The organism is Campylobacter sp. RM10537 (genome assembly GCF_022369435.1).
Classification (GTDB): domain Bacteria; phylum Campylobacterota; class Campylobacteria; order Campylobacterales; family Campylobacteraceae; genus Campylobacter_D; species Campylobacter_D molothri.
Map to the genome: position 1 here is coordinate 460554 of NZ_CP059597.1, position 230686 is coordinate 691239.

212 protein-coding genes, 12 tRNA genes, 3 rRNA genes, 1 other RNA gene and 3 pseudogenes (2 of these 231 only partly in view) are annotated in these 230686 nt (G+C 27.9%); 123 read left to right on the top strand and 108 right to left on the bottom strand.

The genetic code is table 11. The annotated features are described in order from the left end of the window. Positions 1-2036, top strand: the 3' portion of a protein-coding gene (gene dnaE / locus CMOL_RS02350) for a DNA polymerase III subunit alpha (RefSeq protein ID WP_239820561.1). 1567 nt of this gene lie to the left of the window's left edge; 2036 of the gene's 3603 nt are visible here — the last part of the coding sequence; its start codon lies beyond the left edge, outside the window; its stop codon occupies positions 2034-2036. 2 nt (positions 2037-2038) lie between these two features. Here the strand turns inward: dnaE and CMOL_RS02355 are convergent, their stop codons facing one another. Genes CMOL_RS02355 through CMOL_RS02375 form a run of 5 tightly spaced genes read right to left on the bottom strand, consistent with a single transcriptional unit; the run spans position 2039 to position 5999 of the window. Next, positions 2039-2665 (bottom strand): YggS family pyridoxal phosphate-dependent enzyme, encoded by a 627-nt coding sequence (locus tag CMOL_RS02355; RefSeq protein ID WP_239820562.1) that lies wholly within the window; start codon positions 2663-2665, stop codon positions 2039-2041. Between the two features lie 43 nt (positions 2666-2708). Beyond that, the gene (gene flaC, locus CMOL_RS02360) at positions 2709-3458 is read right to left on the bottom strand and encodes a flagellin (protein ID WP_239820563.1); all 750 of its coding nucleotides are present in this window, start codon (positions 3456-3458) and stop codon (positions 2709-2711) included. Positions 3459-3496: 38 nt separating this feature from the next. Then, on the bottom strand, positions 3497-3967 hold the full coding sequence (locus CMOL_RS02365; RefSeq protein ID WP_239820564.1) for a DUF4149 domain-containing protein: 471 nt from the start codon (positions 3965-3967) through the stop codon (positions 3497-3499). 47 nt (positions 3968-4014) lie between these two features. Next, positions 4015-4815: a peptide chain release factor N(5)-glutamine methyltransferase gene (gene prmC / locus CMOL_RS02370; RefSeq protein WP_200282343.1), complete on the bottom strand. Its 801-nt coding sequence runs from the start codon at positions 4813-4815 to the stop codon at positions 4015-4017. Then, a complete protein-coding gene (locus CMOL_RS02375; protein WP_239820565.1) occupies positions 4812-5999 on the bottom strand; it encodes a M48 family metallopeptidase in 1188 nt (395 codons plus the stop codon). Before CMOL_RS02375 ends, prmC begins: the two co-directional genes overlap by 4 nt. A gap of 137 nt (positions 6000-6136) precedes the next feature. On the opposite strand from CMOL_RS02375, the gene CMOL_RS02380 reads away from it, so the two are divergent. Continuing rightward, positions 6137-6316 carry a molybdenum cofactor biosynthesis protein gene (locus CMOL_RS02380; RefSeq protein ID WP_239820566.1) on the top strand — a complete coding sequence of 60 codons (180 nt, stop codon included), beginning with the start codon at positions 6137-6139 and terminating at the stop codon, positions 6314-6316. 4 nt (positions 6317-6320) lie between these two features. Here CMOL_RS02380 and mog read toward each other — a convergent pair whose 3' ends face one another. Genes mog through CMOL_RS02395 form a run of 3 tightly spaced genes read right to left on the bottom strand, consistent with a single transcriptional unit; the run spans position 6321 to position 8676 of the window. Further along, on the bottom strand, positions 6321-6854 hold the full coding sequence (gene mog / locus CMOL_RS02385; RefSeq protein ID WP_200282352.1) for a molybdopterin adenylyltransferase: 534 nt from the start codon (positions 6852-6854) through the stop codon (positions 6321-6323). A 25-nt stretch (positions 6855-6879) separates the two neighbouring features. Beyond that, entirely contained in the window at positions 6880-7869 is a 990-nt protein-coding gene (gene corA, locus CMOL_RS02390; protein ID WP_200282355.1) for a magnesium/cobalt transporter CorA, read from the bottom strand. Between the two features lie 45 nt (positions 7870-7914). Next, positions 7915-8676 (bottom strand): basic amino acid ABC transporter substrate-binding protein, encoded by a 762-nt coding sequence (locus CMOL_RS02395; RefSeq protein WP_239820567.1) that lies wholly within the window; start codon positions 8674-8676, stop codon positions 7915-7917. A gap of 674 nt (positions 8677-9350) precedes the next feature. Between CMOL_RS02395 and CMOL_RS02400 the strand changes: the two genes are divergently transcribed. From CMOL_RS02400 to CMOL_RS02410, 3 genes are all read left to right on the top strand, one after another. Beyond that, positions 9351-10863: ribosomal RNA gene (locus CMOL_RS02400) — 16S ribosomal RNA — on the top strand. A gap of 94 nt (positions 10864-10957) precedes the next feature. Continuing rightward, positions 10958-11033, top strand: a tRNA-Ala gene (locus CMOL_RS02405). Between the two features lie 6 nt (positions 11034-11039). Beyond that, positions 11040-11116: transfer RNA gene (locus CMOL_RS02410), tRNA-Ile, on the top strand. Between the two features lie 22 nt (positions 11117-11138). On the opposite strand, the gene CMOL_RS02415 is transcribed toward CMOL_RS02410, so the two are convergent. Genes CMOL_RS02415 through edd form a run of 4 tightly spaced genes read right to left on the bottom strand, consistent with a single transcriptional unit; the run spans position 11139 to position 16319 of the window. Further along, positions 11139-12635: a UDP-glucose--hexose-1-phosphate uridylyltransferase gene (locus tag CMOL_RS02415; protein ID WP_239820568.1), complete on the bottom strand. Its 1497-nt coding sequence runs from the start codon at positions 12633-12635 to the stop codon at positions 11139-11141. Next, entirely contained in the window at positions 12632-13873 is a 1242-nt protein-coding gene (locus tag CMOL_RS02420; protein ID WP_239820569.1) for a galactokinase, read from the bottom strand. The genes CMOL_RS02415 and CMOL_RS02420 overlap by 4 nt, the downstream gene beginning before the upstream one ends. A gap of 10 nt (positions 13874-13883) precedes the next feature. Beyond that, entirely contained in the window at positions 13884-14507 is a 624-nt protein-coding gene (locus CMOL_RS02425; RefSeq protein ID WP_239820570.1) for a bifunctional 4-hydroxy-2-oxoglutarate aldolase/2-dehydro-3-deoxy-phosphogluconate aldolase, read from the bottom strand. Between the two features lie 9 nt (positions 14508-14516). Next, positions 14517-16319 carry a phosphogluconate dehydratase gene (edd, locus tag CMOL_RS02430; RefSeq protein WP_239820571.1) on the bottom strand — a complete coding sequence of 601 codons (1803 nt, stop codon included), beginning with the start codon at positions 16317-16319 and terminating at the stop codon, positions 14517-14519. Between the two features lie 148 nt (positions 16320-16467). Here edd and zwf point away from each other — a divergent pair, with 148 nt between their 5' ends. The 7 genes from zwf (at position 16468) to rrf (ending at position 26168) form a co-directional block, all read left to right on the top strand. Then, the gene (zwf, locus tag CMOL_RS02435; protein WP_239820572.1) at positions 16468-17868 is read left to right on the top strand and encodes a glucose-6-phosphate dehydrogenase; all 1401 of its coding nucleotides are present in this window, start codon (positions 16468-16470) and stop codon (positions 17866-17868) included. A 140-nt stretch (positions 17869-18008) separates the two neighbouring features. Next, positions 18009-18689: a 6-phosphogluconolactonase gene (pgl, locus tag CMOL_RS02440; RefSeq protein ID WP_239820573.1), complete on the top strand. Its 681-nt coding sequence runs from the start codon at positions 18009-18011 to the stop codon at positions 18687-18689. Then, entirely contained in the window at positions 18670-19683 is a 1014-nt protein-coding gene (locus tag CMOL_RS02445; RefSeq protein ID WP_239820574.1) for a glucokinase, read from the top strand. The genes pgl and CMOL_RS02445 overlap by 20 nt, the downstream gene beginning before the upstream one ends. Beyond that, positions 19680-21323 (top strand): glucose-6-phosphate isomerase, encoded by a 1644-nt coding sequence (gene pgi / locus CMOL_RS02450; protein WP_200283374.1) that lies wholly within the window; start codon positions 19680-19682, stop codon positions 21321-21323. Before CMOL_RS02445 ends, pgi begins: the two co-directional genes overlap by 4 nt. 11 nt (positions 21324-21334) lie before the next feature. Then, positions 21335-22534: a sugar MFS transporter gene (locus tag CMOL_RS02455; protein ID WP_239820575.1), complete on the top strand. Its 1200-nt coding sequence runs from the start codon at positions 21335-21337 to the stop codon at positions 22532-22534. Between the two features lie 491 nt (positions 22535-23025). Next, positions 23026-25935 (top strand): 23S ribosomal RNA (locus tag CMOL_RS02460). Between the two features lie 116 nt (positions 25936-26051). Next, positions 26052-26168: ribosomal RNA gene (gene rrf / locus CMOL_RS02465) — 5S ribosomal RNA — on the top strand. Positions 26169-27372: 1204 nt separating this feature from the next. Here the strand turns inward: rrf and CMOL_RS02470 are convergent. Next, positions 27373-27570, bottom strand: a complete 198-nt coding sequence (locus tag CMOL_RS02470; RefSeq protein ID WP_200282964.1) for a hypothetical protein — start codon at positions 27568-27570, stop codon at positions 27373-27375. 424 nt (positions 27571-27994) lie between these two features. Further along, positions 27995-28411, bottom strand: coding sequence for a PepSY-like domain-containing protein (locus tag CMOL_RS02475; RefSeq protein WP_239820576.1), 417 nt, complete (start codon positions 28409-28411; stop codon positions 27995-27997). 102 nt (positions 28412-28513) lie between these two features. Between CMOL_RS02475 and CMOL_RS02480 the strand changes: the two genes are divergently transcribed. After that, positions 28514-29032: a rhomboid family intramembrane serine protease gene (locus CMOL_RS02480; protein WP_239820577.1), complete on the top strand. Its 519-nt coding sequence runs from the start codon at positions 28514-28516 to the stop codon at positions 29030-29032. Between the two features lie 23 nt (positions 29033-29055). Here CMOL_RS02480 and rpoD read toward each other — a convergent pair whose 3' ends face one another. Then, on the bottom strand, positions 29056-30921 hold the full coding sequence (gene rpoD / locus CMOL_RS02485) for an RNA polymerase sigma factor RpoD (protein ID WP_239820578.1): 1866 nt from the start codon (positions 30919-30921) through the stop codon (positions 29056-29058). A gap of 75 nt (positions 30922-30996) precedes the next feature. Further along, positions 30997-31890 (bottom strand): LysR family transcriptional regulator, encoded by an 894-nt coding sequence (locus tag CMOL_RS02490; RefSeq protein WP_239820579.1) that lies wholly within the window; start codon positions 31888-31890, stop codon positions 30997-30999. Positions 31891-32042: 152 nt separating this feature from the next. Here CMOL_RS02490 and CMOL_RS02495 point away from each other — a divergent pair, with 152 nt between their 5' ends. Next, entirely contained in the window at positions 32043-33131 is a 1089-nt protein-coding gene (locus CMOL_RS02495; RefSeq protein WP_239820580.1) for a YeiH family protein, read from the top strand. An 89-nt stretch (positions 33132-33220) separates the two neighbouring features. Beyond that, a complete protein-coding gene (locus CMOL_RS02500; RefSeq protein ID WP_200282995.1) occupies positions 33221-33793 on the top strand; it encodes a hypothetical protein in 573 nt (190 codons plus the stop codon). 2 nt (positions 33794-33795) lie between these two features. On the opposite strand, the gene rsmG is transcribed toward CMOL_RS02500, so the two are convergent. Next, on the bottom strand, positions 33796-34386 hold the full coding sequence (gene rsmG / locus CMOL_RS02505; RefSeq protein WP_239820581.1) for a 16S rRNA (guanine(527)-N(7))-methyltransferase RsmG: 591 nt from the start codon (positions 34384-34386) through the stop codon (positions 33796-33798). Continuing rightward, positions 34383-34943: a GTP cyclohydrolase II gene (ribA, locus tag CMOL_RS02510; protein ID WP_239820582.1), complete on the bottom strand. Its 561-nt coding sequence runs from the start codon at positions 34941-34943 to the stop codon at positions 34383-34385. Before ribA ends, rsmG begins: the two co-directional genes overlap by 4 nt. A gap of 66 nt (positions 34944-35009) precedes the next feature. Here ribA and hemB point away from each other — a divergent pair, with 66 nt between their 5' ends. The 5 genes from hemB to CMOL_RS02535 all read left to right on the top strand — a co-directional run bounded on the left by hemB (position 35010) and on the right by CMOL_RS02535 (position 39893). Then, positions 35010-35993 (top strand): porphobilinogen synthase, encoded by a 984-nt coding sequence (gene hemB, locus CMOL_RS02515; RefSeq protein WP_239820583.1) that lies wholly within the window; start codon positions 35010-35012, stop codon positions 35991-35993. A 79-nt stretch (positions 35994-36072) separates the two neighbouring features. Further along, on the top strand, positions 36073-36564 hold the full coding sequence (locus CMOL_RS02520) for a DUF2603 domain-containing protein (protein ID WP_200283004.1): 492 nt from the start codon (positions 36073-36075) through the stop codon (positions 36562-36564). Then, positions 36551-37906, top strand: coding sequence for an oxygen-independent coproporphyrinogen III oxidase (gene hemN, locus CMOL_RS02525; RefSeq protein ID WP_239820584.1), 1356 nt, complete (start codon positions 36551-36553; stop codon positions 37904-37906). Before CMOL_RS02520 ends, hemN begins: the two co-directional genes overlap by 14 nt. Beyond that, positions 37903-39168 (top strand): (Fe-S)-binding protein, encoded by a 1266-nt coding sequence (locus CMOL_RS02530; RefSeq protein WP_239820585.1) that lies wholly within the window; start codon positions 37903-37905, stop codon positions 39166-39168. Before hemN ends, CMOL_RS02530 begins: the two co-directional genes overlap by 4 nt. After that, positions 39165-39893 (top strand): DUF5416 domain-containing protein, encoded by a 729-nt coding sequence (locus tag CMOL_RS02535; RefSeq protein WP_239820744.1) that lies wholly within the window; start codon positions 39165-39167, stop codon positions 39891-39893. The genes CMOL_RS02530 and CMOL_RS02535 overlap by 4 nt, the downstream gene beginning before the upstream one ends. Here the strand turns inward: CMOL_RS02535 and CMOL_RS02540 are convergent. Beyond that, positions 39890-40099, bottom strand: a complete 210-nt coding sequence (locus CMOL_RS02540; RefSeq protein WP_200283013.1) for a hypothetical protein — start codon at positions 40097-40099, stop codon at positions 39890-39892. The genes CMOL_RS02535 and CMOL_RS02540 overlap by 4 nt on opposite strands. A gap of 245 nt (positions 40100-40344) precedes the next feature. Between CMOL_RS02540 and pepT the strand changes: the two genes are divergently transcribed. The 3 genes from pepT to CMOL_RS02555 are packed head-to-tail and all read left to right on the top strand — an operon-like array spanning position 40345 to position 43963. Beyond that, a complete protein-coding gene (pepT, locus tag CMOL_RS02545) occupies positions 40345-41574 on the top strand; it encodes a peptidase T (RefSeq protein WP_239820586.1) in 1230 nt (409 codons plus the stop codon). A gap of 9 nt (positions 41575-41583) precedes the next feature. Continuing rightward, positions 41584-42810 (top strand): MFS transporter, encoded by a 1227-nt coding sequence (locus CMOL_RS02550; RefSeq protein ID WP_239820587.1) that lies wholly within the window; start codon positions 41584-41586, stop codon positions 42808-42810. Position 42811: 1 nt separating this feature from the next. Beyond that, positions 42812-43963: a M20 aminoacylase family protein gene (locus CMOL_RS02555; protein ID WP_200283023.1), complete on the top strand. Its 1152-nt coding sequence runs from the start codon at positions 42812-42814 to the stop codon at positions 43961-43963. Here CMOL_RS02555 and CMOL_RS02560 read toward each other — a convergent pair. Beyond that, entirely contained in the window at positions 43956-44702 is a 747-nt protein-coding gene (locus CMOL_RS02560; protein WP_239820588.1) for a YaaA family protein, read from the bottom strand. The two genes, CMOL_RS02555 and CMOL_RS02560, sit on opposite strands and share 8 nt — an antisense overlap. Before the next feature lie 41 nt (positions 44703-44743). Continuing rightward, a complete protein-coding gene (locus CMOL_RS02565; protein WP_239820589.1) occupies positions 44744-45814 on the bottom strand; it encodes a JlpA family lipoprotein adhesin in 1071 nt (356 codons plus the stop codon). A 147-nt stretch (positions 45815-45961) separates the two neighbouring features. Here CMOL_RS02565 and CMOL_RS02570 point away from each other — a divergent pair, with 147 nt between their 5' ends. Both CMOL_RS02570 and CMOL_RS02575 read left to right on the top strand, forming a co-directional pair. Next, the gene (locus tag CMOL_RS02570) at positions 45962-46798 is read left to right on the top strand and encodes a cysteine ABC transporter substrate-binding protein (RefSeq protein WP_239820590.1); all 837 of its coding nucleotides are present in this window, start codon (positions 45962-45964) and stop codon (positions 46796-46798) included. Between the two features lie 26 nt (positions 46799-46824). After that, positions 46825-48051 (top strand): MFS transporter, encoded by a 1227-nt coding sequence (locus tag CMOL_RS02575; protein WP_239820591.1) that lies wholly within the window; start codon positions 46825-46827, stop codon positions 48049-48051. Here CMOL_RS02575 and CMOL_RS02580 read toward each other — a convergent pair. After that, positions 48048-49316 carry a M20/M25/M40 family metallo-hydrolase gene (locus CMOL_RS02580; protein ID WP_239820592.1) on the bottom strand — a complete coding sequence of 423 codons (1269 nt, stop codon included), beginning with the start codon at positions 49314-49316 and terminating at the stop codon, positions 48048-48050. The genes CMOL_RS02575 and CMOL_RS02580 overlap by 4 nt on opposite strands. Before the next feature lie 58 nt (positions 49317-49374). Between CMOL_RS02580 and CMOL_RS02585 the strand changes: the two genes are divergently transcribed. Both CMOL_RS02585 and CMOL_RS02590 read left to right on the top strand, forming a co-directional pair. Beyond that, positions 49375-49902, top strand: a complete 528-nt coding sequence (locus tag CMOL_RS02585) for a thermonuclease family protein (RefSeq protein WP_239820593.1) — start codon at positions 49375-49377, stop codon at positions 49900-49902. Between the two features lie 8 nt (positions 49903-49910). Beyond that, entirely contained in the window at positions 49911-50084 is a 174-nt protein-coding gene (locus CMOL_RS02590) for a hypothetical protein (RefSeq protein WP_200283040.1), read from the top strand. Here the strand turns inward: CMOL_RS02590 and CMOL_RS02595 are convergent, their stop codons facing one another. The 4 genes from CMOL_RS02595 to CMOL_RS02610 form a co-directional block, all read right to left on the bottom strand. After that, positions 50085-50663, bottom strand: coding sequence for a hypothetical protein (locus tag CMOL_RS02595; protein ID WP_239820594.1), 579 nt, complete (start codon positions 50661-50663; stop codon positions 50085-50087). Between the two features lie 70 nt (positions 50664-50733). Beyond that, entirely contained in the window at positions 50734-51606 is an 873-nt protein-coding gene (gene cmoB, locus CMOL_RS02600) for a tRNA 5-methoxyuridine(34)/uridine 5-oxyacetic acid(34) synthase CmoB (protein ID WP_239820595.1), read from the bottom strand. Between the two features lie 786 nt (positions 51607-52392). Further along, positions 52393-52478 (bottom strand) — tRNA-Leu (locus tag CMOL_RS02605). Between the two features lie 27 nt (positions 52479-52505). Further along, on the bottom strand, positions 52506-52856 hold the full coding sequence (locus CMOL_RS02610; RefSeq protein WP_200279404.1) for a F0F1 ATP synthase subunit C: 351 nt from the start codon (positions 52854-52856) through the stop codon (positions 52506-52508). 237 nt (positions 52857-53093) lie between these two features. On the opposite strand from CMOL_RS02610, the gene CMOL_RS02615 reads away from it, so the two are divergent. The 3 genes from CMOL_RS02615 to pckA all read left to right on the top strand — a co-directional run bounded on the left by CMOL_RS02615 (position 53094) and on the right by pckA (position 57957). Then, a complete protein-coding gene (locus tag CMOL_RS02615) occupies positions 53094-54443 on the top strand; it encodes a sodium-dependent transporter (protein ID WP_239820596.1) in 1350 nt (449 codons plus the stop codon). A 150-nt stretch (positions 54444-54593) separates the two neighbouring features. Beyond that, positions 54594-56372 (top strand): biotin/lipoyl-containing protein, encoded by a 1779-nt coding sequence (locus CMOL_RS02620; RefSeq protein ID WP_239820597.1) that lies wholly within the window; start codon positions 54594-54596, stop codon positions 56370-56372. 10 nt (positions 56373-56382) lie between these two features. Continuing rightward, positions 56383-57957: a phosphoenolpyruvate carboxykinase (ATP) gene (gene pckA, locus CMOL_RS02625; protein WP_239820598.1), complete on the top strand. Its 1575-nt coding sequence runs from the start codon at positions 56383-56385 to the stop codon at positions 57955-57957. 15 nt (positions 57958-57972) lie between these two features. On the opposite strand, the gene ychF is transcribed toward pckA, so the two are convergent. From ychF to rpiB, 6 genes are read right to left on the bottom strand one after another with little or no spacing between them, the layout of a single operon-like run. Then, the gene (ychF, locus tag CMOL_RS02630; protein WP_239820599.1) at positions 57973-59076 is read right to left on the bottom strand and encodes a redox-regulated ATPase YchF; all 1104 of its coding nucleotides are present in this window, start codon (positions 59074-59076) and stop codon (positions 57973-57975) included. Next, positions 59073-60524 carry a leucyl aminopeptidase gene (locus CMOL_RS02635; RefSeq protein WP_239820600.1) on the bottom strand — a complete coding sequence of 484 codons (1452 nt, stop codon included), beginning with the start codon at positions 60522-60524 and terminating at the stop codon, positions 59073-59075. Before CMOL_RS02635 ends, ychF begins: the two co-directional genes overlap by 4 nt. Continuing rightward, entirely contained in the window at positions 60524-61222 is a 699-nt protein-coding gene (locus tag CMOL_RS02640; protein WP_239820601.1) for a DedA family protein, read from the bottom strand. Before CMOL_RS02640 ends, CMOL_RS02635 begins: the two co-directional genes overlap by 1 nt. Positions 61223-61230: 8 nt before the next feature. Further along, a complete protein-coding gene (gene apt, locus CMOL_RS02645; RefSeq protein ID WP_239820602.1) occupies positions 61231-61779 on the bottom strand; it encodes an adenine phosphoribosyltransferase in 549 nt (182 codons plus the stop codon). Further along, positions 61776-62108 carry a hypothetical protein gene (locus tag CMOL_RS02650; protein WP_200279381.1) on the bottom strand — a complete coding sequence of 111 codons (333 nt, stop codon included), beginning with the start codon at positions 62106-62108 and terminating at the stop codon, positions 61776-61778. Before CMOL_RS02650 ends, apt begins: the two co-directional genes overlap by 4 nt. A 2-nt stretch (positions 62109-62110) precedes the next feature. Next, positions 62111-62545 carry a ribose 5-phosphate isomerase B gene (gene rpiB, locus CMOL_RS02655; protein WP_239820603.1) on the bottom strand — a complete coding sequence of 145 codons (435 nt, stop codon included), beginning with the start codon at positions 62543-62545 and terminating at the stop codon, positions 62111-62113. 191 nt (positions 62546-62736) lie between these two features. Here rpiB and CMOL_RS02660 point away from each other — a divergent pair, with 191 nt between their 5' ends. The 5 genes from CMOL_RS02660 to kcuS all read left to right on the top strand — a co-directional run bounded on the left by CMOL_RS02660 (position 62737) and on the right by kcuS (position 67630). After that, on the top strand, positions 62737-63285 hold the full coding sequence (locus tag CMOL_RS02660) for a CheB methylesterase domain-containing protein (protein ID WP_200279375.1): 549 nt from the start codon (positions 62737-62739) through the stop codon (positions 63283-63285). Between the two features lie 15 nt (positions 63286-63300). After that, positions 63301-64086 (top strand): CheR family methyltransferase, encoded by a 786-nt coding sequence (locus CMOL_RS02665; RefSeq protein WP_200279371.1) that lies wholly within the window; start codon positions 63301-63303, stop codon positions 64084-64086. 138 nt (positions 64087-64224) lie between these two features. Next, the gene (locus tag CMOL_RS02670; RefSeq protein ID WP_200279368.1) at positions 64225-65154 is read left to right on the top strand and encodes a ribose-phosphate pyrophosphokinase; all 930 of its coding nucleotides are present in this window, start codon (positions 64225-64227) and stop codon (positions 65152-65154) included. A gap of 144 nt (positions 65155-65298) precedes the next feature. Further along, positions 65299-67452 (top strand): carbon starvation CstA family protein, encoded by a 2154-nt coding sequence (locus CMOL_RS02675; protein ID WP_239820604.1) that lies wholly within the window; start codon positions 65299-65301, stop codon positions 67450-67452. Further along, positions 67436-67630: a KCU-star family selenoprotein gene (kcuS, locus tag CMOL_RS02680; RefSeq protein WP_200279365.1), complete on the top strand. Its 195-nt coding sequence runs from the start codon at positions 67436-67438 to the stop codon at positions 67628-67630. Before CMOL_RS02675 ends, kcuS begins: the two co-directional genes overlap by 17 nt. 34 nt (positions 67631-67664) lie before the next feature. Here the strand turns inward: kcuS and CMOL_RS02685 are convergent, their stop codons facing one another. Further along, the gene (locus CMOL_RS02685) at positions 67665-68078 is read right to left on the bottom strand and encodes an acyl-CoA thioesterase (RefSeq protein WP_137624340.1); all 414 of its coding nucleotides are present in this window, start codon (positions 68076-68078) and stop codon (positions 67665-67667) included. 62 nt (positions 68079-68140) lie between these two features. Between CMOL_RS02685 and ciaB the strand changes: the two genes are divergently transcribed. Together ciaB and CMOL_RS02695 are read left to right on the top strand one after the other, a co-directional pair. Beyond that, complete coding sequence (ciaB, locus tag CMOL_RS02690; RefSeq protein WP_239820605.1) at positions 68141-69988, top strand: invasion protein CiaB; 1848 nt, start codon at positions 68141-68143, stop codon at positions 69986-69988. Positions 69989-70068: 80 nt separating this feature from the next. Next, on the top strand, positions 70069-70365 hold the full coding sequence (locus tag CMOL_RS02695) for an HU family DNA-binding protein (protein WP_200279360.1): 297 nt from the start codon (positions 70069-70071) through the stop codon (positions 70363-70365). 44 nt (positions 70366-70409) lie between these two features. On the opposite strand, the gene CMOL_RS02700 is transcribed toward CMOL_RS02695, so the two are convergent. After that, the gene (locus tag CMOL_RS02700; RefSeq protein WP_239820606.1) at positions 70410-70850 is read right to left on the bottom strand and encodes a hypothetical protein; all 441 of its coding nucleotides are present in this window, start codon (positions 70848-70850) and stop codon (positions 70410-70412) included. Positions 70851-71058: 208 nt separating this feature from the next. Here CMOL_RS02700 and pgp2 point away from each other — a divergent pair, with 208 nt between their 5' ends. The 4 genes from pgp2 to CMOL_RS02720 all read left to right on the top strand — a co-directional run bounded on the left by pgp2 (position 71059) and on the right by CMOL_RS02720 (position 75065). After that, positions 71059-72036: a cell shape-determining L,D-carboxypeptidase Pgp2 gene (gene pgp2, locus CMOL_RS02705; RefSeq protein ID WP_200279354.1), complete on the top strand. Its 978-nt coding sequence runs from the start codon at positions 71059-71061 to the stop codon at positions 72034-72036. 4 nt (positions 72037-72040) lie between these two features. Beyond that, positions 72041-73030, top strand: coding sequence for an alanine racemase (locus CMOL_RS02710; protein WP_239820607.1), 990 nt, complete (start codon positions 72041-72043; stop codon positions 73028-73030). Then, complete coding sequence (locus CMOL_RS02715; RefSeq protein ID WP_200279348.1) at positions 73030-73497, top strand: tRNA (cytidine(34)-2'-O)-methyltransferase; 468 nt, start codon at positions 73030-73032, stop codon at positions 73495-73497. Before CMOL_RS02710 ends, CMOL_RS02715 begins: the two co-directional genes overlap by 1 nt. Before the next feature lie 101 nt (positions 73498-73598). Next, positions 73599-75065, top strand: coding sequence for an alanine/glycine:cation symporter family protein (locus tag CMOL_RS02720; protein WP_200279345.1), 1467 nt, complete (start codon positions 73599-73601; stop codon positions 75063-75065). Positions 75066-75094: 29 nt separating this feature from the next. Here the strand turns inward: CMOL_RS02720 and CMOL_RS02725 are convergent, their stop codons facing one another. After that, positions 75095-75823, bottom strand: a complete 729-nt coding sequence (locus tag CMOL_RS02725) for an amino acid ABC transporter ATP-binding protein (RefSeq protein WP_239820608.1) — start codon at positions 75821-75823, stop codon at positions 75095-75097. Further along, the gene (locus CMOL_RS02730; RefSeq protein ID WP_200279339.1) at positions 75816-76559 is read right to left on the bottom strand and encodes an amino acid ABC transporter permease; all 744 of its coding nucleotides are present in this window, start codon (positions 76557-76559) and stop codon (positions 75816-75818) included. Before CMOL_RS02730 ends, CMOL_RS02725 begins: the two co-directional genes overlap by 8 nt. A gap of 114 nt (positions 76560-76673) precedes the next feature. Here CMOL_RS02730 and CMOL_RS02735 point away from each other — a divergent pair, with 114 nt between their 5' ends. Both CMOL_RS02735 and CMOL_RS02740 read left to right on the top strand, forming a co-directional pair. Beyond that, entirely contained in the window at positions 76674-76820 is a 147-nt protein-coding gene (locus CMOL_RS02735) for a hypothetical protein (protein WP_239820609.1), read from the top strand. Further along, positions 76813-77382 (top strand): DJ-1 family glyoxalase III, encoded by a 570-nt coding sequence (locus CMOL_RS02740; RefSeq protein ID WP_200279336.1) that lies wholly within the window; start codon positions 76813-76815, stop codon positions 77380-77382. Before CMOL_RS02735 ends, CMOL_RS02740 begins: the two co-directional genes overlap by 8 nt. 1 nt (position 77383) lies before the next feature. Here the strand turns inward: CMOL_RS02740 and CMOL_RS02745 are convergent, their stop codons facing one another. Continuing rightward, complete coding sequence (locus tag CMOL_RS02745; protein WP_239820610.1) at positions 77384-77719, bottom strand: histidine triad nucleotide-binding protein; 336 nt, start codon at positions 77717-77719, stop codon at positions 77384-77386. A 127-nt stretch (positions 77720-77846) separates the two neighbouring features. Between CMOL_RS02745 and pheS the strand changes: the two genes are divergently transcribed. From pheS to CMOL_RS02785, 8 genes are all read left to right on the top strand, one after another. Then, positions 77847-78839, top strand: coding sequence for a phenylalanine--tRNA ligase subunit alpha (pheS, locus tag CMOL_RS02750; RefSeq protein ID WP_239820611.1), 993 nt, complete (start codon positions 77847-77849; stop codon positions 78837-78839). Then, positions 78836-81157: a phenylalanine--tRNA ligase subunit beta gene (pheT, locus tag CMOL_RS02755; RefSeq protein ID WP_239820612.1), complete on the top strand. Its 2322-nt coding sequence runs from the start codon at positions 78836-78838 to the stop codon at positions 81155-81157. The genes pheS and pheT overlap by 4 nt, the downstream gene beginning before the upstream one ends. After that, positions 81154-82437, top strand: coding sequence for a 3-phosphoshikimate 1-carboxyvinyltransferase (gene aroA / locus CMOL_RS02760; RefSeq protein ID WP_239820613.1), 1284 nt, complete (start codon positions 81154-81156; stop codon positions 82435-82437). Before pheT ends, aroA begins: the two co-directional genes overlap by 4 nt. After that, on the top strand, positions 82427-83257 hold the full coding sequence (locus CMOL_RS02765; protein ID WP_239820614.1) for a 4-hydroxy-3-methylbut-2-enyl diphosphate reductase: 831 nt from the start codon (positions 82427-82429) through the stop codon (positions 83255-83257). Before aroA ends, CMOL_RS02765 begins: the two co-directional genes overlap by 11 nt. A 116-nt stretch (positions 83258-83373) precedes the next feature. Next, positions 83374-85047, top strand: coding sequence for a 30S ribosomal protein S1 (locus CMOL_RS02770; RefSeq protein WP_239820745.1), 1674 nt, complete (start codon positions 83374-83376; stop codon positions 85045-85047). Further along, positions 85047-85541 (top strand): hypothetical protein, encoded by a 495-nt coding sequence (locus CMOL_RS02775; protein ID WP_239820615.1) that lies wholly within the window; start codon positions 85047-85049, stop codon positions 85539-85541. Before CMOL_RS02770 ends, CMOL_RS02775 begins: the two co-directional genes overlap by 1 nt. Positions 85542-85581: 40 nt before the next feature. After that, positions 85582-87525, top strand: coding sequence for a ribosomal protection-like ABC-F family protein (abc-f, locus tag CMOL_RS02780; protein ID WP_239820616.1), 1944 nt, complete (start codon positions 85582-85584; stop codon positions 87523-87525). A gap of 766 nt (positions 87526-88291) precedes the next feature. Further along, positions 88292-88666 carry a YbgC/FadM family acyl-CoA thioesterase gene (locus CMOL_RS02785; protein WP_200279310.1) on the top strand — a complete coding sequence of 125 codons (375 nt, stop codon included), beginning with the start codon at positions 88292-88294 and terminating at the stop codon, positions 88664-88666. Here the strand turns inward: CMOL_RS02785 and CMOL_RS02790 are convergent. Next, positions 88658-89854, bottom strand: coding sequence for a hypothetical protein (locus CMOL_RS02790; RefSeq protein ID WP_239820617.1), 1197 nt, complete (start codon positions 89852-89854; stop codon positions 88658-88660). The genes CMOL_RS02785 and CMOL_RS02790 overlap by 9 nt on opposite strands. After that, a complete protein-coding gene (locus CMOL_RS02795; RefSeq protein ID WP_200279304.1) occupies positions 89851-90462 on the bottom strand; it encodes a uracil-DNA glycosylase family protein in 612 nt (203 codons plus the stop codon). Before CMOL_RS02795 ends, CMOL_RS02790 begins: the two co-directional genes overlap by 4 nt. A 164-nt stretch (positions 90463-90626) precedes the next feature. Between CMOL_RS02795 and rpmH the strand changes: the two genes are divergently transcribed. From rpmH to CMOL_RS02865, 14 genes are all read left to right on the top strand, one after another. Beyond that, a complete protein-coding gene (rpmH, locus tag CMOL_RS02800; RefSeq protein WP_087723277.1) occupies positions 90627-90761 on the top strand; it encodes a 50S ribosomal protein L34 in 135 nt (44 codons plus the stop codon). Then, positions 90758-91084 (top strand): ribonuclease P protein component, encoded by a 327-nt coding sequence (rnpA, locus tag CMOL_RS02805; RefSeq protein WP_200279301.1) that lies wholly within the window; start codon positions 90758-90760, stop codon positions 91082-91084. Before rpmH ends, rnpA begins: the two co-directional genes overlap by 4 nt. After that, positions 91072-91422, top strand: a complete 351-nt coding sequence (gene yidD / locus CMOL_RS02810; RefSeq protein ID WP_239820618.1) for a membrane protein insertion efficiency factor YidD — start codon at positions 91072-91074, stop codon at positions 91420-91422. The genes rnpA and yidD overlap by 13 nt, the downstream gene beginning before the upstream one ends. Further along, on the top strand, positions 91419-92984 hold the full coding sequence (yidC, locus tag CMOL_RS02815; protein WP_239820619.1) for a membrane protein insertase YidC: 1566 nt from the start codon (positions 91419-91421) through the stop codon (positions 92982-92984). Before yidD ends, yidC begins: the two co-directional genes overlap by 4 nt. Positions 92985-92999: 15 nt before the next feature. Next, entirely contained in the window at positions 93000-93824 is an 825-nt protein-coding gene (locus CMOL_RS02820; protein WP_200279292.1) for a Jag N-terminal domain-containing protein, read from the top strand. Further along, complete coding sequence (mnmE, locus tag CMOL_RS02825; protein WP_200279289.1) at positions 93817-95145, top strand: tRNA uridine-5-carboxymethylaminomethyl(34) synthesis GTPase MnmE; 1329 nt, start codon at positions 93817-93819, stop codon at positions 95143-95145. Before CMOL_RS02820 ends, mnmE begins: the two co-directional genes overlap by 8 nt. 14 nt (positions 95146-95159) lie before the next feature. After that, a complete protein-coding gene (purL, locus tag CMOL_RS02830; RefSeq protein WP_239820620.1) occupies positions 95160-97346 on the top strand; it encodes a phosphoribosylformylglycinamidine synthase subunit PurL in 2187 nt (728 codons plus the stop codon). Further along, positions 97343-98113, top strand: coding sequence for a DnaJ domain-containing protein (locus tag CMOL_RS02835; protein WP_200279283.1), 771 nt, complete (start codon positions 97343-97345; stop codon positions 98111-98113). Before purL ends, CMOL_RS02835 begins: the two co-directional genes overlap by 4 nt. A gap of 63 nt (positions 98114-98176) precedes the next feature. Continuing rightward, entirely contained in the window at positions 98177-99709 is a 1533-nt protein-coding gene (gene purH, locus CMOL_RS02840; protein ID WP_239820621.1) for a bifunctional phosphoribosylaminoimidazolecarboxamide formyltransferase/IMP cyclohydrolase, read from the top strand. A 93-nt stretch (positions 99710-99802) separates the two neighbouring features. Next, complete coding sequence (locus CMOL_RS02845) at positions 99803-101395, top strand: methyl-accepting chemotaxis protein (RefSeq protein ID WP_239820622.1); 1593 nt, start codon at positions 99803-99805, stop codon at positions 101393-101395. A gap of 10 nt (positions 101396-101405) precedes the next feature. After that, positions 101406-101837, top strand: a complete 432-nt coding sequence (locus CMOL_RS02850) for an META domain-containing protein (protein WP_200279267.1) — start codon at positions 101406-101408, stop codon at positions 101835-101837. 79 nt (positions 101838-101916) lie between these two features. Further along, positions 101917-102894 carry an agmatine deiminase family protein gene (locus tag CMOL_RS02855; RefSeq protein WP_239820623.1) on the top strand — a complete coding sequence of 326 codons (978 nt, stop codon included), beginning with the start codon at positions 101917-101919 and terminating at the stop codon, positions 102892-102894. Further along, positions 102891-103778 (top strand): cation diffusion facilitator family transporter, encoded by an 888-nt coding sequence (locus tag CMOL_RS02860; RefSeq protein ID WP_239820624.1) that lies wholly within the window; start codon positions 102891-102893, stop codon positions 103776-103778. Before CMOL_RS02855 ends, CMOL_RS02860 begins: the two co-directional genes overlap by 4 nt. Continuing rightward, positions 103775-104647 carry a carbon-nitrogen hydrolase gene (locus CMOL_RS02865; RefSeq protein ID WP_239820625.1) on the top strand — a complete coding sequence of 291 codons (873 nt, stop codon included), beginning with the start codon at positions 103775-103777 and terminating at the stop codon, positions 104645-104647. Before CMOL_RS02860 ends, CMOL_RS02865 begins: the two co-directional genes overlap by 4 nt. Here the strand turns inward: CMOL_RS02865 and CMOL_RS02870 are convergent. Beyond that, positions 104637-105974, bottom strand: coding sequence for an SH3 domain-containing C40 family peptidase (locus CMOL_RS02870; protein WP_239820626.1), 1338 nt, complete (start codon positions 105972-105974; stop codon positions 104637-104639). The genes CMOL_RS02865 and CMOL_RS02870 overlap by 11 nt on opposite strands. A gap of 49 nt (positions 105975-106023) precedes the next feature. Here CMOL_RS02870 and CMOL_RS02875 point away from each other — a divergent pair, with 49 nt between their 5' ends. Continuing rightward, a complete protein-coding gene (locus CMOL_RS02875) occupies positions 106024-107361 on the top strand; it encodes an ATP-dependent DNA helicase (RefSeq protein WP_239820627.1) in 1338 nt (445 codons plus the stop codon). 9 nt (positions 107362-107370) lie between these two features. Further along, positions 107371-108111, top strand: a complete 741-nt coding sequence (locus tag CMOL_RS02880) for a hypothetical protein (protein ID WP_239820628.1) — start codon at positions 107371-107373, stop codon at positions 108109-108111. 4 nt (positions 108112-108115) lie between these two features. On the opposite strand, the gene lolA is transcribed toward CMOL_RS02880, so the two are convergent. Then, positions 108116-108625, bottom strand: a complete 510-nt coding sequence (lolA, locus tag CMOL_RS02885; RefSeq protein ID WP_239820629.1) for a LolA-like outer membrane lipoprotein chaperone — start codon at positions 108623-108625, stop codon at positions 108116-108118. 92 nt (positions 108626-108717) lie between these two features. On the opposite strand from lolA, the gene secA reads away from it, so the two are divergent. Both secA and CMOL_RS02895 read left to right on the top strand, forming a co-directional pair. Next, positions 108718-111306, top strand: coding sequence for a preprotein translocase subunit SecA (secA, locus tag CMOL_RS02890; RefSeq protein WP_239820630.1), 2589 nt, complete (start codon positions 108718-108720; stop codon positions 111304-111306). Further along, positions 111303-112508, top strand: coding sequence for an ABC transporter permease (locus CMOL_RS02895; RefSeq protein WP_239820631.1), 1206 nt, complete (start codon positions 111303-111305; stop codon positions 112506-112508). Before secA ends, CMOL_RS02895 begins: the two co-directional genes overlap by 4 nt. 60 nt (positions 112509-112568) lie before the next feature. Here CMOL_RS02895 and CMOL_RS02900 read toward each other — a convergent pair whose 3' ends face one another. Next, positions 112569-115586 (bottom strand): YobI family P-loop NTPase, encoded by a 3018-nt coding sequence (locus tag CMOL_RS02900; protein WP_239820632.1) that lies wholly within the window; start codon positions 115584-115586, stop codon positions 112569-112571. A 108-nt stretch (positions 115587-115694) separates the two neighbouring features. Further along, the gene (locus CMOL_RS02905; protein ID WP_239820633.1) at positions 115695-116078 is read right to left on the bottom strand and encodes a hypothetical protein; all 384 of its coding nucleotides are present in this window, start codon (positions 116076-116078) and stop codon (positions 115695-115697) included. A gap of 110 nt (positions 116079-116188) precedes the next feature. Here CMOL_RS02905 and CMOL_RS02910 point away from each other — a divergent pair, with 110 nt between their 5' ends. The 8 genes from CMOL_RS02910 to CMOL_RS02945 all read left to right on the top strand — a co-directional run bounded on the left by CMOL_RS02910 (position 116189) and on the right by CMOL_RS02945 (position 117620). Beyond that, on the top strand, positions 116189-116968 hold the full coding sequence (locus tag CMOL_RS02910) for an amino acid ABC transporter permease (protein ID WP_239820634.1): 780 nt from the start codon (positions 116189-116191) through the stop codon (positions 116966-116968). Positions 116969-117029: 61 nt separating this feature from the next. Then, positions 117030-117105 (top strand) — tRNA-Lys (locus tag CMOL_RS02915). 4 nt (positions 117106-117109) lie between these two features. Next, a tRNA-Val gene (locus CMOL_RS02920) sits at positions 117110-117185 on the top strand. Between the two features lie 17 nt (positions 117186-117202). Next, positions 117203-117279, top strand: a tRNA-Asp gene (locus tag CMOL_RS02925). A gap of 5 nt (positions 117280-117284) precedes the next feature. Beyond that, positions 117285-117360: transfer RNA gene (locus CMOL_RS02930), tRNA-Lys, on the top strand. A 14-nt stretch (positions 117361-117374) separates the two neighbouring features. After that, a tRNA-Arg gene (locus CMOL_RS02935) sits at positions 117375-117450 on the top strand. 8 nt (positions 117451-117458) lie between these two features. Then, positions 117459-117534 (top strand) — tRNA-Val (locus tag CMOL_RS02940). A gap of 9 nt (positions 117535-117543) precedes the next feature. Continuing rightward, positions 117544-117620: transfer RNA gene (locus tag CMOL_RS02945), tRNA-Asp, on the top strand. A 15-nt stretch (positions 117621-117635) separates the two neighbouring features. On the opposite strand, the gene CMOL_RS02950 is transcribed toward CMOL_RS02945, so the two are convergent. Beyond that, positions 117636-118904 (bottom strand): aminotransferase class V-fold PLP-dependent enzyme, encoded by a 1269-nt coding sequence (locus CMOL_RS02950; RefSeq protein WP_239820635.1) that lies wholly within the window; start codon positions 118902-118904, stop codon positions 117636-117638. Positions 118905-119052: 148 nt separating this feature from the next. Here CMOL_RS02950 and CMOL_RS02955 point away from each other — a divergent pair, with 148 nt between their 5' ends. Further along, positions 119053-119826, top strand: a complete 774-nt coding sequence (locus CMOL_RS02955) for a DUF234 domain-containing protein (RefSeq protein ID WP_239820636.1) — start codon at positions 119053-119055, stop codon at positions 119824-119826. Then, complete coding sequence (locus tag CMOL_RS02960) at positions 119826-120845, top strand: fla regulon two-component system sensor histidine kinase FlgS (protein ID WP_200279212.1); 1020 nt, start codon at positions 119826-119828, stop codon at positions 120843-120845. Before CMOL_RS02955 ends, CMOL_RS02960 begins: the two co-directional genes overlap by 1 nt. A 3-nt stretch (positions 120846-120848) precedes the next feature. Here the strand turns inward: CMOL_RS02960 and CMOL_RS02965 are convergent, their stop codons facing one another. The 6 genes from CMOL_RS02965 to CMOL_RS02990 all read right to left on the bottom strand — a co-directional run bounded on the left by CMOL_RS02965 (position 120849) and on the right by CMOL_RS02990 (position 126715). Continuing rightward, entirely contained in the window at positions 120849-122270 is a 1422-nt protein-coding gene (locus tag CMOL_RS02965; RefSeq protein WP_239820637.1) for a Mur ligase family protein, read from the bottom strand. A 2-nt stretch (positions 122271-122272) separates the two neighbouring features. Then, entirely contained in the window at positions 122273-122995 is a 723-nt protein-coding gene (locus tag CMOL_RS02970; protein ID WP_239820638.1) for an alpha/beta fold hydrolase, read from the bottom strand. 1 nt (position 122996) lies between these two features. Then, the gene (locus CMOL_RS02975) at positions 122997-123212 is read right to left on the bottom strand and encodes a type II toxin-antitoxin system Phd/YefM family antitoxin (protein ID WP_200279201.1); all 216 of its coding nucleotides are present in this window, start codon (positions 123210-123212) and stop codon (positions 122997-122999) included. Positions 123213-123274: 62 nt separating this feature from the next. Beyond that, positions 123275-124315: a D-alanine--D-alanine ligase gene (locus tag CMOL_RS02980; RefSeq protein WP_239820639.1), complete on the bottom strand. Its 1041-nt coding sequence runs from the start codon at positions 124313-124315 to the stop codon at positions 123275-123277. Between the two features lie 13 nt (positions 124316-124328). Beyond that, complete coding sequence (ruvA, locus tag CMOL_RS02985) at positions 124329-124880, bottom strand: Holliday junction branch migration protein RuvA (protein ID WP_200279195.1); 552 nt, start codon at positions 124878-124880, stop codon at positions 124329-124331. Continuing rightward, positions 124853-126715 (bottom strand): flagellar assembly protein A, encoded by a 1863-nt coding sequence (locus CMOL_RS02990; protein ID WP_239820640.1) that lies wholly within the window; start codon positions 126713-126715, stop codon positions 124853-124855. Before CMOL_RS02990 ends, ruvA begins: the two co-directional genes overlap by 28 nt. 116 nt (positions 126716-126831) lie before the next feature. Between CMOL_RS02990 and murJ the strand changes: the two are divergent. The 8 genes and pseudogenes from murJ to CMOL_RS03030 all read left to right on the top strand — a co-directional run bounded on the left by murJ (position 126832) and on the right by CMOL_RS03030 (position 135975). Next, positions 126832-128299 (top strand): annotated as a pseudogene (gene murJ, locus CMOL_RS02995) (murein biosynthesis integral membrane protein MurJ). Then, entirely contained in the window at positions 128283-129665 is a 1383-nt protein-coding gene (gene cysS, locus CMOL_RS03000; protein WP_239820642.1) for a cysteine--tRNA ligase, read from the top strand. Before murJ ends, cysS begins: the two are co-directional and overlap by 17 nt. Then, positions 129658-131394 (top strand): ABC transporter ATP-binding protein, encoded by a 1737-nt coding sequence (locus CMOL_RS03005; RefSeq protein ID WP_239820643.1) that lies wholly within the window; start codon positions 129658-129660, stop codon positions 131392-131394. Before cysS ends, CMOL_RS03005 begins: the two co-directional genes overlap by 8 nt. 56 nt (positions 131395-131450) lie before the next feature. After that, entirely contained in the window at positions 131451-132500 is a 1050-nt protein-coding gene (locus tag CMOL_RS03010; protein ID WP_239820644.1) for a quinone-dependent dihydroorotate dehydrogenase, read from the top strand. Further along, the gene (locus CMOL_RS03015; RefSeq protein WP_239820645.1) at positions 132497-133738 is read left to right on the top strand and encodes a M16 family metallopeptidase; all 1242 of its coding nucleotides are present in this window, start codon (positions 132497-132499) and stop codon (positions 133736-133738) included. The genes CMOL_RS03010 and CMOL_RS03015 overlap by 4 nt, the downstream gene beginning before the upstream one ends. Then, entirely contained in the window at positions 133739-134635 is an 897-nt protein-coding gene (gene dapA, locus CMOL_RS03020; RefSeq protein ID WP_239820646.1) for a 4-hydroxy-tetrahydrodipicolinate synthase, read from the top strand. After that, entirely contained in the window at positions 134635-135414 is a 780-nt protein-coding gene (locus CMOL_RS03025; protein ID WP_200279171.1) for an enoyl-ACP reductase, read from the top strand. The genes dapA and CMOL_RS03025 overlap by 1 nt, the downstream gene beginning before the upstream one ends. 138 nt (positions 135415-135552) lie before the next feature. Further along, the gene (locus tag CMOL_RS03030) at positions 135553-135975 is read left to right on the top strand and encodes an ATP-binding protein (RefSeq protein WP_239820647.1); all 423 of its coding nucleotides are present in this window, start codon (positions 135553-135555) and stop codon (positions 135973-135975) included. Here the strand turns inward: CMOL_RS03030 and CMOL_RS03035 are convergent. Continuing rightward, positions 135961-136269: a hypothetical protein gene (locus tag CMOL_RS03035; protein ID WP_239820648.1), complete on the bottom strand. Its 309-nt coding sequence runs from the start codon at positions 136267-136269 to the stop codon at positions 135961-135963. The two genes, CMOL_RS03030 and CMOL_RS03035, sit on opposite strands and share 15 nt — an antisense overlap. A 9-nt stretch (positions 136270-136278) precedes the next feature. Next, positions 136279-136875 (bottom strand): MBL fold metallo-hydrolase, encoded by a 597-nt coding sequence (locus CMOL_RS03040; RefSeq protein ID WP_200282133.1) that lies wholly within the window; start codon positions 136873-136875, stop codon positions 136279-136281. 64 nt (positions 136876-136939) lie between these two features. Here CMOL_RS03040 and CMOL_RS03045 point away from each other — a divergent pair, with 64 nt between their 5' ends. The 5 genes from CMOL_RS03045 (at position 136940) to CMOL_RS03065 (ending at position 141579) form a co-directional block, all read left to right on the top strand. Next, positions 136940-137692, top strand: a complete 753-nt coding sequence (locus CMOL_RS03045; protein ID WP_239820649.1) for an NAD+ synthase — start codon at positions 136940-136942, stop codon at positions 137690-137692. Further along, complete coding sequence (locus CMOL_RS03050) at positions 137689-138612, top strand: tetraacyldisaccharide 4'-kinase (protein ID WP_200282137.1); 924 nt, start codon at positions 137689-137691, stop codon at positions 138610-138612. The genes CMOL_RS03045 and CMOL_RS03050 overlap by 4 nt, the downstream gene beginning before the upstream one ends. Beyond that, on the top strand, positions 138609-140018 hold the full coding sequence (thrC, locus tag CMOL_RS03055; RefSeq protein WP_239820650.1) for a threonine synthase: 1410 nt from the start codon (positions 138609-138611) through the stop codon (positions 140016-140018). Before CMOL_RS03050 ends, thrC begins: the two co-directional genes overlap by 4 nt. Then, positions 140015-140746 carry a 3-deoxy-manno-octulosonate cytidylyltransferase gene (gene kdsB / locus CMOL_RS03060; RefSeq protein WP_239820651.1) on the top strand — a complete coding sequence of 244 codons (732 nt, stop codon included), beginning with the start codon at positions 140015-140017 and terminating at the stop codon, positions 140744-140746. The genes thrC and kdsB overlap by 4 nt, the downstream gene beginning before the upstream one ends. 62 nt (positions 140747-140808) lie before the next feature. Then, positions 140809-141579, top strand: a complete 771-nt coding sequence (locus tag CMOL_RS03065) for a transporter substrate-binding domain-containing protein (protein WP_239820652.1) — start codon at positions 140809-140811, stop codon at positions 141577-141579. Between the two features lie 35 nt (positions 141580-141614). On the opposite strand, the gene fliP is transcribed toward CMOL_RS03065, so the two are convergent. Continuing rightward, positions 141615-142361 (bottom strand): flagellar type III secretion system pore protein FliP, encoded by a 747-nt coding sequence (fliP, locus tag CMOL_RS03070; RefSeq protein ID WP_200282148.1) that lies wholly within the window; start codon positions 142359-142361, stop codon positions 141615-141617. Between the two features lie 157 nt (positions 142362-142518). Between fliP and glmU the strand changes: the two genes are divergently transcribed. From glmU to truA, 7 genes are read left to right on the top strand one after another with little or no spacing between them, the layout of a single operon-like run. Next, complete coding sequence (gene glmU / locus CMOL_RS03075) at positions 142519-143808, top strand: bifunctional UDP-N-acetylglucosamine diphosphorylase/glucosamine-1-phosphate N-acetyltransferase GlmU (protein ID WP_200282150.1); 1290 nt, start codon at positions 142519-142521, stop codon at positions 143806-143808. Beyond that, positions 143805-144959, top strand: coding sequence for a bifunctional phosphopantothenoylcysteine decarboxylase/phosphopantothenate--cysteine ligase CoaBC (gene coaBC, locus CMOL_RS03080; RefSeq protein ID WP_200282153.1), 1155 nt, complete (start codon positions 143805-143807; stop codon positions 144957-144959). Before glmU ends, coaBC begins: the two co-directional genes overlap by 4 nt. Next, positions 144956-145567 carry a hypothetical protein gene (locus CMOL_RS03085; RefSeq protein WP_239820653.1) on the top strand — a complete coding sequence of 204 codons (612 nt, stop codon included), beginning with the start codon at positions 144956-144958 and terminating at the stop codon, positions 145565-145567. Before coaBC ends, CMOL_RS03085 begins: the two co-directional genes overlap by 4 nt. Before the next feature lie 3 nt (positions 145568-145570). Continuing rightward, positions 145571-146239 (top strand): polyprenyl diphosphate synthase, encoded by a 669-nt coding sequence (gene uppS, locus CMOL_RS03090; protein WP_239820654.1) that lies wholly within the window; start codon positions 145571-145573, stop codon positions 146237-146239. A gap of 16 nt (positions 146240-146255) precedes the next feature. Further along, a complete protein-coding gene (locus CMOL_RS03095; protein WP_407927666.1) occupies positions 146256-147026 on the top strand; it encodes a prepilin peptidase in 771 nt (256 codons plus the stop codon). Beyond that, the gene (locus CMOL_RS03100; RefSeq protein ID WP_200282163.1) at positions 147023-148048 is read left to right on the top strand and encodes an LptF/LptG family permease; all 1026 of its coding nucleotides are present in this window, start codon (positions 147023-147025) and stop codon (positions 148046-148048) included. The genes CMOL_RS03095 and CMOL_RS03100 overlap by 4 nt, the downstream gene beginning before the upstream one ends. Then, on the top strand, positions 148048-148770 hold the full coding sequence (gene truA, locus CMOL_RS03105) for a tRNA pseudouridine(38-40) synthase TruA (RefSeq protein WP_239820655.1): 723 nt from the start codon (positions 148048-148050) through the stop codon (positions 148768-148770). The genes CMOL_RS03100 and truA overlap by 1 nt, the downstream gene beginning before the upstream one ends. Positions 148771-149048: 278 nt before the next feature. Here the strand turns inward: truA and CMOL_RS03110 are convergent, their stop codons facing one another. Next, positions 149049-149234 carry a hypothetical protein gene (locus tag CMOL_RS03110; protein WP_239820656.1) on the bottom strand — a complete coding sequence of 62 codons (186 nt, stop codon included), beginning with the start codon at positions 149232-149234 and terminating at the stop codon, positions 149049-149051. Positions 149235-149463: 229 nt separating this feature from the next. Between CMOL_RS03110 and CMOL_RS03115 the strand changes: the two are divergent. Next, positions 149464-152141, top strand: a pseudogene (locus CMOL_RS03115) (autotransporter outer membrane beta-barrel domain-containing protein). Between the two features lie 162 nt (positions 152142-152303). Here the strand turns inward: CMOL_RS03115 and CMOL_RS03120 are convergent. Genes CMOL_RS03120 through CMOL_RS03140 form a run of 5 tightly spaced genes read right to left on the bottom strand, consistent with a single transcriptional unit; the run spans position 152304 to position 157488 of the window. Beyond that, positions 152304-152702 carry a CoA-binding protein gene (locus tag CMOL_RS03120; protein WP_200282170.1) on the bottom strand — a complete coding sequence of 133 codons (399 nt, stop codon included), beginning with the start codon at positions 152700-152702 and terminating at the stop codon, positions 152304-152306. Positions 152703-152712: 10 nt separating this feature from the next. Further along, entirely contained in the window at positions 152713-153786 is a 1074-nt protein-coding gene (gene trmA, locus CMOL_RS03125; protein WP_239820657.1) for a tRNA (uridine(54)-C5)-methyltransferase TrmA, read from the bottom strand. Continuing rightward, entirely contained in the window at positions 153783-155504 is a 1722-nt protein-coding gene (locus CMOL_RS03130; RefSeq protein WP_239820658.1) for a Na+/H+ antiporter NhaC family protein, read from the bottom strand. The genes trmA and CMOL_RS03130 overlap by 4 nt, the downstream gene beginning before the upstream one ends. Next, a complete protein-coding gene (locus tag CMOL_RS03135; RefSeq protein WP_239820659.1) occupies positions 155501-156250 on the bottom strand; it encodes an SDR family NAD(P)-dependent oxidoreductase in 750 nt (249 codons plus the stop codon). Before CMOL_RS03135 ends, CMOL_RS03130 begins: the two co-directional genes overlap by 4 nt. After that, on the bottom strand, positions 156247-157488 hold the full coding sequence (locus CMOL_RS03140) for an ankyrin repeat domain-containing protein (RefSeq protein ID WP_239820660.1): 1242 nt from the start codon (positions 157486-157488) through the stop codon (positions 156247-156249). The genes CMOL_RS03135 and CMOL_RS03140 overlap by 4 nt, the downstream gene beginning before the upstream one ends. A gap of 103 nt (positions 157489-157591) precedes the next feature. Here CMOL_RS03140 and CMOL_RS03145 point away from each other — a divergent pair, with 103 nt between their 5' ends. Further along, positions 157592-158044: a methylated-DNA--[protein]-cysteine S-methyltransferase gene (locus CMOL_RS03145; RefSeq protein WP_200282178.1), complete on the top strand. Its 453-nt coding sequence runs from the start codon at positions 157592-157594 to the stop codon at positions 158042-158044. Here the strand turns inward: CMOL_RS03145 and CMOL_RS03150 are convergent. Genes CMOL_RS03150 through mobB form a run of 5 tightly spaced genes read right to left on the bottom strand, consistent with a single transcriptional unit; the run spans position 158041 to position 162395 of the window. Next, positions 158041-158982, bottom strand: coding sequence for a hypothetical protein (locus CMOL_RS03150; protein WP_200282181.1), 942 nt, complete (start codon positions 158980-158982; stop codon positions 158041-158043). The two genes, CMOL_RS03145 and CMOL_RS03150, sit on opposite strands and share 4 nt — an antisense overlap. Further along, positions 158982-160850 carry a methionine--tRNA ligase gene (gene metG / locus CMOL_RS03155; RefSeq protein ID WP_239820661.1) on the bottom strand — a complete coding sequence of 623 codons (1869 nt, stop codon included), beginning with the start codon at positions 160848-160850 and terminating at the stop codon, positions 158982-158984. The genes CMOL_RS03150 and metG overlap by 1 nt, the downstream gene beginning before the upstream one ends. A gap of 20 nt (positions 160851-160870) precedes the next feature. Beyond that, positions 160871-161068, bottom strand: a complete 198-nt coding sequence (locus tag CMOL_RS03160) for a hypothetical protein (RefSeq protein WP_200282187.1) — start codon at positions 161066-161068, stop codon at positions 160871-160873. Next, positions 161061-161903 (bottom strand): class 1 fructose-bisphosphatase, encoded by an 843-nt coding sequence (locus CMOL_RS03165; RefSeq protein ID WP_200282190.1) that lies wholly within the window; start codon positions 161901-161903, stop codon positions 161061-161063. Before CMOL_RS03165 ends, CMOL_RS03160 begins: the two co-directional genes overlap by 8 nt. Positions 161904-161915: 12 nt before the next feature. Further along, a complete protein-coding gene (mobB, locus tag CMOL_RS03170; RefSeq protein ID WP_200282193.1) occupies positions 161916-162395 on the bottom strand; it encodes a molybdopterin-guanine dinucleotide biosynthesis protein B in 480 nt (159 codons plus the stop codon). A gap of 103 nt (positions 162396-162498) precedes the next feature. Here mobB and CMOL_RS03175 point away from each other — a divergent pair, with 103 nt between their 5' ends. Continuing rightward, the gene (locus tag CMOL_RS03175) at positions 162499-162984 is read left to right on the top strand and encodes a hypothetical protein (protein WP_200282196.1); all 486 of its coding nucleotides are present in this window, start codon (positions 162499-162501) and stop codon (positions 162982-162984) included. On the opposite strand, the gene CMOL_RS03180 is transcribed toward CMOL_RS03175, so the two are convergent. Genes CMOL_RS03180 through gltX form a run of 3 tightly spaced genes read right to left on the bottom strand, consistent with a single transcriptional unit; the run spans position 162881 to position 166086 of the window. Then, complete coding sequence (locus tag CMOL_RS03180; protein ID WP_239820662.1) at positions 162881-164509, bottom strand: lytic transglycosylase domain-containing protein; 1629 nt, start codon at positions 164507-164509, stop codon at positions 162881-162883. The genes CMOL_RS03175 and CMOL_RS03180 overlap by 104 nt on opposite strands. Next, entirely contained in the window at positions 164506-164787 is a 282-nt protein-coding gene (locus tag CMOL_RS03185) for a YggT family protein (RefSeq protein ID WP_239820663.1), read from the bottom strand. The genes CMOL_RS03180 and CMOL_RS03185 overlap by 4 nt, the downstream gene beginning before the upstream one ends. 3 nt (positions 164788-164790) lie before the next feature. Continuing rightward, positions 164791-166086 carry a glutamate--tRNA ligase gene (gene gltX / locus CMOL_RS03190; protein ID WP_239820664.1) on the bottom strand — a complete coding sequence of 432 codons (1296 nt, stop codon included), beginning with the start codon at positions 166084-166086 and terminating at the stop codon, positions 164791-164793. Positions 166087-166178: 92 nt separating this feature from the next. On the opposite strand from gltX, the gene CMOL_RS03195 reads away from it, so the two are divergent. Beyond that, entirely contained in the window at positions 166179-167303 is a 1125-nt protein-coding gene (locus tag CMOL_RS03195) for a metallophosphoesterase (RefSeq protein ID WP_239820665.1), read from the top strand. Beyond that, positions 167303-168103, top strand: coding sequence for a phosphatidylserine decarboxylase (locus tag CMOL_RS03200; RefSeq protein WP_200282209.1), 801 nt, complete (start codon positions 167303-167305; stop codon positions 168101-168103). Before CMOL_RS03195 ends, CMOL_RS03200 begins: the two co-directional genes overlap by 1 nt. Here CMOL_RS03200 and CMOL_RS03205 read toward each other — a convergent pair. From CMOL_RS03205 to CMOL_RS03230, 7 genes are read right to left on the bottom strand one after another with little or no spacing between them, the layout of a single operon-like run. After that, on the bottom strand, positions 168100-168381 hold the full coding sequence (locus tag CMOL_RS03205) for a FlhB-like flagellar biosynthesis protein (protein ID WP_200282211.1): 282 nt from the start codon (positions 168379-168381) through the stop codon (positions 168100-168102). The genes CMOL_RS03200 and CMOL_RS03205 overlap by 4 nt on opposite strands. Continuing rightward, positions 168378-170447, bottom strand: coding sequence for a flagellar hook-length control protein FliK (gene fliK, locus CMOL_RS03210; RefSeq protein ID WP_239820666.1), 2070 nt, complete (start codon positions 170445-170447; stop codon positions 168378-168380). Before fliK ends, CMOL_RS03205 begins: the two co-directional genes overlap by 4 nt. Next, complete coding sequence (locus CMOL_RS03215) at positions 170440-171627, bottom strand: MFS transporter (protein WP_200282215.1); 1188 nt, start codon at positions 171625-171627, stop codon at positions 170440-170442. Before CMOL_RS03215 ends, fliK begins: the two co-directional genes overlap by 8 nt. Next, positions 171605-172102 carry a hypothetical protein gene (locus tag CMOL_RS07830; RefSeq protein WP_337198296.1) on the bottom strand — a complete coding sequence of 166 codons (498 nt, stop codon included), beginning with the start codon at positions 172100-172102 and terminating at the stop codon, positions 171605-171607. Before CMOL_RS07830 ends, CMOL_RS03215 begins: the two co-directional genes overlap by 23 nt. Then, a complete protein-coding gene (locus CMOL_RS03220; RefSeq protein ID WP_200282217.1) occupies positions 172102-172383 on the bottom strand; it encodes an AtpZ/AtpI family protein in 282 nt (93 codons plus the stop codon). The genes CMOL_RS07830 and CMOL_RS03220 overlap by 1 nt, the downstream gene beginning before the upstream one ends. Next, complete coding sequence (gene hemL, locus CMOL_RS03225) at positions 172380-173654, bottom strand: glutamate-1-semialdehyde 2,1-aminomutase (RefSeq protein ID WP_239820667.1); 1275 nt, start codon at positions 173652-173654, stop codon at positions 172380-172382. The genes CMOL_RS03220 and hemL overlap by 4 nt, the downstream gene beginning before the upstream one ends. After that, positions 173644-174030 carry a c-type cytochrome gene (locus CMOL_RS03230; protein ID WP_239820668.1) on the bottom strand — a complete coding sequence of 129 codons (387 nt, stop codon included), beginning with the start codon at positions 174028-174030 and terminating at the stop codon, positions 173644-173646. Before CMOL_RS03230 ends, hemL begins: the two co-directional genes overlap by 11 nt. Before the next feature lie 80 nt (positions 174031-174110). Here CMOL_RS03230 and folD point away from each other — a divergent pair, with 80 nt between their 5' ends. Further along, positions 174111-174959 (top strand): bifunctional methylenetetrahydrofolate dehydrogenase/methenyltetrahydrofolate cyclohydrolase FolD, encoded by an 849-nt coding sequence (folD, locus tag CMOL_RS03235; protein ID WP_239820669.1) that lies wholly within the window; start codon positions 174111-174113, stop codon positions 174957-174959. An 8-nt stretch (positions 174960-174967) separates the two neighbouring features. After that, positions 174968-175819: a signal peptidase I gene (gene lepB / locus CMOL_RS03240; RefSeq protein ID WP_239820670.1), complete on the top strand. Its 852-nt coding sequence runs from the start codon at positions 174968-174970 to the stop codon at positions 175817-175819. 559 nt (positions 175820-176378) lie between these two features. Here lepB and CMOL_RS03245 read toward each other — a convergent pair. The 8 genes from CMOL_RS03245 to CMOL_RS03280 all read right to left on the bottom strand — a co-directional run bounded on the left by CMOL_RS03245 (position 176379) and on the right by CMOL_RS03280 (position 184421). Continuing rightward, positions 176379-176453 (bottom strand) — tRNA-Gly (locus CMOL_RS03245). A 45-nt stretch (positions 176454-176498) separates the two neighbouring features. Then, a complete protein-coding gene (locus CMOL_RS03250) occupies positions 176499-177665 on the bottom strand; it encodes a molybdopterin molybdotransferase MoeA (RefSeq protein ID WP_239820671.1) in 1167 nt (388 codons plus the stop codon). Beyond that, positions 177662-178918 carry a UDP-N-acetylglucosamine 1-carboxyvinyltransferase gene (murA, locus tag CMOL_RS03255; protein ID WP_200283608.1) on the bottom strand — a complete coding sequence of 419 codons (1257 nt, stop codon included), beginning with the start codon at positions 178916-178918 and terminating at the stop codon, positions 177662-177664. Before murA ends, CMOL_RS03250 begins: the two co-directional genes overlap by 4 nt. A 60-nt stretch (positions 178919-178978) precedes the next feature. After that, a complete protein-coding gene (gene fspA / locus CMOL_RS03260; protein ID WP_239820672.1) occupies positions 178979-179377 on the bottom strand; it encodes a flagellum-secreted nonflagellar protein FspA in 399 nt (132 codons plus the stop codon). 68 nt (positions 179378-179445) lie between these two features. After that, positions 179446-180015, bottom strand: a complete 570-nt coding sequence (locus CMOL_RS03265) for an anthranilate synthase component II (protein WP_200283611.1) — start codon at positions 180013-180015, stop codon at positions 179446-179448. Then, positions 180012-181787: a bifunctional chorismate-binding protein/class IV aminotransferase gene (locus tag CMOL_RS03270; protein WP_239820673.1), complete on the bottom strand. Its 1776-nt coding sequence runs from the start codon at positions 181785-181787 to the stop codon at positions 180012-180014. The genes CMOL_RS03265 and CMOL_RS03270 overlap by 4 nt, the downstream gene beginning before the upstream one ends. After that, complete coding sequence (locus CMOL_RS03275; protein WP_239820674.1) at positions 181777-182841, bottom strand: tyrosine-type recombinase/integrase; 1065 nt, start codon at positions 182839-182841, stop codon at positions 181777-181779. Before CMOL_RS03275 ends, CMOL_RS03270 begins: the two co-directional genes overlap by 11 nt. Positions 182842-183431: 590 nt before the next feature. Continuing rightward, positions 183432-184421 (bottom strand): c-type cytochrome, encoded by a 990-nt coding sequence (locus tag CMOL_RS03280; protein WP_239820675.1) that lies wholly within the window; start codon positions 184419-184421, stop codon positions 183432-183434. Between the two features lie 171 nt (positions 184422-184592). On the opposite strand from CMOL_RS03280, the gene CMOL_RS03285 reads away from it, so the two are divergent. After that, positions 184593-184733, top strand: coding sequence for a hypothetical protein (locus CMOL_RS03285; RefSeq protein ID WP_200283618.1), 141 nt, complete (start codon positions 184593-184595; stop codon positions 184731-184733). Here the strand turns inward: CMOL_RS03285 and CMOL_RS03290 are convergent. From CMOL_RS03290 to CMOL_RS03310, 5 genes and pseudogenes are all read right to left on the bottom strand, one after another. After that, complete coding sequence (locus tag CMOL_RS03290) at positions 184721-185353, bottom strand: hypothetical protein (protein ID WP_239820676.1); 633 nt, start codon at positions 185351-185353, stop codon at positions 184721-184723. The two genes, CMOL_RS03285 and CMOL_RS03290, sit on opposite strands and share 13 nt — an antisense overlap. Continuing rightward, entirely contained in the window at positions 185350-185586 is a 237-nt protein-coding gene (locus CMOL_RS03295; RefSeq protein WP_239820677.1) for a hypothetical protein, read from the bottom strand. The genes CMOL_RS03290 and CMOL_RS03295 overlap by 4 nt, the downstream gene beginning before the upstream one ends. Continuing rightward, positions 185561-186619, bottom strand: coding sequence for a DHH family phosphoesterase (locus CMOL_RS03300; protein WP_239820678.1), 1059 nt, complete (start codon positions 186617-186619; stop codon positions 185561-185563). Before CMOL_RS03300 ends, CMOL_RS03295 begins: the two co-directional genes overlap by 26 nt. Before the next feature lie 8 nt (positions 186620-186627). Further along, positions 186628-188802, bottom strand: coding sequence for a flagellar biosynthesis protein FlhA (flhA, locus tag CMOL_RS03305; protein ID WP_239820679.1), 2175 nt, complete (start codon positions 188800-188802; stop codon positions 186628-186630). Further along, positions 188786-189201: pseudogene (locus tag CMOL_RS03310) on the bottom strand (Rrf2 family transcriptional regulator). Before CMOL_RS03310 ends, flhA begins: the two are co-directional and overlap by 17 nt. Before the next feature lie 151 nt (positions 189202-189352). Between CMOL_RS03310 and rpsO the strand changes: the two are divergent. After that, entirely contained in the window at positions 189353-189625 is a 273-nt protein-coding gene (gene rpsO, locus CMOL_RS03315; protein ID WP_200281601.1) for a 30S ribosomal protein S15, read from the top strand. A 29-nt stretch (positions 189626-189654) separates the two neighbouring features. Here rpsO and CMOL_RS03320 read toward each other — a convergent pair whose 3' ends face one another. Together CMOL_RS03320 and flgL are read right to left on the bottom strand one after the other, a co-directional pair. Continuing rightward, positions 189655-192624, bottom strand: coding sequence for a DNA translocase FtsK (locus tag CMOL_RS03320; RefSeq protein ID WP_239820681.1), 2970 nt, complete (start codon positions 192622-192624; stop codon positions 189655-189657). Positions 192625-192732: 108 nt separating this feature from the next. Next, positions 192733-194988: a flagellar hook-associated protein FlgL gene (gene flgL / locus CMOL_RS03325; protein WP_239820682.1), complete on the bottom strand. Its 2256-nt coding sequence runs from the start codon at positions 194986-194988 to the stop codon at positions 192733-192735. A gap of 175 nt (positions 194989-195163) precedes the next feature. Here flgL and CMOL_RS03330 point away from each other — a divergent pair. Then, a tRNA-Leu gene (locus CMOL_RS03330) sits at positions 195164-195250 on the top strand. Between the two features lie 281 nt (positions 195251-195531). Here CMOL_RS03330 and CMOL_RS03335 read toward each other — a convergent pair. From CMOL_RS03335 to efp, 4 genes are all read right to left on the bottom strand, one after another. Further along, positions 195532-196902, bottom strand: a complete 1371-nt coding sequence (locus CMOL_RS03335; RefSeq protein ID WP_275583348.1) for a replicative DNA helicase — start codon at positions 196900-196902, stop codon at positions 195532-195534. Positions 196903-196961: 59 nt separating this feature from the next. Continuing rightward, entirely contained in the window at positions 196962-198287 is a 1326-nt protein-coding gene (locus CMOL_RS03340) for an MATE family efflux transporter (RefSeq protein ID WP_239820683.1), read from the bottom strand. A 186-nt stretch (positions 198288-198473) separates the two neighbouring features. Next, positions 198474-199409 (bottom strand): NAD(P)-binding domain-containing protein, encoded by a 936-nt coding sequence (locus tag CMOL_RS03345; RefSeq protein ID WP_239820684.1) that lies wholly within the window; start codon positions 199407-199409, stop codon positions 198474-198476. 633 nt (positions 199410-200042) lie between these two features. Further along, on the bottom strand, positions 200043-200612 hold the full coding sequence (gene efp / locus CMOL_RS03350) for an elongation factor P (RefSeq protein ID WP_239820685.1): 570 nt from the start codon (positions 200610-200612) through the stop codon (positions 200043-200045). Positions 200613-200707: 95 nt separating this feature from the next. On the opposite strand from efp, the gene rnpB reads away from it, so the two are divergent. Both rnpB and CMOL_RS03360 read left to right on the top strand, forming a co-directional pair. Beyond that, positions 200708-201034: RNase P RNA component class A (gene rnpB, locus CMOL_RS03355), an RNA gene on the top strand. Positions 201035-201260: 226 nt separating this feature from the next. Next, positions 201261-204770 (top strand): acyl-[ACP]--phospholipid O-acyltransferase, encoded by a 3510-nt coding sequence (locus CMOL_RS03360; protein ID WP_239820686.1) that lies wholly within the window; start codon positions 201261-201263, stop codon positions 204768-204770. A 30-nt stretch (positions 204771-204800) separates the two neighbouring features. On the opposite strand, the gene CMOL_RS03365 is transcribed toward CMOL_RS03360, so the two are convergent. The 12 genes from CMOL_RS03365 to CMOL_RS03420 form a co-directional block, all read right to left on the bottom strand. Continuing rightward, a complete protein-coding gene (locus tag CMOL_RS03365; RefSeq protein WP_200281626.1) occupies positions 204801-205919 on the bottom strand; it encodes a CCA tRNA nucleotidyltransferase in 1119 nt (372 codons plus the stop codon). Further along, complete coding sequence (ciaD, locus tag CMOL_RS03370) at positions 205888-206331, bottom strand: effector protein CiaD (protein WP_239820687.1); 444 nt, start codon at positions 206329-206331, stop codon at positions 205888-205890. Before ciaD ends, CMOL_RS03365 begins: the two co-directional genes overlap by 32 nt. Further along, the gene (locus CMOL_RS03375) at positions 206328-206573 is read right to left on the bottom strand and encodes a hypothetical protein (protein WP_200281632.1); all 246 of its coding nucleotides are present in this window, start codon (positions 206571-206573) and stop codon (positions 206328-206330) included. Before CMOL_RS03375 ends, ciaD begins: the two co-directional genes overlap by 4 nt. Before the next feature lie 56 nt (positions 206574-206629). After that, positions 206630-207208, bottom strand: coding sequence for a LysE family translocator (locus tag CMOL_RS03380; RefSeq protein WP_275583349.1), 579 nt, complete (start codon positions 207206-207208; stop codon positions 206630-206632). 1 nt (position 207209) lies between these two features. Further along, complete coding sequence (locus CMOL_RS03385) at positions 207210-207395, bottom strand: hypothetical protein (protein WP_239820689.1); 186 nt, start codon at positions 207393-207395, stop codon at positions 207210-207212. An 11-nt stretch (positions 207396-207406) separates the two neighbouring features. Continuing rightward, positions 207407-207742 carry a chaperone NapD gene (locus tag CMOL_RS03390; protein WP_200281641.1) on the bottom strand — a complete coding sequence of 112 codons (336 nt, stop codon included), beginning with the start codon at positions 207740-207742 and terminating at the stop codon, positions 207407-207409. Between the two features lie 417 nt (positions 207743-208159). Beyond that, positions 208160-208684, bottom strand: coding sequence for a nitrate reductase cytochrome c-type subunit (locus CMOL_RS03395; RefSeq protein ID WP_200281644.1), 525 nt, complete (start codon positions 208682-208684; stop codon positions 208160-208162). Continuing rightward, complete coding sequence (napH, locus tag CMOL_RS03400) at positions 208681-209463, bottom strand: quinol dehydrogenase ferredoxin subunit NapH (RefSeq protein WP_239820690.1); 783 nt, start codon at positions 209461-209463, stop codon at positions 208681-208683. The genes CMOL_RS03395 and napH overlap by 4 nt, the downstream gene beginning before the upstream one ends. After that, the gene (gene napG / locus CMOL_RS03405) at positions 209460-210203 is read right to left on the bottom strand and encodes a ferredoxin-type protein NapG (RefSeq protein ID WP_239820691.1); all 744 of its coding nucleotides are present in this window, start codon (positions 210201-210203) and stop codon (positions 209460-209462) included. Before napG ends, napH begins: the two co-directional genes overlap by 4 nt. An 18-nt stretch (positions 210204-210221) precedes the next feature. Next, positions 210222-212996, bottom strand: a complete 2775-nt coding sequence (gene napA / locus CMOL_RS03410) for a periplasmic nitrate reductase subunit alpha (RefSeq protein WP_239820692.1) — start codon at positions 212994-212996, stop codon at positions 210222-210224. Between the two features lie 267 nt (positions 212997-213263). Next, a complete protein-coding gene (gene tpx / locus CMOL_RS03415) occupies positions 213264-213788 on the bottom strand; it encodes a thiol peroxidase (protein WP_239820693.1) in 525 nt (174 codons plus the stop codon). Between the two features lie 88 nt (positions 213789-213876). Next, positions 213877-215901 (bottom strand): ATP-dependent helicase, encoded by a 2025-nt coding sequence (locus CMOL_RS03420; protein ID WP_239820694.1) that lies wholly within the window; start codon positions 215899-215901, stop codon positions 213877-213879. A 129-nt stretch (positions 215902-216030) separates the two neighbouring features. Here CMOL_RS03420 and CMOL_RS03425 point away from each other — a divergent pair, with 129 nt between their 5' ends. The 11 genes from CMOL_RS03425 to speA all read left to right on the top strand — a co-directional run bounded on the left by CMOL_RS03425 (position 216031) and on the right by speA (position 227904). After that, positions 216031-217071, top strand: a complete 1041-nt coding sequence (locus CMOL_RS03425) for a hypothetical protein (RefSeq protein WP_239820695.1) — start codon at positions 216031-216033, stop codon at positions 217069-217071. 38 nt (positions 217072-217109) lie between these two features. Continuing rightward, positions 217110-219725, top strand: a complete 2616-nt coding sequence (locus tag CMOL_RS03430) for a valine--tRNA ligase (protein WP_239820749.1) — start codon at positions 217110-217112, stop codon at positions 219723-219725. Positions 219726-219727: 2 nt separating this feature from the next. Then, on the top strand, positions 219728-220738 hold the full coding sequence (locus CMOL_RS03435) for a methionine ABC transporter ATP-binding protein (RefSeq protein WP_239820696.1): 1011 nt from the start codon (positions 219728-219730) through the stop codon (positions 220736-220738). Beyond that, positions 220735-221661, top strand: coding sequence for a methionine ABC transporter permease (locus CMOL_RS03440; protein WP_239820750.1), 927 nt, complete (start codon positions 220735-220737; stop codon positions 221659-221661). The genes CMOL_RS03435 and CMOL_RS03440 overlap by 4 nt, the downstream gene beginning before the upstream one ends. 60 nt (positions 221662-221721) lie before the next feature. After that, positions 221722-222495: a MetQ/NlpA family ABC transporter substrate-binding protein gene (locus tag CMOL_RS03445; protein ID WP_200281679.1), complete on the top strand. Its 774-nt coding sequence runs from the start codon at positions 221722-221724 to the stop codon at positions 222493-222495. Between the two features lie 10 nt (positions 222496-222505). After that, on the top strand, positions 222506-223168 hold the full coding sequence (gene flgA, locus CMOL_RS03450; RefSeq protein ID WP_200281682.1) for a flagellar basal body P-ring formation chaperone FlgA: 663 nt from the start codon (positions 222506-222508) through the stop codon (positions 223166-223168). Further along, positions 223165-223722, top strand: coding sequence for a UbiX family flavin prenyltransferase (locus tag CMOL_RS03455; RefSeq protein WP_200281685.1), 558 nt, complete (start codon positions 223165-223167; stop codon positions 223720-223722). The genes flgA and CMOL_RS03455 overlap by 4 nt, the downstream gene beginning before the upstream one ends. A 73-nt stretch (positions 223723-223795) precedes the next feature. Further along, positions 223796-224272: a pantetheine-phosphate adenylyltransferase gene (gene coaD / locus CMOL_RS03460; protein WP_239820697.1), complete on the top strand. Its 477-nt coding sequence runs from the start codon at positions 223796-223798 to the stop codon at positions 224270-224272. Then, positions 224263-224844 carry a dTMP kinase gene (tmk, locus tag CMOL_RS03465; RefSeq protein ID WP_200281693.1) on the top strand — a complete coding sequence of 194 codons (582 nt, stop codon included), beginning with the start codon at positions 224263-224265 and terminating at the stop codon, positions 224842-224844. Before coaD ends, tmk begins: the two co-directional genes overlap by 10 nt. Continuing rightward, on the top strand, positions 224837-226063 hold the full coding sequence (hisS, locus tag CMOL_RS03470; RefSeq protein WP_239820698.1) for a histidine--tRNA ligase: 1227 nt from the start codon (positions 224837-224839) through the stop codon (positions 226061-226063). The genes tmk and hisS overlap by 8 nt, the downstream gene beginning before the upstream one ends. Beyond that, the gene (gene speA / locus CMOL_RS03475) at positions 226060-227904 is read left to right on the top strand and encodes a biosynthetic arginine decarboxylase (protein WP_239820699.1); all 1845 of its coding nucleotides are present in this window, start codon (positions 226060-226062) and stop codon (positions 227902-227904) included. Before hisS ends, speA begins: the two co-directional genes overlap by 4 nt. A gap of 32 nt (positions 227905-227936) precedes the next feature. Here the strand turns inward: speA and CMOL_RS03480 are convergent, their stop codons facing one another. After that, the gene (locus tag CMOL_RS03480; protein ID WP_239820700.1) at positions 227937-228374 is read right to left on the bottom strand and encodes a hypothetical protein; all 438 of its coding nucleotides are present in this window, start codon (positions 228372-228374) and stop codon (positions 227937-227939) included. Positions 228375-228412: 38 nt separating this feature from the next. Beyond that, on the bottom strand, positions 228413-229015 hold the full coding sequence (locus tag CMOL_RS03485; protein ID WP_239820701.1) for a hypothetical protein: 603 nt from the start codon (positions 229013-229015) through the stop codon (positions 228413-228415). Between the two features lie 226 nt (positions 229016-229241). Here CMOL_RS03485 and CMOL_RS03490 point away from each other — a divergent pair, with 226 nt between their 5' ends. Then, positions 229242-230411 carry a pyridoxal phosphate-dependent aminotransferase gene (locus CMOL_RS03490; RefSeq protein WP_239820702.1) on the top strand — a complete coding sequence of 390 codons (1170 nt, stop codon included), beginning with the start codon at positions 229242-229244 and terminating at the stop codon, positions 230409-230411. 34 nt (positions 230412-230445) lie between these two features. On the opposite strand, the gene CMOL_RS03495 is transcribed toward CMOL_RS03490, so the two are convergent. Then, positions 230446-230686, bottom strand: partial view of a cupin domain-containing protein gene (locus CMOL_RS03495; RefSeq protein ID WP_200281705.1) — the 3' portion only. Its footprint extends 113 nt past the window's final position; the window shows 241 of its 354 coding nt (coding positions 114-354); its start codon lies off the right edge, out of view — the gene reads right to left on this strand; it ends in the stop codon at positions 230446-230448.

Genomic DNA, 230686 nt, shown 5'->3' on the forward strand with positions numbered 1-230686 from the left:
CAAAAGCCTTAGAAGGGCTTAATAGAAACGCAGGAATGCATGCAGCAGGCGTTGTTATTTCTAATGAAAGTTTATGGAAAAAAACTCCTCTTTTTAGGCAAAGCAAAAATGATGAAAGACATTTAGTAACACAGTATTCTAAGGATCATTTGGAAGATGTTGATTTGATTAAATTTGATTTTTTGGGTCTTAAAACTTTAACTGTTATTAATAATGCTATCAATCTTATAAAAAAGCGTTATAATAAAGAGATAATTTGGGAGAGTATTGATGTAAATGATCCAAAGGTTTATAAAACCATACAAAGTGGAAATACTTTGGGAATTTTTCAAATAGAATCAGATGGTATGCAGAGCTTAAATGCAAGACTTAAGCCAGAAAGATTTGAGGATTTAATTGCGGTGCTGGCTCTGTATCGTCCAGGACCTATGGAATCTGGAATGCTTGATGATTTTATTGATAGAAAACACGGTTTAAAAGATATAAAATATCCTTTTGATGTTTTAAAAGAAGTTCTAGAACCAACTTATGGGGTTATAGTTTATCAAGAACAAGTTATGCAAATAGTCCAAATTATCGGTGGATTTTCTCTAGGTGGAGCAGATGTTGTACGCCGTGCCATGGGTAAAAAAGATCCTGAAAAAATGAAAAAATTAAAAGACGAATTTGCAGATGGAGCTGAAAAACAAGGATATAATAGAAAAGAAGCCGAAGATCTTTGGGAACTTATTTTAAAATTTGCTGGATACGGTTTTAATAAGTCGCATTCTGCAGCTTATGCTCTCATTACATTTCAAACTGCTTATTTGAAAACTTATTATCCTAGTGAATTTATGGCTGCACTTTTAACAAGTGAAGAAAATAATGTTACTAAAATTGCTGTTTATATAGATGAGATGAAAAAAATGAATATTAAACTTTTGCCACCTTCTATTAATAAGGCTATACGTGAATTTAGCGCTATAGAACAAGAAGATGGAAAAGATGCGATTGTTTATGGTTTAGGAGCGATTAAAAGTGTAGGAATTCCAGCAGTTGAAAATTTAATTGAAGCTAGAGAAAGTGGAGAATTTAAAGATATTAATGATTTTTTAGGCAAGATAGAACCTTCGAAAATTAATAAAAGAGCATTAGAAAGTCTCATTAAAGCCGGTGCTTTTGATGAATTTGGCTATACACGTAAATGTTTATTTGATAATTTAGAAAACCTTTCAGAAGGTTCAAGGAAAATGGCTGAAGTAAGAAAAAATGCAGCAAGCTCACTTTTTGGAGAAGAAGAGCTTTCTAGTGGTTTACAAGCGAATTTCATTGTTAAAAATGATGAATTTGAAATCATGGAAAAACTTGATTTTGAAAAAGAAATTCTAGGAATTTATGTTTCAGGACATCCTTTAGATCGTTTTTATGAAGAGTTCAAGGATTTAGATTATGTAAAAAGTATAGATTTTTCATCGCTTAAGGGTAGTGGAGAAATATTGAGTATCGGAAAGATAGAAGGTTTTAAAACCATGATGAGTAAAAATAATAAACGTTATGGTAAGCTTGAAATTTTAGATTTTTATTCCGCCTTCGATGTAACTGTTTTTGAATCTAATATAGAAGAATTGGACAATATTTTAAAAGATGAGGAATTAAAAAACAGGGCTTATGGATTTTTATTGAGTTATAAATCTGATGAAGGTAAGGTTGATAGTTTCGCTTTAAGATCAATTAAAAAGATAGAGGAACTTAAAGAGGGAGATTTTAAGGCAATTAAGAAATTTTCGACTAAAAAAATAATTAAAGAAAATAAAGATTTTACCGAAGAACCTAAAGAATTTGAAAAAAATATTATTGAACTTGATATTTCTAAATTAAATCGTGAATTAATTTATGAAATTCATGATATAGCAAGAAATGCACACAATCCAAATGAAAAAGGGAATCGAAAACTTGTTTTAAAAATTATTAGTGCTGGTTCTTGTTTGCTTTATCATACTGATTTTATTATTTCTGAAAATATAAGTCAAAAGATTATTGAAAAATATGCCGGATGATTTTAATTTTTAAATAAAATACTTCCTAATCTAACCATATTTGAGCCGCATTTGATTGCGAGCTCAAAATCATTACTCATCCCCATAGAACAAATTTTTGCACCATATTTTTGTAATTTTTCATAAATTTTAAATGTAATTTCAAAGCTTTTTATTATTTGATTTTGATCTTGTTCATTAGCACCTATACTCATAACACCGCAAAGATTTAAATTTGGGCACTCTTCTTGAATTTGTAAATATTCTTCTATTGCTCTATTTAAGTCAATTCCATTTTTATTTTTTTCTTTAGCACTGTTGATTTCAAGTAAAGTATCAAGTCTATAATTAAGTCTTTGATTTACAGCTTGAGCGATTTTTAAACCATTGCAGGATTGCCAAAGAATAGGTTTTTGTTTAATTAAAAGATTAATTTTGTTACTTTGTAAATTTCCTATAAAGTGCCATTTAATATTTAAATTTTCTTTATCAAGCTCTTGTTTTTTTTGTGACAAGGCTTGAACTTGGTTTTCTCCGAAATCTACAATTCCAAGATTAAAAAATTTTTTAATTGTATTAGAGTCTGTATATTTACTTGCGGCAACTAAATGAATATTTTTTGTTTTTTCTAAAATTTGTTTTAATATCATAAGATATATTTTGTTTAAAGCCTTATAAAAAAAGGCTTTAAAATTATTGTAATAAGTTTGCAATTTTACTTTGTAATTGCATATTAGATTGAGCTGCTACAAAAGCTGCCGCATTTTCTTTTAAATAGTTAGTGTTAAAATCATTAATATTTTTAGCCATATCATTATTTAAAAGATTATTTTCAGCCGCTTTTGTATTTATACTATTTTGAACACTAGAATTAATATTTGAAGTAATTGCGTTGATACCAGAACCAATTTCGCTTCTAAGACTGCCAAGTTGATCCATAAAATTAGTAATACTATCTTGATTATCTATACTAAGACCTGCTGTAGAAAGCGAATTTAGATTAGTAGTTTCAGTACTATTTCCTACTACAAAGCTCATAGTTTGAAATACATTTTTACCATTATAAGTTGCATTATTAAAAGAATCATTAATAGAATCTTGAATTCTTGTAGCTTCTGTTCTTAGCATATTCTTTTGAGAATCATTCAAGGCAGCATTATTCATTTTAACTGAAAGCTCGTTTAGTCTATCGGCACTTTGAGAAATATTTGTTAAACTAGCATCAGCAATTTGCAATACACCGATAGCATCATAAGCATTTGCGATTCCTTGATCTATTGTGCTAAATTGAGATCTTAAAGAATCAGCAATAGCTAAATTTGCACTATCAACTCCACTAATTGCACGAACAGCAGCAATATTTTCTAGGGCTTTATCACTAGCTTTTTGAGCATTATTTAAATAATAATTTTGTTGCATCATAGTTGCATCGGAAATCATCATAGCGTGCCTCCTTGTTTATTTAAAATTTTTTGATTATATCATTTTTTGTCTATTTTAAAACTTAAAAAATATAAAAATACTTGAGATATTAGAATTATTTTTAAAGTAATTTCGCTTGCGCTATGTATGCTAGAAAATTTATTGCTAATAGTTGCTTGTTCACCTAATTTTTGCATCGAGATAATTTGTTCAGTAAAATGAAATACAAAAATTAAACTTAAAATTAAAATAATTAAACTTAAAATTAATTTTGAAAATTTAATTTTAAAATTAATTTTTTCTTTAAAATAGAAAAAAACTTCAAATAAAATATTTATACTTGAAACAATAAGTAGCAAATATCCCATTTTTATGAAAATTTGCGTCATTAAAATTCCACTTTGGTAATGATTTAAAATTCCATCTCCAAGAAAATTTTTAGGATAAAAAATAATAGGTGCGACAATCACCCCAAGTATAAGCTCTATGCCTATCATAGCAGCAAGTAAAAATAAATTAACAGCTTTCATTTTCTCCACTTTTTGTTTTAATTTTTGATTATCTTAGCATAATAATTTTAGTTTTGAGTAAATTTTGCAACAAAAACTCGATCATGTCCAGCTTCGTCTTTAAAAAATAAATTTGAAAAATGATATTTTTTTAAAATTTTATTTAAAACTTTTTTTTGATCATAGCCAAATTCACAAGCTATAAATTTTACCTTTTTTGAGTAAGCAAACTGAATAATTTTCTCTAAAATTTCATAACCTTTTTCTCCGCCAAATAAGGCTTCTTTAGGTTCGCTTTGAACCCAAATATCTATAGGATAGGAATTTTTAATATAGGGAGGATTTGAAAAAATAAAGTCATAATTATCTTTTAAAGTTGAAAAATCGCAAAGTTTGAAATCGATTTGTTTTTCTACTCCATGAATTTTTGCATTTTTTTTAGCAAGTTCTAGTGCTTTGGGATTAATATCACAAGCAGTAAGATTGATTTTGAGCTCTTTGGCCAATATAATACTTAAAATTCCACTACCAAATCCTATTTCTAAAATATTTTTAAATTGATGAGTTTTGCACAAATTTAAAATTTGATTCAATAATATTTCTGTGTCATATCTAGGTATTAATACACCTTTATTTATTTTAAAATCTAATCCCCAAAAATTTACTTTTTCAAAAATATATTCAAATGGTTCTCCCTTGTTAAATCGATCAATAAGTTGAAAATATATTTTTGGATCAAAATTTAAATCCTGATTTAAAAAAAGCCACGTTTTATCTTTATTTAAATATTCACAAAGTATAAAAGTAGCTTCATTTTCATAGCCTTTTAGTTTAGATTTTGCTTGATTTAGGGCTTCTTTTATAGTCAAGAAAGAGCCTTAATTCTATCATAAATGCTTGGATGACTAAGATAAAAAAAACTATAAATTTTACTTGTTTTAATAAAAGCTTTATTCTCTCTTGCTAAAGCCATTAAAGCATTCTTCATATCTTCTTTATTGGTGACTTTGGCTCCATGTAAATCAGCTGCAAATTCATTTTTTCTACTTAAAAAATTAATCAAAGGTGAAATAATAAAACTAAATACATTACCAAAAATTAACAAAAGAGCAAAAACTCCAGCACTAATATTGTCTAGATGTGTTTGTGTGTATAAAATTTTTGGTAAATGCGCAAAAATGAAGAAAAGCAAAAGCATCATAAAAGCACTGCTAAATAGATTTTTTATAATATCTTTGTGAACAAAGTGTCCAAGTTCATGGCCTAAAACAGCTAAAAGTTCCCTTTCATTAAGCGCTTTTAATAGGGTATCAAAAAGCACAACTCTTTTATTTTTAAAAAGTCCTCCAAAATAAGCATTTAAACGTTTGTCTCTTTTGCTTGCATCCATAACATAAATTCCATTTGCATTAAAACCACATTTTTGCATTAAGGAAGAAATTTTATTTTGTAAATTTTCATCTTCTAATTTTTGAATTTTATTAAATATGGGAGCTATGAGAGTAGGATAAATGATATTTATAAGCAAAATAACAAAAAATGAGAATATAAACGCAGCAATCCACCATAATGATTTAAAAAAATCATAACAAAAAAGCAAAGCGTAGATGATTAAAAAACCAAATATTATGGTTAAGAGTATGCTTTTTATATTATCTTGGATGAAAATTTTTAAAGTCATATTTGAAAATCCGTGAGCTTTATCTTTTACAAAATGTTCATAAAAACTAACTGGCAAATTTGCAATACTTATTATAATTAAAAATATTAATAAGAATAAAGTGTTTTCAAAACGAGAATTTTCTTGAATAATAAAATTTTTAAGAAAATAAAAACCAAAACTAAGCCAAATGGTATTGATAAAAAATGAATATAAATTGGAAAAAAATTTAAATTTTTCATTTTCTATAGCAATATTAGCTGCTTTTTTATAATCATTTTCATCTAAAATCTCTGCTTTTTTCTGCTTTTCTTGCTTTAAAAAACAAATTTGCTGATAAGAAATAAAAGATAATATAGCTGTATAAAGAAATAAAATTGCAATTAAAATCATATTTTTCCTTGAAAATAAAAATATTTTTGTTTTAAATTCTAACTTAAAATCATGAAATAAAGTTAATCATTTTAAAGAAATTATTGGTACAATATATGAAAATTATTGTTAAAATTTTAATATTTTTAGGATGAAAAATGTTCAATAAAAAAGCACCCCAAAAACAAAATTTAAAAAATAAAATTTCATTTAATGATGTTATTTTAGATGATAGGCTTTTTGATTTTACCCGTAAAATTCAAAAAATAAGTAAAGATGAAGCCAGTGCAAGTTTACTAGCTAGACAACTTAGTAAACTTATTAAGGCCAATCGATAATTATTTAACATTTCTTGGGGCGAAAAATTTTAATTATTTCATCATTATTTTCTATATATGATCCTCCGATTAAATCTATACAATATGGAATTGCTGGAAATATAGGTTTTAAGCATTCCATTATAGCTTTAGGATTTCCTGGGAGATTTACTATAAGAGTTTTATTACGAATTCCTGCAGTTTGTCTTGATAGTATTGCAGTAGGGACATATTTTAAACTTTCTAAACGCATTAATTCTCCAAAACCAGGCATCATTTTATCACATACAGCTTCAGTTGCTTCTGGGGTTACATCTCGCAATGCAGGTCCTGTTCCACCACTTGTTATAATTAAATCACATTTTTTTTCATCGCTTAAATAAAGTAATTTTTGTATGATTAAATCATAATCATCTGGAATAAGTTCTTTAAAATAATCAATTTTATTTTTTATAAAAGATGTGAGTATTTTTTCAACTTCGCTTGTTGCTTTATCTTCATATATCCCGCTACTAGCACGATCGCTTAGGGTTAAAATTCCAATTTTTATTGTATCCATAATAATATTCTCCTTAACTTAAATTTTAAAGCCAACCCTTTTTTTTAAAGATAATTACGGGTAGTATAATAGAAATAATCATGATAAAAAGCACAATAGGATAGGCATAATGCAGATCAAGTTCTGGCATAAATTTAAAATTCATCCCATAGATTGTTCCAATAAGTGTTGGTGGCATCATGGCAACTGTTGCAACTGTGAAAAGTTTGATAATTTTATTTTGTTCTATATTAACTTGACTTGCTAAAATTGTTTGTATATTATCTAAAATATTAAGCTGGGAAACGCTAAATTCAACTAAAGAATTTAAGTCTTTAAGAACTATAGTTAAATTTTGCTTGATATCTTTATCTATTTTATCGCTTTTTAATAAAGAAGTCATTGCTCTTCTTTTATCGAAAAGAGAATCTCTAACGCACATATTTGACTCTTGTAAGCTAGAGATATCTTTTAGCATTGAATCGTAACTATATTCATCTTTTTTTTCTAAGACACTTACTCTTAAGCCTCTTGCTTCTTTATCTATCCATTCTAATAGATCTGCATCTTTTTCTACACGCACTTCAAACATTTTATCAATGATATCATATCCATCTTCAAAATTTTTAGGACTCGCAAGTATTCTAGCTTGGATTTCTTCAAAAGTATTAAATTCGCTATATCTTATTGTAAATAAAATATTTTTAGCTGTAGTAAAAGTTACTACTTCTGTGCTAAGATTTCTAGGGCTAACTTTATTTTCATTATGCTTATAATCTCTGATCAAAAAATGCGCATTAATGGTAATTGTTGCATTATCTTCCCAATATTTTGCACTAAGTTCTATTTCTTGACTTTCCTCTTTAGTTGGAAATTCAAGATCAAATTTATTAGCGATAAAAGTGATTTCAGCTATACTTGGCTGAAGCAAATCTATCCATAAGATATTTTCGGGTAGTTTTTGTACATTTTCATCTAAATTAAAGCAAATTCTTTGCACTAAGGCATTTTCTGTTTTAGTATAGATATAAAGCATAATAATTCCTTAAAACACAATGTTTGTATTTTTTTTGATATTTCATTATAAATCATATTTTTTTAAAAGTTTATCATAAGTCCCATCAGTTTTTAATTCATCGATGCCTTTGTTAAATCGTGCTAATGCCTCTTTTTGTTTATCTTTATCAAAAGCAAAACTAAAGCCTTCGCTATCATCATTTTCTTGATAAAAACTTACAAGTTCCGGATTTTCAGCAAGAAAACCTTTTGCTGCATCTTGATCTATAATAATAGCATCAATTTTACTGTTTTTTAAAGCCAAAATAGCAATATTTAAATCTTTATTAGCTTGAATTTCTGCATTTTTGATTTTTTTTGCGGCATTTTCTTGTAATGTTCCAAGTTGCACACCTATTTTTTTACCTTCTAAATCATTTTTGGAGCTAATTTCATTATTAGTTTTTAATTTAATATAAAGATTTTTACTTTTGAAGTAAGGTTGTGTAAAATCAACACTTTTTCTTCTTTCATCAGTTGCGCTCATAGCAGAAGCAATCATATCAATTTTTCCAGCTTTTAAAGCAGGGATTAAACCATCAAAACTAGTTTGAATCCAAGTAATTTTTATATTTTCTTTTTTTCCTATAGCATCTACTAAATCTGTATCAAAGCCAGTAAGAATTGAATTTTCTTTGTAGTTAAAAGGCTTGTAATTAGGATCTGTTCCTACTTTTAAACTAAGAGTTGTGTTTGATTCTGTTTGATTGTCATTTTTATTTTTTTGACAAGCTGCAAAAAATAAACTCATCAAAATAATACAAAAAGCAATAAATATTTTTTTCATTAAAAAATCTCCTATATTCTGTAAATTTAATAATTTTTTGTAATTATAATATTTTTTTTGTAAATTATTTAAGATTTAATTTTATAAATTGATTAAAAATTATAATTATTTTGGCAAATAAAATGGCTAATTTAATTTTTTATTATACATTATACTTTAAATTTTCATAAAAATATAAATAAAATACTTTAAACCCCCTTTAAGCTTAATTAGTTATACTTTCATTTCCTTTTTTAGAAGGGCTTAAAATCTTAAAAGAAGTTTCACAAATATTATTAGAATAAATTATAGTTTTAATTTTTAATTAAAGCTTTGCTTTAATTTATAATTATTAAAATATTTTTTATTTTAAAGTTATTATTAAAAATAAAACTTCTAATATAATCATTATAAATGTTTTAATTTAAAAGATTAAAAAGTATTTTATTTTTTAATGATTTAAAAAGATTTTTTGTTTTTGTTCTTTTAATTTAATATTGTTATTCAAATCTTATAGTCAATCTTTGAAATCTAAATAAGTGATCGATTGAGCCAGATTAATAGATTTATTATTTTATAATCAATAATAAATCAAAATTTATATTAATTATTAGGGTTAATAAAGTTTTCTTTATTAATCTAAAATATATTAAATACTTTTTCTTTGAAGAAAAAGATTAAACTTTTCTATAATTTTTATGGAGAGTTTGATCCTGGCTCAGAGTGAACGCTGGCGGCGTGCCTAATACATGCAAGTCGAACGATGAAGCTTTTAGCTTGCTAGAAGTGGATTAGTGGCGCACGGGTGAGTAAGGTATAGTTAATCTGCCCTACACTGGGGGACAACAGTTGGAAACGACTGCTAATACCCCATACTCCTACTTAACATAAGTTGAATAGGGAAAGTTTTTCGGTGTAGGATGAGACTATATAGTATCAGCTAGTTGGTAAGGTAATGGCTTACCAAGGCTATGACGCTTAACTGGTCTGAGAGGATGATCAGTCACACTGGAACTGAGACACGGTCCAGACTCCTACGGGAGGCAGCAGTAGGGAATATTGCGCAATGGGGGAAACCCTGACGCAGCAACGCCGCGTGGAGGATGACACTTTTCGGAGCGTAAACTCCTTTTCTTAGGGAAGAATTCTGACGGTACCTAAGGAATAAGCACCGGCTAACTCCGTGCCAGCAGCCGCGGTAATACGGAGGGTGCAAGCGTTACTCGGAATCACTGGGCGTAAAGGGCGCGTAGGCGGATTATCAAGTCTCTTGTGAAATCTAATGGCTTAACCATTAAACTGCTTGGGAAACTGGTAATCTAGAGTGAGGGAGAGGCAGATGGAATTGGTGGTGTAGGGGTAAAATCCGTAGATATCACCAAGAATACCCATTGCGAAGGCGATCTGCTGGAACTTAACTGACGCTAAGGCGCGAAAGCGTGGGGAGCAAACAGGATTAGATACCCTGGTAGTCCACGCCCTAAACGATGTACACTAGTTGTTGGGGTGCTAGTCATCTCAGTAATGCAGCTAACGCATTAAGTGTACCGCCTGGGGAGTACGGTCGCAAGATTAAAACTCAAAGGAATAGACGGGGACCCGCACAAGCGGTGGAGCATGTGGTTTAATTCGAAGATACGCGAAGAACCTTACCTGGGCTTGATATCCTAAGAACCTTATAGAGATATGAGGGTGCTAGCTTGCTAGAACTTAGAGACAGGTGCTGCACGGCTGTCGTCAGCTCGTGTCGTGAGATGTTGGGTTAAGTCCCGCAACGAGCGCAACCCACGTATTTAGTTGCTAACACTTCGGGTGAGCACTCTAAATAGACTGCCTTCGTAAGGAGGAGGAAGGTGTGGACGACGTCAAGTCATCATGGCCCTTATGCCCAGGGCGACACACGTGCTACAATGGCATATACAATGAGACGCAATACCGCGAGGTGGAGCAAATCTATAAAATATGTCCCAGTTCGGATTGTTCTCTGCAACTCGAGAGCATGAAGCCGGAATCGCTAGTAATCGTAGATCAGCCATGCTACGGTGAATACGTTCCCGGGTCTTGTACTCACCGCCCGTCACACCATGGGAGTTGATTTCACTCGAAGCCGGAATACTAAACTAGTTACCGTCCACAGTGGAATCAGCGACTGGGGTGAAGTCGTAACAAGGTAACCGTAGGAGAACCTGCGGTTGGATCACCTCCTTTCTAGAGTACAAAGTAATAAGTCTCACAACTATTACTTCATATAAACTCAATCGTCCTTGTTTAGATTTCAAAGATTGATGAAAAGCTAATTTATGGGGAATTAGCTCAGCTGGGAGAGCGCCTGCTTTGCACGCAGGAGGTCAGCGGTTCGATCCCGCTATTCTCCACCATGATAAGGGCCTATAGCTCAGCTGGTTAGAGTGCACCCCTGATAAGGGTGAGGTCACAAGTTCAAGTCTTGTTAGGCCCACCATTAAATAATAATATTAAATTTTTTAACTATTTTGTAAGGTATTTATAAATTTTTCAAAAGCTCTCATTCCTTTTTGATCGCGTTTAAATACTCCGCAGTTTTTCAATACTTCTAAAAATGATTGTGATATTTCTCTTTTTAAAATTTTTTCTATATTATTGTTATTAATATTTTTGTATTTAGGTAGGAAATGTTGAACCCATTGAGCATGCTTTTTGATTTTTTCATTATGATTTATATTTTTATCATTAAGGATATAATCACTTAAAAGTTTTAATTCTTCTTTAAGCCTAGGTGGTAAAATAGCTAATCCCATAACTTCTATAAGTCCTATATTTTCTTTTTTTATATTGTGCAGATGTTCATGCGGATGAAAAATGCCAAATGGATGATTTTTATCTGTTCTGTTATTTCTTAAAACTAAGTCTAGTTCAAATTTGGAATTTTTAATTCTTGCAATAGGAGTTATGGTATTGTGATATGTATTTTGAGTTTTTGCTAAAATATTCACACTTTTGTCGCTATAATTTTTCCATTTTTTTAAAATAAAATTTGCAAGTTCTATCAATTTTTTATCATCTTTACCTGAAATTCTTATAACAGACAATGGCCATTTAACAATAGCAAAATCTATATTTTCAAAATTTTTAATTTTATACCTTTTTTCTATTTTTGCATTATTAATGGCAAAAATATGGCTACCTCCTTGAAAATGATCATGGCTTAAGATAGAACCTCCAACTATAGGTAAATCAGCATTTGATCCTATGAAGTAATGAGGAAATATTTTTAAAAAATCAAATAATCGTTTAAAAGTTTTTTTACAAATTTTCATGGGTGTATGTTTTTGATTAAGAATAATACAATGTTCTTTATAATAAATATAAGGCGAGTATTGAAAAAACCAATTTTCATTAGCAAGTTTTATAGGTATAATTCTTAAATTTTGCCTAGCAGGATGATGATAATTTCCCGAATAATATTCATTTTCTTTACATAAGAGACATTGAGGATAATTGATATTTTCATTTTCTTTAGCTTGAGCAATTGCTTTTGGATCTTTTTCTGGTTTTGAAAGATTTATTGTAATTTCCAGCTTTCCATAACTACTTTGGGTTTGCCATTTTATATTTTTTTTAATTTGATCGACATTGATATAATTACAGCTTTGGTTAAATTGATAAAAAAAATCACTAGCTTTTTTTGGACTTTTTTGATAGTATTGTTTAAATTGAGAAATTAATTCGCTAGGTTTAGGTGTTAAAAGTCCTATGATTTTAACACAAAATAAAGATCTTGATATATTATCATTTTTACAAAGTTTATTTTCGCAAGCATAATCTAGCAGAGCATTTAAAATCTCATTAAGTTTCATTTTAGGTATTTTTTTTCCTTGTTTGTATTCTTGCAATCCAAAAAGATCAATTAGACTATTTATGTGAAAAATTTTATCCTCTTGTTTGATGAGTTTTTTTTTCAAGGAATATAAAATTAGTTGATCAATAAGAGTGTAAATCATAGTTTTGTTACACCTATATTTCTTATATTTAATATATGACAAGAATCTTGGCCAAAAATATTTTTCATACTTTCTTTATATTCTTGAACAAGTTCCAAAGGTATATAAGCTTGAATTGTCCCTGCAAAACCTCCACCATGAACTCTACTTACGCCTTTATCTTTTAAAATTTTTTCACTCAAAGCTAAAGCTAAAGCTAAATTTTGTTCCAAAGGTTTAGATAAAGAAAAAATATTTTGCAAAAATTTAAATGATGAATTTCCAGAATCTCTAATAAGATTTTTAAAAGTTTCAAAATCATTATTTTTTAAAGCTTGAGCTTCTTTGAATGCATTTTGATTATCTTTAAAAAAATGTATAGCACGCAAAATGGCTCTGTCGTGAATTTTTGTTCTTAATGAGGCAATATTATTAAAAAAATCTTTTTCATTTACTTCTCTTAAAACTTTTTTATTAAAAGCTTTTGCAACAAGTTGCATTTCTTTAGTGATTGAAATATAATCAGAAGTTAAATCTATGTGATTTCCTTTAGTATTGACAATACATAAAAGATAATTACAATTCGAAAAATCAAAATTTATCTTTTCTATAATAGGTTTTTGAGGATCTTTAAAATCCATAAAAGAAAATCCTCCTATAGCACTAGCCATTTGATCCATTAAACCGCAAGATTTTCCAAAATAAACATTTTCTGCATATTGGCTTATTAACGCTATTTGAGTTGGTGGAATATTAGCATTGTTAAATTCATAATTTAAAATTGTGCCAATTAAATTTTCAAAAGCAGCTGAAGAAGAAAGACCTGAGCCTTTTACAACATCTGAAGTGATATAGGCATCAAAACCTTTTACATTATAGCCCAAATCTTTAAATTTAGAACAAATTCCTTTTATTAAAGCTTCTGAACTTCCAATTTCATTTGAATTAAAAGTAAGATTATTTAATTTGATTTCTTTTAATTTAAAACTTTCAGAATTAATACAAATTGCATCACTATTGTTGGGGGTAGCTACTGCAATAATATCTAAATTTACAGCAGCTGCTAAAACCATACCATGTTGATGATCGGTATGATTTCCTCCTATTTCTGTTCTACCAGGTGAAGAGTAAAAATTAAAATTATCATGCTTAGGATAATATTTTTTAAAAGCCTCTAAAGCTTTTAAATATCTTTGTTCTTGTTGAGCTAAAAATTCTTCTTTATATATTTTTTTAAGATTTTGATTTAGTTTTTGCATTTAAAATCATTTATAAAATTTGTCCCAAACTTTGTTTAGCGATTTGAGTGATTTGATTCCATTTTTTATCTAAAATCAATTCTTTAGGAGTAAGCCAAGACCCTCCAACACAAAGAACATTATCTAATTTTAAATAATCATTCATATTATCAAGGCTAATACCTCCTGTAGGGCAAAATTTAATTTCTTGAAAAGGAGCAGAAAATGACTTTAACATATTAATGCCTCCTGCAGCTTGAGCAGGAAAAAATTTTAAATTTTTAAAACCAAATTCAAGGGCAAGCATTAATTCACCAGCAGTTGCAATACCTGGAATTAAAGGTAAATCAATATTTCTTGCTTCTTTAGCAAATACAACATTTAATCCTGGGCTTATAGCAAATTTAGCTCCTGCATTTTTTACTTCTTCTAACATCTTGGTATTTAATACTGTTCCAGCTCCTACAACTGCTTCTGGAATTTCTTTTGATATGAGTTTTATAGCTTCAATAGCTTCTTGAGTACGTAAAGTGATTTCTAAAATTTTAATCCCTCCTTCAATTAAAGCTTTTGCTAAATCTACGCTTGTTTTTAAATCATAAATAGTTATAACTGGAATGATTTTACTTACTTCTAAAATTTCTTTTGTTTGCATTGTGTCTCCTTATTTAAAATATCCACCAAAACTCATTGCACCTGTTTCAGCACTCGAAGTTTGAGTTCTAAATCCAGCGAAAAGTTCTCTTCCGCAACCAAAAATTTCTTCTTTTTCTAACTTAGGTATTTTTCTTTCCTTCCATTCTTTTTCATCGATAAGAATTTCAAGTATTCCATTTTTTGCATCAAGTAATAACATATCCCCATCTTTAATTTTAGCAATATTACCATCAAGTAAAGCTTCTGGACTCATATGGATTGCTGCTGGAACTTTTCCAGAAGCCCCTGACATTCTTCCATCTGTAACAAGCGCAACTTTAAAACCTTGATCTTGCAAAATTCCTAAAGGTGGAGTGAGTTTGTGAAGTTCTGGCATACCGTTGGATCTTGGTCCTTGATAAGGTAAGACAGCTATAAAATCTTTTTGTAATTCTTTATTTTGAAATTTATTTAAAAATTCTTGCTGGGAATGAAATACCATAGCAGGAGCTTTAATGATTTGATGTTCTTCTTTAACAGCTGAAATTTTAATAACAGCTCTTCCTATATTTCCTTTTAAAATTCTAACACCACCATTTTTAGAAAATGGATTTTCTATATTTCTTAAAATATTTTCTTCTTTGCTTGCTTTTATCCCATCCTTATAGATGAGCTTTCCATCAATTAAGAAAGGATTTTTAGTGTAAGTTTGCATTCCTTGACCCATTACCGTATTAGCATCATCATGCAATAAACCTTCTTTTAAGAGTTCATTAATCACAAAGGCTAAACCTCCAGCAGCTTCAAATTGATTGACATCGGCTTTACCATTAGGATAAACTCTTGCTAAAAGTGGAGTAATATTTGAAATAGCGTCAAAATCATCCCAATTAATGATTATTCCTGCTGCACGAGCTATAGCAACTAAGTGAATAGTATGATTTGTAGAGCCACCAGTAGCCATAAGTCCTATCATAGCATTAATGATATTTCTTTCATCAAGTAACTCTCCTATAGGTAAAATTTTATTTTGAGCCATATGATTTGCAGCTTCTTTGACTAAAGCCTCTCTTAAAGATGTATTCGGATTTATGAAGGCAGAGTTAGGTAAGTGCAGTCCCATAAATTCCATCATCATTTGATTTGAATTGGCTGTTCCATAAAAAGTACATGTTCCTATATCATGATACGATTTCATTTCGCTTTCTAAGAGTTTATCACGTGAAATTTTTCCCTCAGCAAAAAGTTGTCTCGTTTTTGATTTTTCATCATTAGAAATTCCACTCGTCATAGGGCCAGAAGGCACAAAAATACTCGGTAAATGACCAAAACTTAAAGCTCCAATTAAAAGTCCAGGAACGATTTTATCACAAACCCCCAAATAAAACGCTCCATCAAAAACATTATGTGAAAGTGCTATAGCTACACTCATAGCTATGACATCTCTTGAAAATAGACTAAGTTCCATCCCATCATAACCTTGAGTGATTCCATCACACATAGCAGGTGTTCCGCCGGCAAATTGTCCAAATGCATGATTTTTAAAAAGTTCTTGTTTAATTATATCTGGATAATTTTTAAAGGGTTGGTGTGCTGAGAGCATATCATTATAAGCTGAAACTATGGCAAAATTTAAATCTTTGTTTTCTTTGATTCTTTCTTTAATATGTTTAGGTATACTAGCATAAGCATGAGCTAAATTTGCACATCCAAGATCTTTTCTTTGAATTTTACCTTTATGGGTTTGAATACGTTCTAAATATTGTTCTCGTGTTTTTTTACTACGTTCTTTTACTTTTTGAGTTATTTGTTTAATTTTATTTAATGCCATGTTTATCCTTTATTTAAAATTTATGTTTTTCATTGTAGCATTTTTTATGTTTAATTATGCCATAATTTTAGATAAAAATTCTAAAATATGTTTTTAGCAATTAAAAATAAAGTTTTTGATATTAATTTCATACAATTAAGGAGAAAATATGCAAAGTTTCGATTTTATTTTATTTGGAGCCACTGGAGATTTAGCTATGAGAAAGATTTTCCCTTCTCTTTATCAAGCTTATGCAGATGGTTTTTTACCTCATATTGGAAAAGTGATCGCAACTGGTAGAAGTTTGTTAAATGTTGATGAATTTAAGGATAAGATGAGTCATAAATCAAAAATTCATATAAAAAATTGTGATGATAAAAAATGGGAAGAATTTACACACAATATTGATTATTTAAGTATAAATTTAAATGAAACAAAAGACTTTGAACTTTTAAAAGAAAAAATAAATAGTGAAAGTAAGAATATAGTTATTTATTTTTCAGTGTCTCCAGAATTTTTTATTAAGGCATGTAAAAATTTAGCATCAGTAGGTTTGAATGATGAGAGAGTTAAGATTATTTTAGAAAAACCTTTAGGTATGGATTTAAAATCTTGTCAAGCTATAAATAATGAAATAGCACAATATTATAATGAAAAACAAATTTATAGAATTGATCACTACTTGGGAAAAGAAAGTATACAAAATCTTTTAATTTTAAGAAGGTTTAATCCTATTTTTACTTCTTTATGGAAAAAAGATTATATTGATTATGTTGAAATTAGCGTTTTTGAAACTTTAGGAGTGGAAAGTCGAGGAGAATTTTACGATAGCACGGGTGCTTTAAGAGATATGATTCAAAATCATATTTTGCAAATTCTTTCTTTGGTTGCTATGAAAATACCAGATACTCTTGATGCTGATTCTATAAGAAGTGCAAAATTACAACTTTTAAGAAATTTAAAACCTTTAGATGATGAAAATATAAAAACAAATGTTATTAGGGCTCAATACAGCCAATCAGGAGAATTTAAAGCCTATTTAAATGAAGATAATATTAAAGAAAATAGTCAAACAGAAACTTTTGTCGCTATAAAAGTTGAGCTTTTAGATGAAAACTGGAAAAATGTCCCATTTTATATTAGAACAGGTAAAAGAATGGCTAACTCTTTTGCCCAAATTGTTATTTATTTTAAAGATCAACAATATCAAGATATCCATCCTAATAAACTTATAATACGTTTACAGCCAGAAAATCAAATTTCTTTAAATTTAAAAGTAAAAAAAATTGGTAAAACAATGGATTATGAGGAAAATAATCTAATTTTAAATTTAAATAGCACTTTAGTTATGCAACCATATGAAAGATTAATTTTGGATGTAATAGAGGGCAATCAAGCTTCCTTTAATCATAAAGAAGAATTAGAAGCCTCTTGGGCTTGGATTGATCCTATTTTAGAAAATTGGAAAAATAATAAAACACCTTTATATTCTTATTTTGCAGGAAGCTGGGGGCCTAAGGAATCGTTTGATTTGATTCAAAAAGATCAACGTGAATGGTATAATGCTTAATATATTAAAACAAAATTTGAGTAATTATGAAACAAATTTGTTTAAATTTTTCAGTAATTTTTGTTTATTTTGATGATTATTAAGTAAAACTCTGTTACACTTTATTTAATTAAATTTATGAAGCAGCAAATGGAGGAAAAATGGCATTTAAAATGCATGAATTTTCAGATTTAGAGTCTTGTAATAAGGCTTTGGTTGAGGCTGTTGTATTATCTATTGATCAAATTTTATCAGATAAGCAAAGTGTGAATTTAGCTTTTTCTGGAGGAAAGTCTCCAGTTTTATTTTTAGAAATGCTAAGTAAAAAAGCTTGTACTTGGGATAAATGCAATATTTCTTTGGTTGATGAGAGAATAGTTGAACTTGATCATGAAGATAGTAATGCAAGGTTAATAAAAATGCATTTTTTAAAAAATTTAGCCCAAAAAGCACATTTTAAACCTTTTTTTAAAGATTGTAAACTTTCTTTAGAAGATTTGGTTAAAAATGCAAATAAATTTTACAATCAACCTGATATTGCTATTCTTGGTATGGGTGGAGATGGTCATACAGCTTCTTTATTTCCTGAAGCAAATGAAATCAACTTTGCTTTAACAACTCAAAAAAATATTATTTCAGTAACTCCTAAAAATGCCCCATATAAAAGACTTTCCATGTCTTTATCAGCATTAGAAAATTGCAATGAGTTATTTTTATCTATAGCTACAAGAGAAAAGCAACTCGTTTTCAATGAGGCTGCTAAGGATTTAAATCCTAAATTTCCTATATCTTATATACTTCATTCAAAAAAGGTAATGTGCAATGTCTACTTCTCAAAATAAAAAATCATATCCAAGACTTTTAGCTGATATTGGGGGCACTAATGCTCGATTTGCATTGGAAGTTATGCCGAGTAAAATTGATAATGTTGAAGTTTTAGCTTGTCAAGATTACAATACCGTTGTTGATGCAGCAAAAACTTATTTAAGTAAAGTTGGCAATCCAGTAGTTCGATTTGGTGCTTTTGCCATTGCTAATCCTGTTTTGGGTGATTGGGTTCAAATGACAAATCATCATTGGGCTTTTTCAATCGAGACAACAAGACAAGCTTTAAATTTGGAATCTTTAATCTTAATTAACGATTTTACAGCTCAAGCTTATGCTATAACCAAAATGCCACTTTCTGAATTGATGCAAGTTGGTGGAAGTTCTTGTGAGGTATATGCACCAAAAGCTGTTTTAGGTCCTGGAACAGGACTTGGAGTGAGTGGTTTAATACCCTGTAATGAGTGCGGATATACTGCTTTAGCCGGAGAAGGCGGGCATGTTAGTTTTGCTCCTTTTGATGATACTGAAATAATGATTTGGCAGTATGCAAAGAAAAAATATGGTCATGTATCAGCTGAGCGTTTTTTAAGTGGAGCGGGTTTGGTGCTTATATATGAAGCTTTAGCTAATAGAGAAGGTATTAAGCATTCTAAAATGACTCCAGAACTTATTAGCGAGCAAGCTTTAAGTGGTAATTCGCCTTTGTGTCGATTAACTTTAGATATATTTTGCGCTATGTTGGGTACAGTTTCTTCAAATTTAGCTTTAACTTTAGGAGCTAGAGGTGGAGTTTATCTTTGCGGAGGAATTATTCCTAGATTTATTGATTATTTCAAAACATCACCTTTTAGAATTCGTTTTGAAAATAAAGGAAGATTTGATGCTTATTTGGCTGCTATTCCTGTTTATGTGGTTTTAGCAAAATATCCGGGTATTAGTGGAGCTGCGGTTGCTTTAGAAAATCATTTAAAAGATTATTCTTTAAAAGAAGTGAAAGGTGAAAAATGAAATCTTTAACACATTTAAATTCTTATAAGGAATTGCACAATCATTTTTTAAACATAAAAGATGTGCACATGAGAGATCTATTTAGAGAAGATCAAAATAGAGGAATGAGATATTTTCTTGAGACAGATTATTTAAAACTTGATTATTCAAAAAATCGCATCAATGATGAAACCTTAAAATTATTGTTTAATCTAGCCAATGAATGTTCTTTAAAAGAAAAAATGATAGCCATGTTTAAAGGTGAAAAGATTAATACAACCGAAAATAGAGCTGTTTTACATACTGCTTTAAGAAATAAGAGTAATCATTCAATTATGATTGATGATATGGATATTATGCCCAATGTTAGAGAAGTTTTAACAAAAATGCAAAATTTTTCAGATTCTTTGCGTTCTGGTGCTTGGCTTGGATATACAAATCAAGTGATTACAGATATAGTAAATATAGGCATAGGCGGATCTGATTTGGGAGCTTTAATGGTTTGTGAAGCTTTAAAAAATTTTGGACATCCAAGATTGCATATGCATTTTGTTTCTAATGTGGATGGAGCACAATTACAAGGTGTTTTAGATCAGGTACATCCTGAAACAACTTTATTTATAGTAGCCTCTAAAACTTTCTCAACCCAAGAAACTTTAACTAATGCATTTACAGCTAGAAAATGGTTTTTAAATCATGCTTTAGATGAAAAATATATTGCAAAACATTTTGTAGCAGTTTCAACCAATAAAGAAGCAGTAAAAGAATTTGGAATTGATTCAAATAATATGTTCGAATTTTGGAATTGGGTTGGCGGACGTTATAGTTTATGGTCTGCTATAGGTTTGTCTATTATGATTTATTTAGGTAAAGAAAATTTCTCATCTTTATTAGAAGGTGCTTATATAATGGATGAACATTTTTATAACCAGCCATTTGAAAAAAATATGCCCGTCATTTTAGGTTTAATCGGTGTTTGGTATATAAATTTTTTTGATGCTGGTAGCCATATTATAGCTCCTTATGATTCTGTACTAAAATATCTCCCTAAATTTATACAGCAGTTAGATATGGAGAGTAATGGTAAGCAGGTTAGAAAAGATGGAAAAAAAGTTGATTATGACACAGGCCCAATTATTTGGGGTGATACGGGTATTAATGCTCAACATGCTTTTTTTCAGCTTCTACATCAAGGAACACATTTAAGCCCTATTGATTTAATTGCATCTTTGAGTAAAAAAGGAAGTTTGCCAGGGCACCATGAAATTTTACTTAGTAATGTTTTTGCTCAAGCTGAAGCTTTTATGAAAGGAAAAACTCTTGAAGAAGTTCAAAAAGAAATGTCTAGTAAGGGATTTAGCGAAGAGCAAATTCATAAACTTGCACCTCATAGGGTTTTTTCAGGTAATAGACCTAGTAATATTATTTTACTTAATGAAATTAATCCTAAAAGTATAGGTTCTTTGGTCGCTTTATATGAACATAAAATTTTTGTTCAAGGCGTAATTTGGGGTATTAATAGTTTTGATCAATGGGGAGTTGAGCTTGGTAAAGAACTTGTAAAAACTATTTTATCAGAGCTTCAAGGTGGAAAAATTCAAGAGCACGATAGCTCTACAAAACATCTAATACAAATTTATAAAAATTTTAATTCAATTTAGAAGGGAAAAATATGCAAACTAAGTCTAATAATTTTGCATTAGTAGCTTTAACAGCTTTATTTTTTGTTATGGGATTTATTACGGTATTAAATGATATTTTAATACCCCATCTTAAAGTAATATTTGAACTTAACCATTTTGAATCAGCTTTAGTGCAATTTTGCTTTTTTGGAGCTTATTTTGTAACTGGTGGAGTTTTTGGTAAGCTTTTAGAGAAGATTGGTTATCCAGTAGGGATCGTTTTAGGTTTTATATTAACAGCCATTGGTTGTGTTTTGTTTTATCCAGCAGCTTCTATGGCTTCATATTCTATATTTTTAGGAGCTTTTTTTATATTGGCAAGTGGAGTTGTTTTATTACAAACAGCTGGGAATCCATTTGTAACTTTGCTTGCTCCAGGAAAGGAAGCTACAGCTTTAACATTAGTTCAGGCTTTTAATTCTTTAGGGACGACCTTGGGGCCAATTTTTGGTGCTGCTTTTATACTTTCAGATACTGTAAAATATGCAAGTAAGTTAGAAGAAGCTCAATCTGTTCAGATTCCTTATTTGGCAATTGCTGGAATTTTAATTCTTTTAGCTATTGTGATATATCTTTTAAAACTTCCAGATATAAGGAAAAGAACTGAAGTGGTTAATGAGGAAAATTATGATAAAAAAGAGAGTCTTTTTGAATATCCTCATTTTGTTCTAGGGGCAGCAGCTATATTTTTTTATGTTGGAGCTGAAGTATCTATAGGTTCTTTTTTAATTTTAACTATGGAAAAATTTGCAAACATTAAAGAAATAACAGCAGCAAAGTATATAGTTTATTATTGGGGTGGAGCTATGATAGGAAGATTTATAGGAAGCTTTATCATGACTAAAATCGCTCCAAATAAATGTTTAGCATTTAATTCTATTATTAATATTTGTTTAATTATAATAGCTATTTTAATTGGTGGAAAAATTGCCATGATAGCTTTGTTAATGATAGGACTTTTTAATTCTATTATGTTTCCAACTATTTTTTCTTTAGCGACAAAAAAACTAGGTAAATTCACAAGTAGAGCCTCTGGACTTATCAGCATGGCTATTGTTGGTGGAGCTTTAATGCCACCAGTGCAAGGTTTAGTTGCTGATTATTTTAATTTGCTTATTTCCTATATAGTCCCATTATTGTGCTATTTTTATATTTTATTTTTTGCTTTTAGAGGATATAAAACCAAATAATTAAAACAAAAAGTGAGATTTTCACTTTTTGTTTCATCTTATTTTAAGCTTATTGTATATATAATTCCAGTTTTTACTTTAGAAACATTTTTTATTTTATAAAAAAAATACTAAAGTTATGTTCTTTTACTTACCAATGTTAAAAGTCACAAGCAAGTTTTAAAAACAATTTTACTGAACTTGTTAAAGAATAAAACTTCACTGTCTTTTTCTTTAAAAAACTAAAAAGAATTTAAAATTAATGTTTTTAGTGCTTTATTAATTATTTTTTATCATAAAATAAATATTTAAATAAAAAATTAAAAAATATATTTAATTTTCTTTCTTTATTTCTTTTTTTAAAGAATAAGTTTTAAACTTCACAGCTTATATTGTTGCTTAATATAAGTGTTTAAATGCTTTCCGTCTTAAGACAGATATTAAAGAAGTCTTATTATAAAAACTTTAACAAGGAAGTGATGCGTTTTAGAATCAACTAAAAAAAGGTAAAAAGGTAAGCTACTAAGAGCGAATGGTGGATGCCTTGACTGGTAAAGGCGATGAAGGACGTACTAGACTGCGATAAGCTACGGGGAGCTGTCAAGAAGCTTTGATCCGTAGATTTCCGAATGGGGCAACCCAATGTATAGAGATATACATTACCTAATATAGGAGCGAACGAGGGGAATTGAAACATCTTAGTACCCTCAGGAAAAGAAATCAATAGAGATTACGTCAGTAGCGGCGAGCGAAAGCGTAAGAGGGCAAACCCAATGCCTTGCATTGGGGGTTGTAGGACTGCAATGTGCAATAAGTGAGGTTAGCAGAACATTCTGGAAAGTATAGCCATAGAGGGTGATAGTCCCGTATGCGAAAACCAAACTTTAGCTAGCAGTATCCTGAGTAGGGCGAAACACGTGGAATTTTGTCTGAAGCTGGGTCGACCACGATCCAACCCTAAATACTAATACCAGATCGATAGTGCACAAGTACCGTGAGGGAAAGGTGAAAAGAACTGAGGTGATCAGAGTGAAATAGAACCTGAAACCATTTGCTTACAATCATTCAGAGCCCTATGGTGCAAACCAGGGTGATGGACTGCCTTTTGCATAATGAGCCTGCGAGTTGTGGTGTCTGGCAAGGTTAAGCACACGCGAAGCCGTAGCGAAAGCGAGTCTGAATAGGGCGCTTAGTCAGATGCTGCAGACCCGAAACGAAGTGATCTATCCATGAGCAAGTTGAAGCTAGTGTAAGAACTAGTGGAGGACTGAACCCATAGGCGTTGAAAAGCCCCGGGATGACTTGTGGATAGGGGTGAAAGGCCAATCAAACTTCGTGATAGCTGGTTCTCTCCGAAATATATTTAGGTATAGCGTTGTGTCGTAGTATAAGGGGGTAGAGCACTGAATGGGCTAGGGCATACACCAATGTACCAAACCCTATCAAACTCCGAATACCTTATATGTAATCACAGCAGTCAGGCGGCGAGTGATAAAATCCGTCGTCAAGAGGGAAACAACCCAGACTACCAGCTAAGGTCCCTAAATCTTACTTAAGTGGAAAACGATGTGAAGTTACTTAAACAACCAGGAGGTTGGCTTAGAAGCAGCCATCCTTTAAAGAAAGCGTAATAGCTCACTGGTCTAGTGATTTTGCGCGGAAAATATAACGGGGCTAAAGTAAGTACCGAAGCTGTAGACTTGACTTTGTCAAGTGGTAGGAGAGCGTTCTATTTGCGTCGAAGGTATACCGGTAAGGAGTGCTGGAGCGAATAGAAGTGAGCATGCAGGCATGAGTAGCGATAATTAATGTGAGAATCATTAACGCCGTAAACCCAAGGTTTCCTACGCGATGCTCGTCATCGTAGGGTTAGTCGGGTCCTAAGCCGAGTCCGAAAGGGGTAGGTGATGGCAAATTGGTTAATATTCCAATACCAACATTAGTGTGCGATGGAAGGACGCTTAGGGCTAAGCAAGCTAGCGGATGGAAGTGCTAGTCGAAGGTTGTAGGAGCTTATACAGGCAAATCCGTATAAGAATACTCCGAGAACTGACAGGCTTTTTGAAGTCTTCGGATGGATAGAAGAATTGCTGATGCCGTCGAGCCAAGAAAAGTTTCTAAGTTTAGCTAATGTTGCCCGTACCGTAAACCGACACAGGTGGGTGGGATGAGTATTCTAAGGCGCGTGGAAGAACTCTCTTTAAGGAACTCTGCAAAATAGCACCGTATCTTCGGTATAAGGTGTGGTTCGCTTCGTACTAGGATTTACTCCGAAAGCGAAGAAACTTACAACAAAGAGTCCCTCCCGACTGTTTACCAAAAACACAGCACTCTGCTAACTCGTAAGAGGATGTATAGGGTGTGACGCCTGCCCGGTGCTCGAAGGTTAATTGATAGGGTTAGCATTAGCGAAGCTCTTGATCGAAGCCCGAGTAAACGGCGGCCGTAACTATAACGGTCCTAAGGTAGCGAAATTCCTTGTCGGTTAAATACCGACCTGCATGAATGGCGTAACGAGATGGGAGCTGTCTCAAAGAGGGATCCAGTGAAATTGTAGTGGAGGTGAAAATTCCTCCTACCCGCGGCAAGACGGAAAGACCCCGTGGACCTTTACTACAGCTTGACACTGCTATTTGGATAAGAATGTGCAGGATAGGTGGGAGGCTTTGAGTATATGACGCCAGTTGTATATGAGCCATTGTTGAGATACCACTCTTTCTTATTTGGGTAGCTAACCAGCTTGAGTTATCCTCAAGTGGGACAATGTCTGGTGGGTAGTTTGACTGGGGCGGTCGCCTCCCAAATAATAACGGAGGCTTACAAAGGTTGGCTCAAAACGGTTGGAAATCGTTTGTAGAGTATAAAGGTATAAGCCAGCTTAACTGCAAGACATACAAGTCAAGCAGAGACGAAAGTCGGTCTTAGTGATCCGGTGGTTCTGTGTGGAAGGGCCATCGCTCAAAGGATAAAAGGTACCCCGGGGATAACAGGCTGATCTCCCCCAAGAGCTCACATCGACGGGGAGGTTTGGCACCTCGATGTCGGCTCATCGCATCCTGGGGCTGGAGCAGGTCCCAAGGGTATGGCTGTTCGCCATTTAAAGCGGTACGCGAGCTGGGTTCAGAACGTCGTGAGACAGTTCGGTCCCTATCTGCCGTGGGCGTAAGAAGATTGAAGAGATTTGACCCTAGTACGAGAGGACCGGGTTGAACAAACCACTGGTGTAGCTGTTGTTCTGCCAAGAGCATCGCAGCGTAGCTAAGTTTGGAAAGGATAAACGCTGAAAGCATCTAAGCGTGAAGCCAACTCTAAGATGAATCTTCTCTAAGCTCTCTAGAAGACTACTAGTTTGATAGGCTGGGTGTGTAATGGATGAAAGTCTTTTAGCTGACCAGTACTAATAGAGCGTTTGGCTTATCTTTTTAATAAGCATCACTTCCTTGTTAAGGTTTTTACCTTAAAAAGAAAGAGTAAAGTTTTTAACTTGCTTTTAACATTGTTTTTTAAGTATTTTTAATAAGAATATTTAAATAACAATGTCCGTGATTATACAGATGTGGAAACGCCTTGCTCCATCCCGAACCAAGAAGCTAAGCACATCGTGGGTGATGATACTACGCCTTACTGGCAGGGGGAAAGTAGCTCATTGCGGGCTTGTTAATTTATTCTACTTCTTAATTATAATCTTTATTTAATCTTTTATTCTTTTTAATATAATAAGTTTAGTTAATGTTAGTTTGCTTAGTTATTTATATAGATTTATTTTACTTTTTAAGTTATTAATTGGTTTAAGGTTTTATTTGTGTCTTAATTTAGATTATAGTTTTTAACTAATGTTTGATTGGTTTAGATTAATCTTTATTTTTCATATCTTTGATTTGGTTATTTAATAAAAGAATTTAGTTTAAGGTTTGTATTTGCTTGTCTTGTTTAGTTATATAGCTTTAGCTAATATTTGATTGGTTTTTGTTTTTCTTGGTTGTTATGGTTAAGTTAGTCTTGTATAGTTAAGCTTTTTAGGGTTAGTCTTATTAAAATGAGTTTTATGGATCTTGTTAAATTAGTCTTTTATTTTTTTATTTGAATGCTTTGTATGTTTTAGCTTTTGTTGTTTTAGTTTGTGAATTGATTGTATATAGGAGTTTTTAGTTTAGAGTTTGAGTTTATTCAATGATTTAATAAGATAGGTGTTTGTAAAAAATAGTTTTTAAAATTTAACCTAAACCCTAGTTTGTCCTATGAGATTATTAAGTCTATCCATTATATTATTTACAAAAGAATCTATACTTTATTTTTCATATCTTTTATTTAGGCTTTAATTTATTTAAAAGGATTTTAGTTTAGAGTTTGAGTTTATTCAATGATTTATGAGAAATGTTTTAGTGTTTTTTGGAATTTATTCTATAGTTTGTTTAAAAGTTAGTTGATTAATAGTAGTTGCTCTTAAGATTGATTGTCTAGTTAAGGTTATACTTTTTAAATAATAAAAGTTTTTGGTTTATAATATAGGTTTTTATTGTTATAGGTTAAAGTTGATTTTATGTTTTTAATTAATAGTTCTTTTTAAAGTTTTATTCTTAAAAATATTATTATATTGAGTTGTAACTATGGTTTTTAAAGTTTTATAATTAGAAAAATATTTATCTTTTTAGTTTTTATTCGTATGGGTTTTTGCTTTGATTTGGTTAGTTTTAGAATTTGTATTTATAAAGATTTATTATTATAGTTTAGTTAAGCGGAGAGGTTGATTAAATTTTTCATTGTATTGTTTTTGAAATATATACTATTTTAAATAATTAAAAAATTCGTATTTGGAATAAAACTCTATTTTTTATTAGTCAAAAAAACTTAACGAACTTCTAAACCTTAATATTCACACTCCTATGTTTAGTTTTAGAACTTAATTTATTAAGATGATTGGTATTAGAGTTGGAATTGCTATTATTAGTGTTAGGATTATTGTTATTGCTATTAGAATTGTTATTTGTATTGCCATTATCTATTTTTATATTAAAAAGAATTTCTAATTCTTTTGCTAAATCAAATTTATTTTTCAAGAAGTTTTTTATGAGTTTATTTCTTATATTGTCATCTTTGTATGTTTCTTTGTTTTTGCTTTTTAATTGGTTTTAAGGGTTTGATTTATTTTCGTTTGTTGTGTTACTTTTTATATAATCTCATATTTATAAACGTTAAATTGATCCATTCTGTTCATTAGAAGATTTTATACGAATGGAATAAGTTAAATAATTAGAATTTATAAAGGATATAAAATCTTTTTATTAATATTTTATTAAAATCCACTTTTACTAGTTTGTTCTTCGATTTATAAAGAAAGCACAATTAAGATATTTCATTTTAGATATTTTTTGATGTTTCCCTGAAGCCAAAATCTACTAATTTTATATTAATAAATTTGCAGCATTTCTTATTAAAAGTCCTATTTAATGAAGAAAAATGAAGTGTTTAAAAACATTTCATTTAGTAGTCTGAACCTTTGTGTAAAATTGTGCCATTAAAATCGATATAAATTTTTATTCCATTACTAAGTTTTATTTTGTAATAATTGATTTTCCTCTCAATTTCCCTAGCTTTAATATTTGGAAATTTATTTTTTATAATATCAATAATATTAGAAGGAAGAAAATTAAAATCAAAAGGATCTAATTTGCTTTCTATTTCTTTCCAAGTTCCATCAGATTCAAACTCAAGTTCTAAGCCATTGCTAAGATAAACTTCATAAGAATTTCTATCTTTTTGGACTATACCTATGGAAGCATTAAAATTTTTTTTAATAAAAGTCTTGATATTGTCAGGCAGATTATCTGGAGATATAATAATATCAGCGTTTAAGCGAGTAAAAGAAATACAAATAAAGATTAAAAAAAATAATTTCAAGTTAATTTCCTAAAATGTAATTCTTATTATTCTAATTAATTTTATGTGAATTTTATGTGAATTTAAAGAAAATATTACAATTTTTAAACAAAGGTTTTAAATTTGATCACTTTATTTTTAATTTTTTTAAATATTATAATATATTTTATCACACCTTATAGTATTTATGGTTTATTTGGACTAAATATTTTATTTTTTAAGGGTAATTATTGGCAAATTTTAAGCTCCATGTTTTTACACGCAGGATTAACTCATCTTATTCTTAATATGATTGTACTTTTTCAATTTGGTAGTATATTGGAAAAATATTTAGGAAAGGTATATTTTTTATTGATTTATTTTGTTGGTGGCATACTTTGTTCACTTTTAAGTGCTGTATATATTTATTTTTTTGATTCTAGTGTTAATCTTATAGGTGCTAGCGGGGCAATTTGTGTTTTAATGGGCTATTTTGCTTTTTTAGATAGAAAGAGCACTTTAGGAATTATTATTGCAATTTTACTTATGAGTTTTATTCCCTTAATGATGGGAGTAAATATAGCTTGGTATGGGCATATATTTGGTTTTATTTGTGGTTTTATTTTAGCAAAAATAATGAGTATGAAAAAAAGATGCCTTTAAATTGGAAGTAAAGTTTGAAAATTTTACTTCCAACCCTCTATATAGTTTTTTAATTTTCTACCTACTTTAGGATGTTTTAATTTTTTTATAGCCGAGCTTTCTATTTGGCGTACTCTTTCTCGTGTAACATTAAGTTCTTTTCCTATTTCTTCTAAGGTTCTGTCGCTTTCATCTTCCATTAAACCAAAGCGCATTCTAATAACGGTTTTTTCTCTTTCATTGAGTTGATCCAAAACTTCATCTATTTGTTCTTTTAAATCATCTTTGAGTATATGATCTATAGGGGAAAGAGAATTTCTATCTTCTACAAAGTCTCCAAATTTACCATCATCATCACTACCAATTGGTGCTTCTAAAGAAATAGGTTCTTTGGTGATTTTTATAACTTGCTTTACTTTATCGACATTTAAACCAACTTCTTTAGCTATAACATTTACATCAGGTTCTTTACCATCTTTTTGCAAATGTTCTCGTATAATTTTGTTGATTTGATTGATTGTTTCTATCATATGAATAGGAATTCTTATTGTTCTTGCTTGATCAGCAATTGCTCTTGAAATAGCCTGACGTATCCACCAAGTCGCATAAGTTGAAAATTTATATCCTCGTTTATATTCAAATTTATCAACAGCTTTCATAAGACCTATATTGCCTTCTTGAATAAGATCTAAAAATGGTAATCCACGATTAGTATAACGTTTTGCTATACTTACAACTAAACGTAAATTTGATTTTGCCATTCTAGTTTTTGCTTCATCTGAGATTTTTTTACCTCGTTTAATTTGTTCTACGATTTCTTTGAGACGTTCTTTTTCTAAATCAAAACTTTTTTTACTTGCTTCTTTTGTTTGAAAAAGTTTTTTAATTTCCATATAAGTACTTACCATAGTAGCTTCAAGAGCTCTTTCTGTAATTTCTTCTTTGGTAAGTTTTGTGATATCTTTAAGTATATCGGCGTGACGATTTTTTAATTCTTCTGAAAACATAGGTAAACGGTATTCAAGACGTTTGAGTTCTTTATCAAATTCTTCATCACTCTTGAGTGCTGTTTCTATTGATTTGACTATTTCGCTAATTAATTTAGAAGTTGGTCCTAAATCCATTAATTTTTCTTTCAAGATATTTTTCTTAAATGCAATTCCTAATTTATCTAAAAGTTCATCGCCGCTTTCTTTATCTTTGGAAACTTTTAACCAATCTTTTTTTGCCTTTTCAAGAGCTTTAAATTTTTCTATAACTTTTAAGGTTCTTTCGTCTTCTTTTTTATTGTTTTTTTTCGAGGTATCTTCTTCATTTTCTAATTCTTCTTCATTTTCTAATTCTTCTTCATCAATATCATCAAGTTTATCTCCGTTTTTTTCTTCATCATCAAAACTTTTAAAGAGTTCTTTAACTCTTCTTTCTCTATTAATTAAAGGTTCGCGATAATCCAAAATAAAATCTATAAGATAAGGCACAGAACAAAAGGCATCAATAATAATATCTTCACCAAGTTCAATTTTTTTTGAAATTTCAACTTCTTCATCTTTGCTTAAAAGTGCAATTTGTCCCATCTCTCTTAAATACATACGCACGGGAGAATCAGATCTACTCCATTCAAGCAAATCATTTTCATTAGCTAGATCAAATTCGTTTTCAAGGCTAGTATCTTGAAGTTTTTGTTTTTCTTCTTGTAGTCTTTTAGCATCTTCAATATTTTTCATTTGTGCAATTTCCGCAGCTGAAAATAATTGCACTTTGTGTTTTTTCATTAGAGCGGCGATTTTTTTAACAGTAGTGCTAGTAGGTTGTTTATCTAGATATTTGACTAACTTTTCATAAGTGATATAGTCTTCTTCATTTTCTTTAAATAATTCTTCAAGTTCTAAATTTTGAGTTTTAGCATTCATTTGAATTTTTCCTTAAAACTTTTGATTATAACCTTTGATTTTACCACAATAATGCTTAACTTTTTTATAATTTTTTTATTGAATTTTGTAATTTTTTAGAAAAAATTCAAACTTCTCTAAAGCTCGATTAAAATTATAATTTTTTCTTTTTAGGGTATAAAATTTACGCTCAAAATTGATATTTTTGATTTTTACTTCATATAAAATTTTACTTTCTAATTCTCTTTCTATAGTTTTTTTTGAAAAAACAGAAATTGCTCCTTTTTGTAAAACAATTTCCTTAATAGCGGTCATCCTATCGATTTCTAAAAATATTTTTAATTTTTTAGCAGTAGAGCCAATTTCATTTAAAAATTTATCTCTAAGACCAGACCCCATTTCTCTTAAGATCCATTTTTCATCCAATAATTCGTCAATAAAAAATTCCTTTTTGCTAAGTTTTTTATCACTACTTGCAACAATGAGTTCATCTTTTTTCCAAAACTGCATATCTAAATCTTCATATTCCAATAAAGTCGGATTCAATTCTGTTTCAATTAAGGCAAATTCTATATGACCATTTTTTAATAAATTAAGACATTCTTTTGAATTCTCTGTTTGAAAATGTATTTTAATTTGCGGAAAAGCTGATTTAAATTCAAATAAAATAGTACCAAGAAAATGCTCGACAATGCTTTGAGTAGCTGCAATTTTTATATCTCCTAAAAGTATATTTTCATTATGCAAATCTTTTAAGCTTTTATGGTATTCTTGAACTAATCTCATCCAAATTTTCCCTAAAAATAAAGCTTTAGGGGTAGGTAATAACTTTTTACCCAATCTTTCAAATAAAACCCCTCCTAAACTATGCTCAATATTTTTAATTATAATTGAAATGCTAGATTGTGTCACGCCAAAATTGCTAGCTGTATAAGTAGGACTTTTTGTATTTAAAAGATCTAAAAAAATTTCCATATCTTTAATTTTCATCGTCATTGATTTAGCCTTTTACTAGTTTTCATTAAAATATTTTATCATAAAAATTGAAATAATATATTTTTATTATATTATAAAAATAATTATAATTTCAATAAAATATTAATTAAAGTAATATTTTATATTTTATTAGAAAGGAAATATTAATGAATGCAAAACATCTTAAGAGTATAATTAAATCCAATATTAAAGGCTTGATTTTTACAGCATGTATCGTAGCTTGTTCTATGTATCTTTCAAATATTCAAAGTATTAAAGATGCTACCCATCTTGCTGCTACTGCATTTGCTATTATTATTGGAGTTTTACTCTCTCCTTGGTTTTTTAAGTATCAACATACCTTTCAAGCTGGAGTTCATTTTAGTGCTAAAAAGCTTTTAAGATTAGGTATAGTTTTATATGGTTTTAATATTACATTGACTGAACTTTTAAGTGTAGGTTTTAATGGATTTATTCTTTCTGCTATTGTGGTAACTTTTATTTTTATCACCTCTGTTATTGTTGGAACAAAAATATTTAGACTTGATAAAGAAACCTCTATGCTTGTAGGTGCTGGTAGCGCTATTTGTGGAGCAGCAGCTGTATTAGCCTTAGAATCAAGTTTAAAAAGTGATCCTTTTAAAGGTATTTTGGCTGTAGGAACTGTAGTTATTTTCGGACTGATTTTTATGTTCTTATGTCCTTTTGGCTTTGCTTTTGATCTTATTCCTGGTTTTGATCAAAATGCCATGGGAGTTTATATGGGAGCAATTTTGCATGAAGTAGCCAATGTTGCAGGAGCTGCAGATATGGCAAAAGATATGGCTAATTTTGATCAAAAAGCTGCAAATATTGCAATTATTATTAAAATGATGAGAGTTATTTTACTTGTTCCATTTTTACTTATAGTGACTTATTTTGTTGCAAAAAATCAACATTCAAGTCATGGAAAAACTGCTAAAACTCTTACTATCCCTTATTTTGCTTTTGCTTTTTTAGCAATGATAGTTTTTAATACTTATTTAGCTAATAAAGAAAGCTTTTTAGGGATTGAAACTAGTATTATTGTAAATGTTGGAAGAAATCTTTGCACTATTTGTATTGTTTTTGCTATGGCAGCTTTAGGTTTGCAAATAGATTTTAAAAAATTTTTAAAAAGCGGTGCTAGAGTTTTCGGTTTAGCTTTGTTTTTAGGGATAGCTTTATTAATAGGAGGATATTTTTTAACTTTATTGTTTAAAGGAATTCTTTGGTAATAAAAATATTTTTAAAAGAAAATATTTTTTATTTAAAAATATGTATTATAATGTAAAGTCATTTTAAAATTCATTATAAAGGAAACAAAATGAAAAAGATTTTACTTAGTGCGGCAGTTTCTTTATTGCTTGCTTCAAATTTAAGCGCGTTTTCTTTTAAGCAAGATAGTTTAAAAGTTGATTTTGAAGGTTACAAAACCAAAGATATGGTTGGAGTTAGTGGAGAGTTTAAGGATGTAAAATATCATTTTTCCAAAAAAGCTAAAGATTTGGTAGGATATTTAAAAGGTGCAAAGGCTGTGATTAAGCCAAGTAGTGCATTTATGGGGGAGGGAAATGATGTAATTACACATAATATTACTAAAGTATTTTTCCCAAAATTCTTAGATAAGTCAGATATTAAAGTAATGTTTGAAGATATTGTTGCTGGAAATAATAAAGGTCTTATTTCTGCTAAAATTACCATGAATAAAAAAAGTATAATAGTTCCTTTAAGTTATACTATAGATAATGATAAATTTGTTGCTAAGGGACAACTTGATTTGCATGCATTTAAAAATAGCTCAGAAGCTTTAAAAGCTCTAAGTGATGCAGCTCCTGGACATGGAGGAATTTCTTGGCCTTTAGTAGATCTTACTTTTAGCGCAGATATAGTAAAATAATTTTAAGTAGCTTTTTGGCTACTTAAAATACAATATCTTCTAAACCCGTTTTCAAAAATTTTAAATTTTTTATTTTCTAAATCTTTGAGTTCTTTATAAATTTCACTACCTTTCCATAGAATAAAAATGGTTTTTTTAGAACTTAGATCTTTGCAAATTTGCATTAAAGGTTTTACATCCATTAAGGCTCTAGACGTGATAACATCAGCCTTAATATTATTTTTATTTTCCTGAGCCTTTTCTTTGCAAATATTTAAATAAGATAAATCACACTCTATTTTTATTGTTCTTAAAAAAGCAGCTTTTTTAGGATTTGGCTCAAAAAGATAAAAATTACTTTTAAGTAAAAAAGCTAAAAAAATAGCAGGAAATCCAGCTCCACTACCTATATCAACTATATTTTTTGCCTTTGTAAAATCAAAAAAATGAAGAATTTTTATACTATCTATAATATTTTCTTCGATATTTTGAATTTGAGTTAGATTATGAACTTTATTAAATTTGATCAAATTTTTTTGATAAATTTTTATCTTTTCTTCAAAATCTTTTTGATTAAAATTTTCTAAAATAGGGTATAAAAAATCCAAATTCAAAGCAAATGTCCCATTTGAGATTGTTTGATATCTAGATAATTTTTATTAAAACGATTTGGATTAATAAGTACAGGCACTCGTATTAAAATTTTATCCTTTAGACTTTCTAATTTTTCCGGATTGTTTGTAAGTAAATTTATTTTAGAAATTTTATAATGCTTAAGTATAAAATTTACTATTTCATAAGTTCTTTCATCAGCTTTAAATCCAAGTTCATGATTAGCTTCTATAGTATTTAAACCTTTATCTTGTAAAGCATAGGCATTTACTTTATTAAAAAGTCCAATTCCTCTGCCTTCTTGTCTAAGATATATAATCATACCACCATTTTGCTCAATGTATTTTAAAGAAAATTCTAATTGTTCGCCACAATCACATTTTAAACTTCCTAAGGCATCTCCTGTTAAACACTCTGAATGAATTCTAAGATTTAATATACCTTTAGGTTCATCTTTAAAGATACATAGGTGTTCTTTATCATTTTCTTTAAAACTTTGTATTTTAAAATTTCCCCATTTACTAGGTAAATTAGCTATTTCTGAAATTTTTATAGTCATTAGTCGCTTTCGTGTATAAATTTATGTTAAAATTTTAAAACAATTCTAGCATAAAAAGGACAAAAAATGTTTAAACGCTTTCGAAGACTTAGAATGAATGAAAATTTAAGATCAATGGTGAGAGAAAATTTTTTAAGTATTAATGATTTAATATATCCTCTTTTCGTTGTTAATGGCAAGAACATAAAAAAAGAAATTCCATCTATGCCAAATGTATTTCAAATGAGTTTGGATGAAATTTTAAAAGAATGTAAAATTATTCTTGATCTTGGAATAAAAGCGATTATACTTTTTGGAGTTCTTGAAAATGATAAAAAAGATAGTTGTGGAAGCGATGCGCTTGATGATGAAGGTTTAATTGCACGAAGTATAAGAGAAATTAAAAAAGAATTTCCTAATCTTTTTATCATTAGCGATCTTTGTTTTTGTGAATATACAGATCATGGGCATTGTGGTATTATTAGCTCAAAAACTAAAAGTGTGGATAATGACGCAACTTTAAAAATTTCAGCTAAACAAGCTTTAATTCATGCTAGAGCAGGAGTTGATATGATAGCACCAAGTGGAATGATGGATGGTATAATTGAAACTTTGCGTCAAGTACTTGATCAAGAAGGTTTTGAAAATTTACCTATTATGGCATATTCTACCAAATTTGCTTCAAGCTATTATGGACCATTTCGAGATGTGGCAGAATCAGCTCCTAGTTATGGCGATAGAAAAAGCTATCAAATGGATTTTGCTAACGCCAAAGAAGCTCTAGAGGAAAGTTTAGAGGATGAAAAACAAGGGGCTGATATTTTAATGGTTAAACCAGCTCTTGCCTATCTTGATATAGTAAAAGAAATTTCACTTCATTCAAATTTGCCTTTATGTGTTTACAATGTTAGTGGTGAATATGCTATGTTAAAAGTTGCAGAAAAAGCAGGTATAATTGATTATGAAAAGGTTTTATATGAGACAATGATAGCATTTAAAAGAGCAGGCGCAAAACTTATTATTACTTATCATGCTAAAGAGTTAGCTATAATGCTAAAAAATGAAAGCTAAATTTTATAAAATTAATAAAATAAAAATATATAAAATTTAATTTTGTAAGATAAAGAAGAAAAATAAAAGGAGTTTTTTAATGAAAGAACTTGAAAAATATAGCAATTGTTTAAAACGTATTGATGAATTTAGTCAAAATTTAGGTATGAAAAAAGAAGATAGAGCTATTTTTGAAATGAAACAAACAGAAAAAGAAAATGAAGCATGTTTAGTGCTTAAAAATGGTAATTTTAATTCTCCTGAACCTTGGTTTATAGTGGATGAAAATGATGAAATTCATACCATGATTTCTTTAAGCAGTTTAAAAAATATTTTAGAAAGTTTAAAACAAACTCAAAAAGAAAATTTTGAATTAAAACTAGAAAAAGCAATTTATCAACAAATTCCTATAGATTTTAATGATGCTTGGGTAGTTGCTATGGATGAAATTAAAAAGCGTGTCAAAGAAGGTTTAATGGAATTTAATATAGATCTAGAAAAGCTTATTATAGATATAAAAAAAGAACATCCTAATTTATTTGTCGATATGGAAGCTATGGTTGAAAGGGTTAAAAACAATGAGAAATTATAAAGCTTTTGTAAAATACTCCAAAGCTGGACCTCGCTACACATCTTATCCTACGGCTGTAGAGTTTAATACTGATTTTAAATATACAGAATATTTAGAAATTTTAAAACAACAAAATAGATCTTTATCGCTTTATTTTCATTTGCCTTTTTGCAGAAGCGCCTGTTATTTTTGTGGATGCAATGTGATTTATACTGCAAAAGAAGAAAGCAAGGAGAGATATTTAAATTATATCCTTAGAGAACTTGATATTTTAAGTTCTATAGTCAATACAAAAAGAGAAGTAGTGCAAATGCATTTTGGTGGAGGAACTCCAACTTTTTTTAGTGCTAAGCAACTAGAGAAGCTTATTTTAAAAATAAAATCTATTTTTGAAAATTTTACTTTAGATGCTGAAATAAGTTGTGAGATTGATCCTCGTTTTTTAAATGAAGAACAAGCTGATGTTTTAACTAAGTATGGTTTTAATCGCATTAGTTTTGGGGTGCAAGATTTTTATGAGAAAGTGCAAAAAGAAATTCATAGAATTCAACCATTTGACTTGACTAAAAATGCTTTAAAATTAGTAAGAGATAGGGGTATAAAATCTGTTAATATGGATTTAATCTATGGTTTGCCTTATCAAACTTTAGAAAGTTTTACTCAAACTTTAGAAAAAATTTTAATTTTAAATCCGGATCGTTTAGCTATTTTTAATTATGCTCATGTTCCTTGGCTTAAGAAAAATATGAGGAAATTTGATGAAAATACCTTACCAAGTCCAGATATAAAACTTCAAATTTTAGAATTTTGTGAAAAATTTTTAAGTCAAAATGGTTATAAAATGATAGGAATGGATCATTTTGCTAAAGAAGAAGATGAACTTTTTAAAGCTTTAGAAAATGGTACTTTGCATAGAAATTTTCAAGGTTATACTACTAAAGGTGGTGCAGATTTGATCGGTATAGGACTTACTAGTATTGGCGAGGGAAAAAAGCATTATGCCCAAAATTTTAAAGATATGTTAAGCTATGAAAAGGCTATAGATGATGGAAGGCTACCTTTTGAAAGAGGTGTAAAATTAACTTTTGATGATGAGCTTAGAAAATATGTAATTATGAATTTGATGGCTAATTTTAGACTTGACATAAAAAAAGTAGAAGAAGAATTTAATATAAAATTTAAAGAATATTTTAAAGAAGATTTAAAAGCTTTAAAAGAATATGAAGATTTTTTAAATATAAGTGAGAATGATATTAAAGTTAATGAAACAGGAGTTTTATTGATACGTAATATTGCTATGTGTTTTGATGCTTATATGAAAAATATTAGTGAAGAAAAGAAAGTTTTTTCTAAAACAGTATGAATAATATTTCAGATATTTGCGTAAAATGTGGTAAATGTATACCTGGTTGTACTATTTATGATATCAATCGTGATGAAGTTACAAATCCAAGAGGCTTTTTGGATCTTATAGCAGCTTATAAAGAAGGAAAATTACAACTTAATAAAGAACTTGAAAATGTTTTTGAATCTTGTTTTTTATGCAACCATTGTGTAGAGATTTGTCCGAGTGAATTAAGCATTGATAATGCTATAGAAAAAATGCGTTTTGACATAGTAAAAGAGTTTGGTATGCCTTGGTATAAAAAAATCATACTTTCATGTTTGAAAAATCGCAAATGGCTTGATATATTGGCAAAATTAGGTTATATTTTTCAAAGTTGTGCTTTTCATATTCAAAATAAAGAATTTGAAAAAAATTTAGGTATGAGGGCTAAATTTTCAATGCCTTTTATAAAAAAAGGTCGATTTTTATCAAGTTTTCATAAAAAAAGTTTTTTAAATTTAAATCCTGATTTTATAGATAATGGTGGAAAAAAGACTATAGGATTATATGTGGGCTGCTTAACAAATTATTGTTATACACAAACAGGTTTTTCTACATTAAAAATTTTAAAAGAGTTAAATATTAATGTTGATTTGATGAAAAAACAAGCTTGTTGTGGAGTGGCGCATTTTTTTTCTGGGGATTTTAAGAGTGTTGAAATTTTAGCTAAAAAAAATATAGAATATTTTGAGAAAAAATTAGAAAAACTTAATGCGATAATTATTCCTGAAGCTACTTGTTCTGCTATGTTAAAAATTGATTATGAACGTTTTTTTATTATGCAAAATGAGAGAGATTGGGCTAATCGTGCTAAAAAAATTTCTTCTAAAATTTATATAGCAAGCCAATATTTATATCAATTTACTTCTTTGAAAGAACTTTTAAAAAATAAAAAACAAAAAAAATATAGTATTACTTATCATGATCCTTGTCATGCAAGAAAGATGCAAGGAATTTTTAAGGAACCAAGAGAATTATTAAAAACCAATTATACTTATATAGAAATGCAAGATTCTAATACTTGTTGTGGTTTTGGTGGGGTAAGTATGCAAATGAAACATTATGATAAAGCTTTAAGTGTAGGTGAAAAAAAAGTAAAAATGATTGATCAGACTATGGCTCATTTTGTAAGTGCTGAATGTTCAGCTTGCAGAATGCAAATTTCTAATAATTTGGAACAAAAATCAAGTAAAGTAGTTTTTGCACATCCTTTAGAGCTTATTGCTGAGGTTTTATAATGAAAATTGTTTTTATGGGAAAAAGTAATGAATATGAGATTGAAAAATCTAGTTTTTGCAGTGAAGCATTTTTGATTAAAGATAAAATTCCTAATAGAGATGGAATAGATTTTATTACTAAAAATGTTAGTATTTTGGAATTTAGTGATGAAAATTTTTCTTTTGATGAAATTATAAAACATTTAGAGGTTGATGTTGGCGAAGATATTATTATTGTGGAGAATTTTTTTCAACAAGAAAAAAATAAAGATGAAATTGAGTCTATATTAAAAGAAAATATAACCCAAGAATCAAGTCAAAAATTTCAGTCCTCAAAAACATTTTCTAGAATCTTTAAAAATTCCAATTTTATCATTAAAAATGAAAATAATATCCAAAGTGACATTGTGGAGATCTCTAAAAAAGATGAACTTGAAATTTTTAAAACTTTAGAATTTGAGGAAAAAGAAATTAGTTTTGTTAAACTTGAAATTATGAATTATGATAGTTACTATGATAGTTTAAATTTTAATCTCGAGGTTTTTCCAAGTGGTGCAAGTTATAAATATGGAATTTCTCAAAATACTATGTATGTGATTTTACAAGGAAAAATGTCAAGTGTTTCTTTATGTCGTTTTTTAAAGAGTTTTATTTATAAAAATAAAAACAAAAAAAGTACTTATAAAACTTTTTTCTTGACATTTAATCATAATATGATTTATAAACTAAGTGTTTCTTTTGTTTAATTGTTTGTAATATTTTCTATATTTGAGCGATTTTTTTCAATTAAAGTTCTATTTTTTTTTGCAGTTTCTTTAAGCTCTACAATATCTTCTTTGATATTTTGAATATTTTGATTTAAGAGATTGATCTTTCTTTCATAACGCATAATGATAATAAAAATTGCAAATAAAAATACAATAATTAAAAAAACAAATAATAAATGCTGCATCTTTGCTCCTTTTTTTGTGTGTAATACTATAACATTTTTCTTAAAAAAAAATGATTTTCTTTAAAAAATAAATAATTTTATTTAAAATTAAGAATTGACTATTATATAATTATTTTAATCAAAGATTAAGGATTTTTGATGAATTTTCTTTTAGAAAATATTTCTTTATTTCTTTCTTCAATAAAAAATCTTATGCAAAGATTAAAATTTATTATTGTTAAAATTTCTGTATTTAAGGATAAAATATGAATTATAAACAACTTCAAATTGATAATTTTTTTAATTATCTAGCTATACCTTCTCAAAGCAATGCAAAGGTTCAAAATTTACCTAGCTCGAAAGGACAATATGATTTAGCACTTTTATTAAAAAAAGAGCTTGAAAATTTGGGACTTAGTGATATTTTATTGCAAGATAATGCTATATTAACTGCAAGACTCAAAGGAAATTCAAAGAAAAAAAGCGTGGGTTTTTGTGCTCATTTAGATACTGTAGATGTTGGTCTTAGTGATATTATAAAACCTCAAATTTTAAAATTTGAAGGTAAGCCTTTATGTTTAAATAAAGAGAAAAATATCATATGCGATCCTAAAGATTATCCTGAACTTTTAAAATATATGGATGAAGAGATCATATTCTCAGATGGAACTAGTGTTTTAGGAGCTGATAATAAAGCGGCAATTTCAACTATCATGACTTTGCTGCATTATTTAGTCCATGAAAAGTGTGAACACGGAGACGTTTATGTAAGTTTTGTTCCTGATGAAGAAATAGGGCTTAGAGGATCTAAAATGCTTGATCTTAAATATTTTAAGCCTGATTTTGCTTTCACGATTGATTGTTGTGAGCTTGGAGAATTAGTATTTGAAACTTTTAATGCAGGATCGGCTTTTATAGAAATACAAGGAGTGAGTGCTCATCCTATGAGTGCTAAAGGAGTGCTTTTAAATCCTACTTTAATAGGAATAGATATAGCTAATTGTTTTGACAGATTACAAACTCCAGAAAATACAGAAAATGATGAAGGTTATATTTGGGTGCAAGAATTTCATTCTGATCAAATAAAAGCAAGTTTATATTTAAATATTAGAGATCATAATAAACAAAAATATGAAGAAAAAAAACAATATATTAAAGAAGTGGTTAATTTCATGCAAAAACGGTATAAAAGATCAATTATAACTTTAAAAATCGAGGATGTGTATTCTAATTTAAAAGATAGCATGAATGAATATAATAAAATAGGCTTAGAAATTTTGCATCAAGCTTTTAATGAATGTAATATAAAACCAAAAACTTTTCCTATGAGAGGAGGAACTGATGGGAGCGCTTTAGCTTTAAAAGGTTTATTTATGCCAAATTTTTTTACTGGGGCGCATAATTTTCATTCCGCGTTCGAATTTTTACCTTTAAAATCTTTTTATCAAAGTTTTGAGGTGGCAAAAAATATTATAAAAATTGCATCAACAAAATAAGGAGTATTTGTGCAAAATTCATTTTTATTTAATATGCAGCGTATAGGCGTTGCTTTTATTATATTTAGTGTTTATGCTGTTTTTAGTGCTTCTTGGGCTTCTACTGGATCTTTGATGCCTCTTATAAAAGCGGATTTGGGATTAGATAATCAAAAAGCAACTTTAATTACAAGTATTGTTGTTGTCGCAAAAATTTTTGGTGCTTCTTTTACAGCTTTTTTAATTTATAAATTCGGACTTAAGAAAGGATATTTTTTAGGTTGTCTTTTGATGAGTTCAAGTGTGTTTTTAGCTTTTATAGAAAGCTATCTGGGAATTTTAATAGTACGTTTTTTAATGGGGCTTGGTTCAGCTTGTGCATTAGTATGTTTGGTTCCTATTACTCAACAATGGTTTGAAAAGAAAAGTTTACATTTTATGATTAGTATTAATACAAATTCAAATATAGTTGGCTATATCATCGGAATTCTTTTTGCCGAAAGTATTTCAAATTATTTTGGAAATTGGCGTTATTCTTTGTCTTTTTATGCGTGGATTAATTTGGTATTAATTATTCTTTGGATTTTTATAGGAAAAGATAAAAAGATAGATGAAAAACAAGAAAAAATAGACAATAAAAAAGAGTTGTTATCAGCTATTAAATCGCCTTTAACTTGGGGTATGATTATCTTTTATATGGGGCCGATTTTATTTTTAAATTCTATTTTTACATTTTTGCCTACATTTTATGTGGAGTATGCAGGCTTTACTAAAGAATTAGCTGAAGTAGCTAAGAAAGAAATTCCTGTTTTAGCAAATGTAGCTATTATTTTTGGACCTTTTATAGGAATTTATTTTAAAAGAAAGGGCTATTCTTTTAAAAAGATGCTTCTAGTTGGAAGTTTGTGTATGCTTTTAAGTGGAATTTGTATGCTTTTTTTAAAAAAATGGATTATGGTAGAATTTTTTGCTATTTTATCAGGTTTATTTTTTTCTCTATGGTGGCCTTTTTTCTTTAATCTTCCTTCGGAATTAAAAGATACAAATCCGCACCGTAGTGCTTATATTATGAGTACTTTTTGGACAATAACTTTTATCATTTTATCGTTAAATCTTGAAATTGTATCATTTAGTGTAGATAAAACTAAAAGTTTTACTATAGGTTTTACTTATATGTTTATTTTGATTTTGGTTTCAGCTGTTGCATCGTTGTTTGTTTTTCCTAAAAAAGATCATTTTATAGAAGGAGGAAAATAAAATGAAATTAATACCAGAAATTGTAGATTTAAAAGATGAATTTGTAAAAATTCGTCATCAAATTCATGAAAATCCAGAATTAGGATTTGATGAAATCCAAACCGCAAGATTGGTGGCTAAAAAATTAAAAGATTTTGGTTATGAAGTTTATGAAGGCATTGGAAAAACAGGAGTTGTTGGAGTTCTTAAAAAAGGGAATAATGATAAAAAAATTGGACTTCGTGCGGATATGGATGCTTTACCTATGCAAGAATGTGCCCAAGTTGATTATAAAAGTAAAAAAGAAAATATAATGCATGCTTGTGGCCATGATGGGCACACAAGCTCTTTGTTGCTTGCTGCAAAATATTTAGCTAAACAAGAATTTAATGGAACTTTAAATCTTTATTTTCAGCCTGCTGAAGAAGGTTTAGGAGGTGCAAATGAAATGATAAAAGATGGCTTGTTTGAAAAATTTGATAGTGACTTTATTTTTGGATGGCATAATATGCCCTTTGGTTCATCAAAAAAATTTTATTTAAAAAAAGGTGCAATGATGGCTTCTTCTGATAGCTATACATTGGAGGTTATTGGCAAAGGAGGACATGGTAGCGCCCCAGAAAAAACTAAAGATCCTATTTATGTAGCTTCTTTATTAGTAATAGCTTTGCAAAGTATAGTATCTAGAAATGTTGCTCCGCAAAATTCAGCTGTTGTAAGTATAGGCTCCTTTAATTCGGGATATGCTTTTAATATTATTCCAGATAATGCTGTTTTAAAAGTTAGCATTAGATCGCTTGATAATGAAACTAGAAAACTAACAGAAGAAAAACTTCATAAAATTTGTCAAGGAATAGCAGATGCAAATGACGTAGAAATTAAAATTTCAAAAGAAATTATAGCCCCTATAACGATTAACAATGATGAGGCGGTGGAATTTGCATCAGAAGTTGCTAAAGAAATTTTTGGCGAAGAAAATTGTGAATTTAACCATCAACCTTTAATGGGAAGTGAAGATTTTGGATTTTTTTGCGAAATGAGAAAATGTGCTTATGCCTTTTTAGAAAATGAAAATGACATATATTTACATAATTCTCATTATATCTTTAACGATGAGCTTTTGCCTAGAGCGGCAAGTTATTATGCTAGTTTAGTTTTAAAATATCTCAAATAGAATCTGATATTTCAAGTATAATTTCTTCTTTCAAGCCTTTAATTTGAATTTCTTTGAGCTTAAGGTTTGATGGAAGATTATCTAATACTTCTTGATTTTTTTTAGCTTTTATATTTGCACACAAAGCAAGTAAAATTCCTCTATAAGCTTTTGCAAAATGACTAACTACTTTTCCATTTTTTATAAATTTATAGGTAAAAAATTTCTTTTTAGGAATGTAAAATTTATCATAAAATCCTGCTCTTAAATCAAGAATTTCTTCATTTTTTAAATACTCATCTAAAGCATTGCTAAAATACTCTTTATAAAATTTTTCTATATTAAAATTTCCAAGTTTTTTGCCTTGTTTAAATTTGTAAAAAGGAAGAGTATCGCTAGCCTTTACAACTCCAAAAAGATTGGAAAATATAAGGGTATTTTCTAAGATATAGTTTTGGCTTTCAAGATTTAAAGAATTAAATTTCAGATATTCGTAACTCACGCCATTATAAAGTGTTATGGCGCTTTGAGTGGAAGCTTTTCTTAAATCGTGTTTGAATTTGTTTATTTCACTCTCATTTTTTATCCCAAAAAGTTCTTTTAAATCCTCTAAATTGCAATCTTGAATATATTTTTCATATTTATCTAGAGCTTGCATTCTATAAGCAAATAATTCTTTAAATATGAATGAATTTTCATTAATCGGTTTTTGCGTACAATTTTCATCTTTTCCTTCACTCGGAGAAAATAAAATTTTCATAATAATCCTTTTAGAACATTAAAATGGAGTTTTTCTCCATTTTAATATGGTAATCCATAAATAGAATTATTAAACATCATTGTTAAGTCAGTAAAGTCTATTCCATTGATAGTTATTTTTTTTATAATCTTTGCTTGTTCTTGAGGATATGTGCTTAAAGGAATATCTTTAAAAAATACTTCTATATTAAGTTTATAAGTTGGATCTTGAGTAATTTTTTCGAGTGCTTGCAAAGCTTTGTCAATTATTAAAGTTTGTTTTTCATCTTTACTTTGATCTTTGGCTATTTTAAGTATAGAATTAGCCATTTCAATATAGTCTTTAAAAACTTCTTTTGTATCCAAAGACAACGTGAGTTTTGCATCGTGAATAATAATATTTTCTTGTATTTGAGGAAGTATAGATTTAAAATTATCAATACTTGTGTTATTTTCATCAATATTTTTAATTGAAAGCGAATTTGTATCGTACTTAAGCCCTAGAGAATCCAATATATCTAAGAATTTAGATTTATAATCTAGATTAATATTAAGGTTGAAATTGAGTTGATTATTACCTTGGACATTAAAACTGAAAAGATAATTATAATTTTCATCATTCTTTTTAGAATTTAAATTTTTAAATGATATTGTAAAAGGATTGGAAATTAGTTCTTTAAGATAATCATTTATTTTTTGATTTTTATTTAAATGTATTTTGTTTATTTGATCAATTATTTCATCGCTTAATTTTAAGTTTTTTAAGATAATTTCATCTTGTAATTTTTCATTTTTAGAAAGTAAAAAATTTAATAATTCTTGAAAAGAAATAAGTTCTTTTTTATCTCCTGTATAAATTTCATTGGATTTATATTCTATATTTTCAATTTCAAATATTTTTTTATGATTAGGATCAAAAACTTCTAAATTAGGGCTCATGCACTTTATAGAATTGCCATCGCTTTGGCATTTAAAATCATTGAATTTAAAAAAGTCTTTAGTTAAATTTTGTTCCTCTTTAATTTGTGTATTTAAGGTATTTTCATATTTTTTTACGATAGATTGATCTAGTGAATTATCACTACATGCCACAAATAAAGCTAAACTTGCACCAAGCATGAGATTTTTTTTCATAATTTTCCTTATTTTTATTTTTTTTAAAATAAAATTATAACAATAAACTTTTAGATTTCATGTAAAAAACAGAATAAAAAATTAAAAATTTTTAAGTATAATAATTTGTTATAATTTTTCTTAATTAAATGATTATGGAGATAATAAATGAAAAAAATATTCTTGAGTATTTTTACAGCTATAATAGCTATATTTTTAAGTGCTTGTGGAGAAAATTCAAAACAGATTAATTCTCTTGAAAAAATTAAGCAAAATGGAATTGTAAGAATAGGTGTGTTTGGAGATAAACCTCCTTTTGGTTATGTAGATGAAAAAGGTAAAAATCAAGGTTATGATGTTTATTTGGCAAAACGCATAGCAAAAGAACTTTTAGGAGATGAAAATAAAGTTCAATTTGTGCTTGTTGAAGCTGCTAATAGGGTAGAGTTTTTAAAATCAAATAAGGTTGATATTATTTTAGCTAATTTTACCCAAACCCCAGAAAGAGCAGAGCAGGTAGATTTTTGTTTACCTTATATGAAAGTAGCTTTAGGGGTTGTTGCTCCAAAAGATAGTACAATTCATAGTATAGAGGATTTAAAAGATAAAATCTTGCTTATAAATAAAGGCACAACAGCGGATGCATATTTTTCAAAAAATTATCCTAATATAAAAACCTTAAAATACGATCAAAATACTGAAACTTTTGCAGCTTTAATGGACAAAAGAGGAGATGCTTTAAGCCATGATAATACTTTACTTTTTGCTTGGGTAAAAGATCACCCTCAATTTAAAATGGCCATCAAAGAATTGGGAAATAAGGATGTTATAGCTCCTGCGGTTAAAAAAGGTGATAAAGAACTTAAGCAATTTATCGATAATTTAATTATTAAATTAGGTGGGGAACATTTCTTTCACAAAGCTTATGATGAAACATTAAAGCAGCATTTTGGAGATGATGTTCAAGCTGATGATGTGGTTATTGAAGGCGGTAAAATACAATAAAGGTTTCTCCTTTATTGTATAAAAATATGCAAAAAAAATATAAAAATATTGCTTATGCGTCTTTAGGTGGAGCATTAGAATTTTATGATTTTGTTCTTTTTGTGTTTTTTTTAGATATTTTTTCTAAGATTTTTTTTCCGCAAAATAATTTTTTTTGGACTCAAATAAATACCTATATTTCTTTTGGAATAGCTTACTTAGTTCGTCCATTTGGAGCTATAATAATGGCACATTTTGGAGATAGATACGGTCGTAAAAATATCTTTTATCTGTCTATTTTTTTTATGGTTGCACCTAGTTTTTTTTTAGCTTTTTTGCCTACTTATGAAATGATAGGATTGTATTCTACTTTTGCCTTATTTTTAATTCGTATTTTACAAGGTTTAGCTATAGGAGTTGAGGTAAGTGGAGCTTGGGTTTATATCAGTGAATTTGTAAAAGGAAATAAAATTCCTATTTTTCTTGGTTTTGCCTCTGCTGCTTTAACTTTAGGTTTATTATTGGGAAATTTTACAGTTTTAATTTTAGATAATTATTTTTCTAAGGAACAAGTGGAGCAATATGCATGGAGACTTCCCTTTATTTTGGCTGGAATATTTGGAATTTTTATTTTATCATTAAGAAAAAAAATAGATGAAACTCCAGAATTTTTAAAATTAAAGATTCGAAAACAACTTGTAAATTTTCCATTAAAACATGCCTTAAAAACGCATAAAATGAGTATGTTTATTTGTTTTTTAATGACTATAGTTTTAACAAGCGGCATTGCAACTTTAATGATTTTGCCAAAATATTTTTCATCAATATTTAATTTTGACCCATCTCAAGGTTTATGGATGCAAAATTTTGGAATTTTATCCGTGATTTTTGGATCTATAGTTCAAGGATTTTTAGCTAGTAAATGGGGAAGCTATAAAATTTGTTCTTTTTTTAGCATAAGTTTAATGTTTTTTGGAATTTTATTTAGTTTTTATAATCAGCAATTTTTATGGTATTTTCTAATCGTTTGTTTTTCGCAAGGTATTATTACCTTTGCACCTGTTTTCATGACTCAAATCTTTAAAAATGAAATTAAATTAAGTGGATTAAGTTTTGCTTATAATATTTCTTATGCTTTTTTAGCTTTTCTTATACCTTTTATAATTGATTTTTTATATAAAAAATATTTAGGATTTTATTTTGTTTTTGTAGGAATGTGTTCCTTGTTTTGTATGTTTTTATTGAAAAAACATACAAAGAAAATTAAAAATTAATTGAGATTTTGCAAAACTTCAAAAACAACTTTAGAAATTTTTTCTACAGAAGCTATTTCACAACGTTCATCGGTAGAGTGAGGATTATAAATGTTTGGGCCTATAGAGGCGCATAATAATTTTTGTTTTTTTTCTATGATCCCGCATTCAAGCCCCGCATGAATAGCTGAAATTTTAGCCTCTGGAGATACTTTTTTTAAAGCTTTAAAAACTAAGTCGCTTAGAGCATTAGGTTTGCCTTCCCAAGGTGGATAAAAATTAAAGCTTTTGCTTTGATAACCAAAAGCTTTAAAAAATTCTAAGGTTTCAAATTCAATTTGTTTTAAATCATCTAAAGTATTAGATCTTGCAAAAAGTGCAAATTCTATTTGATTGTTTTGCATTTTTAAGGTTGCAAGATTGATACTAGTTTGAACTATTCCTAAGGTTTCATTATAGGCTCTAACTCCATGAGAAAAACTATTGATAGTATCTAAAAGTTTATCACTTTGATCGCAAAATTCAAATTCTTTTTCACCTTTAAATTCACATTTTATCCATTCATTTCCCTTGACTTCATTTTCAAAACATACTAGAGCTTTGGCATGTTTTGGTATAGAATTAACTCTTTCCCCACCTTCAAAAAATATAATTTTTCCATGATTTTGTTTTATAAATTTTGCCATTTCTTTAATAGAGCTTTTTTCATTATTTATGATATTAATTCCTGAATGACCACCTTTAAAATTTTGTGCTTGCAATTCATAAATTTTGCCTTTACTTTTTATATTTTTATAATGTAAAGTCGATTCTATATCAACACCACCGGCACAACCTATCATAATCTCATTATCACTTTCGTGATCTAAATTTAAAAGCATCTTTGATTGTATAGTATGCTCTAAAGAATTAACCCCCATAAGACCAACTTCTTCATTATTAGTAAAAAGACATTCTAGATTTTCAAATTGATTCATCGCGCTCATCATGATTGCTATTCCTATGCCATTATCTGCACCTAGACTTGAATTTTTGGCTTTTAAATATCCATTTTCTTCATAAACATCCACTTTAGGCGCATCTCCCATGCATACCATATCGTAATGGCTTTGTAAACAAATTTTAGGATTACCTTTAATAGCGTGAATATTTCCGGCTTCGTCTACATTAACTATAAAATTTTTATCTTTAGAATAATTAATTAAAAATTCTTTCATTTCTTCAGTCTCATAGCTACAATGCGGAATTTTGCATAAATCTTTAAAATTATCTATAACTTTTTGCATTTTCTCTCCTTTTCTTTGTTAAAATTATGGCATATTTTTTAAAAAAATAAGGATAAAATTGAGAATAAATTACAATAAAATCTTAAATTTAAGAAGTATTTTAAGCGATCCTAAAAAACTCTTAGCAATTTTGATTTTTTCCTTTGCGATTATATTTATTCAAAATTATATGGCAAAAACACCAAGTTTTAAAGCCAAAGTTGTTAGGGTAATTGATGGCGATACTATAGAAATTCTTAATTCCAATAAAACAAGTAAAGTAAGGTTTTTTGGTATAGATGCGCCTGAAATCAAACAAAATTTCGGAAAAGAAGCTAAAAATAATTTAAATCAAATTTTAAAAAATAAAGAAGTGGAAATTTTTTATAAAAATAAAGATATTTATGGTAGAATTGTTGCTGTTGTTAAGCTTAATAATGTAGATATAAATTGTTGGATGGTAAGCAAAGGCTATGCTTGGGCTGATACTTATTATACAAATGTATATATTAAAGAGCAAAAAAAAGCTCAAAAATATAAATTAGGACTTTGGAAAGAAAAAAATCCTATTGAGCCTTATAAATGGCGCAAACAAAATAGATTTTGAGAGTAGTTATGAAAAAATATATACTGGTTATAATATCACTTTTAGGATTTTCTGGATGTTTTATTAATGAAAGAGGTGTTTCAAATCGTTTTTATGATGATTGTAAGGAATATTATGATGCAAGCGGAATGTATCATAAAGACTGTCCTAATAATTGGATTGATATTAAAATGACTCCTTAATTATTTTCCCATTGAGGCTAAAATTGTTGCCGCCATTGCATCAGGATTAACACCAGATGTGTTTGATTTTTCTTCTTGTTGTGTGTCTTTAACTGAATTAACTGGTGGACGTTTTAAATTAAAAATGTGTTCATCCGTAGTTACAATTTGTATTGTACCTTCAAACATTTTTATATCTTTTGTATATCCAATCACCCTCACATCTCTTTTTTTAGATGTTTCATCAAATAAGGCATGGGCTTCAAGCTGAAGAACGTCTCCTATTTTTAATGGAGCATAAAAAAAACATTTTGATCCTATAACGACAGAAAATTCTTTATTAATTGCAGCTTGCGCAACATAATTAGCAGCAGCAAATATAAAAGCATCAAAAATTAATCCATGTTCATCAACTACCATATCATTTGTTGTAATTAAAATAGATTTGGCAAAATTTTTATCAATTTCGATAATGGTGCCCGCTACTGAAGTATTGAGTTCTAAACAGGTTATAAGTTCAGATCTTACTTTGGATAAATTTTCCTGTGAGACATATTCTTCAAGTTGTACATAGTCTTCAAAATTGTCTTTTTTTGCCATTTGTTACCTTTTTTGATAAATATTTTATCTATAAATTCAAAAATGAAAATCGGCAAAAAATAAAAATAATTTATATCTTTATTTTTACATAAACTCTTTTTGGGGCTTCATAACCTTCTACAGTAAGATTTTTATTATTTGGATCTAAAAAATTATTTAATGAGTAAGAGTCAATCCATTCTGTTTTTCTTTGCTCATTTTCATCAGTTTTTTTTGTGCTTAAAATTTGAAAATCTTTAAAGCCTGCTCTTTCGCACCAATTTTTTAAAGCACTTATGCTTGGGATAAAATAAATATTTGGAATTTTTGAATAGGTTTTATTTGGAACAAGTGCAATTTCTCTTTCATCTTCTATATACATAGTGTCTAAAAAAACTACCCCATTTTTATTGAGTCCTGATTTTAATTCTTTTAACATTTTAATTGGATCGCTTCTATGATAAATAACTCCAAGGCAAAAAATCACATCAAACTTAAGTGGATAATTTGGAAGATCTTCGACACCTAAAAGCTCATATTTTATTGAAGTTTTAGCTAAGGCATTGATGAGTTCAAATTGTAGTCGATATTTTATAGAGGGATCAAAACCTACTAATAATGCTGGGTTAAATTCGAGCATTTTAAACATATAATAACCATTATTGCACCCAATATCCGCTACTGTTTTTCCTGAAATTTCATTCATAAAAGGTTTTAAGATATTAAATTTAATATAACTTTTCCATTCGGCGTCAATAAAAAGATCATTTATTTGGAAAGGACCTTTTCTCCATGGTTTTAACTCTTTTGCAAGTTCTAAAATTTCATCTTTTTGAATGTTATTTGTATTTAAAATTACACTGTCTTTTAAATAGAGTTTATTTTCATTATTTAATTCTTTTAATTTTTGAATTTTAAGATATAAAGGATGTTTTAATAATTGATTTTCTAAAATATTTTTCATCGGGGCCTTTTTAGAGAATATATTTTTTTTAATTATGCAAAATAAAATTATAACAAAAAGATATTTATAAAAATTCTTATGAAATTAATAAAGTTAGAAAATTAGAATAATTTTATGTTTAATTTGTGAAAAATTTAAAATTATTTAAAACTAAATCACTAAAATAAAATTCTAATAAATTAAGAATGCAGCTAGATTTAACTTTAAGTTGAGTGAATCCAAGTATTTTTATTGCAAAATTAGAAGATGTAATTATGAATTTGATAATGCTAAATGTATTCAATGTCAGTAATTATAAAATAGAACTTTTAAAAGCTTTGGTGAGCTATAGAAAAGCAGTTTGTTACTGTAGCAAAAAATAATAGGAGAGAGTAGAGTTTAATTATAATTTATCTTATAAAAATTCTGATTAAAATGTGTAATTATGGTAGAGATTGTATCTTGAAAATATATTTTTTTCTTATTTTTTAATTATAAAATATTTATATAAAACAATTCATATGAGTAAATTTTTTAAATTCATATTTTATTATAAACTTTAATCGATTGCTTTTATTTTTTTAAATTATTTAAATTATGAGATTATATCTATGAAAAATTATTAACTTTACCATTAATATAAAGTGTAAAATATTAATCAATATTTTTTAGACTTTTTAGTTTAAGAATAAAAGGTTATCAAATTTAAAAAATATAAATTTTAAGAAAAAAACTTTATTAAAAATTTTTATAAATATTTTAATTGGTTTAATAATTGAAATAATTTATAGAGTTGTATAGTATTAATGGTGCGGTTAGCGAGATTTGAACTCGCACACGCTGAGCGCACCACCCCCTCAAGATGGCGTGTCTACCAGTTCCACCATAACCGCATAAAAGTCCAAAATAGGACTTTATCTTTAAGATGCAGCAGGAATAAATTTTATAAAAGGGTTTGCATAAAGTGCTATAAGAGCAATAACAAGCGCATAAATCACTTGTGCTTCAATCATAGCTAAAGCAATGAACATTGTAGTCATTAATTTTGGTCCAAGTCCAGGATTTCTAGCTGTTCCTGCTATAGTTGCTGCAGCTGTACTTCCCATACCGATAGCACCACCGAGTGCCGCAACTCCTAATCCCAAACCAGCAGCTAATACTGAAAAAGCTTTAATCCAAGTGTTCATAGCTTCTTGTTCTACTAAATTATTTGTTTCAGCTGCAAAAGCCACTGCTGAAAAAGCTAAAAGCAGAAAAAATATTTTTTTCATAATAAAATACCTTTGTGTTAATAAAAATTTCTATCCTAAACCTTTAATATTAAATACTTTCGGCTTGCGTATCCCTACTTGATACTTAAATTAAAAGATTTAAAATTAACTCCGAAATGTTACTATGTTTTATCTTTATTTTTATTGAAATATATTGTTAATTTTGTAATCTTTCATAAAAAATTAAAACTTTTTTTGCTTTAATAAACGTTTTAAAATATATTTTAAGGTTGTATTTTGAGTTCTAAATTTTCAAAAATAGGTTTTATTTTAGCTGTTGCAGGTTCAGCTGTAGGTTTAGGAAATGCATGGAAATTTCCAACTCTCGTAGGACAAAGTGGAGGATCTGCATTTATTTTGCTTTATATTATTTTAACCTTAGGGGTTGGTTTTGTTATTTTTTTAGCCGAATTAAGCATTGGTAAAATTAGCGAAAAAGATCCAGTAAATGCTTATAAAAAATTAGCACCTAAATATAAAAAGGCTTGGTCTTTTGTAGGTTTTACTATGATAGGATCAATTTTAATTGTATCTTTTTATGCTTTAGTGATTGGATGGGTGGTAAAATATGCTTATTTAAGTGTGATTGGAAAACTACCAAATAATTTAGAAATAAGTAAAATTGAATTTGAAAATCTTACAGCTCATGATTTTTTAAGTCAATTTGTTTGCTTTACTTTGGTATTTTTTGTTATTTTTTACATTGTTTCCAAGGGAATTAAAAACGGCATTGAAAGATTAAATGTATGGATGATGCCTTCTTTGTTTATTTTGTTAATTTTAATGCTAATTTATGCAATGAGTAAAGATGGATTTATCTTGGCTTTAAAATTTCTTTTCATTCCGGATTTTCATAAAATTAATATTTCAAATATTCTTGAAGCTCTAGGACTTGCTTTTTTCAGTTTATCCTTAGGGGTTGGAACTATTATCACTTATTCAGCAAGTTTGCCTGATCGAACTAATTTTATTACAAGTACTTTAAATATTATTTTTATTAATCTTTTAGCAGGTCTTTTAATGGGTCTTGTTGTTTTTACTTTTATTTTTGAATTTGGTTACGATCCTAATCAGCAGGGCCCAGGTTTTGTTTTCGTTTCTTTGGCTACTTTATTTGAAAAACTTGGTTTAATTGGTCATATTTTTGGGGCTGCTTTTTTTGTTTCTTTGGTGTTTGCAGGTATTACTTCAGCTGTTTCTATGATCGAACCTTCAACTTTTTATTTGATCAATACTTTTAAAATAAGTCGCAAAAAAGCTTTAATTTTGATAGGTATTTTTGTATATATTTTGGGTATTTTATGTATTTTATCTTCTTTAGATGCTACACAGTTTAAAATTTTAGGAATGAGTTTTTTTGATTTATTAGATAGCTTTTCTAGTAAGATTATTATGCCATTAGGCGGAATTTTAATTGCAATTTTTGTTGGTTTTGTGATAAAAAGAGAAACTTTAGAAATTTTATTTAAACCTTATATGGGAAGCATATTTTTTAAAATTTGGTATGTTTTTATAAGATTTATATCGCCTTTAGCAGTTTTTGTAGTTTTAATAACAAAACTTTTAGAATTTTATATAAAATTTTAAATTTATTGGGTGATATTTGCCCAATAATTTTTCTTCAATCTTTTGCCTATTTTTCACATTAATTAATTTTTGTTTGATTGTTGTTTATTATGTATGAAATGTTATTATTTTCTTTGTATAATACTTTGATATTAATGCTAAGGAAAAAGCATGGCTAAAAAATTTATAGATGTGATGGATACAAGTTTTAGAGATGGCTTTCAATCAGTTTATGGAGCTAGAATTTTAACAAAGGACTTTTTACCTGCTTTAGAGGCTGCAAAAGAAGCAGGGATTAATCATTTTGAATTTGGCGGAGGGGCTAGATTTCAAAGTTTATATTTTTATCTTAATGAAAATGCCTTTGATATGATGGATAAATTTCGTTCAATTGTAGGCAAAGATGCTAATTTGCAAACCTTAGCAAGAGGGATTAATACTATTGCTTTGGATACTGGAAGTAGAGAGCTTGTTGAATTACATGCAAAACTTTTTGCAAAACACGGAACAACAACTATTCGGAATTTTGATGCTTTAAATGATACTAATAATCTTAAATTTAGTGCAGAATGTATTATTAAATATGGATTAAAACATGAAATTTGTATCACTTTGATGGATTTGCCTCCGCATTGTTATGGGGCTCATGATGTATCATTTTATGAGAAAATTTTAAAAGAAATTTTACTTTCAGAAATACCTTTTCATAGTATTTGCTTTAAGGATGCAAGTGGAACTTCAAATCCTAATAAAATTTATGAAACTATCAAAATGGCAAAAAGAGTTTTGCCTTCAAATACTCATGTAAGACTTCATACTCATGAGACAGCAGGAGTAAGTGTAGCTTGCTATTTAGCAGCTTTAGAAGCAGGTGTTGATGGTATTGATTTGGCTGCAGCTCCTGTTAGTGGAGGAACTTCACAGCCTGATATTTTAACCATGATGCACGCGCTTAAGGGAAAAAATTATGATTTAGGCGGTTTGAATGAAGAAAAAATTTTAGTATACGAAGAAACTTTAAAAGAATGCCTTAAGGATTATTTTTTACCTCCTGAGGCGAGTAGGGTTAATCCTTTAATTCCTTTTTCGCCTATGCCAGGAGGTGCTTTAACTTCTAATACACAAATGATGAGAGATAATAATATTTTAGATCGTTTTCCAGAAGTAATTAATGCGATGCGTGAGGTTGTTGAAAAAGGTGGATTTGGAACATCAGTTACCCCAGTTTCTCAATTTTATTTTCAACAAGCTTTTAATAATGTGATATTTGGTTCTTGGAAAAAAATTGCCGAAGGCTATGGTAAAATGGTTCTTGGTTATTTTGGAAAAACACCTGTAAAACCAAATGATGAAGTTGTAAAACTTGCAGCAGAGCAGCTTAAGTTAGAGCCAACAGAAGAATTAGCAATCGATTTGGCAGATAAAGATGAAACGAAAAAAATATCTTATATTAAAAGTTTGTTAGAAAAAGAAAATATTGAAATAAATGAAGAAAATATTTTTATTGTAGCAACTTGCAAGGAAAAAGGAATAAGCTTTTTAAAAGGAGAAGCTAAAATCAATATACGTAAAAACGATTTAGCAGCATCTAAGCAAAATATAGATGAAAATCATTTTACAGTAAAGGTTAATGGAAATAAATATTTTGTTGAAGTGAATTCTGGATTTGATGATAAAATTGAAATTAAAAATATAGAGAAAGTAGAAAATAATATTCAAAATGCTAATTCTATTCAAGGAATTCAAGCTCCAATTTCAGGATCACTTTTTAAAATACATATTAACGAGAATTCTGAAGTTAAAAGTGGTCAAGTCGTGGCTATCTTGGAAGCTATGAAAATGGAAATTGAAGTTAATGCGCCAAAAGATGGAGTAATTGAGAAGATTAATGTAAAAGTAGGCGATAGTGTTAGTGAAGGCCAAATCATTGCAACCTATAAAAATAATTAAAGGATAAAAAATGAGAGAAATAGAAAATTTGGGTTTAAAAAATATAGGTAAAATTTATCACAATTTAAGTTATGAAGAGTTGTTTAAGCATGAAAATATCAATCAAGAAGGGCAATGTACTCAAAGCGGTGCTTTTAGTGTTGATACAGGTATTTTTACCGGTAGAAGTCCAGGAGATAAATATTTTGTTAAGCAAGAGCCTTCGAGCCGATTTATAGCTTGGGGTAAGACAAACCAAGCTATAAATAAAGATTTATTTGAAAAACTTTTAAATAAAGCTAAAAATCAATTAGATGGAAAAGATATTTATATACAAGATGTTTTTTGTGGAGCTTCCTTAAAAAGTCGTAAAGCTGTGAGATTTGTAACTGAGGTAGCATGGCAAGCACATTTTGTAAAGAATATGTTTATTGAGCCAAGTCAAGCAGAATTAGAAAATTTTAATCCAGAATTTATTGTTTATAATGCTTGTAAGTGCCACAATGATGAATTTAAAAAAGATGGGTTAAATTCTGAAGTTTTTGTTTTATTTAACATAGAGGAAAATATTGCTGTTATTGGTGGAACTTGGTATGGTGGAGAAATGAAAAAAGGTATTTTTTCAATGATGAATTATTGGTTACCTCTTGAAAATAAACTTTCAATGCATTGTAGCGCTAATGTTGGTGAAAAAGGAGATGTGGCGCTATTTTTTGGATTGAGCGGAACTGGAAAAACTACTTTATCAACTGATCCTAATAGAAAATTAATTGGAGATGATGAACATGGATGGGATGATGAGGGTGTATTTAATTTTGAAGGAGGATGCTATGCAAAGACAATTAATCTTGATCCTAAAAATGAGCCAGAAATTTATGCCGCTATAAAAAGAAATGCACTTTTAGAAAATGTAGTTTTAAACGAAGATAAAAGTGTAGATTATAGTGACGCAACAAAAACTGAAAATACAAGAGTGTCTTATCCAATTGATCATATTAAAAATCATGAACCAACTTTAAAAGCTGGACATCCAAAAAATATTATTTTTCTAAGCGCAGATGCTTTTGGGGTCTTACCTCCTATTAGTAAATTAAGCAAAGAACAAGCAATGTATTATTTTTTAAGTGGATATACTGCGAAAGTAGCTGGAACGGAGCGTGGTGTAACTGAACCTCAAGCTACATTTTCGGCTTGTTTTGGAGAGCCTTTTATGCCACTTCATCCAACTGTTTATGCAAGATTACTCGGAGAAAAAATTGATCAACATGGAGTAAATGTTTTTTTAGTCAATACTGGTTGGACTGGTGGAAGTTATGGAATTGGACAAAGAATGAGTATTAAGGCTACTAGATCTTGCATAAATGCGATTTTAAATGGGAGTATTAATGATTGTGAATTTGAAAATTTTGAAGTATTTAATCTGGCTATTCCTAAAAACATTATAGGAGTTGAAAGTTTGCTTTTAAATCCTATTAATACTTGGAAAAATCAAGAAGAATATTGTTTAAAAAGAAACGAACTTGCAAAAATGTTTATGGAAAATTTTAAACGTTATGAAGATGTTAAAGAAGGTTTAGAATTTAGTAAATTTGGTCCAAAAATTTAATGTTTAGATGAAAATCTAAACATTAAACCTAAAATGCATTATATCTCCATCGTTTACAATATAATCTTTTCCTTCAAGTCTTAATTTTCCAGCTTCTTTTACCTTTGTTTCTCCACCATACTCTATATAGTCTTGATAAGAAATGACCTCTGCTTTTATAAAGCCTTTTTCAAAATCATTATGGATAACACTTGCTGCTTTTGGAGCTTTCCAGCCTTTTTTTATTGTCCAAGAACGTACTTCAATAGTTCCAGCTGTAAAATAACTAATAAGTCCAAGTTTAAAAAAGGCTGTGCGTATAATTTGATCAAGTCCGCTTTCTTTAACTCCTAAAGAGTTTAGCAATTCATAACTTTCTTCATCGCTAATGCCGACTAATTCCTCTTCAATTTTCGCACAAAGTTTTATCACTTCGTGATTATTTTTTTTTGCGTATTCTTTTAAATTTTTCACATATTGATTATCTTCATTAATCCCTTCTTCGTCAACATTAGCTCCGTAAATTACTTCTTTTGCCGAGAGCAATCTTAATTCTTTAATCAAATTTTTATAAACTTCATTTTCTTTATCGAGATAAGAACTAGCCGGTAAACCTTTATTGAGGTGTTCTAATAATAAATTAGCAAGTTCTAAATTTTCTTTTGCTCCTTTTTGATTTGACTTAACTTCTTTGGTAAGTTTTTCTATTTTTTTATTAAGCTGATCAATATCTGCTAAAATAAGTTCGGTATTAATAATTTCTATATCTCTTATAGGATCTACTTTGCCTTCAACATGAGTTATATTTTCTTCATCAAAACAACGCACTATATGTAAAATCATTTCAGTTTCGCGTATATTAGAAAGAAATTTATTTCCTAAGCCTTCCCCTTTGCTAGCTCCTTTTACAAGTCCTGCTATATCTACAAATTCAATCAAAGAATGCATAATTCTTTCCGGATTTACAATCTCTGCAAGTTTATTAAGTCTGATATCTGGAACTTCTACCATTGCTTTATTGGGCTCTATTGTGCAAAAAGGATAATTAGCACTTTGAGCATTTTGCGCTTTTGTTAAAGCATTGAAAGTTGTTGATTTTCCAACATTTGGAAGTCCTACTATTCCAACTGAAAGACTCATTTATTTTTCCTTAAAAGATGAATTAAAAAATTAACACACATTCTAACACCCGCACCGCTAGCGCCAAAATTTGAATATCCCCAGTTTTTTTCTATGTAAGCAGGTCCTGCTATGTCAAGATGCAACCATTTATCTTTGTATTCTTGTCGTATAAATTTATCTAAAAAAAGTCCTGCTGTTATTGCACCGCCATAACGACTTGATGAAATATTGTAAACATCAGCTATATTGGATTTGATAAGATCTTTAAGATAAGGATTAAAATGTAAAATTGTTGCATATTCCCCACTTTTTTTAGAGCTTTGGTAAAATTCATTTTGTAATTCCTCATTGTTACCCATAATACCACTGGTAAATTCTCCAAGACCTACTACGCAAGCTCCTGTTAGAGTGGCCATATCAATTAAAAGATCAGGTTTTAAATCTTGTGCATATGAAAGACAATCAGCCAATACTAAGCGACCTTCAGCGTCAGTATTTCTTACTTCTATACTAATCCCTTCTCGAGAAATTAATACATCATCTGGTTTATAAGCATTTCCGCCTATCATATTTTCTGTAGCGCCTAAAATGCAATGAATTTCTAGATCTAAATTAAGTTCTGATACTGCTTTGATAATTCCCATTGCAGCAGCTGCACCACTTTTATCAGCTTTCATTGTTACCATGTAATCAGAAGGTTTGAGACTTAAACCACCACTATCGTAAGTAAGACCTTTTCCTACAAAGACAATTCTTTTTTTGGAATTTTTAGCCTTATAGCTTAAGTGAATTAGACGAGGGGGAAGATTTGAAGCTTTATTTACAGCTAAAAAAGCATTCATTTTTTCTTTTATAAGAAATTTTTCATCATAAATCTTGCAAGTAATATTTTTATGTTCTTTTGCTAATTTTTGTGCATCTTCAGCCATTTTTAGAGGTGTGTAAATTTCAGGAATTTCGTTGACTATATCTTTTGTAAAATTAGTAGCATTAGCTAAGATTTGTCCACGTTCTAGGCCTATTTTAGCTTCATTTGAATTAATTTTTTTTCCATTTAATTCTTGACTTGAAATAAATATTTTTTCAAGCGTGCTTGTTTGTTTTTCTTTTTTATATTTATCAAAATTGTAAGTTCCAAAGAGTATACCTTCTGCTAAAGAGCAAAAACTTCTTACGGTACAATCTCCAAGAACACTAGGTAGTTTAATACTTTTAATATTTAATTTTTCTAAATTTTTATAAATATTAAAAAAGCATAATCTAATATCTTCATAAGATAAACTTTTTAATTCTATAAAAAGTTTATGATTTCTTATATCTAGTAATACACCTTCGCCTTTAAAGTTATTTAATTCGAAAAATTTTTTTTCTTCACTATAATTTTCTAAATTTTTATTTTGAATAAAGACTACTTCAAAATCAGCTTTAATAGCATTTAGTTTTTTGTTTTCAAAAATAAATTGCATTATTTTTTTCTCCTTTCTTTCAATATCGCTTTTTCTATGCGTTTGAAAATAAAAATGATCCCTAGTAAAAAGCCAATAATAATAATAGCAGCAAGGTACCAATATTCTTTAATCCATTCTTTTGACCAATGAAGAAAGGTTTGGATTAAGCTACCAAAATACCATGCTAAAAGTATGGTAATAGTAGCCCAAACCCAAGCACTTAAAAGATTTATCAGAGCAAATTTTTTGCTATTGTATCTAGTTATACCTATACTCATAGGAATTATTGTTCTAAATCCATACATATAGCGTTGTATAAAAATAATAGGCCAACCAAAACGTTGCAAAAGAAGATGTGCCACTGCAAATTTTCTTCTTTGGGATCGAAGTTTTTTTTGAATATATTTTTTATTATATCTTCCAATATAAAAATAAATTTGATCGCCAACAAATCCGCCAAGTCCTGCTACAAAAATAGCTAAAGCTACATTCATTTTTCCATCATGTGCTGCGACTCCAGCTAAAATAAGTCCGATTTCTCCTTCTAAAATACTCCAGCAAAAAAGTATTAGATAACCCCAAGTTTCGACGTGTTTATCCCAAATTTTTATAATAAAATCTTCTAAAGAGAAGTCATTTTTAGTAAAGTTATAAATTATATAAGCTATAATAACAATTAAAATTGCAAAAGCAAAGATTTTAAACCATTTTTTCATTTGTTCCCCTAAAAATCCAATACACTATAGGCTGCACAATATTTTTCTAATTTTTTCATTCCGCCTAAATTTTTTAAATTGATTAAAAAGCAAGATTCTATACACTTGCCACCTGCTTGTTTTATTAACTCTAAAGAAGCAATAGCTGTACCTCCAGTAGCAATTAGATCATCCATAAGTAAAACTTTTGCATTTTTTATATCCCTAAAAGCATCTTGATGAATTTGTACTTTATCTGTACCATATTCTAATTCATATTCGCAGGTAAAAACAGACGATGGAAGTTTATTAGGTTTTCGGATTGGTACAAAAGGTAGATCAAGTTTTGCACAAAGCATTGCTGCAAAAATAAAACCACGGCTTTCAGTTCCAGCTATAAAATCCAATTTCATATCTTTATAGCGTTCGCTTAAATGATCAATTAAAAAAGACAAAACCTTTTTATTGTTTAATAAAGTAGTGATATCTCTAAAAATAATTCCTTCTTTTGGAAAATTTGGAACAACTCGTATGCTTTCGGATAAAATTTTTTTTTCTTCTTCTGTAAGTTTTTTCATAATAATGCCTCAATTTTTGCTTCTAATTCTTTTATTCTTTGTCTTAATTTATCATTTTCTAAACGATATTGAGAATTTCTTGTCCTTAAAGAACTTAAGTCAGTTTTAATTTTATTTAATTCTTCTGTTAATATGTCAATATTACCTAAACTACGTTGGAGTTGAATTTGGAGCTTTCTAATGATAATCTCTGTATCATCAAGATTGGTTTTTATAAAATCTTTGGAATTTTTTTCTTTACTTAATAAAGTTTTATAATAAAGTAACATTACAACAAGATAAAGCGTTGCACATATGAGAATAGTTAAAATAAACCAATTTGCAAACATTATTAATCTACCTCGATTTTTTGAATTCTTCTTATATGTCTATCTCCATCAAACGGAGTTTGAATAAAATTTTCTATAATATTAATAGCCATTTCAATTCCAATTAATCTTCCACCTAAAGCTAATACATTTGCATCATTGTGTTGCCTTGATAATTTTGCACTTAGTCCTTCATGGCATAAGGCACAACGAATATTTTTATGTTTGTTAGCTGCTATAGAAATTCCAATACCTGTTCCACAAATTAATATCCCAAAGCAGTTCGAGTTTATTTTGGAAGCTAATAAATGCGCAAAGTCTGGATAGTCACAACTTTGAGCATTATTAGTTCCTAGATCTTCAAAGATTATATTTTTTTCTTTAAGATAGATGCAGATTTTTTGTTTAAGATTAAAACCAGCATGATCACTTGCAATATAAATTTTTTCTTTCAGCATAATACAAACCCAATATTTTTAGTAATATTTTATATTATTGTATAAATAATATTAACATAATAAAATATAAAAATAGCTTTTTAAGATAAATTCTTATAAGACTAAGTTTTTATTTTTTTAAAATATGCTAAAATTATAAAATAAATTTTTTAATCAATTTATAACATAATTAAAAATTTTTAAGGAAATAAATGAAGCTTATACTTATAGGATCTTCTACCGGTGGTCCTAATCAATTAAAGTTTCTTTTAAATGATGTAGATATCAAAAATACAACTGTGGTGATAGCACAGCATATGAGCGCCAGTTTTATTCCATCATTTGTAAATCAATTTGATAAAGAAGCTTTGAGCAAAGTGTCTTCTTTAAATGATAAAGAAGTTTTAACAAATAAAATTTATATTTGTCAAAAAAATACCACTTTGTCAGGAAATTTAAGTCTTGTGGCAAATTGGAAAGATGTTGCAACTAGTTTTAAACCCAATGTTGATTTATTATTTCATTCTGCAATTCCTTTGGTTAAAACTAATAAAATTCTTGCGATTATTTTGACCGGAATGGGTGATGATGGTGCTAAAGGTTTGTTTGAGTTATATAAAGTTGGGGTAAAATGTTTATGTGAAAATCAAGCAGATAGTGTTGTTTATGGTATGCCTAAAAAAGCAAAAGATATGAATCCAAATTTAAGACCCATGAGCTTAAAAGAAATTAAACAAGAAATTATAAATTTTATAGAATGAGGGTGGTTTTTAATTATGGAAGAAAAAATTAATCCTACAGAATTAGAATTAAATGAATTTATACATATTATTAATGAAATTAGTGGTATTGATTTAAATGAAAAAAGAAATATTTTAGCTTTAAAATTGTCTAAATTTGTTTTAGGGACTCGATCAAAAACTTTTGCTGAATTTTTAAGCAAACTTAAAATTAATAGACAACTTAAACAGGATACTTTAGATTTTGTTACCATAGGTGAAACTTATTTTTTAAGAGAGTTGGCACAACTTAAAGAAATTATTTTTTATATAAAAAGTCTTGAGAAGCATGTTAATATTTTAAGTGCACCTTGTTCTAGTGGAGAAGAAGTTTATTCTATGGCTATATTAGCAGCTCAGAATTTTATAAAAGATTTAACCATTACTGGGATTGATATTAATTCAAATGTTATTGAAAAAGCTAAAATAGGTCAATATCAAGGAAGAACACTACATCGTTTAAGCGAGAGCGAAAAAAGGCGATTTTTTAACAATACTCAAGAAATTTTTACTATAAATAAACAAGAATTGTGTAGATGTAATTTCGAACTTTGTAATGTTTTTGAGGATAAATTTTTAAGATTAAACAAGTTTGATATTATAGTCTCAAGAAATATGATAATTTATTTTGACTATGACTCAAAGATTAAACTTATGGAGCGTTTCTATAAAATTTTGTCCGATAGGGGGAGATTATATATTGGAAATGCAGACTTGGTTCCTGAAAATCCTTTTTTTAGAAAAGTTTTTTCATCACATGGAACTTATTATGAAAAAATTTAAAAATTAATATTTGATTATTTTTTAGTATTTTATAAAGTAAAAATATTAATTTTTCTAAATTATATTAGGATTTTTTAACGTTTGTTTTATTAAAATCAATTTTTTGATTATTATCTTAGAAAGTATTAAGGTTATTTTATGAGAGGTTATAAAATTTTTTCAGGTTCGGCGAATGTAGAATTTGCAAGGCAAATTTCAAAATATCTTTCTTTACCTTTAAGTGATGCAGGTATTAAACGTTTTAGCGATGGTGAAATTAGTGTGCAAATTGATGAAAGCGTTCGAGGAAAAGATGTTTTTATAATACAAAGCACTTGTGTTCCAACTAATGACAACCTTATGGAACTTTTGATTTTAACTGATGCTCTAAAACGTTCAAGTGCAAATTCTATCACGGCTATTGTTCCATATTTTGGTTATGCAAGGCAAGATAGAAAAGCTAATCCTAGAGTTCCAATTACTGCCAAATTGGTTGCAAATTTGATTCAAACTGCGGGAATTAATCGAGTTGCAACTATAGATTTACATGCTGGACAAATTCAAGGTTTTTTTGATATTCCAGTGGATAATCTTTATGGAAGTATTGTTTTTAATAATTACATTAAAAGTAAAAATTTTAAAAATGCTATTATTGCAAGTCCTGATATTGGAGGAATTGCTAGAGCAAGAAGTGTAGCTAAGCATTTAGGTCTTGATATAGTTATAGTTGATAAAAGAAGAGAAAGAGCTAATGAAAGCGAAGTGATGAATATCATCGGTGATGTAAAAGATAAGGAAGTTGTTTTAGTAGATGATATTATAGATACTGCTGGAACAATAGTAAAAGCAGCAGAGGTTTTAAAAGATAAAGGAGCTAAATCAGTAATGGCTTGCTGTACCCATGCGGTTTTAAGTGGTCCTGCCTATGATAGAATTGAAAATGGTGTTTTAGATGAACTCGTAGTGACAGATACAATTCCTTTAAGAAAAGAACTCCCAAATATTAAAGTTTTAAGTGTAGCACCAATTTTTGCTGAAGTGATACGTCGAGTTTATCATAATGAAAGTGTAAATTCTCTATTCCTCTAAAAATTTTTTTCCTATAGATTTAAATCTATAGGCTTTCTTTATAAAATTACTATATTAAATATAAAAATTATTTCTCATGTTTCTATTAATTTAAAAAAAATTAATATTTTATTTATTATAATTTATATTTTATTTTAAAAAGGAGTGAGAGTGTTGAAAAAAATTTTATGGTTTTTTGTCGCCTTATTGGGTGCTGCTTGTTTTTGCTATTTGGCTTTGCAAAATGGTGAAAAAGTTTCAGCTATCTATTTGGTTGTTTCAGCTATCTGTATTTATGTGATTGGATATAGAATTTATGGGCGTTTTATCGCTTTTAAAGTTATTGGACTTGATAAAAATCGAGCTACTCCAGCTAAAATAGAAAATGATGGACAAAATTTTGTTCCAACAAACAAAATTGTTTTATTTAGTCATCAATTTGCTGCAATTGCTGGAGCTGGTCCTTTAGTAGGTCCTGTTTTAGCTGCTCAAATGGGCTATTTACCATCTATGATTTGGATTTTAGTTGGTGGAGTTTTGGCTGGGGCTGTGCATGATTTTTTAGTTCTTTTTATTTCTATGCGTAGAAAAGGACGTAGTCTTGGAGAAATGATCAAAGATGAAATGGGAGGATTTACAGGCGGAGTTGCTATGCTTGCTATTTTTGGAATTATGATCATTATTATTGCTATTTTAGCTATGGTTGTTGTGAAATCTTTAGCTAATTCTCCTTGGGGATTGTTTACTATAGCAATGACTATTCCTATAGCAATATTTATGGGAATTTATATGCGGTTTATTCGTCCAGGAAGAGTAGGAGAGGCTTCGATTATTGGATTTATTTTATTACTGCTTTCTATTCACTATGGCCATGATGTATCTCTTAATCCAACTTTGGCACATTTTTTCACCTTTGATCAGCCTACATTGGCATTTATGATTATGGGATATGGTTTTATTTCCTCATTGCTGCCAGTTTGGTTTTTCTTAGCTCCAAGAGATTATCTTGCAACTTTTTTAAAAATGGGCGTTATTGTTGTAATGGCTTTTGCTATTTTATTTGTTGCACCTGATTTTTTAATGCCAAAAATTAATTATCAATATCTTGATGGAACTGGTCCTGTTTTTGCGGGTTCTATTTTTCCATTTTTATTTATTACTATAGCATGCGGAGCTATAAGTGGTTTTCATGCTCTAATTTCAAGTGGTACAAGTCCAAAAATGTTAGAAAATGAAGAGCATGCTTTATTTGTAGGATATGGGGCTATGCTTGCTGAAAGTGGTGTTGCTATTATGGCTTTAATTTGTGCTTGCATCTTACATCCTGGAATTTATTTTGCAGTTAATTCTTCTTCTGCTTTAATTGGTACTGATTTGGTTCATGCGGCTAAAGTAATTAGTGAATGGGGTTTTTTGGTAACTCCAGAAGAAATTACACAATTAACTAAAGATATAGGAGAGCAAACTATATTGTCAAGAACAGGTGGGGCACCAACATTTGCATTAGGAGTAACTTTAATCTTGCATAAAATTTTTGGTGGTGTTGAATTTATGGGTTTTTGGTATCATTTTGCAATATTATTTGAGGCTTTATTTATTTTAACAGCTGTTGATGCAGGAACTAGAACTTCTAAATTTATGATTCAAGATATATTAGGCAATGTTTATAAGCCCTTAGGTAATATACATAATGTTTGGGCAGGTTTATTGGCTACTATTATCAGTGTTTCTTGTTGGGGATATTTTTTATATCAAGGAGCTATAGATCCTAATGGAGGAATTTATACCTTATGGCCACTTTTTGGAGTGAGCAATCAAATGTTAGCCGGAATATCCTTGCTTTTAGTGAGTGCTATTCTTGCAAAAATGGGTAAAAAGAAATTTCTCTGGGTTACTTTGGTTCCAGCAATTTTTGTACTAATTGCCACTCTTTATGGAGGTATCCAAAAGATATTACCTTATGAAGAAGGAGCAAAAATTCAAAATACTGTTAGTCATGTCGCCACAGCTCAAATGAATAAAAAAGCTATTAAAAAATTAGAAGATGAAATTGCATCAATTAAGTCTCAAAAACAGCAATCAAGTCAAGAAGACCAAATAAAATTTGAAAAACAAATACAAGAAAAAGAACAGCAAATTTCTAATTTATCTCATTCTTGGTTTGGAAATGTTTTAGATGCTGTCTTATGTATATTCTTTATGCTTACAACCTTGCTTGTTATAGTTTCTTGTATAGGAATTTGTATAGGCAAAATTAAAATTCCATTAAAAGAAAGTCCTTATGTAGATCTTAACTCTTTAAATGCTAAGCAAGTTTAAAAAAATTTATGAAAAAACTGAAAGGTTTTTTCATCCTTTAGTGGGACTTTCAAGTTATGATAAATATTTAGAGCATATGGAAAAATCACATCCAGAAAAAACTCCCAAAACAAGAGGGGAGTTTTTTAGAGATTGTTTAGAGAAAAAATATAATAGCGGCGGTTTAAATAAATGCTGATAATCTCTTAGGATAAAGTTTTTATCTTACAAAATTAGGCATTTAAAAAGCCGTGAATTCTTTTTAGTTCTTCACTGATAGGTTTTTTATTTCCTCGTCTATCAACGCTAACATAAGTAACAGTAGCAGATGTTACATTTACACATATAGTTGAGCCAAACTCATCTACTCTTTGTGCGATAACTTCAACTTCAACACGTATTGAGGTTGTCCCAACTTTTACTACTTTTGCATAACAAGAGATAATATCTCCAACAAATACAGGTTGTTTAAAAACAACTTGTTCCATAGAAATAGTTACAACTCTTTCTGGAGAAAGTTCTCTTGCCGCTATTACGCCCGCTGTATCAATTTGTGATAAGATCCAGCCACCAAAAATATTACCTGCTGAATTTGTATCCTTTGGCATGGCAACGATTTTAAGTTTTGGTTCACCCATATCTTTCATTTTTTACTCCTTATTTTAAATAATAAATTATAATTCAAGAAAGTAAAGAAAGGAAATAAAAAATGAATAATTTCAAAGAAGTAGCAAAGCTTGTAAAAAAACGTAAGGAAAATATTAACCATTTTTATGATTTTTTAGATTTAGAATCATGGGGCGAATATTGTGAATATTTGCTTAAACTTAGTGAATTAAAAAAAGAAAAAAGTAGTTTGGTTGCTATTCTTAGACGATTGGTTGATTTAAAAGAAGAAAATTTAGTGCAAGAATGGAAAAAGAATTTTTTTAAAGAAGATAAAATTATAGAATTAAAACATAAATTTTATGAAGAGGTTAGAAAATTTTATGAAAAAGAACATCAAGAGCTTATTGATGAGATTGTAAGCAAAAGATTATTAAATAATTTCTATGAAATTCTAATTCAAGGAGTTCATGAAATAGGGGTGATTATAAATTCCTATGAAATTTCTTGGACTAAAGAAATTATAGAAAAAAACAATAAAATTTTAGCTTCTCAGTTTCAAAATCTTGATGATGCTATTGATTTTTTACGTAAAAATAAATTATATCAAATAACACCTCAAGGAGAAATTTGCGAAAGAAGCTATGGGGTGCTTGTACGAATAGGAAATTTATGGAAATTTGTTCCTTACGCAAGATTTTTTGAAAATGAAACTTTAAAGCTTGAATTTGCTTTTGAAAAAATGATAGAAAAATTAAAAAATGTTGCTAAAGAAAAAGATGAAATGGCCTATATAGAGTATTTTGAAAAATTAAAAAATGCTTTTTGTCAAAAGGATGAAAACAAAATTGTTGAATCGTGGCAAGAAGCAGAACTCGCTTGGATGAAGGTTAAATCGCCTTTACAAGTTGGACATCCTTTGGAGTATTATGAAGATCACTATACGCATGCCGTTGCTTTGGAATGGGATATAAGATTAGAAGATGAAAGCAATTTTAATACTTTAAAATTTAGTGATGAAATCAAACAAAGTTTTATAAAAGTATATAAAGATATAAATATCGAAGATGAAAATTTAAAAAAAGAAGTACTTAATAATATAGATAAAACGCAACTTTATGTTTGTATGCCTATGATTTTTTATGGAGCTGAGCTTAAGGGTTTATTTTCTGCACAAGTTGTTCCAAATGATGAATTTGTAAGCAATATTGCAGGAAAGAAAATTTTTGCATTTTTAAATTTTGTTTATGAAAATACCCTAAGCAAACCTTTTATGAAAATTGCAAGTGAGGTTTTTGAGAAAGATTTTTTAGATTATGGTCGAGAAATTCTTTTTTTTAAAGAGAATATTTGGAAGCGTGTTTATGAAATTTCAACCATAGGTCATGAATTTGGTCATATCTTTTTTATTGCTAGTGATAGTGAAAAAAAGATGAATCAAAGTGGTTTTTTTAAAAATATAGAAGAATATAAAGCGACAATGGGAGGATTGATAAATTTTTTCTTTCACGAAGATAAAGAGCTTAGATTACCTGTTTTTCATGAGTTAATCAAAAGAGCAGTTTCTTTAATAGCTTGGCAAAAAGTTGATGAAGTGCAACCTTATTATACGGAAGGATTGATACATCTTTCTTTGCTTTTTAAAAGTGGAGTTTTAAATTTTAAAGATAATAGATTAAAAATTAACTTTAATCTAGAATTTTATGAAAAATTTAAATTACTTGCTTTGAATACTTATTATGATTTAACTAAACATTATGCTTTGAAATTAGATGCAAAAGAATTTTTGAATCATTTTTGCTTATTGGAAGATAAAGTTTTTATGCCTATAGAGGAAGGGTGTAAAGATTTTGTAAAATATTATTATAAACTTTATGAAAAAATTGGTAATGAAATTGATGATAGCGGTGAATTTGAGCTTTATAAAGCCAAAAAAATACAAAAAAAATAAAAAAAAGTATTTTAATTCTTGATATTGTTTTTGTAATATGCTAGAATTAAGCGTTTTAATAAATAAAAAAAGGAGCTTTTATGACTAAAGCAGATTTTATTTCTCAAGTTGCTCAAACTGCTGGGCTAACAAAAAAAGATGCTACAGCTGCTACTGATGCAGTTATTGCTACAATTACTGATGTATTGGCAAAAGGCGATAGCATTAGTTTTATAGGTTTTGGTACTTTTTCAACAGCTGAAAGAGCTGCTAGAGAAGCTAGAGTTCCAAGTACTGGAAAAACTATTAAAGTTCCTGCAACTAAAGTTGCTAAATTTAAAGTAGGTAAAAACCTTAAAGAAGCTGTTGCTAAAGCTAGCGGCAAAAAAAAGAAATAATATAAAGGTCAGAAAACTGACCTTTACTAATTTTTTTATTCTTTTTATCTTTTTAAATCAAAATCAAAATAAAATATGCTTTTATTATTTTCTAGTAATTCTGCCCTAAAGCGCATCGTATGCATAAAGCAAGAAGAAAGTATAAATTGGCTTTCATAGTCTGTTTTATTGATTTGGTAAATTTTTGGTTTGATTTCTCCCATAAACATATTTAATCCATAAATTTTTAATTCTAAGTTTTTATACATTCCAAGGTTTTTAATGAGTAATTTTGTATTTTGTAAAGATTTGATAGGTTTGGGATCTAAAGAAATAAGAATCTGCTTTCCCTTGAATTGATAAGCACAATCTTTAAAATTTAAATCACAAGCTAAAGGCTTTAAAGTATTTATATGAGGTTCTTTTTTTGAAATATTTTGATTAAGTAAAAAATAGAATACTGAAAGTATTAAAGCAAAAATCGCAATAAAAAATAATTTTTTCATGAAAATACATCCTACGAAATTAAAATAAAATATTTTTTTGGAATTATATTTTAATATAAATAAATTATTTTTAAAAATATTTTATAGTTTGTAATTTTAGCAATTATTATTTTTTAAGAAAAAGATAATATAATCTCAGTTTAAAAATTCTAGTAAGCAAAAGATAAAATTATTAATTTAAAATTATAAATTTTTTAAGGAAGATATATTGTTTAAAAGATTTCTCATTTTATTTTTTATAGGAGTGTCTATAACCAGAGCATCTGATTTGGTTAAGATTTATTTAGATCAGGGGTTAGAGGCTGTTGGAGTAGAGATTGAAAAAGAGCTAATGGATAAAAATTTCTGGTTATCTGAAATAGCGGACAAAAATGTCTCTCTTGGGTATTATAGTAGCAAAGTTGATATTGTTCTTACAAATAAAACTGATAAAATTCTTCGAGTATATTCCTATGATAATGGAAAAATTAAAAAAGATTTTGAGCAAAAATCAATCATTACAGGTTTAATGGGGGATAAAAAGGTTGAGGGAGATTTGAAAACTCCTATAGGTTTTTATGAATTAGGACAAAAATTTAATCCAGGGGATCCTTACTACGGTCCTTTTGCCTTTGCAACAACTTATCCAAATTTGTTAGACAAAGTACAGGGGAAAACTGGTGGAGGAATTTGGATACATGGCTATCCTCTTGATGGCACTAGAATCGATGAATTTAAAACAAAAGGATGTATAGCTTTATTTAATGAAAACCTTGAAAAATTTGCAAAGATAGTTCAAGATAGAAAAGTATTTGTAATGACCGAAGAAAAGGATAAAGTTAGGGCAAATAAAGAAGAAATTGCTTCTTTATTTGCAGATCTTTTTGCTTGGAAATTTGCTTGGACAAATAATAATATAGATTCTTATTTAGAATTTTACGATCAAAATGAATTTAAACGTTTTGATAAAATGAAATTTGAACAATTTGCTTCTATGAAAAAAGCTATTTTTTCTCGTAAAGAAAACAAAAAGATAAAATTTTCAGATATCAATATTAGCCCTTATCCAAATTTAAATAATGAAGTTATCTATAGAATTTCTTTTTACGAAGATTACTATACAAAAAATTATCAATTTAAAGGAAATAAAACTTTATATGTTAAATTAAATGATAAAGGAAAAATGAAAATTTTAGCAGAGCAATGATTTTATGTCTGTTATTAAATTGAATCAAAAATCATATGAAAATAATTTAAAACAAATTATTGAAAAAGCAGAGAATCCTTCGAAAATAATTTGCGTTTTTAAGGATAATGCCTATGGACATGGAGCTAAGATATTAGCTCCTATACCTAAAAAATTTGGTATTAATTTTGTTGCAGTTAAAAATGAAAAAGAAGCTTATGAAATTCAAGAATTCTTTAAAAATATTTTAATACTTTCACATAAACCTAATGGAAATGAAAATCCTCAGTTTATATATGCTTTAAATGAAATTTCTAAGGTTAAAGAATATAAAACTGGTACAAAAATTCATCTTAAAATAGATACAGGAATGCATAGAAATGGTGTTTTTGTAGAAAATATAGAAGATGCTTTTTTTAAAATTGACAAGGCAGGTTTAATTTTAGAGGGAATATTTACGCATTTTTCAAGTGCTGATGAACTAGATGGAAGTTTTTTTATTCAAAAACAAAAATTTCATCAAGCTAAAATTTTAGCGCAAAAAAAATATGATCATTTAATTTTTCATTCTTTTAATTCAGCAGCCTTGTTTAGAGCTCAAGATATTCCTAAAGATGAGTTATTTAGAATAGGGATTGCTCAATTTGGCTATGGAGATGAAAAATTAGAAAAAATCTTAAGTCTTTATGCTCATAAATTAAGCGAAAGAATTTTGGAATTTGGTCAAAGCGTAGGGTATGGTAGATCTTTTAGCGCTCATGAAAAAATAAAAATTGCTACTTATGATTTAGGTTATGCTGATGGGTTATTTCGTTACAATGGAAAAGGTGATTTGGCTTTGGCAAATCATAAAAATATTTTAGGCAAAATTTCAATGGATAGCTTTTCTTGTGAAGATTGTGGCGAAGAAATTTGTGTATTTAATGATGCTAATCTTTGGGCTGATTTTTTTAATACAATTTCATATGAGATTTTAGTTAAGCTTCATCCAGATATTCCAAGGATTTTAGTCTAATGTTTAATATAGTTTTAGTTAATCCTAGAATTCCTCAAAATACAGGGAGTATAGGAAGAATGTGTTTTAATGCAGGCTTTAAGCTTCATATTATTAAACCAATTGTTTTTGATATTTCTCAAAAAGCTGTTCGTAGGGCAGGACTTGATTATTGGGAAAAATTAGAGCCTATAGTTTGGGAAAATTTGGAACTTTTTTTAGAGAAAAATTTAAAATTTAAGGATCGTTTCTTTTTTGCCACAACAAAGAGTAAAAAACCTTATTTTGAGGTCAAATTTAAAGAAAATGATTTTTTATTTTTTGGCAGTGAAAGCTACGGTTTGCCTATGGAGCTTATGCAAATTAATTGGCAAAATGCCATTACTATTCCAATGAAATCTTGCGGAAGAAGTTTAAATCTAGCTACTAGTGTTGGAATTGTTTCTTATGAGGCTTTAAGACAAAATTTTAAATATTTTATTTCCTAAGGTAACAAATTTATATTTTTTCATTATATTTTTTTATAAGTAAATATGTTTTTCATAAAAAATATGTTAAAGTAAATTGAAATCAAGATGAAAGGATATACATGGGAGAACAAAATTTAAATATTTCATTTAGCGAAAAAATTATCAATTATTTGGGATACATTACTCCTTATACAGATACAATAATGGTTATTTTACTTATTGTTTGTGGAATTTATTATAGTTTTTTGACAGGTTTTGTGCAATTTCGTATGCTTAAATCTGTATTTTCAATTTTAACAGAAAGAAATAGCGAAAGCTCTAAAGAACATATTTCACCTTTTCAAGCTTTGATGATATCAACAGCTTCTAGAGTGGGAATAGGAAATATTGCAGGCATTTCATATGCGCTTACAACGGGAGGTGCTGGAGCTTTATTTTGGATGTGGATTATGGCATTTTTTGGCGGAGCTTCGGCATTTGCAGAGAGTACTTTAGCACAAATTTATAAATCCAAAGATGAAACAGGCGGTTTTAAAGGTGGTCCAGCTTATTATATAAGAAAGGCTTTGGGTTCGCATTTTTTTGGATCTTTTTTTGCTTTTATATTAATTATCACTTATGCTTATGGCTTTAATGGTTTACAAAGTCAAACAATGACATCTGCATTTAAAATATATTATGATATGTTTAATCCAAATTCATCAATAGGATTTACTTCAAGTTATTGGCCTATTATTATTGGTATTATTTTGACAATTTTTGGATCATGGATGTTTTTTTCTCATCATACAAAAATTGGTAAAATCAGCTCTTTAATTGTTCCTTTTATGGCTATGGCTTATATTTTACTTGCAATTATTGCTGTTTTAATCAATTTTGGTAAAATTCCTTCCGTAATTCATATGGTTTTAGAAAGTGCTTTTGATTTTAAAGCAATTTTTGGCGGCTTTGCTGGTTCTGTTTTAGTAATAGGGATTAAAAGAGGACTTTTTTCAAATGAAGCAGGAATGGGATCTGCTCCAAATGCTGCAGCTGCAGCTCTTACTAGCCATCCTGTTAAGCAAGGAATTATTCAATCTTTTTCAGTATTAATTGATGTTGTTGTTTGTACTAGTTCTGGATTTTTGGTGCTTTTTTCTATGGCTTATTTAAATTTTCACGGAAGCAATATCGGAGATGGTATGCCATTGGTGCAAGAAGCTATGAGAGAATATTATGGAGGATTTGGAATTCATTTTGTTACTATTGCCATTGTTCTTTTTGCTATTACATCATTAATTGGAAATTATTATTATGCACAAACTAATGTAAAATATTTGACCAATTCTAAGTTAATTATGAATTTATTTAGGATAAGTGCAGTAGCTATGATATTTATAGGATCGCAAATGAATTTAAAACTTGCTTGGAGCTTAGCAGATCTTACTATGGCTTTTATGGCAACAACAAATATTATTTCTTTATTGCTTTTAGGTGGTATTGTAAATAAAACATTAAAAGATTTTAATATCCAGCAAAAAACAAAGAAAGATCCTCATTTTAGTGCTTCGAAATTAAATATAAAAAATGCAGAATGTTGGAATTAATCAGTCTTGAAAATCAAGACTGATTTGACTTAGTGATTTAAAATCTTATTTAAAAATTCTTTTAATCTTTCGTTTTTTGGACACTCAAAGACTTCTTGAGGAGTATTGTCAATTGCTATATTTCCTTTATCCATAAAGAAAATTCTATTGGCAACATTTTTAGCAAAACCCATTTCATGGGTAACTACGAGCATGGTTAAACCTTCTTTGGCAAGTTCTTTCATGATGCTTAAAACTTCCCCTATCATTTCAGGATCGAGTGCCGAGGTAGGCTCATCAAATAAAATTATATCTGGATTCATCATTAAACTTCTAGCAATAGCTATGCGTTGCTTTTGTCCTCCTGAAAGTTGATGAGGCATAGCATCTTCTTTATTTGTAAGTCCAACTTTTTTAAGCAAATTTCTAGCTTTCTCAATAGCTTCATTTTGATTTAAAATTTTAGTTTTTACAGGAGCTAAACATAAATTTTGCATAATAGTCTTATTGGCAAAAAGATTAAAATGTTGAAAAACCATACTGACTTTTTGGCGTATTTTGTTAATATCTGTTTTAGGATCTAGTATATTTTCACCCTTGATAAAAATTTCTCCACTGTCAGCTAATTCTAGTCGATTTATACAACGCAAAAAAGTGCTTTTTCCTCCGCCACTTGGTCCTATAATAGCTATAATATCACCTTGTGAAATTTCAGTATTAATATTTTTTAAAACTTCTAAATTGCCATATTTTTTATATAGATTTTTTATTTTAATCATTTTGATTTATCCTAGTTTCAAGTTTTTTAGCAAAATAACTAAAAATTTTAACACTTATGTAATAAATTAATCCTGTAAATATTATAGGCTTTGGATTGTAAAAAATCGCTTGTAAGCTTTGACTTTGCATGGTAATATCAATAACACTAATAAAACCAACCACAGAAGTTTCTTTAAATAAAGAGATAAATTCATTTACCAAAGCAGGTGAAATATTTTTTATGGCCTGTGGGAGGATAATCTCTTTCATTGAAGTTTGATAATCAAGCCCCATGGCGCGAGCAGCTTCCATTTGACCTTTATCTATACTATTAATTCCACTTCTAACTATTTCTGCAATATAAGCAGAACTGTTCAATCCTAAAGCAAAAATAGCTGCATATAAATTATCTATAAAAGTCAGAATTACAAAAGAGAAAATCATAAGTTGTAAAATAACAGGCGTTCCGCGAATAATATCAATATATTCATCAATTATAAAATTTAAAGTTTTGATATTGAAAAATCTTAAAATAGCTAAACCAAAACCAACAATTATGCCAATAAAAAGAGCACAAACGGTAAGTAAAAGAGTAACACCATAACTCTTTAAATATGCATTAGCATTTGCTGTATAACCATAGCTTATTTCTCCATTAGAATTTTTAATTTGTAGAATTTCAATTGGAAAAGAAAAATAAGCCCATAAAATTATAATAACAAGAAATACAAAAATTCTGATATTTTTTTGATTCAAAATTAACTACCTTTTAAAATAATCTTAAAAACTTGAATTCTATAAAATTATCTTTGATTTTTCTTTAAATATTTATAAAATTATGTTAGGATTTTTCAAAGGAGGCTTATAATTATGTCAATTTTGGATTTTATTTTTATAGCTTTTTTTGTCTTTTTTATGATTTTTTTAATAATAGGTTTTAATAATCAAATGAGCGAGAGGGCTAAAGAAAAAGAAAAAAGATTTCAAAAATATAAAACAAGGAGAAATGATGAGTAAAAAAATTTTAGTTCCAATGGCACAAGGTTTTGAAGAAACTGAATTTATAAGCATAGTTGATGTTTTAAGACGCGCAAAAGAAATAGGCGGAAATTTAGAGGTGATTACAGCTTCTTTAAGTTCTGATCTTTTTGTAAAAGGATCTCATGGAATTATCATCAAAGCTGATTATCTACTAAAAGATATTGTACATATGGATTTTGATGCTATTGCTTTAGCAGGTGGATATGAAGGTATGAATAATCTTAAAGAATCAAATGAAGTTTTAAATATTATTCAAAAACTTAATAGCAATAATAATATTATCGCTGCTATTTGCGCATCTGCTATAGTTTTAAATGCTGCAGGAGTTTTAAAAGGTGAATTCACATGTTATCCAGGTTGTGAATCTGGGCTTAATGGTACCCGTGTTAATCAAGCCGTAGTTGTGAATAAGAATATTATTACTTCAGCTGGTCCAGCAACAGCTATTCTTTTTGGTTTAGAATTAGCTAAACATCTATGCTCTGATGAAATTTATAATAAATTATATGAGATAATGTTGATGCCTTTGATAAAATAATTTAATGCTTTTGTGGGGTTGTAAAACCTCCAAGCATATGAAAATGCAAATGAAATACTTCTTGTCCACTATTTTTTCCACAATTTGTTATTAGTTTATACCCGCTCTCATGGATATTTAATAATATGGCTAATTCTTGGATAAAACTTGTCATTCTAGCCATAAGCTCTGGATCAAATTCTTGAAAATTTTTAAAATGTTTTTTTGGAATAATAAGCACGTGAATAGGAGCTTTTGGAGCAATATCATGGAAAGCTAGAAAATCATTATTTTCAAGAACTTTATTGCATGGAATTTCCCCTTCAATTATGAGTTCAAAAATTGTTTTTTCTTGCATGCATCATCCTTAATTATTAGATAATTAATAATTTATAATTATATCTTTAAAAGTTTAATTTTTATGCTGATTTTAAAATACTTTTTAATAAAATTAAAATCAAATTTCACTTTGATTGGGGTAAAAATTGCAAAATTTTATTAAACAAATTGAAGAGTGTGATAATTTAAATGATTTAGAGGCTCTTAGAATTTCAGTTCTTGGCAAAAAGGGTATTTTAACAGAAAGTTTTTCAAAACTTAAAAATTTAGAAGGTGAGGCTAAAAAAGAATTGGCAGCTACCCTAAATTTAGAAAAAGAAGCGTTCAATAAAGCCTATTTAACTAAGTTTAAAATTTTAGAGAATCTTGCACTCGAAGAAAAAATGAAACAAGATATACTTGATTTTAATTATTTTGATGAAAATGTAACAAAAGGTGCTTTGCATCCTGTAATGAGCACTATGGATAAAATCATAGAATATTTTTTAAGCTTAAATTTTAGTATAGAAAAAGGTCCTTTAATTGAGGATGAATTTCATAATTTTGAAGCTTTAAATTTACCAAAATCTCACCCTGCTAGAGATATGCAAGATACTTTTTATTTTGATGATAAAAGACTTTTAAGGACTCAAACTTCACCAGTGCAAATTAGAACAATGTTAACCCAAAAACCTCCTATTAGAATGATAGCCCCAGGTGCAGTTTTTAGAAGAGATTTTGACATAACTCATACTCCAATGTTTCATCAAATAGAAGGGCTTGTTGTAGAAGAAGGTCAAAAAGTGAGTTTTTCACATTTGAAAAGTATTTTAGAAGATTTTTTACACTTTATGTTTGATGATGTGAAAATTCGCTTTCGTCCTAGCTTCTTTCCTTTCACTGAACCTTCGGCTGAAGTAGATATTTCTTGTGTATTTTGTAAAGGAAATGGTTGTAGGGTGTGTAAGCAAACAGGATGGCTAGAGGTTTTAGGATGCGGAATTGTCGATCCTAATGTATTTAATTTTATAGGATATAAAAATGTAAGTGGTTATGCCTTTGGTCTTGGAGTAGAGCGTTTTGCTATGCTTTTGCATCAGATTCCTGATTTGAGATCTTTATTTGAAGGTGATTTAAGATTATTGGAGCAATTTAGATGATAATTACTAAAAGTTGGTTAAATGATTGGTTAGAACTTGAGGATATAACTGCTGAAGAAATTGTTTATAAATTAAATTCTATAGGTATTGAAGTTGATAGAGTTTGCAATTTAAAAGTTCCAGATAAGGTTGTAGTGGGTTTTGTAAAAGAAAAGATAAAGCATGAAAATTCTGATAAGCTCAGCATTTGTCAAGTGGATATTGGAAATGAAATTTTACAGATTGTATGTGGTGCAAAAAACGTAGAACAAGGGCAGTATGTTGCTGTAGCACTTAGAGGTGCTTGCATGCCAAATGGAATGGAAATTAAAGATGCTAAGCTAAGAGGTGTAGATTCTTATGGTATGCTTTGTTCAAGTTCAGAATTGGGTTTTGGTAAAATTAATGAAGGTATTATAATTTTAGATGATAGTATAGGTATATTAGAACTTGGAAAAGAATTAAATTCCTATGAAATTTTTAATGATGTATTAATTGAAGTTGAATTAACTCCAAATAGGGGAGATTGCCTTAGCATATATGGAATAGCGCGAGATTTAGCAGTAGCTTTTAATTTAAATTTGAAAGAACTTAAATCTTTTAAAGAGAATGAAAATGTTTTAGGCATAGGAAGGGTTTTACGTCTTAATGCGCAAAAAGATTTGCATAGTTTTTATAATTATAGAGCCATAGAGATTAAGGATAATTTTCAATTAGATTTAATTATTTCTTTACGTTTGGCTCAGATTGAAAATTTAGAAAATAATCCTATACAAAATTTATTAAATTACACCATACACTCAACAGGTGTTTTATTTAATGCTTATGATTTAAGTGTTTTTGCAAAGGAAAATGAAGAAGTTACTTTAAATTTTAGTAAAGAAAAATCTGGAGAAACAAAAATTTCTTGCCAAAATGAAACTTTAAGTATTAGCGGATTTTATCAAAAAGAAGAATATAAATGTAAAGAGACTTCAAAGTTAGTTATTATCGAAGCTAATTATACAGATCCTAATATAATAGCTAATGCAAAGCCAAATTATAAAGAACAAGATGAGAAAATTTTTTATAGAAGTTTTAGAGGGAGTGAGCCTAAATTACATTTAGGGATGGATTTTTTACTCAATATCCTTAAACAAAATCCAAATTTAAGCATATACAGCTCTTCTCAACAAATCTTACTTGATAAAGAGCTTTTAACTATACCTATGAATATTGATCATATCAATAATATTATTGGTCAAGATATTGATAAAGATGATATCTTAAATATTTTAAAAAAATTAGGTTTTAAAATAATACTTTTAGATGATAGATTAATTAATGTCGAAGTTCCAATGCATAGGCCAGATATAAGTAATTTATCAGATATTTGTGAAGAAATTGTTAGAATGATAGGTATTAACAATATAGTTTCTAAAAATTTAGAATTTTTAGGAAAAAATCGTCTTAATTCAACTTATTTTTCTTATAAAAGACTTTTGGAATTAAGAAAAAATGCTGTTAATAATGGTTATTTTGAAAGTTTGCATTATGTTTTAGATAATAGTGAAGAACTTCAAAATTTGGGATTTGATACTGTTAAAATACAACTTTTAAATCCGATAACCAATGAATTAAATACCCTAAGAACAACCTTATTAAATCATCTTTTAAGTGCTGTTAGCTTAAATACAAAAAATTCAAAAAAAATTATTAAACTTTTTGAATCAGGATCTATTTTTTCTAAAGATGTTGAAGAATTAAATAAAATCGCTTTTGTGCATTCAGGCTATAAAGAAGAGCCTAAAATAGCAAATAAAGCTAAGCCAAGATTGGTTAATTTTTACGATTTTCTTTTAGATATTAAAAATATTATAGGGGATTTTAAACTTAAGCCCTCTCATTATGATTTCTTAAGTCCTTATGAACAAGCAGAATTGATTATAAATAATGTAAGTATAGGTTTTATCGGTCGTTTACATTTGAAATTAGAAAATGAAAAAGATCTAATGAAAACTTATGTTTGTGAATTGGATTTAGAGCTTATTAAAGAAGAAAAAAAAGTTGCTAAAAATTATTCAAAATTTCCTGCAGTAAATAGAGATCTCAGTATATTGGTGCCAAAAGGATATGTGTATGAAAATATTAAAAAATCAATAGAAGAATTAAATTTAGAAATTCTTGAAAATTTTAGATTAGTTGATTTATATAGCGATGAAAATCTTAAAGATTTTTATAGTTTAACTATAGCTTTTGTTTTTAGAGATATAAATAAAACTTTAGAAGATAGTCAAATTGTAGAAAGTATGGATAAGATTGTACAAAAATTAAAAGAAATGGATCTTGATTTAAGATGATAATCCATGCCTTATCTGATAGCTTCGAAATAGAAATTTCAGATATAGCTGCCGATAAAAGTATTTCTCATCGTTTTGCAATTTTTTCACTTTTAACAAATAAAGAAAATAAGGCCAAAAATTATCTTTTAGCCAAAGATACTTTACATACGCTTGAAATTTTAAAACAGCTAGGTGCTGAAGTTAAAATTTATGGTACAAATGTTAGCATCATTCCGCCTAAAAAAATTGTACCACCTAAAGATGTATTATATTGTGGGAATTCTGGAACTCTTATGCGTTTAATGATAGGATTTTTATCTGGAATTTCTGGTTTTTTTGTTTTAAGCGGAGATTCATCTTTAAATAATCGCCCTATGAAAAGAGTTTGCGATCCTCTTAAAAGTATTGGAGCAAAAATATATGGCAGAGAGAATGCAAATTTAGCACCAATTTGTATAAAGGGACAAAAATTACATTTTTTTAATTACGAGAGTCAAATTTCATCAGCTCAAGTTAAAACAGCTATGATTTTATCAGCTTTAAATACAAATGGAAAATCTATATTTAAAGAATTAAATTTAAGCAGAAACCATAGTGAAAATATGTTAAAAGCCATGGGGGCTCCTTTAAAAATAAGTGAGAATGGTTTAAAAATCGAAATATCAAATTTAAAAAAGCCTTTAATAGAGCAAGATCTTGAAATTCCTAATGATCCATCTTCAGCTTTTTATTTTATACTTGCAGCACTTATTATTCCTAATTCGAAGATAAGAATAAATAATATTTTATTAAATTCTACTCGCATAGAAGCTTATAAAGTTTTGCAAAAAATGGGAGCTAAAATTGAAATAAAAATTACCCAAAATCATTTTGAAAGTATAGGAGAAATTAGAGCAAGTTTTAGTAAGCTTAAAGCAGTGGAAGTTAAAGAAAATATAGCATGGCTTATAGATGAAATTCCTGCTTTAGCTATTGCTTTTGCTTTAGCAGATGGAATTTCTATACTTAAAAATGCAAAAGAGCTTAGAGTTAAAGAAAGTGATAGAATTTGCTCTATAGTTTCAAACCTAAAGCTTTGCGGAATTAAAGTTGAAGAATTTGAAGATGGATTTAAAATAGAAGGTGGAAAGGTAAATAAAGCTAAAATAAAAAGTTATAATGATCATCGTATCGCTATGAGTTTTGCTATTTTAGGTATGGTTTGTGGAATGGAAATTGATGATTTTGATTGCATAAAAACTTCTTTCCCAAATTTTATAGAAATTTTAAAAAGATTAGGGGTGAAAATTGATTATTGAATTAGCTAAAAACTATGGTTTTTGCTTTGGGGTAAAAAGAGCAATTAAAAAAGCTGAACAAATTAAAGATGCTGCGACTATAGGGCCATTAATTCATAATAATGAAGAAATTTTGCGTCTGCAAAAAGATTTTAATGTTAAAACTTTAGAAAATATTAATGCATTAAATGACGAAAAAAAGGCCATTATAAGAACTCACGGTATTACAAAACAAGATTTAGCTGATTTAAAAAAAAGAAATATTGAAATTTTTGATGCAACATGCCCTTTTGTAACAAAGCCTCAGCAAATTTGCGAACGCATGAGTGATGAAGGCTATGAGGTTGTTATTTTTGGTGATGAAAATCATCCAGAGGTTAAAGGTGTTAAAAGTTATGTAAGCACAAAAGCTTATGTTGTTTTAAGTAAAAAAGAGCTTGAAAATATTAAATTACCAAATAAAATTGCTGTAGTAAGTCAAACAACTAAAAAACCTGAACATTTTATGGAAATAGTTAATTTTTTAATATTAAGAGTTAAAGAAGTCAGAGTTTTTAATACTATCTGCGATGCAACATTTAAAAATCAAGATGCTATTAAAGAACTTTCTGTAAAAAGTGATGTAGTCATTGTTGTGGGTGGTAAGAATTCGGCTAACACCAAGCAACTTTTTTTAATAGCAAAAATGCACTGCGAGGATAGTTATCTTATCGAAACAGAAGAAGAATTAAAAAAAGAGTGGTTTTTAAATAAAAAACATTGTGGAATTAGTGCAGGTGCTAGCACTCCAGATTGGATTATAAATAAGGTAATTGCTAAAATTAAAACTTTTGTTGATTAAAGCGTAATATTTTATTTTTTTAAAAGCTAAATAAAACTACAATTTAAAAAAATTAACAAAAGCTAAATTTTTAATATTTAGAATGAGGAAATTTAAAATTATTTTAAAGGACAGTGATGATTGAGGCGAACAATAAGGTTCAAAGTAGTTTAGATGATTTTCTTGAAGAAGAAGATTTTGGACAACTTTTAGATGCTTTTGATAAATCAAAAGAAGAAGCAATGGCAGAAGGGGTGATCGTAGAGATTAAAAATGATGAAGTTTATATTGATATAGGTAAAAAATCTGAAGGAATTTTGTCAATTGCTGAAATTCAAAATAATGATGGACAGTTATTGTTTAAAATTGGAGATAAGATTAAAGTTGCTGTGGTGGGTTATTACAGTGGAAGGTCTTTATTGTCTCATAAAAAAGCTTTGAGAAAAGAAAAAGTGATTGGATTTATTAAAAATTATAAAGAAGAAGATTCTGAAAATATATTTAATGTTAAAGTTGTTGGAAAAAATAAAGGAGGACTTATTGTTGTTGATGATAATGATATTGAGTTCTTTTTACCTAAATCTCAATATGGTTTCAAAGAAAACAATAATGTTTTAGGTAAAACTTTTAAAGTAAAGATTATTAAGATTGATCATGAAGAGCAAAGTATTATCGTTTCCAGAAAGAAAACTCTAGATGATGAAAGAAAAAGACGTAAAGAATTAATTAATAATATCACTCAAGAACAGGGCATTATTGAAGGTACAGTAAAAAAAATCACAACTTATGGTATGTTTGTTGATGTAGGCGGAATTGACGGTCTGGTTCATTATAGTGAAATTTCTTATAAAGGCCCAGTAAATCCAAGTCTTTTTTATAAAGAGGGGGACAAAGTTCCAGTTAAAATTATTAGCTATAATAAAGAACGCAAACACCTTTCATTATCTATTAAGGCAGCTTTACCTGATCCTTGGAGTGAAATAAAAGATAATCTTGAAGTAGGTGATACAATTAAGGTTATTGTTTCTAATATAGAACCTTATGGAGCTTTTGTAGATTTAGGTAATGATATCGAAGGTTTTTTACATATCAGTGAAATTTCTTGGGATAAAAATATTAAAAATCCAAAAGACCATATAAGCAAAGGACAAGAAATTGATGTGGAAGTTATTGAAATTAATTCCGAAGAAAGACGCTTAAGAGTTTCTTTGAGAAATTTACTTACAAAGCCTTTTGATGAATTTTTGAAAAAATATAAATTATCAGATATTTTAGAAGGTGAAGTTACTTTGACAACTGCTTTTGGAGCATTTATAAATCTTGGTATGATTGAGGGTTTATTGCATAATGAAGATGCTTCTTGGTCAAGAACTGATAAATGTAAAGATAAATTTAAAGTTGGCGATAAGGTTAGAGTAAAAATTATTAAAATAGATACAGAAAATCAAAAAATTTCTCTTAGCATGAAAGAACTTTGTGAATCACCTGTTCAAGAATATGCCAAAAATCATAAAGTTGGAGATATTGTTAAAGGAAAAATTAGAGATATCAAAGATTTTGGTGTTTTTGTAGAGCTTAGTCAAAATGTTGATGCGCTTATTCATAAAGAGGATATTAGTACTTCAACTCTGGAAAATCTAAAAATAGATGATGAAATTGAAGCAGCTATTGTTTTTATCGATGAAAAGAAGAATAGAATTCGCTTAAGTGTTAAAGATTTAGTTAAAATGAAAGAACGTGAAGTTTTAAATGAAATAAATGATAATGATAAAATCACTTTAGGTGATATTATAAAAGATCAATTAGCTTAATGATTAAAAAATATCTAACTGTAGGCATTTTAAGTTTACTGTTGCTTAGTTTGTTTGCAGTTGTTTTGATATTAGTCTCTAAATTTAAAGCAAATTCAAATTTTATTCCTGAATTTGCTCATAATATAAATATAGAAAAAGAAAATAAGCAAAAAAACAATGAAAACTTTACTTGGCAAGAAGAACTTGCTAAATGGCCAAGTAAAGATTTTACTCCTGCAGCAGAACAATTTAATCTTTATGTTGATGTTGATACTAGTGATTTAAAAGAAAAAAGCAAATATTATCAGCTTATTATAGATAAAAATGATATCTATTCGGTATTTTGTTTAAAACAAACTTTAAAATCTTTTGATGTGAAATATTTTTTATTAAAATCTAGTGATAGTCCAGAAATTTTTTTAGATACTGATAATAAAGAACTTATTGATGAAATTATTAAAGAGCTAAAAAAATATAAGATTAATACTCAAGCTAAAGAAATTTGGCTTTAATTTTTTTAATTATCGATTTATTTTTCTAGGAAGTATTATAATGGCACTGATTGATTTAATTGACGCAAATAAAAGATTTGATGAAAAGATTGTTTTAAATGAAGCCAATTTTAGTGCCAATGATGGTGAAAAAATAGCTATTATTGGTAAAAATGGAGAAGGGAAATCAACTTTTTTAAAAATATTATTTGGTAATTTAAATTTGGATAGTGGTCGCGTTGTAAGACAAAATGGAAAAAGCATCGCGATGCTTTCGCAAAATGTAGATTTTGAGGCAAATTTGAGTATTAAAGATGCTATTAAGCAAGAACTTTCAGAAATTTATACCGCTTTAGATGAATATGAAAAACTTCAATTAAAATTAGAAAAAAATCCAGAAAATAAAGAGTATTTAAAACAAATGGATTCAATTATGGCTTTAATAGAAAGCAAGGATGCTTGGAATATAGAAGCTAAAATAAAACGTGTTTTGAAAGAATTTGATCTATTAAAATATATTGATCGTTTAGTATGCACATTAAGTGGTGGTGAGATACGTAGGGTAGGACTTTGTATACTTATACTTAAAAATCCTGATATTTTGTTGCTTGATGAGCCAACAAATCATTTAGATGTTTATATGACAAGTTTTTTAGAAGAATTGCTAAAAGAATCAAAAATGTGCGTTATTTTTATTTCCCATGATCGCTATTTTATTGATGCTATTGCTGATAAGTGTATAGAAATTGAAAATGGAAAATTAAGTGTTTTTAAAGGAGGATATGCAAATTATCTTGAAAAAAAGGCACAAATTTTAGAAAGTCTTACTAAAAACCATGAGACTTTATTAAAGCAATTAAAAAGTGAAGAAGAATGGTTAAGACGCGGTGTCAAAGCAAGATTAAAAAGAAATGAAGGAAGAAAAGAGCGTATTTTAAAAATGCGAGAAGAGGCTAAAAAAAATCCAGGAGCTATAAAGCGCCTAAGACTTGAAATTTCAAGATCTACACTTAATTTTAATGCTGATAAAGTAATGAATCGAAAAAAAATGTTATTTGAAATTAAAAATGTAAGCAAAAGTATAGAAAATAAAATACTTTTTAAAGATTTTTCAGCTCGTATTTTGCAAGGAGAGCGTATAGCTATAGTAGGAAAAAATGGCTGTGGAAAATCTACTTTTTTAAAAATGCTGTTAGGACAAATAAAAGAAGATAGTGGAGAGATTAAACGAGGAGAGATTAAGATAGGATATTTTGATCAAGCTAGAAATTTAGTAAATTCAGATAAAACCTTACTTGAGATTTTTTGTCCTAATGGTGGAGACAGGGTTCAAGTCAGAGATAAAAATATGCATGTTTATGGATATTTGAAAAATTTTTTATTTCCTAAAGAATTTTTAGATAAAAGTGTTTCTGTATTAAGCGGTGGAGAAAAAAATCGAGTAGCTTTGGCTTTACTTTTTACTCAAATTTATGATATTTTAGTACTTGATGAGCCAACCAATGATTTAGATATTTCGACAATTAATATTTTAGAAGAATATTTGTTAAATTTTGAAGGAGCAATTTTGTTTGTATCTCATGATAGGTATTTTGTTGATAAAATTGCCAATAAAATTTATGCTTTCGAGGGAGATTCTTCGATCAATATTTTACATACTCTTTATACAGAATATCTTGAAAATGAAAAAGAATTGCGCGAATTTGATAATTTTACTCTAAATTTTGAAAATTCAATTTCAAATAGTAATCAAAAAGAGAAAAAAAATCAAAAGCTAAGTTATAAAGAAAATGAAATTTTAAACAATCATCCAGAAAAAATAGAAGTTATTGAAAAACAAATTGCACAATTAAATAAAGATTTATCAAATCCAAATATTTATCAAAATATCGGTATTAATAAACTTTATGAAGAGTTGCAAAAAGCTCAAGAAACATTGGAAATATTTGAAAAAGAATATTTTGAAGTTTTAGAAAAAAGTGAAAATTTGCAAAAAGAAATATAAAAATGTACTTTGATTACTTGTAAAAATATAACCAAATTAAATTTTATATCAATGACTATATTCTTAAGAACCAAGGATTATAAATCAAAATCATTTTAGCAATTTTAATCTTAGTATTTTTAAACTCTAAAAAAGTAAAGAAGAAAAATTTTGTAAACAATTATAGTGAAATTTATGTTTTTGATAGAAAAACAAAAGATAAATATATATAATTTTAAAATACATAAATATTTTACACCATAAGACTTAGAAAAATTTTATCTCAAGTCTTTTTTAATGGTTATAAATATTATCGTGATGATTGTAATTATAAAATAGACGAATTTAATTTTAATTTTGATGACAAACTTTAAGAAGATAAGCTTAGAAAAAGTAAGATCTTATATGGATTGAGCGTAAAGGTAAAAAAAATATCCTGTTGTTTTCTCTGCTAGATTTATATATGTTGCAAATTCGGAAATGAAAGAAAGGATGGCTTTAAAAGATTAGATTTTCTTTATAAAAAAGTAAAATTAGATGCTAATCTTATTCTTAGAATCTTCGCTCTATACTAAGCTAATTTTTTTGAAGAGCCAAGATAAGAGCTTATTAAAAAATGCGGGATTAAAGAATGAAAAATAAAAAATGAGTTTGAGCTTATTAAGATTTTAAAAGTTTTAATAAAAAATAATATTAAGACTTTATATTAAAAGAAAGATTTTTATTTTTTGATTTTTTTAATAAATTTAAAGTAAAATAAAAATTAGATATCAAAAAAAGGAGTAGGGTGAAGATAAGAGTTTATTATGAAGATACAGATGCTGGCGGGGTAGTTTATCATAGTAATTATTTGAAATTTTGCGAAAGAGCTAGAAGTGAAGTTTTATTTTCTAAAAAAGCTTTAATATTTGATGCCATTGATGGACATTTTTTACTTACAAAAGCAAATTGTAATTTTATAAAACCTGCTAAACTTGGAGATATAATCGAAGTTAAAACAAAAATTTTAGAAATTAAAAATGCTTCTATAGAAATTTTACAAGAAATTTATAAAGATAAAAACAAAATTTTTAAGTTTATTGGAACTCTTGCTTATATCAAAAAAGAAAAACCTGCCAAAATGGAACCAGAAGTTAAAAAACTTTTTGAAGAATTATTTTAATTCTTCAAAATTTGCTTTGACGCTTTGCATGAGACGGACTTTGTATAAAATCTGCGAGTTTTCAATTTTTTCATCAAAAATACTTTTACTTTCTTTATTTAGAAAATTCGTATAAAAATAATCAGTTCCAATGCTTGTTGCATAAGCTACCCAATTATAGTCTATATTTTGATTAAAAATTTCATTTAAATAGGATAAATTATCGTCATGATTATTGATAGAATTTGCAATAATAAAATTTTTCCTATCGGCTTCTTGGGTAAGATTTAAAAATGCAGGATTGTAATTTATCTGGGTGGATAACATTATATAAGGATATATATCATAAACGCGTAATTGAGAACTTGTAAGTGCTGTTTTTACTAAAGGTGTATTAAAAAAAATAGAAGTTTGATCAAGACTTCCTTGAGATTTTAGCAACTTGTAAAAATCAAGTTTATCTCCATCAATTTTATAAATTCTTACATTTTGATTTTTACTATTGAGCAATATACGTGCATTTAAGTTATCTGATAATGTAGAACCATCTCCAAAAATTGCTATATTTGAGTTGGCTTTTTGCAAAAGAGCCATAATTTGAGCATCATAATCTATGCTACCAAAAATTATATTTTGATTTAAATTTGAGGCAAAATTTTTATGGAGGGTTGGGATAAATATCTTCATATTTTTAGAATAATCTTTAAGCGCGGAAATACCTTTTAGGGTAAAAGCTGCAATAACATATTGATAACCCTGAGATTCTATTTGATCAAGAGTTTGACGTATTTTGTTTTCATCTTCTGTGCCTATTAAAAATACTTTGACTTTAATGTCTGCTCTTTGTCTTAAAAGATAAGCAATGCTAGAATTTACAATAGTATTGGAATAGCTTTTAATTGTTTTTTCTGGAATAACAATGGCTAATTTAACCGCTGTAATTTTTTGCACAGCTTGATCAAAATCTGTGATAGAATTTAAAAGTTTTGCATAAACGTTGGATAAAAATTGATCTTTTTGATCGCTGAATTCACTTAAAAAACTAAGATAAAGTCTTGATTCTAAAAGATCAAAAAGACAATTAATCCCACATTCTTGGGTATTTAGATTAGGGTAGAAATTTTCAGAAGGTGGTATATCTACTAATCTTTGTTCTCTAGCTACAAGAAAACAAAAGCATAATCCTAAAATTAATAATATCTTTTTCATAAAAATCCTTTAATTTTTTTTAGGTCTTCTATAAATTTTTTTTCATAACTTGGATTTTTTTCTATAAATTCAAGTTCAAAACTTGCCATAAAAAAGAAATCTTTATAGGTGAAAATTTCTCCCCTTAGGCTATTAAAATTAGAAAAACCCAAGCTATTAAAAGCATATTCTCCTAAGCAAAGGATAAATTTAGGTTGAACCAGCATGACTTCATTCCAAAAAAATGGTAAGCAAGATTGTAGCGAAAAATCATCAAATTTTCTATTAGAAAAACATTTAAAAAGATATGAAAAATAAAATTGCTCTTTGTTGAGCCCTAAAATGTTATAAATATAATTTTGTAATGCTTTGCCTTTTTTTGATTCCAAAATGCAACCGTTTTCATTTTCAACTTTTTGTCCAAAAGTATCTAAAATCATTAGATTAACTGATTTTAAATGATTTTCCATTAAGGTAAAACGACGAAATTTTGAAAAATGACATAAATTGCATTTTTGTATATTTGATCTTAAGTCTTTAAAATTTTTTATTTTTAATTGAATATTATTAGCTTTGTTATCTATAAAATTATATCCTATAGCTTTTAAATAATATAAACTTCTTATCATTGCTACAACTTAAAAATTATTTATAAATTAAAAATACTAATTTATTTTTAAAAATTTAGCAAAAAAAAATTAATCTTACTTAGCAAAAGCAATTTATAAGTAAGATTGAGATAAAATTCGCTTTTATTCTTTATTTTCAAAAATAAAATTAAGGAAATTTTAAAATGAAAAGAACTTATCAACCGCATGGTACTCCAAGAAAACGCACTCATGGTTTTCGTGTTAGAATGAAAAGCAAAAATGGTCGTAAGGTAATCAATGCAAGACGTGCTAAAGGTAGAAAAAGACTCGCTGTGTGAAATTTTTTGAAAAAATCAGCAAAAATGAAGAATTTTCGACTGTATATAAATTAGGAAAAAAATGGTATTGCGATGGCATTATTGTTTTTTATCTCAAATGTGATGAGCAAAAAATGGCAGTTGTTGCAAGTAGAAAAGTTGGAAAGGCAGTGATTAGAAATCGCTCTAAACGTATTTTAAGAGCTTTATTTTCTAAAATTGAAACAGAAATTTATAAAGGGAAATATATTTTTGTTGCAAAAAGTGAAATCACTCAATTTTCTTTTTCTAAATTAGAGAGAAGCTTAAAATGGGGTTTAAAGAAGCTACAATGTTTAAAATAGCATGTTTAAAATTGTTATTAATTTATCAGAAATTTTTAAGCCCGCTTAAGCCTTCTGTATGTAGATTTTATCCTTCTTGTTCAGAATATGCTTATTGGCAATTTCAAAAAAAAGATTTTTTTTCAGCTTTTTATTTTACTCTTATGAGAATTTTGAAATGCAACCCATTTTTTAAAGGTGGATTTGATTATCCAAAAATTACAAGAAAAATAACTCCTTATAATTTTTGTTTTAAACCAATTTTTTTATCGCAAAAAAAACTTTATTATTTTTATATACCTTATAATGATAAAACTTTTTATTTTGTTAGAATTATATTTAAAAGGATAAATCAGTGAATAATACAAATAATTTTTTTCAGCAAAAACGCATACTTTTAGCAGTAGTGCTTTCTTTTTTATTTTTCATTGTGTATGATTATTTTTTTATACCAAAAAATCCTCCTAAATTAAATCAAAATATTACAAAAGTTGAAAGTAATGCACAATTTGATGCACCAAAACATAATATTCAGCCTGTAGAAATTCAAAAGAATGTTTTACAAGATCAGATTATAGCAGATATTAAAAGTGATCATTTTGAAGCTAAGATTGATGCCTTGGGTCGAATTTCAAGCTTTTATCTCAAAGATAAAAAATATCAAAATGAAAATGGTGAATTCATTAATTTAGTTTCTAAAAATAGTTTTCCTTATCCTTTAGAGATGCGTTTTAGCGATGAAGCTATTAATGCTGATGCTTTTAAAACGCCTTATATCTCAAATTTTAAAGAGCTTTTTGTAGATGAAAACGGTAGCAAAACGATAAAATTAACTCAAAAACTTTCCTCTGGTTTAATGATTGAAAAAAATATAACTTTTTATCCTTTTGGAAATTATAAAATCGAAGTGAGTCTTAATAAAAATAGCCATTATTTTATAAGCCCAGGTTCTCGCCCTAATATAGCAGTTGATAGTTACACTGTGCATGGTGCATTAGTTATGGATGATAAAGAAACTATTCATACTTTTGAAGACGGGAAAGTAGATAAAGAACAGAATATGCAAAATATTTGGATGACATCAGCTTTTGATAGGTATTACGCTACTTTCTTTTATAATTTTGAAAAACCTTTAAACATAACTATAGGAAAAGATGCGCATGAAAATCCTTTAGTGTTTGCTTCTAGTGATAATAAATTTGAAGCAGGGGGTTATATAGGATCAAAAGAACATGTAATATTAAGAAGTATAGATCCACGACTTGAAGCTGTGGTTGAATATGGATGGTTTACTTTTATTGCAAAACCAATGTTTGTATTTTTAAATTTCTTGCATAATCATATAGGAAATTGGGGTTGGTCTATAGTTATAATGGTATTGATTATTCGTGTTATTTTATTTCCTTTGACTTATAAATCTATGATTTCTATGAATAAATTAAAAGATTTAGCTCCAAAAATGAAAGAACTAAGAGAACGTTACAAAGGTGATCCTCAAAAAATGAATGTTCATATGATGGAGCTTTATAAAAAACACGGTGCAAATCCTATGAGCGGGTGTTTGCCTATACTTTTACAAATTCCAATTTTCTTTGCAATTTATCGTGTGTTGTTAAATGCTATTGAATTAAAGGCTGCGCCTTGGATATTTTGGATACATGATTTATCAGTTATGGATCCTTATTTTGTTCTTCCAATTTTAATGGGAGCGACAATGTTTGTACAACAACTTGTTACACCAATGACAATTCAAGATCCTATGCAAGCTAAAATTATGAAATTTTTACCTGTAATATTTACTTTCTTTTTTGTAACTTTTCCTGCAGGATTAACTCTTTATTGGTTTATTAATAATCTTTGTTCTTTTATTCAACAATTGATCATTAATAAAATTTTTGCCAAAGAGCATCATAAAAAATAAAATGGAGTGCAAAAAATGAGAGTCGAGGCTAAAGATCTTGAAGAGGCATTGATTGAAGCTTCTAAGAGTCTAGATTGCTCGGTTATTGATCTAGAATATACTATTGTACAACTTCCTAAAAAAGGTTTTTTAGGTTTTGGTTGTAGAAATATTATCATTGAAGTTGAGAATAAGAAAAAACAAGTTAAAAAACATTCAAAAAATAATTTTCAAATAAGTAAAATTCGAGAAAAAAATTCTTGCGAAAAAGTAGAAGAAAAAAAAGAAAATATCAAAAATGACAAAATAGAAAATGTAAAACCCAAAGAAAGTTATGTTGTTAAAGAAGATAAGATTTTTGATAGTTTTCATCGTGAAAGCAAAGATACTAGAAATATACAAAATATTTTAGATGAAATTAAGATTCAGCTTGAAAAATTACTTAATTCTACTTGTTTTGATATTTCTTTAAAAGAACTAAAAATGTATAACGAAGAAAGCGTTTTTATCCATTTAGATGGTGAAGATGCAGCTTTGCTTATTGGAAAAGAAGCTCATCGTTATAAAGCTATTTCTTATCTTTTACATAGTTGGATTAATACAAGATATAATCTCTTGGTGCGTCTTGAAATATCTCATTTTTTAGAGGATCAAATTCAAGGTATGCAAGGTTATCTTCAAAGCATTGTTGAAAAAATTAAAATTTATGGAAGTGGTCAAACAAAACCATTGGATGGTGTTTTAATTAAAATTGCTCTGGAAAGACTAAGAAGTGAATTTCCACATAAATATGTAGGTATTAAGCAAAATAACGATCAAAGATTTATAGTTATAAATGATTTTTTAAAAAAAGATGAATGATACTATAGTAGCTATTGCAACAGCACATGGAATAGGTTCCATTTCTATTATAAGATTAAGTGGTGTAAAATCTTTAGAAATCGCGTTAAAGATAAGCAAAAAAAAAGAATTAATTCCACGTTATGCTACTTTTACCAAGCTTTACAATCATAAAGATGAATTTTTAGATGAAGCTATACTTATATATTTTAAAGCTCCTTTTAGTTTCACAGGCGAAGATATAGTAGAATTTCAAATTCATGGCGGTTTTAGCGTAAGTGAAATTTTGCTTGATGAACTTGTGAATTTAGGAGCTAGATTGGCTCAAGCTGGAGAATTTAGCAAAAGAGCATGTTTAAATGGAAAAATGACTCCTTTAAAGGCTTTAAATATACAAGATTTAATTGTTTCAAAATCTGCTCTTGCAGCTAAGGTTATTGCAAGAAATATGCGAGGTGATCTAGGAGAGCTTTTAGATAAAATTCGCACAGACTTAGTTAAAACTTTAGCTTTTGTGGAAACAAGTATTGATTATGCTGATGATGATTTGCCACTCGATTTATTAGAACAGATTAGTCTTATGTGTCAAGATAATGCTAAAATTTTAAGAGAAATTTATACAATTTCTCAAAGCAAAAAAGGTCTCATAGAAGGTTTTAAAATAGCTATAGTGGGTAAACCTAATGTTGGAAAATCCTCTCTTTTAAATGCCTTACTTTCTTATAAAAGAGCTATAGTTTCAGATATAGCAGGAACAACGCGTGATACCATAGAGGAAAATTTTAAATTAGGTTCTTATTTGCTTCGTATTATTGATACAGCAGGCATTAGAGAAAGTAAAGATGAAATAGAACAAATAGGCGTAGAATTAAGTAAAAGAAGTTTAAAAGATGCAGATATTATTTTGGCTGTTTTTGATTCTTCCAAAGAAGAAGATAAAGAAGATCTAGAAATTTATAATTTATTACAAAATAGCGATAAAAAAATATTTTGGATTTTAAATAAAACTGATCTATATGAGGTTTTTGAAAATAGTAAAAATATAGATTTTATAAGGCTCAGTGCTCAAAATGATATTAATTTACTCAAAGAGGAATTGGAAAAATATCTTAATTCTTTTGATGCTGAAGATACCATAGTAAGTTCTTTAGAATTAATTAACTCTTGCAAAATTGCAAGTGAGGCTATACTAAGAGCAAAAGTTCTTTTGCAAGAAAACTCTTTAGAGCTTTTTGCATTTGAATTAAATTTAGCTATAGGTGAGCTTTCAAAATTTACTAAAGATTTTGAAAGAGATGAAATTTTAGATGCAATGTTTAGCAATTTTTGTTTAGGAAAATGAAAGGTAATAAGAATATGGATAAAGAAATCATAAAAGCACATAAAATTAGCGATGAGGAATATAAGCAAATTTTAGAAATTCTTGGAAGAGAACCTAATTTGCTTGAGTTAGGCGTTATTTCTGCTATGTGGAGTGAACATTGCTCTTACAAATCAAGTAAAAAATACCTTAATGGCTTTCCAACTAAAGCGCCTTGGGTGATCCAAGGACCTGGTGAAAATGCAGGAGTTATTGATATTGGAAAAGATATGGCAGCAGTTTTTAAGGTTGAAAGCCATAATCACCCTAGCTTTATTGAGCCTTTTGCAGGTGCAGCAACTGGAGTAGGTGGAATTTTACGTGATGTTTTTACTATGGGTGCAAGAGTTGTTGCTGGACTTAATTCTTTAAAATTTGGGAATATTCATGATGAAAAATATGGAAATCATCAAAAATATCTTGTAAAAGGTGTTGTAAGTGGAATTTCTCATTATGGAAACTGCATAGGGGTGCCGACTATAGGCGGAGAATGTTCTTTTGATGAATGTTTTAATGGAAATATATTAGTCAATGCATTTGCATTAGGAATTTGTAAAAAAGAAGATATTTTCTATGCTAAGGCTGAAGGTATAGGAAATCCCGTGATTTATGTAGGATCAAAAACTGGCAGAGATGGACTTGGCGGTGCTGTTATGGCTAGTGATAGCTTTAATGAACAAAATAAAAGTTTAAGGCCAACTGTGCAAATAGGGGATCCTTTTAGTGAAAAACTTTTAATGGAGGCATGTTTAGAGCTTTTTAAAAGTGATTTGATTATAGGAATTCAAGATATGGGAGCTGCTGGACTTACTTCTAGTTCTTTTGAAATGGCAGGAAGAAGTGGAAGTGGGATGAAGCTTTATTTAGAGAAAACTCCTATGCGTGAAAGCGGGATGACGCCGTATGAGTTAATGCTTAGTGAATCTCAGGAAAGAATGCTTATTTGTGCAAAAAAAGGTTGTGAAAATCAAGTTATAGAAATTTTTAAAAAATGGGATTTAGATGCTGTTGTAATTGGTGAAGTCACAGATACAGGAAATATGGAGCTTTTTTGGAATAATGAGCTCGTAGGAATGATACCTATTGAGCCTTTAAGCGAAAAAGCACCTATTTTAGATCGTCCAATAAGCAAACCAAAATATCTAGATAGCATTAAAGATTACCAATTTGAATTAAAAAATGATATACAAGATTTATTTATCCAGATGATAAAAAATGAAAATGTTAATGATAAAGCTTTTATTTATGATCAATTTGATTCAAGTGTGCAAACAAATACAATCAAAGCCGATGGAAAATTAGGTGCGAGTGTTATACGCGTAAAAGAAAATAATGCAGCTATAGCAATGGCTATAGAATGTAATTCTCGTTTAAATTATATTGATCCAAAAATTGGTGCAAGTGCTGCTGTAGCAAGCGCAGGAAGAAAGGTAGCTTGTGCAGGAGCTAAACCTTTAGCAATTAGCGATTGTTTAAACTATGGAAATCCACAAAATCCTGAAGTAATGTGGCAATTTGCACAGGGATGTGAAGGTATTAAAGAAGCTTGTAAAGAATTAAATACTCCTGTAGTTAGTGGTAATGTTTCTTTATATAATGAAACAGAAGGGGTAAGTATTTACCCAAGTCCTACTATTGTAAATGTAGGCGTTTTAGAAAATTCCAATCGCGTTTTAAAAGCAAGTTTTGATAAAGCTGGAATTAAAATTTATCTTCTAGGGGAAACTTTGGGAAATTTTGCTGGCTCATTGGTAATGAAAATTCAAGATAAAAAAGTAGCAGGAAATCTTAAAAATATAGATTATAAAGCAGAATTAATGCTTTGGAATTTTCTTTATAAGGCAAATCAAGAATTTTTACTTGAGTGTGCAAATAGTGTGGGTGTAGGCGGTATTGCTATAACTTTAGCAAAAATGTGTGCTATTTCCAAGAAAGGTATGATTTTAGAAAGTGCTTTTGATGATAAAAAAATGATTTTTGATGAAAGTTTTAGTCGTGCCATAGTAGGAGTTGATGAAAAATATGAAGAAAAATTTTTACAATTGATTCAAGAATTTAATATCAAAGCACAAAAGTTAGGTATAAGCACTGATGAGGATTGTTTTAAGCTTGATGAAATTAATTTAAGCAAAAAAGAACTCAATAATCTTTATTTTGAAAGTTTTAAAGAGCAAATCCAATGAGTTTAATTTTAATTATTTTAGTTATTTTGGTCTTTTATTGGTATTATAAAACTTGGGAAAAACAAGACTTTTTAAACTCAGCTACACGAGGTGTTAAAGGCTTTGCAAAAGGTTTTATGCGTGGAATAGCAGAAGAAAGAATGGATGAATTTAAAAGACGAATGAATTATTATGTGATTGCACTTTTGGCAAAAATTGCAAAAAGTGATGGTAAAATCAGTCAAGATGAAGCTGATATGATCACTCAAATTTTAGACGCAAATGCAAAAGATAGACAAGAAAGAGAGTTTTTAAAAGCAAGTTTTAATGAGCATAAGGAAAATTTAAATGATGCTTTTGAAGTAGCAAAAGACTTTTTAAAAGAGGTTCCTTTGCCAAAATCTGAACGTTTTAATGTATTTAGAGTGCTTGTTTTTATGGCTTTTATTGACGCAGAATTTAGCTATAAAAAGAAAGAAATTTTAAGTAAAATTGCACAAGCTTTCGATATAAGTCAAAATGAATTAGAAAATTTTATAAATAATTTTTCAAATTTAAATACTTCTAAGAAGCAAATAAGTTTAGATGAAGCTTTTGAAATTTTGGAATTACCAAAGAATGCTGATATTAATACTGTAAAAAAGCAATATCGAAAATTAGCAAAAAAATATCATCCTGATATTTTAAATGCAAATAATATTAGCGAAGAAGAAATTAAAAAAGGAGTGGAAAAATTTCAAAAAATCAACGAAGCTTATGAAAAAATCAAAAAGTATTTAGAAAAATAAAATGAAAAAAATATTTTCATTTTATTTCTATTTTTAATATTTATGGTTTAATGAAAGGAAAAAATGAGAGCATTGCTTAGTGTCAGCGATAAAGAAGGTATAGTAGAATTTGCTAAAGAGCTTGAAAATTTAGGTTTTGAACTTCTTTCCACTGGTGGAACTTATAAGACTTTAAAAGAAAATGGGATAAGAGTTGTGGAAGTGAGTGATTTTACAAAAAGTCCTGAGCTTTTTGAAGGACGAGTAAAAACTTTGCATCCTAAAATTCATGGCGGAATTTTGCATAAAAGAAATGATAAAAATCACGTTAAACAGGCTAAAGAAAATGAAATTTTAGGTATTGACTTAGTATGTGTGAATTTATATCCTTTTAAAAAAACTACTATTGTAAGTGATGATTTTGATGAAATTATAGAAAATATTGATATAGGTGGACCTGCTATGATCAGATCTGCTGCAAAAAATTATAAAGATGTAATGGTAATTTGCAATCCTCTTGATTATGAAGAAGTGATTGAGGTTCTAAAAACTGGAAAAAATGATGAAAAATTTCGTTTAAATTTAATGATAAAAGCTTATGAACATACAGCAAATTATGATTCTTATATTGCAAATTATATGAACGAGCGTTTTAATGGAGGTTTTGGATCAAGTAAATTTATAGTAGGGCAAAAGGTTTTTGATACTAAATATGGAGAAAATCCTCATCAAAAAGGTGCTTTATATGAGTTCGATTCTTTTTTTAGTATCAATTTTAAAGCCCTTAAAGGTGAGGCTAGTTTTAATAATCTTACCGATATTAACGCTGCTTTAAATTTGGCTAGTAGTTTTGGTAATGCTCCAGCAGTTACAATAGTAAAACATGGAAATCCTTGCGGTTTTGCAATCAAAGAAGACCTTTTGCAAAGTTATATCAGTGCTTTAAAATGTGATAGTGTTAGTGCTTATGGCGGAGTAGTTGCAATCAATGGAACACTTGATAAAAAATTAGCTGAAAAAATAAATGAAATTTATGTTGAAGTGATAATCGCTGCAAATGTAAGTAAAGAGGCTTTGGATATATTTGAGGGTAAAAAACGTATTAAGATTTTTACTCAAGAAAACCCTTATTTGGTGCGCAGTTTTGATGCGTATGATTTTAAACATATTGATGGTGGATTTGTGTATCAAAATAGTGATGAAATAGGTATTGATGAATTTAAAAATGCTAAACTTGTTTCTAAAAGAGAAGCAAGCAAAGAAGAACTTCAAGATTTAGAAATTGCTATGAAAATTGCTGCATTTACCAAGTCAAATAATGTCGTTTATGTTAAAAATGGAGCTATGGTAGCTATAGGTATGGGAATGACAAGTAGAATTGATGCGGCAAAAGCAGCTATTGCTAAGGCTAATGAAATGGGACTTGATTTAAAAGGATGTGTTTTAGCAAGTGAAGCTTTTTTTCCATTTAGGGATAGTATAGATGAGGCAAGTAAAGTTGGAGTTAAGGCTATAGTTGAGCCTGGTGGAAGTATAAGAGATGATGAAGTGATAAAGGCTGCAGATGAATATGATATGGCTCTTTATTTTACTGGAGTAAGACATTTTTTACATTAAAATTTTTATTAATAATTAAAAAAATATTTAATTTAATTTAAATAATTTTAAGTACAATGGTTTTTATGATATTTTTTATTGAAAGCAATTAAAATGTTTAAAACTATTGGATTTAAAGTTTCTTCGGCGGTTTTTGTTGTTTTATTGTTTAGCTTTGTGATTATGCAAATTATTGTTAGCTTTGATTTTAAAAATACGACTAATAAAATTAGCAAAGAAAATCTCAATATAGTTAGTAATTTAGCTTTTCAAACTATGAGAATGGCTATGAATTTAGGAGATCCAGATAAGATAAAAGAAGCAATTAATGATGCTAAAAGCATTAAAGGGATTAGTGATATAAAAATTTATCCATCAAAAGAGACGATAAAATTTTTTGATATTAAAAATCCTTTAGTTTCCAATGAAAATATTATCTTAGATCAATTTTCTAATCCTAGTTTAGTTTCTTTAGAGCAAAATATTAACGGAATAGATCATTTAAGACTTATTCGCCCCTTGGTTGCGAATAAAACATGTATATCCTGTCATGCAAATGCAAAAGAAGGCAGTGTAATAGGAGTTATGGATGTATATCATTCTTTAGAAAGTGTTGAGAAAGATATCTCAAAAACAAGTCAAACCTATATAGTGATTTTTACAATTGCTTTAATACTAACTTTAGCCGTTGTGCTTTTTATATTAAAGATTGTTGTAGGTCGTCCCATTTTAGAACTTTTAAATCATGCTAAAGAATTAGCCCAAGGCAGTGGAAATTTAAAAGCACGAATTCGTATCAAAGGACGCGATGAAATTGCAACTGCTTGTGGATATATAAACCAATTTATCGAAAAAACTCACAAAGCAGTAAGCGAAGCGAGTTTGAGTTCTAAGAATGTAGAACATCAAAGTATTCTTTTAAATTCAAATGCAACTTCTTTAAATGAGATTACAGAATTAAATCACAAAAAAGTAGATTCAAGTTTTCATCTTGGCAATAATATAGGCTCAGATTTGAGAGAATTAGCTAATTTATCAAGTGATGCAAATGCTGCTAATGATAAGTCTTATGAATTGCTAGAACAAATGCTTAAATCACTATTTTCAGTTGCACAGAAAGTTACAGATCTTGCTGAAAGTGAAAATAATTTAGCCAAAAAAATTTCAGACATGGTTAATCAAGCAAAAAATATACAAAAAGCTACCCAAATGATGAATGAAATTGCTGATAAAACAAATCTTTTATCTTTAAATGCTAGTATAGAATCTGCAAGAGCTGGAGTCTATGGAAAAGGATTTTCTGTAATTGCAGAAGATATAAGATTGCTTGCTAATAATAGTGAAGAATTTTTAAATAGCGTTGCAACCATTACAAAGGAATTGTTAATTAGTATAGAAAAAGTAGCTAATGAACTTAAAGATAATTCTCAAAAAATTTATTCTTTAAATGAAGATACTAATTTATTAGCTAATAGTGCAAATAAGGTTAAATTTTGCAATCAAGATGCAAAAAATCTTGTGCATCAATGTAGCCAAAAAATAAAAGTAAGTCAAGAAAATATACAAAATTTACTCATAAAAATGGAAGAAAATGTTGAAGCAAGTGAAAAAAATGAAGAAATTTCAAAAATTTTACTTCAGGTTGCTGACGAGTTAAAAATAGTATGTCATAATCTTGATAATGAATTAAAGCAATTTCAAATTTAAAGGATAAAAGATGAAAAAAACTTTACAAATGACTTTAGCGGCTGCTTGTTTTGCTGGTTGCGCAAGTACTTCTGTATCTTCTAGTGCAAACACTCAAAATAAATTAGCGCAAAATCAACAATTAAAAATAGAAAGAATTGTTGTTGATGGAAAAACATTTGATCCTAAAAATGCTGAAGAAATTCCAAATATTAGTTTTGATAAAGATAAATTCTATGGTTATTCAGGATGTAATCGCTTTTTTGGATCATATGTTAATAACGGTGATTCTATAAAAATTAACGGAGCTGGTGCTGCATCTACACAAATGCTTTGTCATCCAATGGATGTAATGAATTTTGAAAATTCTTTTCTTTCTAATTTCAATGGAACTTTTAAAATTTCAAATGAAAATGGAAAACTTATTTTAAATAACGGAAAAATGAAAATCTTTTTTAAATAATTTTTAGCCCTGTTTAAGGGCTACTTTCTTAAATTTATTTCAAAAATAATTAAATCTTTTAATTCAACAAAGGTATATAATGATAAAATCAATTCCAGAATGGAATGAGCAAGAGTATTTAATACTTGCTTTACCTCATGAAAAAACAGATTGGAAGCCTTATTTAGATGAAATTTTAAAAAGTTATCAAGAATTTATAAGAGTTGTGAGTCAATTTCAAAAAGTTTTATTGATTGCCCCAGAAGAAAAAAATTTTACTCTTTTTAAAAATATAAAGAATGTTGAATTTTTTAAATGTGATACAAATGATACATGGATACGAGATTTTGGAGCCATAGATATTTTAAAAAATGGTCGCTTGCAAGCTCTTGATTTTACTTTTAATGCTTGGGGAAATAAATTCCAAAGTGAATTAGATAATGCTGTAAATTCTAAACTTTTTAATATCAAATTTAAAGAAAAGCTTGAAAAAATTGATATGGTTTTAGAAGGCGGAAGTATCGATTTTAATGGCGATGGTACTATGCTTACGACAACAAATTGTCTTCTTAATACAAATAGAAATTCTCATTTAGGCAAATTTCAAATTGATAAAAAATTAAAAGAAATTTTTGGGTTAAAAAATATTATTTGGCTAGAAAATGGTTTTATAAAGGGAGATGATACTGATTCTCATGTGGATATTTTAGCTAGATTTATCAATAAAAATACAATAGCACATTGTGTTTGTGAAGATGAAAAAGATGAGCATTTTTTGCCTTTAAAAAAAATGCAAGAAGAACTTGAAAAAACAGGATTTAATTTATTACCATTACCTTTACCTAAGCCTTTTTTTTATGATAATCGTAGAATGGGTGCAACTTATGCAAATTTTGTTTTTGTTAACAATGCTCTAATTGTTCCATTATATAACGATGATAATGATAAGATCGTAATAAAAAGACTTTCTCAAGCTTTACCTGAACGAAAAATTATAGGTGTAGATGCTAGAGTATTTGTGCGCCAAAATGGCTCTTTACATTGTTCTTGTCAAAATCGTTTTAAGGGGTTAAGATGAGCTTGCAAAAAAAAGCTACTATAATTGCAAGTATGTGTGCTCTTAGTTTAGCTTGTATTAAATTTATAGTTGGTTTGATGAGTGGATCTGTTGCAGTGCTTTCAAGTGCAATTGATTCTTTAATGGATTTTGCAATTTCGGCATTTAATTTTTTGGCTTTAAAAAAAAGCACACAGAGGGCAAATGAAAATTATAATTTTGGCTTTTCTAAAATAGAAGCTTTAATGGGACTTCTTGAAGGAGGTTTTATTGTATGTGTAGGTATTTTTATTTTTTATGAAAGTATTTTGAAAATTTATTATAAAAAAGAAATTATAGACTTAAATTCAAGTATTTTTGTTATGATTTTTGCTATTATTATAACCTTTTTTCTAATTCTTTTTTTAAATTATGTAGCAAAAAAAACGAAAAGTCTAATTATAGAAAGTGATGCTTTGCATTATAGGAGCGATTTTTTAACCAATATTTGCACTTTAATCGCTTTAATACTTATTTATTTTACAGATTTATATATTATTGATGCTATTTTCGGGATAGTCATTAGTCTTTATACGGCTTTTTCTGCTTTTAAAATTATAAAAAAAGCTTTATCATTTTTAATGGATCAAGCTTTACCAAAAGAACAAGTTGATCAAATTTGTACTTTAATTTCTAAACATCCAGAGATTATTTCTTATCATGAGTTAAAAACAAGAAGAACGCCAAATTGTAATTATTTAAGTGTGCATTTGGTTTTTTGTCCTATAATTTCGCTTCTAAATGCGCATAAAATTTCAGATGAAATAGAAAATAACGTGCGTTTGATGTTTAAAGATGAAAAATGGGATATACAAATTCATTTAGATCCCTATGATGATCAAGAACAAGAAAGGCAAAGACAATGAAAATAGCTCTTGTGCAGCAAAAATTTCACTCTAGCAAAGAACAAACAGTAAAAAAAACTTGTGAATTTATAGAAGAAGCAGTAAAAAAAGGGGCAGAACTTGTATGTTTAGGCGAGCTTCATCAAAATGAATATTTTTGCCAAAGTGAAAATATTGCTTATTTTGATTATGCCAATAATTATGAAAAAGATATTGAATTTTGGTCAAATATAGCCAAAAAACATAATATAGTTTTATTAACTTCTTTATTTGAAAAACGTAGTGCCGGACTTTATCACAATACAGCTGTTGTTTTTGAGAAAAACGGCAATATAGCTGGAAAGTATCGAAAAATGCATATACCTGATGATCCTTGCTTTTATGAGAAATTTTATTTTACGCCTGGAGATTTAGGTTTTAAACCAATTCAAACTAGTGTAGGTAAGCTCGGAGTATTAATTTGCTGGGATCAATGGTATCCTGAAGCAGCAAGGTTAATGGTTTTGCAAGGGGCTGAAATTCTTATTTATCCTACAGCTATTGGATGGTTTGATAAAGACGAAGAAGAAGAAAAACAAAAACAACTTAATGCTTGGTTGGGTGTTCAAAAAGGGCATGCTATTGCTAATGGTTTATTTGTTGCTGCGATCAATCGTGTTGGCTTTGAAAAAGATTTAAGTGGAGTAGAAGATGGAATAAGATTTTGGGGAAATTCTTTTATTTTTGGTCCTCAAGGAGAAGAGCTTTGTTTATTAGATAATGAAAATGAGTGTGTTAAAGTTGTAGAAATTGATAAAACAAGAAGTGAAAATGTAAGACGTTGGTGGCCATTTTTAAGAGATAGGCGTATAGAATATTTTCATGATTTAAATAAAAGATTTATTGATTAGATAAATCTTTTATTTTTTCTAAAAAACTATTTATTTCATTAATTTCTTTTTGATTTAAATCAATAAAGCTTATTTCTTTTATTCTTGAAAGTAATAGATTTTTTTCAAGAATTTCTTTTTTTCCTATTTCTAATGAAGTAATTGCGCTTTCTCCTATAATAAGTCTTTGTGTTTTTCCTTTTCTAAGTCCCCATATATTATGTATTACTATATCATTATTGTCAATTTTTCCGGCGTAAAGCATAATATGTCCTGGAATATAAAGTAAGGTTGTATAAGCTTTTCCAAATTGATTTAAAAAATCTTTTTTTTGGGCATTATTTAGCATACTAATATTAAAATGATAAAAAGCATTTTTTTGTGCTCTTGAATTTCTTGGCAAATAAAGTCCAAAAGCTGAAAATATATCACGAGTAAATAAAGAACAATCTCTTTCTAGATTATATCCACCCCATCCATAAGGCAAACTAAGCATTTGGCTTAATTGGTTTTTTAAATTACTATCGTTTAATTTTAAAGGAAATTTGGCAACATCTTTTTTTAAAATTCTATATTTTTTAGAGCCAATTTTTCCATAAAAATATTTTTTATCTTGTTTATAGTATGGATAAATAGCACCAATTCTAGTTTCAAAGAAAAAATGATGATCTTCACTAAAGACCACTTCTTTTTCTTTTAATGGTGTGATAAAATGAAGTTTTTCATAAATTTTAGCTCTAGAGTTGGAAAATATTTCTAAATTTTTACTCTCTACAAAACCAATTCCAGTTTCACTTAATATAAAAGCATATCGTTTATCTTTTGTATAATGAGAGATTAAAACAGGTGTAGCGATATTTAAAATTGCGTCATTTGAGTAGTCAAATGGAAAGCCTTCATTTTCCAAAAAAGGATTTTTAAGTATTGCTTTTTGAGTAGGAATATTTTTAAGCAAGGTATTTTGGATGATTAAGGCCTTTTGATTTAATTGACCTATATTTTCTATATTAGCATTATCGATTTGTTTTTTAAACCAAGAGATTGGAATTTCTTGCTTATTAAAAAAATAATATTTATTTTTTGGATTTAGATAGATAGGAAAGGCCCAAAATAGATTTTGATTTTTATAATTTTTAAAAGAAGAGTGCCAAGGTTTAAAAAATATTTTTTTATAATTTTTAGCATTAAAATTAATGTATTGATTAAATTTGGGCAATATATTAACACTTTGTTTAAATTCCAATTTTGCATAATGTGAGTTTATTTTATCTTCTTTAGAATGATTTATGGGATTTTTAAACGAACAAGCTGTAAAAAATAATAGAAAAAAAACTAAAATATATCGCATAATCAACCTTTTACAAAAAAGTAGTTATAATTAAAGCTAAGGAAATATAATGCTTGATAAACTAGAAAAAATTTTAACCAATGATAATGTTTTTTTAAGTGGTGGTGCTGGAGTTGGAAAAAGTTTTTTGACTAATACTTTAATGAAATCTTACAGAAAAAGAGGTAAATTTGTAGTTGCTTTGGGATCTAGTGCGCTTTCTGCATTTAATATCGGTGGAGTTACCTTACATAGTTTTTTTTGTTTAGGTTATTGTGAAGATATGATAGCTTTAAGTGTTTTTGATCGCAAACAAAAGGAAAAAATCGCTAAACTAAATGAGAATTTAAAAAAAATTGATCTTATTATCATAGATGAAATTTCTATGGTAAGTGCTAATATTTTTGAAATGATAGGTTTTAGAATCAAAAATTCAAGATTTGATGGTAAAATCCTAGTTGTAGGGGATTTTTTTCAACTACCTCCAGTGATTAAAGAAAAAAAAGAGACGCTTTTTTTAAATTCTTATTATGCTTTTTCCTCTTTTTTTTGGAAAGAATTAAATTTTAAAAATGTTAAGCTTTCGCAACCTAAAAGAACTCAAAATTTAGAATTTTATAGAAATTTATCTTTAATAAGACAAGGTTTTTTAAATGAAAATATTATTAAACAATTTAAGCAAATGTGTATTGATACAAAGGAATTGGAAAAATTAGAGGATGATTATACTTTGCTTTGTGGGATTAATAAAAAAGCAAATGAAATCAATGAAAATAAACTCAATCGCCTAGAGACTCCTTTGGTAAATTTTAAGGCTAAAATTCAAAAAGAAAATAAAGAATTAGAAGATGATAGATTGCAAAATTGGATTAGGGGCTTAAATATCTTAGAAGAACTTAAAGTTAAAATTGGAGCTCGTATTATTTTTTGTATTAATAATTGGGATAAAAATTATTATAATGGAGAGCAAGGGGTTATTGAAGATATTATTTATGATGAGGATAAAATTTATATTAGCATTGTAAAAAATAATGGAATTAATATTATGCTTGAGCCTTATATTTTTTTTATGGAGGAAATTGAGCAAAATAATGGGGAATTGATTGTTAATACCTTAGCAAGTGTGAGTCAGTTTCCTATAAAATTAGCCTATGCCATTACCATACATAAGTCTCAAGGTATGAGTATTGAAAAATTAGTTTGCGATATAGATCATATTTTTGAAAATGGACAGCTTTATGTAGCATTATCGCGAGCGATTAACCCTAATACTTTAAAAATTTATTATACTAAAGGTATGAAATTTGAAAATTATTTTGAAAATATTTTAAAATTTGATTTTAGAGTGATTGAATTTTATAAAACTCATTTGTTTTTTGATTTAGAATTAGAAAATATAATCCATTAAGGAAAAATGATGAAAAAGATATTATTTTGTATTTTTTTATGTTTAAATTTAAATGCACAAAGCCTTGAAATATCAAAATTAAGAACAGATTTGTATTCTAAAAGTGGTGCTAATGTTTTAAAAAAGATTGAAATTTCTTTAGATTTTGAAGGAGAAAATTTAAAGGAAAATGAACTTAAGCTTATCGATTCTATCAATACTGTTATTTCTGGCTTTTTTTATGAAGATATATTTACTGAAATTGGCAAGGATAATTTTAAAAAAGTTTTGAAAAAATTTATAGAAAAAAAATATAAAATAAATATTAATGATATTTATATTTTATCTTTAAGCGGGGTTGAAAAGTTTGATTTAGAAGAGTTTAAAAGATTTTTAGAAAGCACAGAAGCTAAAAAAAATAATACGAGTGATGAAGTAAAAAAAGTTTTAGAAAATTTAAGTGTTCCTGAAGTTCCACAGATTAAAACTCCAAATAATATTAGCATTCCTAATATACCTGAAGCAAAACAAATAGGGCAGCTTTTTGGAAATAGCAATGAAGATAAAAAAGACGATGGTGAAATTAGTCCTGATTCTCTTAATATCCCCAAAATAAATCCTTTGGAACTTGAAGAAAAAATTAAACAAGATTTGATTAAAAATCCACCAAAAATTTTTCAAGAAAAAAATATAAGTAATAATATTTCCAAAGAAAATACAGATGTAGGTTTTGATCTGAAATTAGATAATAATTTAAGTCATGCTCAATAATTTCTTATTGAACAATATCATAATTTTTTGGAATTTTAAATTCAAAAATTTTAGGATTGATTTTTGGATTTTTGATTTGATTGCTTAAAGTTATTGTTACATCATTTTCAAATTCATCTTTATAGGAAATGGATTGAATTTTTTCTTGATCTAAGATAATAGTGTAATTAACTTTTTCATATTTTGCTAAAAGCTTGTTTTCTGATATTGGTTTGGCATTTTTAAAAATTTGTTTAAGGTTGGGTATATTTTCAAGTTTTGAAAAGATTGCTTGTTCTAAATCGTGTTCTATGATCACAACGCGATTTTTATCGATATAAATTTCTTTTTTATTAGGTGTAGTGTATTCCCAAAAGGCCTTATCTTTACTTATGATAAAATATCCACTATAGCGAAGTGTTGAATTTTTAGATTTGACAAGCTGAGTAAAATTACTCGAATAAGTGTTAAAATCAAGTTCAATAGCCCAAATTTTAACCATAGTAATTAAAAAAAATATAAAAATTTTTTTCATTATTTTCCTTAAAATTTTTTATTAATTCTAGCTAACTTTAATTAAACAATAGCTATAATGATAGCTTGAAATTTTAGCAAAAGGTTTTAAAAATGTTTTTAAATGCTTTAAGAGCCATGTTTGGAACAAAAAATGATCGCGAAATAAAAAAATATTTTAAACGAGTGGCACAGATTAATATGCTTGAGCCTAAATATCAAAATTTAAGCGATGATGAGCTTAAAGCTGAATTTTTAAAATTAAAAGAGCAAATTCTTACAGGTGAAAAAGAAGAAAATGAAATTTTAAATGATGTTTTTGCTATAGTAAGAGAAACAGGAAAAAGAACGTTAAATATGCGTCATTTTGATGTGCAATTAATTGGAGGTATGGTTTTACACGAAGGCAAAATTGCAGAAATGAAAACAGGAGAGGGAAAAACCCTTGTAGCAACTTTACCAGTTGTTTTAAATGCCATGAGTGGAAAAGGCGTTCATGTGGTTACCGTAAATGATTATTTAGCAAAAAGAGATGCTGAACAAATGAGCGCAATTTATAATTTTCTAGGATTTAGCGTCGGGGTTGTGCTTTCATCTGAAAATACTGACTTAGAGCATAAAAAAGCTTATGATTGTGATATTACTTATGGAACAAATAATGAATTTGGTTTTGATTATTTAAGAGATAATATGAAATTTTCAAAAGCCGAGAAGGTCCAAAGAGAACATAATTTTGTAATTGTGGATGAGGTAGATAGTATTTTAATTGATGAAGCAAGAACACCTTTGATTATCAGCGGGCCTACTAATAGAACTTTGGATGGTTATATTAAAGCTAATGAAGTTGCAAAAAAAATGAAAAGAGGTGAGGCGGTATTACCTCCTGCTAAACCAGAAGGCGATTTTATAGTGGATGAAAAAAATAGAAATATTTTGATTACTGAAGCCGGAATTGCTAAGGCTGAAAAGCTTTTTGGTGTAGAGAATTTATATAGTTTAGATAATGCTATTTTGGCACATCAACTCGATCAAGCTTTGAAGGCGCATAATCTTTTTGAAAAAGATATACACTATGTTGTTAGAAATAAAGAAGTTATTATTGTTGATGAATTTACTGGGCGTTTGAGTGAAGGACGTCGTTTTAGCGAAGGTCTTCATCAGGCTTTAGAAGCTAAGGAAAATGTAAAAATTCAAGAAGAAAGTCAAACCTTAGCTGATATTACTTTTCAAAATTATTTTAGAATGTATAAAAAGCTTGCAGGTATGACAGGAACAGCACAAACTGAAGCTACTGAATTTTCTCAAATTTATAATTTAGATGTGATTTCAATCCCAACAAATATTCCTATAAAAAGACAAGATAAAGATGATTTAATCTATAAAACTCAAAATGAAAAATTTAAAGCTGTAATCGAAGAAATAAAACAAGCCAATAAAAAAGGACAGCCGGTTCTTGTAGGAACAGCGAGTATAGAAAGAAGTGAAGTATTTCATGAAATGCTTGTAAAAGAAAGAATTCCACACCATGTGTTAAATGCTAAAAATCATGAACAAGAAGCTTTAATCATACAAGATGCTGGAAAAAAAGGTGCTGTGACTATAGCTACAAATATGGCAGGACGTGGGGTTGATATCAAAATAGATGATGAAGTTAGAGCTTTAGGGGGACTTTATATTATAGGAACTGAAAGGCATGAAAGTCGCCGTATAGATAATCAACTTCGTGGTCGTGCTGGACGACAAGGCGATCCTGGAATTAGTCGTTTTTATCTTAGTGTAGAAGATAATTTATTGAGAATTTTTGGTGGCGATAGAATGAAAGGAATTATGGATCGCCTAGGTATAAAAGAAGGGGAGCATATAGAATCACGTATAGTAACAAGAGCGGTTGAAAATGCACAAAAAAAAGTAGAGAGTTTGCATTTTGAAAGTAGAAAGCATTTGTTAGAATATGATGATGTGGCTAATGAGCAAAGAAAAACAATTTATCGTTATCGTAATGAATTATTAGATGAAGAATATGATATAAAAGCTAAAATATCACAAAATATTGCTGAATATAGTGCTAACGTGATGAATGAGCTTATGATCGATGAAAATAATACCGAGTTTAATTTTGAAACTTTGAAAAATAAAATTTTTGATGAATGCTCTACTGAAATTAAAGAAAGCGATTTTGAAAATCTCAATGCCATTGAAATGCAAGACAAATTGAGTAAAATTTTGGAAAATTCTTATCATCAAAAAATGGAAAAATTAGATAAAAAAGAATTACACAATATTGAGCGTATTTTGTATTTGCAAGTTTTAGACAATGCTTGGAGAGAGCATTTGTATCAAATGGATATTTTAAAAACAGGTATAGGTCTTCGCGGATACAATCAGAAAGATCCTTTAGTGGAATATAAAAAAGAGAGCTATAATCTCTTTTTAGAGCTTGTTAATCGTATCAAATTTGATAGTATAAAACTTCTTTTTAGTGTTAAATTTACTCAAGAAGAAGCTAAAGATTTAGAAGATATGGCTAGTAAAGAAAATGAAAAAATTCTTGAAAATTCTGTGGAGATTGGAGTAAGTGAAGATGGGCTTGATGAGCCTGAATTTAAAAAAGTTCCTAGAAATTCACCTTGTCCTTGTGGAAGTGGCAAAAAATTTAAAGAATGCCATGGAAAAAGTGGTCCAAAACAAGGAATTTTAGCTTGAATAAAAGCGTTTTAAAATATTTACTTTTTAAATATTTAAGATTTGATAAAGAGCAACCTTTTATCAATTTATCTATGCTTTTAGCATTTTTAGGTGTGTGTGTAGGGCTTTGTGTCTTACTTGTAGCGATGGCTATCATGAATGGTTTTGATAAGGAATTTGAAAAACGTTTTTTTGTGATGAATTATCCTATTACCATTGTGTCAAAATTTTATGCTCCTGTTGATGATGAATTGGTTAATGAACTTAAAAAGCAATTTCCAAAATTGCTTTTTAGTCCTTATATCAGTACTCAAGTTGTTGCCAAAGGGGATAATCGCTTTGAAGGTGGAGTGCTTTTTGGTGTTAATTTTAAAGATGAAGTTAAGATCAATGAAATTGTTGCCAAGGCTATTAAAGATCAAAATTTAAGCGGTTTTGATATCCTTTTGGGATCGGCTTTGGTGGATGAGTATGGCTTATCTAAAAACGATATGATTTCACTTATTTTTTCAAATTTTAATCCTAGCGGTTTTTCTTTGATCCCACAAACTAAACGTTTTAAAGTAAAAGCTCGTTTTACTTCCGGACTTGCTTTTTATGATAAAGCTTATATGTATACTGATGTTAAAGCCTTAAGAAAAGTTCTTGGAATGAATGAAAATCAAGGTTATGATGGAATACATGTTTATAGTGATGATGCTTTTAAAGATGTGGAAAAAATAAAAAATTATTTAAAAGATGATTATATCGTTATAGGATGGTGGGAGCAAAATAAAAATTTCTTTTCAGCTTTAAAACTTGAAAAAAGGGCACTTTTTATAGTTTTGATGCTGATTATCTTGGTTGCAAGTTTAAATATAGTCAGTTCTCTTTTAATGATCGTTATGAATCGTCGTAGCGAAATCGCTCTTTTATTTGCTTTGGGCGCAAGCAAGGCAGAGGTTAAAAAAAGTTTTTTTGCTTTAGGGATGCTTATAGGCGGTAGTGGTATGATAGTGGGTATTTTACTTGCTTTTATCGCTTTGTGGCTTCTAGGAAATTTCGATATCGTTACCTTGCCGGCTGATGTTTATGGGACGAGTAAATTACCGCTTGATTTGTCGGTTATGGATTTTACTTTGACGGTTATAGGGGCTTTACTTATTATCGCTTTATCATCTTTTTATCCAGCCAAAAAAGCAACTCAAATCAATGTTTTAGATACTTTAAGGAATGAATAATTTTTATAAATTAAAGTTGTAACTGATATCTATGACAACTTTAATTTTAGATTATTAAAATTATTCATTATATTTTACTATGGTTCTATAATAGTTTTTTTCTTTTTTATAGCTAGTTATAAAATGTTTTTCTTTTAATTTTTCTAGAAGTTTATAATTGTATTCTTTAATTTCTATTTTCACATGCTTTCCATCTTGAAGAGCAATTTTTTTGTATTCGCCACCAAGATTGTTTAGAATATCTAGAATATCTTGAGTTTTTAAATTATCAATTTGTTTATATAAAAAAGTAATTTTTTTATCAATCTCATTATTATTTTGGATTACTTGTTTAATTGTACTACTATTAAGTTTTTCTTTATCTTTAAATTTTTTATAAACAAAATCTATTAATTCTTTATTTTTGTTTTTATTTAATAATAGTTCGCAACATTCTTTTAGAATATTCTGTTCTATATTGTTCTCATTTTGAATTAAATACTTAACTATTAAATTAAAATTATATCCTAAATTTAATAAATACTTTATATTTTCAATTGTGCAAATTAATTTATTTTGTTCTATTATAAAAATTTGTAAATTTTTATTAACATCATTAAGAGAATAAAATTTACATTCTTGTTTTTTAATTATCTCCTTCTTTAGTACCTCATCTATATTATTGTTTATAAGTTCGATTACTATTTCTTCGCTTTCTTTGGTGTTATATTCTAATTTTAAAAATACATTTTTTATATATTCATTTAAATTTTCTTTAATATAATTAAATGGCTTATTGTTTTTTAGTTCTTTAAAAAATGTATAATTTTTTTCATTAAACTTATTTTTATTTTCTTCTCTTTCAGCAAATAATGTTTTAAAATTATCAATATTTATTTCATAACTATTGTTTTCAATAATATGATTATATAATACATGGTGTATTTTAATGTCATTTAGTTTTTTAAATTTAATTTTAAATTTTTCAATAATATCGATAATATTTTTGGAAGTATTCTCGTCATTTGGGTCTATAAATGATAGTGAAGATATATTGGAAAAATAAATTTGCATATTTTTACTTTTAAAAATTTCATTTAAGTTAGCTTTAGAGGCCATCTTAATAATATTTTTTAAATATTTTTCTTTATTTTCAATTTTTTCAACTATACTCCAAAAATCATTAATATTTTCAATTAAACAATTAATTACATCTTTGCAGTTTTCGTCTAATAAATTTTTATAAAATTCTAAAGGATTAGTATCTTGTAAAAATTTACAAAAATTACTAAATTGTTGATTGTAATTTTTATAATTTTTAATAAGATGTAAAAATAATTGAATATTTAATATGAAATCACAGGTGAAATCATCTGATTTTAAATGATCTAAAACTTTATCTACATTGGAAAGTTTATAATCAAACCCTAAATTTTCTTTTTTATGTTTAAGGTTTAAAACAAATTTTTTATCATTGTCTGTTAGATCATCATAGGTAAAATTTGAAATATATTGATCATAATCTTCATCTATATAACCTTGTTCGATAAAATATTTTATCATATCCGCGTATTTATATTGTTCTATGTTTTTAAAATCAATATATTTGTAAAAATCTTTTAATGGAGAATTAGAAAGTGTATTTAAAGATTTGATTTTTTTTTGATATTTTTTATTCACATCTTTTACATCTATCTCGGAATAGGTATCAAATATTTTACAGCTGTTAACAAGTTTTGAAACTAATTCATAATTATTTTCTATATCTTGTTTGCTATATCCTGAATTATTATTTTGATCTATATATATCCTACCATATCTTGCAAGATTAAACAATTCTTCTGCGTAGCTCTTGGCAATATAAGATGCTAATTCACTTTTTTTAGTTTTAATGTAGTCATTTTTAGATTTTAAAATATTATGTAAATTACCTTCACTTTTCTCCAATTTTGAAAATTCTTCTGTATTGAAAAATTTACATACAAGTAAAGCAAAAAGTTTTGTATTTTTTAATTTATCATTTCTATTAATATTAAGCTTATCTTTATAAAATAAAAATTCATTATATATGTTGTTTATTATTCTTATATTGTGCATATATAACGAAACATACTTTAATAAATCTTCATCTATAAGTATATTATCTTTTTCAAAATATTTTATTATTTTTTCTTTTGAATTGTGAGAATTTATATACGGTATTTTTATTAAAATAAAATCAAAAAATTTAGTTCTTTCTTCGGTATTTTTTAATATAGAAGGTTTAATTGCATATAAAAAAGTTATTTTATGTTTTATGCCTTCATAATTATTTAAAAAATAATTTAGTTGTCTAAGTCTTGTGAAAATGTCAATCTTGTCAAATCTGTCTAGATCTTGAAAAACAACTATCCGAAATTTATTTTTTTTAAAAAAATATAAAATTTCATCTAGATATTTATTGAGTAAAGATTTTTCATCGATTTGGGAAATCTCAATATCTTTGCTTGTAATTTTATTTATTGTGCTGTTTTTAATAATCAATAACATCTTATAAAAATAAAAAAATAAAATAAGAAAATCTATAAACAAAGTACATACAATGAAATTATTATAGTTTGAAATGTCAAAATTAGATTTTAATAAATTTTTAAAAGTTTCGTCAAATATAAAAAAATAAGAAAATATCAAAAGAAAAAAAGATGTAAAATTTATAAGAGCTTCCCGGAAAGACACTTCGCTTATTCTTTTGAATTTGGATAAAGGAATTTTAGATTTTTCAACCCTATAAAATATCTGCTCTAATATTATTTTTTCTATAGTTTCTATTTTATTATCTGTATTTCCAAATGTTGCTAAAGAAATATCTAAAATTTTATATTCATTTAAATACCCGTATTGTTTTTCGAAAGATTTTATAAGGCTGGTTTTTCCTGATCCGTATTCCCCTTGGATTGCAATATTTTTCACTTCTTTGTTATCAATAGCATATTTTAATATTTCAATTTCTTTGTTCTTTGTATCATCATAGTGCGGGGTTGAAAATTTATATTTTTGAAGTTCTTCAGAATTTATTGGACTATCGCTGCATGTTTTTTTAAAAAAATTTCTTATTTTCATAATCAACATCACCTTGATTTTAAATATATAAAATTATACCAACAATTAAATCTTTTTTAAAAATCTTATGTTGTTTTCAAGTAAAAAATTTAAATGATTGCAATGAAGTTATTTAAAAACTTTATAATTCTTTATAAAATCCTTTAAAATAACCCCATCGACTCTCAAATCATAAGCTTTTTCCAAATCATCAAAGTTTTCTACCATCATTAAAATTTTGCTATCAAAAAGGTAAAATTCAGCCACTTCTGAAGCAAATTTTGCTAATTTTTCATCTTTAAAGATTAAAAATTTTGCCTCAAATGCATTGCTTAAAAAAATTTCATTTTTATTTTGTATAAAAATAGCAAAATCCAAATTTTCATTTTTTGCTTTTTGGATAATTTTTTCATCATAAAAAAAACAAGAAATTTGATCGTTTTGCAAATTTTCAATTTTTTCTATAAAATTAAAATTCAAATTTTTTGCTAGAGGATGTCCAAAAATTAGCATATTAATTTACCTTTAAAATGATTTTTAAAAATTTTAGTTAAATTTTACTTATAAAAAAATTTGCATACTTGAAATTATAAAAATGTTTTTATGAAGAATAGGGGGATATTTTGTTTATTCAAGAGCGTAAAAACTTTAGACCCATAAAACCACTTTCTAAAATAGCTTATTTATTAAATGCGACGCTTTTGCTTTGCCTTTTGACTTTATTTTTTTATTTTAGCTTTAAAGTGAGTGTTTATCATTTTGATTTTGCTTTATTGCTAGAATACAAAAAAACAATTTTAAATGGATTTTTAAATACTTTATTGATCAGCTTTTTTGCTTTAGGAGGTAGTATTTTTTTTGGTTTGGTGATTTGTTTTTTTAGCTTGAGTAGATTTATAGTGTTGAGATTTTTTGCTTTATTTTATATAGAAATCATTCGCGGAACGCCTTTGCTTGTTCAGGTGTTGTTGATTTATTATATTATTGCCAATAATTTAGGTTTTGATAATAGATATTTTGTAGGGATATTTATCCTTTCTTTGTTTTCTGGGGCGTATCTGGCTGAAATTTTTAGATCAGGAATTCTTAGCATTGCTTTGATCCAAATAGAAAGCGCAAGAGCTTTAGGATTAAGTGAAAGGCAAATTTTATTTTATGTGGTTTTTCCACAAGCTTTGAAAAATATCTTAGCTCCTATTAGCGGACAATTGGCTAATTTGATCAAGGATAGTTCTTTATTGAGTGTGATCGCTGTAAATGAATTAACACAAAATGTTCAAGAGGTTAATTCTTATGTTTTTGCTACGCTTGAGGGCTATATAATCTTAGCTATAGCTTATCTTGTATTAACCTTGCCGATCGGTTTATTGTCGCGTTATTTAGAAAGAAAATATCAAAAATGAAAAAAATCCTTGACAAATGAGTATATATTTTGGCATAATCACATTTTTATTTTTGGTTTATGTCTCGTTAGCTCAGCCGGTAGAGCATCTCCCTTTTAAGGAGGGGGCCGTTGGTTCGAATCCAACACGGGACACCACTTCGGTCGCTTAGCTCAGTTGGTAGAGCGCCACCCTTACAAGGTGGATGTCATAAGTTCGAGTCTTATAGTGACCACCATTTCTTACTTCTTAGGTGCAGCGGTAGTTCAGCTGGTTAGAATGCCGCCCTGTCACGGCGGAGGTCGCGGGTTCGAGCCCCGTCCGCTGCGCCACTTATGTCTCGTTAGCTCAGCCGGTAGAGCATCTCCCTTTTAAGGAGGGGGCCGTTGGTTCGAATCCAACACGGGACACCACTTTTTTGGGTTTAGACCCTTTCGTCTAGTGGCCCAGGACAACACTCTCTCTGTGTGGAAACAGAGGTTCAAATCCTCTAGGGGTCGCCATTGTTTTTGGTCGCTTAGCTCAGTTGGTAGAGCGCCACCCTTACAAGGTGGATGTCATAAGTTCGAGTCTTATAGTGACCACCATTTTTAGGTGCAGCGGTAGTTCAGCTGGTTAGAATGCCGCCCTGTCACGGCGGAGGTCGCGGGTTCGAGCCCCGTCCGCTGCGCCACTTCCATGATATTTTTTAGAATTTAAGTTTTTTTATACTTTGCTTTAGAGCTTTTATAAAATAATCAATATCTTCTTTTTCATGTGTATAATGCAAACTAACCCTTAACCATCCTGGTTTTGTTTTAAGTTCTTGATTATCCTTTAAACCAAGCAAATCATGTCCATAAGGTCCAGCACATGCACAGCCTGCACGTGTTTCAATATGATGAGTTTTACTTAATTCGTAAGCAAGGTCATAAGGAGAAATTCCTTTGATATTGAAAGAGAAAATAGGTAAGCGATAGGTTAAATTTTTAGCATAAAGGATCAAATCAGGTATTTTTTCAATTTCCTTTAAAAAATATTTTTTTAATTCCTCATCTTTTTTTTCTATTTGGGAAATTCCTAAAGAATCCTTTATCTTAAAAGCTAAACTAGCACGGATAAGCTGTAAAATTCCAGGAGTTCCACCTTCTTCTAAAATTTCTTCATTGCAAAGATAACATTGTGAAGTTCTTGAAACATACCCTACAGTGCCACCAGCTGCAAAGCTAGGCTTGTTTCCGCAAAGATTTTTTTTGATGACTAAAAGTCCAGAACCACCAATACCTCCAATGAGCTTATGTGAGCTTATAAACAAAGCATCATAATATTTACAAGCTATATTTTTATAAGGGATAAAACTAGAAGCATCAAATGCCACTATGCCTTTGTATTTACGTACTAAATCACTTATGCGTTTGTAATCACTTATTATCCCAGTTACATTAGAAGCCAAGGAAAAACTAGCGATAATTTGTCTTTTTTTATTACTTTCTAAAGTTTTTTCTAAAAAATCAAAATCTATTTCTCCAAATTTATTCAAAGGTATTCTTATGCACTCACACAAGCCTTCCCTAAAGGATAATTCATTAGAATGATGTTCATAAGGCCCGACAATTACCAAAGGTAGTGTATCTTTTTGTATTTGAGTAAAATATTTTTCTTTTATCAATGGAGGTAAATAAATTCCAAGTAATTCTTGAAATTTTTTTATGGCGCTACTAGATCCAGTTCCGCAAGCAATAAGAGCAAATTCTTTATTTAGTTTAAGACTTTTTTTAATATCATCTCTAGCTTGTTCATAAAATTGTTGAGTTTTAAAAGAATTTAAAGAGCTATCAGAATGTGTATTTGCATAGGTTGGCAATATTTTAGCGATTTGTTTTTCTATGCATTTTAAAGCTAAGGCACTTGCAGTAAAATCAAAATGCAAAACGCCTTTTTTTAATATAATTTGTTGTTTTAAATCTGAAATTTGCAATTATAATCCTTGTAAAAATTTGATAGAATTATACTATAAATTATTTGTTTAAAGGAAAAATATTAAATTTAATCATTTTGCAAGTTTTTGTAGCGCTTTAACCTTAGGAAATATTTTTGATTTTTATAGCATTTTTGATGGTTTTGATATGCTAGAAAAAATTGATTTTGAGCAAAATATTTTTTATAATATAGAAAATTTGCTACTTAAAGACTACCTTAGAATAAATGCTCAATTTAATTTTAATGAAACCACTTCATACGCACTTTCTCTTTTGGCTAAAAACAATAGAAAACGCTTTTCTATTAATAAAAATATACAGCATTTTAAGGCTTGGGCTATTTTAAGATATCTTTTAAAAAATGGTATTTTAAAACTTGAGCACAGTAAAGAAATTAAAAAAGCTAAAAATAAAAGAGAAAAATTAAAAAAAGAATTAAGATCTTATGTTGTACAAGATAAGCTTATATTTCAAAATCATTTTACACGCTTCTTTTTTTATTTTTTAAAACCTAATGAGAAATTTATTTTAGAGCAAAAATATAATAGAGTTTTAGAAATCATTAAAGAAAAATTTGAACTTTATCAAAGTTTTTGTTTTGAGCAACTCTCAAGAGAATTGATTGAAAAAAAATTAGATATTTTAGGAGTTCAAAGCTATTGGAATAAAGATTTAGAAATAGATTTGTATTACCAAGATGAAAATTTAAGTTTAGTCGGAGAAGTTAAATTTAAAAATAAAAAAATTTGTAAAAATATTTTAAATCTTTTGGAAATGAAATCAAAAAACTTAAATTTAACTCCTGATTATTATATTATAATTTCAAAAAATGGTTTTAGTAAAGAATTTTGCAAAATAGCTAAGCAAAATTTGCTTTTAATGGATATGAATGATTTTAAAATTTTATTAGAGGAAAGATAATGAATGAAAATATTTTAAAAAGTCTAGATGCAACTGAGAAAGAAACCTTGCAAAAAGGTTTGGAAAGTTTGATAGAACAAACCTATGTTATAGAAAATGAGTATAAAGTTTTAAATGAAAATTATAATTCTTTGCGTGCCATGGTTGATGAAATTATCGAAGTTTTACCTAGCGCACTTTGGATTTTAGATAAAGAAAAAAATATTATTTTACAAAACAAAGAAGCTTTGAAAAATCCAAAATTATTAAATAGTATCAGTCTTGAAAAAATGCGCGATGAACTTGAATTTGAAGGAAGGTTTTATGCTGTAAAGATTATCGCACATAATGAAAAAACTATTATTTCAGCTACAGATATTAGCGATGAAAAACGCAATGAAAGACTTGCAAGCATGGGAAGTGTTGCTGCGCATTTAGCACATGAGATAAGAAATCCAATAGGATCTATATCTTTACTTGCTTCTACTCTTTTTTCTCGGAGTGAGCTTAAAAATAAACATATAGTACTTGAGATGAAAAAGGCTATAGATAGGGTAGAGCGTATAGTTAATTCAACTTTATTATTTACAAAAGGTGTGCATATAAATACTTTAAATTTTAATATTTTAGAATTAAAAGAAGAATGTGAAAGTGCAATTAATTCTTATAATTTTTCTGCGCCAATTCAATTTGAATTAAATTTTTTAGATGTAAATATTTGTGCCGATAAAGCACTTTTAGGTTTAGTATTGCAAAATTTAATTTACAATGCCATTGATGCTATAGAAGAAAATGAATGCGAAAATCCTAAAATAAAAATCATAGCAGAAGTTAAAGAAAATAATTTGATTTTGAGAGTTTTTGATAATGGCTGCAGTATTAAAGATGAAAATTTGGTTTTTGAGGCATTTAAAACAACAAAACTTAAAGGAAATGGTTTAGGTTTGTCCCTTTCTAAAGAAATTATTAATGCTCATAGAGGAGAATTAAGCTTTGAGAAAGAGCCTAAAAATTTTTATTTTATTTTACCTTTATCTTAATTTTTACATAAAGCTAGGAGCGTCATTGGAAAATAAAATCAAATCTCCATTTTTAGTTTCTTTAGCTAAAACATTTACAAGCTCAGATTTTTCTTTTAATATGATTTTTGTGATACTGAGTTCTTTTTCAAAAATTTCAGCATTTACATTGGCTGTAATAATAGCTAAATCAAAACAATCATTAATAATTTGAGCTAGTTTGATATTTTCTTCTTTGCTAACTTCCATAATACCAGGACTGACTAAAACTTTACGTCCTTTATAAAGTTTGCATAAACGATAACTTTCACTCATTCCTTTAAAATTGCCATTAAAACCATCATCAATAATAAATTTTGGTTTTTTAGAAATTATTTGCAAACGATGTTCTACGGATTTAATGTTTAAAATATTGTTTTTAATAGACTCAAAATTAACACCTAAATAATTAGCACAAAGTATGCAAACACATAAATTTTGAGCATTAAATTCTCCTAAAATTTGACTTTTAAAGGTGTGCAATTCTTGTTTAAATGATATTTCAAATTTTAAACCTTCTAAATTCGAATTAATATTATTTATTTTATTGTCATAAAGAGTGATAATTTCATTTTCTTTTTTTAGTGTGCTTGTATGAAGAAAAGCTTTTTCCAATCTTTTAGAATTTAGAGCTTCAAGTTTTGTTTGTCTGATATTGTCTATATTTTTAAAATATTCTAAATGAGTATTTCCTATTTCGCCTATGATGCAAATTTGTGGCTCTAAAAAGCGAGTAATTTCATCAATATCTCCTTTAAGTCTCGCACCTGCCTCTGCGATATAAATTTGAGTTTGTTGATTTAGATTATTATTGATATCTGCAACTATTCCCATAAGAGTATTTACAGATCTTGGAGTTTTATAAACTTTAAAATCATCTTTTAATAACTCATAAAGAAAATTTTTAATACTTGTTTTACCAAAACTTGCTGTAATAAGGATGATTTTTAAATTTGAAAGATTGTTTAATTTTGATTTGGCTTGCTTTTTATAATATATTTTTGAAAATAGATCATAAATTTTTAGACTTAAAAGTGCCAAAATAAGGGTGCAAAGATTGAAAAGAAATGAAAATCTTAGAGCTAAGATAGCAAAAAGAGTATTGTAAATAAAAACAAAAACAAAAAACCATTTTACTTTATTAGTAAAGATAAGTTTTTTATCGATATTTTTATTCCAAAAATATAAAATCGGAGCAAGAATAATAAAATAAATTAAAGAATATAAAGGAAAAACTAAAAACATCAAATAAGGGCAAAGTAAAAAATATAAATGCCATAAGGGTTTATGATAATGAAAAACAATGCGATTTAATTTATAAGAATACCATTGTAAAGCACTAATAAGATAAAAAGAAACGCAAAAATTAAACAATAATGAATTAATAAAATAAAGAGAGTTAAGCATTTTTATCCTTGTATTTGTTTAGCTATAAAAGCAGAATGTCTTAAAAAGAAAAAATGATCTCCTTCTAAAGGATAAAATTGACTATTTTTAATAATTTGATGCATTTTTTCTCCACTTGATAATGGGGTGGCTTGATCATCAATACCCCAAAAAATATAAGTTTTTGTTTCAATTTTTGAAAAAACATTTTTTAAGTCTTCATCTACTACATTTTTAAAAGTTTGATACATTATAGTATTTAAATTTGCAGCATCTTTACTTGCAAAATAGCGATACAATCTACCTAATCCAAAAATTTTTAAAAATTTAAAAATAATAATTTTTAAGCGAATTTTTAAGGACTTTGGAGCAAGAATTCCAGAATTAGAAAGCAAGATTAATTTTGAATTTTTAAATTCTAAAGCAAGTAAGGCGGCTATTTTTCCACCAAAAGAATGACCCATATAAATATCAACATGGATTTTTTTTTCTTTTAAAAATTTTTTTATAATATTAACATAGTCTTTACTTTGAAAAGCCTTGATGATATTAGATTTTCCAAAACCAGGTAAATCAAGATACAAATGACAAAAATCTGGAAATTCTTTAGCAAAAGCTTGCTTCATTAATTCTTTATTAGCTCCCCATCCATGAAGAATAAGCAAGGTTTTTTTTTGACTAGGATGGATAATTTCATAACTTAAATCATAAGTATTTTTTTCATAAATAATTTGAGTTAATGCCATTTTAAACCTTTTGATTTTTATAAATATTCTCTAAAAGTTGTATGGCATTTTGCAAACGTTCATATTCTGTCATACTAAGCATTACAGCTTCAAATTTATTGTTTTTTAAAATAACAATTTTTCCCGTTTGGCTTTTTTTGAGTTTTTCCATAATAGGGCTAAAATTTCTAACAACTTCTGTAGCTGTGTAAATTTCATCTTTTTGAAAGGTGAGCATACCATATTCCTAATAAATACGTTAAATTTTATGTAAAATTTAACGTATTTTGACTTAAAAGTTTATAATTTGCCCTTTTGTCCATTAATTGAGTGAAGAAAATTATAATTTATTTTAATCTTATTTTCATTTTTAACATTTTTGGCAAGTTTCATTAAAAGAGCGTTGAAATCTTTAAAAAGATAATTAGCTAATGAGCCAGGATTTGGATTGATTTCATTTAGATAAACTTCATTGTTTAAAATGAAAAAATCACATCGAATTAAGGCACCTTTAAATAATGGATTATAAATTCTTTTAAAATTATCTTTAAGTTTTGTTTTTAATTCTTCATTTATATCAGCTTCAATAAGTTCGTTATTGCCAGAAAAGCTAAGATATTTTTGCTCAAAATCTAAAAATTCTTTTTTCTTAGGCTCTTCTATAATAGAAAAAACAAAATCATCATCAATCATGCAACCAGCAAGATTATATTCTTTAATATTACTTTTAAATTCTTCTATTAGAATGTCTGTATCAAATTCAAAAGCTACATCTTTTGCGTATTCAAATTCTTTTTCATTATTAACTATACTTATACCTATACTGCTACCTAGTCTTGATGGTTTTAAAATTAAAGGAAATTTTGGAATAAAATTATTATTGGAATTTTTTCTAAGCATAAAATAATCAAGCGTTTTAACACCTATATTTTTCGCATAAAGTTTAGTTAATTCTTTATTGAAAGATAAAACGCTTGCCTCAAGTCTTGGTCCAATAAAATTAATATCAAAAAATTCTAACAAAGAAGCTATTTTTCCATCTTCTCCATCTTTTCCATGAATAAGATTAATAACGCATTCTGTTTCAATTTTTTTTTCACCTATAAAATTTTTAACATAAAATCCTTCTTGCTTTAAAAATAATTCTTTTTCTTTGATATAAGATCTTGTACTAAAAGTTTTTGAATGCATTTTATCATTTGGAATGAGATAAAATTTTCTATCTTCATCACAGAAAATAAAAGTTAAATTTGTTTTAAGAACTTTTTTCAAGACTATAGCACTTACGATGCTGATTTCGTGTTCATATGAATTTCCACCAAAAAGTATTGCAAAATTCATTTATTTTTTCTCCTTATGCTAGTTTTTTAAGTGCTTCTTTGATAAGATCACTAGTATTTGTTCCAGTGCAATCACGTAAAATATTTAGAATTTTATCTTGTTTAAAACCTAAAGAAATTAAAGCCGCAAGTGCTTCATTTTTCTCGTTGCTAATATTTTCAAGATTCTTTTTATTATCGCTTAATTCGACTATAATCCTCTTTGCGGTTTTTGCTCCAATTCCTGGAACTTTTTTTAATAAAGTTTCATCACACATATTTAAAGCTTGGTAAAAAGAATTTACATCTAAACTTGAGCAAACTGCCATAGCGGTATTTGCTCCAACACCATTAACCTTTAAAAGCATTTCAAACATTTTTTGTTCATTTTTATCTAAAAAACCATAAAATTTATTAGAATCTTCCTTAATAATTTGTGTGATTAAAAGCTCACATTTTTCATTATTTTGGAGTTTAGTTGAACAAAAAAGAGATATAAAAATCCCATAACTAAGCCCACTAGAGCATTTTAATACTACAAAAGTTGGTTCTTTTTTTGTTATGATTCCTTCGATGGCAACAACCATTCCGTATCCTTTTTATCGTAATCGAGTTTTTTATGAATTTCTATAAATTCTTGATTATTTTCTGTCTTTTTTTCTAAACCTATAAATTTAGCACTTTCGTTACTAAAAGAGGAATATAAGATATCTTTTTTAGGCTCTATCAATGAAAATTTTATTTCATTCATATCATTCCATTTTCCGCTTTTGTTTATAAATTTAGCTTCAAATAGACTTTGCTCAAGCACTGCTAATTCAGAATGCAGTTGTTTTTTAAGCTCTAAGAGATCCTTTTCTTCATTTATTATTTTATTTAATTCACGGTTTTGGAAAGAAAATTCTTTTAAAGCTTTTTCATATTGAGAAGGTATGTTTTGTCCTTGATTTTTAAGTTGCATTACTTTCTTTTCTATGCTTAAAATGCTATTTTTATTGGATGAAATAAATTGTTTTAATTTGCTAATTTTAAGATTAAGTGTAGATATTTTGTTTTTAATATCAAAAAGTTCTTTATCATAATCTTTATCAAGTGTTTTTACTTTAATATTAAATTTATTATTTTGGCCTTTCATATTTTCAACTACAGCACAATTATAAAAAATACAAGTATTATTATTTTCTAAGCTTTCTATATAAACTTTTTCTGCTTGTATTGTTCCGCCTAAACTTTTTTTTATTCTCACCTCTTTAGCTTTAACTGTGCCACCTTCAAGTAAATCTATATTTAAAATTTCACCTTCTACAAATCCTCTATGAGTTTTAATATAACCTTCTTTTGCATTAATATAGGCTTTAGAATGAGTAATTCCTTCAATCTTCATTTTTGTAGCTTTTAAGTGGGTATTACTGCCTACACTTCCAGTTATATTTAGTTCTTCGCATTCTATTCCAACTCCAGAATTAACAGCATCTTGCATATCGGAGATAAATTTTATATTAATTTTTACATTTTTATCAAGTCCAGCACGTATAATACCTATATTTTTAAAATCAACTCCATTAAATTCTAATAAATTATTAATATCAAAACGATCAGATTCTTCACTTACAAAACCTTTTTTTAAAGCGATATAATCTGTAAAATCTTCATGCTCAACCGCTTTAAAGGCAGAAGAACAGGTGAATTTGATTTTATTTTCATTGGTACTTAAAACTTTTAATACTCTTAAGTTTAGATCTTTACCTTCTTTTCCTTGTTTAAATTTGGTGTGTTTTAATACCACTTCATTTTCATCTACAGCTATAATGCCCGATCTTTTTTCATCAATAGTATAATTCTTAGCTTTTTCTTTGTAAAGCAAAATCAATTTTTCATCCTGACTTTGAATAGGATCAATACCCCTAGCTATGTTAATTTGCGCAATTTGATTTAAAGTATTTGATTTATGTTTATTACAAACACTAAGAAGTTCTTTTTTAAAATCAAAAATACGAATTCCTATTAAAAATTTAAGCTTAAGCATCTTTTTATAGATATTTTGCAAAAGCTCGAGGGCTAATTTTTCGTGAAATTTTAAAGAGCTAAAATCAATTTGGGCGACTATTTTTGTAAGATTTTTATTAGCAATAAGTTTTATCGCATGCGCTAATTTATCTTCATTTGTTCGATGAAAAATTTCTATTTTATATTCTTGTTTTATTTTTAAATCATTTTTTAAAAATATTTCATCTTTTTCAAAAAGATTTAAATCTTTTTCTGAAATTTTTTCCCATTGATTATCGTTAAAACAATATTGAGTTGAAAATGCCAAAAGATTAAAATCAAGTTCATTTAAATCAATATTTGTTCTAGATGATACTTCTAAAAGTTCTTGATTTGGATCTTCAGTATAAGAAATAATTTTTTCTTCTAATCCCAAAATTTTTCCTTGTAATTAAATCATTTTAAAGCGAAATTATAGTCAATTTTTAATCAATTTTAGTTAAAATAAAATCTTTATATTTTAAAAACAATGAAAAATTTTCAAAAAAAACAATGAAAAATTTAGTATTTAAAAATTTTATTATCAATGCTTTGGGAATTTTGTGTTCCCGTATTTTAGGATTAGTTAGAGATATCTTAATCGCTCTTTTTTTAGGAGCTGGACTTTATAGCGATATTTTTTTTGTAGCCTTAAAAATGCCTGCTTTTTTTAGAAGAATTTTTGCAGAAGGGGCCTTTGGGCAAAGTTTTTTACCAAATTTTGTAAAAGCTCCAAAAAAAGGAGCATTTTGTGTTAGCATCATGATTCAATTTAGCTCCATTGTTTTTTTATGCTGTCTTTTGGTAAGTTTTTTTTCTTCCTTTTTTACTAAAATTTTTGCCTTTGGTTTTGATCAAAAAACTATTGATATTGCATCTCCTTTGGTAGCGATTAATTTTTGGTATTTATTTTTTATTTTTTTAGTTACTTTTTTCGGTGCAATTTTAAATTATAAGCAAAAATTTTTTATTACTTCATTTAGCGCAGCGTTATTTAATTTAAGCATAGTTATTGCCGCATTTTTTGTTGATAAAAATGAACCTTTAAAAACACTTTATTATTTTTCTTATGCAACGGTTTTAAGTGGTTTAGCGCAATTGATTTTACATTTAATCATTTTAAAAAATAATCCTGTTATTAAGGCAATGATATTAAGCATAAGACTAAAAAAAGCTAAAACAAAAATGAAATCATTTTATGGAAATTTTTTTCATGGAGTTTTAGGTTCTTCTGCAACTCAAATCAGTTCTCTTTTAGATACTACAATAGCGAGTTTTTTAATTAGCGGGAGTATTTCTTATTTGTATTATGCCAATCGAGTTTTTCAACTTCCTTTGGCGCTTTTTGCTATAGCTTTAACTCAAGTTTCTTTTCCTAAAATTTTAAAACATTTAAAAAGCGAACAAGAAAATCTAGCTTTAAAATTTATGCAAAGAGCAATGATATTTTTAAGTGTTTTGTTGCTTATTTCAAGTATTATAGGCTCTGTTTATTCTTTAGAGATTTGTCAACTTTTATTTCAAAGGGGTAATTTTACTCATTCAGATAGTATCATAACAGCTTATGTTTTAATAGCTTATCTTATAGGACTTCTTCCATTTGGCTTACAAAAGCTTCTTTCATTATGGCTCTATGCTAAATTTAAACAAAAAATTGCTGCTTTTATAGCTTTTAAAGCTTTATTTATAAGTCTTTTATGTTCAGTTGCTTTTATATTTTTTATTAAAGATGAAAATTTAAAAGTTATAGGGGTAGCTTTTTCAAGTTCTTTAAGTGCTTTTTATTTGCTTGGAGCTAATATTAAAGAATTTGGTTTTAAGAAATTTTTTGGTTTAATATCATTTAAAATTTGCTTTTTAATCATAATTGCTTTAGTAATTTTTACTACAATGCTTTATTTAACAAAGCCTTATATTTTAAATATATTTATTTGGATTTACAATAGGATTTAAGGGGATATTTGATGAAACTAATGGATAGCGTTAAAAAAGAAAAAATTCATTTAAATCAAAAAAAAATTAATATCTATTTGTGCGGTCCTACTGTATATGATAATGCACATTTAGGGCATGCTAGAAGTAGTGTTTGTTTTGATTTATTACGTAGGGTTTTGATTGCGCAGGGTTGTGAAGTAAATTTTGTTCGAAATTATACAGATATTGATGATAAGATTTTGAAAAAAATATCCGAAAATGGAAAAAGCATTGAAGAATTTACTGAATTTTATATACAAAGTTATGAAGATGATATGAGAAAATTAAATGTCTTAGATCCTAATTTAAAGCCTAGGGCAACTCATTTTATACAAGAAATGATAGATTTGATTTCGCAATTAGATAAAAAAGGTTTTGTTTATACTCTGGAGGATGGTTTATATTTTGATACAAGCAAGGATAAAGATTATTTAAGTCTTTCCAATCGAGGGCTAGATGAAAATATTTCTCGTCTTAATAATGATATTAAGAAAAAAAATGAAAGTGATTTTGTGCTTTGGAAATTTGATGAAAATTTTTATGAGAGTAAATTTGGCAAAGGTCGTCCAGGTTGGCACACAGAATGCGTGGCTATGATTGATTCTATTTTTAAAGATACACTCGACATTCATGCAGGGGGGATTGATTTATTTTTTCCTCATCATGAAAATGAATCTGCACAGTGTCGCTGTGGTTGCGAAAGATCTTTAGCAAAAATATGGCTTCACAATGGTTTTGTGAAAATAAATGGTGAAAAAATGAGTAAAAGTCTTAATAATAGCTTTTTTATAAAAGATGCACTTAAAGATTTTATGGGAGAAGTATTGAGATTTTATCTCTTAAATTCACATTATAGGGCACATTTTAATTACTCTTTAGAAGATTTATATACTGCTAAAAAACGCTTAGATAAATTTTATCGACTTAAAAAAAGATTAAATATTGATAGTATTTTAGATTTTAATACAACGCAAAACATAGTGTTTAAAAGCGATATTGCACAAAAAATTTTAGAAATCTTAAATGATGATTTAAATATTTCTAAAGCTTTGGCTTTTTTAGATGATTTTATTAATAATGCTAATTTAGAATTAGATAAGAAAAATAAAACTTTAAAACAAGATATTGAAAATTCTTTAAATGAATTAGCTAAAATTTTTGGTTTCGGTTTTATGGGTGTGAAAGAATATTTTCAATGGGGAGTAAGTGAAGATAAAAAAGCTTTTATTGAAAATGAAATTTTAAAAAGAAACGAAGCAAAAAAAGACAAAGATTTTAAAAAAGCTGATGAAATAAGAGAAAATCTAGCCAAAGAAGGTATCTTACTACAAGATACACCAAGTGGAACGATTTGGGAGTATGAAAATGCATAAAGAAATGAATTTAAAAGAGGTTTTAATTCGCTTTAAGCCATTTTATAAAAGATATTGGAGACAATTTGTTATTGTTGGCATAGGTATGCTTTTAGCAAGTGGCGGTACTTCAGCAACTGCTTATATGATAAAACCTATTTTAGATCAAATTTTTATAGAAAAAAAGGAAACAATGCTTTATATTGTCCCTTTTTTATTTATTTTGGTTTATTTTCTTAAAAATGCTGGTTCTTATTTACAAACTTATTATATCTCTTATATTGGTACAGATATGTTAAGAGTTTTGCGTTCTAAGGTATTAAAAAATATCTTACGTTTAGATATGGATTTTTTTAAACAGCATAGAAGCGGAGAATTAATAAGTCGTTGCACTAATGATATAGGTGCTTTACAAAGTATAGTTTCTAATATTATTCCAGATTTTTTAACTCAGCTAATTACAGCTATAGGCCTTTTAAGCGTGGTTGTGATTCAAAGCCCAAGATTAGCTTTTTTTGCTTTGATTGTTTTACCAATTGCCATTATTCCTTTATTTTATCTTATTAAAAAACTAAAACTTTATGCAAGAAATATTCAAGAAAAAAATTCCGATCTTTTGTCTCGTTTAGGAGAAATCTTTTCAAATATAGAATTAGTTAAAGCCAATAATGCACAAGAAAAAGAAAGACAAAAATTTGATCAAGAAAATAAATTTTTCTGTAAAATTATTTTAAAAAGTACAAGAATAGGATCCTTAACGAGCCCCCTAATGGAGATTATAGGTTCTATCGGTGTTGCTGTTGTGATTATAGTCGGTGGACGTGAGGTGATTAAAGGAAATATGAGTGTTGGAAGTTTCTTTTCTTTTATTTCAGCACTTTTTTGGGCTTATACGCCTATAAAAAGACTTTCAAATTTATATGGAAGTATCCAAGGGGCTATAGCAGCGAGCGAAAGGACTTTTTATTTATTGGATTTAGAGCCTAAAATAAAAGGTGGAGATAAAGAATTAAAAAGTATAAAAAATATAAAATTTAAAGAAGTAGAATTTGCCTATGATGATTTTTCTAAAAAAGTTTTAAACGGAATTGATTTTGAATTTAGTAAAGGAGAAACACTCGCACTCGTGGGAATGAGTGGTGGTGGAAAATCTTCTATTATCAATCTTATAATGTATTTTTATGAAAAAGATAAAGGTGAAATTTTATTTAATGATTTAGATATTCATCATTTTAATATTAAAAGTTTAAGAGATAAAATTGGACTTGTTACTCAAAATATTTATCTTTTTAATGATAGTTTTGCTGAAAATGTAGCATATAGTGAAAATTTAGATGAAAAAAGAGTGATTGAAGCCTTAAAGCTTGCTAATGCCTATGAATTTGTAGAATCAATGGGTGGAATTTATGCCGAAATAAAAGAGCATGGGAAAAATTTAAGCGGAGGGCAAAAACAACGCATTGCTATTGCTAGAGCTTTGTATAAAAATCCTGATTTATTGATTTTTGATGAGGCAACTTCAGCTCTTGATAATGAAAGTGAAAAGGCTATAATGCAAACTATAGAAAGTTTAAAAAAAGAAAGATTGATTTTAATGATTGCGCATCGATTAAGTACGGTTGAAAATGCTGATAAAATTGTTATTATTGATAAAGGAAAAGTTCTAGCTATTGGAAAAGATGAAGAGCTTTTAAAAACTTGCGAACTTTATCGTAAATTTAAAAATAAAGAAAAAGAAATGAAAGCTTAACTTTATTTTAATTTTGTTAAAATTTTTATATTATTTTTTTATTTCAAGGAAAAACAATGTATGAACAAATAAAGCCTTTACTTTTTAAACTTCAACCAGAATCAGCTCATTATTTAGTAGAGCATTCTTTAAGGGGGCTTAATGCTATTTTTCCAGCTGCATTAGGTTTAATGGCTAAGAAATTTGTTGTAAATGATGCAAGCTTGAAACAAAATTTATTAGGACTTGATTTTCATTCCCCAGTGGGTATAGCGGGTGGTTTTGATAAAAATGGAACCATGATTAAGCCTTTAAGTGCTTTAGGTTTTGGTTTTTTAGAATATGGTACCTTTACTCCTAAACCTCAAGAAGGAAATGAAAAACCAAGAGTATTTCGTTTAGTAAAACAAGAGAGTATACAAAATGCTATGGGTTTTAATAATAAAGGATCATATGAAGTTCGTTCGCATGTATCAAAAGTTTATCCTTTTGCCTTGCCTTTAGGTGCAAATATAGGTAAAAATAAAGACAGTCAAAATGCCTTAGAGGATTATTTTATTTTATTAAAAGAATTTAAAGATTTATGTGATTATTTTGCTATTAATATTTCATCTCCAAATACTAAAAATTTAAGAGATTTGCAAAATGATCATTTCTTGAGTGATTTATTAATAGAAGCAAAAAAAATCACCTCAAAGCCTATTTTTATAAAAATAGCACCTGATTTAGATATTTCTATAGCTATAGCTCTTTGTCAAAAAGCCATAGAAAAAGGCGCAAATGGTTTTATCATTGCTAATACTAGTACAGATTATTCTTTAATTGATAATGGACGAACTTTTGGGGGCATTAGCGGAAAGCTTATTCAAAAGAAAAATGGTCTCTTTTTTAAAGAATTGGCTAAAGAACTTTTCTCGCATACTCTTTTAATTTCTTGTGGAGGTATTGACAGTGGAAAAGAAGCGTATGAACGTATAAAAAATGGAGCTAATTTGATTCAAATTTATACCGCTTTAATTTTTAAAGGTCCAAGTATAGTTAAAAATATTAATCAAGAATTAATTTCTTTATTAAGGCAAGATGGTTTTATGCATATTAGTGAAGCTGTAGGAGCTAATCTTAAATGATTCATTTTGAAAAAATTCGTTTAAAAAATAAACTTGAAGTTTATACTTTTCCTGTTAATAAAAATAGTGATGTAATTAGTGTTGATATTTTTTATAAAGTTGGCTCAAGAAATGAGACAATGGGTAAAAGTGGAATTGCTCATATGCTTGAACATTTAAATTTCAAAAGTACAAAAAATCTCAAAGCTGGAGAATTTGATGAAATTGTTAAAAGTTTTGGAGGATTGGATAATGCAAGTACAGGATTTGATTATACGCATTATTATATAAAATGTGCTAAAAAAAATTTAAATAAAGCTTTAGAACTCTTTGCTGAGTTGATGGCCAATTTAAATTTAAAAGATGAAGAATTTCAGCCTGAAAGAAATGTTGTTTTAGAGGAACGTAGATGGAGAACAGATAATAATCCGCTTGGTTATCTGTATTTTAGACTTTTTAATCATGCCTTTATGTATCATTCTTATCACTGGACCCCAATAGGGTTTTATAAAGATATAGAAAATTGGACTATTGAGGATATTAGGGAATTTCATAGCACATATTATCAACCACAAAATGCTATTTTGGTTGTTAGTGGCGATATAGAGCATCAAGAAGTTTTCAATCTTTCTAAAAAATATTTTGAAAATATTAAAAATATAAAAATCATTCCACAAGTTCATACACAAGAGCCTAAACAAGACGGTGCAAAGAGAATTATTATAAAAAAAGAAACTCAAACTCAAATTCTTGCCATAGGATTTAAAATTCCAAATTTTAAACATAAAGATATACCTACTTTAAATGCTCTATCAGAGCTTTTAGGAAGCGGAAAAAGTTCAATTATAAATGAAATTTTGATAGATAAACTTCATTTAATTAATGATTTTTATGCGTTTGCTAATGATTGCATTGATGAAAATTTATTTATTTTTATTTGCAACTGTAATATAGGAATTAAAGCTGAAGAGGTTGAAAAAGAACTTTGGAAAATATTAGAAAAAATTAAAAAAGGTGAATTCTTAGAAAAAGATTTGCAAAAAGTGAAAAATAATATTAAAAGTGATTTTATTTTTTCACTTGATACAGCGAGTGCAATTTCTAATATTTACGGTTCTTATTTGGCAAGAGGTGATTTAAGACCATTGTTAAATTATGAAGAAAAAATTGAAAAATTAACTCTGTTAGATTTGAAAAAATGTGCTAAAAAATATTTTAGTGAAGAAAATTCCACGACTTTAATTTTAAGGAAGGATTAAATGGATAAAAATATCATCATTGGAGCAATGACTGCACTCATTACTCCTTTTAAAAATAATAAAATTGATGAACAATGTTATGCAAAACTTATCCAAAGACAAATTGATAATGGAATTGATGCCATAGTACCTGTAGGTACAACTGGAGAAAGTGCAACTTTAACTCATAATGAACATAAAGCTTGTATTGAAATTGCAGTAGGGGTTTGTAAAAATACAAAAGTTAAGGTTTTGGCAGGAGCTGGAAGTAATGCAACGCATGAAGCGGTAGATTTAGCACAATTTGCAAGAGATTGTGGAGCCGATGGTATTTTAAGTGTGGCTCCATATTATAATAAGCCAATGCAAAAAGGACTTTATGAACATTATAAAGCGATTGCAACGAGTGTAGATATCCCTGTTCTTTTATATAATGTTCCAGGAAGAACAGGTTGTGATATTGCCACAGAAACTGCTATTAAACTTTTTAGAACTTGTGATAATATTTATGGAATTAAAGAGGCAAGTGGAAGCATTGATAAATGTGTAGATTTGCTTGCACATGAACCTAATATGGTTTTAATCAGCGGAGAAGATGCTATTAATTATCCTATACTTTCAAATGGCGGAAAAGGCGTGATTTCGGTAACTTCAAATTTATTACCAGATAGAATTAGTATGTTAACTCACAAAGCTTTGGAAGAAAACTATAAAGAAGCAAAACAAATCAATGATGAACTTTATAATATTAATAAAATTTTATTTTGCGAAAGTAATCCAATCCCTATAAAAACAGCAATGCATATAGCTGGTTTGATAGAAAATTTAGAATTTAGACTTCCTCTTTGTCCTCCTGGTAAAGAAAACTATGCTAAAATACAAGAAGTAATGAAGCAATATAATATTAAAGGATTTTAATGAATCAAGAATTTCAAGGAAAAACTTTAGTGATTAGCGGTGGAACGCGTGGAATTGGTAAGGCTATTGTGTATGAATTTGCAAAAGTAGGTGCAAATATAGCTTTTACATATAATTCTAATGCACAAATCGCAGAAGAAATGATAAAAGATTTAGAAACAACTTATAAAATTAAAGCAAAGGCTTACGAGTTTAATATTTTAGAACCTGAAACCTATAAAGAACTTTTTGAAAAGATTGATCAAGATTTTGATCGTATAGATTATTTTATTTCTAATGCAATTATTTCAGGTCGTGCAGTTGTTGGTGGATATACTAAATTTATGAAATTAAAACCTAAAGGGATTAATAATATCTTTACAGCGACAGTTAATGCTTTTGTCGTTGGCGCTCAAGAAGCAGCTAAAAGAATGGAGAAGGTTGGTGGAGGAAGTATTATTTCTATTTCTTCTACTGGAAATTTAGTTTATATAGAAAATTATGCAGGACATGGTACAGCAAAAGCAGCAGTTGAGGCTATGGCTAGGTATGCAGCAACTGAGCTTGGAGAAAAAAATATCCGTGTTAATGTAGTTAGTGGTGGTCCTATTGAAACTGATGCTTTAAGGGCTTTTACAAACTACGAAGAAGTTAAACAAGCTACAATTAATTTAAGTCCGCTTAATCGTATGGGGCAGCCTGAAGACTTAGCCGGTGCCTGTCTTTTTCTTTGTTCTTCAAAAGCAAGTTGGGTAACTGGACATACCTTCATTGTTGATGGCGGGACTACTTTTAAATAAATTTTTATCATCTTGAATATTTAAGATGATAAAAGCTAAATTTTTTCTATTTTTGCTATAAATGCTTGTCTTGCATTAGATCCTATAACAAAATCGCTTAAATTTGGTCTTATTGGGTTTTTATATATAGATGAGTTTTTGAATAAAACTTTAAAGTTACTAGAAAGTTCTTTTAGTTTTATAAAAATAGAAAAAAAATTTGAAAAAAAGATTCAATTTTACGGTTTTGAAACTCAATTTTGTCAAGCAATCCTAAACATACTTTGCAATGCTAAAGATATTTTTATAGAAAGAAAAATAGAAAATCCTTGTATGAAAATATCAGCCTTTAAAAAAGAAAGAAATATTGTTATTGAAATTCACGATAATGCAAAAGGTATTATTATATCACCAATAGAAAAAATTTTTGAACCCTATATCAGCAGTAAGCATGCCAATATAGGAACAGGTATAGGCTTATATATGAGTAAAGTGATTATTGAGAAAAATTTTAAAGGCAGTTTATCGGTGAGCAATGAAAATAATGGGGCAAAATTTAGTATATATTTAGTCAATTTTTAATTTCCAACCTAAAAATGCCATTAAGAGGGAAAGGGCTAAAATAAGATCTAAAGCCCAATTTTGAAATCCTATAAACCCAATAGAAAGAACACTATAAAAAAGCCCACCTACAGCACAATAAATACAAATTGTGCTTAGCGAACCATTTTCTGCCATTTTTTTACAAGGACAAATTCTAGAAAATTTTTTTTCATTAAATTGATTTTTTTTACCTTTTCTAAAAAACAAGCCTAATAGAGCAAAAATATTTAAAAATATAAAAAGATAAACTAAAAATAGATCTAAATCGTCCAAAATTTATTCCTAAAAATATCTTAACCAAGAAGGAATGTGTATTTGCTCAGCTTTTAATGTTGTTTCTTTTCCATGTCCAGGTAAAAGTCTAAAATCATTTTCATATTTTAATACTTTTTGTAAACTTTCTTTCATAAGCTCTGGATTGGAAAAAGGAAAATCCCATCTTCCTATACTTCTATAAAATAAAAAATCTCCACTAAACATTAAATTTTGCCCTACAACTTCTATCATGGTGCATCCTGGTGTATGTCCAGGTAGAAAATGGAATTTAAATTCAGTTCCGTTAATATTAAGAATATTTTCATCTTCGACTAAAAAATCTGCTTTACTTGGTTCAAATCCTCTATCCATAGGATCATCTAGCATAAATTCATCATTTTTATGTATGTAAATAGGGATATTATATTCTCTTTTAACTTTTGCATTATCCCATACGTGATCACAATGCCCATGAGTATTTAAAATTGCCAAAGGATTTTTAACATGCTCTTTGATAAATTTTAAAGCCTCAAAACCTGGATCTATGATGATTTCACCTTTTTGCGTTGATAGAATATAACAATTGGTCATATAAGGGCCACAAGCTTGTTGAGTTATTTGCATTTTTTAGCCTTTTTTTTGAATTTTTATATATAATTATATTAGCGAATTATTGTAAAGGTAAGTTATGAATTGTAAACAAATTTTAGAAAATTTGTGTATTTTTATAAAAGAGGAACTTTTAAAAAGTGGTAAAAATAATGTTATTTTAGGACTTAGTGGAGGTGTTGATTCTGCTTTAGTAGCTACACTTTGTAAAAAAGCTTTAGATAAAAATGTTTTTGCACTTTTAATGCCTACGCAATATTCAAGCAAAGAACATTTAAATGATGCTTTGATGCTTTGCCATGATTTAAATATAGATTATAAAATTATTTCTATTGAGACAATTCTTAATACCTTTATTGAACAAAGTCAAAATATAGATAAAATTCGTATAGGTAATTATGCAGCACGTATTAGAATGGCTTTGCTTTATGATTATTCTGTGCTTAAAAATGCTCTTGTGGTTGGCACTTCAAATAAAAGCGAATTGCTTTTAGGTTATGGAACAATTTATGGGGACTTAGCTTGTGCTTTTAATCCTATAGGTGATCTTTATAAAACGCAAGTGTATGAAATGGCTAAATTTTTAAAGATGCATGAAAATTTTATTAAAAAAAGTCCGAGTGCAGATCTTTGGGAAAATCAAAGTGATGAAAAAGAATTAGGTTTTACTTATGAGCAAATAGACTTAGGTTTAAAAGCAATAGAAAATAATGATAAGCAAACTATGGATAAATTAGATGAAAATTTACTCAAAATGCTAAAAACTCGTATTAAAAACAATGCCTTTAAAAGGTCTATGCCTAAAATCGCAAATTTAATGGATTTTAAGTGAGTGAAGATAAAAAATATCAACTTTGGCTAGATCATTATTTTTTTAAACCTAATTTTTTTCAAAAATGTTTAGCGTATTTATTGTTGCCCTTAAGTTTTATTTATGCTTTATTAGCGATTGTAAATACTTGGTTTTTTAAAAAAATAGACTTTAAAAGACCTGTAATCAGTGTTGGAAATTTAAGTTTTGGAGGTAATGGAAAAACACCTCTTTGCAAAGCAATAGCGAGAGAATTTGAAGATGTTTTTATCGTACTTAGAGGCTATAAAAGAAAGAGTAAAGGCTTGATTGTAATTAAATACAAGCATGAAATTTTAACAGATGTTTTGCAAAGTGGTGATGAAGCCATGGAATATGCTTTTGAGGATAAAATTTCAGGTGTGATTGTCAGTGAAAATAGGGTAGAGGGGATCAAAAAAGCTTTTGATTTAGGCGCAAAGATAGTTTTATTAGACGATGCTTTTTCAAAATTTTATATTCAAAAATTTAACATTTTATTAGAGAGTGAAGTAAGGCCTTATTTTAATTTTACTTTGCCTAGTGGGGCATATCGTTTGCCAAAATTTTACAATAAAAAAGCTGATTTTTTGGCACTTGAAAATAGAGATTTCATCCGCTATTCTTATACTAAAGAAAATCCTAAAGCTATATTAATAACAGCAATTGCAAAGCCTTTTAGACTTTATGAGCATTTTATAAAGGCTAGGGCTTGTTATTTTTTTAAAGATCATTACGAATTTAAAAAAGATGAACTTGAAAATTTACTTAAAAAACATAATTGCGATACCCTAATGCTTACTTTTAAAGATTATGTTAAAGTAAAAGATTTTGGTTTTAAGTGTCAAATTATAGAATTAAATATAGAATTAAAAGAAAATTTTAAAGAAAAATTACATCAATATGTAAGGAGTTTTGATTGATTTTAGTTGAAAGTAGAAATATAAACAATAAAGCAGATTTTAAAGAAGCATTAATTAATCCAAGCGCACCAGAAGGTGGACTTTATTCACCTTTAAATTTACCTTATTTTGATGGAGAAAAATATAGTCAATTTTCTTATAATGAATTTGCTTTAAAGTTAATAGAAAGCTTTGAATTTGGTTATGAAGAATTATTTAAAAAAGCTCTTAAAAGCTATGAAAAATTTGATCATAGTTACGCAATAAATTTAAAGAAAATTGAAGATAAAGTTTATATTAATGAGCTTTGGCATGGGCCTACAAGGGCTTTTAAAGATATGGCTTTACAACCTTTTGGAGTGCTTTTAAATGATTTTTCAAAAGATAAAAAAATTTTAATTATGTGTGCTACAAGTGGAGATACAGGTCCTGCGACGCTTAAAAGTTTTGAAAATTTAGAAAATATTAAAGTTATTTGTATGTATCCAAATGGTGGAACAAGTTCTTTGCAAGAGCTTCAAATGAGAGCTTTAGATAAAGGTAATTTAAAAGTTTTAGCCGTTAAAGGAAATTTTGATGATACTCAACGTATTTTAAAAAATTTACTTGCAAAGAAAGAATTTAGAAAAAGTTTAAAAATGCAAGATTATGAGCTTTGTGCTGCAAATTCCGTTAATTTTGGACGTATTTTATTTCAAATTATTTATCATTATTATGCAAGCTTAAAACTATGGGATGAATTTAAAGAAAAAGTTGAAATTATCATCCCTAGTGGAAATTTTGGAAATGCTTTAGGGGCTTATTATGCAAAAAAAATGGGTGCTAAAATTGCAAAAATAAAAATTGCATCTAATGCAAATAATATTTTAAGTGAATTTTTTAACAAAGGTATTTATGATTTGCGTGATAAAATTCTTAAAAAAACTATATCTCCAGCTATGGATATTCTTATTTCTTCTAATATAGAAAGACTACTTTTTGATAAATTTGGTGATTTAAGAACTAATGAATTGATGAATTTGCTTAAAAATCAAAATTATTTTATTCTTGAACAAAAAGAATTACAAAGTTTACAAGAAGATTTTGAAGCTGATTTTTGTGAAGATAATGAGTGCATGAAATTTATAAAAGAGAGTAAAACTTTAATCGATCCACATACTGCTACTTGTTTTAAAATGCTAGATATTTCAAAACCGAGCATTATTACTTCAACGGCTGAATGGACAAAATTTACTCCAAGCATGATTAAGGCAATTTTTAATAGAGATTGTAAAGATGAAAAAGAAGATTTTAAACTTTTGGCTAAAAATTTTAATTTAGAGATCAAGGAAGAAATTTCTAAACTGTTTGATTTAAATTTAAAAAATAAAAAAGTTTATAAAAATGAAGAAATCGAAAATGAAATTTTAGAATGGATAAAAAAATGATTATAATACCTACAAGATTAAATTCAACACGTTTTCCTAAAAAAATTCTTTGCGATATAGGTGGTGTTCCTATGTTTATTGCGACTGCTAAGCAAGTACAAGATATTGATGAAGTTTGTATAGCAGTCGATGATGAAGAAATTTTAGAGCTTGTTAAAAAGTATCATTTTAAAGCTGTTTTAACCAGAAAAGATCATGAGAGTGGTACAGATAGAATCAATGAAGCTTGTCAAAAACTTGCTTTAAAAGAAGATGAAATTGTTATCAATGTGCAAGCAGATGAACCTTTTATAGAAAGCAAGAATTTATTTTTATTTAAAGAATTTGCACATTCTTGTCTGGGTGAAAAAGCTTTTATGGCGAGTTGTTATAAGATCATTGATCAAAAACAAGCTAATGATTCTAATTTGGTTAAAGTGGTTTGCGATAAAGACGATTTTGCTCTATATTTTTCAAGATCAAAAATTCCTTATGAAAGAGAGGATTATCAAGGCAATTTTAAAGGACATTTGGGAATTTATGCTTACAGTGTAAAAGCTTTAAAAGAGTTTTGTGCTTTAGAAAATTCAATGCTTGAAAAAGCCGAAAAATTAGAGCAATTAAGAGCAATTGAGAATGGAAAGAAAATCAAAATGCTTGAAATAAGTACTCAAAGCATAGGTATTGATACCCAAGAAGATTATGAAAAGGCTTTGAAATTTTATAAAAATTTGCAAAATTTTACTTAAATAAATAAGTAAAATTTTATGTATTTTGATACATATTTTTAATTTTAACTTAAGGAGAATTAATGAAAAAAATTTTTTATTTTTTAACGATATTTTTTGCTTTGCATTTAATGGCAAAAGATTTAGTAGTAGGTATGGAGCTTGGTTATCCACCTTTTGAAATGAGTGATAAAAATGGAAAAGCAAGTGGAATCAGTGTAGATTTTTTAGAACAGTTTGCCAAAGAACACGGCTATAAACTTGTAGTTAAAAATATAGCTTGGGATGGTTTGATACCTGCTCTTAAAACTGGAAAAATAGATCTTATTATGTCTTCTATGACTATTACTGATGAACGCAAAAAAGTTGTGGATTTTACTATCCCTTATGCACAAGCTAATTTAGCTATTTTAACTCCTATTAATTCAAAAATTAAAAGTATAAATGATTTAAATAAGAAGGGAGAAATTTTAGCTTTAAAACGCGGATCCACTGGGCATTTATATGCAAATAAAAATCTCAAAAATGCAACAATACATCTTTTTGATAAAGAAAGTGCAGCTATTTTAGAAATTATACAGGGTAAAGCGGATGGATTTTTTTATGATCAACTTACAATTTATAGAACTTGGCAAAAACATCAAGATACCACAAGAGCTATTCTAGCACCTTTTCAAAAAAATCCAGAATTTTGGGGTATAGCTATAAGAAAAGGCGATGTAGAACTTAAAAAAGAATTGGATGATTTTATAAGCAAAAGTAAAAAAGATGGATTTTTTGATTCGCTTGGAGAAAAATATCTAAAAGATGTTAAAGATACTTTTAAAAAGAACCATTTGCAATTTTTCTTTTAAAATTTAAGAAGAGACTTTTTAGTCTTTTCTTAAAATCATGTAACAAAACTTTCTACCAATCTTTGGATTAATAAATTCCAACCATCAACAAGAACAAAGATTAAAAGTTTAAAAGGTAAGGAAATCATTACAGGTGGAAGCATCATCATACCCATAGCCATTAAAACAGAACTTACAACCATATCAATAACCAAAAAAGGCAAGTAAATTAAAAAGCCTATTTCAAATGCTGTTTTTAATTCTGAAATCATAAATGCAGGTACTAAAACAGTTAAAGAAACATCATCAATGGTTTTAGGATTAGGTAAGTGACGTATGCGGTAAAATAAAGCTAAATCTTTTTCGCGAGTATTTTTTAACATAAAATCTTTAAAAGGTTTAATACTCTTATTAAAGGCTTCTTCATAACCAATTTTTTCTGCCAAATAAGGCTTAATTCCTTGATTATAAGATTTTGTAGCTACAGGTTCCATAATAAAAAAAGTTAAAATTAAAGCAAGAGTTACCAATATAGTATTTGGCGGCATACTTTGAGTTCCCATAGCTTGACGCAAAAAAGAAAAAACAACAATCAAGCGTAAAAAAGAAGTCATAACAAAAACTATGCTTGGGGCAAGCACTAAAATTGTCAATACTATAACTATGTTTAAGGTTGTAACAAGTTGATTTGGGGTATTTGGAGCACTAAGGCTTAAATTGACTGTAGGTATAGTTGCTTCAGGTGCTGCAAAAAGAGTGCTAAAAAAGGCACTTGCTATTAATAAAAAAAATATTTTTTTCAAAATGCTAACCTTGGTTTTTGATTTAAAAAACAGGCTTTATTTTAACTTTTGATGACTAAAAAAGAGTTTAAAACTTTTATTTAAAATATCCAAAACTTAACTTTAAAATGTTAAAATAAAGTAAAAATTTTATCATGAAATAAAGGCTTTAAAGATTATGAAAAATTCAATTTTAATTTTAGCAGCAGGTCTTGGCACCCGAATGAAATCACAAAAACCAAAAGTCTTACAAGAACTTTGTCAAAAAAGTATGATTTTACATATTTTAGAAAAAGCCTATGAATTAAGTGATGATGTAAGCGTAGTTTTATCGTATCAAAAAGAACTTGTTGAAAAAGAAATTCTTTCTTCTTTTCCAAAAACAAAAATTTTAGAACAGGATTTAAAAAATTACCCAGGGACCGCAGGTGCTTTAAAAAATTTTAAATCAGATAAAGAAAAAGTTTTAATTCTTTGTGGAGATATGCCTTTAGTTCAAAGTGAAAGTTTAAAGCAATTATTGCAAAATGATGCCGATTTAACTTTAGCTGTATTTCATACAAAAGATCCAAAAACTTATGGGCGTGTATTAATAGAAAATGATAGAGTTGAAAAGATTATCGAATTTAAAGATGCTAGTGAAAAAGAGAGAATGATTGATATTTGCAATGCTGGAGTTTATGCGATTAAAACTGATCTTTTATTTGAAATTTTACCTTTAATTAATAATAATAATGCAGCCAAAGAATACTATCTAACTGATATAATTGCCTTGGCTAAAAATAAAGGAAAGATTATTAAAGCTAATTATGTAAATGAAAATGAATTTATGGGCATTAATGATAAATTCGAATTAAGCATAGCTGAAAATTTAATACAAGAAAAAATCAAAAAATATTGGATGAAGCAAGGAGTAATTTTTCATTTACCTCATAGTACTTTTATAGGTTTGGATGTTGAATTTATAGGAGAATGTGAAGTTTATGAAAATGTAAGGATTGAGGGAAAAAGCAAGATTATTAATTCCATCATTAAAAGTTCTAGCGTGATAGAAAATTCTATTATTGAAAATAGCGATATAGGACCTTTAGCTCATTTGCGTCCAAATTGCGAAATAAAAAATACTCATATAGGAAATTTTGTAGAATGTAAAAATGCAAAATTAAATACCGTAAAAGCAGGGCATTTGAGTTATTTAGGTGATTGTGAAATTGATAGTGGTACAAACATAGGTTGTGGGACTATTACTTGTAATTATGATGGGATTAAAAAGTATAAAACTATTATTGGTAAAAATGTTTTTGTAGGTTCGGATACGCAATTTATTGCTCCTGTAAATATAGAAAATGATGTTATTATTGCGGCTGGAAGTTCCGTTGATTGCAATGTTTCTAGCGGTTCTTTATTTATTAATAGAGCTAATAGAAAAGTAGTTAAAGATTATTTTTATAAAAAATTTAAAAAATGAAAACCATACTTTTAGCAGTTAGTGGTAGTATAGCTTTTTATAAAGCTTATGAGCTTATTTCTTTATTTAAAAAAGAAAATATTAAAGTTAAAGTTTTGCTTAGTCAAGGAGTTTTGAAATTTGCAAACAAATTAAGTTTTGAAGCTTTAGCGGATGAAATTTTATCCGAAGAAAATGAAAGCTGGGAGAATAAAAAAAATCATATAGATTTTAGTAAAGATTGCGATCTTGTTCTTTTTGCTCCTGCAAGTATAAATTCGATTAATAAACTAGCCTTAGGCATAGCAGATAATCTTTTTATTCAAACTTTAATAGCTTCTAATAAACCTTTAATAATTGCTCCAGCGGCTAATACAAATATGTATAATCACTTTAGCACTCAAAATTCTTTAAAATTACTTCAAAAAAATAAAGCTTTAATTATTCCACCTATTTCTAAAGTTTTAGCTTGTAAAGATGAAGGAATCGGAGCTTTAGCAGAAGTTGAAGATATATTTAATATTACAAAAAGAGAGCTTTTTAAAAAGAATTTTTGGCTTAACAAAAGTGTAGTTGTTAGTGGTGGGGGCACAAAAGAAAAAATAGATGATGTGCGTTGTATAGGTAATTTTTCGAGTGGAAAAATGGCAAAATCAATCGCTGATGCTTTTTATTTTTTGGGCGCTAAAGTTATATTTTTAAGTTCTGTAGATTTTAAAACTTCTTATGAAATTTATAAATTTGAAAGTTCAAAAGATTTAAAAATATTATTAGATCGATTTTGTGAAAGTGACTTTTTGATTATGGCAGCTGCAGTAAGTGATTTTATCCCAGAATTTCAAAAAGGAAAAATTAAAAAAAATCAATTTTCAAATGGCTTTGATCTTCATTTAAAACTTAACGAAGATTTGTTAAAAAATGTCAATTTTAAAGGTAAAAAAATAGGTTTTAAAATGGAATTTGATACTAAAAATGCGATAGAAAATGCTAAAAAATCTTTAGTAGAGAAAAACTTAAATTTGGTATGCTTAAATATTTTAAATAAAAAAAATACTTTTGGAAGTGATAAAAACGAAATTCATTTTATAAGTAAAGATGCTTGTGTAAAAAGTGATTTTAAGGATAAAAAAGATTTGGCTTTTGATTTAATCAATTGGTGTGAAAAATTATGATTAATGCTACCTTGCCTATCCAAATGAAGATTTTAGGAAAAACTGGATATGGTCATTATACTTTATTATTAAATCATAAAAGAATTCAAACTAAAAGCATGATTGATTTGGAAATAGGTGCAGAATATTTAGCTGAAATTTATAAAGAAAAAAGCGGGGCAATACAATTTAAACATTTATCAAAGAGACCAGTTTTTACACCTTTTGAAGAAGGTTTGCCTTTGATAGTAGCGATTTTAGAAAACAAGATTAATTATAAAGAATATATTATTTCAAATCTTATAGAATGCAAAAATAGAGAAAAGTATCAAATTTTAAAAGAAATGCTTTTTGCAAGTTTTGAAAATATTTATCACATTCCTTTTATTTTTGAAAACAAAGCTTGTTTGTTTCAGATGAAGAAAAAAACTAAATTTTTAGAAATTTATCTTTATTTCAGTGTTTTTGGTGCTTTAAAAATACTCATCGATAGCCATGGAGTTTCAATTTTTACTCCTTTTTTTAAAGTGCAAAAATTTTTAAATGAACACTTAAAATTTAATGTTATACAAGATAATAAAATTACGCCTTTATTTGTATTTAAGAAACTATTTGATTTTAAGGGGTGAAAATTGAATGATTTAAAACATCTTGCTATAGTTATGGATGGCAATAGACGCTGGGCAAAAGCTAAAGGTTTTTTGGCAAAGTTGGGTTATTCTCAAGGGGTAAAGACTATGCAAAAACTTATGGAAGCCTGTGTCGAGGAAGGAGTTTCTAATTTAAGTTTATTTGCTTTTAGTACTGAAAATTGGAATAGACCTAAAGATGAAATTGAATTTATTTTTGAACTTTTAGATCGTTGTTTAAATGAAGCCTTAGAAAAATTTGAAAAAAACAATGTCCGTTTAAGAGCTATTGGTGATTTAACAAGACTTGATCAAGTCTTAAGAGATAAAATTGCTTTAGTAGAAGAAACAACTAAGCATTGTGATAAATTGTGCGTTAATTTGGCCATTAGTTACGGTGCTAAAGATGAAATCGTTCGTGCTACACGTCGAGTTATAGAAAAAGGTTTAGAAATCAATGAAAAAAATATCAGCGATAATTTAGATTTGCCTTTAGATGTTGATTTAATGCTTCGCGTAGGAAATGCAAAAAGACTTTCAAATTTTTTACTTTGGCAATGCGCTTATGCTGAAATTTATTTTAGTGAGACTTTATTTCCTAGTCTTACAAAAAGAGAATTTAAAAAAATTATCAAAGAATACAGAAAAAGAGAGAGAACATTTGGAAGGTGAAATTTTAATTGAAGAAATTCTAAAATATATTTTTTTAATCATTTTAGGCTTTAGTTTAGGTTCATTTTGTATGTGTTTTTTAAATCGTTTTTGTGAAAATAAACCTCTTTTAAGTGCAAGATCTTATTGTTTTTCCTGCCATAAAAAACTTAGTATTATAGATCTTATACCTTTTTTATCATATATATTTTTAAAAGCTAGATGTAGATTTTGTAAAGAAAAAATTCCCATTGGTATATTTTTAGCTGAAATTTTAGGTATGGTTTTTGTTCTTATTGCTTATTTTTTTAGTAAAAATTTATTAGAATTTCTGGTTTTTTCGTTATATTTATTTGTTTTTTGGATGCTTTCTTATATAGATATAAAATTTAAAGCAGTTCCGCAAATATTGCTTTGGGTTTTGTTTTTTTTGGCCTTAATTTTTAAGCTAAATATCAATGAATTTTTTTATTTTTTTATCTTTGAAGATTTTAAAAGCGGCTTTTTAATACAAGCTTTTTCTTTTGCAGGTTTTTTATTTTTACTTAAAAATTTTACAGGCTATATTAAGAATTTTAGATCAAAAAATATACAAGAAAATTTAGGAGATGCTGATATTATTGTGTGTGCTAGTATAGCTGGAATTTTTGGCTTTAAGGAAAGTTTTATAATACTTTTTTGTGGAGCTTTATTGACTTTACCATTTTTTATTTTTTACAAAACAAGAGAATTGGCATTTTTACCTTTTATAAATATTGCTTTTATTGGCTATGTAATTTTTTTAATTTTTAATCAGGGATTAGCATGAAACTTGTTTCAAGATATATTTTAAATCAATTTTTAAGCACCAATCTTTCCATTTTTTTTGTACTTTTTAGCATTGTTTCTATGGTATTTTTTATCCAATTGGCTAAATTGACTTCAAGTATAGAAATCAGTTTCTTAGATTTACTTGAACTCTATAGTTTTATGTTGCCTAGAATTTTGATTTTTACTTTGCCTATATCTTTTTTTATAGCACTAACTTTGACTTTATTTAGACTTTCTAGAGAAAATGAAAGCATAGTTCTTTTTACTTTAGGATTTTCTCCAAAGGCCTTAGCTTCATTATTTTTGAAAATTTCTGCTTTAGTTAGCGCTTTAATGTTATTTACATCTTTAGTAATGATACCTTTGGTATTAGAACTTCAAGATAATTTTATTGATTATAAAAAAACACAGGTAAAATTTAATTACAAAACAGGAGAATTTGGGCAAAAATTTTTAGATTGGATGATTTTTATAGAAAAACAAGATGGCGATAAATATGAAAATATCGTTATGTATCATCCAAAAAGGATACAAAGCGATAAAGAGCAGCTTATCGTTGCTAAAGAAGCTACTGTGCAAAAAGAAAGTACAGGTTTTGCTTTTAAGCTTTCTAATGGAAAAATGTATAATTTTGAAGAATCTAAAATGCTTTTTACGGGAGAATTTGAAAATCTTACTCTAAATACTAAATTTAATAATGATAATTTTAAAATTAAAAAATTTTATGAATACTGGCTAGATATCAATTCCAACACAAAACGTGCCAAAGAATTTGTGATTTACACCACTATAGCACTTTTTCCATTGGCAAGTACGCTTTTTGCACTGTCATTTGGTATCGTAACTTATCGCTATGAAAAAGGTTTTATTTATGTAGGAATGTTTGGTGTTATCGTGGTTTATTTTGGACTTTTGAGTTTGTTTTATAAACCACCTTTATTAGCATGTTTTACCATTTTTATAGTTAGTTTTATCGCTTCGATGATTTGTTTTAAAAAAATGATTTTAAGTCGTTATTGATGAAATTAAAATTGATTTTTTCTTATGATGGTTCAGCTTTTTTAGGTTCAGCAACCCAACCGCATGGAAAAAGTGTCCAAGATGCCTTGCAAAAGGCTTTGGCTCATCTTGGAATTTTTTCTAAAATTCTAATGGCATCAAGAACAGATAAAGGGGTTCATGCTAGTTTTATGGTTGCTTGTGTTGAATGTGGGGATCATTTTAAAGATCTTATCTATCTTAAAAATCAACTCAATAAATTTTCACATCCTTATATACATATTAAGCATTTAAAATTTATGCCCTCTGATTTTGAAGTAAGATTTGATGTTAAGAGTAGGGAATATCGCTATATTTTTTATCATGGAAATTTTAATCCTTTTGTATCGCGATATGTTTATTTTTATCCAAAAATAGACATTAACAAAGCTAATGAAATTTTGAAATATTTTTTTGGAGAACATGATTTTAAATATTTTTGCAAAAGCGGAAGTGATGTTAAAAGCACAGTTAGAAAGGTATTTAAATCTCATGCTTATTCTTATAAAAATATGACTATTTTTCATTTTAGAGCCAATGGTTTTTTAAGAGGACAAATTCGTTTGATAGTAGCAAGTGTTTTAAAGGTTTTAGAAGGAAAAATGACCAAAGAGCAACTTATAGAGCAACTAAAAACTATAAAAAAGTATAATCATTTTTTAGCTCCTCCTAATGGGCTTTATCTTAGCAAAATCACCTATTAACTTTTTTGTAAAAAATAATAAAATTTATTTATTTAAAATAATAAAAAATTTTAATTTAATAATTTCAATTATATTTTATTATAATTGCAATTATTTTTAATAATAATATAAATTATTTTTAAAAATAACACTATAAAAAAAGTTAAAGCTATCAAATCAACCCTATAATAATACTAGCTTTAACTTTTTCAAAATCAATATATTGATTTAATAATATAAATTATTTCTTAAATATTTTTAGAAATAATTTTCAAGGAGAAATGATGAAAAATCAAACTTTATTCAATAGGGGGGGATCTAGAAAAATCCAATCCATCCTTTTCTAAAAAATTCTTATTTTCTTTAGCAACAGTTTCTGTTTTAAGCACCTGTGCTGAAGCTTCTATAACTGGTCCAGGCTGCAATGGCAGTAATTGTGCAACTATTTCTGATAGTAAAACCGGACAAATCACTATAACTGGCAATGGCAGTTCTAATTCCTTAACTATATCAAGTGGTGGAACCCTATCTAATGAAAATAATAAAGCTATTTATGCTCATGCAAAGGATAGTGAAACTCTGACTATTACAAATCTAAAAAATGAAGGAATTATAAATGGTAAGGTAAGTGTAGAAAATAGCAAAGGAAATTTTACAGGAACAATTACTGTTAATACTTTTGAAAATGAAGGTCAAATTAATGGACAAATTTATATGGGAATTTGGGGAAGCAATCAAGGAACTCTTACTATAGATAATTTTAATAATAGCGGAACTATAAAAGCAGATAATGGTAATGGAATTCTTTTTGAAGGAAATGTCCATATGGAAACTTTTAAAAATAGTGGGATGATACAAGCAAATAAAGCTATAGAGTTAAAAGGCGGAACTATACAAAATTTTACCAATGATTCTTCAGGAACTATACAAGGAAATGAAGTGGGTATAGTTATAAATTCACATATAAATACTTTTGAAAACAAAGGTCTGATAAATTCACCTGGAAATGGTCGGTATAATAATGGCATATGGATAAGTTCAGGTGCCAATATAGAAACTTTTACAAATAGTGGAACTATAAGTGGTGGAAATGGCATAAGAGCTCAAGGTGGAACTATAAAAACTTTGATTAATAGTGGAACTATAGTCAGCAGTGGTAAAGAATTAACAGGTGCTGGTATTAAATTGGAATCAGGTGGAACTATAGATAATATAATAAATACAGGAACTATACAATCTAACTCTTATGGTATAGCTGTATCTCATGGTAGTTTTGGAACACTTACTATAAAAGAAGGAGGTGTGGTTTATGGAGAAAAAGCAGGGATAATTGTAGGTCAATGGCAAACCCTAGGTGATTTATATATAGATGGCAAAAACAAAGAAAAAGATACCACAGTAAGCGGAATTTATAGCAACGAAGATGGAATTTTTTTAGAAAAATATTCACAAACTAAAAAGATAGAACTTAAAAATGGTGGTATTATAAAAGGTCTAGATAATGGTATAAAATTGGGTCAAGGAGCTTCTTTAAGTGGAGAAATGATTTTATCTGGCGAAGGCTCTAGAGTGGAAGGTGGAAGTGGTGCTGGTGTATCCAATGTAAGTGGAACAATAAGTGGCTCTATTAAAGTGGAGAATGGAGCAACCGTAACCTCTTCATCGGGTCAAGCTATATCTAACTCTGGTTCTGGAAGTATAATAGGCGGTATTACTATTAGCGGAGAAAATACTAAACTTGAAGGTAATATAATAAATACAGATAATGCTTCTATAGGTAGTGATATTAAAATAGAAAATGGAGCTAATGTCGAGGGTGGTATAGTCAATCAAGGTAATGGATCTATCTCTGGTTCTATTACAGTAGGTAAAGGTAGTAAACTTGATTCTATAGTCAATACTTCTACTTCCGATACAGGAATTTCAGGTTCTATTACCAATAATAGCGATAATAAACTAGAAATTTCTAATGGTGAAGGTGCTACTATAGGCGGCGGAATTGTAAATAGTGGTAATGGAACTATACATATAAATAATCAAGGAAGTATTGGTAAAAATGAAAGTGGAAGTAATATAACCAATAATGGTAATATAGTAGTAGAAGATTGGGTTGTTTCTACGGGAGATGATGGTAAATTAGAAGGTATTGTAGTAGGTGGAGATGGGGCTGATAAAGTAACTATAGATAATGTAACTATAGATCAAGGTGGACTTGATTTGGGAGAACTTGAAGATATAAGCAATATTGTTTCTGGGGTTAAACCAGGTCAAGTAGGTAATATAGGAATAAATGGAAGTGGAGAAATTTCTTTAGGTTTTGATCCTATTACTGGAAAATTATCAACTGATTTTAACCTTAATGCTTCTATAGCAGGAGCTACTTTTAGATCTTTGATTAATACCACTTCAAGAAGAGCTTCTTTTATAGATAGTGTTATGGGTAATTCTATGCAACATTTTGCATTTGCTAAACCTAATACAAGTATTGCTATGCAAGAAAAAGGTAATTTATATGCAAATGCAAGTGATTATATAAAAAATGATTTTAATAATGGAAGCTACGGTTATAATAAAGAGCATTCTTTATTTATCCTTCCTTATACTTCATCGCAAAATGTTGAGCTTTCTTTAAATGAAGAGAGTAAAGGGCATACTAGAGGAACTATTATAGGTTATTCTACCCTAAAAGATAGTGGTATATATGGTGTATATGTGGGCTATGAGGATACTAAAATGAGTTCGACTTATTTTGATATAAATAATAGATCTTATTATACAGGTTTAAAATACACTTTAATACCCTATTTACAACAAGCAAAGGGCAAGAAGTTTATTTAAAAGCTCAAGGTAAAACAGCTTTTATCAAAAATAAATTAAGTAAAAAAATTGGTAAAAGTGAAGCTGAGGCAAGTCCAAATTCTTATGCTTATGGTATGAGTGGAGATTTAGGAATGAATTTTAACCATGGGGATAATATCTTCTCTCCAGAAGCAGGTTTAGTTTATGAAGGAGGCTATACTGAAGCTTTTTCTATGATAAATACTAAAGGTCAAGCTACGGTTATGGGTGGAGAAAGAACCTATGCAAATTATTTAAATCTTTTATCTACAAGAACAAGTTTTACATGGTTTAGAGACTGGTTGCCAAATCTAAAAACCTCTATGACTTTAGGAGCTAAGTTTAATATCAATCCACAAGTAAAAGCTAAGGCTAGATTTGGCCAAGTAAAAGTAAAAGATGAGTTTTATTTACCAAGAGTGCAAAGATATGTAACTACATCTATGATTGTCCCTTTAAACAATGTTTTTTATTTTAGTTTAAACTATAATGGAATGTTTGATTCTAAAGGTGATACGCATACAGGATTTGCACAATTTAACTACATATGGTAAAAAATTATTATGAGAATTCTTAAAATTAAAAACAAATTATAAACTAGTGCTAACTAAATAATCATTTTAAGATAAAACCATTGATTTTTAATCGGTGGTTTTATTTATTATTTGCTTATTTTTATCTTACTTGATTTTATTTTTTAATTTTTGATTATTGTATCAATTTTTATAAAGCGGTAGTTCTCGCATAATACATTTATCTTGAACAAAGTTAATCCCTAATTCTTGACATTTTTTTTGTACTTCATCATTAAAAATACCAAGTTGAAGCCAAAAATTTTTAATTCTTTTTTTTATAAGGATTGGTAATAAATTAGCAGCAAAACTTCCTTTTCTAAACATCAAAACAAGATCTATTGTTTCATTGATATCTTCTAAATTTCTGTATATTTTCTCGCCTAAAACTTCTTCAAATTTAGGATAAATGGGATAAATTTTATAACCATTTTTTTGTAAATATTGAGCTACGATAAAAGATGCTTTATTTTTATCAACACTTAATCCAACTACGGCGATATTTTTTGTTTGATGAATTATTTTTTTAATATTTTCATCCATATTTTTTTCTTTATGATTTAGTAAGTAGTGTTGTACACTCTAAATGTGGAGTATTGGCAAATTGATCAAAAATAGCCATTTTTGTTATTTTATGTGTTTGATTTAATACCTTTAAATTTTCTTTAAGGCTTATGGGATTACATGAGATATAAATAATATTATCATATTGCTTTATCAAATCTATCACGCTTTTATCTAATCCTGCACGAGGAGGATCAACTAAAACATGAGAAAAATGAAAATCATCTAAATTAAATTGCCTTAAGCGAAAAAAATCTCTCTCTTTCTTTAAAGCTTGGCTTAATTCTTCGCTAGAAAGACGAACAAAATAAATATTTTTAACATCATTTAATTCACAATTTTTAAGAGCAAAATGGATATTGTTTTTTGAAATTTCAGTTGCTAAAATTTTAGAAAAATCATCAGCCAAGGCAAGGGTAAAATTACCATAACCACAATAAAGCTCAAGTAGATCTTTTTTAACCTCAAAAGCAAGACTTTCTTTGACCCAAGAAATCATTTTTTCATTGATAAAAGTATTAGGCTGAATAAAACAATCATTATTAAATTCATAAAAAATTTCTTTATCTCCTATCAAAAGACTTTGTTTTAAATTTTCACGATTAAAAACTAATTTTTTATTTTTACTTCTCGCAATTAAGTTACAGTTTAATTTAGAGCTTAAATTAGCTAGATCTTGATTAATGGTTTCTATATTTTTATGATAGAGTAGAGTGGTGCTTAATTCATGCTTTGTTGCTAAAAATTCCACTCCAAAAAGTTTTTCTTTTAAATTGATATTAGTTTCAATTTTTTCAAGTAAAATGGGCATAAAATCACAAATTTTTTTATCTGGAAAATCAATATTATCTATGATAATCTTTTTCTTGGTTTTTGGATCAAACATTGCATAATAAATTTTATGATTATCATGATAAAAAGAAAATTCGGCTCTAGTCCTAAAATGTTTTATTGGAGAATTAAAAAAATCAATTTCTCCATTATAAAATTCAAGAAAAAAATCTTTTATGAAAGAAATTTTTTCTTGAAAATCGATTATATTGCCAAATTCTTTAAGACTCATGGTAATTTTTTTCCTATTATCTTAAGCAATAAAGCAATAAGAATTAAATTGCAAGGTAAAACAATCCAAATACTAACACCTAAAGATACTGGAATATATCCTGTCAATAAAGAAATAGCACAGATAAATAAAGCATAAGGAATTTGAGTTTTTACATGCTCCATGTGATCACATTTTGCGCTCATTGAAGATAAGATAACATTATCAGCAATTGGAGAACAATGGTTTCCAAAAATAGCTCCTGTTAAAACACAACTAATATTAATCACTATATAATGATGCATAGCATTAGCATCCATTCCGCTAAGTTGTGCAATTTTATAGGCCAATGGAACAGCTAGAGGCATTAAAATTCCCATAGTTCCATAACTTGTGCCTATAGCAAAAGAAATGCCTGAAGCAAAAGCAAAAATAGTCGCAGGTAAAATATAATCAGGCATTTTATCTGCTAATAAACTTGTAATAAAAAGTGAAGTTCCAAGCTCTTTTACAATGCTTGAAAGTGACCAAGCAAGTAAAAGTAATATGATGGTAAAAATCATTGTTTTCCATCCATAAATCCATGTTTCAATAGCTTCTTTAATATTAAAAATTTTGCGATAAACCCCAATAAATATTGCTACAATACTTGAAAATAAAGCCGCTTGAAAAAGAACGACAGAAGAGTCAGCCTTTCCAAAAACCATTCTTAGGGTTTCAAAAGAAAGAGGATAAGCATCGGCCTTTTCTAACTCTTCTCCTGATAAAGCATTAAAGCCATTAAAATAAAAACCAAGTAAAGCAAGAATCATAAGAGTTAAAATAGGAATAATAGCATTAAAAACGCAAATTTTTATTTCATCCTTAGGAGCTAAAAATTGATCTTCCAATTCTGCTGTATCTAGAGTTTTAGATTTTACGATAGGAGCGATTTTTCCAGTAGTTATAGCGCGCATTTGTGCTTGATACATAGGACCAAATTCTCTTTTCATAATTGCTGTCATTAAAACAAAAAAGAGCATAAAAATATTATAAAAACGATAAGGAATGGTTTCTAAAAAAATACCAAAGGCGTTGATATTTTCGTAACCAATATCTTTATAAGCAGTTTTAATAAGAGAAATTTCTACACCTATCCAAGTTGAAATAATAGCAATACCAGCTACAGGTGCAGCCGTAGAATCGATAATAAAAGCAAATTTTTCACGCGAAATTTTAAATTTATCTGCCAAAGGACGCATGATAGGTCCAACTATTAATAAATTAGCATAATCATCAAAAAATATTAAAAGCCCTAAAAACCAAGTATTAACTTGAGCACTTACAGCAGATTTTGCTCTTTTTGCAAATTTTAAAGCCATAGCTTTTGCACCACCCATTTTGGTTACAAGTGCCACAAGTCCACCTATGCAAAGAATTTGTAAAATAATACCTGCATTGGCAGGATCTGAAGCAGAATTTAAAATAAAAGCAATGATTTTAGAAAATGATTCTACGGCTGTATTATAAAAATTGAGCAGTGAAAGGGAATGTTCTTTTAAGATATAAGTGGAAAGACTTAAAAGAAAAGTTCCGCTTAAAACACCCATAAAAAGAGACAAAATCACATCTTTAGTGATAAAAGCTAAAGCAATAGCAATAAAAGGAGGTATTAAAGTAAAAATTCCAAATAAATTAGCATTGGCTTCAGAAGAAGCTAAGCAAAATAGTGGCAAACAAATAAATAAAAATATTTTCATTGACTCTTCTCTATGTAAAAGCCATTCCAAGTTTGAGTGATTGGCATGAGTTCTATTTCATTGATATTAATATGCTCTGGAAGATTGATAATAGATAAAATAACTTTTGCAATATCTTCAGCACTAATAAATTTTGTATCTTTATAAACTTCATCAGCCTTTTCTTTATCACCTTTAAATCTTACCTCACTAAATTCTGTTTTGCATAAACCAGGGGCAATATTAGTAACTTTAATATTACTTCCGCGTAAATCATTTCTTAAAGCTTTGGAAAATTGTCCAACAAAAGCTTTGGTTCCGCAATACACATTGCCTCCAAAATAAGGATTAGTAGCTGCAACGGAGCCTAGATTAAAAATATAAGCATTTTTTTGCTTTCTAAGTATAGGAATTACAGCTCTAGCAATATACAAAAAACCTTTAATGTTTGTATCAACCATGGTTTCGATATCTTCTAAATTTAAACTATCAAATTCATCTTGTCCTAAGGCAAGTCCTGCATTGTTAATTAAAATATCAATTTCTTGAAATTCTTTAGGTAAATTTTGTATTTGTGAAAAAACCTTTTCTTTTTCGCGTATATCTAAAGCTATGGTATATATTTTTTCTTGAAATGTTTGTTTTAAAAGTTTAAGTCTTTCTTCGCGTCTAGCTATAGCTATAACTTTAAATCCCTCTTTGATCAAAGCTTTGACGCAAGCTTCACCAAATCCAGAACTGGTTCCAGTGATTAAAGCTGTTTTCATTCCAAACTTCCTCCGTAAAATAAATTTTCATTTGCTTTTAATCCAAGACTTTTAAGATAATTTGCATTTTCTTGTTTTCCTGCAGCTATAGCAAAATCAAGCGCATTGAAACCTAAATCATCTACATCATGAATTTTAGCGCCTTTTGAGATAAGCATTTTTAATATCTCAACATCCCCATAAGCAGCAGCATGCATTAAAACATTTTTTGAAGTATGTTCTAAAGCACAAAAGGTTATAAAATAAGGAGTGTTATCATAGTTATTAGCGCTTAAGGCTAATTTTTCATTATTGTTAATGTATTTTTTATTAACATCGGCTCCATATTGCAAAAGCAAGGAAATAATATCTTTTCGGTTAAATTCAATAGCATAAAATAAAGGAGTTTTTCCAAAAGCGTTGCTACTATTTACATCAGCACCTATATCTAATAAAAATTTAGTATTATCATAATTTTCTAACGCATAAAACAAAGCATCTTCATAGCCTTCATCAATTCTAGCACCATAGTGAATTAAAAGATCAAGTATGGGTTGCTTTCTTTGATTTAAAAGTGCAGCTTGCAAACCAATAGTAAGCTCATCTTTGCTAAGATTATTTTTAAAAAGAAAATCTTGTATATATTCTATAGAATTATTTTTATTTGAAACTACCTTAGCCAAAGGACTGATATCTTTATAAATCTTTGTTTCGCCTACAGCCCAATTTAAAAATTCATTTAAAGCATTAGTTGCATAATAAGTGTTACTTCCTTGATCAAAATTAAAATTATCTTGAAAGTATTTTTCCAAAGGATTAATAGCTTGATTATATTCTTGCCAAAAATCTCTATAAAGTCTAAAATTACCTATACTTTGATAGGCCCAATATCTAAAATAAGATTTTAAAATATCATATTTTTTCTCTAAGTTTTCTGGAGTGTCTAATTTTTTTTGATAAGATTTGGGATCAAGCGCTATTTTTAAAAGCAAAAAATCGAATTTTTGAAGTTTAGGTAAATATTCTATACCATTACAAGCACTATTTTCTCCACGAATTTCATTAGCTATTTTATAAAGTTTTTGAGTAAAAATTTGATTTTTTAAAGAGTCAGGGCATTTTGAAGCTATTTCAAGATGTGTAAAATTACTATTTTGTTCAAAAATTTGTGTTCTATTTTTTTTTATATAATCACAGTCTATAATATCTTGCGCCACTAAATTTATTAGTCCGCAAAACAAAATAAAAAATACTTTCAATTTTTTTCCTTTTTTTTGGAAATTGATTCGATATTTTAACTCAAATAAGCTTTAAATTTAAATTAATCATTTAGATATTATAAAGATTTTAGTATAATTTACTATGTTTCAAGTTTTTTATAAATTACCTATATGTTCTTTATTGTTAAAAAGTGATGGCGAATTTTTAACCGAAGTTGATTTTTGTTTTGGAGAATATTTTGAGGAAAATTCCTGCGAATTGTTAGAATTTGCTACTTGGGAATTAAAAAATTATTTTTCTAAAAAATTAAAAATTTTTAAAACTCCTTTAAAAATTCAAGGAAGTAGCTTTGAGGTAAAAGTTTATAAAGCTTTGATGCAAATTCCCTATGGGCAAACAATTACCTATAAAGATCTTGCACAAAATATCAATCACCCTAAAGCTTTTAGAGCTGTTGGAAATGCCAATTCTAAAAATAATATTCCCATTTTTATTCCTTGTCATCGTGTAGTTGCAAAAAATAGTATTGGCGGATATAATGGTGGAGTTAGCATTAAGAAATTTTTACTTCAAAATGAAGGTATAAAAATTTAAAATAAGCTTGGAAGTTGATTGGATTTGCTTTCAAATTCTTGTTCAAAATCTTCGTGATTTTCCAAAATAAGACAATACTTAAAATCTTTTAAATTTTTAAGATCTGAAAGTTTGCTGTATGAAAAATCACAAAATAAGGAATTTTTTACCGCTGTTTTAAAACCCTTAGCATGCTTGAAATTTTCATTCCAGTAATCAAAGGTATTTTGATTATTGACAACTATAAAAGCTTTTACACTTGTACCAAATTCACAAATTTCAAATTTTTCATCAATAAAATAAATTTTAAAATCATCTATTTTATTAAAATCAAAGTTGATTTTAATATTTTTTTCTTTTAAATAAGTTATGATTTTTGCAAATATTTGTGCATATACAAAAGGCAAATTTAAATTTTTAAAATACAAATTATCGCAAACTAAAGTAGTAAAAAAGAAACTCGATCTAGAAAGGAGGGTAAAATTAACTTCTTTTAAAATTTCAGTATTAGCACAAATTTTAAGTAAATAATTTTCATCATTAAAGCAAAAAATTTCTCCTTTTTTTGCTTTAATAAGGACATCAAAATCTATAAAAATATTTCCTTTTAAAACATTTAGAGAAAATGCTTTGCAAAGACTTAATTCATAAGATTTTAGCGATAAAAATTTACATTCTTTTTCTTCACATAAAAAGCGCAAAAGTTTCATTAAGGAAATTTCTAAATTTTCAACCTTAAGATAATAAATTTCTTTATCTTTAATAAAAAATTCATATTCGGATATAATTGCAAAAGCACCTTTTTCAATTGCCTGAAGAATTTCTTTTTCATCATTACTAAAAAAGGCAAATTCGCTTTTTAATTCATTGAGATTTAAAGCAAATCCAGCTACACTTAAAATACTTCCTTCATTAAGTATATTAGCATGGATAAGCTCACTTAAGTTACTTATATTCATCAACCTATTAATGCTCCATTGTGAATCAACTGTTCAGGAGTAATAAGTACAAGCTTGTCATTATATTTTGCACTTAATATCATACCATTACTTTCATGTCCAAAAATTTTTGCTTTTTTAAGATTGGTTATAACGCAAACTTGTTTTCCTACTAAATCACAAGCTTTATAGTATTTGGCTATACCAGAGACTACTTGGCGAATTTCTTTATTTTCAAGCTCAAGTTGAAATTTTAAAAGTTTTTCACTACCTTCTATATTTTGACACTCTAAAACCGTCGCAACTTTGATTTCTATTTTGGAAAAATCTTCGATTTTTATTTTTGCTTTTTCCTCTTTTTTAATTTCTTGTTTTACTTCTGGTTGTTTAATTTCAATTTTTGGAAATAAAACGTCACAAACTGTAGCTTTAAAGTTAAATAATTCATTATTAATAATCAACTTTTCATAATTAATAGTCGAAATTTCAAAATTTAAAGCTTGAGAAATTTTTTTACAAGAATTTGGCAAAGCAGGGCTTAACAAAATACTAGTTTTAGCTAAAATATTTGCACAAAGCCCAATAAGCGCGTTTGCTTCATCGAGTTTATTTTCTTTGATTAAATTCCAAGGTTCGTATTTGCTAATAGCTAAATTTGCTACACTTAAGGCCTTAAAAATCTCTTCTAAATAGCGATTGCATTGTAAATTTTCTAAATAATCTATAGCAAGTTTTAGATATTGCATTGCTTCATCGAGTTCATTTTTATAAAAATCTAAAATCTTATTTTGAGTAATTATCCCATTGTTATATTTTTGACTCATTCCTATAATACGATTGAGTAAATTGCCAAATTCATTACTTAATTCTGCATTGATACGATTGATAAGCATACTTTCGCTAAAATCACCATCGTTTCCAAAAGGAACCTCTCTAAGCAAGAAATATCTAAAAGCTTCTATGCCATAAGTATCTACAATTTCTTTAGGCTTAATAACATTGCCTTTAGATTTACTCATTTTTTCGCCTTCTTTAGTCCACCAGCCGTGAGCGCCTATAAATTTAGGCAAGGGTAGCTCTACGCTCATCAAAAAAGCTGGCCAATAAATTGCATGAAAACGCAAGATATCTTTACCAACTAGATGAATATGCGCAGGCCAAAATTTTTCATTTTGAGCTTTTAAAGAACTAATATAAATAAAAAGCGCATCAAGCCAAACATAAATTATATGCTTTTCATCATTAATTTCTTTTGGAAGTTTAATACCCCAATCAAAACTTGTTCGCGTAATAGAAAGATCTTTGAGTCCATTTTGTATAAAATTTATAAGTTCGTTTTTTTTATTTTTAGGAAGAATAGGATCTTTTTCTTCATACCATTTTAGAATTTGATCTTGATATTTTGAAAGCTTGAAAAAATAACTTTCTTCTTTTAAAAGTGTAGTATTTTTTCCACAATCTGGACAGCAAGTTTCATTGATTAATTGACTTTTAGTAAAAAAACTTTCACAGGAAATGCAGTAATGTCCTTCGTATTGATCTTTATATATATCACCTTTTTGCCACATTTTTAAAAACATAGCTTGTACAAATTCAATATGTGTTTGATCTGTAGTTCTAGCATAAATATCATAATTAATTTCTAATTCATTCCATAGCTTTTTAAATTCAGCACTGATTTTATCTGTATATTCTTTAGGTGTCGAATTTCTTTCTTTTGCTGCTTGCTCTATTTTTTGTCCGTGTTCATCAGTCCCTGTTAAAAATTTTGTTTCATGACCTTGCAGGCGATAAAATCTAGCCATAGTATCGGCAATAATAGTGGTATAAGCGTGTCCTAAATGAGGCACATCATTCACATAATAAATTGGAGTTGTAATATAACGCATGTTTAATTTCCTTAAAAAATTTAAAAATCAAATCCGCCTTCAGTCTTACCCTTAGACATGCTATTATAAACAGCATCAACATAGTCTTTGCGTGTTTGGCAAGTAAAAATTTCTTCGCAATTATAGCAAGAATTTAAGTTTTTTGAATTTTGACAGGATAATAAAATTTCTTTTTTATTATCCATTTCTTGTTCAAATTTGTCTCTAGTTTCAGCCATTATAAATTTCCAGAAGTTTTTCAATTTCGTATTTGGAGCCAAAAAAACAAGGAGTTGTTGCATGTATAGCTTCAAATTCGAGATCAAGTAAAGATTGATTACTTCCATTTGTAGTTTTTCCACCCGCCTTTTCCACGATAAACGCCAAAGGGAAAACTTCAAAAAAAGCTCTTAATTTTCCTTTAGGAGAATCTTTTGTCGCTGGATAACTAAAAATTCCACCTCCTTTGAGTAGAATTTGGTTGATATCACTTACCATAGCTCCAGAGTATCTTAAACGATAGTTTTCATCAAATAAGAATTTGATAAATCGAGTGTGTTTTTCGTCCCAAAATTTCTGTGTTCCGCCTGTAGCGTTAATTTTCCCTTTTTCTTCCATTTTTAATTCTTTAATAAAAATAAATTCATTATTTTTATTGAGACGATATAATTTAGGAGTATCTTCACAAATAACCATTTCTAATCTAGCTCCATACATGCTATAAACCGCTGCTTTTAAATTTTTAGCACTAGCTTTTTCTTCATAAATACCAAAAATAGACCCTATGGCAAAATTAACATCCATAAGGCTAGAACCATCAAGCGGATCATAAGCTACAATATATTTTGCATTATCATTAATTTTTAAAATTTCATTTTTTTCTTCACTGATAATGGCTTTAAGGGTAGGGCATTGACTTAAGGTTTTTGTAATAATCTCATCACTTAATATATCAAATTTAAGTTGAGTATCGCCTGTAGAATTGTGGTTTTGGCTATAACTTGTATCTGGAAATTTCAAAGAATCTGAAATTTCTAAAATAGCTTTTTGAATATAAGAAATTAATTCTTCCATTAACTCTCCTTTTTAGATTTTTTTTGCATTGTTTAATATATATCTACAAATTTCTTTAATATTGTTTAAATCAAGCCAAATTAAATTCGCATGAGAAATTTTATTATAACTTGCAATAGCTTTAGAAAATGGAAAATAACTCTCATCAATTTCTTGGCAAAAAACACTAATACGCGGTAGATCTAAATTTTTTAAACCTTCAACTAAACATATATCAAAGTCTTGTGATAATTGTAAGGCTTTTAAAATATCTCTTTGTTGATGGGAAAAAAAAGTCGTCCTTGTAGGACTTAAAACCATTACCTCTGCACCGGTTTGAAAAAATTTAAAACTATCTTTTCCATTAAAATCAAACTGAGCTTTATCTGCGGGATCATGCTTAATGATAAGAACTTTCAATCCTTGATTTATAAATTCATTCGAAATTTTTGTAATAAGAGTTGTTTTTCCAGAATTTGATGGGCCACTAAAGGCCATAATTAATTTTTCCATAATTTTTTGTTTTCCTAAAAATTAAAACTAAATTATAATATTTTAAACCAAAAAATAGAGTTAAAAGGCTAGAATTATAAAAAATATTTTTTTAGGTTAGCGTATGAGAATTTCTTTTTTATTATCTGGTATTTTATTTTTTAGTGCATGTTCTATAAAAGATCCTATTATTGTAGATACAAATTTAAAAACCCAAACTCTTATGTTTTCGCAAAAATATAAAATATCGCAAAATAATCTTAATGCTATTGTTACAATGTCTTATTTAAATCCTGTTTTGGATTATTCTAGTGATAATGATATTTTTGCTTTTACGCTTACCCCTGATTCTTTTAACATAGATAGTTTAGAGATTTTTTTAAATAATAAAAAAGCCGATATTAAAGAACTAGATCCATCTTTTTTGAAATATTTATTACAAAATAATTACACAAAATATTTAGAGGTAACCCTTCCCAGTGAAAAAGCAGAAAATTTTGTTAAGGCTAAGATTTGTTTAAATCATTTGCCTTGTTTTGAATTAAATTTTCAAAAATATCCGAAATCTTTATACTATCGTTCAGAAGATGTCGATACACAATATAATTAGCCAATACTTTTTTTCCATAAATTCGGCTTTCTTGATAAGGAACTAATTCCATAGATAAAAAAGGTTCATATTTTCCATTTTTAAACATATCATCTTTAGCTAACAATCTTGTTACAAATCCTATACCACCGTTATAAGCATAAGCTATAAATAAAGGGGATTTTAATCTTTTTTCTAAATAATCTAAATGATGGTTTCCAAAATAAAAAGCTATTTCAGGTTTAAACATAAAATCTTGATCAAAATTTGGAATTTTTAATTCTTTTTCTCCGATATGATTAGCTAAAAAAGGCATAAATTGCATTAAACCTAATGCATAAGAGACCGAAATAGCTGTAGGAATAAATCTACTTTCTTGTCTAGTGATAGCTAAAATTAAAGCTTGTCTAGGAATATCATAATCTTTAATGTACTGATAATAAGGTGTGATAAAATAATGCTTTTTAAATTTAGATTTTCTCTCTAAAATATAAGCATAGATAGGTAAAGTTTCTTCAGTATCGAATTTTTTAGCTAATACATCTAATTGTGTTGCGTTAGCTTCAAGTATTGTTTTATTAAGCTTTTGCCATGCAAACGGATCTTGCATATTAAAATCATTTTTTTTCTTATTAACATTAATTGTTTCGATTTTAGGAAAAGCGGTGTGGGTTAATTCTTTAGCATAAAGGCTATAGATATTTAAAGAATTGCTTTGAGCAAGCATTTGTAAATCTTTTTCATCCTTTTTGATTAACCACATCCAAAAAATAGCATTATCTCTACCGCTTCTACTTTTAAAAGTTTGTGCAGCCTGTTTAAAAAATTCATAAGCTATATGATCTTTATTGTAAGTTAAGGCATTAATACCTAAATAAAATGCTGTATATTCTTTGGTATTTTTTGGATTTGTTTGCAAAAGAGAATATCTAAATTTTGGATATTGCTTTTGAATAATAATGGTTTGAGCAAAATTATCAAAATCATTGTAATTAGAGATTTTATTTACAAAACTTGCATTTATGTCAAAATCTCCATCATCGGTTTTTAAGTATTTATAAAGCTTATAAAAACCATTTACATCGTCTTTTTCTTCCATATATCTCATAGGCTTGTTAGAATTAAAAGCAAGAAGTAAATTTGAAAAATCAGGTCTTTTAGAATCAAATTTTTTTGCCAATATATCTCGATCTTTATTGCTTAAACTCTCAATAAAAGAAATAGAATTTAAACGCACGCTTTGACAACTTAAATTCGCATCTAAAATAGTATTGTTTGTATAAGTATAACATTGTATATATTTTGGATTAATATAGGGTTTAATAGGAATAATTTTCTCAAATTCTGTTTTTATTTTGCCAGTATAACGAAAAATATGAGATTTTAAATTTTCAATTTCTTCTTTACCCAAAGTCTTTTTTTCTAAAAGTCTATAAATATAATAATCTTTAGCTAAAGAATTATCTTGTTTTTTTAAAGTTTTTAAATCGTATTCTAACGCATTAAGATATATAAAACTTAAAAACAATAAGCATATTTTTTTCACAAAAGACTCCTTAAGATACCATCAAGAAAAAAGCTGAAAAATTGTAAAGCCAAAAGTATAATTAAGGGTGCTAAGTCAATATTTCCTATACGTGTTGGAATTTTTCTTACTAAAGCATAAGCAGGATAGCTAAGCTTATATAAAATTTGAACAATAGGATTATATGGATCTGGATTAACCCAGCTTAAAAGTGCAGTAATAATAATAATCCAAGTATAAATATTAATAACAATGTGTAAAATTTGAAAGATAGCATAAATAAAAGAATCCATAATCATAATTTATATCCTCGCTAATTCATGTATAAAATTTTTTATATGCGGATAAAGATCGCTAAGTTCTGGCCCATGTATATTTCCTGTTAGAATAATCCTTAAAGGCATAAAGAAATTTTTACCTTTTAAGCCGCTTTTTTGTAAAAGATAACCTTTGAAATCATCATACTTTTCAAAAAGTTCTATGCCATTTAGAATTTCTTTTAAAATTTTACATTCTTTCTCAAATTCAAGATAATCTTTAGGACTAAAAATAGCATGAATTTTTTCTTTTAATTCTTTAATTGTACTTGCTTCTTGAGTATAAAATTTTGCTAAATCAGCTAAATCTCTTGTAGAATTTAAAATTTCATTAAGCTTGGAATTTTCTAGCAATTTTATATGCTCCCGATTAATCTGTAAAAGTTTCTTTAGATCAAATTTAGCAGGAGATTTTGAGATTTTATTGATATCAAACCAAGAAATAGCTTCATTTATAGTAAAAATTTCACAAGGAGTTTTATTCCCTAAGATAAGAAGATAATTAGCAATTGCACTTGGCAATATTCCTTGTTCTAGCAACCATTTTACAGAAGAATGTGCCTCTCTTTTGCTCATTTTAACACCTTGTTCATTAAGAATGATAGGCAAATGCGCATAGCTTATTTTTTGATCATAGCCTAAGCTTTGGCGAATATGTTCTTGTTTAGGTGTATTTGAAACATGATCTTCCCCACGTATAATGCAAGTAATATTTTCAAGCATATCATCGACAGCACAAGCAAAATTGTAAGTAGGGGTTTTGTCAGTTCTCATAATAACAAAAGAATCAATATTGTCAGGCTCAAAACTAAGCTTACCTTTGATGAGATCTAAAAATTCTATCGTTTTATTGGGTTTTTTAAGGCGAATAACAAAAGGTTTTTCACATTCTAAAATATCAATATCTGCTAATTTTTCACAAGTTCCATCGTATCGATAAGGTTTTCCTTGTTGTTTTGCTAATTCTTTTTTTTCTTCTAATTCTTTTTCTGTGCAAAAGCAAGCAAAAGCTTTTTTTTCGCTGACGAGCTTTAAAGCCATTTGGCGATGAAATTTCAAATTCTCACTTTGTATGTAATATTCTTGCCAAGAAATTCCAAAAAGGCTTAGGATTTGTTTTATTTCTTCCTCTTTGCCTTCTATATTTCTTGCTTTATCAGTATCTTCTATACGTAAGACAAAATAAGTATTTTTTTGTTTAGCGCAGATGTAATTAAATAAAGCTACGCGTAAATTTCCTATGTGCATATCTCCTGTTGGAGATGGGGCAAAACGATACATTGTAAAACCTTGTATTTTGGATTCTCAAAAAACAAAATTATAACAAATAATTTTATACAGATATTTAATATTTACTTGATATAATTACTTTTATGATGTATTTATTTTTATCTTTTATTATTTTAGTTATATTTGGCTTAGTTAATCTATATATTTACAAGCGTTTGATTAATAAATTCTTACTTTTTAAGTATTTTAAAAAATTTTTCGCATTAATCTTTTTTGTGCTTTTTTTAGCTCAAATTGTTTTTTTAATCCTAAGAAGAGATGATTATCTAAGTGAGTTATGGTATGAAATTTTATCGATGAGTTATGCTCCAAGCTATTGTCTTTTTTTTATTACTTTGATACTTGATTTTTTTAGACTTTTTTTAATTCTTTCGGGAAAAGCTTATAAAAAGATTAATATCTTTATTCGTTTAATTTTTGAAATTATTATTATTTTAATTTCTGTATTTTTAATTTATATAAGCATTCATAATGCTCTAAAAATTCCTGAAATCAATACATTAAATTTGAAAATTAATGGCTTAAAAAAAGATCTAAAAATTGCTATTTTAACCGATATGCATTTGGGTAAAAATTTACATGAAAAATTTTTAGAACAAGTGATTAATAAAGTTAATTTTCAAAAACCGGATATGGTTTTTATTATCGGTGATTTAATTGATGCAAGTCCTAGGGATTTGAAGCCTTATATTTCAAAATTAAATGATTTTAAATCAACCTATGGGACTTTTTATACCGTAGGAAATCATGAATATTATCATGGAATTAATCAAGTCCTAGATTTGCTTAAAACTCATACAAAAATGAAAATTTTACTCAATCAAAATAAAGATCTAGGTTTTATTAATATTGCTGGAATGACTGATTTGGCTGGAATTGACAAAGGTTTATATGCTCCTAATTTAGGAAGGATAAAAGTAGATTTAAATACATCAAAGCCAAGTATTTTATTAACTCATCAGCCAAAAACAGCTTTGCTTTATGATTTAAGTGATTTTGATTTGATTTTAAGCGGACATACTCACGGAGGACAAATTTTTCCGTTTATGTTTTTGGTTAAACTTCAACAAGGTTTTGTTTATGGGCTTTATAGTTTAAGTGAAAAAACAAAATTATATGTTAGCAGTGGAGCAGGTTTTTGGGGTCCAAGCCTTAGAGTTTTTGCTCCAAGTGAAATTGTTATTTTAAATCTTAAAGGAGATTTGTAATGAATTTTTCAAGAGAAAGTTCTAAACTTTTTGGTCTTATAGCTAAATTTAAATTTCCAAAATTAATTCAAAAAAAAATCAACCAACTTTATGTAAGTTATTTTAAAATTGATATGAGCGAATTTGATCATGTTTGCGAATATAAAAGTTTAAATGAACTCTTTACAAGAACTATAAAAATTCCTCGCACCATAGAAAAAGGTTTTATCAGTCCTAGTGATGGAAAAATTTTACAATGCGGGAGTACTTTTTTAGCTGATGAAGAGCATTTTGCCTTTTCAATTAAAGGGCATACTTATAGTGTCGTGGAGCTTTTAAAAGATAATTTCAAATCTCATGAGTTGAAAAAAGGATTAGATTATATCAATATTTATCTTTCGCCAAGAGATTATCATCGTTATCATAGTCCTTGTGATATGCAAATTTTAAGCGCAACCTACACAAGAGGACTACTTTATAGTGTCAATGAAAAACATTTAAAATCCATTGGCAATCTCTACACAAAAAATGAAAGAGTAAGTTTAAAATGTCAAAATGAAAAAGGTATTTTTTGGCTTGTTTTTATAGGTGCGCAAAATGTTGGAAAAATGCGTTTTAATTTTGATGACAGCATTAGAACAAATGCTAAATTGTCTTATAGTTTTACCAAAGAATATGAGAATTTAAAATTAAAAAAAGCAGAAGAACTTGGATACTTTGAACTAGGTTCTACTATAGTATTGATTGCTCAAAAAGGTATATGGAATAAAAAATTAGAAATAGGGCAGAAAATTAAATTCGGAGAGAGTATTTCTGATTAATTTTTATGAGTTTTATTTGCCATTTGATAAATAAAAGCAAAAACTTCAGCTACTGCTTTATACATGTTAGGTGGGATTTCATCTCCAAGATCAAGTTTGCTTAAAATTTCAATCAGATCCTCATCTTCTTTTATAGGCACTCCATGTTCTTTGGCTAAAGAGATAATTTTAGCAGCACTTTCTCCTTTGCCACTTGCAAGAACTTTTGGTGCAGAATGCTTTTCTTTTTGGTAGCCTAGAGCGACAGCTTTTTTAATGGATTTTTTAATTTTGCTCATACTGTTTTATCCATCCCCATTTCAAGGTCTAAATTTTTAATATCCCTATTATCAAATTTGCTTCTTATGATATCACCTACAAAAAAATTAGCGCTTAAAAGTCCTGCTTTATTGATATTCTTTTTAAGCTCATGGGCATTTTCATAAATTGTTTTTCTAAATTCTTTATTTTCAGCCATAATATTTATGTCTATGTATTTTTCATGGTTTAAAGAAATTAAAATTTCTAAGTCTCCAAGCTTAGCAAATTCAAGTTTTATTTGAGCAAAAAATTTATCTTTTTTACCTCTTCTAAACATAATTTTAGAGTCATTAAGATCTTCCCAAGAAAAAGGTAAATAGGTATTAATAGAATCATTTGCTAGAGAAATTAGTTGATTGATTTCAATTTGAGCTAAAAGTCTATTGGTCTGATTATAAACAGCTTCATTACCTTCATTTTTAGCCAAATTTGAAATTTGCAAAAGAGTGGATTTGATATCATGATGTAAAGATTCTGCTATATCTTGATCTGTTTTTGGCTTAATTTGAGCTAAATCCTTCATAGATAAATCAAGTTTTCGTTCTAAATTTTTTATTTCAGCTTGATTTATTTTTGTGTGTTGGATATGAGGTTCTAATTCTCTTAAACTTTCATTAAGTCTTCTTGAAAGATTGCTAAGATCTTTGCTCAGATTTTGCACTTGTTCTAGATCTAAATTTTCCACGATAAAGGCTAAATTTTTGATATTATTTTGCTTATTAAAAATTTCTTGATTTTTGAAAAGATTTTCTTGATTTTGTGTATTGTTTAGAGGTATTTTTTGCATATTATTTTCATTTTTTGTTTCAAAAAATTTAGCATTTTCTCTAAGAGGATTTTTTGTATTTTCTTGGTTAAAATTATTTTTATTGTTATCATTTTTATGGTCTTGAAAATTTTCCACTTCTTTTTTTTCATCTTTATTTGCTTTTTGATCGTTTAAATGTTTTTCTTGGTTATGTTCTTGTGTTTTATGTTTTAGTTCATCATCTTGTGTTTGTTCTTTATGTTTTTTTACTTCATGAGAATTTTCATTTTGAATATCTTTTTTATTTGAAATAAGGTTTTTTAAAATATCGCTTTCATCATTAGGCATTTTTAAATTTGATTTTTCTAAAATATTTTTTAAAGTATTTTCAAGTTTTTCAAATGCTTTAGCAGCATTTTTTAATATATTTGTATCCTGAATCATGATATTTTCTGGTTTATTTAAAGCTTTGAAAAAATCATTTTTTAAAGCTTTAATTTCTTTTGAAATTTTGTAAGCAATATCATTAATTTTATTTTGAGCCATGCTAGGATTTTTGGTGATATAATTTTTAAAATTTTCTATTTTAGATCCTAGCTTTAAAAGCGTTTTAAAAGAGCTTTGATCTAAAATTTGTGCATTTTCTTTCTTATTGGTTTGTAATATATTTTTAAGCTCTTTAAGAGTCTCTTTTGGGTTTAAATTCGCAGCAGCTAATTGAGCAATTTGGACGCTAAGTTTTTCATTGCTTAGACCCTTAATTGTACTTAAGAGAGAATAAAAACTTTTAGGTAGGCTTTCTTCATTTAAAGCATCTTTTAATTTTGCTTCAAAAAATACACCTGAATTTTTAAATAATGGAGCCAAATTGTTATTTTTAATTTCGCTTGCTGGTTTTAAAATTTGATTTAGCTTATCTAAAACTTGAGAAAAAACATCATCTTTTGCAAGTTCAGTACTCAATATTTTTAATTCATTAGCAAAGTTAGGAGCTAAGTTTAAATTTTTACTTTGCTTAAGCATAGGCGAATCAGGATTTTTTTGAGAATTGATTTGTTCTAGAAGTTTATTGACAAGTTCTTTGAGTTTTGTACTAGTTTCATTTTGGATAAGCTTAGAGATTATTTCTTCATTGCTAGCATCTTTACTTAGACCTAAATTTTGTTTTAGGGCATTTGAAAGTGCTTCTTTAGGACTTTCTTTAGAATTTGCTTTATCTTTTACTGGAGCATTATCTAATTTAATATCATTTTTTTGAGCATTAGCAATTTGACTTGTAAGTTGAGTATTAATCATCTAACATCACCATATTTCCAGGTTTTTTATTGAATTTTTTACTTAGAATATGAGGTCTATTTATGGTAAAGAGTATTAAAAATCCAAGTAAAGAAATATAAAACCAAATAAAACCTTTTGTATTAAAATATTGCATTAAAAAACCTAAAATCAAAGGCCCAAATAAAGATCCCAAAGAATAGCAAAAAAGAACACCACGTCCTAATTCTACACCTTTGTTTTTAATCACCAATACATCATTAGCCCTGGCCAATGCTAAAGCATAAAGACAAAAAATTCCCATACCCAATAAAAAAGATAAACAATATTGAATATATAAGCAAGGTTTAAAAAAAATAAATACAAGCATGGTAAAAAAACCTATACTTGAACAAGTAATAATAGCAAATTTTCTACCCAATTTGTCCGAGATGGTTCCCATAATAGTTTGGGCAAAAAAACCACCTAAAATTCCACAAAAAGTAAAATAAGATACAGCTTGATTGTTAAATTTTTGCAAAAGTATAAATAAAGGAGCCATTGAAAAAAAACCATTTATAAGCATTCCGGCTATAAAACTGGTTATGATGGCCAAAGGTGCGATATCAAAAATTTTCGGTATAGAAATAGGGCTTGAGGCTGGTAAAATGGGTTCTTTTATTTTGATTAGATTTAGTGGCAAAGAAGAAAATAAAATCAAAGCAGCACTTAAAATAAAGACATTATGTCTGCTTAAATTAAGAGCAATAATTAAAGTTCCTATTCCAAAAGAAAGATAAAATACTATTTCATAAAATCCTAAAATTCTTGATCGAATAGCATTTTTACTTTTTTCATTTAACCAAGATTCTATTACCATTAAAAAACCATAATAACAAACACCTATTAAAAATCTTAAAATAGCCCAAAAAATAAGATTATTACTAATAGTATGTAGCATAGCTGAAATTCCAAAAATAGCACCAAATAAGCCAAAAGATCTTATATGACCTATTTTTGAAATAATTTTATGTGCACTTATTGTTCCAATAAGCCCTCCAATAAAAAAACAAGAGCTAATAATCCCCACAACCAAAGGGCCTTCTCCTCTTTCTTTAAGAACAACGCCGATTGAAGTAACAATTAAAGCGTTGCCAGCAAATAAAAAAGCCATGCTGGCAAAAAGTGCTGTCATTGATTTAATAATTTTTTTTGGACTCATATCTTATATATATCATAAAAATAAAAACGCAAATAAGCAGGCTTGAAATTCCACACAAATAGCTAATTATATGAAGCATTCCTTGTCTGTTTAAAAACAAAAAACCCGCAACTAAAATCACATAAGCAAAAATTTTTAATAAATTAAAAAATGTCGCAAAAAAATATATTTTATTTTTTGTACTGAATTCTAAATCGTCTTTTGGGATTGTAAATTTTATATTTTTAGGTAGATTTTTAATCTTTTTAAGAGAGAATAGAAACAAATTTTGATTTATTTGATATTTTTTTGCTTGAGAATAGATCATTTTTTTATAACTAAGATAAGAAGTCATAACAACCAATACGATACTAAAAAATGCTATTTCAAAGCTAAAAAATATATTCAGCTTAAAAGGAATTAAAAACAAAAAGGATAAAAAAAATACAATATGAATTAAAAATATAACCATAGCAAATGTTTTTTTATATTGCATTACTTATTTTTCTCTTTTTGGATAATTTCTTTTACTAATTCATCGCGTTTTACAAATTCTTCATAATTTTTTACTTGTTTTTTGTAAGCTTTATAAACATTAAGTATTGCACCAGAAATTCCCCAGAAAACCCCTAGCCAAAATAACCAAGGATAAGGGGTAAATTTTTGAAGTAAAAACCCAATACCAATGCCAATTAAAATAGCAACAACTATAGAAATTCCAAGACTTAAACCGTCTGCAGCTTCTATAGTTTTATGAATAATTTTTTTTCTTGTCATAGTTGTTTAAAACTTTCTTTTATTGCTTCTAAAGTAGTATCAATTATTTTATTATTCATTTTAGAGCAAATAAAACCAGTTTCAAATTGCGAAGGAGCAAGATAAATTCCATTTTTAAGCATTTTTTGATGAAATTTTGAAAAAAGTTTAAGATCTGATTTTAAGGCATCTTGATAATTTTCAACTATTTTTTCTGTAAAAAAGTAGCCAAACATAGAACCTACATAGCAAGTTTGCAAAGGAATTCCTCTTTCAAGAGCTATTTTTTTCATACCTTGAGTTAGTCGTTTAGCTAACTTAGCTAATTTTTCATACAAATCTTTTTTCTTTTTTGCCTTAGAAATACTAGCAATTCCTGCTGCCATAGCTAAAGGATTCCCACTTAGAGTTCCAGCCTGATAAACTCCACCTAGAGGACTTAAAATATCCATAATTTCAGTTCTAGCTGCAAAAGCTGCCGCTGGCAATCCACCTCCAATAACTTTTCCAAAAGTAACAATATCAGCCTCAATATGATTAATTCCATAAGAGCCAAGATATGAGGCTCTATAACCACTCATAACTTCATCAAAAATAAGTAAAGTTTCGTTGGCTTTACAAATTTGTACTAAATCTTCTAAAAATTCTTGTTTAGCTGGAACCAAGCCCATATTTCCAGCTATAGGTTCTATAATAACACAAGCAATATCTTGATGCTGTGCAAAAAGTTCTTTTACACTTTGAATATCATTGTATTTTGCAACTAGAGTAAATTTTGCAATTTCATTTAATACTCCTAAAGAACTTGGAGTATTAAAAGTAGCAGCACCACTTCCAGCGCTGACAAGTAAGGAATCAGAATGTCCGTGATAGCACCCTTCAAATTTTAATATTTTATCTTTTTTTGTAAAACCACGCGCAAGACGAATTGCGCTCATCGTCGCTTCTGTTCCGCTATTTACAAAACGAATTTTATCTAAATGTGGAAAATCTGATAAAACTAAATTTGCAAGTTCTGTTTCTAATAAAGTAGGGGCTCCAAAACTTGAACCTTTTTTAAGAGCATTTTGACAAGCTTTTTGAATATCTTTATCGCAATGTCCAAAAAGTAAAGGTCCCCAGCTTTGTACATAATCAATATAAGAATTTCCTTCAATATCAACAATATAAGCACCTTTACCATGATCAATAAATCTGGGTTCACTTTCTACATTACTAAAAGCTCTAACTGGTGAATTTACACCACCTGCTATTATTTTGCATGCTTGTTCAAAAGCTTTTTTATTTGTCATTTTTTACTCCTTTGGTATTTGTAGATTGCTGTTTTTTATTTTTGTTAAATTGGTTAATATAATTATATAAACTTACAATTTCTTCATTGGTCAATGAATAATTTGGCATAATAGATTTGGCATTTTTAGTTTGATTGAGTGAGTTTTTAAACTTTTCAAAACTAAGGTTTTGAATACTTGGAATTTTATAAGGTGTTTTAATTCCCTTTTTTAGATAATATCCTAAAATTTGCTCACTTCCATCATTTCCATGGCATTTTTTACAACTAATTCCTCTAGGATTTTCATAAAGCATTTTAGCGTATTCTCTTGGAGTTATAAAATCAGAACCAAAAAGAATAATGGTTGTAAATAAAAACGTTATAAGGATTTTCAAAATTTAACCTTGCTAATGAAATTTTAATATGATACAATTTTTACTTTAAAAAAGTAATAAAATTTTATAAAAGGAAAGTAATGATTTTACTTGATGGTAAAGCCTTAAGTTTAAAAATCAAAGAAGAACTTAAAGAAAAAAATCAAATACTTAAAGAACAGGGCATGCAGACTTGTCTTGCTGTGATTTTGGTTGGAAACAATCCTGCAAGCCAAACTTATGTTAATTCCAAAGCTAAAGCTTGCGAAGCATGTGGGATTAAGTCTTTGGTATATCATCTTGATGAAAATACAACCCAAAATGAACTTTTAGCACTTATTAATACTTTAAATTACGATGATAGTGTGCATGGAATTTTAGTGCAACTACCTTTACCAAGTCATATTAATAAAAATTTAATTTTAGAAAGCATTATAAGTAGTAAAGATGTAGATGGCTTTCATCCTATTAATGTGGGGTATTTAAATTTAGGTTTAGAAAGCGGATTTTTACCTTGCACCCCGCTTGGTATTATGAGACTTTTAAAATCTTATGAAATCACTTTAGAAGGCTTAGATGTTGTTATTATAGGAGAATCAAATATAGTTGGACGTCCTATGGCTACGATGTTTTTAAATGCTGGTGCAACAGTGAGTATTTGTCATATTAAAACAAAAGATTTAAAATTATACACTCAAAGAGCCGATTTAATTGTAGTGGCAGCTGGATGTGTGAATTTATTGCGTTCTGATATGGTTAAAGAAGGAGTGATTGTTATAGATGTTGGTATCAATCGTCTTGAAAATGGTAAAATAGTAGGTGATGTTGATTTTGAAAATGTTTCAAAAAAAGCAAGTTTTATTACTCCAGTTCCTGGAGGAGTTGGGCCAATGACTATTGCTATGCTTTTAGAAAATACCGTAAGATCGGCTAAAAATAGACTAAAATAGGAAAATTCATGATTTTTTTTAAAAAACTTTATAGATTTTGTCAATCTTGGACTGGGACAGTTATTATTGTTCTTTTGGTTATGTTTTTCTTTATGCAAGCTTTTGTAATTCCTAGTGGTTCTATGAAAAATACCTTATTAATACATGATTTTTTATTTGTTAAAAAATTCAGTTATGGTATCCCAACCCCACATATTCCTTGGCTTGAAATTCCTGTTTTACCAGATTTTAATAAAAATGGTCATTTAATCGCTGGGTCAGGGCCAAAAAGAGGGGATATAGTGGTTTTTAGGTATCCTAGGGATGCAAAGCAGCATTTTGTTAAACGTTGTGTTGGGGTAGGGGGAGATAAAATAGTTTATGCAAATAAAACTCTTTATGTAAGAATGCATGAAGGCGATGAATTTATGCGCTCTCATTATCCTAAAGACCTTGTTAAGCTTGGTGGAAAGATTTATGTTAAAGAGCCTTATAAAGAAAAAGGGATTCATTATGATTTAAAAAAAGATATAGAAAGTGATATATTAGCACATTTTGCTATAAATGATTTTGCTATGTCTCCAACCTATTTTAAAGAACTTGGAGAACAAGTAGGTTTTAGCGGAGGAAATGCTTATATTTTTGAAGTCCCTAAGGATGAATATTTTATGATGGGAGATAATAGAGATTATTCTTATGATAGTCGTTTTTGGGGAAGTGTTCCTTATAAATTTATAGTAGGAAAACCTTGGTTTGTGTATTTTTCTTGGGATGATAATAAAGGCATTGTTAGATGGGAAAGAATAGGAAGAAGTGTTGATACTTTAGAAAATAATGATGTTTATATTCATGATTATGATGAAAATGACACTTTAGGTTAAAAACCATTGAAAATTTCTTAAGAAATTTTCAATATCTCTCAATACTTTATAATTAAATTTAAAGCTTATAAAAACCAATAAATTATACTTATTATTCGAGTACAATTAATCAAATTTTCATTTTTTTAAAAAATGAAAGTAAAAATTTATTTGTGAAAAAAGTTAAAGAAAATCTTTGTTAAAACTAAACTAATTAATATAAGAGAAAAATTATAAGCAAAAAAATAATTTACATAAATTTTATTTATCTAAATTATAAAAAAAATTAATTTTATAATTTTAGTTATTTTTTAGTATAATTTCAATTATCTTTAAATAATATATAATATTTAAAGATATGAACATCTTTCAAAGAGTAAGTTTAAAGCTAAATTGGTTTCCTTGACTTCATCTTTCACTCTTTTAGCTTTAAATTAATCATTCTAAATTAAAGTTTGGTTTTTTAGCAATATTGTTTTTAGCAATATTGCTAATTTTATTTAAAAATCATAATTTCTTTTAATTGTTTAAAATTAAGATATGGAAAAAATTTTATTAATTTCAAGAAAGAAAGATTAAGTGGAGCGGGAAACGAGATTCGAACTCGCGACCCTAACCTTGGCAAGGTTATGCTCTACCCCTGAGCTATTCCCGCAAGTAAAGGCAAAATTGTAATAAATTTTTTATTCTTTGTCAAGGATTAAAGCTTTAAAAGTTCTATATGATCTCCTTTATGGTATTTTTCTATTTTCTCTTCACTTATAAGTAAAAATTCACTATTAATTAAAGGTAATATCATGCCTGAACCAAATTGATTATTATTAAAGGGTATGAAAAATTCATTTTCTAAATTTCCCAAAATAAAATTATTTCTTCCTTTTTTAATCTTTAAATCAACACCCATTTTAGCACTGATTTTAAAAGATTTTTCAAAAGTGTTATTAAGCAAATTAATAATTTTTTTAGCAAAAATAAAGCAAGAAAGATAAGCAGCCATAGGATTTCCTGGTAAAACTAAAGCTAATTGTTTATCTTTTTTGTAAAGTTTGCTAGGGCGCGCAGGCCGTGCTTTTACACCTTTAAAAATAGCCTTATAATTTAATTCATCAAAGGCTTTTTCTAAAAAATCAGCTTCACCCATGCTCGCACCACCAGAAGTAATCAAAAGATCAAAATTTGTTTTTAAAAGAGTATTTTTAATTATATTAAAATCATCTTTTATAATTCCAAGATACTGAATTTCGCAATAATTTAACATACTCATCAAAGACAAGGCATTAACATTATAGATATTTTCTTCATCACAAGTTTGCCAAGGTTCTTTAAGTTCATTGCCACTTGAAAAAATACCAATGCGAATTTTTCTCACAACTTCGATTTTATAAATTCCTTGAGAAGCAAGTAGTGCAATATGTCTTGAATTTAGCCTTGTGCCTTTTTTTAATAAAAATTCACCTTGTTTTAATTCTTCGCCTTTTAGACGTCTTGCATTAAATTGCTTAGGATTTTTTTTAATAATAAGTTTATTGTTTTCTAAATATTCATCCTCAACCATCAAAATTGTATCAGCATTTTTTGGCATTTTTGCCCCAGTCATAATCTTATAACATTCATTTTTACCTATTTCATAAGTTTTGCTATCGCCTGCAAAAATAACACCTTTTATACTTAAAGCTTCTTTTAAATCCATGTAATTAAAGGCATATCCATCTAATGCTGCATTATCAAAACTAGGTAAATTTTTCTGCGCATAAAGATCTTTTGCTAAAATACGATTTGTTGCATTTTCCAAGCTAATAATTTCAATTTCTTCTAAAGGTATGACTTCTTTTTCTATATCTTTTAAAGTTTCAAAAAGATTTTTCATTCTTCAAGCCTTGTAATTTTAGCCCCCAAGGCTTTAAATTTTTCTTCTAAATTTTCATAACCTCGATCCAAGTGATAAATTCGATGCACTTTGCTTGTACCTTTAGCAGCAAGAGCAGCAAGTATGAGTGCTGAAGAAGCACGTAAATCTGTAGCCATAACATCAGCTGCATTAAGTTCTTTGCCGCCAACTATGGTTGCAATATGTCCATTAAGTTTTATATCTGCACCCATCCTTAAAAGCTCACTTACATGCATAAAACGATTTTCGAAAAGTCTTTCATCAATAATACTTGTTCCTTCTGCTTTTAAAGCCAAAGCCATAAATTGTGCTTGCATGTCTGTTGGAAATCCTGGATATTCACTAGTTAAAATTTCTATAGGTTCTATTTTTTTAGCCGGAAATAAGATAATGTTATCATTTTCTATTTGAGTTTTAAAACCCATTTGGTGGAGTTTTGCCAAAACAGCTCCTAAGTGTTCTGCATTGACTTTTTTAAGGCTAATTTGAGAATTTGTTATAGCTCCTGCACAAAGATAAGTTCCCGCTTCAATTCTATCTGGAATTACGCTAAATTCTTTGAAATTTAAAAGCTCTCCATCTGTACCATAAATTTCAAGCTCATTGCTTTCTATGCCTTTAATATCCAATCCTGTATTAGCTAATACTTCGCAAAGCTGTACAACTTCTGGCTCTTTGGCCACATTTAAAATTTTAGTTTTTCCCTTAGCTAAAGCTGCAGCCATAATAATATTTTCACTACCTGTGACAGTGATCTTATCAAAAAGAATTTCAGCACCTTTAAGTTTTCCATTTGCAATTACATAGCCTTGTTTAATTTCTATATTTGCACCCATTTTCTCTAAAGCACTTAAATGCAAATCGATCGGTCTTTGACCTATAGCACAACCTCCAGGTAATGAAACTTCACAATGTCCAAAACGTGAAAGTAGGGGACCTAGTGTGAGTATAGAAGCTCGCATTTTGCGCACAATATCATATTTAGCGATAGTTTGATTAAGAGTGGTTGTATTTATAATTGCTGTATTATCTTGAAAATAGGTATTTGCGCCTAAATTTTCAAGTAGAGATATTAAAGTTTTAATATCAGCTACATTTGGGACATTGGATATCTTTACTTCATTTTTAGCAAGTATAGTAGAAGCGATTAAGGGTAGGGCGGCATTTTTAGCGCCGCTAATTTGAACTTCACCTTCTAAAGAATCAACACCTTTAATTTCCAAAAAAGTCATATTTTTCCTTAAAAAATAAAATGCTTTATTATAGCATTCTTAAACTTTTGGAAAAATTATTTATTTTTGTTGATTTTGAATCTCTTGAATTTGTGCCTGAATAGTTGCAGATTGACCAATCAATGTTGCAACTTGACTTTGCAAACTTGCAAGTTGATTTTTATCAGCATTAGCCATTTTTCCAGTAAGTTCTGCTATTTTTGCTTGTATTTCTGCTAATTTTTGCATCAATTCTGCAAGCTTATCTGTATTATCATCTTGAGAATTTGATTCATTGGAATTTTGATTATTTTTAGATTGCAATTGCCTACTAGATTTTTCTTTTGCCTCTTTGCTAATAGTAACTTCAACAGCTGAATCTAACTTTTGCGTATCTTTTGTTTCTTTTTCTTTTTGTGTATTATCTGTATTTATTTTGGTATATTGACTTAATTCTTTTAGAGTATTATCAATTTTCATATTATTTCTCCTTAACTTCGATATATTTTTTATATCGTCTCTTTTTTATTATTATTTACATCTATTAACTAACAAATTTTCATAAAATTACGTAGTATTTTTTTACCCTGTTGACTTAAAATAGCTTCAGGATGAAATTGTATGCCATAAATACTATATTTTTTATGTTTAATTGCCATGATAATGTCTTGAGAATTTTTGGCTAAAATTTTACATTTTTTAGGCATTTTGCTTATATGCAAGGAATGATATTGGCAAATTTTAATATTTTTTTTTACACCTTTAAAAAGTGGGTCTTTTTTAAAAATAAGAGTTGAAGTTTTACCATGGATAGGGTTATTCATTTTTTTTACCTCTCCCTTAAAAGCTTTAGCAATACATTGATGCCCCAAGCAAATTCCTAAAATTTTTTTACTTTTTTTAAAATATTTAATAGCTTTAAGGCTTAATTTTGATTCTTTAGGGGAGTTAGGACCTGGAGAGATAATTAAATGTGTAAAATCAAATTTATCTAAATTTTTTACTTTTTTAAATTCGTCGTTTTTTATAACTTTACATTGATATCCTAATTCTTTTAAATAAAAAATAATGGTATAACTAAAAGAATCATAATTATCTATAAATAAAATTTTTTTCATTCTAAAATAACCTTTTTTAAGCCTCTAACAGAATTAATACAATAAATTTCATCTGCTTCTATTAAATCTTTTTTATAAATATTTTTTTCTTGCACATAACCCAATTGCACTAAAAAAGAACGATAAATTCCATTTAATAAGCCACTATTTAAAGCGGGTGTATAAAATTTTCCATTTTTATTTATAAGTATATTGCTTCTTGTTCCTTCACAAAGTTCATTTTTTTCATTAAAAAACGCTATATCATAACATGAATCATTTTTCCATAATTCTTCTTTATTTATATATAAAGTTCTTATAGAGCTTTTATGGTATAAAAAATCGCTTTTTGAGTTTAATTTTTCCTTGCTTAAAAGTAGGGTATTATTTATATTATTTTTTATATGACTATAAGAAATATGATAGTTTCCATTTTTTTCTAAAATAAGTTTTATAATGGCTTGCTTATGTTTAGATTTAAAGTGACTAGTATAAAATAAATTATGCTCCTTTGAAAAAAGCTTTTTATTTAATTTATGAATATTTAGGTTTAAAAATTCATTTATATTAGCTTTTTCTTGCAATATTTTATCAAATTCCTTAAGTAAAATTTGCGTATTAAAACCAAACTTTATAGCTGAATTTAAAATTCTTTGCAAATGTTGCTTGAAAAATAAAATTTTACCATTTTTATAATACATGGTTTCAAAAAGAAAAAAATCTTTAGGCATTAAAAATTCAGATTTTAATTTTAATTCGTCAAATTCATTATTTAAATCAGAATCCCAAACCAATCCACCGCCCACACTATATTGATAATTCTCTCTTTTTTCCAAAGTGCGTATTGCAACACTAAATTTACTTTTATTTTTATGTATAAGTCCTATAGAGCCACAATAAATTCCGCGTTTTCTTTTTTCAAGTTTTTCGATAAGTTTTATGGTTTCAAGTTTAGGGGCGCCGGTGATGGATCCACAAGGAAAAAGAGCTTTAAAAATTTTATAATAATTTATATTTTTTTTTAATGAACCTTTGATTATGGAAGTCATTTGATGTAAAGTAGGGTAACTTTGTATCTTAAAAAGTTTTACTTTCATACTTTGTTTTTTAATAAGCTTGGAAAGATCATTTCTTAAAAGATCTGCAATCATTACATTTTCACTTAAATTTTTAATATCATTTTTTAAGAAAAATTTATTTTCTTTATCTTTTTTTGGATCTTTATCCCGTTTTATTGTTCCTTTCATAGGTTTTGTAATAATTGTATTATTTTTAGTTTTGAAAAATAATTCTGGAGAAAAAGATAAAATCTCTCGGTTTTTATCTTTAATATAAGCCTTAAATTGTGTATTTTGTTTTTTTAATAAAAGATTAAATAAATAATAACTATCAAGCAAGGTATTAAAATGAAAATTTTGAGTAAGGTTAACTTGATAACTTTGACCCTTAGCAATTGCCTCTTTAACTTTTAAGAAATTTTCTTTATAGTTTTGAAAATTTAATTCATCACAAAAAGAGGGTAAAAATCTATTCTCATCAATAACCAAAGAAGAGAATTTCTTCCTTTTCTTATAAGCAAAAAATACCAAATAAGCTTCTTTGCTTTTAAAATCTGCATTATATAAGTATTTATAAAATTCATAATCAGCAAGAACTATAAAATAAAATTTTTCTTTATATTTTTCCACAAAATTAAAATATTTTTTACTTTGTTTTTGATTATAAGCTCTTAAAATGTATTTTAAATCATAATATAAATATTTTCCAAAAACTGCAAAATTTTCAGCGTTCACTAATTTCCTTTGCTACTTGTGCAGCAAGTTTTAATTTATCATTATCAAAATGAGTATAAATTCTTGAAGTGTTTAAACTGGCATGGCCTAAAGCTTCTTGTACCAAAACTAAATCTTTTTGCTTTTTATAAAGTAAGGTAGCAAAGGTATGACGTAACATGTGTGCTCCATTTTTTTGTTTGCGAATTCCTGCACGAAATAGAAGTTGTTCAACAATGCGACTAATATAAGATTGGGTTAGGGGAGTACCTTTTTTATTAACAAAAAGCAAGGTATCTTTGCTCATATAATTAATTTGGACATTTTTAAGTAAATGTTCTATAAGTTCTTTTTTAATCATAACAATACGATATTTATTGCCTTTTGATCTTATTCTTATAAGATAAAGATCATTTTCTTCGCTAATATCACCCATTTTTATATTAATAGCTTCGCTGACACGAATTCCTGTAAAAATGATAATTTTTATAATAAGTTGATTGCGTATGGTGTTATTTTTAAAATCAGCATTTTCTATTGCATCAAGAAATTTTTTAACTTCTTCTTCGCTCATAAATTCAGGAAGTTTTACACCTTTAGAACCGGTAATTCCTGCCCAATTTTTAAGATTAATATCAAAAATATGAGATTTATTATCTTCTTCATTTTGTTTATCTAAAAAATCAAAAAAATTAATCACGGCAATTCGGTGATTTTTTTTGCTTGCATCAGATAAAGATCCTGTGATACTAGCTAGAATTTCAACAATTAACTCTTCATCTATTTGTTTTAAGGAGTGAAGTTTATAAAATTTTAAATATTCAAAAAGTTTTTTTAAAGGATTAAAATAAGTATTAACTCCACTTAAGCCTATATTTCTTGCTTTTTTAGCCAAAGCATCTAATTCTTCTATATTTGTAACACCTTTGGTAAGCGAGAAATTAATTTTTGCTAAAACTTCTGGATTTTTTAACTCTTTATTTGAAAGAGAATTAAGTTTAAATTTCACATATTTAGCTAACCAAAATAAAAAAGATTTTTCAAAATTTTCTTCACAATCTAAAGGATATTTCATTTTTATTTCCCAATCTTATTTTAGAAAGAATATTTTAGTATCAACTTAGTAAAAAAAAGCTTTTTATGAGTTAAAAAATTAAAAGATTGGAATACTTAAAAAAGTATGATAAAAGGTAAAAATACATATTAAATTCTAATTTTGTATTGAAAACTATAATTTTCAAACTTTTTTATTTTTATAGAAATAAAGTGATTCTTTATGCTTTAAAGCATAAAGAATTCATGTTTTAAATACTTTACCTTTTGTAATTTTTTAACTTATCCATAAAATTTATCATAAAAATTTATTAATTTTTATCTGTATTTTGAAAACTAAATTTTGGCTTTATTGTTTTTTACTTTCAATACTCTATTTTGATTTTTGAAAATTATTTTTTTACAATCGAAGAAAAAATATAAAAATTTATTTGAGAATTTTTGTTTTAAGAAAGTTATTTTTTAAATGATGATTTTATTATTTTTTACCCTATTTTAATTTTTAAAGTTATTTAAAACAGTAAAAGAAAATTTGAAATAAAATTTTTTATAAAATTAAGACTTTAAAATAAGATTTATCAGGCAAGATAATTTTATTGCCTGATAAAATTTTTATTTTTTTAACATTGGTTTGTAAGGTCCATAGCGATGTTGTGTCGTAGAAAAGCTATCATCGTAAGGTCCAACATCCATATCTAAAGGTTTTACTTTTCTATCTGGAAAATCTTGATCTCTATGTGGTTTTATAGGACGAGTTTGAGAATTCATATAAGCAGCTACATCATAAGATTCTTCAAGAGTTAAATTAGGATCTCCTTGAGGCATATTTTCCTTAATGTAAGAAGCTGCTTTAATCAAACGATACATTCCAGCTCCTGTATTATAGCTATCTTTTCCCCATAATGGTGGATAGATATAATAAGCTCCTTTGGTATCTTCATTTTTTAAACCTTGACCATTTTCTTGGTGACAAACTGCACATTTATCCATGTAAATTTTTTTGCCTTTTTTTGGATCTGCCGCTCTTGTAAGATAATCTATTTTTTTAAGACTTTGTCCTTCGATTTTAGCTCCTACTGGAACACCTTGAGATAACCATTGCATATAAGTAAGCATTGCTTTCATTTCTGGAGAATTTTCTGGCATACGTTTACCATTCATAGATCTTTCATAGCAACCATTAATCCTATCAGCTAAAGTAATAACTTTATCCGCTCTTGCATTATATTGTGGAAATCTCCCCCAAATCCCTACAAAACCCGCTTGATTTGGAACACTCCCAGCTGCTGCATGACAGCTAGAGCAAGATAGATTATTTCCGGCAAATCTTTTCTTTGGATCTTTTGCTTGAGGTCCAGTATATTTGCTAGTTTCATTAAGAATTTTATTACCAAAAATTACCATTTGAGCATATTTAGAATCTTTTGGCATTTTACTTTCATCGATTGTACCATCTTCATTTAATGCTTCAGGTAAAATCCATTTGGCTTTAGGTAAATTAATACCTGTAGCACTTTTAGTTTTTTCTAATTTTTGATCAAGTGCAAATGCACAACTTCCAAATAATAATAGTGCCAAAGCTACAGAAATTTTCTTTTTCATAAGCTTTTTCTCCTTTTTAGAAAATTAAATCGTAATTAATTATATAACTTTGGTTAATAAAAGTCAATGAAAATTAAAAAAAGGATTAATCGCTAAATTTTTAATGAAAAACTAAAGTAATTTAAAATAAAATACCTATTTGCAATATTTTATATAAGGTTAAGATTTACAATGAAAAATTTAAGTATCCAAGAAAAAAGAGATTTAGACACTTGTGTTTTTCAAAATTTAGGACAAAATGATTTTTCCAATAAAATCAATTTTTTCAAAAAAGTCTTTTTAAAAATTAAATTATTTTTTTATTCTAAATAATACCAATTAAAATCTTTTGCTGTATAGGAAATATCTTTAAAATCTGGAGATTCTGTAAAGAATTTGCATTTTTTATCTAAATTTTCTATACCATAGACTTTCATAGCCATTTTAGAATTATGTCTTAAAAGTTCTATCCCAACACATGCTTGGTTATTAACTTTATAAAGTAAAGTTCCGCCCTCTTTTGGATCTATATTTAAAATACTTAAATTCTTATTTTTACTCATATCATCTATATTTTGACTAAAATTATAATGCAATTTATAATAAATCATAATATCTTGCATAGCACGTTTTAAATCTTGAATCATTTCAGAGATTGTTTGTCCATCATTTTTATATAAATTTAGAAAATCACGATTTAAAAAATCATTAAAATTTGAATCTTTTTCTAAATTTTTACAAGAATTATAAGTTTTTAAAATTTGCACTTGATTAGATTTTATTAAAAGCTCCAAACATTCTTTATTATTTTTAGAAAAATGCACTATTTTTACATTTTCAATTTTAAAATTTTTATCAGATTTTTTTTTATAAGCAAAATCACTTAAATCTTCATAAATATTAGCATAAATTAAAGAATATAAGCTTAAAAATATTGAAGCTATTTTTTTCATACAAATAGGTCCTTATGATTATTTTTTAAAAATTCTACAACTTCTAAAATTTCATCAACGCCTTCTTTTTTAGAATCTTTTAATATTAAATCTATATTATCTATATACGCCTCAATAGCTAATTCTAATTTTTCTCTTTTAACACCAGCATATAAAAGCATGGCTTCTAAAACAATGCTTAATTCGTATTGTAAATCCTCTAATTCTTCATTTAAGTTCTTTTGTCTGGACATCTTTATTTTCCTTTGTTAATTCTTTGCTTTTAATAAGATCAAGAATTTGAGCTTTGATATAAGAATAATTTGGGCTATCTTTATAGGCTGAAAATAAACCACCGCTTGCATTTTTATGCCCTCCTCCATTAACTAATTTTTTAGCCATTAAACTAACATCAATCTTACCATTTGCTCTAAAACTTAATGTTTTTCTTGAACTAACATCTATAAAAAAATCATAATCTGGATTTTTGATTAAAAAATCATTTCCAATGATGGAAGTATTTCCTATATTAATGGTTAAAATTCCCTTGTGCCCTTCGTATTCTATAGTAAATTTATCTTTTAATTCTCCTAGCTTTTCAACAACAAAACTAGAAATTAAATTAGCAAGCGTATCATCATAATTTTTCATAAAAAAATCTTTTTTAATAAAGTGAATAGCATTTTCAAGTAAAATATGAGAATTTTCTTTTCCTATAAATTTAATAGCTCTTTCAAAAAGAAAAAAAATATAATAAACTTGTATTTCTTTAAACATCACTCGATTGATTTCTTTAGCGTTAGCAACTAAACCCAAAAAAACTTTACCAAGTTCAAAATTTCTATCAGTATTTAGCCAAATATCAACAGCATTCACAACATTAACAAAACGAGAAAGTTCTAAATTTGTATGGCAAATTTTAGAGAAAAAATCATAAGTGATTTTAGTGGCCGATCTTTTTGAATCTAATAAATACCAAGAATATTTTTTTGCGCATTCTTCTCCACTTTGGTGATGATCAAGCAAAAAAATTTTAATTTTTTTTTCTTGACATATTTTGCCAAATTCTTCACACTGAGAAAGACTTAAATTTAAATCTGTAATCAAAATAATTGCTTTTTCAAAATTTTCATCTTTTTCGATATCGCTTAAAATAGCATTAAAATTATCATTAATTTCTTTTCCGTAGTTTGAATTATAAAATTTTACATTTTTAAAATAAAAATGAGTAATAAATTGGCAAGCATAGCCATCAAGATCTGTATGTGAAAGATGATAAATTTTCATTATTTTCCTTAAAGTTCTATCTTTATAATACCTTCTGTATTAAAATTAGTATTTTCAGCAATTTCAGCAAAGCTTAGCACAACAATGTTAATATTAAAGTTATAACAAATATCAGCAATAAATTTTCTAAGTTGTGGTTCAACGCAAAGTATAAAAGGTTTAATACGACCATTGGAAACTGCAGCTACTTCAGCTCTTAAAGTATCAACCAAAACACCAGTTTGTGCTACACTCAAAGGTAAATGATAACTTCCGTCCCTAAATTGAACATTTTCCATTAAAACTGCAGAACTAGCAGAATCTAAAATAAAAATATCTAAATTTCCTTTATCATCTAAATACATATTTGTAATCATTCTTGCTAATGACGCTCTTACATGCTCTATGATCATATCAAAACTTTTGCTTACTTCAGCAATATCGCTAACTGATTCTAAAATAGTAAGCATATCTTTAATTGGTATGTGATATTTGAGTAAATCTTTTAAAATCTTTTGAATAAGACTTACAGGCGCTACACTTAAAGCACCTTCAACTATAATCGGATAATCATTCTTAACTTTATCTAAAAGATTTTGCACTTCTTGGCGTGTTAAAAGTTCACTTGCATGAGATTTGATAAGCTCGCTCATATGGGTTGAAATTACACTTGCAGGATCTATCACTATATATCCATTAAGAGTAGCCTCATCTTTTAAATTTGCATCAATCCAAAGTGCATCAGAGTTAAAAGCAGGTTCTTTGGTTGCTATACCCTCAATTTCTTCAGTGATAAATCCACTATCCATAGCCAAATATTTGTCTGGATAAATTTCGGCACTCGCTATAGAAACCCCTTTTAATTTAAAACTATACTCATTAGGTTTAAGTCTTAAGTTATCACGAATTCTTATTTTTGGCATTAAAAACCCTAAGCTTTCTGCAATACTTCTTCTCATAGATCTAATTCTTTCAGTTAATTCACTTTCAGCTAATTTTATGAGTCCATATCCAAGCTCAAGCTCTAAAATTTCAACTTTAAGAATATCATTGATTTTATGTTCCTCTTCTTTTAAAATTTCTTCTTCGCTTTTCTTAGCAGGGGCTGCCGCACTTGGTGCAGTTGCCCCGCTACCAGCTGCCGCACTTGGTTTAGTTTTTTTAGCTGCCATAATTTCAATTTTACCTTCTTTTACTTGCTTAGTTAAAAATCCTAAACCTAAAAATACCAAAGACATAAAGCCTAAAGATAAGTGAGGTAGACCTGGTACTAAGGCAAAAATAAATAAAACAAAACCTACAATTAATAAAGTTCTATATTCACTTAAAAGCTGATTTAAAGTTCCCTCTGCAAAATTATCCTCATCTTTACTTGCACGAGTAATAATAATAGCCGTAGCCGTAGAAGTTATAAGGCCAGGAATTTGCGATACAAGACCATCTCCTATAGTAAGTATGGTATAAGTTGAAGCAGCAGTAGATAATGGCATATCATGCTGAAAAGAACCGATTAAAAAACCACCAATAATATTAATGATTGTAATAATAATACCAGCAACTGCATCACCTTTAATAAATTTACTTGAACCGTCCATTGCTCCGTAAAAATTTGCTTCAGCGATAATTTCTTGACGTCTTGCACGTGCTGTTTGTTCATCAATAAGACCAGCATTTAAATCCGCATCAATAGCCATTTGCTTACCTGGCATCGCATCAAGTGTAAATCTCGCTTGTACTTCAGAAACTCTGGTACTTCCTTTAGTTACAACCATAAAATTGATTAAAACAAGAATACAAAATACGATTACTCCGATAACCATATTTCCACTAACCACAAATTCACCAAAAGAAGCAATAATTTCACTTACAACTTCAGGTCCATTTTGACCTTCGCTTAAAATCATACGAGTTGTAGCAATATTTAAAGAAAGTCTAAAAAGTGTTATGATTAAAATTAAAGTTGGAAAAGTAGTTAAATCTGTTGGTTTTGGAATATAAATAGAAATAAGGATAATTAAAACCGACAAAGCAATACTTAAAGCCAAAAAAAAGTCTAAAATAGGACTTGGTAAAGGAACAATAATAATAGCTAAAATACAAACTATAAAACCAACTATAGTAAGACTTTTAGCCTTTAAAATTGGCCCAATTAATGGTCCTAAAAAAGGAAAGACAAGGTCAAATATTTTATTTTTTTTTGCCATTTATTTTTTTATAATATCCGCTAAGGTTATAGAGCTTAAAAATCCATCTATTCTATCTTGCAATTCTATAAGTAAAGGCATAAGGGTGCATTTTTTTTCTTTATTATCAGGACACACTCCTCCGCTACATTCAAAAACACTGATTTCTTTTTTCTCTACGCTATTTATAATTTCTTTAATATTATATTCTTTGGGTTCTTTTGCTAAAGTAAAACCTCCTTTTGTACCCTTGAAAGAATTTAGCAAATTATCTCTAGCTAAAGTTTGTAAAATTTTAGCCAAAAAACTTTTTGGAATATTAAGCTCATTCGATAGAAAATCTACATCTTGAGGTTTTTCTTTTTGAGCAATATAAATTAAAGAAAGTAAAGCATATTCGCTTGCTTTAGTAAATAGCACAAATTTCTCCTTTGAGAATATATAGTTTTTAATTATAATAAAATTTTCTTAGAAAAAGGCTTAAAAAATTTAAATTAAAGTTATTTCAGTTTATTTTTGGTTTTTATTTGATAAAATCACGGTTTTAAAATATACCAATCAGGAGGTCAATATGGCTTTAGATTCGGCTAAAAAAGCAGAAATTGTTGCGAAATTCGCTAGAAAACCGGGTGACACTGGTTCAACAGAAGTTCAAGTAGCTCTTTTAAGCGCAAGAATTGCAGAGCTTACAGAACATTTAAAAATCTACAAAAAAGATTTTTCTTCAAGATTAGGACTTTTAAAACTAGTTGGACAAAGAAAAAGACTTTTGAGCTATCTTAAAAGAAAAGATTACAATTCTTACTCTAAATTAATCAATGAATTAAATCTTAGAGATAAATAATTTTTATGATATCCTTTATTTTAAGGATATCATAAAATTTGTCTTTTTCCTTTAGAATCAGGTTCGCTTAAAAAACCTTCTTTTGTTAATTTTTCTATTATATTTGCTGATCTATTATAACCTATATTTAATCTTCTTTGTATATAAGAAATACTTGTTTTTTGATCTTCTAAAATAATTCTTTTTGCATCTTCATAAAGCTCATCTACTTCTCCATCATCTGAAAAATTATCATTAATTAAAGATGAATTTTTGGAATCTTGTAAAAAATTTTCATCATAGCAAACCTCTTGCTGATCCTTTAAAAAATCAACAATTTTTTCTATTTCAAATTCGCTTGCAAATGGAGCATGTAATCTTACAATAGAACTTGTTCCAGGAGGTGTAAACAAGCAATCCCCTCTTCCAAGCAAACTTTCAGCACCCATGGCGTCTAAAATAACTTTAGAATCTATTTTTTGCCCTACTTTATAAGAAATTCTACTCGGTAAATTTGCTTTTATCAGTCCAGTTACAACATCTACAGAAGGACGCTGAGTAGCAACAATTAAATGAATTCCACTTGCTCTTGCCATCTGTGCAAGACGTCCTATATAAAATTCTACATCCTTGCCTGCTGTCATCATCAAATCAGCTAATTCATCAATAATGACAACAATAAAAGGTAGTTCTTCATTTCCTATTTCTTTCATTTTTTCATTATAATTTTCTATATTTTTGGTTTTTGCATCTGCCATCAATCTATAACGTCTTTCCATTTCTGCAACCATATTAGAAAGAGCATTGACTGCTTTTTTAGGATCTGTAATGACAGGAGTTAAAAGATGTGGGATATCATTATAAATACTAAATTCAAGCATTTTTGGATCGATCATCATTAAACGCAAAGTTTTTGGAGAATTACGATATAAAAGACTTAAAAGCATAGAATTAATTCCTACGCTTTTTCCGCTTCCAGTAGTTCCAGCTATCAATAAATGAGGTAATTTTTTAAGATCGGTCACAAAAGCATTACCTACGATATCTTTTCCTAGGGCGATAGTTAAGGGGCTTTTAGAGTTTTTAAATACTTCACTTTCTAAAATTTCACGTAAATAAATCGTTTGTATTTCTTCATTTGGAACTTCAATACCTACTACATCCTTTCCAGGTATTGGAGCTTGGATACGTATAGATTTTGCCATTAAAGCCATAGTTAAGTCATCTTGCAAATTTAAAATTCTACTTACTTTTACATCTGCACTTGGACGAAATTCAAAGGTAGTCACCACAGGGCCAACATAGGTTTTAGTTACATCTCCGCCTATTTTAAAACGACGTAATTTTTCAAGCAAATTGTAAATTTTTTTATCAATTTCAAGCTCATTAACATCATATTTATGCTGTGAAAAATTAGATAAAAAGTCAAGTGGAGGCAATTTAAAATCTTTTGGCTTCTCCATCTCTCCTTGTTCTATTTCTTTTAAAAGCGCTTTATTGAGTTCAATTTCTTTTGCTAAAATAGCTCTTTGTTTAATAATTTCCTCTTCTTTGTTTTCGCTTATAATCTCTTCTTTAATTTCATTGTTATTTTGCTCGCTAATTTTTTCAAAAGTTTTTTGACTTTCCTCTTTTTCATCTTCTTGAAGTTTGATAACAGGAATTGGATCAATATAAGGACGATCCAATTCTTCAACTACAGGCATAAAATCATCAGTATTTTCATTCATACTTTCTATTTCTTTAGGCTTAAAATTCTCTTCGCTAAAATCTAAAATTTCAGGCTCTTCAAAATTTGTATGATAATGTATAGATGTTTGATTGGCTTTTACTGTTTCTTCTTCTATTATAGGATTTTCGTGAATTTCTTGGAAATTAGATTCTATAGGTTCTTCTTGTTTTGTAAAATTTTGAATTGTTTCTTCAAAATTATATTTATTACCTTCTATAATATTATTTAAATCTAATTCTATTTTGTCATCTTTTTCCAATTCTTGAATTTCTGCTTTTACTTTATTTTCAAGAATTTCATTTTGATAAGCTTTGTATTCTTGCTCTAGTTTTGCTTTTTGTATCAAATCTTCTCTTTGTTCTAATTCTTTAGTGAAAATTTTTGGTTTTATTTCTTGTTTTGGTAATGAAATTTCTATATTTTTTCTTTTATAGCTTGGTTCATCTAAATTTCTACCTGTGGTATCTATTTGCTTGATTTCTTCAAGTTTTTTAGGTTTTAAAAAACGCTCTGGGATCATATCTACCTCTTCTTTTAAAATAAAATTAAATTCTTCATCAAGACTTATACTACTTCTACTAGCTTTTTGCACAAAATTTCTAACCTGTTGTGAATTTTCATAAACAAAACTCTTCGCCTCTTCTAAACTTTCTTTATCAATCTCTACCTTTTCATCTAAAATTTGATTTTTCAATTTTTCAAAATTTTCCTTCGCTGTTGTAATAGAATTTTTACTTGCATTAATATTATTAATTTTTACTAATTCCTCAATTTCACTTAAAGGTTGAGCTAAATGTTTTTGCTTAACTTCTACAATTGGAGCTTTTGGTTCTGATTTTCCTATATCGTCTTTATCGGTTTCTCCTCCAAAAATTCTCATTAAAAACGTTTTTAAAGCTTGCTCCAATTTAAGCAAAATCGCAAAATTTAACTCTATCTTCAAAAGTTCTTTTGCAAATTTTGGAAACAATAAAATCAAAGAAAAAACAAAAAGCAGAAGTGCAAAAATACCGCTTCCTACATGTCCTAAAAGAGTAGAAAAAATAGTATAGATAAATTCTAAAATATAACCATAACCCCTATAAAGTACTGAAAAAAGTAGTAGTGTTGAAAAAAGAGCAAAACCTATGCCAAAAAGCTCTTGGCGTGAAAAATTTTCTATTTTATAATTTCTTTTATAATAAAAATAATTTAAAATAAACAAGAAAAAGGGATAATAATATCCAAATTCTCCAAATAAAAATAAATTTATTTTATAAATCCAACTTCCCATACTAGGAGTTAGCATACAAAGACATAAATAAAAAATACCAAAAGTAGAAATAGTAAAAATGGCTTCTTTTTTGATGTTTTTTCCTTAAAAAAATATTTTTAAAGAAGCCATTATAGCATAATTTTACATATAGTTTAATAAACTAAGTTGAGATATAGTAGTACTTGCTTTAAGCGAAGCTTGATATGCAAGTTGAGTTTGCATTAAATTCATCATAGCTTCACCATAATCAACATCAATTACATTTGATTTGATACTTTGCACATTTACACTTAAAAAACTCACTCGGGTATTTACTCCATCTATGATATTATGATAAGCTCCCATAGTTGTATTGAGTTTGCTTACATGATCAGCCAAATGATCAAGCCTTTCTAAAGCACCTTGCATTCCCGTATTTCTTGGATCAGCTGAATTTCCATCTGCTCTCATGTTTCCACTTAAAACTGCATCGATCATAGTATCAAGATCTTTTATAAGATCGACATTTGGCTCATCTATAGTTAAAGCATTATTAGCACTAAAACTAAAATTTGGACCACTTTGGATTTGTGCGGTTTCAGTATAAGGAGGTTGAGGAAAATGACCACTTTGAGAATCGCTCAAAGAAATTCCTATATTGGTTCCTGAAGAAAGTTTATCTGTAACACTAATACGTCCTTTATAATCCATACTAACATCGACTGTTGCTTGAGAGTCTTTTATAAGCTGCTGGATATTATCATAACCTGTGGCATCAATTTTGTTATTTGTAACTGTGATATTTTGAGTAGGCACTTTATCAGAAGCAAACATACCGATGATATTATTAATTTGCCCATAAGTTATTTCATTTGAAGGAGTTACCACCCCGCTATTTCCTGTCGTAGGATCAGTATGCATGATAGGAAAACTTATAGTTTGATCAGGATTTTTAGGATCTTTAAAACTTACAGTTGAATTTCCTAAATCTATAGTCACATCATAAGTATTTCCACCCTTGGAATTAACTTTTAAATTTAAAGTGGTACCATTTAAACTATCTCCTGCCATGACTTCGCTAAGCTTGGTTGAATCTGTTGCATAGGCATTGCTTCCTTTAATCACTTGAGAAACATTACCATAAACAGTATTTCCATCTTTTTCAAAATAAACATTATCATAATCTGCACCATTAGCTGGCTTACCGGCTGAATCAGTCATATTGCTTTTGATAAAATCAGTTTGAGCTAGACTAAAGTTAAATTTTTGTTTAACTCCATTTTTTCCTGTTAATTCAATTTCAACTGGGCTGGTTGGATTAGTAATATCACCATTTTGTATCGCAGCTTTCATAACTTCGTTGGTAATATCTTCCATTTTAAGATCATTTTCTTCGGCAAATTTTAGCATACCTTTAAAATCTTCAGTTTTATCCATTTGTGGAGTATAGGCTACGGCATGAAAGTCTAATTTATTATTGCCTTGTTTTAAATCTGTAATTTGAATTTGACCGCTATTATTTATGCTTACTTCTACAACTTTATTGTTAGGAGTGTTGCCATAAAGTGCACCAATTTGCTCTAATACATCTTCTATTTTATCATCTGGTTTTACCAAAACTGCACTTTTAAAGCTTGTGCCATCTGGCTTAGTTCCTTGAACATAAAGTGTTGAAGGTGGAAAATTAAGCTTTTTTTCTTTATCTTCAAAATCATCGTATGGATCTAATCCATTATCTTTTACATAATTTTGCCCGATAAGCTGTTTCCAAGCAGAATCTCCGTTTAAATACTCTTGTTTGTCTTTGTTTTCCTCGGTGTAGCGATTATCCTTAAAGCTAATATTAGTAGTAATTTGCTTTTTATAATCCCCATCGGCCTTGAAAAAGAGATCCCATCCAGGGATATTATAAGGACTTTCAGTTCCTGATCCAGTTACTACATTGATATTATTTTTATCTCCATAATAATTACCATTAGAATCAAAAGGTTTATTTGCAACTTGAGATCCAGCGAAAAGATATTGACCATTGACGCTAGTATTTGCAAGCTGCAAGATGCTTTCTTTAATGCGTTGTAATTCCTTTGCTATGGCTTCTCTTGAGGTTTGAGAATTACTATCACTAGCCGCTTGGGTAACTTTAACTTTAAAATCTTCTAAAAGTTTAACCATATCTTGCAAAGCTTTCATGCTATTTTCGGTTAATTCTTTAGCAGAACTCGTTGCCTGTTTAACCTGCTCTAGTGTTTTTAATTCATATTCTAAACGAGTATTGTCTATATAGGTGCTTGCATCTTCGTAAGAATTTTGAATTTTTAATCCTGAAGCAAGTTGTTGAGAGATCTTATATAGGGCACTTTGCCCACCCATTGAAGTGCTAACAGAATTGGTAAAATTTAACTTATTTGTAATTCTCATTTTTTTCCTTAAAAAATTAATAAACTAGAATCTTTTCTCAATATTGCTACAACTTTATAAGCAATAAGTGTTCCAAAAAATGAAATTTTGTATATTTTTAAAATATTTTTTCATTAAAACCTTTATTTTAAATTGTTTTTTAGCTAAAAAAAAATATAATTATGATTTTAGTCAAGCCCGAGTGGTGAAACTGGTAGACGCGCCAGACTCAAAATCTGGTAAGGGCAACCTTGTGTCGGTTCGAGTCCGACCTCGGGCACCATCTCTTAAAACAATATCCTCAATCAAACTTCGATAAATTTAATGCTTTTGACAATTGAAAAATTTTGTTTTTTAATTACTCTTTATATGGTTTTATCTTTTAAAATCACTTTTCTAGTTGATATTATATAAACAACATTGCCTTTTGTCATAAAAAATACTATAAAAATAATTAGAATTAAAATTCTTTTTTACCTATTTCATCTCTTTTTACTTATAGTAGCTTATTTATACAGTTCATTTATCTATAATTTAAGCTTTAAAAAAGCTATAAATTTAAAGCTATCCTTGAAATTCCGTACTTTCAAATTTAGGTTTATCTACAAAACATGATTTTTCTTTTAAAAATAAAACTTCGATGGTTCCAACTGGACCATTTCTATTTTTACCGATTAAAATTTCAGCATTTTCCTGCATAGGATTGCGTATAAAAGTGCTTTTATATTCTTTACCTTCTGCTTTAGCTTTATTTTCTCTCTCTTTTTCTTCTTGTTCTCGATAAACTTCATCTCTATATACAAATAAAATTGTATCCGCATCTTGTTCTATCGCTCCACTCTCGCGTAAATCACTCATCATCGGACGCTTATTGGCACGTTGCTCTAAAGAACGGTTTAATTGAGAAAGTGCAATGATAGGCATATTTAATTCTCTAGCTAAAAGCTTAAGCCCTCTTGAAATTTCGCTTACCTGTAAATGTCTATCATTAAAATTTGAATTACTCATCATAAGTCCGATATAATCAATCACACAAAGTTTTATGCTTTCCTCTTGTGCTTTTAGACGTCTTAAAATAGCCCTAACATCTGTTATCGTAGCATAGCCACTATCATATATAAAAAGCTTTTTTTTAGAATACAAATTGCAAGCATCTCCTATTCTTTCCCACTCATCATCATTAAGATCGGCGGTAAGAATTTTTTGCAAAGGAATTGAAGTTTTTGCTGATAAAAGTCTTTGCATGATTTGAGTTGCAGGCATCTCCAAAGAAAACATAACCACGCCTTGATCTTGCTTTAAAACTTGATCGATAAAATTTAAACATAGGGTTGTTTTTCCCATACCAGGACGTGCAGCAATGATGATAAGTTCACCATCTTTAAAACCTTTAGTCATGTGATTTAGATCTTCAAAACCAGTATCTAAACCTATAACGGTTTTATTTTCAAGAGTTTTTTGCTTTTTAAATTCCTCTATAAGCTCTTCTAAAACGAGTTCTATGCCCTTAATATCGTTTGTATTGATGCGATTGGTTAAATTAAAAATTTCTTTGCTTATCTCGTCTGAAATTTCACTTACGGCGCGATTTTCATTGATGCGAGTTGGCAGAAGATGTGCAAAACTTAAAAGCTGCCTTTTGATCGATTTTTCGCGGAGTTCATTAACATAAGCGGCTAAATCAATCATTGAAGGCGTAGCAATGACTTCATTTAAAATTTGCTCATCTAATTTTTTATGTTTTTTTAAAAAACTTATAGATATAGGTTCTCCAGAATTTGCACAAGAGATGATAGCCTTAAAAATATCTTGATGAGCTTTAAGGCTGAAATCTTTAGGTTCAATATCTCCTGCTATGCTTGAATAAGCGTCTTCACTCATAATACAACTACTTAAAATCGCACGCTCTAGATCCAAATCAAAATGTTCTTGCAATTTTTTTCCTTATAAAATTCTTTTTTAAAATTCTAGCAAAAAGAGCTTAAAAACCGAATTTATTTTGATATATTGAAACTTTTTTTCAATAAAACAACGGCCAAAATCACCACACAAAATTCCGCAAATAAAGGAGTAAGCCAAACTCCTTTTAAACCCATAGAATAAGATAAAAGAAAAAGGAAAAATAAAGGAACAAATAAATTTTGACTCAAGCTTAAAATCAAAGAAAAACTAGGTTTGTTAAAAGCTGTTAAAAAAGAATTGCTCAATACATTAAACCAAGCAAAAATATAATTTAAAGAAAAAAGAGTCAAGGCTAAATAAACAAAATTTAAAAAATCTTGATCATGATCTTTCATAAAAAATTCTATTAAATTTTCACCTGATATATAGATAAAAAATAAAACAAAAATTGAAAAAATAAATCCAGAGAAAAACATAATTTTTAAAAAAGATTTAATACGGTAAAAGTCTTTTTTGGCGTAATTATAGCTTAAGGCTGGCTGCATGGCATCTGCCATAGCGATAATAAGCATCATAATAAAAGTATCAATATAAACTATAATAGAAAATCCAGCCACAGCCTTAACATCTGCTATTTTAAGCAAAACAAAATTTGCAAAAACACCATAAAGAGATCCTGAAACATTGTTAAAAAATTCACTACTACCATTGTAAAGAATATTTTTAAAAATTTTAAAATTGATATAAGGAAAAGAAAATCTAAGCTCTAAATTTTGAAACAAAAAAGGAAAAATTCCAAAAATTCCGCCCAGAGTCAAACCTAAACAAGTTGCAAGAGCAGCTGAAAACAATCCCCAGTCTAAAATAACTATAAAAAAATAATCAAATAAAATATTACTCAAAGCAATGATAATATTAATAATCATACTATAAGTGGTTTTGCCACAAATTCTTAAATAATTATCCAAGGCAAAAGAAAGCATAGTAAGAGGTGCAAATAAAGCAAAAACTATCATACACTCTTTTGCCATAGTTTTAATCTCTAGGCTAACATTTAAAAAATCGATCAAAATTGGCGCTAAAATATATTCTAAAATACCGACCAAGCAAGAAAATAAAAAAATAATTATCAAGCTAGAGCTAAAAATTTTTCCAGCTAATTTTTTCTTACCAAGTCCCAATTTCATTGAAATTTGTACCGAAGATCCTATTGCAATAGTATCAGATAATGCAAAAGACATCATAATAAAAGGCATGATTAAAGCCAAAGCTGCCAAAGCATCGCCACCTAAATATCTACCTACAAAAATTCCATCAATAATATAATAAAGTGAAATAAAAGCCATGCTAATCATATTAGGCAAGGCACATTTTATAAAAAGTTTTAAAGGGTTTAAAGTACTAAAAATATTTGACATTATTTATCCTTAAAAAATATTTTAATAAAAAATAATCCTTAAGAATACTAATAAAACGCCAAAACTCCCAATATGTAAGAATTTAAATAAAAAATTTTAGTCGTAAGTTTATTAATTTTGATTTTATTTTGCATAGTAATTTCTAAAAAATTTCCTTAAAAAATTTAGCCCTTAAGAGCTAAATTTTTATAAAATAGAAAGAATTTTTGCAGCATCATTGAGTCCTGTAATAATACTTGCTCCATTTTTTGTTGCAATATCTCCTGCTACAAATATTCCTTTAACATTGCTTTCTTTATTTTCATCCATTAAAGGGACACCTTTATCATCTACCTTAATACCACATTTTTGTAAAAAATCTACTGGAGTTGAACCACCGATAGCATAAATTATTCTATCGTAAGTTTCACTTGTTGAGTTATTGAAATTAACTTTTGCTTTACCATTTTCATCTTCAACAGAATCAATATCGACACCAAGCTTTAAATTTACCTTTCCATTATTTCCAGCTTCAATTATATCCTTAAGATTGATATCATTTAATCTTGTAAATTCTTTTTTACGATAGCAAAGACTTACATCGTTTGCTTTTGCTAAATCTATGGCATATTCAGCAGCAGAATTTCCTCCACCTACAACAAGAATTTTTTCATTCCCTAAAACTGAATTTGCATTAAAATTAATAATCTTGGTTAAAGTCATAGGGAGTTTATAATCAGGTTTATTTGGTTTGCCCATTCTACCAATCGCTACAATGATATTTTTACATTCATAAGTTTCTTTGGCTGTACTTACCAAAAAAAGATTGTTTTCATTTTTTACACTTTCAACTTCTGAACCAAATGCGACTTCTATATTGTATTGTTTTAAAATATTTTCAAATAATTCTATAGTACTTTCTTTTGTACCATCTTCAAAAGGAATATTACCATAATTTACGCCTTCACATCCTTTATAAACTTTATCTACTCTTTTTCCTTCTTTGTAAAATTGCATTAAAGTTTGGCAAATATTATTTGTTTTTTCCAAAATTAAAACTTCTTTATTTTTTAATTTTGCTTCAACTGCGCATGCTATACCTGTTGGCCCAGCACCAATAACAATTAAATCTATTTTTTTCATCTTTTTTACCTTTTAATTTTTATTTTTTTGATATTAATGTATCAATTTTTCTTAAATAAAAGAATAAAAATACAATAAAAATCATCATTATATAAAAATATTTCATCTTTTTGTTGAAAATTTTCACAAATAAAATATTTTAATTAATATTATTTTAGTTTTTTTAAATTGATAAATTTCGCATAACTTATATCCCTTATTAAAATTATCTTTTAATTCTTTTATAATAAAAATTTAAACATTAAAAGCAACTTTAAGACATATGGTTTTTGATTTCTTAGACCGCTAACTTTTAAATATAATTATTTCAATTTTTTAAGTTTTAACCGAAATTAATACAGTTAAACAATAAGATTATCTTTTTTATATCATTAATATCATTTTGTCTAAAAATTTAAACTTTTTAATTTTTAAAAACCTTGATATTTTAAATCAATTAAATGGCTGCATAACAATATTTATTATCAAAAATTTTTAAACAAAAGATTTGATTTTTATCATCTAAACCTAATAATTAAAAAAATAAAAAGAAGTAATAAACAATTTATATTTTCTTGAATATAAAATCAAGAAAATAATAAGGAAAGTTAAATTTTAGGTTTTAAGGTGTCATTGACACCTTAATTAAGTTCGTTATTTATTTGCTTTTTCTATATATTCTCCACGAACTGTATCCACACGAATTACTTCGCCTTCTAAAACATGAAAAGGAATTTGCACCACAGCTCCTGTTTCAAGTGTAGCAGGTTTTTTATTTGATCCTTGAGTATCTCCTTTAAAGTTAGGAGCAGTTTCTATGATTTTAAGTTCAACAACCTGAGGAACTTCCACTCCGATAGCTTTACCATTATGAAAAAGAACATCCACCATCATACCATCAAGCATCCATTTTTTAGCTTCGCCTACATCCTCATCGCTTATAGCTACTTGCTCGTAAGTTTCTGTATCCATAAATTGACAATTTTCTCCATCATCATAAAGATATTGCATAGTTTTATCTTCTAGATTTGGAGCTTCACATTTATCCCCAGCATGAAAAGTTTTTTCAAGAACTTTTCCATCAATAAAAGATTTAATTTTAATACGAACAAAAGCAGGGCCTTTTCCTGGTTTTACGTGTTGATATTCTACTATTTTAAAAGGAATTCCATCAATTTCTATTTTTAATCCCTTTTTTAAATCACCCATCGAGTAAGATGCCATAACATTCCTTTTATATTAAAATAAAGCATAATTTTAGCAAAAAATATTTGATATCGCAATTAAATTTAAGTATTTTTGCGTTAAAATTTAAATGCAAAGCATAGCAAATGCTCGCTTCTATTCAAGAAGAGGAAAGTCCGAGCTGCAAAAGACAAACATTCCATCTAACGGATGGCTAGGGAAACCTAAGGGATAGTGCAACAGAAAGAAAACTACCATAAATTTTTTATGGAAAAGGTGAAACGGTGAGGTAAGAGCTCACCAGCGATTTTGGCAACAATTTCGGCTATGTAAACCCAATGTGCAGCAAGAAGGGATGGTTTTAGTCTTTATTTTAACCCTTCGCTTGATTTTGTTTGCAAAAACAAAACTAGATAAATGAGCATTCTAGACAGAACTCGGCTTATCGCTATGCTTCACTCATAAATACAATATAGGTTAATTTCTATCTTCTTAGTAAAAATAGATTTATTTAACTTTCTTTAAAATATTTCAAGATAATCTAAAATTAGCATAAAACCTTATATATTGTTTAATTCTTCAAATAAAACTTTTAAAGACTTATATCAACATAATTTATAAAATTAATTCCCCATGGCGTTAAAAAAAACTATGTTAAAATATATAAAAAATAATTTAAGGATTAAAATGCAAAAAAAATCTTTTTTAAAAATTAATGGTATTTTACCTTTTTTATTTGTAGCTTTTATTAATGCTTTTATTGATTTAGGACACAAAATTATAATTCAAAACACTATCTATAAAATTTATGAAGAAGACACTCAACTTTTATTAACAGCCATCGTCAATGCGCTTATACTACTACCTTTTATTTTAATGCTTTCTCCTTCAGGATTTTTAGCAGATAAATATCCTAAAAACTGGATTATGAAAATTTCGGCCAGCTTTAATGTGATTTTAGCTATTATCATTTGTGCTTGTTATTATAATGGAGCCTTTTGGACAGCCTTTGTTTTTACTTTTATTTTAGGAATTCAAGCGGCGCTTTACTCTCCTAGTAAATATGGCTTCATAAAAGAGCTAGTAGGAAAAGATTTTCTTGCTATGGGAAATGGTGCGGTTAATGCTGTTAGCATAGTTGCAATTTTAGCCGGAATGGCTGTATTTTCACTTAGTTTTGAAAATCTATATCACACAAATAGCACTAATCCTTCAGAAGTTTTAGAACAAGTAGCTCCTTTGGGGTTTGTACTTATATTTTTTTCACTGCTAGAATTTTATTTAACTTGTCGCTTGCCAGAATTAAAAACTGAAAATAAAGAATTAAAATTCAATAAAAAAGAATACTTTAGTGCTCAATTACTAATTAAAAATTTAAAGCTTATTTTTAAAAATAAAATTATTTGGCTATGTATCGTTGGAATTTCTATATTTTGGGCTATTTCTCAACTTTATCTTGTAACCTTCCCTGTTTTTAGTAAAAATGAACTTTTAATTAAAAATACTTTTTTTGTGCAAATTTCTTTAGGTTTTTCTGGCATAGGTGTGATTTTAGGGTCTTTAATGGCAGGTAAATTTTCTAAAAATTATATAGAATTAGGACTGATTCCTTTAGGAGCGATAGGAGTTTTTATTATCACTTTATGTATCCCGTATTTTACAAGTTTGATCACCTATAGTTTTTTATTCTTTTTATTTGGTTTTTGTGGAGCAATGTTTATCATACCTTTAAATTCGCTCATTCAATTTCACGCTAAAGAAAATGAACTTGGAAAAATTTTAGCTGGAAACAATTTTATACAAAATATAACTATGTTAGCTTTTCTTATTTTGGCTACCTTGTTTGCAAATTTAAAACTTGATGTTGTTTATCTTTTTTATTTTATTATATTTATAGCATTATTGAGTGCATTTTATGTTATATACAAGCTTCCATTTTCTCTAATAAGAATTCTTTTAAATATCGCATTCTTAGGAAGATATCGTTTGCTTGTAGAAGGATTTGAAAATATCCCAGAAAAAGGCGGAGCATTGCTTTTAGGCAATCATATTTCTTTTATAGATTGGGCCATTGTTCAAATGGCTATACCAAGAAAAATTTATTTTGTAATGGAAAGAAGTATTTATTCTAAGTGGTATATTAAATTCTTTTTAGATAAATTTGGCGTAATTCCTGTTTCAAGCGGAGGAAGTAAAGCTAGCTTAGAGCTTATTGCAGAATATATCAAAAATGGCAATCTTGTTTGTTTATTTCCAGAAGGTGTGTTATCTAGACATGGACAATTAAATGAATTTAAAGCTGGATTTGAACATGTTTGTTCCAATTTAGAAGAAAATGATGGAATTATCCTACCTTTTTATATTAGAGGACTTTGGGGAAGTTCTTTTTCTAGAAGTGACGAAGAATTTTCCATCAGAAATAAAACCTTAAGCAAAAGAAATATAGCTATAGCTTTTGGCAAAGCGATGCCATTGCATTCTAAAAAAGATGAAGTTAAGGCTAGAGTTTTTGAGCTTTCTTTTATGGCTTGGAAATCTCAATGTGAGGCTATGCATACTATTGCTAGGGCATGGATTGATAATGCTAAAAGAAATCTTAATAATATAGCTATAATAGATACTATAGCAGGTGCAATTACTTATAGAAAAATGCTTAGTCTTAGTTTGATTTTAAGTACTTTTATTAAAGAAAATACTCAAAAATTAAATATCCATACTCAAAGAGGAAGTTATGCCCCTAAAGAAGAATGTGTAGGTATTTTACTTCCAGCATCCTTTGCAAGTTCTTTGCTTAATCTTTCAGTACTGATTGCTCAAAAAGTTGTTGTCAATCTTAATTTTACAGCTGGAGAAAAAGCTTTAAAAGCTGCTATAGAAAATGCACAAATTTCTCAAATTTATACTTCAAAAAAATTCTTAGAAAAATTAGAAAGCAAAGGCTTAAAATTAGAATTTGATAAAAATATTCATTTAATTTATATCGAAGATATTATAGATAATTTTAAAAAACAAAAGGCTAAAATTATAAGAACAATGTTAATGGTAAGTATTTTACCATCTTGTATTTTAAAAGTTATATTTACCCCTTCTAAAAACAATCTTGCCATAGCAGCTATACTTTTTAGTAGCGGCAGCGAAGGTGCACCAAAAGGCATAATGCTTAACAATAGAAATATTTTAAGCAATATTGCCCAGATTTCTGATGTTTTATGCACAAAAAATAGTGATGTTATGCTCTCATCTTTACCACCTTTTCATGCTTTTGGATTAACAGTTACTACTTTTTTACCACTACTTGAAGGGATTAAAAGCATCACTTTTGCAGATCCAACTGATGCTTTAGGTGTAGCCAAAGCCATAGCTAAAAACAATGTAACTATAATGTGTGGAACATCTACATTTTTAGGAATTTATGCAAGAAATAAAAAATTAGATGCTTTAATGTTTGAAAGTTTAAGAATTGTAGTTTCAGGAGCTGAAAAACTCAAAAATGAAGTTAGAAACGCTTTTGAGATGAAATTTAAAAAGACTATTTTTGAAGGATATGGAGCTACTGAAACCACTCCTGTAGCAAGCGTAAATCTACCAAATCGCTTTGATGCGAATTATTGGATTATACACCGCGCAAACAAAGAAGGAAGCGTGGGCATGCCTTTACCAGGAACCGCAATTAGAATCGTTGATCCAAATACTTATGAAAATCTTAAAACAAATGAAGATGGATTAATACTCATAGGTGGTCATCAAGTTATGGTAGGATATTTAAACAACAAAGAAAAAACAGATGAAGTGATTAAAGAAATTGATGGTATTAGATGGTATAATACAGGTGATAAAGGGCATCTTGATGAAGAAGGTTTCTTATATATTGTTGATCGCTACTCTCGTTTTGCAAAAATTGGTGGCGAAATGATTTCTCTTGGAACGTTAGAAGAAGAAATAGCCAAATTTATCAATACTGATGTAGTTAAATTCTGCGCTGTGGCTTTAGAGGATGAAAAAAAAGGAGAGCAAATTATTTTACTTATTGAATGTAATGATGAATTTTTTGAAGGAATTTGCGAAGCAATTAAAAACTCTAATATGCCCGCTATTTTAAAACCAAATCGCTATTTTAAAGTAGAAAAAATTCCTCTTTTAGGTTCTGGAAAAGTGGATTTAAAAGGAGCTAAAGAATTAGCGAAAAGTCTAATTTAAAAGAAAATGGTAACATTTTTATCATTTTCTTTATTTTTTGATATTTTTTATATATTCTCTCAGTTTATCTTCTTTTAATTCTTGAATTTTTCTGCCTAATTTTTTTCCATTAAATCCGCTATTTATAAGATCTTGTGTTAAAATTTTGCTCTTAAATTTATCCTCATAAAGCTTAAGTTTTTTAGCTTGGCCTACCCTTTTTTCATTCCAAAGCCCAAGCCATTCTTTTAAAGGCATATCAAAAGCAATCTTTGCTAATTCAAAATCATCAATTTCATCTAGATAAAAAGATTGATTTACTTTCTTTAAATATTCTTTTTTTAATTTAGTTTTTTTAAAAAATGTTTCTTTATTAAGTTTAAAAAAATTTAGATATAGATATAAAAACAAAGCTTCATCTTTTATAAATTTTCTACTTTCTTCAAGTAAATTTTGAAATTCTAAGCTTTTAAAATCACTTTCAAAACCGAAAATCTCTTTCTCTAAATGAAGCTTTTGCAAATATTTATATCCAACTTTGAGTTGAAAACTTTTAAAAAATTTATAAAGTTCTGCATTGATTCTATCTTTACTAAGATCTTTAATATTCATCTTTTGCATTACATTTAAAGTTTCACTAGCTATTTTAAAATTAAATCTTGAGGCAAAAACAATAGCTCTTAAAATTCTTAAACTATCTTCTTGAAAACTTTTTTCATCAATATGTCTTAAAATACCATTTTTTAAATCTTGTAAGCCATTATAAAAATCTAAAAATTCTCCGCTAAAAATATTAATCATCAAAGCATTGATGGTAAAATCTCGCCTTCTTGCGCCTAGTTTTTCATCATTGCAAATTTTAACTTCAAAACCTCTATGACCATAAGATATTTTATTTTCTACTCTAGCAAGCGCTAAATCAAAGTTTTTAAATTTATAAACAAAAAAACTTTTACCAAAACCTTTTGCACCTAGTTTTTGCATAATAAAATCAAATTGTTTTGTATTTATATCATAAATTTCGATATCATAATCGAAAATTTCTAAACCCAAAAGCATATCCCTAACACTACCGCCTACTAAATAAGCTCTTTGGGTATAAGGTTTTAAGAAATTTGCAATAAAAGTTAAATCTAAATTATTTTTTAAGTCTATCTTCGATATTTGCAAGTAAAAACTCTAAAAAATTGGTTGTAAGATTAAGCCTTGATTCCAAATCTTCTTTTTTCACACTATTTAAACCCTCAAAAAGAACCAAAATTCTCTCTCTAAGATTACTAAAAAATATTTCTTCATTAAAGCTTTGTGGCTCTGGGACAAAATGAGATTTTTCTTCTAGGATATATGACAAATTTTCGCTTTCTTCAGTATTTTGCGTCGTAATTTCAATTTCTTGCTTTTTTACTGCAGTTATTTCATCTTGAAAATCTTTAGAAGTCTCTTCTATAATCGGTTCATCATTTTTTTCATTACTTTTTATGATATCTTCTTGTTGTTTTAAAATTTCACTTTGTCTTCTTTGCTCTTCCATAATAGAACTAACTTCACTGATTGTTTTTTTTGCTAAATCTTCTAAATTCATATTTTTACCAGCCATCTTTTAAATTCATTTATTTCAGTATCACTTTTCATATTAATAAAAAAATCAAGCATTTGAGCATTTAAATCTTTATGCTTAGATCTAAAACCGCTAAGTCTGCGAATAGCATCGATAGCATTTTGATTACTAGGATCTTTTTTTAAAATATTTTTATAAATTTCTAAAGCTTCTTCTTTAAGTCCTTGTGCTTCATAAATAGATGCTTCAGTGATAGTATTTTTCATTAATCTTTCCTAGTAATTTTTTATTTATTTTAGCAAAAAGCAATTTAACCTAGCCTTTAATCAAGCATAATACCAATTGCTAAAATAATAATACATAGAGCACTTATTTTATTTAATTTACTTAAATGTTTGTTCATAAAAATTTTAAAAAAACTTCCACCTAAAGCATACAAATTTAACGAACAAAATTCAATCAATAAAATCATACTGGTTAAAAATAATACACTAGTATGAAATCTTAAAAATGAAGGTAAGATTGATAAAATAAAAATCCAAGTTTTTGGATTTGTAATCGAAGTAATAAAACCTTGAAAAACCAAAGAAATTTTAGCTTTTTTAGTGATTTTTATCTCATAAATTTTAGCATGAGATTTAATCAAGTTAAAAGCTATCCAAAAAAGATATAAAGCTCCAAATATTTTAAAAATTTTAAATAAATTAGGATGCTGAAAAATAAAATTTGAACCAAAAGCACAGCAAATAACAATGATTGCCAAGCCAAATAATTCTCCAAACATCATCCATAAAACATTTTTATAACCTAAAGAAAGACTTAAAGAGAAAGCAAGATTCATACATAAACCCGGAAGTAAAGAAACGCTTGCAAAAGTAAAGATAAATAATAAGTAGTCCATTTTATTGTTTTGATTTAGAGTTAAAAAGCTTTTCTATATATTTACTTCTTTCATCTATCAAACTAGAATTTATCTCTTGCTTAACCTCCTTTTTAGACTCAATTTTATTATTTTCATTACTAAAATATAAATGATCTATTCCAAAAATAACGCCTATGATGATCAATAAAGGAATTAAAAATATCATTTTTAGCCTTTTTAAATTTTATTAAAAATACTACCATAATATTTTATATTTTCAGCTTTTTCATTTTTTTCTATTGTTTCTATTGCACCACTATCTATAGCTTTTTGCATATCTTCATCTAGATCCTGATAAGAAAAAACCATATTAATACTAACTATATTCGGCAATTGCTCTAGCATTTTATAAGAATTTAATTCATCTTCCAATTTTTCACTCTCAATAACAACTATAATCTTTTCCTTTTCACAAAGCTCTACCGTGCAAAAAGGAATTTTAGCAATAGCCTTTTTTAAATCATCTACATATTCTTCTTTTGCCATAATCAAAACACTAGAAAGATTATTCATTAATACTCCTAAATATTTATCGTATCACCAAAATTCATAATAATTAAATCCTAATGGTAAAAATAACCTATAGCTACTATAGACTATTATTTTCACAAATAAAAAATACTCTTCTTTTTTATTTTATATGCTTATGTTACTTAATTTTTTAAGTTTCTATCATCGCAATTTTATTTCAACATAGAAAATCTTTCATTAATTAAAAATGCTTTTACACAGTTTATTTTTTATTATAGATCGTTACAATAATTTTATTTTTATTAAAGATAAAAGTTCTTTTAAGCTTTTATCTTTAATATCATATTGCATTTTTATCTTTGCAATCATCTAAATCTTAAGCTTTGTTTATGAATTTTTAAAATTTATTTCATAAAACAAAGCATAAAAATTCAAACGTAAAAAAGAATTTTTTATTTATTATTTTACACCCACATTGATCACATCAATAAGATTAGAGTGTTTTTTTAATTGTTCATTTTGAAATTCAGGTTTAAAACTATTTCCTACTAAAGGTTTAGCATCGCTTTGTGGCACATGACACTGAGTACAATTAAAACGCGCATCGCTGATACTATCTTTAGTACTTTTATTACGTCTAAAATCATAATAATGACTTGCTGGAAGTGGAGTTGCGCCTACATCTTTAGCAATAGATTTATCATGACAACTTAAACAAGTATTATTATCCTTTGTAATAGGAAGCATATCCGCAATTGAATGAGGAATAAGAGGTGGAGCATTTTCATAAGATCTTTCAAAACGAGTTGATTCTCCAGGTTGTAAATTCGTATAATTTGCCTCCACTAAAGAAACTTTATTTTCATTTTCTAAACTTGCTTTTCTAAGCCCAATTTGTTCAGAACTTAACCCATTATTAACCCCACATGCAACTAAAAAAAGAGTTGCTGTAGCTGAAAGTAAAATAATTTTCTTTTTCATCAATTTTTCCTTAAATCAAAAATATTAAAATTTAAAGCATTATCATTACAAACTTCTATACATCTACCGCATCTAATACATTCTCCTGAAGTTACCCTTGCATTCTTTTTACCAATCATCCATAAAACTTGTTTTTCTGGACAAATTTCAATACAATGATAACATTTAGTACAATTTTGACTTTTATGCTGAATTTTTATCAAAGCAAAGCGAGATATTAAGGCATAAAAAGCCCCTAAAGGGCAAATATGAGAACAAATTGCTCTAGAGCTTAAAAAAGCATCTATGCAAAAAATTACAAAAGCGATAAATATCCAAGAAGTGGTACCAAAAATAATTCCCCTATGCACAATTCCTATATAAGAAAAACTTTCAAATACAGGTAAAGATAATACAAAAGAAAGAATTAAAACTAAAAATAAAACATAATAGCGAAATTTTTTATTTAAAATTAAAAATTTACTATTTTTAAATCCAAATTTAGAACGAATAAAAGCAGCAAAATCTGTAATCAAATTTATAGGACACACCCAAGAGCAAAAAGCTCTACCTAAAAAAATTCCATAAAGAATTGCAATAATTATAGCGCCAAAAAGAGCAGTTAAATCAATACTTAAACTTGCTAAAAAAATTTGTAAAACTGCAAAAGGATCGCTTAAAGGTATAACACTAAAAAATCTAGAAGAACTTAAATCCCCTTTTAAAATAAAATCTGTTGCTTTAAAACTAAAAAGAGACAAAATTCCTATTTGAATCACACGTCTAGCAATCAAATATTTCATAAATTATCTCCCTCATTAAGATAATCTTGTGCTTTTTTAGCGTTAAAATGTTTAGAAGGGTTAATATTGTCTAAGCGTTTTTCATCATTTTTATCCCAACCCTTTACATAATGATTTGAATCTTTTCCTAAAATAAATTCACGAGGTAAAATCCGAATCGAAGGTGTTTGAGTAATACAAACCTTTTCGCAAATTCCACAACCTACGCAAACATCATTATCAACAACAGGAATTAAAAAAGCATGTTTTGCTGTTCTTTCATTTCTTCTATATTCTAATTTTAAGGCTTTATCGATCAAAGGACAAGCTCTTTGACAAGCGTCGCATTGCAAACCCCAAAAGGCAATACATGCTGAAGAATCCACAACAGCAACTCCCATTTTTAAAGATTGTATCCCTTGATCTAAATGTTTTTTATCTAAAGCATCTGTTGGACATTCTTTTATACAAGGAATATCCTCACAAAGATGACAAGGAATTTCTCTAGCTTTAAAAAAAGGTGTACCAGTTTTTGGTTTATCTAATAGATCAGCGAGTTTTAAAGTATCCCAAGGGCAAGCTTTAACACAAAGTCCACAACGGATACATTTACTCAAAAATCTTTCCTTATCTTCGGCTCCAGGAGGAAGCAAATAATAATCATCCTTAGCTTTTAATTTTATACTAGCTAAAAATCCTCCTGCTGTACAAAGACAAGCCCCTTTAAAAATAAAGCTAAAAAATTCTCTTCGTTTCTTCATTTTTTGCTAACCTTTAAATTAAGCCTTATAAATTTTTACTGCACATTTTTTATAATCAGTTTGTTTTGAAAGCGGACAGGTAGCATCCAAAGTAACTTTATTAATATACACATTTTCATCAAACCAAGGAACATATACAAGACCTACTGGTGGTTTATTTCTTCCTCTCATATCAACCCTTGCTTTGACTTTGCCACGACGTGATTCTATCCAAACTAAATCATCTTGTTTTAAACCTAGTCTTTCTCCATCTTTTTCGCTCATATAACAAAGTGCTTCAGGAACAGCTCTATAAAGCTCTGGAACACGCATAGTCATTGTACCACTATGCCAATGCTCTAAAACCCTACCAGTTGCTAACCAAAATGGATATTCTTTATCTGGTCTTTCTGGAGCTTTCATAAATGGTCTAAAGAAAATTTTTGCCTTATTTTTAATACTGTGCGGTTTTTCTTCGCTTGGAGCTTTCAAATCACCATTTGTTAGCATTTTATCAAATTCACCATAGAAAGCAAAATCAGAATTTGGAGAAGCTTTCTTAGCGTAATAATCAAATTTTGTATTAAATCTCCATTGAGTTTCTTTACCATTGATAACTGGCCATCTTAAACCTCTTACTTTATGGTAAGTATCAAATTCAGCCAAATCATGTCCATGACCTAGACCAAACTTTCTATATTCTTCCCAAAGATATTTTTGAACAAAAAATCCATAACCTTTAAATTCTTCTCCATCGCTACCTTCGATTTTTCTTTCATCTCCATTAGCATCAGTATTATCAAAACCTTTAGCAATTGGATCATTGGTTTTAAAACTTCTTGCTTCTTTATTGGCAAATAATACATCAAATAAAGTATTATCTTCATCATATCCCATAGCTTTTGCTTCTTCTAAGACACTTGGTAAAGTAAGCTTATCATCAACCTTTTGCTCTTTCCAAACTTCCTTAAGTTTAAATCTTTTTGCAAATTCAAAAATTTGCCAAGTATCACTCATAGCAGCACCTACTGGTAGAACTTGTTGTCTCCAATGCTGAGTTCTTCTTTCAGCATTTCCATAAGCACCCCATTTTTCATAAATCATAGCACTTGGTAAAATGAGATCGGCTACTTTTGCTGAAATTCCTGGATAGCAATCGCTTACAACGATGAAATTATCCATATCTCTAGCCGCTTTAATCCAGTGATTTGCATTAGCAGTATTTTGCCATGGGTTATTTACTTGAACCCAGATAAATTTAATTTTACCATCCTCTAAATCTCTCATAATACCAACAAAAGGAGATCCTGGCTTTGGATTGATTGTTTTTGCTGGGACTTTCCATATTTTTTCTGAAATTTCTCTATGTTTTGGATTTGCTACCACCATATCAGCAGGTAAACGATGTGAAAAAGTTCCTACCTCTCTTGCTGTCCCACAAGCACTTGGTTGCCCTGTTAAAGAGAAAGCTCCAGAACCTGGTTTTGCTTGTTTTCCAAGTAATAAATGCACCATATAAGCTTGTTCATTAACCCAAGAACCGCGAGTATGTTGATTAAATCCCATAGTCCAAAAACTTACTACTTTACGATTTTTTTCTATATACAATTTTGCTAATTGTTCAAGTTTTTTCTTAAAATCCTCCAAAGATTCATTATCATCACCTTTGGCAACTTTTGCTGTGTATTCAAGCGTATAAGGAGCTAAACCTTTTTTGAATTCCTCAAAAGAGATTTCCCAATTTTTATCTGCTACATTTCGGTGTTTCATATGGAATTGATCACCTTTTTTTACTCCAAGATATGCTAAAGAAGTTGCTTCTTCATCATCTAAAGTAATCACATTTTCTTTTTCAACTGTATCTTTTTCACTCACTTTAAATTTAGGATGATTTGGGTTGTTTCTCATACCATAACCAATATCTGTATAGCCTGTTGCAAAAACACAATGTTTATTGATAAATTCTTTATCCATAGCTTCTGGATAATTATAAACTATTTCTCTTGCAATATAATTCCATATTGCTAAATCAGTATTTGGTTTAAAAATAATTTCAATATCAGCAATATTTGAAGTTCTATTAGAATAAGTACTTAAATTTACAACTTTAACTTTATCAAGATTACTTAATTTTCTATCACTTACTCTAGACCATAAAATAGGATGCATTTCTGCCATATTAGCACCCCAAGTAACAATAGTATCTGTAAGCTCTATATCATCATAACATCCTGATGGCTCATCAATACCAAAAGTTTGCATAAAACCTACGACTGCTGAAGCCATACAATGTCTTGCATTTGGATCGATATTATTAGTTCTAAAACCAGCTTTTGCAAGTTTTAAGGCTGCATAGCCTTCCTGAATAGTATATTGACCACTACCAAAAATACCTACACCACTTACGCCTAATTCATTGTAAGCTTTTTTAAATTGTTTTTCCATTTCATCAAAAGCCCTTTTCCAAGAAACTTGTTGAAATTTACCTTTTTTATCAAATTCACCTTTATCATTAACACGCAATAAAGGCATAACAAGACGATCTTCTCCATACATAATCTTAGCATTAAAATATCCCTTAATGCAATTAAGACCACGATTAACCGGAGCTTCAGGATCTCCTTTTGTAGCAACTATTTTGCCGTCTTTTCTGGCTATCATAATTCCACAGCCTGTTCCACAAAATCTACAAACGGCTTTATCCCACTTCCAACTTTCTTCTTGCTTAGCAAGCATAGAAGTTGGCACACTTAATCCTGCTACACTAGCAGCACTTGCAATAGCGGTATTTTTAATAAAATCCCTTCTATTCATATACTATTCTCCTTTTAAAAAAATAAAAAGTCGATTAAATTATAACAATTAAATGTAAATTTTGTTTTATCTTTTTCAATAAAAGTAATAATTTTAAACATCTATATTATGGTATTTTTAAGGTAAATTTATATTAAATAAAAATAATATAAAATAATAAAAAAATCCTAAATAGCTATGTTTATTAAAAAAATCAAAGAAGAATATATTTTTAAAAGATTTGTTATTATGATAGGTCACAAAAAGCTTGTGACCAAAATACTTAGCTTAATGGCAGCCGCAACCACCACAACCACAGCTATTAAAAAAAGCATCAAGTTTAGAAATATCAGGCATTTCTGTAATTTCATTAACTAATTCTTTATAAACTATTTTTCCATCTTTAATCACAAATACAGCACGTGCTAAAAGACCTTCTAATGCAGTATCTTCAATTAAAACTCCATATTTTTGACCAAATTCTTTAGAAACAAAATCGCTAGCTACGGTTAAATTTTCTATACCTTCTGTGCTGCAAAATCTTCCCATAGCAAAAGGTAAATCCATACTTACTATAATAACTTCTGCTCCATTATAACTTGCTACTTTTTTATTAAAATCTCTAGCTTCTGTAGCACATACTGGAGTATCAAGACTTGGTACACTTAAAATAATTTGAGTTTTTCCAGCTGCACCAATTTCAACTAAACTTAAATCTTTTGCTTTTAAATTTAATTTTGGCGCTTGATCTCCAACTTCTAAAGCATTTCCTTTAAGTTTTACTGGACTGCCTTTAAAATTAACTGAACTCATAATATTCTCCTTTTTTTTATAATTTAAAACATTAAAATTATGTTTTAAGAGTAATTATATCTTATAAATACTAATATTTTTTTAAAAATCAAAGTTTCTCCGCTTTGCAAAGTCCAGCTTCTATTAAAAAACATGAAGGAGCGAAAGAAGTTTTTTTATTTTTATCATATTTTGCATAACTTAAATAAAGTATATTCTTTGCTCTAGTTACTGCTACATAGAAAAGTCTTCTTTCTTCCTCTAAGCTTCCTCCCATTCCCATAAGTTTTTGATTAGGAAAACGACCTTGCGCAAGATCTATTACAAAAACAAGATCAAATTCTAGGCCTTTGCTTGCATGAACACTCAATAAACTAACTCCTTTTTCACTGCCCATTTCGCTAGCACCTAGGGTTAAAAAATTATAGTATTTATAAATATCACTATAATTTTTAGCAAGCTCTCTTAAAACGTTTAGTTTGCCTTCTATTTTTTCTAAATTTTCGGTTTTTCGTGTTAAATCAACTTGTCCTGCCTTATTTGTTGCTCTTTTAATAGCAAGTTCTTCGCAAATTTCCCTATAAAATGAATTTTGACAAATTAACTTTACTAAAGCCAAAGAATGCTTCATCTCTATAGCTTCTTTTAAGAAAAAGTAAATTTTTTCTAAATTTTTAGCACATAAATCATTAATTTTTGAAATTTTTAAAACGGGATGAGTATTAAATTCACTTAGTAAATTAAAACGCTTTTCATCCAATAATTCATCTAAATCCCCAAATAGACCAAGTTGATAATTTCTCTTTTGATGATTTTTTAAACTAACACTTTTATCAGGATCTAAAAAACCCTTAATTAAGCTCCCATGTCCTAATTTCAAAAGTGCATCAAAAATTTCTTTTGCTAATACCCCTCCAACTCCTTTGGTATATTGAATTAAATGGATAAAAGCCATAATATCTTTTGGATTAATAACCAAGGCTAAAATCGAATTAAAGGCTTTAACTTCTAAACTTTCAAAAAAACTACCGCTACCTTTTCTACTACTTGCAATCCCTTGCTCTCTTAAGGCCACCTCAATCCCATCAGCACTTGAATTATTTCTAAAAATAACAGCAATTTCTTCTAAATTAACTCCACTTGTAAATATCATTTTTGCAATATTTTTATATTGGTCAAATAATTCCTCAAAAGTTAATAAAGTTGGTGCTTTAAAGTCATCTTTTCTAGTAACAACTAATTCCTTAGGATAAAGTCTTTCGTTATTTAAAATGACTTTATTTGCCAAAGCTAAAATACTTCTTGAAGAGCGATAATTTTTATTTAAAGAAAATATTTTCGCGTCCTCAAAACGCTCCTTGAAGCTCCCAATAATATTAATATCTGCTCCATTAAAAGCATAAATACTTTGATCATAATCACCCACACAAAACAAACTCTTGCTTTTAAAAGATTCAATCAAAGAGCTTTGTAAAGTATTTGTATCTTGATATTCATCCACTAATATTTCATCAAATTCGTATTTATTTTCTTTCAAAAGTTCTTTTAAATTTAAAAGCAAATCATTAAAATCAACATAGTTAAAACGCTTTTTTTCATTTTCGTATTCTTTGAAAATATCTTCATAAATTTCAGCATATATATTTTGCTCTTCATAATTTTTACAAAACCAAGTAAAAAAATCTTGATCATGTGCTTTGTTTTGAAATAAAGAATATATATCATATAAATAACTTGCTTGATAAGGTTTTATATCGCTTAAATGTCTAAAAGTTCTTTTTTCATAAACACTTCTTAGTAAAGTTTTTAATTCACTAGCTTGTTTTAAAATAATATCTTTGTTTGCATTTTTTAATAAAGTATAAGCTGTACTATGGAAAGTTCCTGCAAGAATTTTATTTGTAATATTTTTGTTAAAAAAAACATTTAAACGACTAATCATTTCTTTGCTGGCTTTATTGGTAAAAGTCAAAAGCATTATTTTTTGTGGATCAACACCCTTGCTTAAAAGATAAGATATTCTTGCAACAATAGTAGAAGTTTTTCCTGTACCTGCGCTTGCAATTATTAAATTATGTCCAAAATCAGCAGTTGCAGCTTGATATTGCTCTTCATTTAATCTAGAAAGTGGCATCATACTCCTTAAAAAAGTTAAAATTATAAAAAAAAATGCTTAAAAATACAAAAATTTAAATATTCTTTATATTTGATTATAGTAAAATAAAACAATATTTTTAAAACAAAAATAAAAAGGAAATTAAAAATGAATTTTAAAGTTTTTTCTGTTATTGCTGGAATTTTAATAGCTGTAATTTTAATACTTGGGGGAACGTATTATTATCTTTTTGAATATCCAAAATCAAATTATTCTTATGCCCCAATAAATAATTATGAAACAAACACTCAAACAAATACATATGAACAAAATACTTATTCTACCCACTCAAATAATAATTATTCAAATAATTCTTACAATACCCCATCTTATCAAGATTATACAAATAATCAAAAGAAAGAAAATAAAGTTGAAAATACCGCAGTCTTAAACAATCAACAAGAGCAAAATATAAGTAAAGAAATTCAAACAAATTCTAATAAAATTAAAGAGCAAAATGCAAGTGTAGTAAATGAAACAGAACTGAATAAAACAATAGAAAAAAAAGTTGAAAAAGTTGAAAATAAAAAAGAAATTACAGAAAAAGAAAAAAAAGCAAAAATAGAAGCTTTAAATAGAGAAATAGAAAGACAAAGAAAAATCCTAGAACAAGAAAAAGCATTGAAAAATAAAACAGGTAAAAATGCTAAAAAACATAATCTTAGTGTTGCGCAAGAATATTTAACTATAGGAAAAGATAGTCGCTTGGAACCACAATTAAGCACTGAAGGTATGCAAGTATATATTTTAGATGGAAAATTTTTGAGCGACTATAGAATCAATTTATTAAAAGAAATATTAGATCCTATACAAACAAGTGCTAAAGATTATAATCTAGCTATTTTTGTAAAAATGCTTCCAAAAGGTGAAATGAAACTAACTGTTTATAATAAAGATATTATATTTTCAGATATGAGAAAAGCTTATAAATATATAAGTGTAGATAGAATTAAACCATATATGAATAATCCACAAGAAATCGATAGCCATATAGCACGTGAAGAAAAAATCAAAAAAATTAGCATTCAGATTAAGAAAGAAGGGAAAGGAAGCGAATTTTCCAAACACATAAAAAGTTTAAAAACAGGAGCTAATTTCGCACAATATTTCTTCCCATTCTGTGAAATGGTAGAAATTTCATCTAAATAATTTTTATGACTAAAAAGTAAAGGTTTATATTTAATATGATATATAATAAAGAAGTTGAAGAAGAATACTATAAAATTTGCGAAGAACGTGGATACTTTGAAATAGATGGAAATAAATCCATACAAGAAAAAAATAAAAATTTTTGCATTATGATGCCTCCTCCAAATGTAACAGGAGTGCTTCATATTGGACATGCTTTAACTTTCACTTTACAAGATATAATGACTCGTTATAAAAGAATGGATGGCTACAAAGTCCTTTATCAACCAGGACTTGATCATGCAGGTATTGCTACTCAAAATGTAGTCGAAAAACAACTTCTTGCACAAGGTATTAAAAAAGAAAAATTAGGTAGAGAAAAATTTATAGAAAAAGTTTGGGAGTGGAAAGAACAAAGCGGTGGTAAAATTTTAGATCAAATGAGAACATTGGGCATAACTCCAGCTTGGAGTCGCTTACGTTTTACCATGGATGAAGGTTTAGCAAATGCCGTTAAAAAAGCCTTTGTTGAACTTTATAATAAAAAACTTATTGTTCGCGGAAATTATATGATTAACTGGTGCACCCATGATGGGGCTTTAAGCGATATTGAGGTTGAATATAAAGAAAACAAAGGAAAACTCTATCATATTAAATATTTTTTAAAAGATAGTGATAAATACTTAGTAGTGGCAACTACTCGACCAGAAACTTTTTTTGGCGATACGGCTGTTATGATCCATCCAGAAGATGAGCGTTATAATAAACTTATAGGAAAAGAAGTGGTTTTACCGCTCACTAATAAAACTATCAAGATTATAGCTGATACTCATGTTGATAAAGAATTTGGAACAGGGGTGGTTAAGGTTACACCATCGCATGATATAAATGATTATGAAGTTGGTTTAAGACATCAATTAGATTTTATAACTGTTTTTGATGAAAAAGGTATTTTAAACGAGCATTGTTTAGAATTTCAAGGCTTAGAGCGTTTAGAAGCAAGAGAAAAAATCGTTGCTAAACTTGAAGAATTAGGATTTATAGAAAAAATAGAAGAATATAATAATCAAGTAGGTTATTGTTATCGTTGCAATAATATCGTTGAACCTTATATCTCAAAACAATGGTTTGTTAAAAAAGAAATTGCTAAAGAAAGTATAGAAAAAGTTGCATTAGGTGAAAGCAAATTTTATCCAAATCATTGGATTAATAGCTTTAATGCTTGGATGAAAGATTTAAAAGATTGGTGCATTTCTAGACAACTTTGGTGGGGGCATCAAATTCCTGTATATTATTGCGAATGTTCAAATGAATGGGCAAGTGAAAATACTCCTGAGTTTTGCCCAAAATGCCAGAGTAAAAATTTCAAACAAGATGAAGATGTTTTAGATACTTGGTTTTCTTCTGGACTTTGGGCTATGAGTACTTTAGGCTGGGGGAATGGAAATTGGGGAAAAGATCAAATTTGGTTTGAAAAAGATTTAAAAGAATTTTATCCTAATTCTTTATTGATAACCGGCTTTGATATTTTATTTTTTTGGGTCGCAAGAATGATGTTTCAAAGTACAAATGCCTTAAAAGCTTTACCTTTTAAAGATATTTATTTACATGCCCTTGTTAAAGATGAGCAAGGCAGAAAAATGAGCAAAAGTCTTGGAAATGTAATCGATCCTAATGAAAGTATTAAAGAATATAGTGCAGATATTTTACGCTTTACTTTAGCTTTACTTGCTATACAAGGAAGAGATATTAAACTTAGCAATGATAAACTTTTACAAGTTAGAAACTTTACCAATAAAATTGTAAATGCTGCAAATTATTTGCTTTTAAATGAAAGCAAATTTGAAGATTTAGAGCATATTATCTTAAAAACAAAACTCGCTAAATATATTTTTTCAAAATTTCAAAACTGCGTTAAAAATGTTAGAGAAAATTTAGATAATTATCGTTTTAATGATGCTGCAAATACAATTTATAAATTTTTTTGGGATGATTTTTGTGATTGGGGTATAGAGCTTAGCAAGGCAGAAAAATCAAGCGTAAAAGAACTTGGAAGTATTTTTAAAGAAGCATTAAAACTTTTAAATCCTTTTATGCCTTTTATCAGTGAATTTTTATATCACGAGCTTAGTAATACAAACTTAAAAACCCATCCATCAATTATGATCAGTCAATATCCTAAAATCACTTTGCAAAATGAAAATGATATAGAAAATACCTTTTCTTTATTGATCGAAAGTATTGTAAGCATACGAAGGGCTAAAAGTCTCATTGATTTAGGAAATTCTAAAATAGAAAAAGCCTACATTAAGCTTAATAATCCTATTCTTGAAAAAGAATTAAATTCATCTATTGTATTTATAAAAACTTTAGCTAAATGTGAAAATATAGAATTTACAAATGAAAAATTAAGTAAAGCAATTTGCGATGTAAGTGATAATTTAGAAATTTTTATTACCCTTGATAATGTAGATCTTAGCGGGATTATATCAAGACTTGAAAATCAAAAAAATAAACTTGAAAAAGAAAGCGCTAAGATAAATTCAATGCTTTGTAATGAAAAATTTATAGCCAATGCGCCCAAAGAAGTAATTGAACAAAACAAAAATTCTTTATTAAATTTAAAAACACAACTTGAAAAAATATCCACTGAACTTACTAATTTAAGAGGTTGATTTTGATAAAAATAAAAAATTTAAAAAAATATTATGGAAAAGAACTTGTTATTGATGATGTTTCTCTAGAAATTAATAAAGGTGAAATTTATGCTATTGTTGGGCATAGCGGTGCTGGAAAATCAACCCTTTTAAGATGTATCAATGGACTTGAGGATTATCAAAAAGGAAGCTTAAAAGTTTTAGATGAGGAAATTAAAGAATTAAAACAAAAATATCCTAAAAAACTTAGAATACTCAGAAAAGATATAGGAATGATATTTCAAAATTTTGCCCTCATGGAAAGAAAAAACATATTTGAAAATGTTGCCATGCCACTTAGAACGCATTTTTCTCAATGCAAAATTTATTCTAAAATTTTCAATAAAGAATACATGAGCGAAAAAGAAATCAATGAAAAAGTGCATTCTTTACTTGAAATTGTAGGACTTAATCATAAATTTAACTCCTATCCAAAAGAATTAAGCGGGGGGCAAAAACAAAGAGTAGCTATTGCTAGAGCTTTAACTTTAAACCCAAAAATTTTACTTAGCGATGAAGCAACTTCAGCTCTAGATCCTAATACTACTAAAAATATCTTAGAACTTATCAGCAAAATTAATACCGAATTTGGAATTACGGTTGTTTTAGTAACTCATGAAATGGATGTGGTAAAAGATATAGCTCAAAAAGCTCTTTTATTAGAACAAGGAAAGATTATAGGAAGCGGAGCTATTGATGAACTTTTTTTAAAGCCTAATCAAAAAATGAGGGAATTTTTAGGCGAAAGTGACTTTTTACCTGCACATGGATTAAATATAAAATTATATTTTCCTAAAGAAGTGGTAGAAAATACAGTCATCACGCACATGGCTAGAACTTTAGATATAGATTTTAATATAGTCTGGGGAAAAATAGAAAAATTAAACGGCAAAGCTTTAGGAAATTTAGTAATTAATATTGATCATAAGGATAGAGATAAAGTGCTTAGCTATATAGAAAAAAATGGAGTATTATGGGAGTTTGCATCATGAATGAAGAAAATTTCTTAAGTGCTTTTTTTAATAGAATATCTCAATTTATCTCTGAAATTTCTTGGAAAGATATAAAAGAAGTTGTAACAGACTCTATTTTAACCTTTGAACAAAACTATGATCTTATCTTAAAACCAGCCTTAAATGAAACCATTTATATGAGCTTAATGTCTGTATTCTTTGGTTTTATTTTAGCTATTATACCTGCAATATTACTTGCAATTTGGGATAAAAATGGTATAAAACAAAATAAATTTGCTTATGCGATTTTAGATTTTATTATTAATATTTTAAGAGCTTTTCCTTTTTTAATACTTATTGTTATTTTATTACCACTTTCAAAAATAATCGTTGGAACTAGCATAGGAACTGATGCAGCTATAGTACCTTTAGCTATTGGCATAGCTCCTTATTTAGCTAAAACTTTAGAAAGCGCCTTTAAAGAAGTTGATAGAGGGATTATAGAGGCTGCTAAAAGCTATGGAGCAAGCAATATACAAATTATTTTTAAAGTTATTTTTGTAGAATCTTTGCCTAATATTATCAATGGTTTAACCCTAATTCTAATCTTTACTATAGGTTTTTCAGCTTTAGCTGGAACAGTTGGAGGAGGAGGACTTGGCGATATTGCTATTCGTTATGGATATGAGCGTTTTAATAAAGAAATAATGATCCAAACTGTTGTTATTTTACTTATATTAGTTCAAATTATACAAATTTTAGGCAATCTTTTTTATTCTTGGTCAAAAAATAATAAAACCTTAAATATTATTTTTTGTTTAATTATTTTATTTGCTATAAGCATTATATCAAGTCTAAATAATGAAAAAAATTGCATTTTTCAAATTATAATCTGCTTTTTTTTGGTTACACTATTTATTTTTATATTTATTAAAAATAAAAAATTATTTCATAACTTTTAAGCAAAGTATGAATAAAAATTAGATATAAAAATAAATCATTTATCAAAAAAAGGGAAAATAATGAAAATTAGAATTTTATTGATATTAAGTTTGTTGGGTTTATTTTTAAATTTAAATGCTTTAGAAACTATCAGTGTTGCCGCTACTCCGGTACCTCAAGCTGAAATCTTAGAGCAAATTAAACCTGATCTTGAAAAAGAAGGTTATAAGCTTGTTATTAAAGAATTTACAGACTATGTTTTACCTAATTTAGCTGTAGATAGTGGTGAGGTTGATGCGAATTTTTTCCAACATACACCTTATTTGGAAGAATTTAATAAAAATAAAAATACAAATCTTGTTAAAGTAGCTAGTATTCACCTTGAACCTATGGCTGTTTATTCTAAAAAATATAAAAGTTTAGATGATATAAAAGAAGGGGCGAGCATTGCTATACCTAATGATCCTACAAATGAAAGTAGAGCTTTAGATATCATTGCGCAAAAATGTTCTTTGAAATTTAAAAACAATGGTTTAAAAACTCCTCTTGATATTATAGAAAATCCAAAAAAAATAAGATTTATTGAGCTCAAAGCAGCACAATTACCAAGATCTTTATCAGATGTAGATTTCGCTGTTATTAATTCTAACTACGCTTTATCTGCTAATTTAAACCCTATTAAAGACAGTATATTTATGGAAGATAAAAACAGTCCTTATGCAAATATTTTAGTTGTTAAAGCTGGACACGAAAATGATCCTAAAATAAAAGCTTTAGTGAAAGCTTTACAAAGTGATAAGGTAAAACAATTTATTTTAAATAAATACCACGGATCTGTTTTACCTGCATTTTAATGAAATTATAATGAAAAATCTGTTTTTTATATTTATAATTTTTATAAGTTTAAGCAAGGGAGCGAATTTAGAAGAAATCAAACTCGCTCTTGCTAAAGAAATTACTAATAATTTTCCAAAAATCATCATCACTCAAATTGATTTAAGAAGCACTTCTTTGCCTAAAGATTTTAACCAATATCAATTTTTAAGGATAGCTAATGGACGCTTTGAACAATCTCAAGGATTTTTAAGAGCGGAATTTAATACCCCTCAAAATATGCAAAAAAATTTATTTTTCCGCTATTTTGTCCAAGGTAATTTGCAAGTTTTAAAAAGTGAAAGAGCTATTAAAAGAGGTCAAAAACTAAGCCCGCTTGATTATAGAAGTGTTTCACTTGACTTTGATAAAGTACCTCCAAATGCCTTAGATATTGAAGATACAAATAATCTTATTGCTAAAAATAATATCAATAAAAATACTATTTTAAAAGAAAATATGTTTAAAACTCTCGCATTAATCCGCAGAAATGATCCTATAATAGGAATATTAAGAGATGGAAATATAGATGTTTCAATAGAACTAACAGCCTTACAAAGCGCTAATATAGGAGATAGAATTCGTGCAAAAAATAAAGAAGGTAAAGTAATGCAAGGTATAGTCGTAGGAAAAAATAGGATGATTATACAATGAAAATTTTGCTAGGAATTTCAGGATCAAGTAGCGTTTCGTTAGGATTAAGCTTATTAGAAAATTTAGAGAAAAAATGTGAGCTTTACTGCATAATTAGCCAAGGAGCAAAATTAAGTTTTTATGCTGAAACCAAAGAAGATTTAAAAAAAATATGTGATGAAAAATTTAAAAATACACATTTTTTATTGGATTCTGATTTAAGCGCTGGTGTTGCTAGCGGTTCTTTTGGTATAGAAAAAACAATTATTGCGCCCTGCTCTATTTCTACTCTAGCTAAAATTAATGCAGGTTTAGCAGATACACTTTTAACCCGCTGTGTTGCCGTAGCTCTTAAAGAAAGAAAAAAAATCATTTTAGGTGTAAGGGAAATGCCTTTTTCTACCATCAATCTAGAACATATGGCAAAATTAAGTCAAATGGGTGTTATTATAGCTCCTCCGATTATCGCAAGCTATTCAAAGGCTAAAAATTTAAAAGAAATGGAAAATTTTATTATTGGAAAATGGCTTGATTTGCTCGAAATTTCTCATACTTTATATCAAAGATGGGAATAATCTAAAAATATTAAAAATATTTTTACTGTTTTTTAAGGCTATTTTCATTATATTTTGAATTTTTGGAGTTGTAATGACCTGTTTATATCCTGGAACTTTTGATCCTATTACCAATGGCCACTTAGATGTAGTAAGACGTGCTCTTAAGATATTTGATAAAATCATTATAGCTATTGCAAAAAGTGATCATAAAAAACCTTATTATAATTTAGAAAAACGTAAAAAATTAGTAGAGCTTGCTACTAAAGATATTTCAAATGTAAAAATCATCACTTTTGATAATTTGTTAGTAGATTTAGCTAAAGAATTTAAAATAAATACCGTCATACGTGGGCTTAGGGCTGTGAGTGATTTTGAATATGAATTACAAATTGGATATGCAAATCATGCCCTTTGGGATGAAATAGAAACCATTTATTTAATGCCAAGCTTAAAACATGCTTTTATTTCTAGCTCTATAGTTCGTTCTATAGTTACACACGGAGGCGATGTAAGTTCTTTGGTTCCAAAAGAAATTTTACCATTTTTAAAGGATAAAACTTGTATGTAGCATTTGAAGGAATTGATTGTGTTGGTAAAAGTACGCAAATTTCATTATTAAAAAAAATCTATAAAGAAGCTATTTTTACTTTAGAACCTGGTGGAACAAACTTAGGAAAATCTTTAAGAGATATTTTACTTCATCAAAATTTAAATCTTAAAAAAAGAGCTGAAATTTTACTTTTTTTAGCCGATCGTGCGCAACATTATGAAGAAATTATATATCCAAACAAAAATAAACTTATTATCAGCGATAGAAGTTTTATATCGGGTATGGCATATGCAGTTGATTTTGATGATGAATTACTTTTTTCTCTTAATTCTTTTGCGCTTGATCATTTTTTTCCACAAAAAATTATATTTTTAAAAGCAGATGCAAATTTGATCAAGCAACGTCTTGGAGAAAAAAATCTTGATATTATAGAACAACGCGGAATAGAATATTTTTTAAATGTTCAAAATAAATTGGAAAATATTTTATTATTTTTGCAAAACAAAATTCAAATAGAAATTTTAAAACTTAATGCAAATCAAACAATAGAAGAATTACATATCAAAATAAAGGAATTTTTAAATGATTAATGCCCTTAAAGGAATGAAGGATTTAACTGATCAAAGCGCTAAATATTATAAAAAAATTATTGAAGTTTGTGAAGATGTTGCACATAATTATGGCTTTGAATTTATCAATACACCTCATTTAGAACAAAGTATTCTTTTTAAAAGAAGTGTGGGTGAAAGCTCTGATATAGTAGGCAAAGAAATGTATGAATTTGTTGATAAGGGAGGTAATGAAGTTTGCATGCGTCCTGAAGGAACTGCTGGGGCTGTTCGTGCATACATTGAGAAAAAATTTGATAAAAATGTAAGTATTAAGCGTTGGTTTTATCATGGATCTATGTTTCGATATGAAAGACCTCAAAAAGGACGTTTGAGAGAATTCCATCAATTTGGCGTAGAAAGCTTTGGTATAAGTAGTGTTTATGAAGATGCAAGTATTATTTTAATGTTGGCTGAAATTTTTTCACGCCTTGATATTAAATTTAAACTTATTATTAATTCCTTAGGCTGCTCAAAATGTTTGCCGCCTTATAGAGAAAAACTTATTAATTATCTTGATAATCAAGAGGGATTTTGCGAAGATTGCAAAAGACGCAAGACTTTAAACCCTATACGCGTTTTAGATTGTAAAAATCCACAATGTCAAAATTTACTTAGTCAAGCTCCACTTTTGGAACAAAATTTATGCCAATGTTGCTTAGATGATTTTACCCTCTTGCAAAATATTTTAAAAGAAAATGAAATCAATTTTACATTAGATTCTAAACTTGTTAGAGGCTTGGATTATTATTCTAAAACAGCTTTTGAATTTATCAGCGATGAAATTGGCGCACAATCAGCTATAGCTGGCGGTGGAAGATATGATAGGCTCATAGAATACCTAGGAGGAAAAAGCGGTTTTGGTATAGGTTTTGCCATGGGCATAGAAAGAATTATGGCTATATTGGAACAAAAGGATGAAAAACTACAAAGAGAAGGAATTTATCTTTGTTCCTTGGATGAAGTTTATATTTCAAAAATTTTTAAAATAGCAACTAGGCTTAGAAAAAAATATAAAGTTCTTTTAAGCTATGAGGCAAAAAAACTTGCAAAACATTTAGAAAATGCCGATAAAGCTGGGGCTAAAAATTTTCTTTGTATGGGAGAAAATGAATTTAAAAATGAAAGCTTGTTTTATAAAAATTTAGAAAATAAAGATGAAAAAACTATTAAAATTTCAGATTTGGAGCAGTTTTTATGATGGATTATGGGATTCATATTTGGGGAAATGAAAATTTTATTATTAAAAATGGTAAAGTTTGTATCAATCATGAAAAAAAACCCGCTATTATTGATATCGTAAAAGATTTAAGAAATGATGGCTATAAAGGACCTTTGCTTTTAAGATTTCCACATTTAATTCAAAAACAAATTGAAAATATTTATGGAAGTTTTAATAAGGCTCGTAAAGAATTTAATTACAAGGGCAAATTTAATGCTGTTTATCCTCTAAAAGTCAATCAATATCCTGGTTTTGTTAAAAATCTTGTCAAACTTGGTAAAAAATACAATTATGGTCTAGAAGCTGGTAGTAAAGCCGAACTTCTCTTGGCTATGGCTTTTAACAATGAAGATGCCCCAATAACTGTAAATGGATTTAAAGATAGAGAACTTATCAATATAGGTTTTATTGCAGCAGAAATGGGACATAATATCACCTTAACTATAGAGGGGCTTAATGAGCTTGAAGCGATTATTGATATAGCCAAAGAACGCTTTAAACCTAAACCAAATATAGGCTTAAGAGTGCGTTTGCATTCTGCTGGTGTTGGGATATGGGCAAAAAGCGGGGGTATAAATTCTAAATTTGGACTTACTTCTACCGAGCTTATAGAAGCTGTTAATTTACTTAAGAAAAATAAATTATTAGATCAATTTACTATGATACATTTTCACTTAGGTTCTCAAATTACCGAAATTCATCCTTTAAAAAAAGCTTTAAATGAAGTTGGAAATATCTATACTGAACTTAGAAAAATGGGAGCTAAAAACTTAAAGTCAATCAATCTTGGAGGAGGTTTAGCTGTAGAGTATTCTCAATTTAAAAATGAAAATAGCAGAAACTATACGCTTAGAGAATACGCAAATGATGTAGTATTTATCCTTAAAAATATTGCAGAACAAAAAAGCGATTTAGAACCTGATATATTTATAGAAAGTGGTCGTTTTATCGCAGCAAATCACGCTGTTTTAATCGCTCCTGTTTTAGAACTTTTCTCTCAAGAGTATTCCGAAGATAAACTTTTACTTAAAGAAAAAAATCCAAAGCTTATTGATGAATTATATGATCTTTTCAAAAGCATAAAACCTTCAAGTGCTTTAGAATATTTGCACGATAGTATCGATCATTTAGAGAGCATTTTAACACTTTTTGACTTAGGGTATGTGGATTTGCAAGATAGATCCAATGCTGAAATTTTAACACATCTGATCATTAAAAAAGCTATTTTACTTTTAGGGGATAAGCAAAATCCTACCGATTTACTTGCCATACAAGATGAAGTACAAGAAAGATATTTAGTTAATTTTTCGCTTTTTCAAAGTTTGCCTGATTTTTGGGGATTAGAGCAAAATTTTCCTATCATGCCCCTTGATCATTTAGACAAAGAACCAACAAGAAGCGCAAGTATTTGGGATATTACTTGTGATAGTGATGGGGAAATTTCATATTCTAAAGATAAGCCTTTGTTTTTACATGATATTGATGTAGAAAAGGAAAATTATTTCCTAGGCTTTTTTCTTGTAGGAGCTTATCAAGAAGTGCTTGGAATGAAACACAATCTTTTTACCCATCCTACTGAAGCGATTATTAGCATTGATGAAAAAGGCTATGAAATCGAAGGGATTATCGAAGCTCAATCCATACTCGATACACTTGAAGATCTTGATTATGACATCCATGAAATTATGGATATACTCAACGAAAGAATTAGTAATTCAAAATTAGTCAGCGAAAAACAAAAAAAGCACATCTTAGGGGAACTTTACTTATTTTTAAATGATAATGGCTATTTAAAAAGTATAGATGGAAAAGAGGATTAACCTAAAGTTTTCAAAACTTTAGGTTAATTTATCTACTTATTTAGCGTCCAAGTAAATATACCTTTATCTGTCTCAATAGTAAATTCAATAACAGAATTTATATTGCAATTAATTGGAAAATTTAAAATTTCAGAAAATTTTAATTCTTTAGGCAAATCTTTCTCAAAATTAAATTTTGGAAGCCCCATAATGTTGCTACCAATGTTACTTGGGATCCCAACCATAGAACTAAATCCGTAAAGCATTTTTGCATTTCCTGCTAATGCTATATTGCATTTTCCTCTATTAATTTTTAAATTTTTAATAACAATGTCATCTTTAGCTTGAATTTTTAATGCAGGTTGATTAATATTATCTTGTACATTTATATTATGGAATTCAAAACTCAAAAGATCATCTCCGCTACTATTACTACTGCAAGAAGATAAAATAAAAATTAAACCTAGAAAAATAAGAAAAACTTTAAGCATTTTTGTTCCTTTATATATTTTGTTATTAAAATTAAAATTCAAATCAATATTTCTTCACCTCCTTTTTTTATTTTTAAATTATTCTTTCCATAAAGCCACAAAAAATGATCTATTTGTCTATTATTAAATTTATCCAACTTATAAAAAGTTCTAAAACTTTCTAAAGCCTTAATTAAATTTTCATATTTTTTTAATATTTCACCTGTAATTTCAAAATCACAAAAATGCTCTTTAGCGAAAAAATGAATTAAGCTTTTTTGCACAAATTTATCATAAATAACATAATTTTCTTGATCGTGGTGAAAACAATATTTACTTGCAAAAGAATATAAAAAACATTGCTTTCCTTTTGTATCTTTAAAGTTGGCAATCTTTTCTATCACATTAATATTTTTTTCTTTTAAGTCTTTGTCAATGTTTAAAGATAAAATATGTTTAGAAACTTCATAAATTCCAAGCATTCTTAAATTAGTGCTATAAAAACTATCTAAAACACAAACTTTTAAAAGTATGGATTTTTCATTATCATTTTTAGAATTTTCTTGAAAAATTTCTTCTATTAGTTTTTCTTGTTTTCTATAATGCTTATAAATTTCCAAACTTTCAAATTCCGTTAGAGTGTTTAAAACCAAATTAATCATTATTTTGCCTTAATTATAAAAAATTAAAATAAAAATTATATACCCCCCCCCCTATAAAATATTTCTTAAAAATATATTCATTTATAAATTTCTGTTTTAAATAAAAATTTAAAAAAACTAAATATATTACCATTTTTCACGCTTTTTGTTTTTTTGTTTATTTTTTTCATCTTCTTATTTTAAACCATGTATTTTTTAGATAAAATAAAAATAAAAAAGGAAAGATATGCTAACCAAAAGATCTCAAGTTTTAGAAGAATCAATCACTCTAGCTATAGCTTCTCTTGCAAATGAGCTAAAGGCTAAGGGTGAAGATATCATCAGTTTTTCAGCCGGAGAGCCTGATTTTGATACCCCAAAAGCCATAAAGAATGCTGCTATTGCCGCTATTGAAAAAGGTTGTGGAAAATATACGGCAGTTCCTGGCATTAAAGAAGTTTTAAAAGCTGTTCAAACTAAATTAAAAAAAGACAATGCTTTAGACTATGAAACAAGTGAAATTGTGATTAATGTCGGTGCTAAACATTCCCTTTTTCAATGCATAGAATGTTTAGTTGAAAAAGATGATGAAGTTATCATTCCTACGCCTTATTGGGTTAGTTATCCGGAAATGGTTAAATTTGCAGAAGGAAAACCCGTATTTATCGAAGGTTTAGAAGAAAATGGCTTTAAAATCACTGCTGAACAACTTCAAAAGGCCATAACTCCAAAAACAAAAGTTTTAATGCTAAATTCCCCATCAAATCCCATAGGTTCAATTTATAGCAAAAAAGAACTTTTAGAGATTGCTGAAGTTTTAAAAAATACAAATATAGTAGTTTTAAGCGATGAAATGTATGAAAAACTTCGTTATGATAATACCGAATTTATAGCATTTGCAAGCTTAAATGAAGATACTTTAAAACGTACAGTAACGATTAATGGGCTTAGTAAATGCGGTGCTATGCCTGGTTGGAGATTTGGTTATATGGCTAGCAAAAATAAGGCCTTAAATTCAGCTGTTAAAAGATTGCAAGGGCAAAGCACTTCTAATATCTGTTCCATCACACAATACGCCGCCATTCCTGCACTTAATGGAGAATGCGATCAAGATATAGAAACTATGCGTCAAGCTTTTGAAAAGCGTCGTAATATAGCTTTAGATATCTTAGAAAAAATTCCAAATATTAGTTTTTACAAACCTGAAGGTGCGTTTTATCTTTTTATCAATATACAAAAAATTGAAAAAGATTCTATGAAATTTTGCAAAAAACTACTCGAGGAAGAAAAAGTAGCTGTTGTTCCAGGAGTTGGTTTTGGCATGGATGGATATTTTAGAATTTCTTATGCTACAAGTGAAGATTTGATTAAAAAAGGTTTAGAAAGAATTGCGAAATTCGTAAAAAATTATCATTAAATAAATATTGCAAATTTAACAAAATAAATTTTTGTTAAATTTGAACTTTAGGTTTTTTAAGGATAGTATTTATTCTTTGGATATTATCTGACTTGCTTAAACTAAGTCTTACTATAGAATCTTCCAATCCACCTAAAGAATGTGAAATATCAGCTTTTAAGCTTATCATATCTAAAGTATTTAGCTCTATTCTTTGATTTTGCACTTCAAACCAAATTTTACCGCTTAAAACTTGAACATGAATGTCAAATGGAGCTTTATGCTCTCTCATGATA

Bases quoted from the DNA above. Each gene is read 5' to 3' on its own strand.
- folD (WP_239820669.1), top strand. From the start codon at position 174,111: ATGATTTTACTTGATGGTAAAGCCTTAAGTTTAAAAATCAAAGAAGAA.
- CMOL_RS03440 (WP_239820750.1), top strand. From the start codon at position 220,735: ATGAATGAAGAAAATTTCTTAAGTGCTTTTTTTAATAGAATATCTCAA.
- napH (WP_239820690.1), bottom strand. From the start codon at position 209,463: ATGAAATATTTGATTGCTAGACGTGTGATTCAAATAGGAATTTTGTCT.
- CMOL_RS02610 (WP_200279404.1), bottom strand. From the start codon at position 52,856: ATGAAAAAAATATTTTTTCTGCTTTTAGCTTTTTCAGCAGTGGCTTTT.
- CMOL_RS02850 (WP_200279267.1), top strand. From the start codon at position 101,406: ATGAAAAAAACTTTACAAATGACTTTAGCGGCTGCTTGTTTTGCTGGT.
- CMOL_RS02620 (WP_239820597.1), top strand. From the start codon at position 54,594: ATGGCTAAAAAATTTATAGATGTGATGGATACAAGTTTTAGAGATGGC.
- CMOL_RS02965 (WP_239820637.1), bottom strand. From the start codon at position 122,270: ATGCTTAACTCTCTTTATTTTATTAATTCATTATTGTTTAATTTTTGC.
- CMOL_RS02740 (WP_200279336.1), top strand. From the start codon at position 76,813: ATGAGTAAAAAAATTTTAGTTCCAATGGCACAAGGTTTTGAAGAAACT.
- mog (WP_200282352.1), bottom strand. From the start codon at position 6,854: ATGGATACAATAAAAATTGGAATTTTAACCCTAAGCGATCGTGCTAGT.
- CMOL_RS02420 (WP_239820569.1), bottom strand. From the start codon at position 13,873: ATGCAAAAACTAAATCAAAATCTTAAAAAAATATATAAAGAAGAATTT.
- CMOL_RS02500 (WP_200282995.1), top strand. From the start codon at position 33,221: ATGAAAAAGATTTTACTTAGTGCGGCAGTTTCTTTATTGCTTGCTTCA.
- CMOL_RS02820 (WP_200279292.1), top strand. From the start codon at position 93,000: ATGAGAGTCGAGGCTAAAGATCTTGAAGAGGCATTGATTGAAGCTTCT.
- CMOL_RS03040 (WP_200282133.1), bottom strand. From the start codon at position 136,875: ATGCAAATAACTCAACAAGCTTGTGGCCCTTATATGACCAATTGTTAT.
- CMOL_RS03045 (WP_239820649.1), top strand. From the start codon at position 136,940: ATGAATTGTAAACAAATTTTAGAAAATTTGTGTATTTTTATAAAAGAG.
- truA (WP_239820655.1), top strand. From the start codon at position 148,048: ATGAAATTAAAATTGATTTTTTCTTATGATGGTTCAGCTTTTTTAGGT.
- CMOL_RS03195 (WP_239820665.1), top strand. From the start codon at position 166,179: ATGATGTATTTATTTTTATCTTTTATTATTTTAGTTATATTTGGCTTA.
- CMOL_RS03165 (WP_200282190.1), bottom strand. From the start codon at position 161,903: ATGGAAGAATTAATTTCTTATATTCAAAAAGCTATTTTAGAAATTTCA.
- abc-f (WP_239820616.1), top strand. From the start codon at position 85,582: ATGGCACTGATTGATTTAATTGACGCAAATAAAAGATTTGATGAAAAG.
- CMOL_RS02725 (WP_239820608.1), bottom strand. From the start codon at position 75,823: ATGATTAAAATAAAAAATCTATATAAAAAATATGGCAATTTAGAAGTT.
- pckA (WP_239820598.1), top strand. From the start codon at position 56,383: ATGAGAGAAATAGAAAATTTGGGTTTAAAAAATATAGGTAAAATTTAT.
- dapA (WP_239820646.1), top strand. From the start codon at position 133,739: ATGGATAAAAATATCATCATTGGAGCAATGACTGCACTCATTACTCCT.
- apt (WP_239820602.1), bottom strand. From the start codon at position 61,779: ATGAAAAAACTTACAGAAGAAGAAAAAAAAATTTTATCCGAAAGCATA.
- CMOL_RS02445 (WP_239820574.1), top strand. From the start codon at position 18,670: ATGTCTACTTCTCAAAATAAAAAATCATATCCAAGACTTTTAGCTGAT.
- CMOL_RS02855 (WP_239820623.1), top strand. From the start codon at position 101,917: ATGATAAAATCAATTCCAGAATGGAATGAGCAAGAGTATTTAATACTT.
- CMOL_RS03420 (WP_239820694.1), bottom strand. From the start codon at position 215,901: ATGCCACTTTCTAGATTAAATGAAGAGCAATATCAAGCTGCAACTGCT.
- CMOL_RS02770 (WP_239820745.1), top strand. From the start codon at position 83,374: ATGATTGAGGCGAACAATAAGGTTCAAAGTAGTTTAGATGATTTTCTT.
- CMOL_RS02700 (WP_239820606.1), bottom strand. From the start codon at position 70,850: ATGAAAAAATTATTTTTTATTGCGATTTTTGCTTTAATACTTTCAGTA.
- CMOL_RS02575 (WP_239820591.1), top strand. From the start codon at position 46,825: ATGCAAAAAAAATATAAAAATATTGCTTATGCGTCTTTAGGTGGAGCA.
- speA (WP_239820699.1), top strand. From the start codon at position 226,060: ATGATGGATTATGGGATTCATATTTGGGGAAATGAAAATTTTATTATT.
- CMOL_RS03480 (WP_239820700.1), bottom strand. From the start codon at position 228,374: ATGCTTAAAGTTTTTCTTATTTTTCTAGGTTTAATTTTTATTTTATCT.
- CMOL_RS02560 (WP_239820588.1), bottom strand. From the start codon at position 44,702: ATGAAAATTTTATTTTCTCCGAGTGAAGGAAAAGATGAAAATTGTACG.
- CMOL_RS03085 (WP_239820653.1), top strand. From the start codon at position 144,956: ATGATTAATGCTACCTTGCCTATCCAAATGAAGATTTTAGGAAAAACT.
- CMOL_RS02695 (WP_200279360.1), top strand. From the start codon at position 70,069: ATGACTAAAGCAGATTTTATTTCTCAAGTTGCTCAAACTGCTGGGCTA.
- CMOL_RS03385 (WP_239820689.1), bottom strand. From the start codon at position 207,395: ATGATATTTTTAATTCCTTTATTGATCATCATAGGCGTTATTTTTGGA.
- flaC (WP_239820563.1), bottom strand. From the start codon at position 3,458: ATGATGATTTCCGATGCAACTATGATGCAACAAAATTATTATTTAAAT.
- cysS (WP_239820642.1), top strand. From the start codon at position 128,283: ATGAAACTAATGGATAGCGTTAAAAAAGAAAAAATTCATTTAAATCAA.
- yidD (WP_239820618.1), top strand. From the start codon at position 91,072: ATGTTTAAAATAGCATGTTTAAAATTGTTATTAATTTATCAGAAATTT.
- CMOL_RS02540 (WP_200283013.1), bottom strand. From the start codon at position 40,099: ATGCAGCATTTATTATTTGTTTTTTTAATTATTGTATTTTTATTTGCA.
- CMOL_RS07830 (WP_337198296.1), bottom strand. From the start codon at position 172,102: ATGCAATATAAAAAAACATTTGCTATGGTTATATTTTTAATTCATATT.
- CMOL_RS03485 (WP_239820701.1), bottom strand. From the start codon at position 229,015: ATGATTAATTTGGTTTTAAACACTCTAACGGAATTTGAAAGTTTGGAA.
- CMOL_RS02355 (WP_239820562.1), bottom strand. From the start codon at position 2,665: ATGATATTAAAACAAATTTTAGAAAAAACAAAAAATATTCATTTAGTT.
- lolA (WP_239820629.1), bottom strand. From the start codon at position 108,625: ATGAAAAAAATTTTTATATTTTTTTTAATTACTATGGTTAAAATTTGG.
- pgl (WP_239820573.1), top strand. From the start codon at position 18,009: ATGGCATTTAAAATGCATGAATTTTCAGATTTAGAGTCTTGTAATAAG.
- fliK (WP_239820666.1), bottom strand. From the start codon at position 170,447: ATGATTAATACTCAACTTACAAGTCAAATTGCTAATGCTCAAAAAAAT.
- pepT (WP_239820586.1), top strand. From the start codon at position 40,345: ATGAATTATAAACAACTTCAAATTGATAATTTTTTTAATTATCTAGCT.
- CMOL_RS03200 (WP_200282209.1), top strand. From the start codon at position 167,303: ATGAATTTTTCAAGAGAAAGTTCTAAACTTTTTGGTCTTATAGCTAAA.
- ruvA (WP_200279195.1), bottom strand. From the start codon at position 124,880: ATGGTTGTTGCCATCGAAGGAATCATAACAAAAAAAGAACCAACTTTT.
- napA (WP_239820692.1), bottom strand. From the start codon at position 212,996: ATGAATAGAAGGGATTTTATTAAAAATACCGCTATTGCAAGTGCTGCT.
- CMOL_RS02905 (WP_239820633.1), bottom strand. From the start codon at position 116,078: ATGCTAATTTTTGGACATCCTCTAGCAAAAAATTTGAATTTTAATTTT.
- CMOL_RS03285 (WP_200283618.1), top strand. From the start codon at position 184,593: ATGAAAAATTTAAGTATCCAAGAAAAAAGAGATTTAGACACTTGTGTT.
- flgL (WP_239820682.1), bottom strand. From the start codon at position 194,988: ATGAGAATTACAAATAAGTTAAATTTTACCAATTCTGTTAGCACTTCA.
- CMOL_RS02650 (WP_200279381.1), bottom strand. From the start codon at position 62,108: ATGTTTGCAAATTGGTTTATTTTAACTATTCTCATATGTGCAACGCTT.
- CMOL_RS02640 (WP_239820601.1), bottom strand. From the start codon at position 61,222: ATGAAAAAATGGTTTAAAATCTTTGCTTTTGCAATTTTAATTGTTATT.
- flhA (WP_239820679.1), bottom strand. From the start codon at position 188,802: ATGGCAAAAAAAAATAAAATATTTGACCTTGTCTTTCCTTTTTTAGGA.
- kcuS (WP_200279365.1), top strand. From the start codon at position 67,436: ATGCTAAGCAAGTTTAAAAAAATTTATGAAAAAACTGAAAGGTTTTTT.
- CMOL_RS03100 (WP_200282163.1), top strand. From the start codon at position 147,023: ATGAAACTTGTTTCAAGATATATTTTAAATCAATTTTTAAGCACCAAT.
- CMOL_RS02570 (WP_239820590.1), top strand. From the start codon at position 45,962: ATGAAAAAAATATTCTTGAGTATTTTTACAGCTATAATAGCTATATTT.
- purL (WP_239820620.1), top strand. From the start codon at position 95,160: ATGGATAAAGAAATCATAAAAGCACATAAAATTAGCGATGAGGAATAT.
- CMOL_RS02685 (WP_137624340.1), bottom strand. From the start codon at position 68,078: ATGAAAGATATGGGTGAACCAAAACTTAAAATCGTTGCCATGCCAAAG.
- CMOL_RS03280 (WP_239820675.1), bottom strand. From the start codon at position 184,421: ATGAAAAAGAAAATTTCTGTAGCTTTGGCACTATTATTATTTGGAAGT.
- CMOL_RS03250 (WP_239820671.1), bottom strand. From the start codon at position 177,665: ATGAAAAATCTTTTTGAAACTTTAAAAGATATAGAAAAAGAAGTCATA.
- mobB (WP_200282193.1), bottom strand. From the start codon at position 162,395: ATGGAAAAATTAATTATGGCCTTTAGTGGCCCATCAAATTCTGGAAAA.
- CMOL_RS02860 (WP_239820624.1), top strand. From the start codon at position 102,891: ATGAGCTTGCAAAAAAAAGCTACTATAATTGCAAGTATGTGTGCTCTT.
- metG (WP_239820661.1), bottom strand. From the start codon at position 160,850: ATGCGTTATATTACAACTCCAATTTATTATGTGAATGATGTGCCTCAT.
- CMOL_RS02970 (WP_239820638.1), bottom strand. From the start codon at position 122,995: ATGGCATTAACTCAAATTATTTATGAAAAAAATACTTATGATTTAAGT.
- CMOL_RS02775 (WP_239820615.1), top strand. From the start codon at position 85,047: ATGATTAAAAAATATCTAACTGTAGGCATTTTAAGTTTACTGTTGCTT.
- CMOL_RS02710 (WP_239820607.1), top strand. From the start codon at position 72,041: ATGTCTGTTATTAAATTGAATCAAAAATCATATGAAAATAATTTAAAA.
- CMOL_RS02565 (WP_239820589.1), bottom strand. From the start codon at position 45,814: ATGAAAAAAAATCTCATGCTTGGTGCAAGTTTAGCTTTATTTGTGGCA.
- CMOL_RS02395 (WP_239820567.1), bottom strand. From the start codon at position 8,676: ATGAAAAAAATATTTATTGCTTTTTGTATTATTTTGATGAGTTTATTT.
- rpiB (WP_239820603.1), bottom strand. From the start codon at position 62,545: ATGCTGAAAGAAAAAATTTATATTGCAAGTGATCATGCTGGTTTTAAT.
- CMOL_RS02635 (WP_239820600.1), bottom strand. From the start codon at position 60,524: ATGCAATTTATTTTTGAAAACAAAAAACTAAATGCTATTAAAGCTGAT.
- flgA (WP_200281682.1), top strand. From the start codon at position 222,506: ATGAAAAATCTGTTTTTTATATTTATAATTTTTATAAGTTTAAGCAAG.
- lepB (WP_239820670.1), top strand. From the start codon at position 174,968: ATGATTTTTTTTAAAAAACTTTATAGATTTTGTCAATCTTGGACTGGG.
- hemN (WP_239820584.1), top strand. From the start codon at position 36,551: ATGAGAAATTATAAAGCTTTTGTAAAATACTCCAAAGCTGGACCTCGC.
- CMOL_RS02795 (WP_200279304.1), bottom strand. From the start codon at position 90,462: ATGATAAGAAGTTTATATTATTTAAAAGCTATAGGATATAATTTTATA.
- CMOL_RS02365 (WP_239820564.1), bottom strand. From the start codon at position 3,967: ATGAAAGCTGTTAATTTATTTTTACTTGCTGCTATGATAGGCATAGAG.
- efp (WP_239820685.1), bottom strand. From the start codon at position 200,612: ATGGCATCTTACTCGATGGGTGATTTAAAAAAGGGATTAAAAATAGAA.
- rpmH (WP_087723277.1), top strand. From the start codon at position 90,627: ATGAAAAGAACTTATCAACCGCATGGTACTCCAAGAAAACGCACTCAT.
- CMOL_RS03340 (WP_239820683.1), bottom strand. From the start codon at position 198,287: ATGTCAAATATTTTTAGTACTTTAAACCCTTTAAAACTTTTTATAAAA.
- CMOL_RS03130 (WP_239820658.1), bottom strand. From the start codon at position 155,504: ATGAAAATATTTTTATTTATTTGTTTGCCACTATTTTGCTTAGCTTCT.
- napG (WP_239820691.1), bottom strand. From the start codon at position 210,203: ATGAAGAAACGAAGAGAATTTTTTAGCTTTATTTTTAAAGGGGCTTGT.
- secA (WP_239820630.1), top strand. From the start codon at position 108,718: ATGTTTTTAAATGCTTTAAGAGCCATGTTTGGAACAAAAAATGATCGC.
- rpsO (WP_200281601.1), top strand. From the start codon at position 189,353: ATGGCTTTAGATTCGGCTAAAAAAGCAGAAATTGTTGCGAAATTCGCT.
- CMOL_RS03360 (WP_239820686.1), top strand. From the start codon at position 201,261: ATGCAAAAAAAATCTTTTTTAAAAATTAATGGTATTTTACCTTTTTTA.
- ychF (WP_239820599.1), bottom strand. From the start codon at position 59,076: ATGAGTCTTTCAGTTGGAATAGTAGGACTTCCAAATGTTGGAAAATCA.
- corA (WP_200282355.1), bottom strand. From the start codon at position 7,869: ATGCTTTATATCTATACTAAAACAGAAAATGCCTTAGTGCAAAGAATT.
- CMOL_RS03065 (WP_239820652.1), top strand. From the start codon at position 140,809: ATGAAAAAAATTTTTTATTTTTTAACGATATTTTTTGCTTTGCATTTA.
- CMOL_RS03150 (WP_200282181.1), bottom strand. From the start codon at position 158,982: ATGAATATAAGTAACTTAAGTGAGCTTATCCATGCTAATATACTTAAT.
- hemB (WP_239820583.1), top strand. From the start codon at position 35,010: ATGTTTAAACGCTTTCGAAGACTTAGAATGAATGAAAATTTAAGATCA.
- ciaB (WP_239820605.1), top strand. From the start codon at position 68,141: ATGAATAATTTCAAAGAAGTAGCAAAGCTTGTAAAAAAACGTAAGGAA.
- CMOL_RS02665 (WP_200279371.1), top strand. From the start codon at position 63,301: ATGGAAGAAAAAATTAATCCTACAGAATTAGAATTAAATGAATTTATA.
- glmU (WP_200282150.1), top strand. From the start codon at position 142,519: ATGAAAAATTCAATTTTAATTTTAGCAGCAGGTCTTGGCACCCGAATG.
- CMOL_RS02870 (WP_239820626.1), bottom strand. From the start codon at position 105,974: ATGCGATATATTTTAGTTTTTTTTCTATTATTTTTTACAGCTTGTTCG.
- CMOL_RS03380 (WP_275583349.1), bottom strand. From the start codon at position 207,208: ATGGACTACTTATTATTTATCTTTACTTTTGCAAGCGTTTCTTTACTT.
- CMOL_RS02790 (WP_239820617.1), bottom strand. From the start codon at position 89,854: ATGAAAAAGATATTATTAATTTTAGGATTATGCTTTTGTTTTCTTGTA.
- CMOL_RS02590 (WP_200283040.1), top strand. From the start codon at position 49,911: ATGAAAAAATATATACTGGTTATAATATCACTTTTAGGATTTTCTGGA.
- CMOL_RS02720 (WP_200279345.1), top strand. From the start codon at position 73,599: ATGGGAGAACAAAATTTAAATATTTCATTTAGCGAAAAAATTATCAAT.
- CMOL_RS03300 (WP_239820678.1), bottom strand. From the start codon at position 186,619: ATGAAAATTTATCATCTTTCACATACAGATCTTGATGGCTATGCTTGC.
- ciaD (WP_239820687.1), bottom strand. From the start codon at position 206,331: ATGAATTTAGAAGATTTAGCAAAAAAAACAATCAGTGAAGTTAGTTCT.
- rpoD (WP_239820578.1), bottom strand. From the start codon at position 30,921: ATGAATGCTAAAACTCAAAATTTAGAACTTGAAGAATTATTTAAAGAA.
- CMOL_RS02380 (WP_239820566.1), top strand. From the start codon at position 6,137: ATGTTCAATAAAAAAGCACCCCAAAAACAAAATTTAAAAAATAAAATT.
- CMOL_RS02835 (WP_200279283.1), top strand. From the start codon at position 97,343: ATGAGTTTAATTTTAATTATTTTAGTTATTTTGGTCTTTTATTGGTAT.
- hemL (WP_239820667.1), bottom strand. From the start codon at position 173,654: ATGACAAATAAAAAAGCTTTTGAACAAGCATGCAAAATAATAGCAGGT.
- CMOL_RS02715 (WP_200279348.1), top strand. From the start codon at position 73,030: ATGTTTAATATAGTTTTAGTTAATCCTAGAATTCCTCAAAATACAGGG.
- purH (WP_239820621.1), top strand. From the start codon at position 98,177: ATGAGAGCATTGCTTAGTGTCAGCGATAAAGAAGGTATAGTAGAATTT.
- zwf (WP_239820572.1), top strand. From the start codon at position 16,468: ATGCAAAGTTTCGATTTTATTTTATTTGGAGCCACTGGAGATTTAGCT.
- trmA (WP_239820657.1), bottom strand. From the start codon at position 153,786: ATGAGTCTTAAAGAATTTGGCAATATAATCGATTTTCAAGAAAAAATT.
- CMOL_RS03120 (WP_200282170.1), bottom strand. From the start codon at position 152,702: ATGGATGAAAATATTAAAAAAATAATTCATCAAACAAAAAATATCGCC.
- edd (WP_239820571.1), bottom strand. From the start codon at position 16,319: ATGGCATTAAATAAAATTAAACAAATAACTCAAAAAGTAAAAGAACGT.
- CMOL_RS03160 (WP_200282187.1), bottom strand. From the start codon at position 161,068: ATGGCTGAAACTAGAGACAAATTTGAACAAGAAATGGATAATAAAAAA.
- tpx (WP_239820693.1), bottom strand. From the start codon at position 213,788: ATGAGTTCAGTTAATTTTAAAGGCAGTCCAGTAAAACTTAAAGGAAAT.
- CMOL_RS03390 (WP_200281641.1), bottom strand. From the start codon at position 207,742: ATGAATAATCTTTCTAGTGTTTTGATTATGGCAAAAGAAGAATATGTA.
- CMOL_RS03145 (WP_200282178.1), top strand. From the start codon at position 157,592: ATGTTTCAAGTTTTTTATAAATTACCTATATGTTCTTTATTGTTAAAA.
- CMOL_RS02875 (WP_239820627.1), top strand. From the start codon at position 106,024: ATGCTTGATAAACTAGAAAAAATTTTAACCAATGATAATGTTTTTTTA.
- CMOL_RS02580 (WP_239820592.1), bottom strand. From the start codon at position 49,316: ATGCAAAAAGTTATAGATAATTTTAAAGATTTATGCAAAATTCCGCAT.
- CMOL_RS02555 (WP_200283023.1), top strand. From the start codon at position 42,812: ATGAAATTAATACCAGAAATTGTAGATTTAAAAGATGAATTTGTAAAA.
- CMOL_RS03425 (WP_239820695.1), top strand. From the start codon at position 216,031: ATGAATTTTAAAGTTTTTTCTGTTATTGCTGGAATTTTAATAGCTGTA.
- CMOL_RS02900 (WP_239820632.1), bottom strand. From the start codon at position 115,586: ATGAAAATAAGAAATTTTTTTAAAAAAACATGCAGCGATAGTCCAATA.
- CMOL_RS03320 (WP_239820681.1), bottom strand. From the start codon at position 192,624: ATGCTAACTCCTAGTATGGGAAGTTGGATTTATAAAATAAATTTATTT.
- coaBC (WP_200282153.1), top strand. From the start codon at position 143,805: ATGAAAACCATACTTTTAGCAGTTAGTGGTAGTATAGCTTTTTATAAA.
- hisS (WP_239820698.1), top strand. From the start codon at position 224,837: ATGATTAATGCCCTTAAAGGAATGAAGGATTTAACTGATCAAAGCGCT.
- CMOL_RS03135 (WP_239820659.1), bottom strand. From the start codon at position 156,250: ATGAAAACAGCTTTAATCACTGGAACCAGTTCTGGATTTGGTGAAGCT.
- CMOL_RS03290 (WP_239820676.1), bottom strand. From the start codon at position 185,353: ATGAAAAAAATAGCTTCAATATTTTTAAGCTTATATTCTTTAATTTAT.
- kdsB (WP_239820651.1), top strand. From the start codon at position 140,015: ATGATTATAATACCTACAAGATTAAATTCAACACGTTTTCCTAAAAAA.
- CMOL_RS03295 (WP_239820677.1), bottom strand. From the start codon at position 185,586: ATGTCCAGACAAAAGAACTTAAATGAAGAATTAGAGGATTTACAATAC.
- CMOL_RS02375 (WP_239820565.1), bottom strand. From the start codon at position 5,999: ATGATTTTAATTGCAATTTTATTTCTTTATACAGCTATATTATCTTTT.
- CMOL_RS02955 (WP_239820636.1), top strand. From the start codon at position 119,053: ATGCTAGAAAAAATTGATTTTGAGCAAAATATTTTTTATAATATAGAA.
- CMOL_RS02960 (WP_200279212.1), top strand. From the start codon at position 119,826: ATGAATGAAAATATTTTAAAAAGTCTAGATGCAACTGAGAAAGAAACC.
- CMOL_RS03015 (WP_239820645.1), top strand. From the start codon at position 132,497: ATGATTCATTTTGAAAAAATTCGTTTAAAAAATAAACTTGAAGTTTAT.
- CMOL_RS02975 (WP_200279201.1), bottom strand. From the start codon at position 123,212: ATGCTCACCTTTCAAAAAGATGAAATTTACACAGCTACAGAAGTTGTT.
- CMOL_RS02415 (WP_239820568.1), bottom strand. From the start codon at position 12,635: ATGATTTACACTCTTATTGATCAACTAATTTTATATTCCTTGAAAAAA.
- coaD (WP_239820697.1), top strand. From the start codon at position 223,796: ATGACCTGTTTATATCCTGGAACTTTTGATCCTATTACCAATGGCCAC.
- CMOL_RS03010 (WP_239820644.1), top strand. From the start codon at position 131,451: ATGTATGAACAAATAAAGCCTTTACTTTTTAAACTTCAACCAGAATCA.
- fspA (WP_239820672.1), bottom strand. From the start codon at position 179,377: ATGAAAATTGATAATACTCTAAAAGAATTAAGTCAATATACCAAAATA.
- CMOL_RS03205 (WP_200282211.1), bottom strand. From the start codon at position 168,381: ATGAGCAAAATTAAAAAATCCATTAAAAAAGCTGTCGCTCTAGGCTAC.
- CMOL_RS02425 (WP_239820570.1), bottom strand. From the start codon at position 14,507: ATGCAAACAAAAGAAATTTTAGAAGTAAGTAAAATCATTCCAGTTATA.
- CMOL_RS03455 (WP_200281685.1), top strand. From the start codon at position 223,165: ATGAAAATTTTGCTAGGAATTTCAGGATCAAGTAGCGTTTCGTTAGGA.
- CMOL_RS02495 (WP_239820580.1), top strand. From the start codon at position 32,043: ATGAATGCAAAACATCTTAAGAGTATAATTAAATCCAATATTAAAGGC.
- CMOL_RS02980 (WP_239820639.1), bottom strand. From the start codon at position 124,315: ATGAATTTTGCAATACTTTTTGGTGGAAATTCATATGAACACGAAATC.
- CMOL_RS02520 (WP_200283004.1), top strand. From the start codon at position 36,073: ATGAAAGAACTTGAAAAATATAGCAATTGTTTAAAACGTATTGATGAA.
- CMOL_RS02865 (WP_239820625.1), top strand. From the start codon at position 103,775: ATGAAAATAGCTCTTGTGCAGCAAAAATTTCACTCTAGCAAAGAACAA.
- CMOL_RS02595 (WP_239820594.1), bottom strand. From the start codon at position 50,663: ATGGCAAAAAAAGACAATTTTGAAGACTATGTACAACTTGAAGAATAT.
- CMOL_RS03275 (WP_239820674.1), bottom strand. From the start codon at position 182,841: ATGAAATATCCTTTAGATTGTGAAGAAAATTTTGAAAAATCTTTTTTA.
- mnmE (WP_200279289.1), top strand. From the start codon at position 93,817: ATGAATGATACTATAGTAGCTATTGCAACAGCACATGGAATAGGTTCC.
- aroA (WP_239820613.1), top strand. From the start codon at position 81,154: ATGATAATCCATGCCTTATCTGATAGCTTCGAAATAGAAATTTCAGAT.
- cmoB (WP_239820595.1), bottom strand. From the start codon at position 51,606: ATGAAAAATATTTTAGAAAATCAATTATTAAAACATCCTTTATATCTT.
- CMOL_RS03005 (WP_239820643.1), top strand. From the start codon at position 129,658: ATGCATAAAGAAATGAATTTAAAAGAGGTTTTAATTCGCTTTAAGCCA.
- CMOL_RS02735 (WP_239820609.1), top strand. From the start codon at position 76,674: ATGTCAATTTTGGATTTTATTTTTATAGCTTTTTTTGTCTTTTTTATG.
- CMOL_RS03445 (WP_200281679.1), top strand. From the start codon at position 221,722: ATGAAAATTAGAATTTTATTGATATTAAGTTTGTTGGGTTTATTTTTA.
- CMOL_RS03265 (WP_200283611.1), bottom strand. From the start codon at position 180,015: ATGAAAAAAATTTTATTTATAGATAATTATGATTCTTTTAGTTATACC.
- CMOL_RS02660 (WP_200279375.1), top strand. From the start codon at position 62,737: ATGAAGCTTATACTTATAGGATCTTCTACCGGTGGTCCTAATCAATTA.
- CMOL_RS02455 (WP_239820575.1), top strand. From the start codon at position 21,335: ATGCAAACTAAGTCTAATAATTTTGCATTAGTAGCTTTAACAGCTTTA.
- gltX (WP_239820664.1), bottom strand. From the start codon at position 166,086: ATGTATCGTTTTGCCCCATCTCCAACAGGAGATATGCACATAGGAAAT.
- ribA (WP_239820582.1), bottom strand. From the start codon at position 34,943: ATGACTATAAAAATTTCAGAAATAGCTAATTTACCTAGTAAATGGGGA.
- CMOL_RS03025 (WP_200279171.1), top strand. From the start codon at position 134,635: ATGAATCAAGAATTTCAAGGAAAAACTTTAGTGATTAGCGGTGGAACG.
- CMOL_RS02845 (WP_239820622.1), top strand. From the start codon at position 99,803: ATGTTTAAAACTATTGGATTTAAAGTTTCTTCGGCGGTTTTTGTTGTT.
- CMOL_RS03175 (WP_200282196.1), top strand. From the start codon at position 162,499: ATGAGAATTTCTTTTTTATTATCTGGTATTTTATTTTTTAGTGCATGT.
- CMOL_RS03220 (WP_200282217.1), bottom strand. From the start codon at position 172,383: ATGACAAGAAAAAAAATTATTCATAAAACTATAGAAGCTGCAGACGGT.
- CMOL_RS03490 (WP_239820702.1), top strand. From the start codon at position 229,242: ATGCTAACCAAAAGATCTCAAGTTTTAGAAGAATCAATCACTCTAGCT.
- CMOL_RS03345 (WP_239820684.1), bottom strand. From the start codon at position 199,409: ATGAAAAAAATAGATTTAATTGTTATTGGTGCTGGGCCAACAGGTATA.
- CMOL_RS02745 (WP_239820610.1), bottom strand. From the start codon at position 77,719: ATGCAAGAAAAAACAATTTTTGAACTCATAATTGAAGGGGAAATTCCA.
- CMOL_RS02490 (WP_239820579.1), bottom strand. From the start codon at position 31,890: ATGAAAATTAAAGATATGGAAATTTTTTTAGATCTTTTAAATACAAAA.
- CMOL_RS02670 (WP_200279368.1), top strand. From the start codon at position 64,225: ATGAGAGGTTATAAAATTTTTTCAGGTTCGGCGAATGTAGAATTTGCA.
- CMOL_RS03375 (WP_200281632.1), bottom strand. From the start codon at position 206,573: ATGAAAAATACTATCACTGAAGCATCTATTTATGAAGCACAAGGACTT.
- pgi (WP_200283374.1), top strand. From the start codon at position 19,680: ATGAAATCTTTAACACATTTAAATTCTTATAAGGAATTGCACAATCAT.
- CMOL_RS02530 (WP_239820585.1), top strand. From the start codon at position 37,903: ATGAATAATATTTCAGATATTTGCGTAAAATGTGGTAAATGTATACCT.
- CMOL_RS03215 (WP_200282215.1), bottom strand. From the start codon at position 171,627: ATGAGTCCAAAAAAAATTATTAAATCAATGACAGCACTTTTTGCCAGC.
- murA (WP_200283608.1), bottom strand. From the start codon at position 178,918: ATGACTTTTTTGGAAATTAAAGGTGTTGATTCTTTAGAAGGTGAAGTT.
- CMOL_RS02880 (WP_239820628.1), top strand. From the start codon at position 107,371: ATGAAAAAGATATTATTTTGTATTTTTTTATGTTTAAATTTAAATGCA.
- CMOL_RS03185 (WP_239820663.1), bottom strand. From the start codon at position 164,787: ATGATTATGGATTCTTTTATTTATGCTATCTTTCAAATTTTACACATT.
- pheT (WP_239820612.1), top strand. From the start codon at position 78,836: ATGATAATTACTAAAAGTTGGTTAAATGATTGGTTAGAACTTGAGGAT.